Origin of the sequence: Bacteroides faecis (genome assembly GCF_020091505.1) — a bacterium.
Classification (GTDB): Bacteria; Bacteroidota; Bacteroidia; order Bacteroidales; family Bacteroidaceae; genus Bacteroides; species Bacteroides faecis.
In genome coordinates this window covers 1,268,773-1,499,458 of sequence record NZ_CP081916.1, presented here as the reverse complement: position 1 = coordinate 1,499,458, position 230,686 = coordinate 1,268,773, and the positions used below count along the sequence as shown (strand labels likewise).

Below are 230,686 nucleotides of genomic sequence, written 5' to 3'. Positions count from 1 at the left end.
CCTGCGATTGCAAAGCAGAAGCTACCGACAATATCACTAATAAAAAAAGAATTCTCATTGATAAAGTTTGTTATAGTTGTTTTTCAGTTCATTTATCAGGTTCTTGGAGATGATAGTTATATGGAACCATTTAAGGTGATAACCATAAACTCCATAGACAAAAAACACATTTTTATCTTTCATCTTTCACCGCCTACAATCAGTAGCTATCATTTCTCCTTCATCGTATATAGTCACCAGACTCTATACCGAAGCCGATGGTTTCAAGCGGGTGGAACTTTAGTTTCAAGCCTTTGAAACTTTTGGAAACTACTATCAAATAAGAAATGTGACTATAGCATACAACTGTTCTCACCCCAAAAGTCGGAATTATCTTCGGCAATAGATGCCACTAACTATTCAATTAAGGATAAAAAACAACCATTTTATACATAAATGCTCACATATATCTCTATCAAAATAAAAAACGCTAAAGAAACCCGTCCAAGTCTGAAAAGCCCGACAACTGATTCATTCAAAGTTCCGCATCTCTTCACTCTTTTGCAAATCACCAATAACATCCGAAGGCTCTTCCTTACTTAAAAACATTATCCAACTAAGGATAAAAACTGACCATTATTACAGAAAAAGCTATTTTTCATAATAAATTGACGAGCATTTATCATTTATTGAACAGCAAATTTCCTTCATTTTCCTCTGATTGGCTTTTCTTTGCAATATCCCTTACGATAAGACTGATTTCTTCTATTTAATACATATAAAAAGAATTACCATGAAAAAGAATTTTCTAGCAGTGCTATTCGCATTGGCTCTTTGCAGCCCGACATTCGCTCAATGGAAGCCCGCCGGTGATAAGATAAAGACTCCGTGGGGTGAGCAGTTGAATCCTAAAAACGTATTACCGGAATATCCACGCCCCATCATGGAACGCCATGAATGGAAAAACCTGAATGGTAGCTGGAATTATGCGATTACTAAAAAAGGAGAAGCTGCTCCAGGCAATTATCAAGGAGAAATATTGGTTCCTTTCGCAGTAGAATCTTCTTTATCCGGAGTAGGTAAAAGGATTAACGAACACCAGGAATTATGGTATCAACGCACATTTGACGTACCCTCATCCTGGAAAGGCAAACAAATATTACTGCACTTCGGAGCTGTAGACTGGAAAGCCGACGTTTGGGTAAACGACGTAAAAGTAGGAGAACATACGGGAGGTTTCACTCCATTCTACTTTGATATTACTTCCGCACTGAATAAAGGCAATAACCAATTGGTTGTGAAAGTATGGGACCCCGCCGACCGTGGCGAACAGCCGAGAGGAAAACAGGTAGAAAGACCGGAAGGAATCTGGTATACACCAGTCACAGGTATCTGGCAGACTGTATGGTTGGAACCGGTAGCTGCACAGCACATCGCCCATCTGAAAACAACTCCGGATATCGACAAGAAAACAGTCAAAGTGGAAGTAACTACTAATGTATGCTCTCCGGACAAAGTAGAAGTGAAAGTGTTCGACGGCAAAAACCTGGTAGCCAAAGGAGCAGCGCTCAATGGTGTACCGGTAGAATTAACGATGCCGGAAGATGTCAAACTATGGTCACCCGAATCTCCTTCACTCTATGATATGGAAGTCACCCTGTATAAGGACGGCAAAGCTATAGACCAAGTGAAGAGCTATACTGCTCTCCGTAAATTCTCAACTCACAAAGACAAGAATGGTATTACGCGCCTGCAACTGAACAACAAAGACTACTTCCAATTTGGTCCGCTCGACCAGGGATGGTGGCCTGACGGTCTATACACAGCTCCGACAGATGAAGCACTGGTATATGACTTGAAAAAGATTAAAGACTTCGGCTACAATATGGTGCGCAAACATGTGAAAGTAGAACCTGCACGCTGGTATACATATTGTGACCAACTCGGACTGATCGTATGGCAAGACATGCCGAATGGTGGCCGTGGCCCCGCTGAATGGCAAATGCACAAATATTATGACGGCGCAGACGCCATCCGTTCTGCCAAATCAGAAGCCAACTATCGCAAAGAGTGGAAAGAAATTATCGACTACTTGTATTCTTATCCCAGCATCGGTGTATGGGTACCTTTCAACGAAGCATGGGGACAATTCAAAACACCCGAAATCGCTGCATGGACTAAAGAATATGACCCCAGCCGTCTGGTAAATCCTGCCAGTGGCGGTAATCACTATACTTGTGGTGATATTCTCGACCTGCACAATTATCCCGGACCGAACCTCTACCTTTATGATCCGACACGTGCTACCGTACTGGGCGAATATGGCGGTATAGGTATGGCACTGAAAGGACATCTGTGGCTGGCAGACAAGAACTGGGGCTATGTGAAGTTCAATACACCGGAAGAAGTGACTAATGAATACATCAAATATGCAGACCACTTACTGGAACTGATTGAGAAAGGATTCTCTGCTGCTGTATACACACAAATTACCGATGTGGAAGAAGAAGTGAACGGTCTGGTTACTTATGACCGGAAAGTTATCAAAGTAGACGAGCCCAAAATCAAAGCCATCAACCAGAAAATTTGTAACTCGCTAAATAAATAAACGTTTTTTATTAATGAATAAACTCTTCTCTACAATCATGTCAGTTTGCCTTGCATGCAACGTGCAGGCAACTGACCTGTTTAAAACAAGTCAGGATATCGCTTTACGCGCACCGTCGGTACCTCTGATCACCTCCGATACCTATCTCGCTATCTGGTCTCCCTACAACGAACTGAACGAGGGAAACACCGAACACTGGACAGCTGCCACACATCCTTTGCTGGGCGCTCTGCGAGTAGACGGGAAAGTATATCGTTTCATGGGTAAAGACAAGGAAAATCTGGAAGTCATTCTTCCGATGACGAATGACGAACGCTGGGAAGCTAAGTACACCCTGTCTCAGCCTGCTTCCAGCTGGATGCAAGCCCAATTCGACGATGCCGGATGGAAAAAAGGGAAAGCCGCTTTCGGCACCAAAGATATGAAGTATATCAGCACAGAGTGGAACACCGAAGATATCTGGGTACGCCGCAGCTTCGACCTGCAACAGGACTTAACGAACGATAAAATCTATCTCCGTTACTCCCACGACGATGTTTTCGAACTCTACCTCAATGGTGAAAAGCTGGTGGCAACCGACTATTCCTGGAATAACGATGTCACCGTCGAACTGTCGGCATCGGCCAAAGCCAAACTCCGCAAAGGAACCAACGTCATCGCCGCTCACTGTCACAACACAACAGGCGGAGCATATGTTGATTTCGGACTGTTTCGTGAGAATAAACAAATCAGTAATTTCAAAGAACCCGCTATTCAAAAGTCTGTCGATGTATTACCTACCCAGACTTACTATACATTCACCTGCGGACCGGTAGAACTGGACCTTGTATTTACCGCTCCCCTGCTGATGGAGGATCTCGATCTGATCTCAACTCCCATCAACTACATTTCTTATCGCGTACGTTCACTCGATAAGAAACAACACGACGTACAAGTTTATATCGAAACGACCCCGCAACTCGCCGTACACGAACCGTCACAACCAACAATTTCCGAAAAGATCAGCAAAAACGGCATGGATTATCTCAAAGCGGGTACCATCGACCAGCCTTACGTGAAACGTAAAGGAGATGGCGTGCGTATCGACTGGGGATATGCCTATCTGGCCAGCAACAATGCGCCCAACAAAGACCTGAGTATAGGTAGCTACTATGACATGAAGCAATCATTTATCAGCAGCGGCAAACTGCTTCCGAACTCTCAGAATGTGATCTCCCGCAGCGAAAGCAGTATGCCTGCCATGGCTTATACCGAAAACCTGGGCAAGGTTGACAGCCAGGGCAAATCAGGCTATGTAATGGTAGGCTATGATGACATCTATGCCATCGAATATTTCTACGAACGTCGTATGGCGTACTGGAAACACAACGGACAAGTCAGCATCTTTGACGCTTTCGAACGTGCACAGGCTTCTTATCCTTCATTGATGGAACGCTGCCGCGCTTTCGACCAGCAATTAATGGCTGACGCGGAAAAAGCCGGAGGCAGAAAATATGCCGAACTACTCGCTTTGACCTACCGCCACTCTATTACTGCTCATAAGCTCCTTACCGACAAAGAAGGCAACCTGTTATTCTTGTCCAAAGAGAACCACAGCAATGGCTGCATCAATACGGTAGACCTCACTTACCCATCTTCTCCGCTATATCTCATTTATAATACGGAACTGATGAAAGGTATGCTCAACTCTATCTTCTACTATAGCGAAAGCGGACGCTGGAACAAACCTTATCCTGCGCATGACTTAGGAACTTATCCTATTGCCAACGGACAGCTCTATGGTGAAGATATGCCTATCGAAGAGGCCGGAAACATGATTCTGGTAACCACTGCGATTTCTATGATGGAAGGTAATGCCAACTATGCTTCCAAATACTGGGAAACATTATCTACGTGGGCAAACTACCTGATCGAAAATGGACTGGACCCGGAAAACCAGCTTTGCACAGACGACTTTGCCGGACACTTAGCACACAACGCCAACCTTTCTGCCAAAGCAATCATGGCAATTGCCGGATATGGAGAAATGGCACGCATGCTGGGCAAAGAAACAACTGCGAACAGATATATCGAAACCGCTAAGAAACTTGCGATAGAATGGGAGAAAATGGCATTCGACGGTGACCATTACAAACTGGCATTCGACAAGCCGGGAACGTGGAGTCAGAAATATAATCTGGTATGGGACAAAGTATTTAACATGAACATCTTCCCACAGAAAATATTCGACACAGAAATTCCTTTCTATCTGACCAAGCAGAATAAATATGGATTGCTACTGGACTCTCGTGCGCAATACACCAAAACCGACTGGATTGTATGGAGTGCTTGTATGTCACCGGATGACGCTACTTTCCAAAAGTTCATTGACCCGTTCTATGATTATGCGAACGAAACAACTTCCCGTGTGCCTATCAGCGACTGGCATGATACGAATACCGGAAAGATGATGAACTTTAAGGCACGTTCCGTAGTAGGTGGTTACTATATGAAACTACTGATGGAAAAAATCAAAGAACAGAAATAAAACAGATACTCTTTTCCTCGTTGAATTTAGACAAACAGCATCTTTTACTTTAAGAAAAGAGCTGTTTGTCTTTTTTTATACCGCTTATTTATGCTATTCATTTTCCGCGGTTATATCATCAATCTGATACTGTCCACCAATGTTAACTACTCTAACGGGAATACTGACAGCACGTTCAAACTGGCTGCCTTTAGCTGAAGTATAGCCAACCTGATACCAATTGTCATTCAAATGCTTCACCACCAATGTTTTTATATCATCTTCCCCCAGGTCTTGCGCACGAATAATCGGATCAGCATCTGTTGCCTTTACCAAACTATCCACTTTTTCAATCAGCTCCTTGGTCAGATACTTTTCCTTAACTGAATCTCCTAGAGCAACGGCTTCTTTACCTATGGACAGGCAACTGACAGCATAGGCCTCATAAAAGTCTTTAATCATGCTGATAGCTTGTTGTTCATCGACACTACTATCCGCCACATTCACCTGTGCATCAACAGGTTCTGTCGATGTATCCATACTTTTCTTACTCTGGCTAGAACAGGAAGGAAGAAGCATTATGGACTGCAATAATAACAAATGTACAAATCTCAATTTCATAATATAAATAGTTACTGTTTTAAAACTATATAGTACTCGGTAAGCATAAGATATTTTCTTCTGATATCTGTATTCTCGGGATTATTTCATCCCATTTTAACTATCGAATTTACAATATCTATTATTTGCTATTGTGGTTTATAATCATATTTCCAAATTAATTCGACTCTTCCTTCAAAATTCCTTCAGTTTTATCCCGACCAGTATAAAAATCAATATTCGCAAAATAGCATAAATATTTCCAGAAATAAAGCGTCAGGAACATCCTTACATCACGATCCGTCTTAAAATCACTGCAGAAATGATTCGTATCTTTGGCAATTTCCTCAAATAGCATAACCGAAGAAACTCCTCCTGTTACATCTTCAGCTTTGAGATACGCTTTCAAGGCAGGGTGAATAGCCAGTTCCAATTCCCTTTGCAAATATGTAAAGCCATCCAACCGTTTCTTAAACGGCAATATTATATACTCAACTTGAGTCTTCATATATGCATATTTTAGCGAATCAGTAACAAGATTTAGAGAGCCACCATGCTCCTTTAAACTCTCAGACGCCTGTTTATAGACATCAGACTGACGATATTCTGACCGAGAAACTCCAGTTGGAACAAACAGCGTGCAAGAATCATGTAGAATAGCTCCATCAACAAAATAGGAATAGAGTAAACCACCCGCATATAGTTTTTCATTAATCCGTTCCAGTTGCCCTTTGTCTACATCCAATAAATAGTTGAAGTGATATCGTTCCAGACCCTTTACTAATAAGTCAAGAGCATCTTTTCGACCATAATTCCTTTCCAACGTCGCTTGAAAGAAATTCATCATTTCCGATTCCAGTGAATCTATTTCAGCTTCCTTATTCTTCTCAACAGCTTTTGGGGAAATCTGAGCTATCGCAAAACTCGTACTTATACATAGAAACAAAAAAAGAAGTGTTCTCATAGTTTTATTTATTATTTAAGTACCACTCTACACCATTGGTATGTCACCATTATAATAAGTATCAAGTAACAGCCATAACACAACATCAGTCTGACAAATCTACGTTCCTTATAAAATTTTCTGGTCACTATAACACTGCCCCACACACATGAAATGATAACAATAGCAGCAGCAATTGTCATTGCTGTACTTATATCGATATTACCTAAAAATCCACTCATACTTCTTTATTTAATAGAATAATGAATGACACCATCAGTAAAGGTGCTGTCAACAAAAATATCTTTTACCATAGTATTATACTCTGATATTACAAAAATAAGAAAAAGATCAGAGAAAAAAGGAAATATGCAGTTCAATAAACAACAAAATTCGGTATAGATAAAAGTAAGACAATCATTTCAGTCGGAATAAGCCGAAATTCATGCTTAAAACGGAAATAAGGAAACACAAGAAATATTTATCTCATCAATGAACAGTTTTTTTCTTTTATTGAACAGTATGTTTCCTCTTTCAGAAGTCTAAATTCTTACCTTTGTACTAATACACATTAATAATGTAAATTAGCACAAAACATTAAAGTACTATCATGAAGAAATCACATCTGATTCTGTTCGGTTTATTGTTATCTTTTACAGTAAATGCGACGAATGACATTCCACGTCCGGAATATCCCCGTCCTCAGTTCGAAAGAACTGAATGGATAAATTTAAATGGCACTTGGACATACGAATTCGATCTTTCCAACTCCGGGAAAAACCGCAAGCTGTTCGAAGCTAAAAGTTTCAATAACACAATTACAGTGCCTTTCTGTCCGGAAAGCAAGTTGTCCGGAGTGAGCTACACAGACTTCATTAATCAGATGTGGTATCAACGTTCTCTGTCTATACCGGCAGAATGGCAAGGGAAAAAGATATTGCTTAACTTCGGTGCTGTGGATTATTTTGCAGAAATCTTTATCGATGGAGAATTCGTCGGCAATCATTGCGGAGGCAGTTCGTCGTTCTCGATAGATCTGACCCGGTCAGTGAAACCGGGACAGACACACAATCTGGTTGTTTTCGTTATTGATGATATTCGTTCAGGCGCACAGGCAGTGGGCAAACAGTCTCCTCAAGTATCTTCATTTGCCTGCTTCTACACCCGCGTCACCGGAATCTGGCAGACTGTATGGCTGGAAGCAGTTTCACCTTATGGATTAAAAGCTGTAGAAACACGACCGGATATAGACGGGGAACAATTGTTCATCACACCAGAGTTCTATCAATCGTCTAATGACAAGACAATGGAAATCATCTTATCTGACGGTAACAGACAAGTCGCCCAGAAAACGGTCAAATGCATCAACGGCTCCAACCTTGTTATTCCCATAAAAAAGATGAAGCTGTGGAGTCCCGAAGATCCTTTCCTGTATGACATCACTTACCGCATCAAAGATGAAAAAGGAAAAGTGATTGATGAAGTAAAATCGTATACGGGGATGCGCAAAGTGCACACATCCAACGGAATGATCTACCTGAACAATGAGCCTTACTTCCAACGTCTTGTATTGAATCAAGGTTATTATCCTGATGGAATATGGACTGCCCCTAGCGATGAAGCACTGAAAAATGACATTCTGTTGTGTAAAGCTGCCGGATTCAACGGTGCGCGCCTTCATCAAAAGGTGTTTGAAGAAAGATTCCATTACTGGGCAGACAAATTAGGATTTATCACGTGGGGAGAATCCGCTAACTGGGGCATGAACATCAGCAATGAAATAGCATCACGCAACTTCCTTAGCGAATGGACGGAGATTCTGATAAGAGATCGTAACCATCCCTCCATTATCACATGGACACCTTTCAATCAACCGTCTGTGAATATGTTTCCTTCTACCTTTGTACGACTGATTTCGGATACTTACCGCCTGACCAAAGCGATTGATCCTACCCGCCTCGTCAACGATATAGCAGGTGACATACATTTCACAACTGACATTTGGAACTTCCGGAATTACGAATCGGACCCAACACGCTTCTCTTTGCGCCTAAAGTCCGACAATAATTATCAGCATAACCAGCCTCTCTTTGTCGGAGAATTCGGAGGAGTCGTATGGGCAGAAGGCCAGGAACGGAATAATTCATGGGGATATGGCGATATGCTCACTAATGAAGAAGGCTTCTACGAACGCCTGGAAAGTTATATCAATGCCATATTGTTTGCCAACAATATCACCGGATTCTGCTATACGCAGTTCACCGATATCGAACAAGAGAAGAATGGTATTTACTATTACGACCGCCGCCCCAAACTCAACATGGAGCGTATCAAAGCTATTTTTGAAAAGATACCAAGCAGACCGCAAAAAGAGAAGAAGGAATAAAAGTCTGAATCACACAAAGAAGAATTATGAAGAAACACCATTTTACACTGTTATTGGCATTCACATTATGCAACTTAAGTGGCAAGTATACAACAACATATGCCCAAAAGCCGATGGGTAAAGTGACTTTCATTGAAGCCAGAAAGGTACATATAGATGATTCTTTCTGGTCACCGAAAATGGAATTATGGAAACGTGTTACCATTGACGACGTATTAAACAAATTTGAAGGCAAACACGTCAATGAGCCCGGCAATCACAATACATTAAGCAACTTCGACCGGGTAACCCAAGGCTGTACAGGTACCGGCGGTCACGTAGGACCGCCCTGGTTCGACGGACTTATCTACGAATCGATCCGAGGCATTGCCGACTACCTGATATTATATCCCGACAAGAATCTGGAAGCACGGGTTGATGACTACATCAATCGCATTGCAGCCGCACAGGCTACAGATCCGAATGGATATATCAACACCTACACTACTCTTGACGAACCGGAACACCGATGGGGTGAAAACGGGGGATTTCTGAGATGGCAGCATGAGGTATATAACTCCGGTATGCTGATAGAAGCCGGCGTGCACTATTATCTGGCCACCGGAAAGACGAAATTACTCTCCGTAGCAACGCGTCTGACAAACTACATGTGCGAATACATGGGAGAACAACCTAAGAAGAACATCGTCCCTTCACATTCCGGACCGGAAGAAGCAATTATTAAACTGTATTGGCTGTACAAACAGCATCCGGAGCTAAAAACGGAACTTGAAGTGCCTGTCAATGAAGACAACTATTGGAAACTGCTCACTTTCTGGATAGAAAACCGAGGACATCACTGTGGATTCCCCTTATGGAAGAGTTGGGGTAACGAGAAAGCAGAACGATGGATTAGGGAAAACCAATATGCAGAAGCGCAATACAGCCCTCACTCCCGCCCTTCCTGGGGAGACTATGCACAGGATTCCATTCCCGTATTCGATCAACAAACAATAGAAGGACATGCTGTACGTGCAACTTTACTGGCAACAGGCATTGCTACCGCCGCACTTGAGAATCATTCTTCAGCCTATGTAGAAACAGCCAGACGGCTGTGGGACAATATGGTCGGTAAGCGAATGTTTATCACCGGAGGTGTGGGGGCCATCCATGAAGACGAGAAATTCGGTCCTGATTATTATCTTCCCGCTGATGCTTATCTGGAAACTTGTGCTGCCATCGGCGCCGGTTTCTTCAGCCAACGTATGAATGAGCTGACCGGAGAGGGAAAATACATGGATGAACTGGAAAGAGTACTTTATAACAGTGCATTGACGGCTGTTTCCCTTTCAGGCAATCAGTATACGTACCAGAATCCACTCAATGCTGAAAAGCATAACCGTTGGGAATGGCACGGCTGTCCTTGCTGTCCTCCCATGTTCCTGAAATTTACCGGAGCATTCCCCGGATTTATCTATTCTCACGATACCAAGGGGATTTATATCAACTTATTTGTAGGCAGTGAAACACAGATTCAGCTAGGTAAAGGAAAGGAAATTCAGCTCAAACAAGAAACCGAATATCCGTGGAACGGGACTGTACAACTGACAGTCAGTCCCCTAAAAGCAACCCGATTCCCACTTCGAATACGCATTCCGGGATGGGCACAGGGAATAGAAAATCCTTATGGTTTGTATGAATCTGATCTGAAGGATGAGATTAAACTCTACGTAAACAATCAACCTGTCAATCTCAAAATCAAAGATGGATACGCAGAGATTGACCGCAAGTGGTATCCTAAGGATAAAGTAATGCTGAAACTCCCGATAAATCCGCGTATTATTACTCCTAACCATCAGATCAAGGAACTGAATCAACAGGTTGCATTAGCATCCGGTCCTGTGATTTACTGTATTGAAAGTTGCGATAACCCGAACCTCAATCAGATGAGAATAATGCCAGAGACTCAATATGCTATTGGCAAACAACATCAGCAATTCCGCGATGTAAACATCATACAAATAAACAATAATGAATGGTCCGGAATAGCAATTCCTTACTATATGGTAGCAAACAGAGATAAAAACAGCAGTCATAAAGTATGGCTCCCTTTAAAATAGAAACACTAATATGAAAAACAAAAGATTCTTATTTATACTCTTATGCAGTATCTTGATGACAGGTGTTCATGGCGAAAATCCACCAGCCAAAGTGGTATTTGAACAATATATGAATCAAGCTCAAACTTTTGCTGAAACTTATCCACGCGAAAAAGCTTATCTGCATTTCGACAATACAAGTTATTATGTAGGTGACACTATCTGGTTCAAAGCGTATGTAACTCTTGCCGAGAAACAAGTTTTCAGTTCAATCAGCCGTCCTTTATACGTGGAGTTGGTAGATCAGGCAGGTCACATAACCGACAAACAGATTATCAAATTGACACAAGGAGAAGGAAACGGTCAGTTTGTACTATCCAAATCAATGTTGTCAGGCTATTATGAAGTACGTGCCTACACCCGCTGGATGCTTGCCTTTAACGAGCCGCATTATTTTTCACGTACTTTCCCTATTTATCAACTGTCAAACAGCGATCAGCTGGAACGTAGCATCAGCACTTATGAATTAAGCCCTTCTATGGAAACAAGACCGGAAGAGACTAAAGAGAAACTGAGTCTGCGTTTCTTTCCGGAAGGAGGACAACTGGTAGAGGGGCTTACATCACAGGTAGCTTTTAAAGCAGAAAGTAAAAGTGAAGGTGAGATTAATTTATCAGGTACCCTGTACACCCAAGAAGGACAAGAAATCACTTCTTTCGAGACTTTACACGATGGAATGGGATGTTTTGAGTACACACCTTCTGCTAAACCTGCTATAGCCAAGGTAAACTATCATGGAAAAGATTACAAGTTTTCGCTTCCTAAAGCATTGCCCAATGGATATGTTTTAAAAATAAACAACAATGCCGGAGCGATTTCGGTAGAGGTAGCCTGCAATGCTTCGACCCCTCAAGACACATTAGCAGTTTTCGTTAATCACCAAGGACGTCCATATGCTTATCAATTAATCAGTTGCCAAGTAAATAAGCCTCAGAGTTTCACCTTGCTATCCCGTAAATTACCGCCAGGAGTCTTACAAATCAGCCTCATCAACCGTGCAGGAAATACAATAAGCGAACGATTCGTATTTTCCTCTCCTCGGGCACCTTTGCAAATATCTCCCAATGGACTGAAAACAATATATGCCCCATACGCTCCAATCCGCTGCGAACTTCAAGTAAACAATGCCTTGGGAGAACCTATCCCAAGTAAGTTATCGGTGAGTATCCGCGATGCCCTCCGTTCGGACTATTCAGCATACGATAATAATCTTTTCACCGATCTTCTTTTAACATCTGATTTAAAAGGCTATATACATCAACCGGGATATTATTTCACAGAAGCTTCTCCCCGAAAGCAGAAAGAACTGGATATACTATTATTGGTGCATGGATGGCGCAAATATGATATGAGCCAACTTATCGGAACGACTCCATTTGTTGCCAATCAGGCTCCTGAATCTCAATTAGTGCTATATGGACAAGTAAAGTCAACTATTCTCAAAAATAAACTAAAGAATATAGACCTTAGTGTAATGGTCAAAAAAGATGCGAATATTATTACCGGGCAGACTGTCACAGATGAGAACGGGTATTTCAGCATCCCGATGGAAGACTTTGAAGGAGAACTGGAAGCTATCATCCAAACCCGAAGAGCTGGTAAAGAACGGAACAAAGATGCTTCCATCTTTATTGATCGCCATTTCTCACCAGCTGTCCGGGCTTATGGCTACAGCGAACTACATCCCAAGTGGAACAGCATAGATCGCTGGCAGCAACAAGCAGAAAAGTTCGACTCTCTGTATATGGATTCTGTCCGCCGGGCAGACGGTCTTTATCTATTGGACGAAGTTGAAATTAAAAGCAAGCGCCGTTCCAAAAGTACAAACATGACTACTAAGATCAACGAGCAAAGTATTGATGCTTACTATGATATACGACAATCAGTAGATAAGCTCCGTGACAATGGGAAAGTGGTTACTACGATTCCTGAATTAATGGAAAAACTAAGCCCTCTCTTCTATTGGGATCGAACAAATGACACCTATACTTACCGTCAAAAACCGATCTGCTACATTATGGAGAACAGGATTCTATCCGAAACAGAAGTCAAAATGATGTTGACTGAAGTAGATGGATTAGCCTCAATCATTATCGGTAAGGGTAGCGGAGGAATTAGTGACGAAATCATTCAGAACACAAAACTTTCTAACTCAAACGATGTGAATATATCGGAATTAGATAAATATAGCATCTTTTATCTGATTCCACTACCCAGACATAACGTTTTGAATAAGCATGAGACAGCCGCTCTTGGAACCCGTCAAACGATGATACAGGGGTATACTCCGGCATTAGAATATTATTCTCCCGCTTATCCGGACAAAGAATTATATAAAGATCAGGTTGACAAAAGACGGACGCTTTACTGGAATCCGTCTGTGCAGACAGACAATAACGGAAAAGTGGTCATCGAGTGTTATAACAATCAATATTCCACCCCATTAATTATCCAAGCCGAAATATTGAGTAATGATGGTAAAATCGGCAGTATGACATATTCTACAATGGGAGCATCCCAATAAGATACAGATACTCACAATGAGTATCGTTCCTGCTATAACTAATATCGCCCCTGATTTCTAAAGAACCAGGGGCGATATTAAATAATTTCAATTGGCAGTTACATCATAACATCTCATCTACTGCCATAGATACCTCAAGATCAATCTACTCTTCATCTGTCCTTCTTTCATTTTTTCGGATGTTTAGGCAGAACAAAGTTCGCATGCGCCCAACGTTCTCATTCCGCATGTGCATTGTCTTCTCAAATATGGAGCAGTACAAGCTAAATACATAAAAATGGAAAGAGACTGACTCAAAATATACTTCTGAGTTCAGTCTCTTTCTATTTTAATCACACATCAAATTATTACCACTCAATAGCCTGATCTTCATCTGGAATCTGAAGATTAATTTTACGTTCAAGCAATAAAGTACCAGTCACTTTATATCGAATGGGAACTGGAGCCGAAGTGATATCATTGAACAAATAGGTCAATCGTAAAGTTGTATAACGATGCTCGATATAAGGCCGGGTAGCATCCATATTCTTTGTTGTCGAATAAATTGGCGTAGTACCATCAGGCACTTCAAACTTAATATCGTCATTATCCGCTTCTAAAGTCAGTGATTTATCTGCATTGAACTTCACATAAATCTTATACAGACGTCTCTTGCTCCTTTCCAAATCTTCATCCATTAAGCCGGCATAAAAAAACACTGTACTATCGTTCACAACATAAGCAGTACGAGTATTAGCGACCATAGCATCTCCAACTGTCTCATTTTTATCAGAATCATAAAAATAAGTCTTCATAGCAGTCGTACTATACGAACCTGAAAAATCATTAAACGGCATTATTCTCAATAACGCTTTACGATAATGCTTACGCAGGTTAGACTGATAATTATATGAAGGATCATCAGTTACAGTAATAGGCAAAATCCATTTCTCCACCATATCCAGATCCTTAAGTGAAAAATCAACATCTAGCAGCCCTACACAATCGCCAGCAGGGATTTGCAATGTTTCTGAAAAACTATAATATTCTGATGGCAACTCCTCATAAAAAAGTTCCGTACGTGTATTGAACCGTTCAATATTGAAAATATCAAGAGTATCCGGATCGACAGCAAAATGAATATTCAAATCTTTTTCATTCATAGTCGATCCACTGACAATCACAGGCAATTTATAGCTTGTCTTACCATCTTTCTTATACCTAACGTTGATCTGAGTACATCCTTTGCTATCCACTGGAGCTTTAAAGGAAATATACTGATTATATTGTTCGTCCTTCCACTCATCGTTACAAGAACAGATTATTAACAGACAAACTATCATTAACAAATAGTTATATATCTTTTTCATATGATATTATATTTAGAATTAATCATTATAAGTCCAACCAGGATTCTGAGTCAAACGCTTATTCTTCTTCAATTCATCATGAGAAATAGGCCAAAAATACATTTTACGAGAGAAGGTCGTAGGTAATGAAGGTACAACAACTGGGGTGTGAAATAAATCTCTTTGCTGCTCAGTCATTAGAGTATTGCATCCATATATTGGCAATGCCTCTTCAACAGGAGCATCTTTCCAACGACGCAAATCGTAATAACGATGACCTTCACCCATCAATTCAATCTGACGCTCACGCTTCAATTTCTCACGGAACTTGGCAGGATCTCCATATTCTTCCTGAGTATAATCAGGAAGACCCGCACGAATACGTATTGGTTGAATTCCTTTCTTTAACTCATCTTCTGTCCGAGTGAGAGAGTAAGTTTGCATTTCATCCCATGAAGCAACGTTATAGCTGCCAGCCAATTCATTCAAAGCTTCCGCATAAATTAACAACACTTCTGCATAACGGATAGCAGGTTCTGCTTTCTTACGAATATGCGTCCATCCATTATCATTGCTGTTATTATCATTTGCATCATCTGGATGGACAAACTTCATCACACCAATACCAGTACGCAGCCAGAACATAGTATTGGTATATCCATTCCCTCCACCACGATAATTGAATATCTGTTTAGGACCTTTATTATCTTCTTTATCAGCTTTCAAGAAATACCATACAGACCCACTATATGCAACCGAAGCATAAAAACGTGGCTCACGATTGGCGTATTGAAGAGAAACGCCTTCTGCCAAGGGTTTATAACGTCCTGCCTCTACATCTTCTTTTGTTACGAACCCTGTAGGACGTTCACGCATATCGCTACGTCCCGGCAGATTCAGTTCACGCTCCTTACCCGGACAATTTGTACCATCATTCAGATAGTAAGCATCACATTGCTTTTGCGTTAATCCGTGGGTATTCCAACCACTTGTAAAGCGCGGTAATTGGTGTCCTACCAAAACATTGATCCCCTCCGTACTCTGATTCTGTCCACGAGTAAAAATAAGTTCCGGATTATTTTCAGCAGCCAGTTGCCCATTAAATATAGATCGATATGATTCAAATGGGTCAATGTTTTTCCATCCATTCGGCCATTCTTTCTCAGAAAAATTACCATCAGCTGGTGGGATAATAGTCTTTGGGAAACCTGGAGCTTCCGTCTCACGAATACCTGCATGATAAAGTTCATATTGATTCAACTCAATTACATCACGGGCAGCTGCTGCAGCTCTAGCCCATTTACTTTCATCATACTCTTGAGCAATTAAACATTTTCCATTATCATCTACCATATCTGTAAATTTCTCCGTATCAGCGGGACGTGGATTATTAATCGGACTCGCAGCATACAACAAAACTTTCGCACGAGCAGCCAATGCCGCTCCACGAGTAGGACGAGCTATTGACAACGGACCACGTGCTAGTGGTAAATCCTTAGCAGCTAACACCATCTCACTGGCAATATAATTAGCACATTCATCGTAAGTATTTCGCGACTGAGATAGTGCATCATAACTTTCAGTATAATCAAGCCCTTCTTCCGGTAACAAAGGTACAGGTCCATATTTACGCAATAGCAACCAGTAATAATAAGCTCTCACAAAACGAGCTTGCGCTTTATAGTCGGCAATTTCCTCCGGTGTAAACTCTTCATTTATATCTATATTCTGAATAAAAATAGATGCTTGGCGAATACCGGAATAACAAGCTCCCCAGGAACCTTGCTGATCCCCTTCACCATATTCCCCGTTTTTCAGCCGCTTGTAGAAGTCGTCACGATCGCCAAAGTACATATCATCAGCAAAACAGAAAGGAGTATGTCCTTTACTAGCAACATCCGCATTCGATCCAGTCAGATAAGAATAAGCATTGGCAAGCCATTCTTCTGAATAGTCTTCACTCTTAAAAACATCTTCTAAAGACATACGATCTTTAAAAAACTTATCCACATTCAAATAATCGGAACAGGAACTTAAACCTAATCCCAACCCCAATACTGCAGACAAAAGAATATATTTCTTTTTCATTATTATTTCGTTTTTCAAATTACAAGTTAACACTCAATCCCAAAGTAAACATCTTAGCCAGTGGATATTTCTCCCCATTAGAACTTCCCAACTCAGGATCCCAAAGCTTAAAGCTAGAGAAAGTTAACAGATTCGTTCCTATAAAGAAAAGTCGCATGCTATTAAAATGAATCTTATTTACCATTGATTTAGGCAAAGAATAACCAATTTCCAATGTCTTCAAACGTAAATAGGAACCATTACGCAGCCAATAAGTAGATTGACGAAAATTATTGCCACTACCTCCATAGCTCAAACGAGGATAAGAAGCATTAGGATTCTCTGTAGCCGGATTATTGGATATACTAGAATCAATCCAACGATTCTCAACAAGATCACTCAAAATATTTCCCCATGTCCCACTGCTAAATGCATATACGGAAGGACCATCAATAAAAAATGTCGATTTGCCTGCTCCCTGAAAATGCAAATTTACGTCCAAGCCTTTCCATTGCGCCGAAATACCCATACCATAAATTAAGTTTGGTTTTGTAGTTGCACCAATAGCAACACGGTCTCCATCATTGATCACACCATCGCCATTAACATCTTTATATTTGATATCACCGGGTTGTACACTCCCAAAATCTTGTCTTGGACTATTACGAATATCATCATAATCCTTGAATAATCCTAAAGCTATTAACCCCTTGGCTTGATCCACACGGTGCCCTTCATCCATTTGGTATTCATAAACATTGTATGCTTCGTCTCTTTCCAGAATTTCATTCTTACTGTAAGTCATATTACCACGAATCGTTAAATTAACATCACCTACTTTTTGTTTATAAGCAAAGTTTCCATCAAAACCTTCAGAAAGAACACTTCCGACGTTCGCTTTTGGCCTCTTTCCATTTAAACCGATCATAGAAGACAGATGGTCGCGTGTCATATAAATACCATCACGTTGCTCATGAAAATAATCAATAGTAGCTGTAAATTTATCATTGAATAAAGACAAGTCTACACCGATATCATGCTTGGTTGCAATCTCCCATGTTACATTATTGGAAGCTAAATCTGTGTATATCTTCCCTCCAAAGTTTTTATCATAGTTATAATCAGCCCACTGATAACCACCACCACTACCAATTGTATACATATAAGGGAACCTGACGTTATCGCCAAAATTATCATTCCCCACCTTTCCATAAGAATAACGTAGTTTAAACATATTCATCCATTTCAGACTCTTCTTTATGATGGGTTCCTCCGCGATGTTCCATGCTACAGAAAAAGCAGGAAAAAATCCGAATTGATGACCTGTTGCAAAATTTTCAGAGCCACTATATCCAAAATTAAAATCGGCAAAATAACGATAATTCCAATTGTAACTTACACGCCCAGCTAAACCTTGGTGACGGCGAGGAATACTCTTCTTTATATCGTCTCCAATGTTTACAGTCATTATTTTAGAATCTTGATTATATTTCAATGTTCCACCTAAATGATGTTCTTTAAAACCACGATCATATTGCAAAATGGCCTCAAAGAATTCCAGTCTCTCACCTGATGCTCCACTGGAAATTCTCATCTTTTGTTCCGTTGAAATACGTTCAAAAACAAGTTCTCCGTTCTCATCGCGGAAACGTTGAGCCTTCCATTGTTCAGGCCATTTTTCGTGTTTGATGTTATTTTTATTATTAGTATCATAACCAAAACGTCCCACAAAGCTAAGTCCTTTGGTTATGAAATCCAACTTTTGTTCAAGAGTCACGTTTGTTTGAATTTTATTCTCCCAAACTTCATTATAGCCAGTTTGCGTAGCGAGTACCCAAGGGTTGGTCTGATTACCTGTTCCATAAGCCGGTATATAACCATTAGAATACACTAATGGAATAGATATAGGTGTCTGTCCCATAATTGAATGCCATATATCTCCACCTAATCCCGGTTCATTAACTTTCTTCAATGAACCGGAAACACCAACTTTCAATAAAGTGCTCTTAGTAATGTCAATATCAGTATTTAAACGGTAGTTCCATCTTTTAGCATTCGCATTCGTATCATAATCTTTCCTTAAATTTTCATCCGTTTTATACATACCTTGTTCTTCAATGTAGCTGGCAGAAACAAAATAACGAGCTGTAGCACCACCACCATTCATATTCACTGTGCCCCGGTAAGTCATTGCACCATCTTTCATCAATACATCCTTCCAATTTACATTAGGATATAAATCCGGATCTAATCCTAATCTCAATATTTCCAATTCATATGGTTGATAAAGAGGCTCCTGAGCACGTGTGATACGCGCTTCATTAATCATAGAAGCATAGTTATACCCATTTACAAAATCAGGAGTAATAGTGCGAGTATTATACGTTGTCTCAACTTTTGCATCAATATTGATTTTGCCTGCCTTACCATGCTTCGTAGTAATCAGAATTACTCCGTTTGCACCGCGTGAACCATAAATAGCTGTAGTTGAGGCATCTTTTAAAACAACAAAAGTTTCAATATCTTCAATATTAATCTCATCCAAATTACGTTCAAAACCATCCACTAATACTAAAGCCGCATTACTAGCTCCAAATGTAGATATACCACGAATCCAAAACTCTGATGAATTTTGTCCGGGTTGACCAGAAGTTTGCATAGCTAATACACCAGCCACATTTCCTGCCAATGCATTAGAAATACTACCTGTAGGATTAACCTTTAAATCAGCAACATTAACATTAGTAACAGCACCTGTTACCGTTAACTTCTTTTGTGCACCGGTACCCGTGATTACGACTTCATCAATAACACTAGCTTCTGATTCTTGCATAGCGACATTGATAACCCGTTGTTCTTTTACTAATACTTCTACCTTGTCAAAACCTATATAAGAAAATATTAACCGATGATAAGGTTCCATTTTAATCTTATATTTACCATTAATATCGGTAATAGTTCCTAATCCTACCATATCACCGACCGTTATATTAACGCCGACTAATGGTTCCTTATTTTTATCTGTAACAACTCCTGTTACAACAATCGATTCCTGTGCTTGAGCCCCTAAAATACAACTAAGCAACAGTACAAACATTATCAGGATCTTTTTTATTTCCATGTGTTTATCATAAATTAATTATTGACCTCTTCACTTGTTTCATCTCCTTCTTCTAAAGCGATTTTACGAATGCGATGATTCATCCAGTCACCGATATAAAAGGTTTCTGTTTCTTCATCGTAAGCTAATGCTGAAGGACGGTCGAAACGAGCTTTTTCACGTAATGCACCGTTTACATATCCATATGGGTTAGAATTCAAAGCCGAACTACCTCGACCAGCAAATGTAGTAACACTTCCCTCTGGTGACAGAATGCGAATACAATGATTCATTCTATCTGTAAAATAGAAGTCATATTCATCCTCGTTATTGTTTTCGACATATTTCTTATTCTTAACAAACACTCCTTGATAAGGAGTATTTAAACGAGCCTTGTCACCTGTTCCGTCCTCCCAAGCAGCATTCCCTACTGAACCACAAAACAAATAAGGTACCCCAAATTTCTTTCTAACATTATCATAGTCAGTCCGCATAATATAGTGTTTATTGACAACTACAATATAAGCATAACGTCCTGTTGGATGAATTACCATATTAAATTCCCAGTTTACATCTTGTATAGAGAAGAGTTTCTCCCGTTTTGTATAGTCAAAAACCTTTCTATCTGGATCCCAAGCATTTCTATAGTCGAATCTAAATACGTCACCTAGTGCAAAAGAATTGTAATATAACTCTCCATTTACTGGATGAATAGCAGAACCATTACAATTTTTACCTTCCATCAGTGGCTGAGGAGTTACATTGAAAGCCTCATGAACCGGTTTACTTCTATCACGCACTAAATACCAGTTATTAACATCACGATCGCCTCCCCTATCACTAGCAATAATCATCGTATCTCTTATCCCATCCTTTCCTAAAGTCCATGTAATAGTACGTGGACGTTCAATGCTGAACTGGGTATTAGAGTAAATCCTTTGATTCTTTAGGTCAAGCACACGAATAGGTTTACTTCCCTCGTCTTGCGCTAAATAAAGAATATGTTTATTCTCAGGATCAAATGAAAACCAAGTTGGCTCATCAATACCGCCACAATCATCAAATGGACCATTCTTTATTTCATAATGACCTTTATCATCCGTTTCTCCGCAGAGATTAGATACAACTAATTGTCTTTTGTAATCAAACTGCTTTTCAGCCTCTACTGTTTGTGCATCTTCTCCTTTACCAACGGTTAGCACAAAATTGCCTTTAAAAGCTTTCTGAGGAACAATAGCATACATATAATCACCAAGAACACTAATAACTTTAGCAGGTTTTCCACCAACTGTTAGCTTCAATAATGATGTATCAGTTCCAAAGTTCTTACCATATACAACAATGTAAGTATCTCCACCACCAGAGTCTGGAGTGAAATCGGTAATTTCTACTGGTTTACTAGGGTCGTACGGTTCTATTTGCTTTTCTTCTTCATCTCTGCAACTTGCGAAACAAAGTGTAAATAGAGCCAGCAGAATACATTGAATTCTCCCAAATTCACTTTTTACAGTTTTACATTTCATAATAAATTAGATTAGAATTATTGATTATTCAACATTTTATCTGTTAATACCTTCATCCAATGTCCTCCAATCACCGAACGAGCCTTAAACCCAGTCATCTGATTAGTTTTTGTATCATACCAGTCACTAATTGGAACACGGGAAATTGTTTCATTGACATATTTATAAAGAGGATCTACAAACTTTTCAAAAGTTATTTGGTCAGAAGACATAGCTGCCGTCCACATTATCCAATCGGATTTTGTGTAATCTTTCCGAGAGTCTAATGGTAATCCATAAGGATTCTGTTTCGTTAAATAATAGTTGATTTCTTTACTGATTACATTATTAGGGAAGAGATTCAGCCCCCACATCTTATCCCAGATCATGTTGTACTTTTGGCTCCAAGTGTTTTTGCGATCGAAAGCAAGGCGATAATGATCTCCTTCATTTGCCATTTCCTCCCATTTGACTGCCATTTTCTGGGCTATAGTAGCATACTTATCTGCTATATCATTAAATCCTAACATTTTAGCCATCTCGCTGTAACCAGCCATTCCCATAATTGCTTTCACTGACAAGTTCGCATTATGAGCCCAATGCCCGGCAAAGTCGTCCGTGCACAACTGGTTCTCCGGGTCCTGTCCAAACCGTGTTTTTTATCGCATAAACTTTTGATATTCAATATACTATCTAGATAATAAGATAAGATCGTATTGTTAGTTAGAAAATAAATAAATAATTATATCGATTTTATTGCATATGAAAGGTCTTACTACCTTTTGTTTGTTTCAAATAGAATATTTGTTCCTGAATAGTAATTTATTCTGCTTTGTAGTAATTACATTAATTTTGAAAAATGGTAAAATACAATATATCATATATAAATCAGGCAGTAGATATTTTAGGTACAACTCTTTAAATTGCAGAATAAAAAATGCAATATTTATTTTTTTTGCTATTTTTATTCTGCAATTTATTGTATATTTGTTCATTCAACTAGAAAATTATCAATTATGGAGACTCTTTACAGAGCATATAGAACATTGCTCAATAACACTTCTACAGATTTTGTTCGTTACCTTCACGATCAAATTGAATGGGACAGCCGCTTAATAGCTATACTAGGTGCAAGAGGTATAGGAAAGACGACTATGCTTTTACAACATATAAAACAATATGATAATATTGATGAGACTTTGTTTGTTACAGCTGATGACCTTTATTTCTCTGAACATAGAATTTTTGATTTAGCGATGGAATTTTATCAGCATGGTGGCAAAAAACTCTATATAGATGAAATACATAAATACTATGGTTGGTCTCGTGAAATAAAAAATATATATGATCTAATTCCAGGAATACAGGTTGTATATACAGGGTCTTCAATATTGGACCTGGAGACAGGAGAAGCTGATCTGAGTCGACGAAAGTTAGAATACCGTATGACAGGACTTTCTTTTCGGGAATATCTTGCAATTTCAAGAGGTTATCGTTTACCCGTTTATTCTTTAGAAGACATTTTAAAAAACAAGGTTGATTTCCCATATAATTTAGAACGACCTCTTCAGTTATTTAAGGAATATCTTCAACAGGGATATTACCCCTTTTTCAAGGAGAAAGGGTACTATATTCGATTACGGAGTATTTTAAACCAAGCATTGGAAAATGATATTCCCATTTTTGCCAAAATGAATATAACCACGGCACAAAAATTAAAAAGGCTATTGTATATCATTGCTCAGAGTGTCCCTTTCAAGCCTAATTTCACAAAGTTAGCAGCTCTACTTGATATAAATAGAAATACGATATCAGAGCTTATGTTCTATTTGGAGAAAGCTGGTATTATTAATCAATTACGCTGTGATACAGAAGGAATCAGGTTGTTAGGAAAAGTAGATAAAGTTTATTTGAATAATACCAATTTGGCTTATGCCCTTTCAGATAGTATGCCGGATATTGGGAACATACGGGAAACAGTATTCTTTTCTTTGATGAGAGCTACACAACCAATTACAACTTCTTCCTGTTCTGACTTTTCCATAGGAAAATACACTTTCGAAATAGGTGGTAAAGGTAAATCTCAGAAACAAATTCAGAATATTGAAAATTCCTATATCGTAAAGGATGATATTGAATTCGGAATGCAAAACATAATTCCATTATGGATGTTCGGATTTACATATTAAGAAAAGAAGCGGATTGACATTTTCTATTAGTATTATAACTAATAAATAAACAGAAAATAAGTACTCAAACAATTGGCGTGAATGTTCTCATAACTTTTATCTTTAATATATTTATAAAACAGAAAGGTGCACGGATATTCGTGCACCTTTTCTTTAATAATAACTTGAACTTCACCCTCTTCTTGATTCATTAGATTAGCAATTAAAAGGAACTACCATTCGATTGCTTGATCTTCGTCTGGAATCTGAGTATTGATATCACGTGATAATGTTAATGTACCTTTTACATGATAGCGAATGATGGTGCCTTCCACTGGTATATAATTGAAATAATAGTCAACATTATTAATTATTACATAACGGTGTTCCAGATAGGGCTTAGCGTCATCCATTGATGAAGAAATACGAAATGAAGGAGTCACGTCCTTGTTTAATTCAAATCCAATCTCTTCTGCATTATCACAGGAAATAGTAACCGAACCATTCGTCTCGCCATTAAAGGTAAATTTAATTTTATACTTTCTACGGTCTGTATAATCCTCATCTACTATTCCTGCATACGTAAAAATAGTCTGTTCATCTATTACATATCCTCTTATTGACGATTTTGTGATAGATTCTGCTGTTTCTATCGGTTTACCATCTCCATCATATCCCGTCACCACCTTGTTGGTTATTCCTGTACCAGAATAATCGCCAGAGTAATCATTAAATGGGAAGATTCTCAATATTGCCTTAGCATAGTCTTTACGCGGATGAGCTACGTAGTTGTAAGACGCGTCGTCTACAATCTGCAATGGAAGTACCCATTTCTCTGACATATCAATGTTGCGAAAATCAAATTTAAGATCCAGCAAACCTTTATTTTCTCCCGCTTTTATCAGTAGAGATTCTGGATACGAAGCGTATGCCAATCCTTCTGCTCCCATATCCTCATAATATAGTTCTGTACGTGTAGCGTAACGAGCGTAATTCAAAATATTCAATGTATCAGCATCATGTGCTACGTGTACAGTGACATTACTTGGATTGTCGGTAGAGCCACTAACAAGTATTGGCAACTGATAATTGGATCTCCCTTCTCCTCCTTCAGCATAATTTCCTTCTGCATCATGGCGACTATAAGGTACATATATATTCGTCACTCCCTTACTATCCAGTTGTGAACTGAAAGAAATGTAGTGTTCATATTGTTCATCTTCCCATTCTGAATTGCAGGAAGTTCCCAACATTGTCATTGCAGCCAAAGCTGCCAAAGTATATATTTTTTTCATATATAAGTCTTTATGTTTAGAATTAATCATACATTGTCCATCCTGGGTTCTGTGTTAAACGCGAATTACGTTTCAATTCACTATGTTTGATAGGCCATAACCATAGTTTCTCTGAGAACGTAGACGGAAGATTGTAAACAGGAATTGCCGAATGGAATTCGTCTCTCTTAGCTTCGCCAACAAAGACATTGCAACCGTATATTTGCAGAGATTCTTCTATTGGTGCATCTTTCCAACGACGAATGTCAAAGTAACGTTTTCCTTCGCCCATTAACTCTATCATACGTTCACGTTTTAAAGCTTTACGCATATCATCAACCCCGCTCTGCAGATAAAATTCATCTGGATAGTCAGGCAGCCCCGCACGAATACGTACCGGATGAATACCTCTTTCCATTTGTTCTTTATCACGGCTGATAGTGTAAGTTGTCGCCTCATTCCAAGAAGGTATATTGTATGTTCCAGTCAACTCATTCAATGCTTCTGCATAAAGCAGTAGAATATCTGCATAGCGAATTGCAGTTTCAGCTTTCGCAACATAATTGCCCGGATAGTCGTTGGGATGAACAAACTTTTTAATTCCTATACCTGTACGCAAGTAGAAACCGTCATTACGATAACCATCGGAACTTCCAAAGTAGTACCAAACCTGTTGATTTACATCTGCAGGTTTGCTTTCAGTCTGGCTCAAATAATACCATGTACAGCCATTATAAGCAACAGAAGCATAGAATCGTGGTTCACGCTCTACATATTGCAAAGAAACATTCATCCCAGTTTTAGCCTGATCATTATCTCCTTTCTTCGGATCATATTTCCAACCTAATTCCGGATATTTATTATCCTTCAAGTCCTGCAAATCAGTAAACCCGGTTCTACGTTCACGAGTATCTACAATACCTTGATAATTAGCTACTCCTTGATACATAGAGTTCATGCCCGGCTCATTACTACCATTATTCATATAATATGCATCCAGCATTTTCTGTGTCATGCCATGGCAGTTCCAGCCTCCATCATCTTTGGGCATTTGATGAAGTACCAACATATCTATATTGGTTGCCCCACGTGTAAATATCAGTTCTTTATTGTTTGCAGGTAATATAGTTCCATCAAAGATAGTACGATATGATCTGAGCGGGTCAATATTTGTCCATCCCTTTGGCCAAGGTTGCTTGGAAAACTCGCCATCAGCCGGTGGAGTAACAGTCGGACGCTCAGAAGGCCCATTATCAGATGTGGATTTATTTACAATATTCAACTCATAAACATCTAAATCGATGACATCACGGCAAGCGGCAGCAGCTTTTGCCCATTTTTCTTCACTATATTCGGAAGAAAGCAAACGACGCCCTTCGTCATCTACCAATTGCTGCGCATATTCATCATTATTTCCATTAGCAAACGGACTAGCTGCAAAAATCAGCGCATAAGCACGAACTGCCAATGCAGCTCCACGGGTGGGTCGGCCTATAGCATAATTATCAGTACGACGATCATATTGTAACTCTTTAGTAGCCTGTAGCATTTCGTCACTGATATATTGTGCCACTTCTTCGTATGAACTACGTGGAGTGGCAATTTGGTCATAGCTCTGGGTATAATCCACTCCTTCATCCGGCATAATAGGTACCGGGCCATAACGACGTAAAAGCAACCAATAATAGTAAGCGCGAACAAAACGAGCCTGTCCCTTGTAATCTAGTATTTCCCAATCAGCCATCTCTTGGCACCGGTCAACATTATGGATAAATACTGACGCTTGGAAAATCCCTTTGTAACATGCCCCCCATGCACCAACATTATAAGTGTTCTCATCATATTCTCCTAACTTGAACATATTATATGACAGTTCATTCTTTGTTGCATCGATTGTCTTATCTCGGTCACCATAATACATATCGTCTGAAAAACAAAACGAATTCTCACTAGGCCCTTTAGTCGTCACCTCATAGTTTTCATTTTTTATAAATGAGAAAGCATAAGCTAACCATTCTTCCACATGATCCTTGCTTTCGAAAGTTTTCTCCAGTGTCAGACGATCCTTAAAATATTTCTCCGAATTCAGGTAATCAGAGCAAGAAGAAATTGCTCCCATCCCTAATACGGTTAATAATAACATATAAATCTTCTTTATCATAATCTCTTAGTATTTTTATAAGTTAACTGATAAACCCATAGTAACTGATTTGGTTAGCGGATAAGCTTCACCACGCGGATTGCCAGTTTCCGGGTCCCATGTTTTGAATTTAGACCATGTAATCAAGTTTGAACCTGCAATATAGATACGAATATTATTGAAGTGCAGTTTGTTAACTATGCTTTTGGGCAAAGTATAACCAATATCCAAATTCTTTAAACGAATATATCGACCATCACGCATCCAATAAGTAGAGGTCTGTTGGTTGTTTTTATTTTCCCCATAAGTTAAACGCGGATATGTTGCATTGGGGTTCTCATTAGCATGCAATCCCAGTTTGGCAGCAGTCTCTGAATCTACCCAACGATCACTTATCATATCTTTAAAGATATTTCCCCAGTCACTTTCGCTGAATGCATATACACATTTACCATAAATAGGGAAAGTGGATTTACCGGCTCCTTGGAAATGAACATTTACATCAATTCCTTTCCATGCGAAAGATGCTCCTATACCATATACTAAGTTCGGAGTGGTAGTAGCACCAATAGCAACTTTGTCATTATCGTTTACAACACCATCACCATTTACATCCTTATATTTGATATCTCCAGGCTGCACTGTACCGAACTCTTGTTTCGGGCTGGTACGAATATCATCGTAATCAGCAAACAATCCCTCAGCTATCAGTCCTTTAACTTGATCTACACGATACCCTTTTTGATATAAATAAGAATAGACTTGATTCTCTTCATCCTTTTCAAGTACCTCATTCTTACTATAGGTTATATTCCCACGAATAGTCATATCCACCTCACCCAACTTCTGCTTAAGAGCAAAATTACCATCAAAACCTTGAGATTTCACTTCACCTACATTCGCTTTAGGTTTGCTCTCAAGACCTGTAATTTCAGGTAAGAACTCACGTGTTAAAAAAATACCTGTACGTTTTTCGTGAAAATAGTCAACTGTCGCTGTAAATTTGTCATTAAATAAAGAAAGATCAATACCCAAGTCATCCTTGGTCGCAACTTCCCAAGTAATACCATTAGAAGCCATCTGAGTGTAACGAGTTCCTATGAATGATTTTCCATAATCACCAAATCCCCAGTTATATACATAATTAGGCTTTCCTTCGCTGTTATATCCTGTAGTAGCTATAGTATATAAGTATGGGAAACGGTTATTATCTCCAATATTGTCATTACCTACCTTACCGTGAGAGTAACGTATTTTAAACATATTCATCCATTTCAGGTTATTCTTAACAAATGACTCTTCGGCAACGTTCCATGCAAGAGAAAAAGCCGGAAAGAAACCGAATTGATTTCCTGGTGCAAAATTTTCTGATCCGGTATAACCAAAATTGAAATCAACAAAGTAACGATAGTTCCAGTTATAAGTAAATCGTCCTGCTAACCCTTGATTACGTTTTGATACTCCATTCTTAATATCTGTACCAATATCTACTGTCCGTTTCTCACTATCTTGTGTATAACGGAAGGTAACTCCCCCATGATGATTTCCGAAAGCACGTTCCCAGCTTAACAGTAAATCAAGAAATTCACGGCGTTTACCAGAGCTACCACTTGATTGCGTCATGTCATATGCCGGGAACATTTTCTCATAAATAATCTCTCCCGTTTCTTGTCTGCGTCCGTTTGCTTTATACAAATCAGGTTGACGATGACGATTAATCCAGTTACTATTGTCTGTATCGTAACCAAAACGTCCTACGAACTTCAATCCCTTGGTAATGAAATCAAAATTTTGTTCTAATGTAACATTAGTTTGCACATTATTCTGCCAGTCTTCATTGTATCCAGTTTGTGTAGATGCAACCCATGGATTAAGTTTGTTTACATTATCCCGGTGGGAAATAGGCGCGTATCCATTGGAGTAGTATACAGGCGTTGCAATAGGATTGTATCCGAAAAGCATCCCCCATAACATCTCGTTATCGGCCAGTCCCGGACTATTACGTTTGGCTAATGAACCGGCTATACCTAGTTTCAATAAAGTCGATTTGGTGATATCTATGTCAACATTCATACGATAATTCCACTTTTTATAGTTGGCATTTGTATCGTAATCATCACGTAACGTTTGGTCTGTGTTATACATACCTTGATCCTCCGTATAACTTGCAGAAACAAAATAACGAGCAGTGTTACCACCGCCGTTCATGTTCAAGTTAGCACGATAACTCCATGCTCCGTTTTTTAGGATCAAATCCATCCAGTCTACATTCGGATAGAAATCCGGATCCATTTGTGTGCGAAATAACTCTAACTCTTCTGGTTGATAAGCCATTCCTAAATTGCGAGTCACTAATGCTTCGTTCATCAGACTGGCGTACGAAAGACCATCTACAAACTCCGGAGTGATAGTACGAGTATTATAAGAAGTTTCTACCTTGGCGTCAATATTGATTTTGCCAGCTTTACCACGTTTAGTTGTAATCAATACTACACCATTTGCACCTTTAGAACCATAAATGGCAGTAGCTGACGCATCTTTTAACACAGTGAATGATTCGATATCTTCAATATTAAGTTCGTCCAAACTACTACGTTCAAAACCATCCACTAAAATATAAGCACTTGAGCTCGCTCCAAAAGTAGAAATACCACGTATCCAAAACTCAGAAGTACTTTTTCCTGGTTGTCCGGAAGTTTGTCGGGCAATAATACCCGGAACATTACCGGCCAAGGCGTTAGACATATTGGAGGTAGGGAAACGTTTTAAATCTCCCACATTTACATTGGTTACGGCTCCCGTCACTGTCAGTTTTTTCTGTGCCCCCATACCAGTTACTACAACCTCATCCAGTACGCTGGCCTCTGACTCTTTCATCTTGACATTAACAGTATGCTGTTCTTTTACAAGTACTTCTACATCATCGTATCCGATGTATGAGAAGACTAATCGATGATAAGGTTCCATTTTTATAGAGAAATTACCATTGATATCTGTAATGGTCCCCAAACCGGCTACATCCTTTACAGTGATATTAACACCAATCATCGGCTCATCTTGTGTGTCGGTAACCGTACCAGTCACGGTTATTGTTTGTTGTGCTGAAATCGTCAATGGGACAACTAGCATCAACAAAAAAATGGCTAAATATTTTTTCATAATCTGATAAATGTGTTTATTCGTTAGATTCCACTGTTGATTCATCTTCCGGCATATTCTCGTCACCGGCTGTATTCTCTTCTTGCTCCATTGAAATAGTGCGAATAGTATGTCCCACCTGATCATGTACATAAAAAATTTCTTTCGCATCATCGTAAACAAGTCCACTTACATCACGGAAACGAGCCACTTCTCGTAGGTCACCATCATCAGTTCCCCATTGGTTGCCGTCAGCTAAGGAAGTTGACGCTCCTCGCCCCGCATAGGTCGATACGATGCCTTCTGGAGTTACTTTACGAACACAGAAGTTTAATCGATCTACAAAATAGAAATCATACTCTTCTTCACCAGTGTAATCTGGATTTTTCACAAATACTCCTTGACAAGGATTATTCATACGGGCCTCGGTTCCTACATCATCCTTATAGCCTGACTGTTTATATCCCCCGACAAAATTATACGGTGTAATAAATTCCTTTTTTATCTCGTCATAGTCGGAACGCATGAAATAATGATTGTTAATCACACCAAAATAAGCATACTTTCCAGTAGGATGGATGAATATCTGAAATTCCCAACTTGGATCAGCAATAGTAAATAACTGCTTAAAAGTATTAGGGTTGTTCTTTACTATAGGATCCCAGCTTTCCCCCTTCTTAATAGTTTTGAAGTAATCAACCAAGTCTAAACGAAATACTTGTCCCTTTTCATAACTATTGAAATACAATTCTCCGTTGATTGGATGAATAGTAGCTCCATTACATTGCTTGTAAGCAGCTATCAATTGTATATCAGACCTATCATCGAATGTACCATCCGCATTGCGTTTAATAATATACACACTAGGACTTTCATCTCCTTTACCGTCATAATCAATAGCTACAATCATATATTCCGCCTCATCAGCATATCCTTCTATCTTTCTATTGAAAGCAATGCTTCGTATACGGTTAGTAGGGATAGTATTGATATTCAATGGAGAAGAAAGCATGCGGTTTTTCAAATCGATCAACTGTATAGCTTTATGTCCATCGTAACAAATATACAAATGATCCTTATTCAACGGATCAAAAGCTAGTCGTCCGTTATCACTAAATCCACAGCATTTGACACCTTCCGGTCCATCAAATGGTCCATCTCTCCAACCTTGATCGTCACGATTATTGCGATAGCCACAAAGCGTACCTACCACCATCTTTTTCTCATAACTAAAAGCAGTACTTGCAGTCGTTGTTACTGAATTCTCTCCTTCCCCTACAGTGATCTCAATTTCACCACTAAAAGCTCCCGAAGGAACAAAACAGTAGACATAAGTACTTTTTACATTAATAACAATAGCTTCTTTACCTCCGATCTTCACTTTTACATTCGAAGCATCTGTACCGAAGTTTTCACCATAAATCAGTAGCTTCTGATAGGCTCCTCCCTCTTTCGGGGTAAAATCAGAAATTACTACAGGCTTTGATGGATCAAAGGTTTCAGTCTCTACATTTTCATCGTCTTTACAACTATAAATGCAAATTGTGAATAATGCCAGTAATGTCCACTGCCATTCCTTCAATACTTTTTTCATTTTACATTTCATGTTTTTCATTTTAGTTAATAATAAGTATATTAAAAATTAAATGCCTTATTTCATTTTACCCATAAGTACCTTCATCCAATGTCCTCCAATCACCGATCGAGCCTTGAAACCAGTCATCTGATTAGTTTTTGTATCATACCAGTCACTAATTGGAACACGGGAAATTGTTTCATTGACATATTTATAAAGAGGATCTACAAACTTTTCAAAAGTTATTTGGTCAGAAGACATAGCTGCCGTCCACATTATCCAATCGGATTTTGTGTAATCTTTCCGAGAATCCAATGGTAATCCATATGGATTCTGTTTGGTCAAATAATAATTGATTTCTTTGTCGATTACATTATTGGGGAAGAGATTCAGCCCCCACATCTTATCCCAAATCATGTTATACTTTTGACTCCAAGTGTCTTCACGGTCAAAGGCCAGACGATAATGATCTCCTTCATTTGCCATTTCTTCCCATTTAACCGCCATTTTCTTGGCTATAGTAGCATACTCATCTGCTACATCATTAAATCCTAACATCCTGGCGATCTCGCTGTAACCAGCTATTCCCATGATTGCTTTCACTGATAAGTTCGCATTATGAGCCCAATGCCCGGCAAAATCATCAGTACACAACTGGTTACTCGGGTCCTGTCCAAACCGCCTTTTATTATTGTAATCAACTAATATACAATAATATATCGTCTTTTGTATTGTCTTTGTGTTGTCTGTTTAGGTACAAAACAGTATATGTAAATCGATAATTGTGTCGTAATATAAAAGGTGGATGATAATAGATTTAAAATCTTAAAAAAATCCATTAAATAAAATATAATTATATTTACAACATATAAAAGAAACATATTATAAAACAAACAATTCTATTTTGCATAAATCATTATTGCATAGTAAATTAAAACATATAATACAAACAAAAAAAGATATATATACCAAATACGAATAAGATAAAACATAATGAGGAATTCATGATGCCATATGGTGTAACTATGAAACATAACAGGAAGCAATGAGGTTTCAAATGGTTAAGGAGAATATGGATAATGTAAACATATATAATCTAAAAATATGATAGTGTATCATGCCTGGCTGACTTGACTTCATTTTTGCATAAGATTTGCTGCACTATTATGTATAATATATAAGAAAGAATTAAATAATGTAGCTTTGAATTAATTTTGGACTGCATAAGAGACATATCTGACACCCGGGTGTCGGTATACATAAAATCCGGGTGTCAAACAAACCTTAGATACTATTGATTTTTTCTGCTTTACTATAGTGAATAGAGCGGTGATGTAGCCTGTATTTATTCAGACTCCGAAAGGCATTTCTTACAGCTACCCCAAATTTGCAAGTTTAGCTCGCAATTCTTTGAGTCTTTTAGCAGCCTGTTGATTATCGACCTTAATATATCGCATAAAAGCAGCGGGACTTTTATGACCAGATATACGCATTAATTCTCCTGCAGGAAAACCAGATAAATACATATTTGTACAAAATGAGCGGCGGCACGTATGCGAAGATATCATTTCCCACTTTTCATATACTTTCTTTTCTCTTTCATTACCCTTCTTACGAACTATTTCGATTTTCTGCCTTAATTTAGCTCGACGTCCCAGTTCTTTGATCTTCTCATTGAACATATATCTCGGGATTTTAGGAAGGTCATAATTATACTTCTTAAGAATTTCAGGTACATAATCAATCATAGGAATAACAACAGCCTTATGTACTTTCCGCTGTTTAAGATTTATATTCTCATTGTCCAAATCAATATGCTCAGGACTTAATGTAGAAAGATCACTATATCGCAACCCGGTGAAACACCCGGTAATAAACACATCTCGGATTTCCTCCAATTGCTTGTCACCGGATAAATCAAGCTCATATATTGCAGCCAACTCTTTTTCACTCAAATAAATAGCATCAGTCTCTTCTTCTACTACTTTGAAATTTCTTAGGTCAATTGGCGGAATAACTCCTTTAACAATCTGATAATTCACAAACCCTTTCAATAATCGTATTATCTTTCCGGCGGAGTTAGTAAGTAGCCCTATTGTCCCATTTGGCTTTACAACCTTATGGAATAGATAATCCATAAACTCATTATAGAATGTCAGGTTTAGATTACGGAATGTTACCGGTTGTGATGAATACTTCTTGAAACCATTCAGATGTTTGCGGAGTGTTCTGTAGTCTTTGATTTGATCAGCGGAAACAGATGGTGTCTTTTCTAATATATATCGCTCTAATGCCTCAAACATATCTACCCGGTTAGGGCGCAGTCCATATTCTCTGTTTTTCTCCAATTCGAGCAGGACAAATTCTACAGTCGGATCTATGCCATTTTCTTTAGCATAAGTCAGAATGTCACCAAGCTTAGATGTGATCTTAATCAAACAGGTATCGATTTCATCATAGTTGGGGCATGCACGTTTAATCCACTTCTTTTTAGAATCCCAATGTTCGGGTCTAATATTGTATCCGGTAGATATAAGCGTACGTCTTGTTCGATCGTAATTATATCGAACATAAAGTACAGTAGTACCCTCTTGGGTAACGTACTTTGGTTTTATATATGGAGTATATTTTGCTATAGTAATAACCTGTATTGCATTCGTGATGCAAATTTACGAAAGGTATCTGAAATGACCAATACCTCTTTTGTTAAAGTTCCAAGCTTTCAGTTATTGGGGCATTTCCTCAAATAGTTTAGGAAAAATACTATTCAGAAAAGAAAAAAAACTGTTCAAACGGCCTTCTTTTAGCTTGTATACCTGTTAAAAGAAGGTTTGAAACATGAAAAAGACTAGATTTTATCCTTTCTTGAACATCTATTTTCCTATTTTATGTTATTAAATCCATTAATTTGCGGTGTTACAAATAAGATGCTATGAAAAACAAGTTAAGTAAACGAGTTCGGATTCACTAAGAAAACACGACTCTGCAACAACTTCTTTACTTAGCATTTTATACAAAATTTAAGAGTACTCATTTTAGATATTAGTTAATAGTTTTAAGGTACACAGAGATAACAGGAATATTAAGGTATAAAGATTGCAGTTTTCAAAGGTATTACTTAAGGTAAAAAGTAGCATAAAAGAGAATGTAGGTTTTGTTTTTCTTGAAGGTAAATAAGATTGATGAATGGATAACCTTAAATTTGTAGATAAAATAAAAGAAGTATTTATGAAGAAACTACTAGCCATGATGGCTCTTTCAGTTGGTTTAATGGTTAATGCTCAGACAGTTGACCTATTAAAGCCTTCTAAAGAAATAGCATTACGAGCCCCTTCGGTGCCCATTGTTGTTTCAGATCCATATTTTTCGATCTGGTCTCCTTATGATAACCTAATGGAAGGCAGTACAGAACACTGGACAAATGCCAAGAAACCTTTATTAGGCGCTTTGCGTGTAGATGGAAAAGTCTATCGTTTTTTAGGAAAAGATAAAATCAACTTGATTCCTATTGCCCCTATGACTAATGTAGAGCGTTGGGAAGCTGCTTATACTAACAATCAACCGGCAAATGGATGGCAAGAGCTGCAATTTGATGATAGCAACTGGAAGAAAGGCAAAGCTGCTTTCGGTAGCCGTGACATGCAACGCGTTCATACAGAATGGAAAGGTGATAATACCGACATTTATATTCGCCGCACATTTGATTTCAATGATAAGGATATAGCAGAAGATATTTACCTGATTTATTCTCATGACGATGTATTTGAACTATATCTGAATGGAGAAAAACTGGTTTCAACCGGTCTTGTGTGGAGAGATAATGTATCTCTGAAACTATCAGATGCGGCAAAGAAGAAACTCCGTAATGGCAAAAATGTAATTGCAGCACATTGCCATAATACGACAGGAGGCTCATATGTCGATTTTGGCTTGTTCCGTGAAAAGGAGAATGCTGTAAAATTTGCAAATGAAGCTGTGCAAAAGTCTGTTGATGTATTAGCAACTTCTAGCTATTATACATTTGCTTGTGGACCAGTAGAACTGGATATCGTATTTACTGCTCCTCAATTAATTGATGACCTGGATTTACTATCAACTCCAATTAACTATGTTTCTTATCGTGTTCGTTCGCTAGATAAAAAAGAACACGATGTGCAATTCTATATAGAAACAACTCCAGAATTGACCATCAATGAGAGTAATCAGCCGACTATCGCGCGTACATTGTCTAAAAATGGTATTAGTTATGTAGAAGCAGGCTCTATTGACCAGCCAATATGTGACCGTAAAGGTGATTTGATTTGTGCTGACTGGGGATATGTATACCTTGCAGGTGTAAATGGAGCTGGAAAATCAGTAAGTCTAGGTGATTATTATGGAATGAAAGAGTCATTTGTTAAAAATGGAACATTAGCTTCTTCAAAGACAAAATGGGAAACTCGCAAGGAGGAAAATACTCCAGCCATGGCATATACACATAACTTAGGCATGGTTTCTCAAAATGGAAAAGAAGGCTTTATGATGATTGGCTATGATGACATTTATTCCATAGAATATATGTATGAAAAGCGTATGGGATATTGGAAGCATGATGGTAAGGTTACAATCTTCGACGCTTTCGAGAAATTGAGAGACAACTATTTGTCCATAATGGAACGTTGTCGTGCCCTTGACGAATTAATTTATAACGATGCGGAAAAGGCCGGTGGTAAGAAATATGCGGAGATTTGTTCTGTATCTTATCGTCAAGTGATGTCTGCTCACAAGCTGTTTACAGATAAAGAGGGCAATTTGCTATGGTTTTCTAAAGAAAATAATAGTAATGGCTGCGTAAATACGGTTGATTTGACTTATCCTTCTGCTCCTCTTTTCTTGGTTTATAACCCTGAATTAGTAAAAGCGATGATGACGAGTATCTTCGAATATAGTGCTAGTGGACGTTGGAATAAACCTTTTGCTGCACATGATCTTGGAACTTATCCGATTGCGAATGGACAAGTTTACGGTGGTGATATGCCGATTGAAGAAAGTGGCAATATGGTAATCCTTGCTGCAGCTCTTGCAAAAGTCGAAGGAAATGCTGATTATGCCAAAAAATATTGGGATATTTTGACGATTTGGACCAACTATCTTGTAGAGTATGGACAGGACCCGGAGAACCAGTTGTGCACGGACGACTTTGCCGGGCATTGGGCTCATAATGCGAACTTGTCAGTGAAAGCAATTATGGGAATAGCTGGTTACAGCGAGATGGCTAAAATGTTAGGATTTAATAATATAGCAGATAAATATGCTACTATAGCCAAGAAAATGGCGGTTAAATGGGAGGAAATGGCAAATGAAGGAGATCATTATCGTCTGGCCTTTGACCGTGAAGACACTTGGAGTCAGAAATATAACATGATCTGGGATAAGATGTGGAATCTGAATCTCTTCCCTAATAATGTAATCGGCAAAGAAATCAACTATTATTTAACGAAACAGAATCCTTATGGATTACCATTGGATTCTCGGAAAGATTACACAAAGTCTGATTGGATTATGTGGACGGCAGCTATGTCTTCTGATCAAGCAACTTTTGAGAAGTTTGTAGATCCTCTTTATAAATATGTCAATGAAACGATTTCCCGTGTTCCAATTAGTGACTGGTATGATACAAAAACTAATCAGATGACTGGGTTTAAGGCTCGTTCGGTAATCGGAGGACATTGGATGAAGATACTAATGGAGAAAATGTTGAACAAGTGATGAGCTAATCCAATAAAAGTGAAATTATTCAATATATTTTAAACACTCATCCGTATTATACTAATTATAAGATGTATAATATCGGTGACAAAATTTATTTGCTATGAAAAGAAAAGAACAAATGTTTTGGTTTTTAAGCCATAACAAGATGTGGTGCATTCCACTCTGTCTGACTGCATTTTCATTATTGCCTAGTAGTTATATTCACGCCACTAGTATAATAGATGAAAATACATTAATAGTGAACTCTACCCAACAACAACGTATTGTAAAAGGCACTGTTATTGATGCCAATGGTGAACCATTAATTGGAGTCAATGTAAAAGAAGTAGGGGGAACTACCGGTACAATCACTGATATAAATGGTGAATTTTCTCTAAATGTTGCTCCTAAAACAAGATTGGAGATTTCTTTTATCGGTTATCAAACACAAAATGTTGCTGTAGGAGAGTCGAGACAAATTACTGTGACCTTACAGGAAGATACGCAAGTTTTAGATGAAGTAGTCATTACAGGTTTCGGTATGTCACAAAAGAAAGCAACGTTGACAGGGGCTGTGTCTTCTATTAAATCCGAAGAAATTGCCCGTTCTTCTGCTGTTACTGCAGGTGGAGCTTTAGTTGGTAAAATTGCAGGTGTAAATACTCGTCAACAAGATGGACGCCCTGGGGCTGAAACAGCTTTGCAAATTCGTAATATGGGTACTCCGTTATTTGTAATTGATGGCGTTATTTCGGATACAGGGCAGTTTAGTCAGATGGATTTTAACGATATCGAGTCTATATCTGTATTAAAAGATGCATCAGCTGCTTTGTATGGTGTACGTGCTGCGAATGGAGTAGTAGTTGTTACTACAAAGAAAGGTAGCCGTAATTCTAAAAATACAGTTTCTGTTAACGCCTATTATGGCTGGCAAAAAAACTCCAAATATGTTAGCCCCGCTAATGTAAAAGATTATGTTCATGCATATGTAACTGCAGAAACATTTTCTGGGCGTAATGATGATTCTCGTCGTTATAGTAAAGAAGAATATGAAAAATGGATGAGTGGTACAGACGCTAAATATCAAGGATGGGACTGGGAAGATTATATCTGGGTAAGTGCTCCGCAATATTATATCAATACGAATTTCTCTGGAGGTACAGATAAAGCAAATTATTATGTAGCAGTATCCCACATTAATCAAGATGCAACTATTCGCAATTATGGCGGATTTCGTCGTACGAATGTGCAAATGAATATTGAAATGAATGTAAATGAACGTCTTAAAGTAGGTGCAAGCATGAATGGACGCATTGAGGATCGTCGTCATCCTGGAGTACCGGGAGGTGATGATACATGGCTACCTCGTTTCGCAACAATGAAAAATCAACCAACCAAACGTCCATTTGCCAATGATAATCCCAATTATCCGCAGTTGGTATCTGATCAACCGGAAACTAATTTTGCAATTTTAAATTACGAAACAACAGGAAAGGTCTCGGACGTATGGCGTGTAATTCAAATGAACGGTACTGCTGAATATGAAATTCTGAAAGGATTAAAATTCAAAGGAATGTTGGGGTACTATTATGCATACAACGAACTGGATAACCAAGAGTTCACCTATGAATTATATGGCTATAATGAACAAACAGACAGCTACTATGTAACCAATCGTATGTCAAACCCTTATCGTGAACGTAATCGTGAGAAGGTAGAGGATCAATTTTCAAACTTCCAGTTAAATTTTGATCGTAAATTCGGGAAACATGCAGTCGTTGCCGTAGCTGGATTTGAGGCAAGTCAACGTAAACGCCCTAAAATGTGGATTCATTCTACACCGGTTTCTAATGCAATGGATTTGATTCGTCTGAAAGAAATTCAAGAGTTTAATGACGATGGAAATAGAACAGAGGCTCGTATGGGTTATTTGGGACGTATCAATTATAGCTATGCTGACAAATACTTAATTGAATTAATAGCTCGTTGGGATGGTTCATGGAAATTTCGCCCAGACAATCGTTGGGGATTCTTCCCATCAGCGTCATTGGGTTGGCGTATTTCTGAAGAAAATTTTTGGAAAGAAAGCAAACTTGGTGAAATCGTTACTAACTTTAAACTACGTGGTTCATATGGAGAAGTTGGTGATGATGCCGTTTCTGACTATTCTGCTTTTGATTACCTACCTGGTTATAATTACAACAGTGGTGGTGCTGTAATTGATGGGAATTGGGTAGTAGGAACCTCTACTCGCGGACTACCTAACCAGACACTATCCTGGATGACAGCGAAGATTCTAGACATTGGCGTAGATTTAGGTTTTCTCAATAACCGTTTGAATGTTCAATTTGATTATTTTCGTCGTGTACGTGATGGAATTCCTGAAGCCCGTTATGATGTATTAATACCGAATGAAGCAGGTTTTAGTCTACCAAAGGAGAATCTGAAATCAGATATGCATAAAGGTTTTGATGCCTCAATTACGTGGACTGACCATATCAATGACTTCAATTATAGCATTGGTGGCAATATAACCTATTCCAGATTCTGGGATTGGGAGCAGTATAAGCCACGTTTCAGTAATTCATGGGATGAATATCGTAACAGCATTTGGCACCGTGTAGGATACGTAAACTGGGGATACGAAGCTATCGGTCGTTTTCAAAACTGGGAACAAATTGCTAATTATCCAATTGATAATGACAGAAAAGGTAATCGTACGGTAGTTCCAGGGGATATTATGTATAAGGATCAAAACAATGATGGTGTAATCAATTATTTAGATGAACGTCCTATTGGATATCGTGTAGATAGTACTCCTACTCTTAATTTTGGAATTAATCTTTCCGCATCATGGAAAGGATTTGATTTGGCTATGGATTGGACTGGCTCTGGTATGACATCATGGAATCAGTGTTATGAGACAGCCCGTCCGTTTCAGAATGATGGAAACAGCCCTGATGAAGTGTTGAAAGACGCATGGCATTTATCTGATATATGGGATGCTAACAGCCCCTTAATTCCGGGTAAATATCCGATGATTCGTCTAAATACTGATGAAACTAGTGCTTATGATAAAAGTTCATATTGGTTACATAATGTAACTTATCTAAAGTTACGTAATCTGGAAGTTGGTTACACATTCCCCAAAACATGGCTAAACAAGACTGGCATTAGTAATTTAAGACTGTTCGTTTCAGGTACAAACTTACTGACTCTATCAAACCTTTCTGTCATGGATCCGGAATGTGCATCTGACAATGGTTTGGATTATCCTCCGATGCGAGTAATAAATATTGGCGTAAACCTAAAATTTTAATAAACAATGAAAAAATATTTATATACAATAATGACTGCTACAATGTTATCATTAGGTAGTTGTAGTGGATTCTTGGATACAAAGCCTGATACATTATTAACCCAAGATCAGACTTTTGGTGACCCTACATTGGTTAAATCAGTATTGGCTAATTTTTATGGACGTGTCACAATAGGACAACGCATTGATGACTGGGATCAATGGACGATGCTGGATGAAGTAATTCATTTCGACACAAATAGTGACGAGAATATTGACAGAAACAAATGGCGTACGTATGATTATACCCTAGTACATGATCTTAATCAGTTCCTAGAAGGCATTAAACCTTCAGACGCCGTAGATGAGGCCACGAAAACAGCTTATATAGGTGAAGTACGTTATATCCGTGCATGGCTTTATTTCTGTATGGGACGTACTTTGGGTGGTGTACCTATAATAAATGATGAGATATTCAATTATACTCCAGGTATGGATATCACAACTCTACAGGTACCTCGTTCTACTGAAGCCGATTTATACGATTATGTTATTTCAGAATGTCAGGAAGCGGCTAAAATGTTAACAAAGGATACTAATAAAAACTCCGCACGCGCTAATTACTGGGTAGCGAAAATGCTGGAGGCACGTGCAGCTTTGACTGCAGCTTCATTAGCGACCTATAATACTGCTGAAGCACATCCGCAATTGCGCACAAATGGCGGAGAAGTGGGGATACCTCCTTCCAAAGCTCAAGAATATTACAAAACAGCACTAGCAGCAGCAAAGGATGTCATAGAGAATGGACCTTACAAACTAATGTTAGCATCAGAACAGACTCACAAAGCATATGCAGACAATTTTTATAAAGCTGTATGTCAAAAAGATGGCAATACGGAAGTCATTTGGTGCCGTGATTATGTTTCTCCAGGACAAACGCATCAGTTTACAAAAGGAAACTTACCCAAAAGTATAGAGCAGGATACAGGAAGTGACCGTTTATCTGTTTTACTAAATCTAGTTGAGGCCTTCGAGCCGCTTGACGCTACGGAAGAGCAAAAAGGAACAAGTGTACCATTTGAAATTGGCACCCCTGAAAATCCGGAATTCTTTACCGAACCAACTGAGCTATTCATGGAGCGTGACCCTCGATTGATGGGCTCCATTATTGTGCCCGGAGCTACTTTTGACAGTAAGGTCATCGAATTACAAGCAGGACAGCTACGAAAAGAAAATGGTTCATGGTCTGAAGTCACTGGAGCCCGTAATTCTTATGACGAAGAAGGGAAGTTAATCACAGCAAATAATGGGCCTTTTGGTGGTAATGACCGCGAAATAAATCGTACTGGTTTCTATGTACGCAAATATCTGGATGCTACCCCTTCTGCAGGTACTATCGGACGTGGTTCTGAAATGTGGAATGTTTATTTCCGTATTGCAGAGGCTTATATGATTGCTGCTGAAGCTAGCTGGGAGCTATCACGAAATAATACTGATACAGAAGCACTGAAATATATTAATGCTGTGCGTAGTCGGGCTGGAATTCTTCCATTAAACACGATTGATCATAAAAAAATCATGCATGAATATCGGGTAGAATTTGCATTTGAAGGTAATCGCTGGTGGGACTTGAAGCGCTGGATGGAAGCGAGTAAAATATGGACTGGTGAACCAACAGCAAGAACTTCACAACGCCTAGGATTATGGCCATTTAAGGTGGTTGCTTCAGGTGATCCTAATGATGGGAAATGGGTATTCATTGAAAAAGATATGCAAAAATTGGATTTATGGCGTCGCCCGTTAAAATGTACAGACGCACAATATTATTCAGAAATTGATAATGGTTGGATTAATAATAATCCGAAGTTAGTGAAAAATCCTTATCAGTAACTTAAAAAGAAAAAATGAAGATGAAAACAATATCGAAAATATTTTCAATGGTCATCTTGTCGGCTTTCTCATTAATGAGCTGTACAAAAGATAATTATGATGAACCAACTTCTTTTATAAAAGGGCGTGTGGTTTATAAAGGAGAGGCTTTACAATTACGTGGCAATGAAGCCGTCAAACTGCAGTTATATCAGCGCGGCTATCAAAAGCATGACCCCGTAGAAGTTTTTGTAAACCAGAATGGAGAGTTCTCCATTTGTATTTTTGATGGGGAATATCAACTGATTACCAAGGCTGGTAATGGTCCTTGGAGCGATAAAGGTCGTGACACTATTGAAATAAAGCTGAATGGACTTGCTACACAAGATGTTGAAGTGACTCCTTATTATTTAGTAGAAGATGCTAAAATGACTCTAAATGGTAATAAGGTTAATGCTTCATTTAAAGTAAATAAAATAGCAGGTACTGGTATTGACCGTATGATCATGTTATTAAGTACCACACAATTTTTGAGTGATGCTGAACATAATGTAGATCGTTATGACGAAACAGAGGATCTTATACAATACGATGAAACTGGTAAAATATATACTTTTGCCACTAGAGACTATAGTAATAATAGTATGTTTCAAACAGCTTTAAAAAGGGGGACATTATTTGGACGTATTTGTCTATGGCCCCAAGGCTCTGATCAAGGAATATATTCGGAAGTATTCAGACTTAAATAGAATAAATTCTATATATGATAAATGAGAGGTTGTGTCAAAACGTTGGCACAACCTCATCTTATTAATATATCAATAAAGAATAAATGCAGCATACCATTCAGCATATATATAAGACACATGACAACGACGGGCTTCTCTATGCCTGGTTCTCATCCATGCATACACGCGTAGATATCATACTCAGTTGTCAGAAATCGGAGAAAGAATTAATGTCTGCAGTCAATCATATATACGACACGCTCTGCCAACTGGAAAGAACAGCCAATTATTATGATCCTTCAAGTGAACTGGCTTTAGTCAATCAGGCAGCTTCTACAACTCCCGTTGTGATAAGCCAGTCTCTCTTTTCGATGATCGCGCTGTGCATAGAATATCATAAAAAAACAATAGGATGTTTCGACATCACCATTCATTCGGAGAACTATAACCAAGATACAATACATTCAATACATCTATCACCTGAAGCATCAAGCATCTTCTTCCACCAAGCAGGTACTGCCATAAATCTATCAGGATTTCTTAAGGGCTATGCTTTGGACAGAATCAAGGAAATAGTAAATACTCATAGAATAGGAAATGCTTTGATAAGCATAGGAAACAGTTCTATACTCGCTTTGGGCAACCATCCTTCCGGTATGGGATGGAAAGTAGGCTTTAGAAATCAGACAAATAGTGTCCAAAGCGACAAAGACCAGTCTATACTCCTCAACAATGAATGCCTGACCACTTCCCGTAATGACTCATGTGAGCGTAAACACATTATTTCTCCTTGGAGTGGCCAGCCACTGGAAGGAGTCAGACAAGTAGCTGTAGTAACAAACGATGGAACAACAGGCGAAGTTCTTTCAACCAGTCTATTTGTGGCAAATCAAGAACAACGCAAAGTACTAACGGCCGAGTTTCTTCCCTCAATAATTATTGATTTGTAACCGTACCGGATGGCTTAGGCAACGGAGTATTCACAGGAAGAGGAATACCCAAATCCGGCATTCCGTTAGCATCCCATCCTATCTTCTGCAATCGTGGATTACGGGTTTCCGACTCTCCTGTATTCCCACTCGGGATGCTCCTCGCCTGATATAACACATACCATTCTGTTCCATCGGGCGAAGGTATAAACGAAAGACCAGCCGGTCCGTATACTCCATCTTCCGGCTTCTGCTGAAATACAGGAACAGGACTTTTCTTCCAAGAAGCAGGGTTCAACAAATCACTGTCCGCATCGGCAGTCAACATTCCGGTACAATAATAGGGAGACCAACAACCACTGGCTGAATAGTATACAATCACCGTTTGATTATCCTTGGAATGGAAATACTGAGGGCTTTCATTCACATAAATCGGATAAGCCGTCCGTCCGCCATCCGGATTAATCCATTGCCGTTCCCATTCATATTCCGGCTGCGAGATCATGACTCTTTTCGTAGCCAATGTCCAGGGATTTTCCATTCGGGCTATATAAATGCATTGTGTTTCACTGCCAATTCTGCGATTAGGCCAGCCTGACCACAGAAGATAAAGTTCCCCTTTATGCTCAAAAGTGGAAGGATGTATCCCCCAATTCCATTCCGGATTGGTCATGATCGCTCCTTTCATACGAAACTCCCCTTGCATTGGATCAGGAGAGTCATTTTCAATCACATAAATTTGGTGATTATCCGTATTCCCGTCATCAGCCGCAAAATAGATATACCATTTGCCATCGATATTTCGGATTTCAGGATTCCAGAGATGATAAGAGTTTGAAGGATCTTTGGGTACCCAAACTTCCTTACAGGTGGAGCGGGGCATGTCAGTAATGTCGGTAGTTACCCATAAGAATATTTGATCATTGGTCTCATGGGTATAATAATATTTTCCATCATGGTAAATCGCATTTGGATTAGGGCCTTCCGTAAACAATGGATTGACATAAGTATCTTTTTCAGCATCTTCTGTCTTCCCGGCATGTTTGGAATTACAAGAAATGTTCAACAGAACAGAGAAGGATAACAGGCATAAATAGATTCTCATAGTTACATTATTTTTAAGATGATACAAAGAAAAGACTTTTTTTCCATTAACCGTTAACAAAGCGAAAATAAAAATCGAATTTAGAATATCATTCTTCCGTCATGCCACAATCTGTTCAGATAATTGACACAAAAAGAGAAAAGATTCTCTGTAAATAAAAAACATTATATCATCAAAGACAAAAAGAATATTTTGAAGTCAGCGCTAGTATTTATTTAAAAAATATCAACCTATGCTACGTTCATATCCAATCGTTTATTAATAAATTCTTTCATCGTTTATTATAAACGGTATCCAAGTTTATTATAAACATTCATATCTTTCCTACAGGAATAAATATCACTTTTTAGCAACAAAAAGGGCTGTAATCCCTATAAAGAATCACAGCCCTTAGCTTGTAGCAGACCAATCAGCAAGCATTACCCGAAGCAGAAATGCATGCCATCTGTTATTATATTATACTTAAATATACTAATTTTCCATCTATATTATCAATCTTATCGAATTTACAGTCTGTTGCTACTTACAAATATACAATATAAAAAACGGTTTGTCAAGTCCTGCCCCATCTTTCATTAACAGACCAGAATCAGACTTTAGGATCAGCATCCGAAGAAATCTCTGCTGATTCTCCTGAATTCAAAAGCTGGCTAATATATTCCTTAGGAAGAACACCATATTGTACCTTGAAACATTTGGCAAAATAGGAGGAGGAAGTAAATCCTACCTGTGCCGCAACCTCAGAAATACGTGTACCTCCCCGGATTAATTCAGCCGCCTTATTCATACGCAGAGCCTTCAGGTAATCATTGGGCGACATACCCGACAATGCCTTTATCTTTCGATAGAAATTAGAACGGCTCATGTTCATTTGCTCTGCAAGAGTATCAATGGAGAAGTTCTCGTCTGCCAGCTGGTCGGCAATGACTTCCTGTATCTTAGCAACAAATTCACAGTCTCTCTGAGACATCGCAAGCTCTGCTGAAGTCTGAGTCGCATTTCCGGATAAACTAGCCATCAACTTATGGAAAGACTGCCTCAACCGGAGCAGGTTCTCAATCTGCTTGTGCAGTTGCTTGATAGAGAATGGCTTCTCTATATACACATCGGCTCCACATTCAAGGCCTTCCACCTTAGACTCTAAGGTTGTTTTTGCCGTCAGCAGAATAACCGGAATATGTGAGTAATCTATTTCAGATTTTACTTTACTACAGAGTTCCAAACCGTTCATTTCCGGCATCATGACATCACTGACTATAACATCTACACTTTCTTGTTCAAGTATCTCAAGAGCTGCACGTCCATTCGAAGCTTTCAGCACACGGAACCAAGCCAGCAATGAATCGCGTGTCAGGTTCAATAGTTCGACATTGTCTTCCACCAACAATACAGTGAATTTCTTTCCCGAGAATTCCGAAGAAATATTCTCTGTCGTCCCCTCACTTTCAGAATGTACCTCAACGATGTCGGTAGTTTCTTCTACCGCCTCCTTGTTCAAAGGAAGAGATAACACAAACGAAGAGCCTTGCGGTTCGTTATCTTCAAGACGAAGGCTACCTTGATGAGCCTCTGCCAGAGATTTTGCAAAAGCCAATCCGATACCAGTACCTGTTGCCGTGGCTACCTTGTCATCCGGCATCTGATAGAAAGCTTCAAATATTTTCTCTTTCTGCGAGTCAGGTACTCCACGACCATCATCACTCACATATATTTCATACCCCGCATCATTTGCCACAAGTTTCAAATCAATGCGTGCACGGGCATATTTGATAGCATTACTTATCAGGTTCACCAAGATCTTACTCAGCTTTTCCCGATCAACCATCGATACCAATTCCTGATCGGGTACCGTCAACACCAATTCAATACCTTTCAACTCCGCAGGACTAGTGAACTGGCTATATATATCATTCACAAGCTCCTTTATATCACAGCTCACCAAATTCAATTGCAAAGCTCCGTTTTCCATCTTCTGAAAGTCGAGCAGCTGATTCGTAATGCCTAAAAGGTAATTCACATTCTTATCTATCACAGACAGATATTTCGCTTCTTTTCCTTCATGCTCTATCTCTTGCAGCTTTTCAAGAGGCAAACGTATCAGACTGAGAGGGGTACGTATCTCATGTACCAAATTAATAAAGAAGCCGATCTTTGATTTATAAACTTCCTGTTCTTTAGCAATCTGGTATTTCTCCATCCGACGTTTGTATTTGTGCTTGACACGGAGATTCCAACGCCAGGCAATCCAGGCAATCCACCCCATCAGCAGGAGGATATAAATAAAATAAGCGAAAGAACTACGCCACCAAGGGGGAGTAATCACTACCTTCAGAGTAGTGGTTTTCTCGTTCCACTGATGATCATTATTAGAGCCGCGTACTTCAAACTCGTATTCTCCGGGAGGCAGATTGGTGTAAGAAGCGGAGTTGTTCTCGGAATTGGTAATCCATTCCTTATCGACCCCTTTCAATATATAAGAATATCTGTTTCTTGCCGGGTCTTCATAACTAAGTGCCACAAAACGAATCGTGAAACTATTATTTTCATAAGACAAGGTTATCTTGTCAGCCATATAAACCGGTTTTCCCAGTTGAAGCAGTTTCTTCACTTCCTGTTCATCATTCAGATAAGACAGACGGATATCAGTCACGTATACCGGAGGAATGTAGGCATTATCGACAAAACGCTCCGGCTGGAAAACATTAAAACCATTAATTCCGCCAAAATACAATTTGCCTTCGGAGGATCTTAAAGAAGACCGTGCCATAAATTGATTTCCCTGCAAGCCATCATTAATCGTGAACTGCCGGAAATGAGCTTTAGATATTGGATTAATTTTGAAAATCCCCGCATTACTGGATATCCAGAAGTCCCCCGTCTGATCTTGTTCAATGGAGTAGATCACTTTGTTGGGAAGTGAAGAATCAAATTCGATGAATGCTTCTGTTTTAGGGTCGAAGGAACATAATCCTCCCCCATTCGTGCCAAACCACATCACCCCTTTATTGTCCTCAAACACGGTGATAACCGAGTTACTGGTAATGGTAGTCGAATCTTCCCGTTCATGCTGGAAATGTTTCCAATGTCCGCTGAGGGTATTATAGGAGAACACACCGCTATTGGTAGTTGCTATCCACAGATTGTTGTACATATCCTCATATATATCGCCAACGGAGATCATAGAACCGATACTGGTGATAGTCATAAAATTGTCGGCATCCGGATTATACCGGCATAAGCCCCAGCTTGTTCCGACGAAGATTTCACCTTTCCGATCCTTATACATGCACAACACATCATTACTACAAATCGTATTGGGGATTCCCCGAGAATGTGTATATTCTTTTATCGAACCGGTACGCAGATTAAGAACACGTATTCCCTCGGCATAAGTACCAATCCAGAGACAATCACCGTCTAGCATCAAAGAACGAATATCGTATTTCTGCCCCTTTACGCCTCCGATAGGATGCTCCGAAAGTTCCCGTGTAACGGCATTGAAGAAATATAAACCACTCTGGGTACCAATCCAGATGTTTCCGTCCTTATTTTCACAGAATGGTCCGACCACCTCTCCCGCTCCCGGTATCCCCGACAGATAAGCGGGGGAATAGTAATCAAAACGTTTGGTCTGTTTAGACATGTAGTTGATACCGCCCAAGTTCGTCAATATCCATAGAGCACCTTCCGCATCCCACATCATACCGTTGATGGTCTGGTCACTTAAACTTCTCGGATCAGCCGGATTATCTGCACGAAGAAAAGTTTTCAACTCACGATTGAATAGATAGAGTCCGTTATCGGTTCCTACCAGCAATTCATTCTCTGTATATTTGAGCAGGCTGCGAACCGCACCGAAATTCAACGAAGGAGCCATATAATTCTCAATGATTCCGGTTTCATGATTCAACCTCCCTAGCAAATTGTTACCTGCTCCCAACCATACTTCTCCCTCGATATCCAACACGCAATTGATCTTGTAACTATCCGGAGAATTCACATCTGATGAAACTCTATACGATTGCAGAAATTTACCGTTTTCATCGAAACAAAGTAGCCCTTCCTGAAGTGAAGAAGCATATACTTTCTTCTTATCATAACTTTGGCAAACATCCCAGACAAAAGAAGTCTGAATGCTATTCTGAGTCAACACCTCAGTCTTGGGATCATAAATAAAAAGCCCCTGTCCTAACGTGGCAATCCAAAGAAGCCCGTTCTCTGTCTTTATAATCTTCTTGATCTCACTACTGACGTATACACCGTACTGAGTAGTCTTATCGAAATAAGAGAAACGGTCCGTTGCCCGATCATAAATATACAGTCCGGAGTTAGTTCCGACCCATATATTCTGATCTTCCTCAATCAACGCTTCAACGAAGTTGTTCTCCAATGAGAATTTATCGTTCAAGACATTCCGATAAACTTTGTTGCCCCGACCGTCATAGCGGTTCAGACCGTCACTGGTGCCCAGCCAGATAAATCCATAACTATCCTGTATAGCACACCATACCGTATTATGTGACAAGCCATCTTCCACCTGATATTTCTTAAAGGAGAAATAGGGAGATGCAGACAATGGTTCGAGCCAAAAGGCCAGTAAAAGTATCAGTATTTTTGTTAACTTCATACTAAGTGTGTCTTATATTTAGATTAACGATTCAACCAAGGTTCCGGATTCAATTTTTCTTTCTCTCTGCGCAACTGGAAATGCAATACCGTTCGTCCGTTATCTGCGCCATCAGAAAATATCTGTCCGATAGCCTGCTTTGTACTCACTGTATCACCGGACTTCACCGAAGCAGAAGAAAGATTACAGTAAACGGAAATATAATTACCATGCCGGATCAGAACATTAAATAGTCCGTTCAACTGGAACACAGCTGCTACCTTACCATCAAAGATGGCACGAGCCTGTGCCCCCGGCTTTCCTTGAATATCAATTCCTTTGTTGTCCAGCTTCACATTACGAAGTCCTTCAACAGCGTACTGTCCATAACGGCTGGTTATGATGTAAGGTCCGGATATGGGCATCGGAAGTTTTCCACGGTTAGCAACAAAGCTACCGGACAGCTCACGATCCGCCTTACTCATCGTAAAAGCATCCAATGGTTCCGACTTCGGTCTGGCAACTGTTCCGGTTCCGGAGGAAGTTTTGTCCTTAGCATCCGCCTTCTTACGGGCTGCCGCTTCTCGGCGAGCCTCTTCCTGAGCACGTTTGCGGGCGCGTTCTATTTCTTCTGCGATCAATCGGTCGATACGGGCATTCAGTTGATTTGCCTCCCGTCTCTTCTTATTCACCTCGCTCTGCAGCCCTTTCTGTTTCTTTTGCAGATTGGCCACCAGCGTACGCTTCTCTTTCTCCTGAGCCTCGAGTTTCGCCTTTTCGTTCTCACGTTCTTTCAGCAATCCCTCCTTGGCAGCTTTCACTTGCTCACGTTCCGCTTTTTTCTTCCGTATCTGCTCCTGTTTTTTTAAGATTTCTTCTCCCTGCAAACGCTGATAGGTAGCATATTCGCGCACATAACGTAAACGACGATAGGTTTGCCCCAAATTCTTGGCAGAGAAAATAAACATCAGCTTTTCTTCAATTGATTTATTCTTATAGAGATACTGAACAGAAGCTTCGTACTTCTTCTTTTTCTCTTTCAGATCCTTTTCAAGACTATTCAACTGACGGTTCAGGGATACTAATTCACGTTCGATACTCTCCACATCATTATTGATGGCAAGTATATAACGTTTCCGCTCCTCAATCTGTCCCGTCAATGCCGCCAGACCATTCAACTGACTGCCTACATCCTTCTTTGTATTCTGCAAAATCGACTCCGTCTCGGCGATCTGCTTCTGCAGCGCACCGCGCTTACTCTCCAACTCACGAATCAACTTATTCGATTGGGCAGAAAGCGGAATTGCCAGCCAAAGGCTGCTTATCAGAATTACAAAGAGGCGTTTTTTCATAATAAAGTCATCAACATTTTCATTAGCTCTTCCAAAGAAACCTGACGGTATCTGGAAGTCAGTTCGGTCGGAGTGATCGACACTTCTTTGGTCGAAAACTCATATAATTGTACTTTTGCTTTCTCCAATTTGGGGATTCCCAAATCTTTTCCGGATAGTTCCGTCTTTCCACCGGGACGGGAAGCATCTGTCAGCAGTTTCTCCAACTGAGAAAATTCTACGTTCTTCGACAATATTTCTTTCAGCTCACTCTTGGTTGCACGTACAAACCGCTTATTCATCCGGTCGACAAACAACAGTTCGGAGGGAGTAACCTCAATGCGCGCCACTTCCGTACGGATAATGGGCATCAATAAGGAGATCTGTACCCGTTCATGACTTTTCATCTTCATGGTACCGCCAACTGACATACTTCCGTTCTTACTTGGAATTGTCAGCTGGAGTTTGGAAGCCAGATAACTGGGCGCCGTCACTTCCGGCACCGTTGTCGTCAGATGCTTTGAGCTTTTACAACCTGCCAATACGACTGCAATCAACAAAAAATAAGCGATTCTTCTCATTCTGCAATGTATTTTTTCTTTTCTATTTTCTGTTTCAATGTTTTCGACTCACTGCCCATCTCCAGTGCTTTCTTCCAATAGGAAAGCGCGCCATCCACATCTCCAGTCATATAATAGATATCCCCGCAATGTTCTACGATCACATCACTCTTTTCATCATCACTTTTCATGGCATTATCTATGTAAATACGAGCTTCCGCATAATTTCCCTTTTCAAAAAGAATCCATGCATATGTATCCAGATAAGTAGCATTATTCGGTTCTGCCTTTACAGTCTTGTAACTCATTTCTTCCGCTTTATCCAGATCACGGCGCTCTACTGACAAGTAATAAGCATAGTTGTTCAACGCACCAATGTTGGAAGGATTGTAGACCAGTGCTGAGTCATAAGCAGCATAAGCCTCCTTCATCTGTTTCTGAGTATGATACATATCACCCAAAATAGAATAGAAGTCTGAGACGACCTCCTTCTTGCTGTCAGCTGTCGTATGTTCCAGTGCTCTCTTACAAATACTGACCACACTATCCGGCTGTTCTGCCTGATTATAGGCAATGGCCAGATAATAATAAAATTCCAGCGCATCCGGAGTCGCTTCAATACCCGGCTCGCAAACCTTAATGATCTGCTTGTAATCCTCTTTTCTTACGGCAGTTCCAACCAACATCATACGAGCAGCTTTATTAGTAGGGTCTAAGTCAACCACTTGTTCCAAAACAGGAACTGACTCTGCCTCCATATTCTTCGACAACAGATATTGCGCATAAAGCATCGGGATTTGTGGATCATCCTGCTCCTGCTTCATGATCCGGTCAAACAGAGCTATGATTTGCGTACTGTCTTTATCAGCCTGTTCATTTTCCACAATCATCTGGCGCATGACGTTCACTTTAGTATCAGGTGTTACCTTCTTATTCAGCAATAAAGTATCCAGTTGCTGCTGATAAAGCCCCTCCTGCCCCGTCTGTTTGTAGTAAGAAGCCATCGAAAAGATAGCCATCGGATTATCCGGTTCTGCAGCCAGCACCTTCTGATAAACGTCATAAGCTTCCTGCTTCTTACCATTCTGAAGATATACGTCACCCAATATTACCTGATAACGCATGTCCATCGGATATTCCTGTACCAGACTTTCTATTTCCTGAAAAGCTTTCTTGTCATCCTTCATCTGAAGGTAGATCCGGAACTTCTCCATAGACAACTGTTCATTCTTGCCCATGTGCTTTTCAAGACGGTTCAATGTAGATATGACTTCATCATACTTCTCTTGTCTCCCATACAAGTCCAGAAGATTGAAAAGCGGGTCCTGTTTTCCCGGAAAACGCACTGCCATCTGTTCCAGCAGAGTGATAGCTTTATCCAATTCATTCTGCTGCTGATACAGCGATGCCAGTCCCTGACTATACCAATAGTTATCCGGAGCACTTGCCACCGCTTTTTCCAGCGCCTCCTGTCCTTGCGGCACCTGGCGGAGGAACATATAATACTGTGAAACCTCATAAAGTGCAGAAGCCGCATTCGGGTGAATATCCAGACAATGCTGCAACAATCCGAAAGCAGACGCATAATCTTTCTTCTCTTTCAAGCGCATGGCTTCCAGAAAGAAATAGTCATATTTCCGCTGCTGTTCGGGCGTTAGTGAAGACTGCGCCAAAACGACAGCTGGCTTTTCTTTTGCATTTTTCACCGTTCCGCACGAAACCAATGTCCATACAGCAACCAAAAGCCATATAATATTTTTCTTATTCATTTTCTCTTTTTATGGTACTTATCCTCGTCGGTACTTATCCTCGTCCTGTATGCCCGAAGCCCCCTGCTCCGCGCTCTGTCTCATCCAGCACTTCCACTTCCTGCCATACCGCTTGCTCATGCTTTGCAATCACCATCTGGGCAATACGCTCTCCATCCTCGATCACAAAAGATTCGGAAGAAAGGTTGATCAGAATGATACAGATTTCTCCGCGATAATCCGCATCAATTGTTCCCGGAGAATTGAGTACAGTAATGCCTTTTTTGATAGCCAGCCCACTACGGGGACGAATCTGGGCTTCAAATCCTTGTGGAAGAGCAATATAGATTCCAGTCGGCACCAGGCAACGCTGCAATGGCGCCAATGTGATAGGTTCAGAAAGATTAGCACGGATATCCATTCCTGCAGATAATTCAGTGGCATAAGCCGGAAGCGAATGCTTCGATTTATTGATTACTTGAACGTTCATAAATGCATGTTTACTATTTAACGGGCGAAAATACACATTTTGAACTGAAAATTAGTTAAGTTTGCAGTTAAATAATGTGGTAACAACCAATTTGCAAACTGTAACCTGTGAAATAGTAAATAAAATGATGAACTGGAATCAACTAATATCAGCCAAACGCTTCGGGATGGAAGAATTCCACGAAGAACGGCAAGAGAACCGTTCAGAGTTCCAACGGGACTATGACCGGCTCATATTTTCCGCACCGTTCCGCCGTCTGCAGAACAAAACACAAGTATTCCCGCTACCCGGTAGTATTTTCGTACACAACCGGCTAACACACAGCCTTGAAGTGTCCTGCGTAGGGCGGTCTTTAGGCAATGATGTAGCAAAAGCTATTTTAGAGCGTCAACCGGAACTTGAAAGTTCTTTCTTGCCGGAAATCGGCTCCATTGTATCGGCTGCTTGTCTGGCACACGACCTAGGCAATCCGCCTTTCGGACATTCCGGCGAACGGGCTATCTCGACTTTCTTTTCTGAGGGAAAAGGGCAAAGACTACAAGAAAAGCAACCGGACGGAGAGCAACTTTCTCCGATGGAATGGGAAGATTTGACACATTTTGAAGGAAATGCGAACGCTTTCCGCATACTGACCCATCAGTTTGAAGGACGTCGCAGAGGAGGGTTTGTATTAACATATACAACACTTGCTTCCATCGTAAAATACCCCTTTTCATCGAGCCTTGCCGGCAAAAAATCTAAATTCGGCTTCTTTGTCAGCGAGGAAGAGAGCTATCGCAAAATCGCGACAGACTTGGGCCTTATCCAGCTTAGTAAACATCCGTTAAAGTACGCCCGACACCCGCTAGTATATCTGGTGGAAGCCGCAGACGACATCTGTTATCAAATGATGGACATCGAAGACGCCCACAAGTTAAAGATCCTCACGACAGATGAAACAAAGGAACTTTTGATGTCTTTTTTCTCCGAGGACCGGCGGTCACGCCTTCGAAGCACCTTCCAAATTGTCAACGACACCAATGAACAGATCGCCTATCTGCGTTCTTCCGTTATCGGATTATTAGTCCGTGAGTGTACCCGTGTCTTTCTGGAACACGAGCAAGAGATACTGGCTGGCACTTTCGAAGGGCCACTTATCAAACATATCTCCGAAGATCCGGCAGCCGCCTATAACCATTGTGCGGAAATATCCCTGAAAAGGATATACCGTTCGCAGGACGTCCTGGACATTGAACTGGCCGGCTTCCGCATAATCAGCACCTTACTGGAACTAATGGTAGACGCTGTCACCCTACCCGGAAAAGAGAAAGCCTACTCCGAACTTTTAACCAACCGCGTTTCCGACCAATATAACATAAAATCGCCCGTACTCTACGAAAGAATACAGGCGGTACTTGATTATATATCTGGAATGACCGATGTCTTTGCGCTCGATCTTTACCGGAAAATTAATGGCAACAGCCTTCCTGCGGTGTAACAACCTTAGGAGTAAACACTCCTTCGCTCTCACAAGGCATCTTCAGCGCATCCGGATGACTCTCTATAAACGTCTGGATGTGTCTGATTCGCTTATCTTCAAGGATTTCATCCACAGCAATCAGAATACCAGTCTCTTCCACATCACCAAATTCATAGTTGATAGCTGTCCCGAACATACGCATAGTAGGACTTAAGCTCATATAGGCATTCACCAACGGTGGTATATTATACCCCAGTTTGCGTATCTCCGTATTCAATATCTTATAATCTTCTTTAAAGGTATCCTTGCAGAACAAAGCTTTCAATTCCTCATCAGAAGTTTCCAAAATCAACGGTTTCATCGGTGTAACCAGCTTTTCCCGATCATAAAAATGCTTTTTAAGGAAATACAGAATCATATCGCGTCCACGGCGATGATAACTGGGATACATGGTCACCTTACCAAAGAAATACTTCACATTCGGCATTACGACCGTCAGTGCCCCCAATCCATCCCACAGATTATCCAAAGCGAATAAGCCCTTACTGCCGGCACGTGTAGACTGATATTCCAACGTTACAAAAGAACGCCCCAGTTCAATTGTCTGAGGCAGATATTCCTTAATAAACGCATTCGAGAAATGGAACATGTGAGAAGTAGCCAGAATAGGCGCACCTGCTTCATCAAAGCGCACATCCGTTCCAAGCAAATACCGGTAACCACCTAATATTTCTTCCGCTTCCGGATTCCATACGATCAACTGCTTATATGGGTGTTCCATGGTATCATATTCGTCGATATCCATCGACATGCCTGTTCCTCCACCCGCAGCACGAAAGGCAATTTCCCTCAAACGACCAATTTCACGCATCACATTAGGAGCATTCTGATGGGTAATAATATAAATCTGATTATTACTTTTATTGGTCATTCGCAAGCGCCTATCTTCTGTCAACTCTGCTTTCAGCAGTTCTTTGCTTACCGGTTTAATAATCTCTTCCATATTCTTGTTATAGTGTTCTATCAGTTACAGTTTATATACAATGTCCTTCACATACTCCGCCCACTGAGCAGGAGTCTTCGACTTATCGAAAGTCTGCCAGGGAATCGGTTTACCAAAAGTGACAGTAAAGGTTTTGTGACGGTTCTTAAACATCTCATCCGCCAGATACAGCATAGCGATATTGAATTTAATACCCAATGCCTTACAAACATTCGCCAGATTGTAGAAGAAATCAGAGTTTCTGCCGCCAAAATGCACGGGAACTACGTCTCGCTTCGCCTGTATGCTTTTTATAATGAATGTTTTCTTCCATTCCAGATCCCGGATCACTCCGTTCTGACGCCGCGAGCAAAGCCCCGCAGGAAACATGATCATCTGGTCGTCAGACTGAAATCCGGCTTCCACCATCTTAGGAAAGTCTTTTGCCTGCTTTCCCGTCTTATTAATAGGAACACAAAGAGGAGCCAAACCACGCAAATTCATCAGCAGGTCATTCACCAGATACTTTACTTTCCCATTATAATGGCGTCCCAGCACATAGCCGAGTGCTACTCCATCCTGCCCTCCCAGCGGATGATTGGACACAAAGGTATACAAACCGTCTACAGGCAGGTTCTCAAGACCTTTCACCTCCACCTTCGCATCAAGGAACTCCATGCATGCCTCAAGGAAATCCACTCCCAGTTTATCTTTCGATTCATTCAGGAACACATTAATCTCGTCCTGATGAACAATTTTCTTCAAATAAGAAACCACAAACTTAGGGATGTACTTATATTGCTTCGGAGCTTTCGTCCGAAGTATCTTATCGACATCGATTAAAAATAAAGAGTCATCAGTCATTCTTTTCAAATAAAAATGATGCCACAAAATTAACGGTTCTTTTTTATTAATCGCAATAATTTGGCAGAAAATGCAGGATTTAAGTTCTCAACCTGAAAAAAGGACACCCAAAAACTATCAAATATAACCTAAAAACTATCCGCTGATAGTTTTTCCCCTAAATTTTGTCGGTTCATCCCCTATTCCATTCTCAAAAATGCCGTAAACTTGCATCACCGAAAAAAACAAACGAATATTCACTTTTTAAAAGCAACGTATATGAAAAGTTTAAGCTTCAGAAAAGATTTAGTAGGAGTACAGGAAGAACTGCTCCGTTTCGCATACAAACTGACAACCGACCGCGAAGAAGCAAACGATTTGTTGCAGGAGACATCACTCAAAGCATTAGATAACGAGGACAAATATATGCCCGACACAAATTTTAAAGGATGGATGTATACCATTATGCGCAATATCTTCATCAACAATTACCGTAAAGTAGTTCGCGACCAGACATTCATTGATCAGACAGATAATCTTTATCATCTGAATTTACCGCAGGATGCCGGTTTTGAAAGTACGGAAAGAACGTACGACCTGAAAGAGATGCACCGGGTAGTCAATGCACTCCCTAAAGAATACAGAGTTCCGTTCGCTATGCACGTTTCCGGCTTCAAATACCGCGAAATTGCCGAAAAGCTGAACCTCCCGCTAGGCACCGTGAAAAGCCGTATCTTCTTCACCCGCCAGAAACTGCAGGAAGAACTGAAAGATTTTCGCTAAACCTTTAACTATATTATTTATCAATTCCAAATTAGATATTTTAGTGCAGATTTTTAATTGTATTAGTTTAAGGCAGAAGAGTTACAATCTCTTCTGCCTTTTTTTGCTAATCTATTCTGCATGCCCCCTCCCTTACGAAAGAAAAAAACTCCCGCTCAATAAAAAAAGACTCTTCCTCAATACAAACAAAAAAGCATAGCATCTTTCCTGTTTTCCCCACTAATAAAGCATTTCCCAAACCACATCTTTTTCAAGTAAATAAGCATTTAACAATCGGTTGAAAACTTCTCTAAAAGATTTTTATGGAAAATTGTGGGGAATTGTGGGGAATTTCCTACTTTTACGGTCTCTTTATTATAATAAGGTAAATGATACGTTTTTTAGGCAATATTGAAGTCAGGGCGGACGCAAAAGGAAGAGTGTTCATCCCAGCCACCTTCAGGAAGCAATTGCAAGCTGCCTCCGAAGAGAGACTCATTATGCGTAAAGACGTATTTCAAGACTGCCTGACACTGTACCCCGAGAGCGTGTGGAACGAGGAGTTAAACGAACTCCGGAGCAGGCTGAACAAATGGAATAGTAAACACCAGCTCATTTTCAGACAGTTTGTGAGTGACGTCGAAATAGTTACGCCCGACAGCAACGGACGCATACTAATCCCGAAACGTTACTTACAGATTTGTAATATCCATGGAGATATACGATTTATCGGCATCGACAACAAGATAGAGATATGGGCAAAAGAACGGGCAGAACAACCGTTTATGTCTCCCGAAGAGTTTGGTGCAGCATTAGAAGAGATTATGAACGATGAAAATAGACAAGATGGAGAAAGATGATTTGACATACCACGTACCAGTATTGCTAAAGGAAAGCGTTGACGGAATGAATATTCGTCCGGACGGAACGTATGTAGACGTTACCTTCGGAGGAGCGGGACATTCGCGCGAGATTCTTTCACGCCTTGGAGAAGGCGGACGTCTGCTGGGATTCGACCAGGATGAGGATGCCGAACGGAATATCGTCAATGATACCCACTTCACCTTTGTACGCAGTAATTTTCGTTATTTGCAGAATTTCCTGCGTTATCATGGCATTGAGCAGGTAGACGCTATTCTGGCTGACCTTGGCGTATCCTCCCACCATTTCGACGACAGCGAACGCGGCTTCTCCTTCCGTTTCGACGGAGCACTGGATATGCGCATGAACAAACGTGCAGGAATCACGGCAGCCGACATCATCAACACATACGAAGAAGAACGGCTCGCAAACCTTTTCTACCTGTACGGCGAACTGAAGAACAGCCGTAAACTGGCATCTGTCATTGTAAAAGCCAGAAACGGACAGTCTATCCGGACAATCGGTGAATTTTTGGAAATCATCAAGCCGCTTTTCGGACGCGAACGGGAGAAAAAAGAATTGGCGAAAGTATTTCAAGCACTTCGCATTGAAGTAAATCAGGAGATGGAAGCACTGAAAGAAATGCTGTCAGCTGCTACCGAAGCGCTCAAACCGGGCGGACGCCTTGTGGTTATCACTTATCATTCACTGGAAGACCGGATGGTGAAGAATATAATGAAAACAGGCAACGTGGAAGGCAAAGCGGAAACCGACTTTTTCGGGAATCTGCAAACCCCGTTCCGGTTAGTCAACAATAAGGTGATTGTTCCCGGCGAAGCGGAGATAGAAAGAAACCCACGGTCGAGAAGTGCCAAATTACGAATAGCAGAGAAAAAATAGTCTCAGATATGGAAGAAGAAGTAGTAGACAAAAAGACAGAAGAGGGCAAGAAGAAAAAACGCACCTCATTGAAAAGTATTCTGGGAGGAGATATCCTCGCCACAGACTTTTTCCGTCGGCAGACGAAGCTGTTGGTACTGATTATGGTATTCGTTATCTTCTATATCCACAACCGTTATGCCAGCCAGCAACAACAGATTGAAATAGACCGGCTGAAAAAAGAATTAATTGACATTAAATACGATGCGCTGACCCGTAGTTCGGAGCTGATGGAGAAAAGCCGTCAGTCACGTATCGAGGAATATATATCAAACAAGGAAAGTGATTTGCAGACTTCCACCAATCCGCCTTATCTTATTAAATAAGGTATGAGTTGGGAGTTTTAAAAGAGAATAAGCACTGTGGCAGTAAATAAGAAAAATATAATGACCCGTTACTTCTTTGTCATTCTGATAATGGCATTGATAGGAGTAGCAATTGTCGTTAAGGCAGGCGTGACCATGTTTGCCGAACGGCAGTACTGGCAGGATGTAGCCGATCGTTTCGTAAAAGAAAACGTAACGGTGAAGCCTAACCGTGGAAACATTATTTCTTCTGACGGTAAACTAATGGCCAGTTCACTGCCTGAATACAGAATCTACATGGACTTTATGTCCGGTGAAAAGGACGAAAAAAGAAGAAAGAAGGATCAGGCACGCCGGGATTCCATCCTCAAAGCAAATATGGATTCGATCTGTATCGGACTCCACAAGATATTCCCTGATAAGAGTGCGGCACAATTCAAGGCGCACCTTCAGAAAGGACGACAGGCAAAAAGCCGTAACTACCTGATTTATCCGAAGCGTATCTCCTATATACAATATAAAGAGGTGAAACGTCTGCCTGTTTTCTGTCTGAACCGTTATAAAGGAGGATTCAAGGAACTGGCATACAATCAGCGCAAGAAACCTTTCGGCTCATTGGCAGCCCGCACCTTGGGAGATGTATATGCTGATACAGCTCAAGGAGCCAAGAACGGTATAGAACTTGCATTCGATACGATTCTGAAAGGACGTGACGGGCTGACTCACCGCCAGAAAGTAATGAACAAATACCTGAATATTGTCGATGTCGCCCCTATCGACGGCTGCGATCTGATCACTACTATCGATGTAGGCATGCAGGATATTTGCGAAAAAGCATTGGTAGACAAACTGAAAGAGCTGAATGCTACCGTAGGTGTAGTCGTATTGATGGAAGTAACAACCGGAGAGGTAAAAGCCATCGTTAATATGACCCAAGGCAGAGACGGCGAATATTACGAGGTACGCAATAATGCAATCAGTGATATGCTTGAGCCGGGATCCACTTTCAAGACGGCATCTATCATGGTAGCTCTGGAGGACGGAAAAATCACTCCGGACTATATCGTAGACACCGGCAACGGACAAAAGCCGATGCACGGTCGTGTCATGAAAGACCACAACTGGCATCGCGGAGGATATGGCAAACTGACTGTTACCGAGATTCTGGGAGTATCATCCAATGTAGGAACTTCCAGCATCATTGAAAACTTTTATGGAAGTAACCCGCAGAAATTTGTAGACGGACTGAAACGGATGAGCATTGACCAACCTCTCCACCTGCAAATATCAGGAGAAGGAAAGCCGAACATTCGCGGTCCGAAAGAACGCTATTTTTCGAAAACGACATTGCCGTGGATGAGTATCGGTTATGAAACTCAGGTTCCGCCGATCAATATTCTGACATTCTACAATGCGATTGCCAACAACGGAGTATCCATTCGTCCGAAGTTTGTAAGAGCCGCTGTCAGAGACGGAGAAGTGGTAAAGGAATACCCGACCGAGGTTATCAATCCGAAAATCTGTTCGGACAAAACGTTGGCACAGATACGGGAAATCCTACGGAAAGTAGTAGGCGAAGGACTCGCCAAACCCGCGGGAAGCAAGCAGTTCCATGTTTCCGGTAAAACCGGAACCGCACAGATTTCGCAGGGAGCAGCGGGATATAAGACGGGAAGAACCAATTATCTCGTCAGTTTCTGCGGATACTTCCCGTCGGAAAAGCCTAAATACAGTATGATTGTCTCTATCCAGAAACCCGGTCTGCCTGCTTCGGGAGGTTTGATGGCGGGTAGCGTATTCAGTAAGATTGCAGAAAGAGTCTATGCAAAAGACCTGCGCTTACCGCTCACCAGTGCCATTGATACAAATACGGTTGTCATCCCGAACGTCAAGGCGGGAGAAATGAGGGAAACGCAACGGGTACTGGAAGAACTGAATATAAAGATACAGGGAAAAATCACCGACTCGGGGAAAGAAGTATGGGGAAGCACTCATCCCGCTCCTCAAGCTGTGGTTCTTGAGAGCCGGGGTATCATGCAGAACTTCGTACCGAGCGTCGTAGGTATGGGAGCAAAAGATGCTGTTTATCTATTGGAAAGTAAAGGATTGAAAGTCAATCTGGTGGGAGTCGGGAAAGTAAAAAGCCAGTCGATAGCCAACGGCAGTGTCGTTAAGAAGGGGCAAACGATTACGCTTACGATGCATTAAGAATTAAATTAAGTAGGACAGATATGTTATTAAACGAGTTACTGAAAGCAATCCAGCCGGTGCAAGTGACCGGAGATTCAAAGATAGAAATCACCGGAGTCAACATCGACTCCCGTCTGGTGGAAGCCGGCCAACTATTTATGGCGATGCGTGGCACGCAGACCGATGGCCATGCCTATATTCCCGCCGCCATTCAGAAAGGAGCCACTGCCATCCTTTGTGAAGACCTTCCGGAGGAGCCCGTAGCAGGAATCACCTATATTCAGGTGAAAGACAGCGAAGATGCAGTAGGAAAGATTGCTACGACATTCTATGGAAATCCGACAGAACAATTCGAACTGGTCGGTGTCACAGGAACAAATGGTAAAACAACCATTGCCACCTTATTATATAATACATTCCGCTACTTCGGTTATAAAGTGGGGTTAATCTCTACTGTCTGCAACTATATCGACGACCAGCCGATTCCGACAGAGCATACAACCCCCGACCCTATCACGCTAAACCGTTTATTGGGCCAAATGGCAGATGAAGGATGCAAGTACGTCTTTATGGAAGTCAGCTCTCATTCCATCGCTCAGAAACGTATCAGCGGATTAAAGTTTGCAGGAGGGATTTTCACAAACCTGACCCGCGACCATCTTGATTATCATAAAACCGTAGAGAACTATCTCAAGGCAAAGAAAAAGTTCTTCGACGATATGCCTAAAAACGCTTTCAGTCTCACCAACCTTGACGACAAGAATGGACTGGTGATGACACAGAATACACGTTCCAAGGTTTACACCTATTCGTTAAGAAGCCTCAGCGACTTCAAAGGACGGGTCATTGAGTCCCATTTTGAAGGGATGCTGCTCGATTTCAACAAACATGAACTAGCCGTTCAGTTTATCGGCAAGTTCAATGCCTCCAACCTGCTGGCAGTGTTCGGAGCAGCCGTATTATTAGGCAAAAAAGAGGAAGAGGTACTCATAGCACTTAGTACACTCCATCCGGTAGCCGGACGTTTCGATGCCATCCGTTCTCCGAAAGGAGTGACAGCAATCGTTGACTATGCACATACGCCGGATGCACTGATTAACGTATTGAATGCCATTCACGGAGTACTCGAAGGCAAAGGTAAAGTGATCACCGTAGTAGGTGCCGGCGGCAACCGTGATAAGGGAAAACGCCCTATCATGGCGAAAGAAGCAGCGAAAGCCAGCGACCGGGTAATTATAACATCGGATAATCCCCGCTTTGAAGAGCCACAAGACATCATCAACGATATGCTTGCCGGACTGGATGCGGAAGATATGAGAAAAACGCTTAGTATCGCCGACCGCAAAGAAGCAATCCGTACAGCTTGCATGCTTGCAGAGAAAGGAGATGTAATCCTCGTAGCCGGAAAGGGGCACGAAAATTACCAGGAGATCAGAGGAGTGAAACATCACTTCGATGACAAAGAAGTTTTGAAAGAAATATTTAATTGACAACCTATAATAATTTGCAATGGACAGCTCCTTATCAGGCGTGGGGCATCAATAAGAGACTGTAAATTGCAGACACTAAATTGTAAAGAGAAAAGAGATGTTATATTATCTGTTTGAATGGCTGCATAAGCTCAATTTTCCCGGAGCGGGAATGTTCGGTTACACCTCATTCCGTGCTTTGATGGCTGTTATCCTCGCATTGCTTATATCAAGCATCTGGGGAGATAAATTCATCAATCTGCTGAAAAAGAAGCAAATCACGGAAACACAGCGTGATGCCAAGACCGATCCGTTTGGCGTCAACAAAGTGGGTGTGCCAAGTATGGGAGGGGTTATCATTATCGTAGCCATCCTCATACCATGCCTGCTATTGGGAAAGCTGGACAATATATATATGATATTGATGCTGATAACCACCGTATGGCTGGGATCACTCGGTTTTGCCGACGATTACATCAAAATATTCAAGAAAGACAAGGAAGGTTTGCACGGCAAATTCAAGATCATTGGTCAGGTCGGTCTGGGACTGATTGTAGGACTGACTCTGTATCTAAGCCCGGATGTAGTCATCCGCGAGAACATCGAAGTTCATACGCCGGGACAGGAAATGGAAGTGATCCACGGAACGAATGATTTAAAATCAACCCAAACCACTATCCCTTTCTTCAAAAGCAATAACTTAGATTATGCCGATCTGGTCGGTTTTATGGGCGAACATGCACAGACAGCCGGATGGATACTGTTCGTGATTATCACGATTTTCGTTGTAACTGCCGTATCGAATGGTGCTAACCTCAACGACGGAATGGACGGCATGGCAGCCGGAAACTCCGCCATCATCGGTGCCACACTGGGAGTACTTGCCTATGTATCGTCGCACATCGAGTTTGCCAGTTACTTGAATATCATGTACATTCCGGGATCGGAAGAACTGGTAATTTACATTTGCGCATTTATCGGTGCGTTGATCGGTTTCTTATGGTACAATGCCTATCCGGCACAAGTATTCATGGGAGACACAGGTAGTCTGACCATCGGTGGTATTATTGCCGTTTTTGCTATTATCATCCACAAAGAACTGCTGATACCGATTCTCTGTGGCGTGTTCCTGGTAGAGAACCTGTCGGTCATACTGCAACGCTTCTACTATAAGATAGGAAAACGGAAAGGAGTGAAACAGCGGCTGTTCAAACGGACTCCGATACACGATCATTTCCGTACTTCCATGAGTCTGGTAGAACCGGGATGTACCGTAAAATTCACGAAACCCGACCAGCTGTTCCACGAATCAAAGATTACCGTCCGTTTCTGGATTGTAACCATTGTATTGGCAGCGATAACGATTATTACATTAAAAATAAGATGAAAATTATCTGGCACGGATGACACGGATAACACGGTTTTAGTAAACCAATAGCTGTGTAAGACCGTGAAATCCGTGTAATCCGTGCCTAATTAAAATTTATTATATAAGAGAGTATTAACCCGATTATTAACTTTAAAAAGATGTGCGCAGCCGATGAGCGAAAAAGAAGGGATGAAAAGGAAGAGAGAAGAGTCTGCCTGTCGGACAGCAAAAGCACATTACTGTAAATGAAAAGAATTGTAATTTTAGGAGCCGGTGAAAGCGGTGCCGGCGCAGCCGTACTCGCCAAAGTAAAAGGACTTGAAACATTTGTTTCGGATATGTCCGTTATCAAGGATAAGTATAAAGAACTCCTTGACAGCCACCATATTGCCTGGGAGGAAGGACATCATACCGAAGAACTCATTCTGAATGCCGATGAGGTGATCAAAAGCCCCGGTATCCCGAATGACGCCCCGTTGATCCTGAAACTGAAAGCCCAGGGTACACCGATCATCTCCGAAATCGAGTTCGCCGGACGCTATACCGATGCCAAAATGATCTGTATCACCGGTTCTAACGGAAAGACAACGACTACTTCCCTGATCTACCATATCTTCAAGAGCGCAGACCTGAATGTAGGTCTCGCCGGTAACATTGGCAAGAGTCTGGCTTTACAAGTAGCCGAAGAACACCATGACTATTACATCATCGAGCTCAGTTCTTTCCAACTGGACAATATGTATAACTTCCGTGCCAATATCGCCGTACTGATGAACATCACACCGGATCATCTGGACCGCTACGACCATTGCATGCAGAACTACATCGATGCCAAGTTCCGTATTACACAGAACCAGACCACCGATGATGCCTTCATCTTCTGGAACGATGACCCGATCATCAAACAGGAACTGGCAAAACATGGTCTGAAAGCACATCTGTATCCTTTCGCAGCCATGAAGGAAGACGGAGCCATCGCATACGTAGAAGATCATGAAGTGAAGATCACCGAGCCTATCGCCTTCAACATGGAACAGGAGGAACTGGCATTGACCGGACAGCATAACCTTTACAACTCGTTGGCTGCCGGAATCTCGGCAAACCTGGCAGGTATCACCAAAGAGAATATCCGCAAGGCACTTTCCGACTTCAAGGGAGTGGAACACCGCCTGGAGAAAGTGGCACGTGTACGCGGCATCGACTTCATCAACGATTCCAAAGCGACCAATGTCAACTCCTGCTGGTATGCCCTGCAAAGCATGACTACCAAGACAGTACTGATACTGGGCGGAAAAGACAAAGGCAATGACTATACGGAAATAGAAGATCTGGTACGCGAAAAGTGCTCGGCACTGGTTTACCTGGGACTGCATAACGAAAAGCTACACGAGTTTTTCGACCGCTTCGGACTGCCCGTAGCCGATGTGCAGACCGGAATGAAAGATGCAGTGGAAGCAGCCTACAAACTGGCTAAGAAAGGAGAAACCGTATTGTTAAGCCCCTGCTGCGCTTCTTTCGACCTTTTCAAGAGTTACGAAGACCGCGGCGATCAGTTTAAGAAATATGTAAGAGAGTTATAAAATGGATTTATTAAAGAACATATTTAAAGGTGACAAGGTAATCTGGATTATCTTCCTCTGTCTCTGCCTCATCTCGATTATCGAGGTGTTCTCGGCAGCATCGACGCTGACCTACAAAAGCGGCGATCACTGGGGACCGATTACACAGCACTCCATCATCCTGATGGTGGGTGCCGTAGTAGTAGTGTTTCTGCACAACGTCCCCTACAAATGGTTTCAGGTATTCCCAGTCTTCCTGTATCCGATCTCCCTCGTCCTGCTGGCATTCGTCACACTGATGGGTATCATCACAGGCGACCGTGTCAATGGAGCAGCCCGCTGGATGACCTTTATGGGACTACAGTTCCAGCCCTCGGAACTGGCAAAGATGGCTGTCATCATTGCCGTTTCGTTTATCCTGTCGAAAAGGCAGGATGAAGAAGGAGCCAACCCGAAAGCCTTTAAATACATCATGATTCTTACCGGACTGGTCCTCATTCTGATTGCTCCGGAGAACTTGTCGACAGCCATGTTGCTGTTCGGTGTCGTATTCATGATGATGTTCATCGGACGAGTAGCCGCAAAGAAACTCCTTCTGCTGGCAGGAGGGCTCATTCTGATCGGCGCGCTCGGTGTGGGTACGGTTGTAGCAATTCCTGCTAAGACGTTGCACAGCACCCCCGGACTTCACCGTCTGGAGACCTGGCAGAACCGTATCAAAGGCTTCTTCGATAAAGATGAAGTGCCCGCAGCCAAATTCGATATAGATAAAGACGCACAGATTGCACATGCCCGTATCGCCATCGCTACCAGTCATGTAGTGGGCAAAGGGCCGGGCAACTCCATACAGCGTGACTTCCTCAGCCAGGCATTCTCCGATTTCATCTTCGCGATAGTAATCGAAGAGATGGGACTGATAGGAGGCATATTTGTCGTATTCCTCTATCTCTGGCTGCTGATGCGGGCCGGACGTATCGCGCAAAAGTGCGAACGGACTTTCCCCGCCTTCCTTGTCATGAGCATCGCTTTGCTGTTAGTATCGCAAGCGATACTGAATATGATGGTTGCCGTGGGGCTGTTTCCCGTGACGGGACAACCTTTGCCTCTGGTCAGCAAAGGAGGTACAAGTACATTAATCAACTGCGCCTATATCGGAATGATATTGAGCGTAAGCCGATATACAGCTCATCTGGAAGAACAGAAAGCGCATGACGCACAGATTCAGATGCAGATAGAAGCCGGAACAGCGACTTCGGAGGCTCAGGCTGCTGCCGAACCGACTGCACAGATTCTGAACAGTGATGCCAAGTTCGAAGATGAACATGACAGCAATAAACGATGATGCACGGTTTACGATGAACCGTAAACCGTGAAGAACGGATAAAAAAGGATTATGATGGAAAAAGAACTTAGAATTATCATCAGCGGTGGAGGCACAGGAGGACACATCTTCCCTGCCGTATCCATCGCCAACGCTATAATGGAATTGCGACCGGATGCAAAGATATTGTTTGTAGGTGCCGAAGGCCGCATGGAGATGCAGCGGGTTCCCGATGCAGGCTACCGGATTATCGGACTCCCGATAGCCGGTTTCGACCGCAAACATTTATGGAAAAACGTAGCTGTACTGATTAAGCTGGCACGCAGCCAGTGGAAAGCCCGGAGCATTATCAAAAACTTCCGCCCGCAGGTAGCGGTAGGCGTAGGAGGATATGCCAGCGGCCCCACACTAAAGACTGCCGGTATGATGGGAGTACCGACCTTGATTCAGGAGCAGAACTCTTATGCCGGAGTCACAAACAAGCTGTTGGCACAAAAAGCAAAGGTTATTTGTGTTGCATACGATGGAATGGAAAAGTTCTTTCCTGCCGATAAGATTATAATGACCGGAAACCCCGTTCGCCAGAATCTGACGAAGGATATGCCGGAAAAGAATGCGGCACTGCGCTCCTTCAACCTGTTGCCGAATAAGAAAACAATTCTGATTGTAGGCGGTAGCCTTGGCGCGCGTACTATTAATAATACGCTGACCGCCGCATTAGCTACAATCAAGGCAAACGCCGATATACAGTTCATCTGGCAGACCGGAAAGTATTACTATCCACAGGTGACAGAAGCCGTACGGGCAGCAGGAAAACTTCCGAATCTGTATGTGACGGACTTCATCAAGGATATGGCAGCCGCTTACGCAGCCTCCGACCTAGTGATCTCACGTGCGGGAGCCGGTTCTATTTCAGAGTTTTGTTTGTTGCACAAGCCTGTTGTCCTGGTCCCTTCTCCCAATGTGGCAGAAGATCATCAGACTAAGAATGCACTGGCATTGGTGGACAAACAAGCCGCCATCTATGTAAAAGACAGTGAAGCGGAAGCCAAGCTGATGGATGTAGCACTGAAAACAGTAGCCGACGATCAGAAGCTGAAAGAACTAAGTGACAATATAGCCAAGCTGGCTTTACCCGACTCTGCACGGATCATCGCGCAGGAAGTAATCAAGCTGGCAGAAGCAGAAAACAAATAATATTAATTAGGCACGGATTACGCGGATTACACGGTTTAAGAATGATACACGAGAAATTGACAAAAGAAATCATAAGTGCTTTTTATGAAGTACATAACACATTAGGATTTGGGTTCTTAGAACAAGTCTATCAGAATGCACTTTATAAAGAACTCCTAAGAAGAGGACTTTTCTGTCAATCTCAAAAAGAGATGGAAGTTTATTATAAAGGTGAAATGGTGGGAAGATACATTGCAGATATAGTAGTAAACGACGAAATCATTCTTGAGCTAAAAGCTGTAACAACCCTTCGTCCAGAACATGAGTGGCAATTAGTCAATTATCTAAAAGCAACAGGACTAGAAGTAGGTTTATTACTAAATTTTGGTGTAGCAGCTGAAGTAAAACGTAAAATCAACACATCATTCTTAAACCGTGGAATCCGTGTAATCCGTGCCTAAAATTAATATATAAACTAAAACAGTATAAAGAAATGAATATTGAAACGATACAATCAGTCTACTTTGTCGGTGCCGGAGGCATCGGTATGAGCGCACTTGTCCGTTATTTCCTTTCCAAAGGAAAAGTGGTAGCCGGATACGACCGTACCCCGACTCCATTGACTGAAAATCTCATCGCCGAAGGCGCACAAATACATTACGAAGAAAACGTCAGCCTGATTCCGGAAGCCTGCAAGGACCCCAAAAGCACTTTAGTCGTATTGACTCCCGCTGTCCCGCAGGAACACGAAGAATTAGTTTATTTCCGCAACAACGGATTCGAAATACAAAAGCGCGCGCAAGTACTGGGAACCATCACTCATTCCAGCAAAGGACTGTGTGTAGCCGGTACTCATGGTAAAACGACTACTTCTACCATGACCGCCCACCTGTTCCATCAATCGCATGTAGAATGTACCGCATTCCTCGGAGGCATCTCCAAGAATTACGGCACCAACCTGCTCCTTTCCCAGAAAAGCCCTTATACAGTCATCGAAGCAGACGAGTTCGACCGTTCCTTCCATTGGCTGTCCCCATATATGTCCGTCATCACTGCCACAGACCCTGACCATCTGGACATCTACGGAACAGAAGAGGCATACCTTGAAAGCTTCGAACATTATACAACACTGATCCAGCCGGGTGGTGCACTGATTATCCGCAAAGGCATCTCGCTGCAACCGAAAGTGCAGTCCGGAGTCCGTGTCTATACCTATTCGCGCGACGAGGGCGACTTCCACGCAGAGAACATCCGCATCGGAAACGGTGAAATCTTCATCGATTTCGTTGCCCCCGACACCCGTATCAACGATATCCAGCTGGGAGTTCCGGTAAGCATCAACATCGAAAACGGCGTAGCCGCCATGGCGCTTGCACACCTCAACGGAGTGACCGACGAAGAGATCAGACAAGGAATGAACAGCTTCCGCGGTGTAGACCGCCGGTTCGATTTCAAGATCAAGAATGATCAGGTAGTCTTCCTGAGCGACTACGCCCATCATCCTTCGGAAATCAAACAGAGCGTACTGTCTATCCGCGAACTCTATAAAGACAAGAAGATCACAGCCATCTTCCAGCCGCACCTTTACACCCGTACCCGCGACTTCTATCAGGACTTTGCCGATAGCCTGTCGCTACTGGACGAAGTCATTCTGACAGACATCTACCCGGCCCGTGAAACACCGATCCCCGGTGTCACCAGCAAGCTGATATACGACAACCTCCGTCCGGGTATCGAAAAAAGTATGTGCAAAAAGGAAGAAATACTGAACATTCTGAAAGATAAAAACATTGAAGTATTAATCACTCTAGGAGCCGGAGACATCGACAACTATGTCCCCGAAATAAAGAAAGAACTGGAAAAAATGAAGAATGATGAATGAAGAATTGGCTGCGCAACTATGCTATGCTGCATAGAAATTCTTCATTCTTCATTCATCATTCTTAATCAAAAAAAAAGTTATGGTAAAGAGAATCCTTCTATCTATCGTCATGTTGATGCTTATTGCCTACCTCGGCATAGCCATCACCGCTTTCAACCGCAAGCCTGCCGACCAGACCTGCCGTGACGTAGAACTGGTCATCAAGGATACCGCCTATGCCGGCTTCATCACCAAAGAAGAAGTAAAAGGCATCCTCCAGCACAAAGGTATCTACCCTATCGGGAAAAAGATGGAGCGCATCTCTACCAAGTCGCTGGAACGGGAACTGAGCAAACATCCGCTGATAGACGAAGCGGAGTGCTACAAGACCCCCAGCGGTAAAGTCTGTGTGGAAGTGACACAGCGCATACCGATTCTGCGTATCATGAGCGCTAACGGAGAGAATTATTATCTGGATAATAAAGGAACCGTCATGCCACCGGAAGCAAAATGTGTCGCTCACCGGGCAATTGTCACCGGAAACGTAGAAAAGTCGTTTGCAATGAAGGATTTATATAAGTTTGGTGTATTTTTGCAAAACAATAAGTTCTGGAACGCCCAGATAGAACAAATCCATGTGTTGCCCGACCGCAACATCGAACTGGTACCTCGTGTAGGCGACCACCTCGTCTATCTCGGCAAACTTGAAAACTTTGAAGACAAACTGGCACGCCTGAAAGAATTCTATCAGAAAGGACTCAATCAGGTAGGCTGGAACAAATATTCACGTATCAACCTTGAATTCAGCAACCAAATAATCTGCACGAAGAGAGAGTGATGAGATGTGAGTTCCGGGGGATGAGTGATGAGTTATGAGTGACAAGTCTCTCTAAATAGTAAATTGTAAATAATTAAATTGTAAATAAAGAGATGGCAACAACAGAATTTATCGCCGCTATTGAACTTGGTTCATCGAAGATAACCGGTGTGGCCGGAAGAAAGAACAGTGACGGAAGCATGCAAATACTGGCATATGCCCAGGAAGACTCCTCTACGTTTATCCGTAAAGGGGTAATCTTCAATCTGGACAAGACAGCGCAAAGCCTGACTTCTATCATCAACAGACTGGAAGGTGAGTTGAAAAACTCAATCGCCAAGGTATACGTAGGCATTGGCGGACAATCACTCCGCACAGTCCGCAACGTAGTAAGTCGCGACCTCGAAGAAGAAGCGATTATCTCGGAAGAGCTGGTAAACGCTATCGGCGATGAGAACGTAGCGATTCCGGTAGTCGATATGGATATACTGGACGTAGCGCCGCAAGAATACAAAGTCGGCAATAATCTGCAAGCCAACCCGGTGGGACTGGTAGGAAGCCACATCGAAGGACGTTTCCTCAATATCGTCGCCCGCTCTTCCGTACGGAAGAATCTGGAACACTGCTTCCAGCAGGCAAAGATCGATATTGCCGACCAACTGATCGCGCCACTGGTAACAGCCAATGCTGTGCTGACCGAGAGCGAACGCCGTTCGGGCTGCGCACTCATCGACTTCGGAGCTGATACCACCACTATTTCGGTTTATAAAAACAACATTCTCCGCTTCCTGACAGTGCTGCCGCTGGGAGGAAACAGCATCACCCGCGACATCACCACCCTGCAAATGGAGGAAGAAGAAGCGGAACGTCTGAAGAAAACTTACGGAGACGCCCTATACGAAGAAGACGAAAGCGAAGAGCCCGCCACCTGCAAGCTCGAAGATGAAAGCCGCACAGTCGAACTGAGCAAGCTCAACAACATCATCGAGGCACGTGCCGAGGAAATCATCGCTAACGTATGGAACCAGATTCAAATCTCCGGCTACGAAGACAAACTGCTGGCCGGCATCATCCTCACAGGTGGAGCCGCCAACCTGAAGAATCTGGAAGAAATGCTTCGCAGACGCTCGAAGATAGAAAAGATGAGAATGGCGAAACTGCCTCGCAACACCGTTCACGCTCCCAGCAATATACTGAAGAAGGACGGTTCGCAGAACACCCTGTTCGGACTTCTGTTCGAAGGCAATCAGAACTGCTGCCTGATAGAAACTGCTCCCCAGATACCGGTCACTCCCGCCACTCCCCGACCGGAGCCGGAAGTTCACAAGACCGCAGACATGTTTGAGGACGATCAGGAACTGAAAGAGCAAGCCCGGCTAGCACGCCTCAAAAAAGACGAGGAGGAAAAAGAAGCCCGGGCAGCTGCCAAGGAAGCCGAAAGACTCCGCAAGCAGAAGGAAAAAGAAGAGAAAGAAAGACGGAAGAGAGAAGCCGGTCCCAGCTGGATTCAACGCAAGATCGACTCCCTGACAAAGGAAATCTTCTCTGACGACGATATGAAATAAATTCAAAATTCAATAATATGGACGAGATAGTACAATTCGATTTCCCGACCGACTCACCGAAGATCATCAAAGTGATTGGTGTAGGTGGCGGTGGCGGTAACGCTGTGAACCACATGTACCGGGAAGGCATACATGACGTAACGTTCGTTCTCTGCAACACGGACAACCAGGCATTAGCCGAGTCACCCGTTCCGGTGAAACTGCAACTGGGCCGTAGCATCACACAAGGACTTGGAGCCGGCAACCGTCCCGAACGGGCACGCGACGCCGCCGAAGAAAGTATTGACGATATCAAAGAACAGTTGAACGACGGCACCAAGATGGTATTCATCACTGCCGGAATGGGAGGAGGAACCGGAACCGGAGCCGCCCCTGTCATCGCCCGCATTGCGAAGGAGATGGATATTCTGACAGTAGGTATTGTCACCATTCCATTTATTTTCGAAGGAGAAAAGAAAATCATTCAGGCACTGGACGGCGTCGAACGTATCGCCCAGCACGTAGATGCCTTGCTGGTCATCAACAACGAACGCCTGCGCGAAATATATGCCGACCTTACCTTCATGAATGCTTTCGGCAAAGCTGATGACACGCTTTCCATCGCAGCAAAAAGTATCGCCGAGATTATCACCATGCGTGGTACGGTGAATCTGGACTTTGCCGATGTGAAGACCATCCTGAAAGATGGTGGTGTAGCCATTATGAGTACCGGATTCGGAGAAGGAGAAAACCGTGTCACTAAAGCAATCGACGATGCCCTGCACTCTCCGTTGCTGAACAACAACGACATCTTCAACGCCAAAAAAGTAATGTTGAATGTGTCCTTCTGCCCCACATCCGAACTGATGATGGAAGAGATGAACGAGATACACGAGTTCATGAGCAAGTTCCGCGAAGGAGTAGAAGTTATCTGGGGTGTCGCAGTAGACAATTCTCTGGATACCAAAGTGAAGATCACCGTACTGGCAACCGGTTTTGGTGTAGAAGACGTGCCGGGTATGGACACACTCCACGAAGCACGCAGCCAGGAGGAAGAAGAACGCCAGCTGCAGCTTGAAGAAGAGAAGGAGAAGAACAAAGAACGTATCCGCAAAGCATACGGTGAAAGCGCCGGTATCGGAAAGAAGAGCTTGCGCAGCCGCCGTCATATCTACATCTTCAATACCGAAGATTTGGACAACGACGACATCATCGCCATGATAGAGGAATCTCCTACTTACACGCGCGATAAAACGAAGCTGTTGAAGATTAAAACAAAAGCGGCTCTCGAAGAGGAAGTTGCCATGGAAGAGGCAACGGACAATGACGGTGTAATCACTTTTTAAATGAAGAATGAAGAACTAAGAATGAAGAATGTAAGATTCATACTGTTTGGTTCTTCCTCTGCTTTTGTAGATTGTAAATAATTAAATTGTAAATATCATTATGGATTTATTTGACAAAGTCAGCGAAGACATTAAAAACGCAATGAAGGCAAAAGATAAAGTTGCCTTGGAGACTTTAAGAAACGTAAAGAAATTCTTCATCGAAGCTAAAACAGCTCCGGGAGCTAACGATACACTGACAGACGAAGCAGCCTTGAAAATCATTCAGAAACTGGTGAAACAAGGTAAGGACTCTGCCGAAATCTATATCGGACAGGGACGTCAGGATTTGGCTGACGGAGAACTTGCACAGGTTGCCGTAATGGAAGCTTATTTGCCCAAACAAATGACTGCTGAAGAACTGGAAGCTGCATTGAAAGAAATCATTGCAGAGACAGGCGCAACCAGCGGAAAAGATATGGGTAAAGTGATGGGAGTAGCTTCCAAGAAGTTGGCAGGACTTGCAGAAGGCCGTGCTATTTCTGCGAAAGTAAAAGAGCTGTTGGGATAACCCTTCACCACTCCTCTGGAAACTAAAAATACTTTTTAGTCTCACGGTCTCATTCCTTTTGAGATAAGCCGTAGATAATCAGCAACATAAAGAGTGAGAGATCCTTTTCAAACAGGTATCTCTCACTCTTTTCTTCGTTAAAATAGTTATTTTTCACGTATCTCTCATTGTTTTTAGGGGTATCTCTCATTCAGTTTCAATTCATTTCTCACGGGTTTACGATTTATTCATTACCAACACTCCGGTTATGTACCGCTATTCTGAGTTTAATTGACTGGTTCTTTATATATTATACTGCCTATAGCCTTCTCTTTTGATACCTATATCTGCATGTTTTCTAACCGACATCTTCATCGTTCCACCCGGGTGGAATGAACTGTCTACTATTGTGACACGATCAGTTCACCCAAGTGCGATGATTACATCACCCGGGTTGGACGATGAAGATATCGGTTAGATAATATGATAATACCAGTTGAAAGACAAGAGAACATAGGATCATTTGCATCTAAAAGAATGGCAAACAATAACTTCTTTACCATAAAACAAGATAAGGACAACCAATCGTTGCCCTTATCTGAAGTTACTTAATTTATAAAACCACCAATTTTACATCAAATTACAGGAATAAAGACGTAATAAATAGCATTATATAAATTAAATACCTACTTTTGCAACAATATGAAGGTAATATACCTGCTTTGACAACAGGCAAAACATACTTTTTGAGGAGCATCTACAACGAACTAAATTACGACAAACAGATGAAAAGCAGTACATTGATAACTATCCTATCTACATTCTTATTAGTAGGATGCAGCAAACAGCAATCCGCTTTGGACAAACGACTCGATGAAGTAGAGAGAATTATAGAAGTAAACCCAGACAGTGCTTCAATCTTACTGGAAAATATACCATCTCCGGAAAAACTAGATGACAAGACTTTTGCACGCTGGTGCATGCTATCGGGTAAAGTCACTGACGAAATCTTTAATACCCTATTGCCATCTTATCAATTCGAGCGGGCTAATGCTTGGTATTCATCCTACGGCAAACCTGAAGAACAGGTACAAACCTTAATTTATTTGGGACGTTCCCATGCAAATGATGGGGATTATGACAAGGCGATGTCTATATATACTAATGCGTTAGAGATTGGTAATAAGAATAAGCTATATAATTTAGTTGGATATACATACAGCTATATGGGCGATTTATATAGAGAGAAAGCCATGCGGACAGAAGCTATCGAAAAATACGAAATGGCTGCCGACTATTTCAAAAAAGAAAATAACACTGATAGCTACGCTTGTGCCCTAAGAGATATAGGGCGCGAATACGCATGTATTGATTCGATACCCCGTGCCCTCGAAATTCTGTTTATGGCAAATTCTATAGCCGAGACTTCAGAGGATAAAGATGTAAAAGCTTCAATCGAAAACACCCTGGGCAACATCTATGTAATGCAAGACAAATACGACAAAGCCAAAAAGTTCTTTTATAAAGCACTGGAAGGAAGAGAAAAAATGCCAAATTACATAGCACTAATTGGCTTATATATCGCATCTGACTCTTTAAAGCAAGCCAAAGAACTTCTGCAAAGAATTCCACAAGATAATCTTGACTATACATATAGCATCAAAAATTTATATTATCAAATCTATAAGTCAGAAGGAAATTATAAAGAAGCACTTACAAATTTAGAAGAATACACAGAAATAGTAGATTCCTTAATGTATGCGGACAGTCAGTCCAAAATACTGGATATAGAAACCAAGTATAACAACCTAAAAATAAAGAAAGAAGTCATTGACCTAAAAAACAAAGAACAAAGTTATATCATCGTTTTAATCATCTGCACTTCAGCTCTGCTATTCACGATAATGGGATATCTGCTATTTCGAAAAAGAGCGAAAGAAAAAATACAAAATCAACAGGCTGAATTGAGTAACATAAAAACAGATTTATATAATCATAAGCTTGAACTGGAAAAGAAAAGAATTATATTAAACAACCTCAAAGAAAAAGATGAAAATTATGATCAGCTGCAAGAAGACATCATTCGTTTATCAGCCAATTATAGAAAACTACAGAATAAACTACTAGTAGATTCACCTCTATACAAAGAACTAACAAAATTGGGCAATCAAAACATACCGGGAAATGATAAATCGCTCATAACTGAAGAACGATGGAAAGCCATTACAAATGAAATAACGACCATATATCCTGAACTTTATAATTATATATATAGCTTAGGTCCGAACTTACCGGAAGAAGATTTTCAATATTGCTGTTTGTATCTTTTGGGATTCGATACCAATACAGAAGCAAAACTATTAAATATTGCCACCAATTCCGTAAGTAGAAAGCGTTCCAGACTTAAACAGAAACTAAATATCACACTACCAACTAATTTTTCATTATACGAATATTTGATTAAGAATATGCATTAATATCCATATTTTATAGAGATATTACCAATGTCATGTTCACAGTACAGATCAAAGCCGTAAGTCATTGATTATCAACATCCGCTTGTCCATATCAAAACTAGTATTTCTCAGATTTTGTCTCTCATTTTTCATAACTTTGCAGAAAACATTTAAAGATATGAGAAAGCTAAGTATCACATTATTATTAATTGCCCTTTCATTCATGACAATGGAGGCCAATTGTTTATCAAGCCACAGAGGCAAGTATATACAACTAAAAATATGGGAGCACCTTAAGAAAGATATTGCTTTCATACCCATAGAAGCCACTCTCGAAGGTAATAACATCGAAGTGCAGTTCTTTGAAAAATCGAACGAGCCAGTCACCTTCCAAGTTAAAGACAAGAATGGAAACATCGTATTTCAAGATATGGTGATTCCTGATAAGCAGGAAATCTATAAAATAGATTTAGATGGTTTCAAAGCCGATCAATATGAGCTATTTTATATAGAAAAAGATGTGACTTTCATTGGAGAGTTTGAAATCGAATAGATTACAATATCAACTCATAAAATAATATTAACTAAAAATTATGCCATGAGAAAACTATTAATTATCGTATCATTGTTTACAATGATGTCATGTCAAGAGAATTTTGATATGATTGACAGTGAAAGCCTACCTGAAACAAGTAGTACGAACCCTGAATTCAAAGTTAATGAAGAAGACATTCAATCAACTATTGATGAGTTTTATGGAGTCTCTTCTCTCTCTCCTACAAGGGTAGAGAATTTTGTTAGTATAAAAAAGATAACTTCATTGACTAAAAGCAAGACGCGGAGCATTGGTAATGACTCTGATATAGATGTAAATGACATTCTTTATATAGTAGAGTTATCTAATGGCAATACCGCTTTTGTTGCGGCTGACAAGCGTGCCAAATCGTTATATGGCATTGCAGATGGAACTGTAGAGCTTAACAATGCTGATCTAATAAACAGTAACATACCCGGTGGATTAGTAGCTATTCTAAGTAATGCAATAGCGGATATTAAGTATTCTATAAAATATAATACGTCAATAAATGAAGATTGGAAAACACTAAACGCATCAACTAGAGCAGATTCAGATATAGTCGGAGGAAAAGAAATGTTTACTATGGAACCTAGGTGTCCAGTTTGTTGGCATCAATTCGCTCCATTCAATAATGTTTGTCCTTTATACACCAACAGCAATGGAGACAAAGTACGCTCTGCAGCAGGATGCGTTGCAGTTGCAGCAGCACAAGCCCTATTATGCTTATGGGACCGTTCAAAAACTACCTTTTATTACTACACATTAATAACATCATGGGACCGGCTAAGCGAAATCAAACATGACAATCAGTTTATTGCCGGAAGCGATGAAGAAACCGATGTAGCAAACTTAATACATGAGATTGGACTAGCAGTAGGAATGAAATATGGTCCTAGTAGTAGCGCAAATACAGAAGATGCAGTAAAAGCCGTATGCCTTTTATCCCAAGGTTATCTTAAATATGAAAGATCCCCTTTTAATGAAACTATTGAAAATACTTTAGTACAGAAAAATGGTATAGTATGGTTATCTGCTAGAAATAGTAATGATGAAGGGCATTCAATGCTAATAGATGCATTACGCTTTATATTTACTACTGGGGCTTGTGGCACATGTATAGATGCAACTAAATATGTAAAGAGATATTTCCATATCAATTATGGATGGGGGGAAAGTTATAATGGCTATTATCTTTATATACCACAATCGGATAATTATGATCAGGATTTGAGATGGGAAGGCACATCTAGAACCTTTCCATATCAAATGAAAGCATTTAGTGTATGGCAAACAAAAAATGAATAAAATGAAATATAAATTAATCATAGCTGTCCTTTATATGATCATGAGCGCTTGTAATAATACCGATTCCAATGAATTCGCTTTCTCTAACTATAGTTGGGAATGCCCCAAAGAAGGAGGCAGGAAAATATTCACATCCAATAAAGATGAATGGAAGATTGATCAGTTAATACTTGATGGAATTATTATTAAAGAATATAGTCCAGAATATATTAAAGATAAAAATCAGAGCTTCCCACCTGATAAATTTGATTTTGATTTTTTTTCTTTTAAAATCGATGGAAAGAAAGTAACAATTTGCCTACTAGAGAATACAACAGGAAAAAAAAGAAACATAAAATTTATATGCAGATATGTAAATACATATCATGCTATAACTGTTATACAGCTACCTGATATCAATATCATGAAACATTCTAGATACTAAAAGTTTTGATGAATGAGTATTATACAGTTGTATACGAAGAGTATTCACTTAGAGGATAAAAGGAGTAAATAAACATATTCCCAATGAATTTGGAAATGATGATAGAATCTTTACCTTCATCTCAATATGACAAACAAGATATATAATGCTTTTGTACTTTTAATCATTATAGGTTTATGCTTTTATTCTTGTAATGACGATGAGAAGCAAAAAGAAGAATATAAAACCATGATCCTAAAAGTCGCAGCTTATAGAGATTATTATGTTGCACCGGGACATGGTATTACCACCGATATATTAGGCTATGTTGTTACGGATGAAAGCAACAAGACATACGTCATCGAAACAATCAAAGGTTTTGAAGATGAGTATGAAGAAGGATATGAGTTCGTGATTAAAGTCAAAGCTGTGAACAAGAATCAAGGCGAACCTGTACAAGATCTATTGGGATATTATTATTATCTATTGGAAGTCTTAAGTAAGGAGAAAGTTTAAGACGCTGATTAGAAAACTGGTTATATCAAAATAATTCCTCTATGAATGAACAGTAGGGAGTGATAGCTGTTTATCACTCCTTTATTAGATTATTCTTTTTTTATTGTAATATTGCATAATCATAAATAACAGAATGTCGACAGATATTCATCTACATAAAGAAACCATTAATTAGAAAGATATGAGACTGCATAAAACTAAACTATTATATGTTCTATTCACACTTTTCATTTTAATTGGCTGCAAAGAGAACACTGATACACCGCCATTTATTTTTAATTGTAAAGTGAAACTTATCAATGAAGACGGAAGTTCACCTTTGCAGGAAAACAAAGATAAAATAAATCAGATTACAGTGAACCTGCTAAGCCCCATTAACAAGGACACTCAAATTACTGACATATCCTATCTTACATATTACAACTGTCTCAATATACAAGTTAGAGAATGGGAAGCCTGTATCAAAAACAAGGGTAATTATGAACAAGAGTATATTTTAGAAATCCAATATCCTGAAGAAATCCGCAAAGAAAAAGATACAATCAAAATAAAGTATCAATTCAAGAATGCCCGTCCATCTATTGTTGAAGCTCATTATAATGATATAAGAGCAACAGATACAAGTGTGAACGATGTCACTTTTGAAATTGAGAATTAGAATTGGCATGAGAAACTATCCCATAATATATGAAATAGTTATCCATTCATCGTCTATCATGAAATCTATATCCAATTCCTAACATCAGATTATTGGGGTCTTTAAACTTGCTCAACTGATATCCCACATGTAGAAATAAATGACGGGTAACATAAGTTTTGAGAGCCAAAATCTGATAAAAACCTTCCGTATCATCGCCACTGTAGATCAGGTTTCGTCCGATACCGACATTGATTGAGAAAATGGGCATTACCAATTCTGCCCGAAGAGACACCCCCACTGCAAATTGTTCGCGGAAAGGGGGACGATGAAACTTTATATCATCCCCATAAGTTCCTACTAGTTTATAATCCTTAATATTGGCACTCTCGTCAAATTGCGCATCTGCGGAAAGCCCCGCCCGGAAGTAGTTATTGAAATTGTACATCGGAGCGAAGTTAAGCCCTACAATACCAAACGAACCGGGAACCAAAGTCGGTATACCTTCTTTCACGAACCCTCTTTTGCGAGTAGCTCCATATACCAACAAGTCATAGCTGACATGCGGCTTGATATAAAGGCGCTTGGGAGCAATTGCCCCGGATGCCTCATCTTCGGCACCAAAGGTACGTACAACACCGATTCTTCCTCCGATAGTATTAAGGCCTCCATTAGGATAATGTGTATTGCCATTGGAGAAATGCGTAAAGTCCACACCCGCCGCCAGCCTCCACTGCGGATGAAACTGCCAGTTCAGCATAAAACCCAGATTGATATATGCATTGATTTTAGAACCGATGGCATCATTGTACCAATTGCTGTGTTCGTCATATTGTTTCCAACCGAAAGAAGCACCGAAATTCCACTCATAATCCAACGATAAACGGGATGAAAGCCGTACAATAGGTGCCCCTTGAAAAGCATATACCGCCACCGGATTTCCCAGTTCTGCGGAATTATAAAATGTATTATGCGAAACACCGATCCCCTGATAAGCATGAGGATACAACCTCCCCAAATAGGAATCTTTGCTGAACTGGAAAGCATACTTCAAATGCAGGGAAAGTGACCGGTCAATTTTCTGCCGTTGTGCATTATCGCCTTCGAGGAAACTGTTTGTCGGAGCTACATAGCCCGGACGAACGTCAAAACCGATCTGATGGATGAGGGCATGTCTGGTACTTTCATTCTGCTGTCCGACAGGCTTCACTACTGTCTGAGCGTCTAATTCGTTGCCAACTGCCGAGAGCAGCAGCAAGCAGATTATATATAGAGACCATCTGGCATTCATATTTCTATTTTTTGATATTTTCGCGTTCTATAATCCAGTTGTCTGTAGGTATATTGCTTTGCAACGTACCGGTTATAATTCGTTGTTTCTTAGTCTTAGGGTGAAAAGTATAGAGAATGTATTCCGTTTCAAACCATTCATGCATCAGCATATAGGTAATACGCTGAGTAGTATAAGGTGGAATAAAAATCTCCTTCTCTATATTGGGAAAAGGCAATGCTTGTTCCCGAGAGGTATATTGTGCTTGTACACCGTTCATCACCAAAGTCCCATTCTCTATAGTTGGTATCTCTACTGTCAAATTGTCATCTCCCAATAGTCGAAAAGCCCCGGGCGTATCACTTTGGAACGTCACTTCATGACGGATCCCTTGTATTGATAGAAGGCATGGATAGGGAATATCCGAAAGGTTGGGTTGTACAAAACTCCCCCTTTCACCTTTTCTCTTCTCATACCTATACGCATTTAAAGAATAAGTGATATGATCTAACACATACCTGTCCGACGGGGAAATTTCAACGTATATCTCTTGCGATTCATAATCATTGCCCACTACAAGCATGAATCTAAAATGAGTGTTGCGGACGTTTTCGCCCACTGTGATCTTCAGCTCTTTGGGATCACTGCGCTCAATGACGAAATCGGTCAGTTTCTCATTGCATACGATCTTGCCTAATCCTTTTAAGTAGGCGTTCTGTTCTCGCATTATCAGGCGATTGTCAGCGTCATAGATTTCATATTGACAGGAAAACTCGCTGTCGTATGTATACATCCACATCAAATCCCAATTGGAGGATGCAAAACGAATGGTTACATCATCACCATTCCCGTCCAGAGTAAATTCGGAATCGGAAGACCGGAAATCGTCGACAAATACATCATCGTTGCACCCATACTGAACTAAAAAGATGAGAATATATGCTGCTAAGTTTACGAATGTTTTCATGTTGGTCGTTATCTAGTCATTTCGTTGGTGACAAAAGTAATATATATTTTTAGAAGAGTGTTATTATCACCCCTCTTTAGTTGCCATATAAAGGAAAATAAACTATTTTTGTTCTCAACATAAAAAAAAGAAGTGGTTATGGATGCTACAATAAAGAAGATACCTTATGGGATGACGAATTTTGAGTCTATCATCTGTGATAATTATTACTATGTGGACAAGACTCACTATATTACTAAAGTAGAAAACACAAGTCGTTTCTTCTTTTTTGTCCGTCCGCGCCGTTTCGGTAAGAGCCTTTTTTTAAGCATGCTTAGTCATTACTATGACATCAACCAGAAAGATAAGTTCGACAAAATATTTGGCGAACTTTACATAGGAAAGCATCCTACTCCTGATCGCAACAAATACTTAGTGTTGGCACTTAATTTCAGTAGTGTAGCCTCCAGTATGGAACGTTTAGAAGAATCATTCAACACCTATTGCAAGATAGTAATGACCGGATTCGCGGAACGAAATGCCCATCTGCTAGGAGAAGAAGCCGTCGAAAAACTACGCGAATTAAAAACGGGAGACGCTTTATTGGGATCACTGTGCCAAAGTGCTAATAGCAAAGGACAAAAGATATATCTCATCCTTGATGAATATGATAACTTTGCCAACAATATACTGGTTGATTATGGCAACGAACGTTATCGCAGCATCACTCACGGTAGCGGATTCTTCCGTGGCTTCCTGAAAGTGGTGAAAGACTATTCAAATTCAGTGATTGAACGGATCTTCCTTACAGGCGTAAGTCCCGTAACAATGGATGATCTCACCAGTGGGTTTAACATTGCGGCAAATTACAGCAATTCGCCCACCTTTAACAATATGATGGGATTTAATGAGCAAGAAGTACGTACGCTAATCGATTATTACAAAAGTTACCGGAAGCTACCGCACACCACAAATGAACTAATAGACATCATGAAACCATGGTATGACAATTATTGTTTTGCCCTAAAAGCACTAAAAGAGCCGTCGATGTATAACTCGGATATGGTACTTTATTTCATGAACCACTATATGCTGAATGAAGACATTCCCGAAAATATGCTCGATGCCAACATCCGCACCGACTACAACAAGCTGCGCCACCTCATCCACGTAGACAGAACTTTCGGCGAGAATGCAAGTATGGTACAGGAAATCGTAGAGAAAGGCTCTACTACCGGAATCATTGCTGACAGCTTCCCTGCTGAAGATATTATCAAACCGGAATACTTTAAGAGCCTGCTCTATTATTATGGTATGCTCACCATCAGCGGCATGGAAATGGGAGAGCCCAGACTGAGCGTCCCCAACTGGGCAGTACGCGAACAACTCTACGGCTACATGACAGATATCTACAAAGATTCTGCCGACCTCTATTTGGAAACAGATAAACTAGTGGATCGGATGAAACGAATGGCGTACAAAGGAGAATGGGAAAATTACTTCAAATACATTGCCGACCGTCTAAACGCTCAAAGCAGTATCCGCGACTTTATCGAAGGCGAGGCTTTCGTAAAGACCTTTATTCTGGCTTATCTGGGATTGACGCATTACTACATTGCCCGTCCCGAATATGAGAGCAACAAAGGATATGCGGATATCTTTCTGCAACCCCGCCTGTTGCAACTTCCCGACATGGTATACAGTTACTGTATCGAGGTAAAGTATGCTAAACGAGATGCTTCCGACACCGAGATAGAGAAACTGCTGACTGATGCAAAAACACAGTTGAAACAGTATGCCACAAGCGAATGGATTCAGCAAGACAAAGGAACTACAGAACTAAAAAGTATCGCACTAGTATTTCAAGGTTGGAAACTGACAAGAGTAGAAGAAGTCTAGACTGTTAAAAAAAACTAGTCAAACAATTCTTTCAGTACATCCAGAGACTTCAACGCTGGAAAATCCGGCAAATGCAGACGATAATAATCATTCATAATCGTCAGACAGCGAGTGCGTTCTGCGCGGCTCATGCCAAATAAGTGCATTGTCTCATAATTCATACGCATCAGCTGGCGAAGACGTCCTGCCTCTTCGGGATTAATATAAGAGGAATGCAACTGCGGACGACTGGAAGTGAAACAAGCATTCAACAAATCGAAGTAATCACCATTATGATAATCTTCCAGATTGGGATACAACCCCAGAAAACGGGAAAGACGCATCAGAAAAACCAGATGGAAATTGGCAAACCCTTCGCGACATTCGTCCAGCCAAATGACAGAATGCTGCAAATAAGCGAACAGCGGACGGTTTTCAGCCTCTTCACGAATAGCACGATAGAGAAATTCTGCCAAAAAAAGTGCCATCGAAGATTTGTACGGATCATAAGGAATAGAAGTGAAAGGATAAAAGGACTTCGCCTCTTTCACCCGATAGAGAGTAGCATTCGGACGGTAGTCTGCCTCAAACTCGATAAAAGACAAGGGCTGGAAAAGCACCGACTTGACTGCCGCCTTCCGCGAACGGGGCACGGGAACCAGAAAAGAAGTCCTGCCGGATAACTCCGTGTACATATCTACAATGATAGAAGTATCATTATATTTAAGCGTATGTAGAACTATTCCTTTCGTCTTTTGCAGCATAGTGCGCTCCTCTTTTTATCATTCCGGAACAAAACTACAAAAAAATGTCTGGCAATTGGGAGCTTTTTAGAGGCGTTAACAACAAAAAAGATTGCTATTTTTGTTATACTCCCTGAATAACAAGTAAATATAGACAAGAGTATGAAAAGAAAAAGTAATAAAAACAGCTTTACCGGATGCGCAAAAGCATACATCCGAAGTCTTCAAGAAGAAGGCCGTTACTCGACGGCACATGTATACAAAAACGCAATTCTTTCATTTACAAAGTTTTGTGATACTCCCGATGTGGCATTCGGGCAAGTCAACCGCGATAACCTGAGAAGGTATGGACAGTATCTTTATGACTGCGGATTGAAACCAAATACCGTATCGACTTATATGCGTATGCTGCGCAGTATCTACAACCGGGGCGTCGAAGCAGGCACTGCCCGTTTCATTCCCCGACTGTTTCGTGATGTATTCACCGGAGTAGATGTCCGCCAGAAGAAGGCGCTGCCCATCAACGAGCTGCACATGCTACTCTACAAAGCGCCCAAGTCCAGACATCTGTGTCGTACACAAGCAATAGCACGACTGATGTTTCAGCTCTGCGGCATGCCGTTTGCCGACTTTGCACATCTGGAGAAATCTGCATTGACACACGGAGTACTGAGATATAACCGTATAAAGACGGGCACTCCCATGAGCGTTGAAATACTGGAAGCAGCCCAAAAGACAATCAACGGACTGCGCAACAATGAATCTTCCGCCGGCGATTATCCGGATTATCTGTTCGACATAATGAAAGGAGATAAAAAAAGGAAAGAAGAGGCAGGATATAAGGAATATCAGTCGGCTCTCAGACGTTTCAACAATCAGTTGAAGAGCCTCTCCAGAGAATTGCGCATCAAATCGCCCGTCACTTCATACACCATCCGGCATTCCTGGGCAACAAGCGCCAAATATCAGGGAATCCCTATCGAAATGATCAGCGAATCATTGGGACATAAATCGATAAAAACCACGCAAACTTATCTGAAAGGCTTTGGACTGGAAAAACGGACAGAAGCGAATAAATTGAATTGTTTTTACGTAGAGAACTACCTTACAGGCAAATAGAGAGAGACAAACTATTGAATATAAACAAATTACCTTATCTATTACTTCTTAGGTAACGGAAATAAATACAGCGCAAAGATATAGAAAAAGAACATCATACTCCAAATTAATTAGACATTATTTTACTCCCTTTCTTTCAAAAAAAATAAAAAAGAATACAGGAGCATGAATTATATCTGTTTCATGTTCCAGACCGCTATTGTATCTGCCGGACTGTTTTTCAGCCGAAAACTTATATATACACTTTATAACTCAAAGACCGCTGCCTTTTTTACTTCTTTCCCCTCCACATACCGGTCACAAAACCGGATTTCCGTTACCTAAGAAGTAACAGAAACACATAAACAAAAGATTATGACACACAAACCCAATAGTAATAAAAAAAGGATATTGCCGATCAGCAGCATGAAGGGACTCACACCAGTCTTAAAATGCATGTTGGCAAGCATCCTCCTTTCCTGTCTTCTGCCCGCTTCCAGTCTATACGGGCAAAAGATAGCTGTCAAGAGCAATCTTCTCTACGACCTCACAACCACATTCAACATAGGGGGAGAGATAAGATGCGATGATACGCATACGCTCAGTCTCTCCGTCAACTACAATCCCTGGAACTTCGGAGGAAATAAAAAGATGAAGCATTTCATGCTCCAGCCGGAATACCGCAAATGGTTTAGCGGAACGTTTATGGGAAGTTATATCGGCTTTCAGGTTCATTATGCCCTGTTCAACTTTGGCGGTATGCTCCCCTGGGGATTCGGGAACGGTAAAATGCTGGGAATCGAAAACAAGCAGATTGCCAACAATCGGTATCAAGGCAATCTGGCAGGCTTCGGCATCTCCTACGGTTATCAATGGATGATCAGTCCGCAATGGAATCTGGAAGCAGGACTCTCACTGGGATATGCCCACCTCAACTACAAACGTTACGGACAACCCGAAGGCGCCGCCTTCATAGAAAAGTCCCACTGCAACTATTGGGGCCCCACGCAGATAGGAATATCACTCGTATATTTCATTCAGTAAATCAATTAAATCACAACATAACATGAAAACGAAAGCATTCATCTTTTTCAGTCTATTGATATGCAACTTGCTCCCGGCACAGAACGTTAAGCTGGATATCGTCCCTCACTTCTTCGGTGTCCGTGCAGATTCATTGCTTCTGGCCATGGATATTTCAATCCATATAGACGACATGGATTCCAAAAGTGCCTTTATGCTGACACCCGTACTGACCAGCCAGGAGAAAAAAGTGCTGCTGCCACACATACAACTGAACGGCAAGCAGAAACAGAAGCTATATCTGCGCAATCAGATATTGCGCAAAAAGAATGACCGGAAAGAAGAGGATGCAAAAGCTTATCTCATTGCCGGCATTGACGAAAATCATTCACGTACCATTTCCTACCGGACTTCATTGCCGGCGGAGGACTGGATGAGCAACGCGACACTGACACTCAAAAGAACTATTGTACGTCCGGAAGGTGAACAATCTCTGAAAGATACGATCGTCATAACTCCTCAAAACATAGTGGCATCTTCCGGCACAATAGTTCCCTCCAGTACGGCTACCCAAGAAATAGTCTCCCTTCCTGCTGTCAATGAACGTTCGGTGACTCCGGCAGCCGGCAACAAGATGAAATACAAGGGTGCCTATGTTTCTCCCGAAACGGATGATGTGGATGCACGGAATCAGAAAGAACTGAATTTCAGCCTTGAAGAGGCAAAAATGATAGCGGAGATCAATCCGCAGATGTTATCGCTCCGCGAACTCTACACTGTCGCCCTGTCTTATACGGAAGATAAAGCCCGGTTTTACAAGATTATCAATATTAGTGTCAAACTGTATCCTGTACACCCGGTTGCCAACCTGAATGCAGCAGCTGCCGCCATCGAACAGGGAGACGTCAAATCGGCAGGTAAGTTCCTTTCAATGGCTCTCCATGACAGCCTTGCCTACAAAAACTGTCGCGGAGTATACGAACTTATGTCCGGAAATACCTATGAAGGTATCCGAATGCTGAAAGCCGCCAAAGCAGAAGGCTCCGAAGAGGCTGCATACAATCTGAATGCATTTTTTGAGAACAATAAACGCCCTTAATCAACGGATACAATGAAACGTTTCATATTCCTGCTCTTACTTCTTGGATGTCTGGACGCTTACTCGCAGAAAGTGGCCATCAGAGTGAATGCGCTTTCTGCCATAGACGGAGCCTTCGGAGGAGGAATCTCGTATGCCATAGGAAACAAGAACACCGTCGAACTCACCGGAAGCCTGCGACCCTGGAAGCGGAGCGAAGAATATGTCAACCGCTACTGGCTGCTGCAACCTGAATACAAATACTGGACTTGCCAGAAGTATAACGGCTTTTTCTTGGGGGCTTATCTGAACGGCGCACAATTCAACATCGGAGGCAAGAAACTGCCTTTCGGCGTATTCTCCCAACTGAAACGTTATCGGTACGAAGGCTGGCTGGCAGGCGGAGGTATCAGCTGTGGATATCACTGGATGCTGAACGACCACTGGAACATAGAAACAAGTGTGGGAGCAGGATACGAATATATCCATTACCGGCAATACAACTGCGTAGATAAATGCGCAAAGCTAAAGGAGGAAGGAAAGTATCATTACGCAGGACCTAATAAGGCCTCTATTAGTTTAATCTACCTATTTTAAGAAAAGAAGAAAAATGAAAAAATTATGGAAAGTCTGGTTCTCCAAAAGGAGGCATATTTACATGGAGATAGCACGCAAATACCGGTCTACACCGTGGAAAGTATATCACTTAGGACATGGCGGTAGAGGAAAAACACCGAAGGACATGAAGATTCTGGAAGAACTGCAACAACGCGGAATCATATCTTATATCTATCCTTGGTGAACAGGCTATTTCTACATATAGATTCATTGATTAGTATAATTATGAAACTGAGAGGATTTTTTATTATTGCGGTCATGGCATCGCTTTCCCTACAGGCACAGACGCCTGTAGAGAAAGATAACGGAACGATCCGCACCACCGCTTCCAGCCTCCACAAGGCAGGGGAAGAACTGGTGGTTTCTATTTCGGTAGAGATCACCCGGGACCTCTCGTCCAACGAATCGCTGGTTCTTGTTCCAGTTGTCACCGACAGTCTGGAGCACCGGATGGAACTGCCACCCATCTATATCAATAGCCGGAAACAACAAATCATATTTATGCGTGAGACGGGCAGAAAAGAGAAAGAAGCCCGGTCACTGCAAAGGAAAAACGGAAGTCAGCAAAGTATGCATTATCTGCAATCCGTTCCTTTTGAGAAATGGATGAACCATGCTACACTCTCACTGATAGAGAAAAGTTGCGGCTGCGGCATCCCCAGTGAAGAAGCTTTCACCTGTATCGCCCGTCTGCATCCGCAGCCGGTACCTATTCCGCAACTCGTATTTCTCACTCCGCAAGTGGAAGCGCTGAAAACCAGAACCGAGAAAGGGTGTGCATTCATCGACTTCCCTGTAAACGATGTGATCATACACGAAACATACAGCAACAATGCAACAGAACTGAATAAGATCGTTCAAACAATAGATGCTATCAAAAATGATACGAATGTGACAATCACACATATCAGCATTCATGGTTATGCATCACCCGACGGACCTTATAAACTCAACGAGAGATTATCCCGCGAACGTACTCAGGCATTGAAGGAATATGTATGCCGGTTATATACATTCGACCAAACGGATATCCAGACCTCACATACTCCCGAAGATTGGGAAGGATTCGAAGCTCTTCTCACCGATACAGCCTTTCAGCAAAAAGAGGCGGTCATGAGAATCGTGACAGGCAGTCTGCACCCCGACCGCAAGGAAGAGAAGTTGAAAAAACAATTTCCGGCATTCTATCGCTTTGTACTCGAACATTGGTTCACGCTGCTCAGGCATTCCGATTATACCATCGAATATCATGTACGTCCTTTCAGCGTAGAAGAATCACGAAATATTTTCGTGACCAACCCCAAGAATCTGAGCCTTGAAGAGATGTTCCGCCTCGCACTTACCCACACACCGGGGAGTGAAACATACAACAAGATATTTATGACTGCCGTGCAATTGTTTCCGGATAATCCCGTAGCCAATCTGAACGCAGCCTGCATCTCACTGATGCAAAGAGACGTGAAATCCGCCGGGCATTATCTGGAGAAAGCACCGGAAGTACCGGAAACGGCACTGGCAAAAGGCGTCCTGTACCTTCTGAAGAACCAGTATGAAGAAGCGGAATCATTCTTCAGACAAGCCAAAGCTGCCGGACTTTCACAAGCCGATGACAATCTGAAACGAATATTAGAACTTAAATAAATGTTTAATTAAAATCAATGGTAAGATGAAACAATTTACAAAACTAATGGCAATGCTCCTGTTTACAGCAGCCACACAGTACAGTTGCATCAACGATGCAGATGTAATCTCCGACAAAACTCACTCGGATTCGAACGGCAACGTAGCCCTGTTTCTTGAAATTCCGAATGTTCCCGTCAGCCGAAGTGCCGAATCATCAGGCGTAACTGAAGAAGGTTCGAAAGAAGAATACGCAGTAAAAAGCCTTACTGTCTACTTCTTTGACTCGGTTACCAAAACTTTTGTTGAGTCGCAGCCTCTTGAAAACATCACACTGGCAGGAACAAGCGGACAAAAAATACAATACACCGCCAACAAAATCACAATGAAACCGGGAACCTACAATGTATTCGCCATCGCCAATGGTGAAGCAATCACAGGGGACATCGCAACACAGGACAAATTCCTCGGAGCCATCGACAAGGTGACTTACAGCACAGGAAAGATTCCAAGTGTACCCGAAGAAGGATTTGTAATGACCAACCGTGGTGCTGCCAACCTGAACGTTGAAGTCAGCAAGCCCACAGACTCTGACAAAGTAACCAACATCTCCATCAGCCTGGAACGTGTAGTTGCCAAAATTGAAGTGACACAGACACAGGAAACCTTCCCCCTGAAAGACCCGGCAGGAAAGACTTACTGTACTATCAAACTCAATAACTTCAGAATGCTGAACCTGGCAACTCAGTTCTACACCTTCCGCCATACAGCCGTACTGACCAGCCTTCAGGAACCGGACTCATACACTGATGAGAACTTCGGCAACATAAACGATAACGACGGTTATGTAATAGACCCTTACTTCTTCAAGAAAACCGTAGAAGGTGCCGAAGACTTTAAGAATGAGGACGGTTTCTTTGCACAGGCACTGGTGCAACTTAATATAAACGACAGCAACTGGGCAGGCATGGCTCCGGCAAATAGCTGGTCACGCATCTACTGTCTGGAGAACTGTATGTTCCGTCCGGCCCAGATGAATGCCTATACCACAGGAGTGATGTTCAAAGCAAGCCTCGACATTGCTACCGACCGTGTATTCGACGAAAGCGGAGAAACAGTCAGCAACCCGTCCAACTGGCCGACCAACCTGTTTTACTTCAACTACAATTTCTACACCAGTGTAAATGCAATCAGAAAACTGGTACTTAACAACCTGCCCGGAGACATTACCGACGACTCTACAACGGAAGAGCTTGCCAAATATAGCATCAAACGTTTTGGCAAGACTGAAAACTATGCATGCTACTATAACTATTGGATCAAGCACGAAGACAACAACAATGACACTGAGATGGGAGTAATGGAATTCGGTATCGTACGCAACAACATATACAGGCTGTCAGTCAATAAGGTTGCAGGTCTGGGCAGCGGCGAACCGTTTATCGAACCGGAACAACCGGATGAATACAAGGCAGAACTGAACATCAACATTGATGTTTTTCCGTGGGCCGTACGTAACCAAGATGTAGAACTTGAATAAGTATCGGCCACTTTGAACTAAATTTATTACCAATGCGTCCATTTTTACTACATATTATCTGCGTTATCACGCTGTTCTCATCCTGCAACTGGGTGAATGATGATCTGTCAGACTGCCCTACCGGGACCTGGTTGAAAATCTCGTATACCTATAATATACTGGATGTGGATGCCGCTTCCTCACAAGTAGGAGACATCACCATTTTTGCTTTCGACAAGAACAACAAGTATGTGGACAGACTGGACGTAGACAGTATCACATTACATCAAGGCTACTGCATGGTAAGAGTGCCGTTTCCCGAAGGGAGCTATCATCTGCTTTTGTGGGGAGGAGCTTCCGACCGTCAATACCGGTTCCCTTATCTCAAAGCCGGTCAGACGGAACGGGAATCATTGCTCCTGTCATTGATATGTGACAATGACAAACAGATGAACGGGAAATTGAACGGCCTCTTTTACGGTAGCCTTGAAAATATGACGGTCAGCAGTGATTATCAGGTATGGGACGCCCCTTTAGTCAAGAACACCAATTATTTCTCATGTATCCTTCAGGATGAAAACAATAACCTTCTGAACCGGGAAGATTTTACTTTCACGCTGGAAGCTGCTAATGGGGTAATGGATTATACAAATACTCCATCGGATACAGAGCCCGTTTACTATCGCCCATACCGGCAGGAAGTCAGTGTACTCTCTGATGATATTCCTGTCATTCATGCGCGATTGAACACATTGCGCATCATGAAAGGAGATCAGACCACATTGTCCATAAAGCATATACCCAGCGGACAGGAAATTCTGCGTCTTCCGCTCACCCAGTATTTATTGTTATCTAAAATCTACAGTTATACCGGTGATGAGATGGACGACCAGGAATATCTTGACAGGCAGGATTCATATACACTTTTATTTTTCATCCAATCATCGGATATGGGGATTCCGAAGATATGCCCGAAAATAATGGTAAACGGATGGACTGTGCGGCTGAATGATTCAGAACTGGAGTCTTAAGAATACATGGCTGATTGTATGTATACGGAATTTAGGTGAGATGTTCTACAAAAAAGGCTACTGTGAAGTATCCGAGTGGTATGATATACCCTTTTTTTCGCATGTTTTGTTTCCCACAACATGCCAAATTTCCTTATAAAACGGCACTTCATTGAAGGACTGTTTTATTAATTGTTTGTTTTGTTTGTGTTGGTGCACTTGTCCGAGCGAGGACAAGTGCACTTTCGTTATCTATTAAAACAATCAGAATCACGCACTCTATCCGTCACAATGAAAAAGTTGCCATTTTCTATACTGCAATTTATATAGGGAGCAGTAAGAAGGATACCATTGAACAGAAACCCGACCTCGTTCTTATCGTTTTTTCGAAAACGATGTAACAACCAAGAGCTAAGTACGTAAAGTCTATTATATATAATAAGGTGTAAACATAGGCTATTATCCATAGCACTATGGAAAGAGAATTTTTTTTCGACAAATCGCAACTTCATATTTAGCTGAAAATCAAGTAGCATAAGCCTACCACAAGAAAAAAAAGAAGGAAAAACAGATATTTTTTTCAAGAATTGTTTGTCAGTTTCAAAAAAGTTCCTACCTTTGCATCCGCAATCGAGAAACAAACACTGATTCGAGAGAGCAAAAAGCAGAAATGCAACAATAGGATGGCCCGTTCGTCTATCGGTTAGGACGCAAGATTTTCATTCTTGAAAGGGGGGTTCGATTCCCCCACGGGCTACAAGTAAAAAGAATAAAGAACTAAAAAATAGATTAGTCGAAATGGCAAATCACAAATCATCACTGAAGAGAATCAGACAAGAAGAGACAAGAAGACTTCATAACAGATATTATGGTAAGACCATGAGAAACGCTGTTAGAAAACTTCGTGCAACTACTGACAAGACAGAAGCTGTTGCAATGTATCCTGGCATCACCAAGATGTTGGATAAGTTAGCTAAAACAAATGTTATTCACAAGAATAAGGCTAACAATCTGAAATCTAAGCTGGCTCTTTACATCAACAAGCTCGCTTAATAATAGAAAAATAACAATTCTATATAGCATTCAGGCTGAACTTTTAAGTTCGGCCTTTTGTGTTTATAATCCACTGAATATCAGACCGCTTTCCCAACCGCTAATTCCACTTTTATTCTGTATTTTTCACCTCTTAAACTTCGCCAAGTCGACAATTTTCACTATATTTGCTCTGTTATTATAACTTAGAAAGGCAATTATGAGCGAAGAACAAATCACTCCCAATAACGGGTCTTATTCTGCGGATAGTATCCAGGTATTGGAAGGTCTTGAAGCAGTGAGAAAACGCCCTGCGATGTACATCGGTGACATCAGCGTAAAGGGACTTCACCACTTGGTATACGAAATCGTTGATAACTCCATTGACGAGGCACTGGCCGGGTATTGCGACCACATCGAAGTGACAATCAACGAAGATAATTCAATCACCGTACAGGATAATGGACGTGGTATTCCGGTCGACTATCATGAAAAAGAAAAGAAGTCGGCGCTGGAAGTAGCAATGACCGTACTGCACGCCGGAGGTAAGTTCGACAAAGGTTCGTACAAGGTTTCCGGAGGTTTGCACGGTGTAGGTATGTCTTGCGTAAATGCACTGTCAACACACATGACTACACAGGTATTCCGTGATGGTAAAATCTATCAGCAGGAATATGAAATTGGTAAGCCGCTTTATTCTGTAAAAGAAGTAGGGGTATCGGATATTACAGGAACCCGCCAACAATTCTGGCCGGATGATACCATCTTTACCGAAACAGTATATGATTATAAAATCCTGGCTGCCCGTTTGCGCGAATTGGCATACCTGAACGCGGGTCTGCGTATCTCTCTGACCGACCGCCGGGTAGTGAATGAAGAAGACGGCAGTTTCAAGAGCGAAGTGTTCTATTCAGAAGAAGGTCTGAGAGAATTCGTACGCTTTATCGAGTCCTCACGTGAGCACTTGATTAACGATGTCATCTATCTGAACTCCGAAAAGCAGGGAATTCCTATTGAAATCGCAATCATGTACAATACAGGATTCTCTGAAAATGTACATTCTTACGTCAATAATATCAATACAATCGAAGGAGGTACGCACCTTGCAGGTTTCCGTCGTGCACTGACTCGTACACTGAAGAAATATGCCGAAGACAGCAAGATGCTGGAAAAGGTAAAAGTTGAAATCTCGGGAGACGACTTCCGTGAAGGTTTGACTGCCGTTATTTCCGTAAAAGTTGCCGAACCACAGTTCGAAGGACAGACCAAAACGAAGTTGGGTAACAACGAAGTGATGGGTGCTGTAGACCAGGCTGTCGGCGAAGTACTGGCTTATTATCTGGAAGAACATCCGAAAGAAGCAAAAACGATTGTAGACAAGGTAATTTTGGCTGCTACCGCACGCCACGCAGCAAGAAAAGCCCGCGAAATGGTACAGCGCAAATCTCCGATGTCCGGAGGTGGACTGCCTGGTAAGTTGGCCGATTGTTCGGATAAGGACCCTTCAAAATGTGAATTATTCCTCGTCGAGGGAGATTCGGCAGGTGGTACTGCCAAGCAGGGACGTAACCGTATGTTCCAGGCAATCCTCCCGCTACGCGGTAAGATTCTGAACGTAGAAAAAGCAATGTACCACAAAGCGCTGGAAAGCGATGAAATCCGCAATATATATACAGCGCTAGGCGTCACTATCGGAACAGAAGACGACAGCAAAGAGGCTAACATTGAAAAGTTGCGTTATCACAAGATTATCATCATGACCGATGCCGACGTCGATGGTTCTCACATCGACACACTGATCATGACGTTCTTCTTCCGTTATATGCCGCAGATTATTCAGAACGGCTATCTGTATATTGCTACTCCCCCACTCTACCTCTGCAAAAAGGGTAAGGTAGAAGAGTATTGCTGGACAGATGCACAACGCCAGAAGTTCATTGATACATACGGCGGCGGTCTGGAGAATGCAGTCCATACACAACGCTACAAAGGTTTGGGTGAAATGAACGCCCAGCAGTTGTGGGAAACGACCATGGACCCCGAAAACCGTATGTTGAAACAAGTTAACATCGATAATGCCGCAGAGGCCGATTATATATTCTCCATGTTAATGGGTGAAGACGTAGGTCCGCGCCGCGAATTTATCGAAGAGAATGCAACTTATGCAAATATCGATACATAATTTTAATATTACGTTTTTATAAACCAACCTCACATCTTACAACGAAGAAGCGTCGGCAAGCGAAGGAAAATCCTCCGTGCCGGCGCTTTTCTATGTCTTAATAAAACCTAACAGTTAAATTACTTCTCGACCAAAATCACTATCTTGCCAAAAAGAAGGAGGACACTTATGAAAACTACTACCCAAAATCCTGTATTTGCCAAGATCAGGCTGTATCTCAAAATTCTGGCATCCTGTGTGATTGTCACTTGCCTGTTCCTGATCATTATCCATCCGGAGGCATGGATCACTCCGTCCTGCATTATTGTAGCTATGATCTGCCTGCTATTTCTTCTGATACGAGCCAAACGCAAAGAATCAAAAAAATGAGAGAAATATCAGATCATATCATGCGCCTTTAATTCCTCCACTGCGATTTCCAGTTCTTGATACCACTTTTCACCGAATTTACGGATCAGCGGTTCTTTCAAGAATTGGTAGACAGCTACATTTTCTTTTTTTCCCAGCAGCACAGCCGCCTTGCATACATCCCATCGATGATAATTTACTGCTTTATATGGCCCGTAATCCCCAATCCGGATGGGATAAAGGTGACATGATACCGGTTTATAAAAGTCAGTCTTGCCATCCCGATAAGCCTTTTCAATGGCACAATAACAGCATCCTTTCTCGTCATAGCAAGTAAAGACGCAGTCCTTATTATTAACAATAGAAGTCACCAGATCACCTTCCTGATCCGTATATACCACTCCTTGCTTTTCAATGACAGCACGCGCTTCCGGAGACAGTTCCTCCCAAATAACCGGCAGCACTTCTTCCAACTTTTCTACTTCCTCCAACTCCACAGGTGCCCCCGCATCCCCTTCAATACAACATTCGCCCTTGCAGGCATCCAGGTTACAGAGGAATTTTTCCCGAAGGACATCGAAGCTCACTACTACATCTTCTATCTGAATCATAAAACTTATGTGAGACAAAAAGGGCGGAGTTTACCCCCGCCCTTCTGGTTATAGAATTCTAAATTACTTAATCAAAATCTGACCATTCATATCTGCCGGAGCTTCCAGACCCATGATTTTCAAAATAGTCGGAGCAACATCAGCCAAACGACCGTCCTCCACTTTCGCAGCCTTGTTTTCTGTTACGTAAACACAAGGAACCGGATTCAGAGAGTGAGCCGTATTCGGAGTGCCGTCTTCGTTCAAGGCGTGGTCAGCATTACCGTGGTCGGCAATGATGATTGCTTCGTAGCCCTGTGCTTTGGCAGCTTCGATGACATCTTTCACGCAAGCGTCTACAGCCACAACAGCCTTCTCGATTGCTTCGTAGATACCGGTATGGCCTACCATATCACCGTTAGCGAAGTTCACCACAATAAAGTCATATTTATTTTCGTTGATAGCGTCTACCAGTTTATCCTTCACTTCGTAAGCGCTCATTTCCGGTTTCAGGTCATAAGTAGCTACTTTCGGAGATGGAACGAGGATACGGTCTTCGTTGTCGAACGGAGTTTCACGGCCACCGTTGAAGAAGAAAGTAACATGGGCATATTTCTCTGTTTCGGCAATATGAAGCTGGTTCAAGCCTTTTGAAGCAATGTATTCGCCCAGTGTATTGGCAACATTTTCTTTATCGAACAGGATGTGAACGCCTTTGAAAGATGCATCATACGGAGTCATACAGTAATACTGCAATCCCGGAATGGTATGCATACCTGCTTCCGGCATATCCTGCTGAGTCAGTACGACTGTCAGTTCTTTAGCACGGTCGTTACGGTAGTTGAAGAAAATAACCACATCACCTTCTTTGATTGTTCCGTCGCAGTTAGCGTTTACAATCGGTTTGATGAATTCATCCGTTACACCTTCATCGTAAGATTCCTGCATTGCCTGAACCATGTCAGTAGCTTTCTTTCCTTCGCCGTTTACCAGGAGGTCATAAGCTTCTTTCACACGTTCCCAACGTTTATCACGGTCCATAGCATAATAACGACCGATGATAGAAGCAATCTTGCCGGCAGATTTCTCGCAGTGTGCAGAAAGTTCTTCGATAAATCCTTTACCGCTCTTCGGGTCAGTATCACGACCGTCCATAAAGCAGTGGATAAATGTATTGTTGATGTTATATTCTTTGGCGATGTCGCAAAGTTTGAAAAGATGAACCATTGAGCTGTGCACACCACCGTTAGAAGTCAATCCCATGAAATGAACGTTCTTTCCATTTTCTTTTGCGTAAGAGAAAGCAGAAACGATTTCGGGGTTCTGAAGGATGCTGTTGTCGGCACATGCACGATTGATTTTCACCAAATCCTGATAAACCACACGTCCGGCACCAATGTTAAGGTGACCTACTTCGGAGTTACCCATCTGTCCGTCGGGCAAACCTACGTTCTCACCACTTGCCTGAAGTTGGGAATGAGGATAATTGTTCATCAGATAATCCCAGTAAGGAGTGGGAGTGTTGAAGATTACGTCGTCTTTCTTTTGGTCGCCTAATCCCCAACCATCGAGGATCATTAAAAGGGCTTTCTTGCTCATACTATTTCAATATTTAAATTATCACTCTGATTTTCGGGTGCAAAGGTACAAAAAAGATGATTACGTAAACGCTTAATCTATGTTAAGTTAAAAGGGGAAAAGAGGGGAAGCCATGAATATTTTTCTTTCTTTGTACAGGGAACTATTAAACACATTTATTCAAAATTTAATATTATGAAAACGATTCTACTCTGCATGATGCTCATGCTATCGGGTATGCTCACTGCGCAAACCATCGACAATCCGCCATTTAAAGCCCGTTCGGGAAGCATTGGCAACATCACACGTATAGAACGCACGCCCGAAGGTACGCGTGTTTATATTCACGCCATCTTCCGCCCGCACTGGTGGATAAAAGAGGAAGGAGACAGCTACCTGGAAGATGCGGCTACCGGAAAAAAATATCAGTTCAAGAGTGCAGAAGGCATTGAGCTCAACAAGGAAGTGTACATGCCCGACTCGGGCGAGATGGACTATGTACTCACTTTCGAAGCTCTGCCGGAAGAAACACAGGTCATCCATCTTCTCAGCCCCAGTGATACCGAAGGGAACACGTATGATATCTCTTTAGTGCCGCAAACCGATAAGAGTGTTTCACCATTGGTTGCAATCAAAGGAAACTGGTTCAAGACTGATGATTTGAACGCATGGGAATATGGTATCTACGATTCTGTAACAATCATGAACAACCGGATATTCACCAATGAAACTGTCCGTAAGAAAGGGAAACGGATCGAGATAACTGTCAAGGACAAGCAGAATGGGGAGACACGCACTTTACTGGTAACTCCACAAAAAGACGGAAACTGTAAAATACAAGCGAACGGAGAGAAGGAACAACTGTACACCCGGCAAAAGGGAACGACCAAGACCATCGCCGCCGATACAGGTTTTCAGCAGTTCTTCCACACAGACACTACCTGTCTGCAAGGGTATATCGACGGCTACGACCGACGCCTGGGATTTGATACCGGACTGATCTATCTATCGAATATCATCACCCGCGAAGACTATCCGACTGTGATTCAGATAGACGAAGACGGCAGTTTCCTGTGCAAATTTGTCATCAAGCATCCTGTGGAACAATCGGTTACACTTGGCAACAACTGGATTCCATTCTATATCGAACCCGGGCAAACACTGACCATGTATATCGACTGGGAAGCATTACTGGCACGTAGCCGGGCACGCGATTATTATTTTCCTATCAAGAATATAGCTTACATGGGACCGTCGGCTCCTCTCTCCTATCTGCTGAAAGAATTCAGTTCACTTATCCCCTACCGTTACGAGGATTTATCCAATTCCCGTAATAAGCTGACTCCCAGCCAATACAAGGAACATATGAAGCCGTTTATCGCCCAATGGGAACATACAGCCGATTCAGTGATTCAGATTTGCCAACCATCGGCAAAGGCTGTCCGCCTGATAAAGAACAAGACAAACCTGCAGGCAGGTGGCTTATTCTTCGATTTCCTGATGAGCAGAGATTATTACGCGAAACAGGATACAGCCAACCAAGCCTTGAAAGTGCAAGAAGATGATTCCTATTACGATTTCCTGAATAAGATGCCGCTAAATGATGAAGCGGTGCTTGCCGATGCCAATGCAAGTACTTTCATCAACCGGTTTGAATATATGAATGCTTTCAGAAAAGCTTATGGGCAACAGTATGCAACAGCGCCGACAGATACCATCACTTATACGTATCCGGAAAAGCCGCTTCTGACTTTCTTTAAAGAGAAAGGGGTAAAGATGAATGCAGAGCAGGAAGCAATCAGACTGAAACACGAAAAACTGGCCGGAACAACAGTAAAGATCACTTTGAAAGAACTTCAGGAGGAGAATGAGAAGGTAAAAGACTTATTCGAAAAAGAAGAAAAGCTAATTTCGGAATATGTAGAGAAACATGTCAAAAACGAGCAATCAGAGGAATCAAAGGAAGAAATAGACAGGAATTTTATCTCAATGAAAGTAAAAAGTGAACATATAAAAGACAGCATTCTTGCCGGACTATATAATGTACCCAATCCTTTGCTTTGGCAAATAGCTAAAGTACGCGACATGAAATTCTATCTGGAGAATATCAAGACACGTTCAATCGCCCGTGAGTATGCAGACAACACCAAAGAAAAACTTACTTTTCCAATATTGGCAGAAGAAGCCGAATATCTGTTTACCAAAATACATCCGAAAGAAGAAGCTAAGTCCTACCAGCTTCCGGAAGGTAAAGCCACTGAGGTTTTCCGCAATATCATCAAGAATCACCCGGATAAAGTATTGTTCGTTGACTTCTGGGCGACGACTTGCGGACCTTGCCGGGGAGGGATAGAGGCGACGGCAGACCTGCGCAAAAAATATAAGGATCATCCGGAGTTCCAGTTCATCTATATCACCGGACAGAAGGATTCTCCTGCCGGTGCATACAAGCAATATGTAGAAAACAACCTGAAAGGAGAAGCCAGTTATTATGTGACCGAATCGGAATTTAACTATCTGCGCCAACTCTTCCACTTCAACGGTATTCCGCACTATGAACTTGTACTAAAGGATGGTAGTATCTCCAAAGAGGGACTGGGAACTCATAAAATCAGAAAGTACTTGGAAGAGAATTTCCCCGTTTCCGAACCTGCCCAACTTAATTTGAATGAAGAATGAAGAATGATGAATGATGAATGAAGAATTACTCTGCAGCGTGATAGCGTAGCTAATTCTTCATTCTTCATTTAAAACTTCTTCATAATGATTAAAACAGATGTTTTATTGTCATCTGTCAGCTTTTCATATATAATAATCTAATAATAAACAGATTACCACATGACAATAAGCCCTGACAATAAGCTGACAATAGCAAAAGTTCCATTTTACTGTCATCTTATGGAGTGAGGGAAGTTTCCGATATATCTCACATTAGAGTGTATTAATACATTTTTTGCCATCATTTGATTCCGTCATTCAGACGAATACCAATGAGAAACGATCGGCTATGTCATTCAAACGACTGCAAGGAGGAAGACTCTCCTCTTTTGCGTGCACAGGAGAAGAGCCTTCATTCACACTGTCACCAACACTTCTCCTTTCGTTGTTTCCCGTTCAAGTATCCATACGGTTTGTGACAAGCTATCAGAACGGTTGTGCCACCTACGGAAACGATTATGCCAAACCTCTGAAACGATTGTGCAGAGTGCTTGGCACAGTTGTGCCACTGCGATGGCACAGTCGTGCCAAAGGCGTGGCACAAGCATGCCAAAGGGGTGGCACAAGCAAAGCATACCTTCTACTCCTCGTCCGCTATGCTTTCTCTGCCCTCCAAGCATACTTACAAAGGGACTCTTTATCAAATAGTCAAGCTGGAATAACAGTATGATACGGCTGACAATAGAATGGACGATTGCTATTGTCAGCCGTATTATCAGGGGGTATTGTCAGGAGCTAATTATCTTATTATAAACAGTTTGCCTACTAAAAGCTGACAGATGACAATAAAACATCGGTTTTAATCATTATGAATGAGTTTTAAATGAAGAATTACTGGATCAGTCCGAAAACCCGGTTTGAGCTCTATACTGTACGGATTTGAATGAAGAATTGGCTGCGCTATCACGCTGCAGCTGCAAAGTAATTCTTCATTCTCCATTCATCATTCTTCATTTCTGTACGGTTTGAGACCATTATTCCATCAAAAAAAACAAAGCAAAAGGCGGAAGCCCGGCTAATTTTCCGTATCTTTGCACCGCTTTAAAATTAAATCATAGAAATATGGACGATTCAAACCCGCGAACGTGCACTAATAGTATTAATTAAAGCGAACAGAGTCATTGAAAACTGATGCCTCTGCTCGTGTAAACAAACGAAAGGAGGCAATAAGATGAGAACATATCTTTATTGTGAAGCTGGCTTTGTGGAAAAACCGCAATGGCTGCCTAACTGCTGGGTAAACGTGGTATGCCCAAACAACGATGACTTTGAATTTCTGACTAAAACCCTGAACGTACCCGAATCATTCTTGAACGATATAGCCGATACGGACGAACGTCCGCGTACCGACACAGAAGGCAACTGGCTGTTGACGATTCTACGTATCCCGATGCAAAACAAACAGAATGAAAGTCTTCCCTTCGGCACTGTACCCATCGGTATCATCACCAACAATGAAATCATTGTATCAGTCTGCTATCACAACACAGATCTGCTGCCTGACTTCATCGAACACACCCGCAGAAAGGGAATCGAAGTCCGCAACAAGCTCGATCTGATCCTACGGCTGATTTATTCGTCTGCCGTATGGTTCCTGAAATATCTGAAGCAGATAAATCTGGATATCAGCGCCGCCGAAAAAGAATTGGAACGTAGTATCCGCAACGAGGACCTGCTCCGTCTGATGAGATTACAGAAAACGCTGGTTTACTTCAACACCTCCATCCGGGGAAATGAAGTGATGATCGGTAAGCTGCAAAGTATCTTTCAGGACACCGACTTTCTGGATAAGGAACTGGTAGAAGACGTTATCATTGAGTTGAAACAGGCGTTTAATACGGTGAATATCTATAGTGATATCCTCACCGGAACGATGGATGCCTTCGCCTCCATCATCTCCAACAACGTGAATGCCATCATGAAACGTATGACCAGCCTTTCCATAACTCTGATGATTCCGACGTTGATAGCCAGCTTCTACGGAATGAATGTGGACATCCATCTGGAAGAGGTACCGTATGCCTTTGCATTGATTATTCTCTGTTCTGTGGTACTGTCGACATTGGCGTTTATCATATTCAGGAAGATCAAGTGGTTCTGATTCTGACAGCCCCACTCCACTCCCTCTTTATTTCAGACACATAAAAAAGCAGCCTGTCACTCTTAAAACCTAAATGAAAGGTCAGAGATGACAGGCTGCACACAATACGTTTTTTATTCGATAGAGAATATTAAAAAGAGAATGTTTAAGAGAGAGAAATTATTTTATCTTATCCTTCTTTATTGGATTTCTTTCCGCCCAATGGCACAGAAATACCAACAAATCCACTTACAGAATTAGTGTTCTTGCCTAAGAACATATAGTCAGTTCCGAGGAACACCGGTCCTAGCTTCAGCCCCAGACCAAATGACTTTCCGGCAGACTGAATAGCCGAATAGCTAAGTGCTACATTCAGCCAGCTCTTCGGACGGTAGTTTGCAGAGAATGTGATCTCCGTAAGAGTTTTCGGTTGTACGAAACGGGTCGTAGACAATACACCTACTCCGAACTTGTTCTCAAAGAAGCCGTATTCAGCTCCTACCACAACTGTAGATGCCAGACTAGACTTGCGTGATTTATGTGCTTCCTCTGTCTGAAGTTGCAACATTTCGTAGTCGAGTACATCACCACCGTTTACACGATCCATATATCCGTTAGCATCATTCTGCAAACGGTTAATATTAGTCTGAACTGCAGTTATAGAACCGCCAATATTATTCGGATCAATACCTGTCAGATAATTATCTCCTGCAATATTAATTGCCTCCGGATTAGCAGAAGCAATTTTAGTAGCGCCTTTCGACCATTTGATGAAGCCTAAGTCAAGGACAGAGGCAGATACTGTCAGATTATCCATGATTTTATAAGAAGCTCCCAAGTCAATGCCGAAGCCATAGCCTGCAATGCCCAGCTTACCACTATCAAAGTCAAAGTCACTGATATAGTCCTGACCATTTTCTTCTACCAACTCCAGTCCCTTGAAAGAGCTTTCCAACTGAGCATTTACAGCCAAATTGGCATGGTAGCCTTTAATTTCATTTCTTAATGCTTCTATCTCCTGTGCAGCCTGTGCGGGATCACTGCTAAACTGAATATTCTGCAACTGGTTAATACGAGCATCACTTGGAAGTTCGGCATTCATCATCACGTTATTGATCTTCAAATTCATATTGCCAATACCCAACAACACTTTCACTTTACCACCAACTGTCAAACGGTTATTGATCTGACGCGCATATCCCAAACCAACTTCACCATAAGCATTAATATCCAGTTTCTGACCACTGATATCGTAGTTGCTGTTTCTCCAGTTATCTTCAAGCGCATCCATCTCATTCAGGAAGGTAAACATAGAACGGGTAAGGCTTGCACCTATATCCGCACGAACACCAACGTTGAACGACCAGAAGTTCTTTCCTTTATACCATCCGGCAGAAAGAATCTCCGTGCTTACGTTCACATTCAAATCATTCTTATCTTTCAGACGTTTCAGAAAATCCGGATTAGAGTAGAAATTGTCGCTATCATCAATAATGTCGATAATGTCCTGATATCCCAATGAAGTAGAACCCACAGTAGCATTAACCGATCCCAGTACAGGAATATTAAAATATCCTTGTGTCGGAATCAAAGCCGGATTCAATTGTTGACGATAATGCGTACCTTCCATAAAATAAGAGGTACGTAAAAACTGCGCATTGGCAGGTAAAACACAAACCATCATAAGAAGAAATGCCCCAATAAACTTCTTTGATGAATACAGTCTGCTTGTTGTCATGATTTTATCTTTTTTTAATTCTTGTTATCGTTTGCAAATATATAGCATTTGGGTAACAAATAAAAGCATATGGCAACACTTTTTTAGCATAAACGGAACATTTTCATGGCTATTTAGAGAAAAATCGTGCTTATTCTGCAAAAATATGTAGAAAGTGAAACGATACGTAAAATCAGAAGTTTAGGTTCAACTGCCCGTCACCAAGCAGATTGAAGGTCATCCGGTGGTATGGAGTCGTTCCGTGTTCGGCAATGGCGGCACGATGTTTTTTAGTCGGATAGCCTTTATTATTATTCCAGTCATAAAAAGGATATTCTTCGTGAAGACGATTCATATAATCATCTCTATAGGTTTTAGCCAGTATGGAAGCGGCAGCTATCGAAAGATACTTCCCGTCTCCTTTGATTACTGTCGTATGGGAGATATCGGGATATTTATTGAAACGGTTGCCGTCAATGAGCAGATGTTGAGGTCGGACAGAGAGCTGGTCAACAGCCCGATGCATGGCCAGAAAAGAGGCACGGAGAATATTTATTTCATCAATCTCTTGGGGCGACACCACTCCTACCGCCCATGCTATCGCCTCTTTCTCTATCACTTCCCGGAGTGCATAGCGCTGCTTTTCTGTCAGTTGCTTCGAGTCATTCAGCAACTCATTCTTAAAATCTTTAGGAAGAATGACGGCAGCAGCATACACAGAACCTGCCAGACAGCCGCGCCCAGCCTCATCACAGCCGGCTTCTATCAAATCTTTATTTAAATAAGGTAATAGCATACTTATTCTTTTTTCTTACAGGATACAAAGATAAAGGAAATAAAAAAGGAGACCTCATTCAAGACCTCCTTTTTCTGTCATTCATTCACACAAACAAGCAATTGTTCCCCAAATATACTCCAGGTTCACAGTCCTGCTGACCGGAACCATCACCCTACCATTCGTTTTACAGATTTTGTTCTTTTCTAACATCAGCCTTTCCCCTTAGCCATTATGACATATTTCTTGATTATATTATATCGTCTTGCAAAAGTATCCAAATAATGAGAAACAAGAAAATGACTTTTCCGGAGTATTTGCATGAAATGCCCTTAAACAGGATCATTTACCGAAAAAGAGTGATTAAGCATGCAAAAAAAGTGTTTACGCAGTTCTATACCATAAAAAAAGCGATAGCCGAACCTATTCCGGCCATCGCTCTCTTCAATAAACAAACCTTTTTAGTTAAAACAAACTCCAGGCAACAGTAAGCCCTGCCATCACAATGGCTACCATGCTCATGAGCTTTATCAAAATATTCAGGCTCGGACCGGAAGTGTCTTTAAACGGATCACCCACAGTATCACCTACTACGGTTGCCTTATGCACTTCACCGCCTTTACCTCCAAAATTCCCTTCTTCTACATACTTCTTCGCATTATCCCAAGCACCGCCTGCATTCGCCATAAAGATAGCCAACACAAAGCCTGAACTCAAACCACCAATCAACAGTCCTAATACTCCGGTCACTCCGAAGATTAACCCGGTCGCAATAGGGGCAATAATAGCGATCAGAGACGGAATGACCATTTCACGCTGTGCACCTTTGGTTGAGATAGCCACACAACGTTCATAATCCGGCTCAGCCTCTCCGGTCAGGATGCCTTTAATTTCACGGAACTGACGACGTACCTCATCCACCATGTGTCCGGCTGCGCGACCGACGGCATTCATCGTCAATCCGCAGAACAGAAAGGCCATCATCGAGCCGAGGAACATACCGGAAAGAACTTTCGGATTCATCAGCGTCACATCATAATAGTTCATGAAATCGACAAAGGTAGCATTGGCGGTAGAAACAACATCTCCGTTTGGCATACTCAGGTCCATCGTTCCCAAACGGGTCAGACCGATACGGATCTCTTCAATATAAGATGCCAGCAAAGCCAGTCCGGTCAATGCAGCGGAACCGATAGCAAAACCTTTCCCGGTTGCTGCTGTTGTATTTCCCAAAGAATCGAGCGCATCAGTACGTTTGCGTACCTCAGGACCCAGACCTGCCATTTCCGCATTACCCCCTGCATTATCAGCAATCGGACCATAAGCATCCGTAGCCAACGTTATTCCTAAGGTAGACAGCATACCGACAGCAGCGATGCCAATGCCGTAAAGCCCCATACCCACATTAGAGAAATCGAACCCGGAAGCAAGCAGGAAGGAAGCAATGATACCCACTACTACCGCAATCACAGGAATAGCTGTAGAAAGCATTCCCAAACCAATACCGGAAATAATAACCGTAGCGGGACCGGTCTTTCCACTTTCACTCAACTTCTGAGTAGGACGGTAAGACTGGGAAGTATAATATTCCGTAGAACGTCCGATCACAATACCGACCAGCAGGCCGACTACTACCGCACAGGAAATCCAAATCCAGTTGTCCAGCTGCAAAAGCCACAGGATTAAGAAGGTGGCGGCAACAATCAATACGGAACTCAGATTGGTTCCGAATGCCAGTGAGCCGAGCAAATCTTTCATCGTTGCATTTTCTTTAGTGCGTACGGAGAAGATACCGATAATAGAAAGCAAAATACCTACCGCTGCAATCAACATCGGAGCAATAACTGCCTTGAACTGCATGACCGTATCTGCCGAATGGATAAAGGCAGCAGCACCTAATGCGGCAGTCGCCAGGATAGAACCGCAATAAGATTCGTACAAGTCGGCACCCATTCCTGCCACGTCACCAACATTATCACCTACATTATCGGCAATGGTAGCAGGGTTGCGCGGATCGTCCTCGGGAATACCTGCTTCTACTTTACCTACAAGGTCGGCACCTACATCGGCAGCTTTTGTATATATACCACCACCCACGCGGGCAAACAATGCCTGTGTAGAAGCTCCCATACCGAAAGTAAGCATCGTGGTCGTGATAACGCAAAGTTTATGAGTCGGTGTCAGTGCGTCAGCAGGAATCACCGCATTCAACAGCAGATACCAGAAAGATATATCAAGCAACCCCAGTCCGACTACCACGAGTCCCATTACTGCACCACTGCGGAAAGCAATTCTCAGACCGGAATTCAGTGAGTTACGTGCCGCATTAGCAGTACGTGCCGAAGCATAGGTTGCTGTCTTCATACCCAGAAAACCGGAAAGACCGGAGAAGAAACCACCCGTCAGGAAAGCAATAGGAACCCACGCATTCTGAACATGAAAGCCATAAGCCATAATCGAAAACAAAATAACCAGCCCCAAAAACACACAACCTACAATTTTGTACTGTTGTTTCAGATAAGACATAGCCCCCTTGCGTACCGCAGCGGCTATTTTTATCATTTGAGGAGTACCTTCACTCTCTTTCATCATCTGCTTATGGAAGTAATAAGCAAAACAGAGGGCTAACACTGAAGCGACTGGAACCAGCCAGAAAAGAATGCTATCCATAGAATTAATTATTAAAGGGTTTTATGGTGGCTAAAAGTATGGAAATCAAACGAAAAAAGCAAGCAAAAGAGGAAAAAAATCCGGCTTGTCCATTTATATAGTATCTTACAATGAAGCGAATGAAAAGCTATTAGAAAAGACCTTCGGGAATATCCCGGAGAAGACATCTCCTCATTAACGATTTAGTTAATTTTCAATCCAATTACGTTAATCGTTAACAAATCGGTTATTTCTATTAAACCATGTTATAAAAAGCCACGCTTTGCCCCGAAAATTTGGAGATAGCCGAAAAGTCCCTATCTTTGTACTGTGTTTTTCATAGTATTAGATTTAAGGTTAACAAAAGATTGGCTGTCTGGGATAGATAGCCTTTTTTTATGTCTTGTTTATACCTCCCATGATGAAGGTATGATAACGGACAAAGACATTTAAAAAGAGGAAGCACCGTTAACGGTGAATCCCCTTCTACATACAATAAAAACAATCAACTAATCTTCAATCGTTACGGCTGTTCCGTTAGCAGTCACCATCAGCATACTGCCGCTCCCGCCTACCGTTTCATAATCCAGATCCACACCGATCACGGCATTAGCTCCCATTTGAGCAGCCTGTGCCTGCATTTCCTGCAAAGCCGTATCTTTCGCCATGCGCAGCACCTCTTCGTACGCGCCGGAACGTCCGCCGACAATATCACGGATACTCGCGAATATGTCACGAAATACATTGGCACCGATAATCGTTTCTCCGGAAACTATTCCATAATACTTCACAATTCGTTTTCCTTCAATAATAGGGGTTGTGGTCACTAACATACTCTTTCTGTCTTTTAATAAGTTATTTGTTATTCTATTAGACGCTGTGCATCCCTGAAAGGTTGCAATCGCAGCCATAAAAAATTGCAGCTATAGCACAAACAAATGCGATATAGCTGCCAATTAGAGTTAAAGAGAGAGAGAATTTATAGAAAGCGTGGTCTCACGACCAACTTAATATACCTAAAATGATTTTTATTCTTTCTTATTAGACGCAGGAAACTTCAAATCACTGCACTTTAAAGAGACTTTTTTAGTTAAAGAATAAAAAAATCGCCTTTCCCACAGGAAAGGCGACCTATTTTATCAGAACATCCGGCTGACGCGCTCGATACCCGCCACCAGTGCATCCACTTCTGCTTTTGTATTGTACATGGCAAACGAAGCCCTGACTGTTCCCTCTATTCCCAGACGCTGCATCAATGGTTGCGCGCAGTGATGTCCGGTACGGACGGCAATACCCAAACGATCTAAGAGAGTTCCGAGATCAAAATGGTGAATATCACCTACGAGGAATGAAATAACGGCTCCACGATCTGCCGCTTCACCAAAGATACGCATATGAGGGATTTCCTTCAAACGTTTCAAGGCATAGGTTGTCAGTTCATGTTCATGAGCTGCAATCCGGTCAAGTCCGATTCCATTCACATAGTCAAGAGCTTTTGCCAGTCCGGTCGTACCGATATAATCGGGCGTACCTGCTTCAAATTTGAAGGGAAGCTCATTGAAAGTCGTTTTCTCAAAAGAGACATGTTGAATCATTTCTCCTCCTCCCTGATAAGGCGGCAGGCGATCCAGCCATTCTTCTTTCCCATACAGTACGCCAACACCTGTCGGTCCATATATCTTATGAGCCGAGAAGACCAGAAAATCGGCATCCAGGTCCTGTACATCTACTTTCATATGAGGAATGGACTGCGCAGCATCCACTATGAAAGGTACTCCATGCGCATGGGCGGTAGCAATCATTTCCTTTACAGGATTTACTGTACCCAGCACATTCGATACCTGAACAACGCTGACAATCTTTGTACGTTCGGAGAAAAGCTTCTCGTATTCATCCAACAGCAGTTCCCCCTTATCGTTCATCGGAATCACTTTGATTGCAATTCCTTTACGGGCAGCCAGCAACTGCCAGGGAACGATGTTGCTGTGATGTTCCATTACCGAAACAATCACTTCATCACCTTCCTGCATAAACTCATCTCCAAAGCTGGAAACAAGCAAATTAATGCTTTCCGTCGTCCCCCGCGTAAAGATAACCTCATTCGTTCCGGCGGCATTGATAAACCGACGTACCGTCTCACGGGAGGCCTCATGCAATTCTGTTGCCTGCTGGGAGAGATAATGTACCCCGCGATGCACATTGGCATTGACGGAATAATATTCATCTACAATCGAATCAATCACCAAACGGGGCTTTTGAGTCGTTGCACCGTTATCGAAATAAACCAAAGGCTTACCGTATACCGTACGGCTCAATATCGGAAAATCCTCACGTATCTTTTCTATATTCATTGTACTAACGATTATCATTTACAGATCGCACATCCCTGGCACTTGTTCAGTTCACCACGGAAGCGTTTCTCCACCAATAAATGCAGACGATCTTTCAATGCATCCAGACGAATGGTATCAATAACCTCATTAACGAAAGCAAACATCAGCAGCAAGCGTGCCTCTTTCTCTGCTATTCCGCGCGAACGCATATAAAACAAGGCATTTTCATCCAACTGGCCGACCGTCGCCCCATGTGAACACTTCACATCGTCCGCATAAATCTCGAGTTGCGGCTGAGTGTACATACGGGCATCGCGCGTAGCGCACAGGTTACGATTGGTTTGCTGGGAACTTGTATGCTGGGCATCGGGACGTACCAGTACCAATCCGGAGAAAGCACCGACAGACTGGTCATCAAGTACATACTTGAACAATTCATTGCTGGTACAATTCGGAACGGCATGATCGATTGACGTGTTATTGTCTACATGCTGGTTCTTATCGGCAATAGCCATACCGCAAAGGTTGATTTCCGCTCCTTCACCAGCCAGCAAAACTTCCGTCGTGTTGCGTGTAGTACCGTTATGCAGAGTCATGCCATTCAGCAAAACATTACTGTTAGCCTCCTGCTTCACATATAAATTGCTGATACGGACTGTACTCGTATGTGTCTCTTCCAGCTCGTACATATCAAATACAGCATTTTCACCGGCAAAGACTTCAATAACCTGTGTAGCAAGGAAGTTCACACTGTCCATCGCATGATCACAAATCAACAGGCGGGCTTGTGCACCATCTTCCAAAATAATCAGTACACGGCGGTTCACCATGAAGTTGACATCTGCGCGGAGGATGTTCACCAACTGAATCGGCTTCTCCACGACTACATTCTTCGGAACGTAGAAGACAACGCCATCCTGTGCAAAAACTGTGTTGAAAGCTGTCACACCGTCTTTTGATGTATCCGCCAGTTTACCATAATATTTCTTCACCAGTTCAGGATGTTCCGCAGCAACCTCTTTCAGACTGCCGAAGATCACTCCTTCCGGCAAATGTCCTTTAGGAAGCGCCTTGTTATAGAATGCATCGTTCACCACAAAATACAAAGCAGTGCTCATATTCGGCACATCGCACTTAAATACTTCATACGGGTTGACCGGAATCTCAAGTCGATTCAGATTCAAGCCATAATCAGGTTCAAAATACTTGCTTATATCCGTATATTTGTACTTCTCCATCTTACGGGTCGGGAATCCGAGACGCTCAAAATCGGCAAAAGCAGTGGCACGAGGTGCATTCAGCACTTCGGCACTATGCTTGCAGATCATTGCTTCCGTTTGCGAGAAGAGATCTATGTATTGTTGCTCTACATTCATCATTATTCTCCTAGTTCTTTCTTAATCCAGTCGTACCCTTTTTCTTCCAGTTCCAAAGCAAGTTCCGGTCCGGCAGTCTTCACAATGCGACCTTTATAAAGTACATGCACTATATCCGGCTTGATATAGTCGAGCAGACGCTGATAGTGAGTGATGACAATCGTACTGGTTTCCGGTGTCTTCAACTTGTTCACTCCTTCCGCCACAATACGGAGAGCGTCAATATCCAGACCGGAGTCTGTTTCATCGAGAATGCTCAAGCGAGGCTCCAGCATCGCCATCTGGAAAATTTCGTTACGTTTCTTTTCCCCTCCCGAGAAACCTTCGTTTACCGAGCGATTGGCTAATTTATTATCCAGTTCGACTACAGCACGTTTCTCACGCATCAGTTTCAAGAACTCACTGGCTGTCAAGGCAGGCAATCCTTTGTATTTGCGCTGTTCGTTTACAGCCGCACGCATGAAGTTCACCATACTTACTCCCGGAATCTCCACCGGATACTGGAAGCTAAGGAAAATACCTTCATGACTACGATCCTCCGGACTCAGTTCCAACAGATTCTTACCATAAAAAGTAACCGAACCTTTTGTCACTTCAAACGCCGGATTCCCTACAAGGACAGAAGAAAGTGTACTCTTACCGGAACCGTTCGGTCCCATAATTGCATGTATCTCGCCCGGTTTCACCGTCAGGTTAATACCTTTCAATATCTCTTTGCCATTAATGCTGGCATGCAGGTCTTTTATCTCTAACATAATTTTGCTTATTTCTTATCCAACGCTTCCTTCCAACGAAATAGTAAGCAACTTCTGTGCTTCCACCGCAAACTCCATCGGAAGTTTATTTAATACTTCTTTTGCATATCCGTTTACAATCAGTCCGATAGCATCCTCTGTCGGTATACCGCGCTGATTACAATAGAATATCTGATCTTCACTGATCTTGCTCGTTGTAGCTTCATGCTCTACCACAGCTGTCTCATTACGAATATCCATATAGGGGAATGTATGTGCACCACACTTATCGCCCAGCAACAACGAGTCGCACTGGCTATAATTACGGGCATTATCCGCTTTCTCCGCTACACGGACCAGTCCACGGTAAGAGTTCTCACTGTGTCCGGCTGAGATACCTTTACTTACAATCGTACTACGGGTATTCTTGCCCAGATGAATCATCTTCGTACCGGTATCTGCCTGCTGATAATTATTAGTCACAGCCACAGAATAAAACTCTGCTGTCGAGTTATCGCCTGTCAATATACAGGAAGGATACTTCCACGTGATCGCCGAACCGGTTTCCACCTGTGTCCAGGACAGTTTGCTATCCACCCCTTTGCAGTTGCCGCGTTTCGTTACAAAGTTGTATACCCCGCCTTTGCCTTCGGCATCTCCCGGATACCAGTTCTGAACAGTACTGTATTTCACTTCCGCACGGTCATGTACCACAATCTCCACGATAGCCGCGTGCAACTGATTTTCATCGCGCATCGGTGCCGTACATCCCTCCAGATAAGACACATACGAGTCATCATCCGCTACAATCAGCGTACGTTCAAACTGGCCCGTATTACGGGCATTGATACGGAAATAGGTAGAAAGCTCCATCGGGCAGCGTACTCCCTTCGGGATATAAACGAAAGAACCGTCAGAGAACACAGCCGAGTTCAAAGCTGCAAAGAAGTTATCCCGATAACCAACTACCGAGCCCATATACTTCTTCACAAGATCCGGATGTTCCCGTACCGCCTCACTAAAGGAGCAGAATATAATGCCCTTCTCCATCAGTGTTTCTTTGAAAGTGGTCTTTACAGATACCGAGTCCATCACTGCATCCACAGCCATTCCACTCAATGCCATCTGTTCTTCCAAAGGAATACCCAGTTTATTAAATGTCTTTATCAGTTCCGGATCTACTTCATCCATACTCTTCGGTCCTTCTTTCTTCTTCGTCGGATCGGCATAGTAGGAAATTGCCTGATAATCGATTTCCGGAATACGGAGATGGGCCCATGTCGGCATCTCCAGCGTCAGCCAATGGCGGTACGCTTTCAGTCGGAACTCCAGCAACCATTCGGGTTCATCTTTCTTCGATGAAATCAGACGGACTACATCTTCGCTCAGTCCACGCTCAATAACATCGGTGTGCACCTCCGTGGTGAAGCCGTATTTGTACTTCTCCTGCGTCAGTTCCTTTACATATTTATTGGGTTCTTCTTGTTGCATCTTTATTATCTAATATATATTGTTGCGTTATATTCTTAGCAGCAGGGAAAAAGATTCCCGCAAACGTTTCCATAGGATAATATAACAATGATTCGCTCTTTTTTGTTGCACTAATTAACTTATTATCGCTATCGACAAACTCTATCACACAAATCACAAGGCTTGTCAGCAACAGGAACTTGAGTGCTCCCAACCCACTTCCCAGCCAGCGGTTCAGCCATCCCAACGAAATAGCTTCCAGCGCTTTCGTCAGCAAGGACGCCACTAACGTGAATATCAACGGAACGGCAATCCAGATAACAATAAAAGCCAATACCTGTGCTACTGTCATCGAGTCCGTCACAGTCGGACAAAGCTTCTCTGCCAACGTTGCATACAAAGCCTTTGCTGCCAACAAACCGACGACTAATCCCAAAATAGAAGCCAGCTGGCGGATAAAGCCTTTCATAAAGCCTGTCACCACACCGGCACCTACTATAATAAGGATGATTATATCAATCGTTGTCATAATATTAAAATTGACAATTGACGATTGACAATTGACAATTAAAACCATTATCAACCATCAATCATCAATTGTCAACTTTTAAGTTTTCCAACCAACTATCAATTGTCAATTGTCAACTGTCAATTGTCAATTATTATAAAGTTTGTTTCACTTCTATTTCTTCGAATGTCTCGATCATATCGCCTACCTTCATGTCGTTGCAGTTCACCAGACTAATACCACACTCGAAGTTCGTACCAACTTCTTTCACATCATCCTTGAAGCGTTTCAGTGCATTGATATTTCCGGTGAAGATAACGATACCATCGCGGATCAAACGAGCCTTGTCGCTTCGTTTTACCTTTCCGGTCTTCACTACCGCACCCGCTACAAGTCCCACTTTCGTGATATTGAATACTTCGCGAATTTCGATCGTTGCCGTAATCTGTTCTTTCAATTCCGGAGCCAACATACCTTCCATAGCAGCCTTCACCTCTTCAATTGCATCATAGATGACAGAGTACTTACGGATATCGACACCTTCCTGTTCAGCCATCTTAGCAGCAGCACCCGAAGGACGTACCTGGAATCCGACGATAATTGCATCCGAAGCGGCAGCCAGTGATACATCCGATTCGGAGATAGCACCCACACCTTTATGGATCACATTTACCTGAATCTGTTCAGTAGACAGCTTGATCAACGAGTCGCTCAATGCTTCCACAGAACCATCCACGTCACCCTTAACGATGATATTCAATTCCTGGAAGTTACCCAATGCAATACGACGACCCAGTTCATCCAGTGTAAGAATCTTCTGTGTACGCAAGCCTTGTTCACGAGCCAACTGTTCACGCTTGTTCGTAATCTCACGAGCTTCCTGATCGCTTTCAACAACATGGAATGTGTCACCTGCGGCAGGAGCACCGTTCAATCCCAGAATCAATGCCGGTTCGGCAGGTCCTGCCTCTTTCACCCGCTGATTACGTTCATTGAACATAGCCTTCACACGTCCATAGCTGGTTCCTGCCAGTACGATGTCTCCGACTTTCAAAGTACCGTTGGACACCAGTACCGTAGCTACATAACCACGTCCTTTATCCAGCGAAGATTCAATGATAGATCCTGTTGCATTACGGTTCGGATTCGCTTTCAAATCAAGCATCTCAGCTTCCAGCAATACTTTCTCCATCAGATCTTCCACACCTATACCTTTCTTGGCAGAGATATCTTGTGACTGATATTTACCACCCCATTCTTCCACGAGATAGTTCATTGCAGCCAGTTCTTCCTTAATCTTGTCCGGATTGGCAGTCGGCTTATCTACCTTATTAATAGCAAACACAATAGGTACACCTGCTGCCATCGCATGATTGATCGCTTCTTTCGTCTGTGGCATTACGTTGTCATCGGCTGCCACAATAATGATCGCGATATCCGTAACTTTCGCACCACGGGCACGCATAGCTGTAAACGCCTCATGCCCCGGAGTATCCAGGAATGTAATGCGACGTCCGTCTTCCAGCTGTACGTTGTAAGCACCGATGTGCTGTGTAATACCTCCGGCCTCACCGGCAATTACATTCGCCTTACGGATGTAGTCGAGCAACGAAGTCTTACCGTGGTCGACGTGTCCCATCACTGTTACGATCGGAGCACGCGGCTGCAAGTCTTCCGGAGCATCTTCTTCCTCTACGATAGCTTGCGCTACTTCCGCACTTACATATTCGGTCTTGAAACCAAACTCTTCGGCCACCAGATTGATTGTTTCCGCATCCAGACGCTGGTTAATAGAAACCATCATACCGATACTCATACAAGTTGCAATAACCTGATTGACTGATACGTCCATCATCGTTGCCAACTCGTTAGCCGTTACGAATTCAGTCAGCTTCAGTACCTTGCTTTCTGCCATTTCCTGATCTTCCAGTTCCTGCATACGGTTGGAAGCCATTTCACGTTTTTCCTTACGGTACTTAGAAGTCTTGTTCTTGCCCTTGGTTGTCAGACGTGCCAAGGTTTCTTTTACCTGCTTTGCTACGTCTTCTTCGCTAACCTCCTGCTTGATAACCGGCTTCTTGAAGCGATCTTTATTATTATTCTTCTTGTTGTTATTATTGCCCTGTCCCTGGCCTTGACCTTGAGGACGGGGGTGATTGCCACCACCTTTACCGGTCTGAGTGTTCGGTCTCGGTGCAGCAAAGTTGGAAGTTGCCACATTGTTGACATCCACCTTTTCTTTGTTGATACGATTCCGTTTCTTTCTGGCAGCATCGGCATTATTGTCTTTTGCTCCCGGTTTCGCCTGTTTACTATCCTCTTTACGGATTTCCTTGATGATAGCTTCCTTCATCAGTTTCTTCTGATCCTGACGAACCTTTTCTTTTTCTTCGCGTTCGCGGCGTTTTTCTTCCTTCGATTTCTTCTTAGGACGAGTAGACTGGTTCAATGCAGCCAGGTCAATCTGACCGATGACATTGATCTTCGCTCCCAGTTCCGGTTGACGGATTTTAAACACCTCATTGTCTTTTGACGTATTTTCTTCAGTCGGAGTTGCCGCTGTTGCAGCTACTTCTGCCGTTCTTTCTACTTTACGTTCTTCCGCCTTCACAGGTGCAGCTTCTACCACCTTCGGCTCTTCTTTCTTTACTTCTTCCACTACTGCTTTCTCAACTTCTACCGGTTTTGTCTCCACTGCGGGTTTCGATGCTACTACAGGCTGTTCTACCGGAGCAGGTGCCGGTGCAGGTTTCGGTGCAATGACTTCCACCTTTTCTACTTTCGGCTCTTCCTTTTTCACTTCGGGTTCAACCGCAGGCTTCTCAACGACTGTTTTTTCGGCAACTGGTTGCGCTGCCACAGGCTGTTCCACTACAGGTTCTACTTTCTTTTCCGGCGCTTTTTCTACTTTATCTGTTCTCCGACCGTTCAATTTATCCAAATCTATTTTTCCGACAGGTTTAAACTTAGGACGTGCATCCTCCGGTACGACTGTCTTAATCACATCTTCCGACTTCGGTTTCTCCTGCTGCTTCTCGAAGCCTTCGATAGATACCGATGCCTTATTACGTTCCTTATTCTGACGTTCCTGGATGAAACGCTCCGATTCAAGTCTAAGGTTCTTATCTGTACTAAACTCTTTAACGAGCACAGCGTACTGCTCCTCACTAATTTTGGTATTAGGATTAGCCTCAACGGTATACCCTTTCTTTTGCAGGAACTCAACTACCGTCGCGATTCCTACATTCAAATCTCTTGTAACTTTGTTTAACCTTATCGTCATATTTAAAATTTAATGAATAAATGGAGCGAAGAAAATTCAATCGTAATGCATATTACTCTTGTGTTGGTTCAGCCTCTGGCTCTGCCTCTATCTCAGGCTCCACCTCTGCTGCCGGTTCTTCTTCAAACTCCGATTTCAAAATACGTATTACCTCGTCCACTGTCTCTTCTTCCAGGTCCGTCTTTTCAATCAACATCTCGCGAGGTGCATTCAATACAGCCTTCGCCGTATCAATACCGATAGCCTTGATTGCATCAATCACCCATCCGTCAATTTCATCTCTGAACTCATCGAGATAGATATCTTCATCAGCTACATTCTCATCCAATTCGCGGAACACGTCGATAGTGTACTCGGTCAACATACTGGCCAGCTTGATATTCAAACCGCCTTTACCAATAGCCAGCGATACCTCTTCCGGTTTAAGGAACACCTCGGCTTTTTTCTCTTCCTCGTTCAGACGGATAGAAGAAATCTTAGCCGGGCTCAAGGCGCGCTGAATAAACAATGAAATGTTCGATGTATAATTGATTACGTCGATATTTTCATTGCGTAACTCACGAACAATCCCATGAATACGACTCCCTTTTACACCTACACAGGCACCTACGGGATCGATTCTGTCATCATAAGACTCCACTGCGATCTTGGCACGTTCGCCAGGAATACGGGCAATCTTTTTAATGGTAATCAAACCATCATTGATTTCAGGCACTTCCATTTCGAACAGACGTTGCAGGAAAACGGGAGAAGTACGAGACAAAATAATCTTCGGATTATTGTTCTTGTTGTCTACGCGGGCAACTACTGCACGGGCCGTTTCACCTTTGCGATAGAAGTCGCTCGGGATCTGTTCCGTCTTAGGCAGTAGCAGTTCGTTTCCTTCATCGTCCAGAAGCAGCATTTCTTTCTTCCAGATCTGATATACCTCTGCGTTGATGATTGTACCTACTTTATCAATATATTTATTATAAATACTGTCCTTTTCAAGTTCCAGAATCTTTGAAGCCAGTGTCTGGCGGAGATTCAGGATAGCACGACGTCCGAACTTGGCAAAAATCACCTCATCAGTCACTTCTTCGCCTTCTTCGTATGAAGCATCGATCTTCTGTGCTTCCGACAGCGAAATCTGCATGTTGGGGTTTGTCAAATCTTCATCGGCCACAACTTCACGGTTACGCCATATCTCAAAGTCACCCTTGTCCGGGTTCACGATCACGTCGTAATTTTCATCGGTGCCAAACATTTTCGCGATTACGCTACGGAACGACTCTTCGAGTACGCTAACCATGGTCGTTCTATCGATATTCTTCAGTTCCTTAAATTCCGAAAATGTATCAATCAAGCTGATTGTTTCTTCTTTTTTGGCCATAACTATTTAAAGCTAATTAAGTATTTAGTATATTTTATTTGCTCATAAGTGAAGGTTTCGTCCTCTTCAATCAGTTTCGGACGCTTGGAGCCTTCGGGTTTTACCTTCTTCTGTACGCCTACCGTAAACTTCTCTTCATCGGCATCTTTCAGGACACCTGCCAGTTTACGTCCGTCCCTGGTCACTACTTCCACTTCCTGTCCGATGTGGATGTAATACTGTTGCAGCACTTTAAAGGGTTGTCCGATACCGGCAGAACCCACTTCCAGTTCATAATCTTCCTCTTCACGGTTCAGTTTCGACTCGATAAAGCGGCTAAGCTCTACGCAATCTTCGATCCAAACTCCCTCTGCGTGGTCTATTTCAACCACAATCTTGTCATCCGGGCTCACGGTCACCTCTACCAGAAAGTAGTCTTTTCCTTCCAGCCACTCTTCAACAATCTGACAAACAGTTTTCTTTTCTATCATTTATTAACTATATAAGAACAAAAAAAGGAGCTTAATCGCCCCTCCACCTTTCATCCATTTCGGTTGCAAAGATATAAATAATCTATTCGACTACAAAACATTAAAGAAAAAAAGTATGAATTAACAGTCGTATATCCGTATCTTTACACCGCAAATTAAAAAAACAGGAACCATGGCACATCGTCTCAACACCAACAAACAGTTTATGGTAGGCAACGGAATACTGGCTTTTGCCGTTATTTTTGTTGTAGTTATCTTTATTTATATGAGTATGCGTTTGCAACGCGACAAGCAGGAGCAGCGACATTTTATCGAAACATATTCTATCAGTCTGGTAAAAGGATTTGCCGGAGACTCTGTTTCTTTATATGTCAATGACAGCCTCATCCTCAACAAAACGATATCCGAGGAGCCTTATACGGTTGAAGTAGGTCGGTTTGCAGAGCAAAGCGCACTGCTGGTAGTGGACAACAAAACCGAACTGGTTTCCACTTTCGACCTCAGTGAGCGGGGCGGTACTTATCAGTTCGAGAAAGAAGCGGATGGAATTAAGCAATTAGCCCGATAGCTGGATAATGCGCAGCTGATGCCAAGAGTTTGGTACGGACATTTCTGTTTTATATCTCTGTACGGTATCCCCGAAGTTCTTTCCGCAGAGCCAGTGCTTTACCTTCTGTAAACTGATTCAACAGGTTCCAGAACCGATCGCTATGATTCATTTCACGAGTATGGCACAATTCGTGCAGAAGCACATAGTCTATCAAGTGGGAAGGCAGTAACACAAGATAATAGGACAGATTTATATTTTTTCGTGCCGAGCAGCTCCCCCAACGTCCCTGACTGGAATTTATTTTCACCCCGGCATAGGTTAATCCCCATTGTCGGGACAATCGTTCCAGCCGTGGAGGAAGAATACTTTTGGCATTCCGTCTCAAAGATTCTTCAATTACTTTACGCAACCAATTCTGTAGATTTTCATCTTCGAAAACAGCCTGGGGCGGGCATATAATCTGCATATTTCCCAATCGGGAGTTAGCCAGAAACTGTTCTTTTTCACCTGCAACCAGAGACAATTTGAAAAACTCCGTATCAATCTTGTAATTCAAGTCGATCAGCGGGCGGGTAACCTTTCGGCGGGAAGTCAGCAACTTGTTACGCAGATTCTCAATAGCACGCTTCACCTCATTCATCGTAGTACCGGGAGGCACCGATACATAGACCGCATCGCTTTTCGTACGAAATACCAGACTGCGGGCACGTGGATTGACACGCACTATCAAACATCCTAATTCATCATCTTCTATCACTGTATCCATTTTCTCTTCCTTAACCGATGCTGCAAAAATAATAAAAAAAGAAGCCTGTGACGAAAAAAGTTACGTTCAATGCAACTTTATGTAAACTCACCACGTCTAATCTATACATACTCATATTAAAATCAGATATAAATTATGAAAAGAAACACACTAGTTGCATGGTTACTCGGGATATTCCTGATATTCTCCGCCACTTCCTGTATGAATGGTCCTATTGTAAAAGGCAGCAAAAACTACATCACCAAAAAAGAAAATCTGGAAAACTTCAATGACATCAGCATGTCAGGCAGTGCCAATATCATCTATCAGCAAGACTCCTGCTCTCATATTGAAGTTTACGGTTCGGACAACATCGTAGAACTTCTGGAGATAACAGTTAATGGAGAAACCTTGAATATAAAGTTCAAAAAGAATGTCAATATCATCGACAGAGGCAAGCTGGAGATCAAAGTCTTTTCACCCGACCTGAACAGACTGACACTCAACGGATCAGGTGGTATTCTCTTCGCAAACGGAATTCACACAAAGGGAGATCTCAAGGTAACGATTAATGGTTCGGGCAACTTAGACGGAAGTACATTCGACACCAACCATCTGGCAATTGCAATTCATGGTTCGGGCAATGTCAGACTCAAACAAATAGACAGCAACACCTGTTCTGCAAGCATTTCCGGTTCAGGCAACATCACCCTTGACGGTATGGCAAGCGCAGCAAAGTACAACATATCAGGGTCCGGCAATATCAAAGCTGCTGATCTGGAAGCTACGGACGTATATGCGGGTATCTCAGGTTCGGGCAACATTAGCTGTTTCGTCAACGGCAAACTAGGCGGACATGTCAGCGGAAGCGGTAGTGTTGCTTACAAAGGGAACCCTCAGACTATTGACTTCCCCCGCAAAAAGCTCCGCAAACTGAATTAAATGGGTCAGAGCTCCATACTGTACCGGAATGAACTAAATTATAAATTAAGGATTAGGCACGGATTACACGGATTTCACGGTTGTTTTACGTAATCATAACACTAAAACCGTGAAATCCGTGTAATCCGTGCCTAAATATATTCTTTTCCGCACAAAAAGAAACAAACTGAAAAACAGCCGGTTTTTCGGATTGATCCAATTAAATCCAAGAAATATCCCCAAAACATAAAAGGGCTACTGCATCTCGCGGTAGCCCATTTATTTAGTTAGTTTCATTATAAAAATTTGAGAGAATTGAAAACTTCACAGTTTCGCTTTCGATGTTGTTTTAATTAAAGCACACTAACTATATTATATGTTTAAAGCAAATGAAAATGTCTATTCTTCCATAACCTGCACCTTATTGATCTTCGCGAGGCTATCAGCCAGTGCCTGATCTGCCTTCAGCTCATTTGACAGAGCTACCGACGGTGCGGTCACTTGTTTACCAATGGTATCCGTTGCCAAGACTCTTCCTTCATCTCCGGAAAATGAATGTTGTGCCACATTTCCTAAAGAAAGGATAATTGCAATCACGGCAGCAGCTTTGAACAGAGGAATAAATCTGCCTGTCAGTGTCAGACGCTTTGCCTTCACTACCGGAGTCTCCACCTGTGCCAGAATACGTGCGTCAAAGTCTTCGCCCAGTCCTACTTCCTGCTGAACCTGCTGATATACAAACAAGTTCTTATAGCGGAGCAAATGAGCAGGTACGTCTTCCCTGGAGAAGAAGTCACGCAACACAGATTCCTCCTCAACAGAAGTTTCGCATTGCCAGTATCGCTCAAGGAGCTGTTCTATATCCTTATAATCCATATTCGTCAATTTCTAAATACCTTTGTTTTACCTTTTGTCTGGCCCTGAAAAGATTCACTTTAACTTGTTCCTCTGTCAGATTCAGAAGGGTTGCAATCTTCTTATAGCTTTCACCTTCAATGTCCCTCAGTTGCATGATAAGCCGCTGTTTTTCGGGAAGCTCGTTCACCAGTCTGTTGATAATGTTCATTTTTTCATCATGAACCAACTGGTCATACGGACTATTTGCATCAGGTTCTTCCTCCATTTCAGGAGTGATTTCCACGTTCTGAGCTTCTTTCTTTTGGCTCCGGTCTATTGCCAGATTCTTTGTTACAATCAGGCAGTAGGCTTCAACCGATTCAAATTGCGACCACTCATCACGCTTGTTCCACACTCTTATCATGGTGTCCTGAACGACATCCTCGGCTTCTGCCCTATCCAGGGTTATTCTGAGCGCCAGTCGAAAGAGTTTGTCCTTCAATGGCAAAATATCGTTTCGGAAGCTGATTTCTTGCATCTCTATAATAATGACGGGCTAGGATACGAAAAGTTACAGATGCCCATTACTTTTTTTTGAATTATTTTTTTATCCGCGTTCCTTCGTTGTTCTTAATTGCTGATGCTAAGGTAATTACAACTTCCGTAACTCCTGCATTAATTGCTTCAAAAGAGTTCTCCAACTTCGGAATCATACCGCCTTGAATAACGCCGTCAGCAACGTATTGTTCGAATTCGGCACGGGTAATCTCAGGAATCACGCTATCATCGTCATTCTCGTCACGCAGTACCCCTTTCTTCTCAAAACAGTACACCAACGTCACGTCAAACAGCGCCGACAAAGCCTTTGCCGTCTCTCCGGCAATGGTATCCGCATTTGTATTCAGCATATTACCTTGACCATCGTGTGTCAACGGTGCCATCACGGGCACCACTCCTTTATGAATCAGATCAGCCAGCAAAGAAGCATCTACCTTCTCCACATCGCCCACGAAACCATAATCAACCTCTTTCACCGGACGCTTCACCGATCGGATCACATTCATATCCGCCCCGGTCAGTCCAAGAGCGTTCACTCCACGGGCCTGCAGCCCGGCAACGATATTCTTGTTTACCAGACCGCCATACACCATCGTTACCACTTTCAATGTTTCCGCATCGGTAATACGACGGCCATTTACCATTTTGCTTTCAATACCTAGTTGTGCGGCAATCTTTGTTGCCGAGCGACCGCCGCCGTGAACCAGCACTTTATGTCCGCTGATCGCGGCAAAGTCATTCAACAACTGAAGAAGGGTGGCTTCCTCTTCTACGATTTTTCCACCCACCTTAATTACAGTTAGTTTTTCTCTCATTTTTTATTCTTATTTTAGGCACGGATTACACGGATTTCACGGTTTTAGTTGTGTAAAAACACAAAGCAACTATACAATCATGCGAAGCTACCGTGAAATCCGTGCAATCCGTGCCTAATTATCTATTCCAAATAAGTATATCCGTAAAGTCCCGAACGATAATTGGACAAGAACTCTTTGCCTTCTTCCAATGATATCTTTCCTTCTTTTACAGATTTTGTCACCCATGTTTCAAGGGTACGTACCAGTTTCTTCGGATTATACTGCACGTAGTCCAACACTTCCGCTACAGTTTCACCGTCAATGATCTGTTCGATACTGTATCCTTTTTCATTCACAGAGACATGAACGGCATTCGTATCACCAAACAGATTATGCATATCTCCCAAAATCTCCTGATAAGCTCCGACTAAGAAAACAGCCAGATAATAAGGCTCGTTTTTTTTCAGGCTATGAACAGGCAGATAATGAGCCACATTACGGGTAGAAATGAAGTTTGCAATCTTACCGTCCGAATCGCAGGTGATATCCTGCAAGGTAGCCGAACGCTCCGGTTTCTCATCCAGCCGCTGAATAGGCATAATCGGAAATATCTGATCAATCGCCCAGGAGTCGGGCAATGACTGAAACAATGAGAAGTTACAGAAATATTTATCCGCCAGCAGTTTAGACAATCCGCGGAATTCATCCGGGGCATGTTTCAAACCTCCGGCAATCTGATTAATCTCCCGTGTAATTGACCAATACAGACGTTCAATCTGAGCACGTGTCTTTAAATCTACAATACCATGACTGAACAAGTCGAGAGCTTCTTCCCGAATCTGTTGTGCATCATGCCATGCTTCCAACATCTTGTTCTGGTTCAAAGTATCCCAAATACCATATAGTTCCTGCACAAGTTCATGCGCATCCGGAGCGATTTCTTCCTCATCATCCCATTCCGGCAGGGTCGCTGTTTCGAGCACCTCGAAAATCAGCACAGAGTGATGTGCCGTCAATGCCCGTCCACTTTCGGTAATAATATTCGGATGTGGGATACCATTCTTGTCACTGACATCTACCAACGTAGAAATAGAGTCATTCACATATTCCTGAATGGAATAGTTCACACTCCCTTCACTATTGGATGAACGGGTTCCGTCATAGTCGACACCCAGTCCGCCGCCAATGTCCACAAACTCCACATTGAAGCCCATAGAATGAAGTTGCACGTAAAATTGAGAGGCCTCACGCAAGGCAGTTTTAATACGACGAATCTTCGTCACCTGACTGCCGATATGAAAATGAATCAGTTTCAGACAATCTTTCAAGCCTTTGCTTTCCATGAAGTCAAGTGCTTCGAGCAATTCGCTGGAAGTCAATCCGAACTTGCTGGCATCACCTCCCGACTCTTCCCATTTTCCGCTACCGGAAGAAGCCAGTTTGATACGAATACCGATATTGGGCTGCACATTCAGCTGTTTCGCCATTTTGGCTATCAGTTTCAGCTCATTCATCTTCTCTACTACAAGGAAGATTCGTTTGCCCATCTTCTGGGCAAGCAATGCCAATTCAATATAACTTTCGTCTTTATATCCGTTGCACACAATCAATGAGTCAGAATCCGTATTAACGGCAATCACAGCATGAAGCTCCGGTTTGGAACCGGCTTCCAGTCCGAGATTGAACTTCTTTCCGTGGCTGATAATCTCTTCGACCACAGGCCGCATCTGATTAACCTTAATCGGGTAGATGATAAAGTTCTCAGCTTTATAACCGTACTCTTCCGCCGCCTGCTTAAAACAGGAAGACATCTTTTCAATACGGTTGTCCAGAATATCCGGGAAACGCAACAACATGGGAGACGCCACATCCCGCAATTGTAACTCGTCAACCAGCTCCTTCAGGTCGACGGTCACTCCATCTCTCCGCGGTGTAACAACAACATGACCTGCGTCATTGATACTAAAGTACGAAGTACCCCAACCAGTAATGTTGTAGAGTTCTTCAGAATCTTCAATACGCCACTTTCTCATTTTCTATTATTCAGTGTTTTTAGTAAATAATTGGATGGCAAAAATACAGATTTATCTACAGGCTGCCAATTAATTGGATATTATTTCTTTCAATCGGTCTATATAACCGGTCTCTTTTATATTTTCAGCAGTTCTTGCAGGCGTTGTACAGATGTCTCAATCTGCCGGCGATCTTCCAGTTCGTCCGCATCAAAAATATATTGTGCCTGCCTATAAAAAGGTGCACGTTTTTCAAGTGCCTGAATAATGAAATCCATCAGTTCATCGTCTTGTCTCCCCTGAAGAATGGGACGTTGCTGTTTGGCAATACGCAAACGCCTGAACAGCACATCGGGATGAACATTCAGGAAAACGGTTTTTCCTGTCCGGTTCATAAACTCCATATTATCAAAAAAGCAAGGAGCTCCCCCGCCTGTAGAGATAACGACATTCTCAAACTCAGCCACCTCGTGAAGCATATTTCTTTCTATTTCACGAAATCCGGCCTCCCCCCGTTCTGTAAACAGTTCTCCGACGGTCTTATGAAAACGTTCTTCGATATACCAGTCCAGGTCAATGAACGGAATATTCAATTTGCGGGCGAAAGCCTTGCCTAATGTTGTTTTTCCGGCACCCATATAGCCGGTAAGGAAGATACGAACCATAAATGATTAATTTTGCTCACAAAATTAATCATTTAATGAAGAATGAAGAATGAAGAATGAAGAATTTTGGTTGCCATCACTCTAAATTCTTCATTCTTCATTCATCGTTCTTCATTATTTAAAGACTTTTATCCGTTCTTCCAGTGGTTGAAATTCTTTTTCTCCCGGCTGATTGACAGGTACTCCAAATGGCATTTCTGCTATCAGGTGCCAATGTGCGGGCAAATTCCATGCACGGCGCACTTCATCATCAATCAACGGGTTATAATGTTGCAGTGAGGCACCGAAGCCTACATCTTCAAGCATCACCCAAACAGCCAGCTGATGCATCGCTGAAGTCTGCAATGACCATCCCGGGAAATTTTCCTGATAAGACGGGAAAGCTTCCTGAAGTCCCTTCACTACCGTCTGATCTTCAAAGAACAGCACAGTGCCATATCCACAGGCAAAGGAATTGTCTATCTTTTCTTCTGTTTTTGCAAAAGCAGCTTCGGGTACAATCTTCCTCAACGCATCTTTTACGATATTCCATAACTTTTTATGAGCTTTGCCAAGAAGAAGCACCACACGGGTAGATTGTGAATTGAATGCCGACGGCACATGTCTGACTGCCAAATTGACAATGCATTCAATTTCCTGATCCGTAACAGGTGACTGGCCGGTAATTGAATAATAACTCCGACGATTCTTCAAAGCTTCACTAAAAGTTCTTTCCATAATAGCTCCTTTCTTAATTTTATTTTCTTAAACTCCTTATAAATTAGAACAAGCATCTCCGCCAACTTGTTCGATTCCGGAATATATTTGTACCTTCGCGCCGTCAATGCTATTGACATAATCATTCATTATCAGAAAATGGCTAAAGAAAAGTTCTACGTAGTATGGGAAGGAGTGACACCGGGAGTATATACTTCCTGGACAGATTGCCAGCTCCAGATCAAGGGTTATGAAGGTGCAAAATATAAATCGTTCGACACTCGCGAAGAGGCGGAACGTGCACTGACTTCCTCGCCTTACGCCTACATTGGTAAAAATGCGAAGAAGAAATCGGAAGCTGCCCGAACCGGTTCCGACACTCTGCCTGCTTCTGTAATTGATAATAGTCTGGCGGTTGACGCGGCCTGCAGTGGCAACCCCGGTCCGATGGAATATCGGGGAGTGCACGTGGCAAGCCGTCAGGAAATCTTTCATTTCGGTCCGATGAAAGGCACCAATAACATCGGAGAGTTTCTGGCAATCGTACACGGGCTGGCATTATTGAAACAGAAAGGGTTCGATATGCCCATTTACAGTGACAGCGTGAATGCTATCAGCTGGGTACGACAGAAGAAATGCAAAACCAAACTTCCCCGGAATGAGGAAACTGAAGAACTGTTTAAAGTGATAGAGCGGGCAGAGAAGTGGCTCAAAGAGAACACTTACACTACCCGTATCATTAAATGGGAAACCAAGGAGTGGGGAGAAATTCCGGCAGACTTTGGCAGAAAATAATAGTCGAGGTTCCTAATTCGCTGTATCAACAGCAGTCTGTTCTTTCTTATGTTTGAACACAAAACGGAGCATTACGAAGTTAACAGGTACAGCAACAGCCAATACGAATAATGGAGCTATTTCCTGATTTACATCCAGAGACAGGAACAGGTTGAACAATCCCATATGTATCAAGTAATTCACAAGATGGCTTCCTCCAAATCCCAAAGCTTTCTTGAGAGAAGGATTACTGCGGAAGGTAAAATAGGAAGTCATAAAGAAATTACAGATAAAACTTGTTGCGTAACCAATTGTATACGCAATATTCAGATTCACCAGCTCATATTCCTGCAATACAAAATAAACCCCATAATGTATGCCGGCTGCTAACGATCCCACCGTGCAATAACGAATAAACTGATAACGTTTACTCTTTGAATGAAAAACAGATTTAATAATTTCCATTAGTTAGTAGTTTTAGTTTTATTGTTTAGTTAAGAAGTCTCTATTTTCTCCGACGAACACGCGAAGTTCTGAGTCAATTGTTCCCACACTATTTTTAACCAGATTAACGTACAAGGCAAAGCTTTCAAAGCATAAGGCTTCACATAATCCATTCTTATGAATCTAGGAAAAAGATCGGTAGTAGACAAAGAAGTCAGCAGAATGCAGAATATAAGTAAAAACAAGTTTAGCCTCGGCGTAGTAACCTGTGTCGGAGTTTTCACATACCAGATTCCAACCGCAACCATAGCAGTCAGATAGCCATAAGTTTCTGTTCCGGTGCTGAACAGTACCATAAACAAAAGTGCAGAAGATAAAAATAAGAACCTGAAAGATTCATTTTGATATTGCCGGATACGTAAATATGGAAGAGCAAACAATAGCATTCCCGGAATAATAATCCATAAATCACTAAAAGAGGCTCCTGTTATCCGATGCAGCATACCCAACAAAGATATATTCTGATTAATTTTAAATTGGTTCAACTCATTTTTATAAATAAGTACATCAAACCATTCCTTATAAGAATGGACTACATACTCAGGAGAAGCATACAGCATTGGTAACAGAAAAACAACCACCCCCCAAAAGAGCAAGCTAGCTACAAACCTCATTTTATGCTTGGAAAATAAGAAAAAAGCCAATCCTACCACTCCATAAAGCTTAGTCATAACCCCAAATACAACCATCAAAGCAGCCCATAAATCCTTTTCTTTCTCAATCAATACATACGCAAAAATAATCATAGCCGTAATACCTATGCTATATTGCTGAGACAAAACCGCTGTAAAAACGTCATTTACAGAAACTAATATAACAACAGCAAATTGCCACTTTTTCAAATCTAACTTGCTGATAGCATAATAAAGGAAACCACAATTCACCATGCACCAAAGAACCATCCCCAACGGTCTGGGAAGAGCCGCAAAAGGAGAAATCAATGCAGTGAAAGAAATACCATACAGAAAGAAATCCTTTTGTTCCTGAAGATATTCTACATATAAAGGAGAAGAAGATATTGCATGCCAAAAAGACTGGCTAAATATAACATAATTGCTATACGTCCCCTTTATCATCAATGACAAACTACAAGCCAGTCCTACCCCCATCCACAAGATGAATAGAAAGACCGGATTCTGCACATATCCTTTCAACCTCTCCAACATATCATCAATAAGTTTTTTAGTTCATTTACAAATACTCCCTTTTTCATATCAGGCAACATCACCTCACTTCTTAAATCTACAGGAACCTCTTTGATGAAAGTGGTATCATCAAGAGAGGCTTTATAGATAAACTCCGTATCAAACAAGAACTGTTTAATACGTGTGGACGCAAGAAAAGCTTTTCCCTTACGGTTAAAACCTTTCAATCCCCCTTGTGTATCTGTGTGGGTCAGCCCTAACAGCATAAAGTTCAAGAAACGTGAAGCATGACTCGCCAGCTTTCTGCGGGTAGAAAGTTGCGAATAATACGTATGATTGCGATTTGCTACAACTACATCATATCCCGCCTCAAGATATTTAATCACCTGACAAACAGACTCAATCTTATATGGAAAATCATAATCTGTATAAAGAGCCAGCTCTGAATCAGAATATGCTATACCATCACGAACAGCAGCCCCTTTCCCTTGATTTGTCTTATTGTCTACAATGATAGTGCTGGGTAAGTTATTTGTCAAACGAAGTACGGCTTCTTCCGTAAATCCGCGTTTGGAGCCATCATTTACTACGATAAAGCGAATGTCATACCCGTCCAGCATCGCTTCCAACTCTTTATGTTTTTCAATCAGTTGCTGCTCCCATCCTTCATAAGGATTATAACAGGGCAATACGATGTCAATGCGTTCATTATCTTTTTTATGTAAAAAAGGAGTTGGAGTTCTTGATGCATAGTCCTGAGTTAATTGTTCCCAGATAATTTTAAACCAAATAATAGTACACGGGAGAGCTTTAAGTGCAAATGAAGTTATATATTCGGTTCTGAAATGTTTCGAAAAAAGGATACTGCTTGAAGACGCTGCCGTCAACACAAAACAGAATAGCAACAAGCATGTATTCAGCACAAACGTTTTTTTATACGTTGGCGTACTTACATACCATATACCCACACCAATCAAAGCTCCCACATATCCACATTCTTCCGTTCCCGTACTAAACAAGACCATAAATAACAAGACTGATGCCAAAAACGAAAGCCGAAAATTTCTATTCTCATATTGTCCAATACGAAAATAAGGTAATAAGAATAAAACAATTCCAGGAATTATCAGCCACATATCACTATATTCAACAGCATGAGTGATCTTTCGAACCATTCCTAATAAAGAGATATTCTGATAAAAGCTCAACTCATTAACATCATCCTTAACTAAAAGAATACTAACCCATTCTTTATAAGAATCAAATACATACTGTGGAGAACTATAAAACATTGGAACTACAAATAGAACTAATCCCCAAAACAGAATTCCCCACAGAAAATATAATTTCCTTTTAGAGAAAAGGAAGAAAGCTAACCCTACAACCCCATAAATCTTGGTTAATGTGCCTAAAACAATCATCAACGCCGCCCAGAAATCTTTTTTTCTCTCTACAAGAATAAAAGTGAAAAGAATGAGAGCGGCTACTGCCGCATTATATTGCTGAGTAACAACAGCTAAATATAAGCCATTATATGACAGCCATATGATAATGGCAGTTTTCCATCTTTCAAATTCTAACTTCTTTATAGCAAAGTACAATAAGAGAGCATTAAACAAACTCCACAAAGCAGAACCCACCATGGTTGGCATGATTGAAAAAGGAGCAATTAACAAAGTAAAAGGGATGCCATATAGAAATAGATCAAAATATTCTTTGGGATATTCTACATATAAAGATGTCTGCTCCAAAGCATGAAAAAATGAACGCGAAAATATCAAATAGTTATTTGCAAGTCCTTCTGCCCAGCTTACCCAAAATCCCCTGACAGCTACCCCCAACCACAAGATTGCTAATACAATAGGATTTTGCACTAACATTAATATAAATCTTATTATATTTTTCATTTTATTATAGCCTTGCTTTGTTTTATATAATCCATAAAACGACCCAAAGTAATATTCTGTTTCCTAAAATATAGGATGAAAGCATCCAGTCTTTTTTCCATTCCTTCTCCCGCATGATTTCGTATAATAAATGGCAGTTTCCACTCCGGATGTTCATTTAACGGATAAAACTCCCACGGATGAAAGTATGTTACAAAATATCCATCATGTCGATGAGTATATTTACACAGCCAACGATAAAGCGAAGCGGGCAAATTATGACATGAAAGCCAAAATAAAGGGAAGCGTAGCAGAGGAGTAACTGACGCCGGCATTTGGATTACACTATCTTTTATGAAAGGAGTACGGGGAGTGGAAAGCCGCATATACCTCCCCGGAATAAATGTCGGATTTAAAGAAGAATTATACACATATCCAGCATCATGAATAGCCTTTTCAGACACCGGCATCATTCGTGCCTGTCGATAGCCATACACTTTGGTTCCGATAATTTCCTCTAACTGATCTTTTGATGTCTTTAAATCCTCCACTTTAAAGGTCCAGTGATAGAAGCCATGAGAAGCAATCTCATGCCCTTCCGCTTGAATACGCTTTATTATATCAGGAGCATGAAGAGCAAAGTTCGCCGTACAGAAAAAAGTAGCTTTCACTTGATTCCGCTTCAAGCAGTCCAAGATTCTGTTAGTTCCCTCTACAGAAACCTTGATTTGCTCTTCCATTGATATATCCACCTGATGTTCCCTGGGTACATCGAATTCCTCAATGTCAAAACTTAGTAAAATCATTACGAATAAAGTCTAGTTTATGTTTGTCTATTGTGAAATACTGCAATTTTGCAGCCACAACTTCTATAATGCTTGCATATCGTTCAGCCTTTTATAATAACCATTTAATTCCAATAATTCCTCATGACGTCCGCGCTCTACAATTTCCCCTTCATAAAGCACGCAAATCTCATCGGCATTTTTGATCGTAGAAAGACGGTGGGCGATCGCAATCGTGGTACGCGTCTTCATCAGTCTCTCCAGCGCCTCCTGCACCAAACGTTCAGATTCAGTATCCAATGCAGAAGTAGCCTCATCCAGAATCAGAATGGGAGGATTCTTCAGAATAGCACGGGCGATACTAACACGTTGTCTCTGACCACCGGAAAGTTTGCCGCCACGGTCACCAATATTCGTATTATATCCTTCCGGCTTTTCCATAATAAAATCATGGGCATTGGCAATCTTAGCAGCTTCTATAACCTGCTCCATAGTTGCATTTTCTACGCCAAAAGCAATATTATTGAAAAATGTATCATTAAAAAGAATGGCTTCTTGATTCACATTACCGATCAAACTTCGTAAATCGGCAATACGCACATCTTTAATACTTGTACCATCGATGGTGATATCTCCTTCCTGCACATCATGATAACGTGGCAACAAGTCGACAAGCGTTGATTTTCCTGAGCCTGACTGTCCCACCAGGGCCACAGTCTTACCCTTTGGCACTGTCAGATTCACATGCTTCAACACCTCTCTTTTACCATCATAGCTAAAGCTTATATCTTTAAACTCAATCCGATCATTCATTCCAGTCAATGGCTTCGGATTAGGAATTTCCTTAATGTTGTTCTCAGCCTTTAAGATTTTGTCTACACGTTCCATAGAAGCAAGCCCTTTCGGAATATTGTAACCAGCCTTGGCAAAGTCCTTCAACGGATTTATCACGCTATACAAAATAACCATGTAAAATATAAACGTCGGTGCAGTCAATGAAGAATTATGTCCCAAAATCAAAGCGCCACCAAACCATAACACAGATACAATCAGGATTGTTCCCAAGAATTCACTCATCGGGTGAGCCAAGGCTTGCCGCATAGCCACTCTGTTGACCGCATCACGAAGCTCATTACTGCACCTCGTAAAACGATTTATCATTCTGTCCTCTGCTATAAACGCTTTGATAATACGCAAACCACCCAATGTCTCTTCCAGTTGAGACATTGTATCGCTCCACTTACCTTGTGCCTCCAATGACTGGCGCTTTAGTTTTCTTCCGACCTTGCCCATCAGCCAACCCATAGCCGGCAATACCAGCACAGTGAAAAGAGTTAACTTCCAGCTGGTAGCAATCAATGTTATAAAATACAATATAATCATGATAGGGCTCTTTATCAGCATATCCAAGGAACTGGTAATAGAGTTCTCTACCTCTCCCACATCACCACTCATACGAGCTATAATATCTCCTTTTCTCTCCTCTGAGAAAAAGCCCATCGGCAAACGCATCACCTTCGCATATACCATAATACGGATATCCCTGACAACTCCTGTACGCAACGGAATCATTACGGCTGAAGATGCAAAATAACAGGAAGTTTTAAACAAAGTCATCAAAGCCAGAAACAGTCCCAGAAAAATCAAAGCTGTAGTAGGACCATTATCCTGAATCATCTGCGAAACATAATAATAGAAATTGTTTATTGCAACATCTTTAAAACCGGCAGTTCCCCATTCCATGTACTCATATACCTTATTGTTTTCTCCTGTTTTAAACAGAATATCCAGAATCGGGATTAACAAAGTAAATGAAAACACATTGAATACAGCTGACAAGATATTCAGCAAAATAGCCCATCCGATATACTTCTTATAAGGCGACACAAAGCGTCGCATCAGTTGCAAAAATTCCTTCATTATTTGAAATAAAATAAGTTAAGGCTGCAAAGATACAATAAAACTGTCTAACAGTTGAAGGTTTCTTTCAATAATTAATACGAATTATACAATAGACGCCTTCTTGACCAATGATTAGCCCATTCCACACAAATACTATTCATTATCAGAGTGCATGGGCACCACATGATAATAAACCCCATGAGATCTCCGGTACGACTTCACTCCCAACTTCTGCAAAATACGCCCAAAATAAGATACTTGCCGAGGTGAAAACTTCATTTTACTAGCCTTCTGTATTCGTTGTAACAAGTCTGCAGCGAGCAGCCACTCCCCTTCCTCTTCGTCGCCTGCCGCCCGATAATACACCTGAAACAATTGCTCAATTGCAGGAGATTGCTCAAACTCCTGATTAGATTCCGTCATAATAGCTTCCTCTTCTGCATCAAACCAATATCGTTCATTTTTATAAAGTGCCGTCATTGCTTGTGCATAAAGCTGCTCATAATCAATGGGGCGCACCACATCAATCACTCCCGTCACTTCGACACCGATAAAACGGCGACTGCCGGAAGTGTCTGTCAGCAAGTCTTTATGATTACTCGTTCCGATAAAAGAAGCATATCGGCGGAGTGATTCCACAGCTGACGCATTCGGACGGCGGGTATTAACAACCGGTTTTTGCAGAATATGTTTAAGGAATGACTGTTGGTTGACTCCTATCTGATCAAACTCATCCATATTAATGAGAAGAAAACGATTCAGATACAATTCGGCATCCCTTTTACGGCCAAAGTCAATGCTGTCCGTATAATACGCCTGCAAACACGGAGGCAGAATCAGACGGCAAAAGGTGGACTTACGATATGCCTGCGGACCAATTAAAATAGGTGAAGTACTGTTCGCATGATTTTTGTCAACTCCACGCCAATGCGCCACTGTACTGAGAAACCAACGACGAAACAGTTGTCCCCAATGAGGATTATCACAGGGAACTCTTTCGGCCAAGTCACGGATATGGTCTTTACCATCCCAGCGGGGAAGATCATAAAGAAACTCCTCGACAGGGTGATAAACGGGAACATGATCGGAATTCAGATATCGAACTACATCCTTATCCCAAAGTTTGATGCCCTCATACATAGCATTCATCGTAATACTTGCCATCACCCGCTTATCTATCGGACGAAAATAAAAGTTGAAACTGTTCCGTTCACGATACTCCACGCACGAAGTCAGCTGGTTGAACCGAAATTCATAGCGGCGTTTCATAAACTCATCCGTCTGCATGACGAACAATTGCTCCGGCAACAAACTACTTTTATCGGCAAATCCCCCGCACGTATTATACACGTTTTTCACTGTCTCACGAATCAAAAATTCATCTTTCGGCAAACGGTAATGACCACGCGCCCATCGCACGGTATCTTCCTGTGGAATGCCGGCACGAAAACACTGCTCAGCCAGGCAAATAAGCAATGAGTGTATATCATCGCCCGGACGGTATCCCTTTTGTTCATCCAATGCCCGGGCAAATGCCGCCTCAAAAAGAACAGAAAGCGCTTCGTAACTATCATATCCCGGCACAAGCCGCTGTAAAGGAGAAACTTCCGCCTGTACTTGTTCCCGATAGGTAGTTTCCCCCGGCAGAGAGGCGGGTTGCTTCAGGTAAACAGGCATCGCTTCGGGATTGAAATACAATTCCGGATCGAAAGTCAGACGGCAATACTGTTCCAGCGAAGGTTCTCTCAGTTCGATGTCAAACGGAAGTTGGGGCTGATAATATTTCACAGCCAGACGATAAGCATGCGCATGAAAGACTTCCGCCTGTTCGCGATTATCAGGCAGACGATTATCGGGATACGTAAAACGAACCCATATTTTTACAGACTTTCCGGAAGAACCAATAAAAGCAAGATAAGTTTGCGGCAATTCCTTCACACGCTCCTTCACCTCATCAGCTTCCATATGTCCGGACAATCCGTTGACCTGAAGCATAACGATTCCATTATATTCAGACATTGCCATCACTCCGTTTTCCCTGACAAAAACAGCAGCCGGAAGTATCTTCGGTACTTTTTCTATATAATCATTTTTATCACCGGGAAGCATATAAGGCAGGACTTCTCTCATATTAGAGACCGGCTGTGCTTTAGTTTCCTTTTTCATCTGCTCTACGAGCCGCTCAATCTTCAACGTACGCATCGTATTGACTTTGCCATCGTCTCTCACTTGTGTTATTCTCATTTTTCTTTAGCTGTTTGTCCTGCTTGTGTGTAGGGCATTATATATTTTGCACAAAAGTACTGTAAACATTCTATGTAAACAAGTTTCTGATCACAAGTTTCATCTCTGCCTCCTCTCCTCTTCTACTAAAAGAAAAAAAATTTAGTCTCACGGTCTCATTACTTTTACGCAATTGCCAAGTAGTTAATGTATTATAGAATGAGAGATAAATTTCACAGAGGTATCTCTCATTCTTTTCTCACTGGAATCGCCCTATTTTAACCTATCTCTCATGCTATTTTGGGGCATCTCTCATTCTGCTTTCCAACTTTCATTATTTAATCTCAGCCCTAAGCATATTCTCTTTCAAGAAGCACCTGAAGGCGCATATATTTTGCCATTCATTATCATGCAAACAATCCTATAATTGCTTGTTTTACAACTATTATTGTCGTATCTTTGATAGACGTTATTCATCGCCTTACCCAGGTGAACCGACATGTTCACCCAGATACACAGATATGTTCTCAAAGGTGCAATGATCGGATCACCCGGGTAGAACGATGAAGATGTCAGCAAGATGACACGCGGATAAAGGCGTTAAATGCCGGAGAGATAAGTAACAGCATATATAAACAATAGATAAACAACAATTAAGATGGCAGTACAATTCGAATTTTATAAGAATCCTGTTCAAAGAGAAGAAGAGGAAACTAATTATCACCCCAGAGTCGTGAATTTTCAACACGTGACTACCCGCAGACTGGCAGCCGAGATTCATTCGGCAACTACCTTTGGCAAAGCCGAAGTGGAAGCAATGTTAATGGAACTCAGTCGGTGCATGGGCAACCACCTTCGCGAAGGGCAAAGAGTACACCTTGACGGGGTCGGTTATTTTCAGATCACATTACAAGCAACAGAGCCGATACATTCCATGGCCGCACACGCCGACAAAGTGAAGTTTAAATCGGTCAGTTTTCTGGCGGACAAAGATTTAAAAAGTGAGCTTGTAGGTATGCATGCACAACGCTCAAAATATAAACCTCACTCGGCTACCCTCTCCCAAGAAGAAATAGACAAGAAACTAGCTGGGTACTTCTCTACGCATACGGTTCTGACCCGCTCTGATATGCAGTCACTTTGTCAATTCACACACAGCATGGCCGCACGCCATATTCGCAGGTTGAAAGAAGAAGGTTCTTTGCAGAATATCGGGATTCGTACACAACCGATTTATGTGCCGTGTCCAGGACATTATGGGAAATAGTTGTATTATAGGATGAGAGATGCCCAAAAACAGCATGAGAGACAGGCTAAAATAGAGCAATTCCAGTGAGAAAAGGATGAGAGATACCTCTGTAAAAAGTATCTCTCATCCTATAACAGATTAATTATTTGGCAATTACACAAAAACAGTGAGAGTATGAGACTAAAATATTTTATTCATTTTAGTACAGAAATGGAAGCTTGAGCAATTCTCTATCAGCCAAATCTTAAGAAAATACTCATATCCCTTATTGCCATTCAACATTATAAAAAACAGAAGTGTTACCCTTCTTCCTAATCAATATAGGCTTTTTCATATCATAAATTATGAATTTTACTTATTTTGTATATTCCCATACTACTTTTGTCATAAACCAAAACAACACGTTATAAAAAAAATCTTATTAATCTTAATTGCAGCCCAATTTATTATAGCTCCTCAAATAATAAAGGGCTCTGGCGCAAATAACTCTCATGAATATATTGAAGTCAACCCCAAAAAAAGAAAACTGTCAAGAAAGACATTTTGGGAAATACTGTTATCGAGGATGATAAAGGTAATAAGAAAACCATTAAAAAAGATATATTTGATAATATAATTATTGAAGATTACTAAAGTGGCTCTCACATAGCCCTTAAGCATTCTAACCTAAATTAAACAATCAAGTAAAGTTTAAAGTAATAGCTTTTATTCCTGTTGATTATGCAAAGATAATTATTATAAAATAATAAAATGGGAAAAATACAATAATCTATTTACTTACAAAAAAGAACAAGCATATCCGATATGCATTTGGAATATTATAAGAGGAAGCTTGTTTAAGCTTCCTCTTATACTTTATATCGCTTATGGAATATTCTGGATTATTCCTTCCCAACTATTAATTCCAATTCGGGATAAATACTGTTCAAAATAATCATCTTCCTCATCAGTACCAGCCTTTTGATAGGTCGTCCATACAGGCTTGATTTCACCATTATGAGGTGCATCGGCATACTTACGCAATCCCAAACAAGCACCATCTCCCAAATGGTCAAACCAACTATGCCATTGTATACCATTAATACCGTCCAGATTATTTATCTTCTTCCAACCATAAGCAAATCCGGCAGCCTGATCTTGCAAATCATCATCTTCATAAGATGGCGAACATGTGCCCGCTTCAGAAAGCCATACAGAACGTCTGACAGTTCCTTTATATTGATTTCGGGATGTTTTCACCCACTTATCCAACACTTCAAGATTCTTCAAAGTCACATATTCCGTGTCCATAGAATAAGTCGCCTGTTCATCATCCCAAGTACACGGGTTGCCTAACTGAGCCGGGTAACTATGACATGCCAATGACCAGAAGAAATCACCTTCACTTTCACTGAACTGATTCATAAAGTCGAGCATATCTCTTACTTTATACCAACCGCCACCGGCAGCAATGTTCCAGCCATGTGAGAAAGAGATAAAGACTTCTGAGTGCTGGTCATATTGATGCGCAATATTATAGCACATACGCATCGAACGGAGATAGGTATCCATAAACGTAGCAATCGGTTTGTCACCCATATTTGTCCAATGACTTCCTCCGTCTACTTCGTTATGTATAATCCAGTGCGCTATGCGCATATTAGAAGCACTATATCTTTTTGCCAGGAAGTCAAGCGCGGCAGCATAACAATTTGTAGACTCTATTGTGGTCATATTGGGCATTGTATAGGGAGCTATACCATCAAAATCCGGATGTTTCAAAAGAGTACCGGCGTCTCCGGTAGGAGGAACCAACAAAATGCCTGCTACAGAGATTCCACGTTTACTCGTTTGCTCTAACACAGCATCAAATGAACTCTTCATATACCCCTCATTAAAATAATATGTTCTGCCACCGTAAGTATGCGGAATATCTCCTTCCTGCTGAGAAAGATGCATGAAATGAGAAATAGGGATATTAATGGTGGCACTGGTAATACCCAAATCATCCAAATCGGATGCAAGGAATCTATGGTTTATCAATCCTCCCAATCCCTTCTTTGATTTTAAAGGAATAGCCTCAACACTTTGTTTTACGTGCATTTTATCCACGTTCGCATATCGGGCATGAGAAACAAGCTCATCCTTGGAAGCTCCTTCTCTGTATATAGCCCACTTAGACAATAAACGATCATACTCATAGTCACCTATAGCAACATATCTATCCAACTGAACGTTAAAAGAGCCGTTTGATAAAGGTGTTTTATTTTCCACCTTTTCTACTTTGAACATATCCACAAATGGAGGAATCTCTCCCAAGAAGAAAGTACCTTCTCCCGTACAGTTACCTTGAATACTGATCGTATTCTCTCCTACCACCACATCAGTTACATGGCAATCATATTCTTTATTCAGATAGGCTTTAATTCCTTGTTCGTACTTCTCTTTATTAAGTGCTTCGTTATTCTCATCCTCTTCCTCCTGTTTTTCCTCATCATTCATTGTACGCAGACGTATATTACGCATTTGTATGATATTATTAGGCTGGTCTCCAAAATCCAGACGCAGATAATCCTTCACTTTCCCCCAATCAAACTCCTGTCTATATTTCTTTAGACGAACGCTGAAAGAAGCCCAATCTGTAGAAGCCGGAACAGAGCCCGCACTCATACTGTGGGTAGCATCAATCCCATCCTTTGCATCCGCAAAGAAGAGTTCAAGATTGCTCATCCCCATTTCCGTCTGATATTCAAATTCAAGAACATTACATTCTTCGGGAACATCTTCTTTAAACAAACTGGCAGTCGCCCAAGGATCACCATTAGTAGTTTCTATCGTATAACTACTGTCTTCATTCTGAGTTAACACCACTCCCCATTTATAAGGTCCATCCAATAACATATAAACGGGCGGAATAACGATCTCTTCAGGCGGAATAATTTCTCCTCCATTGTCTTCTATAAAATCATCATTACAGGAAGATAAGTTCATCACAAAAAATGCCATTAAAAACAGCATGCCACATCGCCCTAACAGGCGTTCAGGCCTTCTCATAAAGAAAGCTTTCAAATTTTCCATAATTTCAGTTTTAGTTAATAATGTCGTTAATTAAAAATTTTCAATGATATTCCAATCAGGAATTCCAATTAAAGGTAAGAATTGTTCGAAGTATTCATCTTCTTCATTTGTGCCTGCTTTTTGATAAACTTCCCAAACGGGTTTAGCTTCCCCTTTGTAAGATTCGTCCAAGTATTTACGCAATCCGAAGCAAGCTCCATCTCCCGGATGATCAAACCAATTATGCCATTGCAACCCATCAATCCCTTCCAATGCATTGATTTTCTTCCAGGCAAAAGCCAGACTGGCCGCTTGCTTCTGAAAATCTTCATCCGAATAAGTAGGAGAATTTACTCCAGCCTCAGAAAGCCAGACAGAGCGCTTCACAGTTCCTTTATATTTATTTTCTTTTGTAAGCGCCCACTTACTCAGAACTTCCAGATTCTTAAACGTAATAAATTTAGTATCCATAGAAAACGTTGCATTCGGGTCAATCCAAACACACGGATTCGTCAAATCCTGAGAATAGCTATGATAAGCTAAACCCCACTGGAAGTCTCCTTCTACCCGACTATAAACATTCAACAAATCAATGATTTCTTTGCTCGTATAGAGCCACCATCCCACATTAGCTATCTGTGTCCAGGAATGAGTAAAGGAACCTAAAACCTCCGCCTGTTTATCATATTGGCGTACAATATTATAACATATACGCATCGATTTTATATAGGTATCCGTAAATACTGTAAGAGGTTTTATTCCCATATTTGTCCAGTCTATACATCCGTCTACCTCATTATGCATAATCCAATGAGCTATGCGCCCGTAGCGATTATCCGGTGTACAATATCTTTTAGCCAAAAAATCGAATGCCGCTGCATAACAATTCACTGACTCCAGAGTAGTCATATTAGGCATTGTATAAACCCCTCTCTCATAATCCGGATGTTGCAGTAATGCTCCCAAATCAGGATCTGCACATTTAGCTGCCGGTTCGACAAGAATAATGGCGGCAACAGCAATATTCCGCTTGGCTGCCTCTAAAAGAGGAACGTCAAGCAAACTCTTGAGGTAACCTTCATCCATATAATAGGTTCTTCCGCCATAAGTATGCGCAATATCTCCCGCTCTTGGCGTCAGGTGCATAAACTGAGTGATACAAACATTAATCGTAGCACTGCTTATATCCAATGCAGAAAAGTCTGAGATATATTTGTTAGGGATAATTCCTCCTAACCCTTTCTTTGAAGTTAGCTTGATAGCCGGAAGATTCTGAAACGCATGAATTTCATCCACCTGATGCGCATGAGAAACCAGCTGGTCCCTTTCTACCCCTTCTTTATAAATAGCCCACTTTGACAAAAGACGGTCATATAATGTCCCGTCCCTTTCTACATAGCGTTCTAACTCAATTTCAAAAGATGAATCTGTCAGTTTTACCTTATAAGGGGCCTTCTGCACATCTATGATATCCAAATAAGGAGGAATCTCACCTAAAAAGAATTTGCCTTCACCTGTATATTCACCAATAATCCGAACAGAAGATTCCATTGCCGAGACTTGAGAAATTTTACATGAATAGGTTTTCCCCAGATAAGCATTCAGATCTTGTTCATGCTGAATATCTTCTTCATCAAAGGGAGAGTCAGATATCTCCTCTTTTTCCTCCTCATGACATGAGGAAACAATGAAAGGACAGCAAGACAGAAACAAAAGAATAATAAACGACTCAATATAAGCCTTTCTCATTTTAAAAAAATGACTTTTCAATAGCTCCATAAGTAAAACTGTAAAGGGGTTTAGGTTTAATTGTACAAATATAAAGCTATTGATATGAACACACGCAAAAACCTACTTTTTTTTACAATTTTTATACACAGCAAAAAATGTTACTATCTAAAAGCATCTTAACAGACAATCATTTATTACCACAAATGAATACTAATCAATCAACAAAGCTTTCATTGGCTTTTTATCTCCCGTATAATAGACAGAAATACAAAAAGCTTCCCAGCCCACATATCCTCCAAATCTCCAAACATAGGGATCTACCAAACAGGGAAACTCCTCATGTTTGAAAGAAACAACACCATCTTCCGAGTGAAGATAAGTAGTCACTATATCCTGAAATTGTGCATGAGAACGTTTTGCGCATGGAATGACAAATGCCATATGCAAAATGATCACACTTGCTGCCACAATTGATATACTTCTACACCAGACTGTATTAAAAGAAGTCTGCTCACTGATCAGCTTGATTAAAATCACAACAGAAAACAGCTCTATTCCAAATAATTGCCGGACATTTCGAAATCCTATAACCAGACTAAAAACAAATTCAATAAAGATTATATAAAAATAGAGTTGATTATCATAGAAAAACTTTTTCAGGGTATGATGATTACCGTTTCTCTTTTCACGAAAAAAAGTACATACCAACAAAAACAGAAGAACATAGAATGTCCGAAGCTCACCAATTATCAATAAGAAGGTTTCCCAGATCGAAGGATGATCAAACGACGCACGTCCGCGAGCAGCAGGCGATAAACACAATAACACAGTCCCAAGCCAGAAGCCGACAACCAAAATCACTTCAGGTGATTTAGGCCTCCTCTTATTATATTGCACACAATAAATAATGAACAAAGCCCCGGAAATGCCCACAACCAAAGATTCATGTGTCCAACCAGAAATGACGCCCAGCAAAAAAAGAAGAAAAGCAACTCCCCAATTCACCCTTTCCACTTGTCGCACCTTATTATAAACTAGAAGAAAAAACAAGCAAAAAACAGCGCTCCAAGTATAATTGAGAGCACCACTCATCAGCAGAAAAAGATCAACCGGACAAGGTAACAAAAACCATATGAAAAAGACAGCGACAACCCAGTAGCCGTATTTGTTCAGATTTCTTTTACCGGAAATCCATATGACCAACATATTAAGTAGCAGGAAAAAGAATGTATTGATTAAATTAAAGCAATCCTCCCCCCAAAGTCCGGCAAACGACTGCTCGAGAATATGAGGAATGGTACGTCCATTCACATAAAAATAGTGATTATATTGCGAAAACATAACATCGGCAAACGATGATATCTTCTGCTCAAATCCTATCGATGCACCTTCAAAGAAAGACTTAGCTGCCACAGGAGTCAAATAGAATGAATAAAGATAATCGTCTCCGCATATTGGAGTGTACATATTCATCAGGTAAAATAAACCTCCTATTATCAACAAAAATACCCCAATACCGATCTGTGCTGTTTTTTCATTCATAATCTTAGCTATTGTTTCACACCATTATATTCTCTTGCAATGTAAGTAGGACGATTTTTTGTTTCATTGAAAATGCGTCCTATATACTCCCCAATAACTCCCAAAGACAACAATTGTATCCCGCCTAAAAAAAGAATCACAACCATCAAAGTAGGAAAACCTTGTACTACTTCACCCCATATCAATGTTTTAAACATGATGAAACACATGTATATGAAAGCAACCAGAGAAACTATAATTCCAGCAAAAGTAGAAATACGCAAAGGAGCTACAGTAAAGGAGGTCACCCCTTCCACAGCCAAACTCAGAAGGCTGAAAAAGTTAAACGAAGATGTACCGGCAATACGATCTTCTTGCTCGAATTTGATCTCTTTCTTACGAAATCCAATCCAGCAATACATACCTTTAGTATATCTCTGGCTCTCACGCAGCTGTTTCAAAGCGTTTATACAACAACGATCTAGCAGCCTGAAGTCACCGACATTCGGGAGAATCTCCACACGGGTCGTTTTCTGCAATAGCTTATAGAATAGCAAAGACAGATACTTACGCATCAAACTCTCCTTGCCTCTGGTTATTCGTTTTGCATATACATCGTCATACCCTTCTTCCCAATATTTCAACATTTCAGGAATTAAGTGAGGAGGATGCTGCAGGTCAGCATCCATAATCACCAGGCAATCGCCCGTAGCATAATCGAAACCAGCCAGCATTGCTACTTCTTTTCCAAAATTGCGAGACAGGTCAACAAAATTAATTCTCTCATCCTGTGACCTCAAAAATTTAATAACTTCCAATGTTTTATCATGACTGCCATCATTGACAAACAAAATCTCCCACTCATATTCTGCATAAGAATCCATCATTTCTTTTAGCTTCGAATAGAGCTCCGGAAGAGAGAGTTCCTCGTTGTATGCAGGTATTAAAACACTAACTTTACTCATATCTTTTTAGATTTTAGAACAAAACGAACAAGAAGAAAATTAACCGGTACCACTAATGCAAACACAGGAAGAGGCGCCCATCTCTCCGGAACTCCGATCCATATAAATAGTGACAATAGTCCGATATGCAACAAATAATTGATAAAATGACTGATACCAAACCCTATTCCTTTCCTAACAGTAGGCTTAGTATTAAAGGTGAAGATATTAGACAAGTAAAAATTCAGAATGAAACTAATAGCATAACCAATAGTATATGCAATAGCCGGTAACATCAGTACACATAAAAAGAAATAAATGCCATAATGAGTAGCAGTTGCCAGAACACCAACCAATATGAAACGAAAAAATTCTCTACGTTTATTAAAAACAGACATCATCCAATACTCTTTTATCGATTTTGATCCAACTACCCACAGGAGACTTATAAAACGGTACAATATTATAAATAATATATAAGACCAGCAAAAAAGTATAACTAAATATACAAAAATAAACAATATCACTTCTCCATTAGATTAAATCATAGAATGATATCTAAGTTGCAATATCTCCACTCATCTTCATGAGTTACCACCACACATAACTTTATACATTCAAGAAAAAAGCTCCCTTATTTTGATCACAACATCCATATTCTGCGAATCAAATTTTCGAGCAAACAAATGCTCTGTTTCTAATAAATATTGCAAATCCTCCATTTTCCAAACATAAGGATTCCCCCGTTCCCAATCAATTGCACGAAGTCCGGCATTCAACTGCTCACTACCAGAATAAATATGACTCCGCCTTTCTGAGTTCCACAATATAGATTGAAGGAATATTTCGTCACCACAGCAAACATTTTTAAAACGCCTTAAAATAAAAGACTTTTGGGCTAATATAATAGTTAACAACTCATGCGTAATACTAACCCAATTGGAACCCTTTTTAAATTCAATTTCTTTAGGGCGGTTATAATGGAAGAAATCCTGCAACTTTAAAAAGTTTATCCGAAGAGATTGTACCTGCTTTTTTAAAATACGAGGTGGAATCTTATAATAACGACAGAACAAATGATATTTAAAAACCTTTCTTTCGAGATCTTTTAAATTAGCCTCACCACAAGAGTAAGGAACAAACTCATACCCCTTATTTTTCTCGAAGAAATGATGGATATAGTCCTGTGACTTTATCGGCAAATCGACTCCTGACAACAAATGATAATAATCATAAGGGCCTTTCATACTGGCTGTCTCAAGTAACAACAGTTCAGCCTTTACCACACTAATATCACCCCATCTTACGTCAAGACGTTGCTCAAGTACAAAAAGACGAGCTTTTGCAAGCCGAAATAAATCTTGTTCTAAAGATCCGAGTACGACTTTTTTATCAATATGCAGATATATATCATTCCTCTCATCATCAAGCATAGAAAGAAGTATCCTCAATATTTGAAATTCATTATGGGCCAGAATCAAAAAAGCATGTCTCATTAGCTTCACATCATTAAATAAGTTCATTCTCATGCAAAGATACGACAGTTAGAATTCCAATACAACAATAGTTAGATAAATTCCAAACATATATTTTGATAAATATTGGAATCTATCTATCTTTGTGAAATTTAAGTCTTAAATCATTAAATTTGAGCTAACATCCAGTTTTAATGTAGATAAAGACAATAACGTCATTAACCTAAATAACTATTATATAGACCAATAATATCCATAATTACAATGATAGATAAACCTATATATGTGACTTCCCCCCTACTGCCTCCTTTGGAAGATTTTACTTTCTTATTAAAAGAAATATGGGAAAGCAAAATGCTGACAAATAATGGCAACTTCCACCAAAAGCTAGAAGAGGAATTAGCTAAATATCTTAAAGTTCCCTATCTCAGTTTATTTACGAACGGTACTCTACCTCTAATAACCGCTTTACAAGCAATGAGAATTACCGGTGAAGTGATAACTACTCCTTTTAGCTTCGTGGCAACAACGCATTCTCTTTGGTGGAATGGAATCAAACCTGTTTTTGTGGATATTGAACCAGAAACATGCAATCTGGATCCTGCTAAAATAGAAGCAGCCATTACTCCCAGGACTACAGCCATCATGCCTGTACATGTCTACGGGAAGCCTTGTAAAACGAAAGAGATTCAAGAAATTGCCAATAAATATGGGTTAAAAGTCATATATGATGCAGCTCATGCCTTTGGAGTAGAAATAAACGGAGAAAGCGTTTTAAACTTTGGAGATATGGCTACCTTGAGCTTTCATGCAACGAAAGTCTACAATACTCTGGAAGGCGGAGCATTAGTTGTCCATGACGAGCAGACTAAAAAGCGCATCGACTATCTGAAGAACTTTGGTTTTGCCAGTGAAACGGAAGTTGTAGCCCCCGGTATCAATAGTAAAGTAGATGAAGTGCGCGCTGCATATGGTCTGCTTAACCTCAAGCAAGTAGACAGTGCAATAAGTTCTCGCCGTAAAGTAGCTATAAGATATAGAGAAGAACTTCAAGACATAAAAGGGATAACCTTTTTCAATGATATACCAGGAGTACGCCACAATTATTCTTATTTCCCGATTTTTATAGATGCTGAAGAATATGGAATGACACGTGATGAGCTTTATTTTAAAATGAAGGAACACAATGTATTCGGGCGCCGTTATTTCTACCCATTAATCAGTACATTCTCAACTTATCGCGGATTAGAATCTGCTAACCCTGAAAACCTCCCAATAGCAACCCAAATGGCTAATAGGGTCATCTGCTTGCCAATGCACCATGCTTTAAGTGAAAATGAAGTTGAGTATATCCTCCAAATTATAAAGAAATAGTATGATAAAATTATCAGAAATAACAAAATCTATATCCCCTTCCCTGACAAGGCGTCTATTTAACTTGGCTCAAAATTATGACAATGTTATAGACTTCACATTGGGAGACCCGGATATACATCCACACGATAAAATAAAAGAAGCTGGTTGTAAAGCGATACTGGAAGGTCGTACAAGATACTCCCCTAATGCCGGATTATTAGAATTAAGAGAAATAATATCTTCCAGATACAAGTTACAATATAATATAGAATACAACCCGACAAATGAGATTATGGTTACAGTTGGGGGAATGGAAGGATTATATTTAACCCTGCTAGCCATTCTAAACAGAGGGGATGAAGTCATTATACCAGCTCCATACTGGATAAACTATGTACAGATGGTATGTATGTGCAGTGGAGAACCCATTATCACAGCTCCTGTCAGCACCAATGACTTATCGATATCTATAGAAAATATAAGGAAGGCAATCACTCCTAAAACAAAAGCTATTATTTTAAATACACCCAGCAACCCTTCCGGGAAGATAATCTCTGATGATTCCATCCAACAAATAGCACAGATAGCTATTGACAATGATTTGATAGTAATAACAGATGAGGTATACAAAACCCTACTTTATGACAATGCTCATTTTAAAAGTATTGTTACATGCGACAAGATGAAGGAACGCACTGTTGTTATCAATAGTCTGTCAAAAGAATTCTGTATGACCGGATGGCGTCTGGGTTATGTAGCTGCACCTTCAGAATTAATATCAGCCATGACAATGTTTCAAGAGAACATAGCCGCATGTGCTCCATTACCGTCTCAGTATGCAGCAATAGAAGCGCTACGAAATTCGGAGAAATATTCGGCTGGTATGATTGAGGAATTCACTCTCCGCAGAAATGTTTTACTGGAAGAAGTTGCCAAAATCAAAACAATAACAGTCGATGCACCACAAGGGACCTTTTATGCAATGTTGAATATAAAATCTACCGGATTAAAATCTGAGGAATTCGCATATGCCCTTTTAGAAAAAGAACAGGTGGCAGTTGTTCCTGGAATAACTTACGGTGATTGTTGCGAGGATTTTATCCGGATTGCCTTTACATTAGACATTTATAAAATAAAAGAAGGAATTCAAAGACTTAAGCGATTTGTCGAAAGTTTATAAAATGAAAAAGATTTTAATGCTAGGAGGCTCTTTATATCAGGTCTATGCGATTAAAGAAGCTGTAAAAATGGGACATTACGTAATCACCTGCGATTACTTGCCGAATAACCCAGGACATCAGTATGCCCACGAATATTATAATGTCAGCACAACAGACAAGGAGGCTGTTTACGAGTTAGCCAAAAGACTTCAAGTAGATGGCGTCGTTGCATATGCTTCAGATCCTGCAGCCCCTACAGCTGCTTATGTTTGTGAGAAACTAGGATTGCCTACCAGCCCCTATGCTTCTGTAGAAGTTCTTTCTCAGAAAGACTTATTCAGGCGATATCTGGCAGAACATAACTTCAATGTTCCCAAGTACGTCGGATGTTCTTCATACCCGGAGGCTTTGGAACAAATCAAGAATTTAACCCTTCCTGTTATGATAAAGCCTGTCGATTCATCAGGAAGTAAAGGTATCAATAAACTGACCAACGTAAATCAACTAAAAGACTTTATAGAAGATGCCCTCTCATATTCTCGTGAAAAACGCATTATTATTGAAGAATTCATAGAGAAAGATGGATATCAGATCTCAGGAGATGCCTTTTCCGTAGACGGAATTTTAAAGTTCCATTGTTTTGGAAACGAATACTACAGTTCTTCAGTTGCCAAAGATTTTGCCCCACTTGGCGAATGCTGGCCTTTCCAGATGAAACCTGAAATTATAACAGAACTAGAAAAGGACATACAGCGCCTGATCTCTGAACTAAAAATGGGAACAACCGCATATAATGTTGAAGCTATTCTTGGTAAAAACGGGAAATTGTATATACTGGAGTTAGGTGCCAGAAGCGGTGGCAGTTTAATTCCTCAAATTACAGAGCTGGCAACAGGGGTCAATATGGTTAAATATGTGATAAAAGCAGCTTTGGGAGAAGATTGCTCTGAAATAGAGATGTCACCGGCAAGGGGGTACTGGTCCAATTATATGTTACATAGCAAACAGACCGGACGGTTTAAAGAAATATCATTTGATGAGAACTTTGCAAAAAACAATCTGGTAGATTGTGTAACAGAACTGAAAAGTGGAGATAATGTTCATGCATTCCGGGATGCTGGTGATGCATTGGGGACACTCATTCTCAAATATTCTTCGAAAGAAGAGATGTTTAGTGTTATAGAAAATATGGACCAGTTTGTACATATTATTATTGATTAAAATATGAGCATAACAATCCATACAGAGCCTTTATCATATACCAAATTCAGGGGTTTTATCATATCCTCTGCAAACTGGTTTGCTCCTTCTCTGCTACAGATGCCAAATCTGGATGAATGGATATTGAAAATGTATCATAACGGCTCTATATACTATGCTATTTCCGGACCTAACATTATATCTTTAATTGTTGGCTATTACAATAGAGAAGAAAGATTTTTATATATCCCCTATGTTTGTGTACACCCCGACTATCAAGGTCATGGGATTTCTCAAAAAATAATTAATTATATCATAGAACATCTTTCTACCGACATTCAGGAGATATTGCTGGAAGTTAGAAAAGACAACAACAATGCACTTCAGGCATATCATAAAATGGGGTTTTATGAAACTGAAGATAGGGATGAAAAGTATTTAATGAAGAAAGAAATACACAAAAGTTAATATTGAATGAAAGATATAGCAAATACTCCATTAGTAAGTATAATTTGTAGTACATATAATCATGGATTATATATATCCCAGTGTTTAGATGGTTTTCTAATGCAAAAGACAAATTTTCCATTTGAAATTCTAATCCATGATGATGCATCCACAGATAATACTCCTGATATTATTCGCGAGTACGAGCATAATCACCCTCAAGTCATAAGACCCATATATCAGAAGGAAAACAAATATTCAAAGAAAGAAGATATCTTTGCCAAATACCAATGCTCACGGGTCAGAGGAAAGTATATTGCAATATGCGAAGGAGACGATTATTGGATTGACCCATTAAAACTTCAGAAACAAATCGATTTTCTAGAAAAAAATCCTGACTACGGCATGATATATACTACCAGCAAGGTATATAACCAAAAGGAAGGCAAAATAGAAGAAGATATTATTGGACGGGAATATAAGGGTTATATAGAGTTATTATCCGGAAATTGTATTCCAACTCTTACTACTTGTATACGCAGTTCCTTAGTAATGGAGTACTTGAAAGAAGTGGAACCTAAGAGCAAAAACTGGCTAATGGGAGACTATCCTATGTGGCTATGGATATCATATTATTACAAAATAAAGTATCTTCCGGAAAGCACTACCGTATACCGTGTCTTAGAAGAGTCAGCAAGTCATTCTAATGATATACAGAAATATGAAAGGTTCATATTATCGACCATTGATATAACCGCATTTTATATCCATAAATTTAATACTCCATTAACAGAGCCATACTTACGATCCCTCAGTTGCTTTTATTATGATCTATACGATAAATTTATGTATCTGGGCATGTATAAAAAGGCCAGACACTATTCAAAACTCATTAATCCTAGCTATGTATCCGCACGTATGCGAAGAAGAGTCCGCCGATTCCATCTCAGATTCATTCAATTAAGACTAGAAAAATGGCTCAATATAAAAGGAAACAAAAGGAAGTAAAAAGGAGAAAAATATTTAGTGGGATATTAAGTAAATATCCCTTTTTTCTATTCACGAATCTCCACCTTTTTTAAGTAGGAAATGAGTCAAGTAGTACAAATGCCAATGATAAGCTATTTTTCTTGCCCTCCTACGATACTTCAATTCATATGTACCTTCAGGCAATGCAGCTATCTCTTTCATTTTCTGCCTCATATCCTTGACAGGTTCTTTGAATTCTCTCAAATTCACCTTCAAAAGTATCTCCTTAAATATTGTAAGACAAGTCCCTATCAACCTAGTCCTAATTTTAAAAAGATCTTCTTCTTCAAATAGAGAATATTTCTCCATGAACCTCATACGGGCATATTCTGCTAAAAAATAATGATAAAGATTCATAGGAGACATCGTGTGACATATACTTGTTTGTCGTTCTACATAATGATAAAAAGGACTATCTACCCATACAACTTTCTTGCATAGAGCAACCCATTCATACATTACAAGCCTGTCCTCATAATTTTTCCCCTCCGGGAATTGTAATGATGTCAAAAAGTCACTCTTATAAAGCTTTGTACAAGCAGAACAACTAACTTTTTCCATCATCATATCTTGTAATACATTCTTTGGATCTCGAATAACAATATCTCCAGAATTCCGGTAAGGAGACTCGTTTGGTTTAAATTCATATTCAAGAAGAAAATTACAATATGCAATTTCCGCATCACTTTGTACCATTGCATCCAACATTTTCTCAAACATTGCAGGTTCAACATAGTCGTCACTGTCAACAAAACCAATGTAAGGAGCAGAAGCTATACGCATGCCAGCATTACGGGCAATAGAGAGCCCAGCTATAGAAAGATGAAGCACTTTAATACGTTTGTCAATTTTCGCATATTCATCACATATCTCAGAGGAACCATCAACAGATAAATTATCAACCAAAATTATTTCAATCTGCTGTAATGTCTGACTACGTAATGATTCAATACATTTATGCAAATAATCAGCGGTATTATGAACAGGCACTATTATACTAACCAAACACTTATTCTCCACTATTTGTCTTTTTAAGTTTAAAATGTATCCAATAATAAATAGGCCAAAAATAAACAATCTTTCTCAGCCGTTTATAACATTTAATATCAAGTTCCTTTTTAGGCAGAGGAATTAATTTCTTCAAATTATTCTTCATATCAACAACATAGGCACGACTTTCGCTAAAAGGAAAAGAACGCATCTCTTTAAAAGTCCTTAAGCAGCTCTTAACAAGGGATGTTTTCATATTATATTGTTCTTCCGTATCGAACAATAGATTATTATTAATAAACTCCAAGCGGCAAAATTGTGCTAAAAAGAAATGATACCGTTGTAATGGTGAAATAACATGGCAAATACTAGAGTCTCTTTTTACATAATGATAAAATGCCTTATCAATCCACACTACTTTTTCAGATTCTAATATCCACTGATGCAAAATAAGACGATCTTCATACATGTTATGTGTAGGAAATTTTAACGAAGAAAAAAGTGTCTTCTTAAAGAGTTTCGTACAACAAGAACTATTCAATCGATCACACATCATATCATACACCACCTCCTTCGAAGATCTTTCACAGATCATGCCACTATTAGGTTCAAAAGAGTCTATATGCCCGTCATCATGTTCAATCTGAAAATTGGAATATACCAAATCAACACCATATGAACTAATTGCAGCAAGCAATTCCTCATACATATTGGCGTCAATATAATCATCACTGTCTATAAACCCTATATATGGAGCAGAAGCCACATCAATGCCGGCATTACGAGCTACAGATGCATTAGCTACCGAAAGATGGATTACTTTTACCCGAGTATCCATACTTGCATATTCATCACATACCTCAGAAGATCCATCAGTTGATAAATTATCTACTAGAATTATCTCTATATTTTCTAAAGATTGATTTCGTATAGATTCAATACATTTTCGCAAATAATTAACTGTATTATGTACAGGTACAATCACACTTATCAAATAATTATTCTCCATGCATGCTCTCCATTAATAAACTTACGCACAAAGATAGAGAATATAGTATTATCAGTAAAATAAAAACCAGATTTTAAGTTCCCAGGTTATCATTAATAATCGTATCTTTGCCGGAAAGCTTATTATATTAATATGAGTAAGGAAAATATAGCATTTGTTGTTGTACGTTACGGATTAAATATCAATGGAGGAGCAGAGTATCATTGTAGAATGCTAGCCGAAAGGCTTACCAATGATTATAACGTTGAGGTTCTAACTACTTGTGTAGATAATTATAGAACTGGAGAGAATATTGAGTTTAAGGAAAAAGAGATTATCAATAAAGTCACTGTTCGCCGTTTTAAAACTAATCCCACTCATCCTGAACTTGAAAACTTTTATAAAAAGAAAGCCAAACCGGCTTATAAATTAAGACGTTTTTTATACAAATGTCACTTTCTAGCTATGGCTTCTTACTTTTTCCCTGTTTGGCATTTCAAAGAAAAAGAAGAACTAGAAGCACTCAGCAGCCAAGTTTTCCATTCTCCGGCTCTCTTCAATTTCATAAAAGAAAATAAAGATAATTACAAAGCAATCATCCCTATTACAATAGATTATTCCCATGTATATTACACAACTTTATATGCACCAGAAAAGACTATTGTAATCCCTACAATGCATTATCACAAAACTGCATTTCGCTCAACCTTGACACAAGTCTTTACAAAGGCAGCCTACATCGCTTTCAACACAACAGCAGAACAAAAACTAGCAAGAAAAATATTTGGCATGCACATGGCACCCCACAGTATTGTAAGCGTAGGGATAGAGCTAAGTGCTCCAGCAGAGTGGACAGTGACCCAAGAAAAGTACAATCTTCCGGATGAATATATGCTCTATGTAGGGAGAGTAGACCAAGGCAAACTTAACAATGTGTATACTTATTTCCTCAACTACAAAAAGGCATATCCTAATTCTGACTTAAAGTTTGTTCTTGTAGGCAAACAATATAGTGATCCTTTCAATCATCCGGATATCATATATACTAATTTTGTTGAAGAACAAGAAAAGACATCAATCATTCAACACGCAAAGATTGTAATCAACCCATCACTGTATGAAAGCCTATCGCTCATATTACTGGAAGCAATGGCTTTAAAAAAAGCGATGTTGGTCAATGGCAATTGCAATGTATTGAAAGAACATTGCAATAAAAGTAATAATGCTGCTCTATACTACACTAATGAAAAAAGTTTTATTGATAAACTTCATACGCTAGACTCTTCTACCAATCTTAGATTAGAGATGGGAGAAAAAGGATACTCTTATGTTAACAGTAATTACGACTGGAACATAATAATGAATAAACTAAAGCAAGTTATCGAAAATATATAAAGATTTAGATGCTCTTGATAGCTTGCTTTAAGCGCCCCATAATCAAAGTCCAATCATAATTCGATTTCACATAAGATGCACCTTTTTCTCCCATCTCCTCTCTCAAATCTTCCGATTGTTCAATCCGTCGAAGCGCTTGATTAAACCCACGCTTATTCATATAATAGAAAGAAGCAAAATCACTTTTTAAACAATGTTCTTTCAATACCTTACAATGTCCGTTTACAAGCATTGGTTTCTTTTGGCTCATAGCCTCTAAAAGTATTAAAGAAAGGCTTTCATAACGAGAAGGATTCACTACAATTTCGGCATGCTGTAGAATTGACATTTTCTCTTCATCACTGACAAAACCTGTATATATAATATCAGGATGCTCAAATCGCTCCATAGCCAGTCCTCCTACCAATACTAATCTTAATGTTGAATCTGAATATTTCTTCTTATAATTCACAAAATAGGTAAGTAAACGATGAATCTTTTTAGGAGTAATACGGCCAATATATAACAAATATCTCTCTGGTAATTGAAACTTTTCTTTTGTCAGCGCCCAATCTGCGGATAAAGACTCCTCTATTCCTACACTCAATATTCCATGAGCTCCCAGAGCCTTGCCCAAGATATTTTCAGCAAGTCTCTGTTCCTCTCCAGTATTAAAACCAACATAAGCTATCTTTGAAAAAGCAGAGGTTAATACTGAACGGAAAGAAATACCCATATTATGCATTGTAGGAATAGCTATCGTTTTTCTACCTGCATACAATGCAGTATAATAAAAAGTGACATAATCAGAAGACATCGCTATAAATGCTTTATATTCATCTACATGTTCACGAATATACTCGTTCAATGCGGATGAATAGAACTTATCGCTATTCATTGCCTGTACTTCCAGATCATTTTTATAAGACCACACAGGAAACAAATAAGACAAATATTTCAAGATTCCTAATTTAAAAAGGAACTGACGTAACTTTCTTGCAGGTTTAGCCTTTTTCGCGAAACAACGCTCTTTTTCGTGCTGGATTGGATTTGTTCTAAAACGACGGACCAACACTTTATTCCATTCTTCCGTGCCTTCCGGATATGTATTCTCGCCTGTTGCAACATCTCTGACACAGGTAGTAAGCACTTCCACGTCATAATCTTCCACCAGTCGCTCAGCCAACATCTGACAATGATATTCTGCGCCACCATTTATATTTTTGCCATACCTGACAACAACAAAAGCAACCTTTTCTTTCTGCATAGCTTTTCTAATATTATATTCCATCTACGAGAGCGCTTGAATCGCACTTCTCATTCGTCCTATAATTATCTTCCAATCATAATTTTCCTGAACATAACGACGCCCTTTCTCTCCCATCTGTTGACGCAATACTTCAGACTCCTCCAGACATCGTAGCTTTCGCACAAAATCCCGCCGATTCATATAGTATAAAGCCGCATAATCACTCTTCACACAATGTTCTTTCAGAACATTACACTGCCCATTGACTAACATCGCCTTACCCTCACTCATTGTTTCAAGTAAAATGAGCGACAAGCTTTCATACTTCGAAGGATTCACAATTACTTTAGCATTCAACTGGATAGCAACTTTCTCCGCATCACCAACAAAACCTGTATAAATTATATCCGGATGTTCAACTGTCTTGCCAAAGATACCTCCAACCAAAACCAGCTTCAACCGGGAAGCTATATATTTCTTCTTGTAGCCTAAAAAGTAATCAACAATATTATTCAACTTTATAGCATCGATTCTCCCAACATACAGTAGATAGTCCTCCGGCAAATTATATTTTACCTTTGTTTGCTTCCAATCAGCAGCCTTCGTCTTCTCTATACCTACACTAATAATACCATTAGCAGCTAAAGGTTTTCCAACGATATTCTCGACTAACTTCTGTTCTGCTTCTATATTAAACCCAATATATGCAACCTTAGAAAAAACAGATGTAATAATAGAACGAAAAGAAGAACCGTTATTATGCATGGTAGGAATAAGGATCGTTTTCTCCGGTGCATACATCGCAGTATAATAGGTGTGAGGAAAAAAAGAAAGTGGAATGAATGCTTTATAAAAAGCTTTGTTTTCTCTTATAAAGGTATACATCGAGGATGAATAAAAGACCTGACTATTCAAAGCTTTTATTTCTTCTTCCTCTTTATAATGCCAAATTGGCTTCACATAGGACAATGGTTTCAAAAGACGACATCTATACAGAAAGTGTCTCCACTTCTTTGCCGGAGCCGCTTGTCGCACATAGCTCTTATGTAAGTCCGGCTCAACAGGGTCCGAATAGAATCGACGTACCAAAACACCATTCAAAGTTTCTTTTCCTTCAGGGTATTCATTTTCACCGGTAACATAATTCTTGACGCACGTAGTTAATACTTCAACATCATAATCATTCACAAGCCTTTCTGCCAGCATACGACAATGATATTCAGCACCCCCGTTTATATCTTTTCCATAACGAACTACTACAAAAGCTATCTTTTCCTTAGTCATTCTAGTCAATCAACAATTTGTGCTTTCTCTTGAATATAGCACGATAACCACGATATAGCATTCTATAGAAACCGAAGTGTTTACACATAAAATATCGTTTGATTGACATACTCGGGCCTAATTGCCAAGGAGTAATATGACGATATTCGCGCATTTTCAGCATTGTTTCATCTATTATATCTTCAAAAGCCGGTGATGGAGGACACAATAAAGTGTGGTTAACCAAATGAATACCTCTCTTAAGTACACCAACAGAAGATTCGTCTCCAAGCTCTGCATTCTGAATAAACTTATCCTGCTCATAAAGACTCAGGAAATAATGATATTCCTTTACCGGGTCATAACCTCCACGAGTAATACTCTCATTCTTATGAATCATATAATGGTATTTAGAGACACAACTCAATACCACTTTCTGAGAGCTATAGAATACTTTATATAATACCGCCACGTCTTCATAAACTCGTCCGACAGGGAATGAAAGGCGGTCAAACAATTTACGTTTAAAAAGTTTCGCCCATAAATAGTTCTTTACCAAGTCATTCTTCACCAAAGCACGTATAATTTCCTTCTTGGAAAAGATATGCAACTTACCGGTATTGTTGATTATCTTGGAGGGCCTTCCTTCTTGCTCAAGGAGATAAGTACAAGCAGAGACATCCGCATCATGCTCTACCATCAATGTGTAAAGATACTGATACATATCATGATCAATCCAGTCATCACTGTCTACAAAGCCCAAGAGTTCTCCCGTAGCTGCAGCCAAACCGGCATTACGGGCAGCACTCACCCCACTATGAGGTAAATGAATAGTCTTAATGCGCTGATCCATACGCGCAAACTCATCACAAATACTGGAGGAGCCGTCGTCAGAACCATCATCAACTAAGATAATCTCAAGGTTCTTATAGGTCTGCTCCAGTATAGATTGCAGACAAGTCTTCAAATAGTCCTTTACATTATAAACAGGCACTATAAGACTAATCAATGGTCCAGAGATATTAGCATTCATATTATTCTACTTGTCAACTTTTTATTTTTACTGCAGCCCCTTCTATATAGAATGCTATATAACAAGGAATACTGCAAAACTACCCTCAAATTTAAATAAATTTCACACTCTTCTGTGATTCGATAATACAATCTAAACACTCTCAAATCAAACAATTACCTCTTATTTGCCATTTATACAGTATAATTCGTCTAGTTTCCAAAGTTCATTCAAAGATTTCCACTGTTTATCATTCAGGTTAATTTTCCCGTTATTTTTCTTTTGTAAGCTATTATTCTGTGTTTGCGGCAATTCTATCGGTCGGGGATAAAACTCTCCGCCTCCCGTCACATTGATCCGCCTCTTTAATTCATTCGCTTTCAACCACAAATCATCCGCAGACGGGCAATGTTCACTGATTATTTTCCAGTCGAACAGCTCCTCTCCATACCAACGGGAAGGATAATAAATTCCTCCGCATCCAATGGCTACATTCTGCAAAGAGCTATTCACCGGCATCATAAACACCTTCGGCCATTTTCTATACACCGAAAAAGTATTCCCATCCATACGAATTTTCCGGATAACATTTCCGCAAACCGTGTCCGGATACTGATATGACAAAGAAAGCAAACGCTCAATCGTATTCCGGGGGTAAATCAGATCATCATCTACTGTAATCACTTTATGATCCGGGTATTCCCGAAAAACATAATAATACTTTTTATGAGAACGGAAATTCTCAGGTACAAATTTAAATTTCACTCCATTAGCTGTCAGTTTTCTGAGTTCTTCCGGCAGATCGTTCAACCGTCCGGGAAACTCCTGTTCTGACAACCACACAATTATATCTGCGGGAACATATGTCTGCCACAGAATTGACTTCAACACCAAGTGAAGTTGAGAAATACGAGGAGGAAATGTCGTCAATGAAACTATGACTTCCGAGTTATTCAATAATGCCGGAGCATCAAAACCCTGTTGATAGGCACGAACGACCTTATCGTGGTATTTTGCTCTTCTCCATCTGCAAGGCAAGGAATATATATGCCGATAAAAACCTCCTTTTTCTTTATAGGAGACCAGTTTCTCCTCTTCCCGTGTATAGCGGTCGTAATAACTGTTCGCCTCAACTGTTTTACCTCGTAACTCACCCTTCACAATACCCAAAGAGGCCCATTTCACTTTTGCACTACGGGTATGCTTCCTTATATCACGGTTCTTCTGGATGGATTCTTTCGTTTTATACCCCCTTGCATGGTCCAGATGAAGACATACGGTAGAATAACGTATCTGCATACCATGAATCCCATAATTCTCCAGACGCTCTCCAAATTCACGATCTTGTCCACCGTATTGCATGCGCTCGTCAAAACCATTCACTGCCAGAATATCGTTTAGCCAACCGGAAGCATTATGTCCGTTCCAGCTTGCTTTGGTAGGTGTAAATGTGTTTAACAGCCATCTTTTAAATCCTGTAGCAGTCAGTTTATTATTTTTAAAAGAAGCAGGCATTCCTTTTCCTCTCATCCATTGCAGGTCAAAACATCTGCCGGATAATATATCATCTTTCGTAAGATCTTTCGACAAATCCATACTCAACTTATGATATCCGCCGGACAGGAAACGTCCTTTGCGGCGAAGACGCAGATGAGTTGATACGAAATCTTTACGCGGAATACAATCACCATCACTAAAAAGCAGATAATCTGTTTGTGCAGCCTGTATCCCCTTATTCAGGATATCACATTTACGGAATCCCTTATCTTCGTGCCATACATGCTTTACCCGAAAAGTCAATTGCGGAGTTACCCTCTGCAACATATCATAGGTTTCTTTTCGCGAACCATCATCGGCCACAATCAATTCAAAGCTTTTAGTATCCTGGGCTTCATATCCCCACAACACCTTCTCCAGCCATGCAGGCTGATTACAAGTTGACAACACGACTGACATCTGCAAAGGAGCAGCTTTCCGGCTAAAACGGATAATAGAATAATTGCACTCCATCTCTCCCTCAGCCCAATAAAGTTCTCTCGAGATTTCCTTCCAAAGGGTCAAATCCATACGAACAGCGTTATGAACGTTTTCCTCCTTATGCAAACGGACCAGGCATAATTCATAATCCTCATCCGGCATTTCTTCCAGATCTGCATGATGAGCCAGCAAGTAGTCCTGTACTTTGCTATCCGGGCAAATAACATTATTTTCAAAAACAACTATCATTAATTATCCTCCTTTAGCCATTAAATATCCAACTGAAACCAAACCTGATGTCTGCGTCGGTATCTGTTCCAGAATTTCTTTCTGTAATGCAGAATCAAACGCACACATTCTTCCTCATCCATCTTTCTCGAACGGGCATATTCTTTTCCCAACAGGATAAAGAAGGGCGTCTGCCCCCATAAACGGGCAAAATTCGCACAACCTTTCTTAATATCCACTTCACCAAAATGCATTCTGTTAATATCTACCAGTGAGAAATGATATTCTTCTCCTATCTTATCATACAGGATATTTCCCGGTGAATAGTCCAAATGTAAAATTCCGGCTTCATGCAAGCGCGCTGTGAATTCCGCAAAAGCGGTCACTACATCTGCACAGCTTTCTATATCTGCATTGCCAAACTGGCAAAAGTTATATCGATAGGGAGATTGTATGCTCATAAAATATGAATGACCAATCAATCCCATCTTTGTTTCTTCTATATATGCAATAGGACAAGGGGTTTCAAATCCTTTCTCCAGCAGTTTCTCGGGATAAACAAAAGCACGCTTCCCTTTTGACGGACGAAAAAAAGCATAAGCAATCCTATTTATCAGCGGAGGTATGGCATACCGTTTCACGTTAATATCCAATCCATCCACCGTGATCATCTTTATCAAATTCCGCCCGGAATGAATTACCGTTCCTAATGTCTCAAAGTCCTCAGGAATACGTTCTACATATTCTCTCAGATATTCGTATTTGGGGTTAATCATTATCTTCATCTTACGAAAAAACAAGAATGGTCATACTTCTCTTCATCTCTCAACTCTTTTGCCCGGTCATCTTAAAATATTTATCCAACACAAGCAGTGATATCAAATTTTCTCTTCTCTTATCTTTAAATTGCGACACATATTCATGAGCATGCCTGATGATCTCCAATGATTCGTCTACATGCTCTATATAGTAATTCAACCGTTCTTCCAAATCAGAGAAATCCGGCTTTATTTCAATATAATGATAATCGGGAATAAGCGTGCCTTCCATAAACCATGTCTCACAGGTAGGCCGAGGCATCACTGCTATTGAATTCGATGACATCACCCATTTCAGGTTGCTGGCCACATCGATTCCTTCAAGAGCCATTATGAATTTATAATCCAAATGCTCATTAATCGTTTTCTTCTCCGTGCGCCACTCTACCGGGTCGGTCGTATTTTTACTGACATCTCCCAAATCGCACATCGGATGATGAAAATACATCTCCATAAACATCTTCCTGGAAGGTTTTCCTTTTACCTTTCCGCGAAAGATTACCATATTTTTCTTCTCAGTAAAAGCCTTCTTATCGTCTACAAATATAAAATGACGAACCTTATCCAGTTTCATCACAATCGAATTCGCATTATCCTCTGTCAGAGGACGGCTTTTCACAATAGAGGGATAGTCGGGGACAAATGTCACATCACCAGGACAGAAGCCCCACTGAAACTGATCGGAAAACCAACGGGTATATTGATAAGTATCAAAGAAATACACTTTTTGCTTGCTCATCTTATGCTCTGAAAGACGCGGAGCAGAGGAAGGTAATGGCACCGTTCCGGAAAGTTTATTGTAATAGTCAACACGACGTTCGATATAGTCTTTGTCCTTCCGACGGGATAATGAAGATAACCTCCCTTGTAACCGTAACCGGAAAATACCTCTCGGAATAATAAGTCTGAGAGCATTTACCGAATAGTAAATGAACTTAGGATTTTTCCCGCTACGCAACTTATATAAAAGTTTATTCTTCATTCTTGTTTCATATATCAGGAGTATTTGTCTCCTAATTGATTATTCCTTCAATCTTCGCTATTACCTGTTCGGGTTTTATTTCTCTCAGGCAGGCATAATCGCCTCGCCAGCATGGTTTCTGTCCGTATACGGAGCAAGGGCGGCATGACAGTTCGAGTTGTACTGTATTGACCGGCAATTGCTTCCATCCCATAAATCCGGCATAAGGATGAGTAGCTCCCCAAACAGAGATCACCGGAATATTGACCAGCGAAGCCAGATGCATATTTGCCGAATCCATCGAGAGCATCACATCCAGATGGCTCATAAGATTCAGCTCGGTACGCATATTCAGCTTACCAATCATGGAAACGACGGAAGGGTATTTCGCCACCCAACTATCGAATACTTCCTGTTCACTCTTACCACCTCCGAAAAGGAAAACCTTCACCTTCGGATCAGCGGCAAAATGGGCTACTATCTGCTCCTGCAACTCAATAGGATAAATCTTACCTACGTGCTTGGCAAAAGGAGCTATACCAATCCATTTCAAATTATCTTTTGTACCCGCAACAGGTTCTATCTCTGCAAAATTCCCTTTTCCGTCTCCATAAATTGAAGAAAAGTTCAGTAATACAGGAAAGCCCAGTTTCTCCAGCACATCGGCATAGCGGCGGAAAGAACTTTTCTGGTTCTCCAGCACTTTATGCCGACGGCGAACCAATTTTTCTTTTCCCGCTCTACCTTTGCATATAGATGCCACAGGTATATTAGCAAGCCGAAATCTCAGGCACAAGTATTTCGTCCGAAGCACATGATGAAAGTCCGCCACATAGTCGAAACGCTTTGCCTTCAGTTCCGAATAAAGGGTATTCAACCCCCACAGTCCTTTATGTTTACCCGTCAGATCAGCACCGATAAAACTCACATTAGCAGGAAGTCCCTGAAAAAGCGGTTGCCACACAGCACGACTCAACACAGTAATTTCAAGTTGAGGATATTGCACTGCCAGCGAATGTACTACCGGTATCGTCATGGCTACATCGCCAAGAGCTGAAAAACGGATAATGAGAATACGCGCCATTCGTTATTTTTTTGCATAAAGCACCGGATTCAATGCCGGGTCATTATACATCTTCATCTGTTTGTATACTTTCATATATTTCTTCCCTGATTCGATATCAGACAGTAACTGATCGATAGCTGAAGAAAGGTCTTTCCGTTGTTCCAGCAGAATGCTCAGTTTCGTCTGGCATTGTGCACGATGTTCTTCCGTAGTGTCCGTACGTTCCACTTCCTGCTGCATGTGGTAAATTTTCAAAGCAAGAATAGAGAGACGGTCTACTGCCCAGGCGGGACTTTCTGTATTGATTGTAGCATCTGCCAAAGGCTTTACATCCTTATATTGATCAAGGAAATAGCTGTCGATCAACTCAACCAAATCCGTACGGTCCTGATTGGATTTATCGATTCTTCTCTTTAAAGCTACGGCTGCTACCGGATCTATCTGAGGATCACGGATAATATCTTCGAAATGCCATTGTACGGCATCAATCCAGTTTTTCAGATACAAGTAATACTCTATCGACTTCAACTCGTAAGGATTGTTCATCGGCGCATCTACGCTATCCGTCACATGGTAATCTGTTGTCGATTTCCAAAAAATATCATTGCAAAGGTTACTAAATGTCATAATCTTAACTAGCTAATAGATGTATAATAGGACAAAGCTATGTAATATTTTTCAGACAAGCAACCGTTTCTTACTTTTTTATTTCTTACCTTTGTCTGAGCTAAAATGGAATTGTATATGAAAATTATTATAGACGATAAGATACCTTATATAAAAGAGGCAGCAGAGAAAATTGCCGACGAGGTAATTTACGCACCGGGAAAGGATTTTACACGGGAACTGATACAGGATGCGGACGCACTCATCATCCGGACCCGCACTCACTGCAACCGGGAATTGCTGGAAGGCAGCAAAGTAAAATTCATCGCTACGGCAACCATCGGGTTCGACCATATCGACACCGAATATTGCAAGCAGGCAGGTATCGAGTGGGCGAATGCTCCGGGATGCAATTCCGCTTCGGTAGCTCAATATATACAGTCATCTCTTCTGGTCTGGAAATCTCTTCAAAATAAAAAATTAGACGAGCTGACTATCGGCATTATCGGTGTAGGTAATGTAGGAAGCAAGGTAGCCAAAGCAGCACAGGATTTCGGCATACGTGTACTGCTGAATGATTTGCCCAGAGAAGAGAAAGAAGGGGGCACAACATTCACTCCACTAGAGAGAATAGCCAAAGAATGTGACATCATCACCTTTCACGTACCTTTATATAAAGAAGGGAAATATAAAACGTTCCATCTGGCAGACGAGAAATTCTTCCGGTCTCTCCAACGGAAACCTGTTATCATCAACACTTCAAGGGGAGAAGTGATCGAAACAAATGCCCTGCTGGAAGCCATTGACAACGGTACAATCTCAGACGCAGTGATTGATGTATGGGAACACGAACCGGAAATCAACCGCGAGTTACTGGATAAAGTACTTATAGGTACTCCGCATATTGCCGGATACTCTGCCGATGGCAAAGCGAATGCAACCCGAATGTCACTGGACTCCATCTGCCGTTTTTTCCACCTGAATGCAACTTACGAGATTAACCCTCCCGCCCCACTCTCACCTGTCATCGAAGCCAAAGACCGGGAAGAAGCTCTGCTGAAGATGTACAATCCCGCCGAAGACAGCAACCGGTTAAAATCCCAACCGGAACTATTCGAAACATTACGGGGAGATTATCCATTGCGGAGAGAGGAAAAGGCATATATACAGGTATTAGGTAATACCTAATACTTATTAACCTAATATTTCTTCCACAATACGGGGAAAGTGCTCATATTCCAAAGCATGTACTTTCTTTGCGACTTCTTCGGGAGAATCATCGGGAAGTACAGGACAGGTAGCCTGGAAGATAATGCTTCCTTCGTCATAGTGTTCATTAATATAATGTATAGTAATACCACTTTCTTTTTCGCCCGCAGCCACCACAGCTTCGTGAACTTTGTCTCCGTACATACCTTTGCCGCCGAACTTAGGCAAAAGAGCAGGATGTATATTTATGATTTTACCGGGATAAGCATGCAAAAGTAAATCCGGCACACGAACAAGGAATCCTGCCAGCACAATAAAGTCAATACGATATTCCTGCAAAATAGCCAGAATCTCATCTCCGGCAATCCAGTCCTCCTTTGGGAACACGTTACAGGGCACTTTCAGGCGATGCGAACGTTCCAAAACGTAGGCGTCACTTTTATTAGAAAGTACTAACGACACCGTAGCGGAGTCGCTCTTTTGGAAATACCGGATGATATTCTCGGCATTTGAGCCGGAACCGGAAGCGAAAATGGCGATGTTTTTCTTCATTATACTCGAATTCAATGCACAAAACAGTGAAAAATGTGCAAAAGACTGCATTTATTTAGTCAAATATTTGCGCAAAACGATAAATATTCATTCCTTTGCACCGCAAATTTAAAGAAATAAAACTAATTATTAATTAAAAACTTAAAGTTATGTCTGAAATTGCATCAAGAGTAAAAGCGATTATCGTTGATAAATTAGGCGTAGAAGAATCAGAAGTTACTAACGAAGCAAGCTTCACTAACGACCTGGGAGCAGATTCTCTTGACACTGTAGAACTTATCATGGAATTCGAAAAAGAATTCGGTATCTCTATTCCTGATGACCAAGCAGAAAAGATTGGTACTGTAGGTGATGCTGTATCTTATATCGAAGAACACGCTAAGTAATTATCCGATTTCATCAATATGGAATTAAAAAGAGTGGTAGTAACAGGCCTTGGCGCCATTACTCCTGTTGGCAATGACGTTCCCGAATTTTGGGAGAATCTAGTGAACGGGGTTAGTGGAGCAGGGCCTATTACTCATTTTGATGCGTCGCTATTCAAGACCCAGTTTGCATGCGAAGTGAAAAACTTCGATGTAACTAAATATATCGACCGTAAAGAGGCAAGAAAGATGGACTTATACACCCAGTATGCTGTCGCCGTTGCCAAAGAAGCGGTAGCAGACTCCGGTCTTGACGTCGAAAAAGAAGATTTGAACAGAATCGGTGTTATTTTTGGCGCCGGTATCGGTGGTATACATACATTCGAGGAAGAAGTAGGCAACTACTACACTCACCAGGAAATAGGTCCCAAGTTCAATCCGTTCTTCATCCCGAAGATGATCTCGGATATCGCTGCCGGACAGATTTCTATCATGTATGGCTTCCATGGTCCTAATTACGCGACTTGTTCAGCATGTGCTACCTCTACCAATGCTATCGCGGATGCTTTCAACCTGATTCGTCTGGGCAAAGCAAACGTAATCGTATCAGGTGGTTCGGAAGCAGCTATCTTCCCGGCAGGTGTAGGCGGTTTTAACGCTATGCACGCTCTGTCAACACGCAACGATGAGCCTGGCAAGGCTTCACGTCCATTCAGTGCAAGCCGCGACGGCTTCATCATGGGCGAAGGTGGCGGTTGCCTGATCCTGGAAGAACTGGAACACGCTAAGGCCCGTGGTGCGAAAATCTATGCAGAGGTTGCCGGTGTAGGTATGTCTGCGGATGCTCATCACTTAACAGCTTCTCATCCGGAAGGTCTTGGTGCCAAACTGGTAATGATGAATGCACTGGAAGATGCAGAAATGGATCCGAAAGAAGTAGATTACATCAACGTTCACGGAACATCTACTCCGGTAGGTGATATTTCAGAAGCGAAAGCGATTAAAGAAGTATTCGGTGATCACGCATACGAACTGAACATCAGTTCTACAAAATCAATGACGGGTCACTTGCTGGGAGCTGCCGGTGCGGTAGAATCTATCGCCAGTATCCTTGCCATCAAGAACGGCATTGTTCCTCCGACTATCAACCATGAAGAAGGTGACAACGACGAGAACATTGACTACGACCTTAATTTCACGTTCAACAAGGCTCAGAAACGTGAGGTTAATGTTGCCCTGTCCAATACTTTTGGATTTGGTGGTCACAATGCGTGCGTTATCTTCAAGAAATACGCTGAATAAAACGTGCTACGTAACCAAATAAATAAGATAAGGCTCCTGTTCCGCAAGGACAGAGAGTCTTATCTTTGTTTTTACCGGATACTCGGATTTTATCCGCGCGATATCCGGATCTACGAACAAGCGCTCCTGCACAAGTCATCTGCCGTCCGCTCCGAAATGGGACGTCTGTTGAATAATGAGCGACTGGAGTTCTTGGGTGACGCCATTCTTGACGCCATCGTAGGAGATATTGTCTACAAACGTTTCGAAGGGAAACGGGAAGGTTTCCTGACCAACACACGTTCCAAGATCGTACAACGGGAGACCTTGAACAAGTTAGCCGTGGAAATCGGTCTGGACAAACTGATCAAATATTCTACCCGCTCTTCTTCCCACAATAGTTATATGTACGGAAATGCTTTCGAGGCATTTATCGGGGCCATTTATCTGGACCAGGGATATGAACGTTGCAAACAGTTTATGGAGCAGCGGATCATCAACCGCTATATCGATCTGGACAAAATCTCCCGTAAAGAGGTCAACTTCAAGTCCAAGCTCATCGAATGGAGCCAGAAGAATAAGATGGAGGTTTCCTTTGAGTTGATTGAGCAGTTCCTCGACCACGACAGCAACCCCGTATTCCAGACAGAAGTTCGCATCGAAGGGCTTCCAGCCGGAACAGGTACGGGATATTCCAAGAAAGAATCTCAGCAGAATGCCGCACAGATGGCTATAAAGAAGGTAAAAGACCAGGCTTTCATGGATACAGTCAATGAAGTAAAAGCGCAGCATTCGATGCCGCCTGAAGCAGAGGCTGAAGCATTGGAAACAAAGGCTGAAGCATTGGAAGCTGAGATTGCGGAACCTGAAGTTACAGATGAAATCGCAAATGATGAAACCGGGACTGCAAATGAAACCGAGAGTGTTAATGATCAAACTGAGACTGTTAATGATGAAACCGGGACTGTAAATGACAAGACTGCTTCGTAAATGAAGCAGCCACAAACAAAAAGCTACAGGTAAAAAGTCTACTAACAGTCAAACGACAGACAGACCATAGATGAGATGCTACTATAAAAGCTTAAGTTAACCGAAACAGATTCCCATACGGCGACCTTGGATCACTAAATCGTGATCTTCAGTGACTAACTTCAACTTACCGGCAACATTTTCGAGAGGAATAGACGAAATATCATCTCCTTTCAGGGCAATCATACGCCCGAATTGTCCGTTGGCAATCAGTTCTGTCGCATGCCCTCCCATACGGGTGGAAAGGTTACGGTCGAAAGGAGTAGGCGAACCGCCACGCTGAATATATCCCAATACGGTCTCACGCGTCTCGATCCCCGTTTCATACTCTATTTCCTGCGCGATGTATTCCGCAGCACGTTTTCTGCCATCCGTCAGGATACCTTCCGCTACCACTACAATGGAATAGGGCTTTCCTTTTTTCAGTCTTTCGAGAATTGTATTTCCTATATTCTTGATATTGTAAGGGATTTCGGGGACAAGAATGACATCACCCCCACCTGCCATACCGGAATACAAAGCAATCCAGCCGGCTTTATGCCCCATCACCTCAATGACCATGACCCTTTTGTGAGAACTGGCGGTGGAATGCAAACGGTCGATGGCATCTGTAGCGATGCTTACAGCAGAGTCGAATCCAAAGGAAATGTCCGTTCCCCAGATGTCATTATCGATGGTTTTGGGGACTGACACGATATTAACGCCCATTGTAGCAAATTTAGCGGCAGTTTTCTGCGTCCCGTTTCCTCCGATACAGACAACACAATCCAACCCCATTTCCTTAATATTCTGAAGAATCAGTGCCGGTTTGTCGACATCCGAGACGACACCTCCCTTTTTAAAAGGTTTCTCGCGCGAAGTACCCAGCATTGTTCCGCCCTGGTTCAACAGTCCGGATAAGGATTTATCAGTAAAGGGCTCTATGTCTTTTGTCAGCAAACCTTGAAAACCACTATGAATTCCTATTACTTCCATCCCATAGTGATTGATAGCAGTTTTGCACACGCCACGAATAGTGGCATTTATACCGGGGCAGTCTCCTCCGGAAGTCAGGATTCCAATTCTCATTGTCGTTTTTTTTAGTCAGAAACTCGGGATTCAAGGAAAGTCGCCAATTTTTAACGATTATTTCCGACGTAAAGATAGAAAAAAAAGATAAATAAGGTTACTTTTGCACGACTAAACATTATTATGTTAAAGCAGAAATGAATATTACAAAGATTATTAGTAAGACTTTCGATTCCCGTTTAAAACAGATAGACCTTTATGCTAGTCAGGCTAGTGAGATACAGCATCGTGTGCTGAGTCGCTTAGTGAACCAAGCTGCACAGACAGAGTGGGGAAAAAAGTACGACTACGCCTCCATCCGTAGCTACGAGGATTTCAGAAAGCGCCTTCCAATACAGACTTATGAGGAAATCAAACCTTATGTAGAGCGTTTGCGGGCAGGGGAACAGAATCTGCTTTGGCCTTCGGAAATTCGCTGGTTTGCCAAATCATCCGGAACGACCAATGATAAGAGCAAATTCCTGCCTGTCAGCAAAGAAGCACTGGAAGACATTCACTACAGAGGCGGTAAAGACGCTGCGGCACTCTATTTTCGTATCAATCCGGACAGCCACTTTTTCTCGGGAAAAGGGTTGATTCTGGGAGGAAGCCACAGTCCGAACCTCAATTCCAATCATAGTTTAGTAGGCGACTTGTCAGCCATTCTGATTCAGAATGTCAATCCGCTGATCAATTTCATCCGCGTACCGAGCAAGAAAATCGCTTTGATGAGCGAATGGGAGACTAAAATAGAGGCGATAGCCAACAGTACCATCCCGGTCAATGTGACCAGTTTGTCCGGCGTGCCTTCGTGGATGCTGGTACTTATCAAGCGTATTCTCGAGAAAACCGGTAAGCAAACACTGGAAGAAGTATGGCCGAATCTGGAGGTATTCTTCCACGGTGGGGTGGCTTTCACTCCTTACCGCGAACAGTACAAACAGGTCATTCACTCGCCAAAGATGCATTATGTAGAGACTTACAATGCTTCCGAAGGATACTTTGGTACGCAGAATGACCTTTCGGACCCGTCTATGCTGTTGATGATCGATTATGGTATCTTCTACGAGTTCGTTCCACTGGAAGAAGTCGATGAAGAGAATCCACATGCTTACTGCCTCGAAGAGGTGGAACTTAACAAGAATTATGCGATGGTGATTTCTACGTCGTGCGGATTATGGCGATACATGATCGGCGATACGGTGAAGTTTACCAGCAAAAATCCGTATAAGTTCGTCATCACAGGACGGACGAAGCACTTCATCAATGCTTTTGGTGAAGAATTGATTGTGGATAATGCCGAGAAAGGGCTGGCTAAGGCTTGCGCCGAAACAGGAGCGCAGATTTGCGAATATTCTGCCGCACCGGTATTTATGGACGAACATGCCAAATGCCGTCACCAATGGTTAATAGAATTTGCCAAGATGCCGGATTCCGTAGAGAAATTTGCCGCCATACTCGACGCCACCTTGAAAGAGGTCAATTCGGACTATGAGGCGAAACGCTGGAAAGATATTGCCCTGCAGCCATTGGAAGTGATCGTAGCCCGTCCGGGACTGTTTCATGACTGGCTGGCACAGAAAGGCAAGTTAGGCGGACAGCATAAGGTACCCAGACTAAGCAATACACGCAATTATATCGAAGCAATGCTTACGCTGAATAACGAATAAACCTTATTCGAGTAATCAAATCATTATTTTACAGGAGGTTCCCTACGGTGTTACGCAAAGTATTCACCGCAGGGCAATCTAATGTGCCGGCTTGAAAACAGGCACCAAAGTGTTTCAAACAATTTCAAATGCTTGAAACACTTTGTTTCATGCGGTGAAACACTCTGTTTCATTGCTTGGAACACTTTGTTTCAAGGCATGAAACACATTGTTTCAACGGTTGAAACAAGTCGTGAAACTACCGGCCGCATTTCTCCGTCCTATAAGAGAATGCTTTTCGATATTATTCCTTCTGTTGATGAAGCTGATGTGTTGCAGACAGTGCCTCCGTAATGATTCCACCACCCAATAACAAACCATCTTTATAGAAGGCAGCAGCTTGCCCGGAAGCAATGGCCGTCAATGGTTCGTGAAGCTGTACATACAGGAGATTATCAGGTGTGATCGTTACCGTGCAATGGTTTTCCTGTTTCCGATAGCGTATTTTCACAATCACATCGGGATGTCCCAACAAACGTTCCCGACTAACGATGTTCCAATCTTTAAGCAGCATCTCCGTTTTTTCCAGCGCCTGAAGGGAAGAGAGCACTACCTCATTCTTCTCGGGACGGATTTCCTTCACAAAGACAGGCCGATTCAGATGAATCCCCAAGCCACGCCGCTGTCCGATGGTATAAAAAGGATAGCCTTCGTGCCAAGCTATAAAATCCCCCTTTTCATCGACAAATCTTCCACGGCTGACCTGCGCTGACCAAAACTGACCAAAGCTGACCTGGTGCTGACCAAAGCTGACCAACCACTTTTTCAGAAAGCTCCGATAATCCATCGGACAAAAGCAAACGCCCAAACTGTCCCTTTTCACCGCTACTTTCTGAAATCCCCGTCCGGCAGCAAAAGCACGTGCCTCCACTTTGGTAATATCCCCCATCGGCAGCAACATTCTCTGAAGAATATCCTGTTTGAGTCCCCATAAGAAAAAGGTCTGATCTTTGTCCGAATCTGCAGCATAAGTGATATAATAAGTATCATCCACCTTTACTTTCCGGACATAATGCCCGGTAGCAATATAAAAAATCCCCATTTCATCGGCTATTTTGGAAAGAAGAGGCCATTTGAGATAGTTATTGCACAACGTGCAGGGCACAGGAGTATGCCCCACCATATATTCACGCACAAAATATTCAATAATCTGTTCACGAAATATCTCACGGGCATCATACGTAATATGACGAATACCCAAACGCCCTGCCAGGTGACGGGCATCCTCCAGATACTCGGTCGAGTCATTCAACTCATAGAAACGGAAAGTAACTCCGGTCACCTCATATCCGGCTTCCAGCAATCGCATGGCAGCTACGGAACTATCCGTACCACCGCTCATTCCCAACAATACTCGTTTGTTTTCTTCCATCATGCTGCAAAATTAAGGATTTTCCCGTATCTTTGTTTGTTAAAGCCTGAAGAGAATGGAAGAGAAAGCAATTACCGGACAAGTTATCATCGTTTTAACCGAGCATCTGACGTTCGGCACACTGCTGATACCTTACATGGCGGAGCAATCTGACGACGGCACATGGCAACTCATAGAGCAGGCTTTTCACGCTTCTCCCGAAGCAATCAGCCGGATGAACGAGGCTGAACGGCAGGCCATCGACATCGCCTCTCATTATACAGAAAAATATCTGATGGGAGTCTACTCACGAGAGAAAACAGTATCCCGTTTTCTGCGTAAATTGTCCGAAGATCCGGAACGGATAAAGAACAATATCCGCCCATTCATCGAGAAAAAGCTACAGGAGATGCTGGCATTGATACGCTATCACAACCTTCCTCTGTACCAAAAACAGGTCGGGAGCAAACTGCTATATGCCCATCACGCCTACCGTGTTCATCCTCACGATGTGGAAATTCACTTCATGTTTCTTGCTGACGAGACAACTTTCCGTTATCAGCTGCAATGTTATTATGACGGACAGCCACTCTCACTGAGTGAGCAGAAACCTGTCATCGTGCTGACTTCCTCGCCGTCTGCTCTCTTATTGGGGATGGAACTATACTTTTTCCCCCATATCGAGAGTGTACGCATCCTGCCTTTCACCAAGAAAAAGAAGATCAGCGTTCCAGCCTCCCAAATTGAGAAATATATCGATAACATCGTGATTCCGACAGCACGCTATCATGAGATTACAACTCAGGGACTGAATATCGTTGAAAAGACGTACGCATGCGAAGCCGTCCTGTCTCTCGAAGATACCATTTACGACGAACAAATGTTGCGACTCAGTTTCCGTTATGGCGACCAGACGTTTACTCCCGACACCGTGACCGAAATGAAGAAGATCATTTACCGAAACGACTTCGGCGAGATATTTTTCTTCCGCCGGGATAGTAATGCCGAAAAAGAGAAACTCCGAATGTTAACGGATTCCGGTTTGCAACAGGTCAGCGACGTCCACTTCAAGCTGTCGCCCAATGCCTCCGAAAAGACAATTACCGAATGGATCGGCACCTATCGGGCAATGCTCCAACAATCCTTCCTGCTGACCGGAAATATGGGGAATACTCCCTACTGTCTGGACGAAATCCACATCGAACAAAGCTGTGATGACGAACCGGACTGGTTTGAACTGCATATCACAGTTGTCATCGGGCAGCTGCGTATCCCTTTCTCACGTTTCCGCAAGCATATCCTCGAAGAGAAAAGAGAATTTCTGCTACCGGACGGACGCATGATTCTCTTGCCGGAAGAATGGTTCAGCAAATATGGAAACCTGCTGGAATTAGGAACGCAAACAGAAACAGGGATTCGCCTGAAGCCCACTTTTGTCGGTGCCGTACAATCGGCTTTAGAAGAAAGCAGTCCCCAAAACCTGCCTTTCAGGAGAGAGATACACAATATCCCCGTTCCCCAAGGAGTGAAAGCACAGCTACGCCCCTATCAGCAGAAAGGATTCTCGTGGATGGTACAGTTGAACAAACAAGGATTCGGCGGTTGTCTGGCAGATGACATGGGGCTTGGGAAGACACTCCAGACGCTTACCCTGCTACAATATATATACAAACCGTTTTCCACCGATACAGCTACTGCTCCTATGGGGTCTGTATCTACAGAAATCCCGGCATCTGACAGTCAGCCGGATAAGGAATGTACTACCGGAACTCCGCCTGCCAGAGAGCAAGCGGCAGACGCCGAAGGACAATTCTCCTTATTTTCATTCTCTTCCGAAGATGAGTTACTGCCGGAGGCGCGGAAAATCAGGGAGAAAAACATACCCAAAGAAGACGCCCCAAGAGCAGAATACGGAAAAAATTCCCGTAAACCCGCCACTCTGATTGTGGTCCCCACTTCCCTGCTCCACAACTGGAGGCAAGAGGCGAAACGTTTCACCACTCTATCGATAGCAGAATATAATAGCAGCACGGTATTCCCCAAAGGGCATCCCGAGAAGTTCTTCAGGCGTTTTCATCTGATATTCACGACCTATGGGATGATGAGAAATAATATTGATATTCTTCGCTCCTACACATTCGAATATATCGTACTCGACGAAAGCCAGAATATCAAAAACAATGATTCTCTCACTTTCCGTTCAGTCATCCAGTTGCAGAGCAAATACCGGATCGCACTGACCGGAACGCCTATCGAGAACTCCCTTAAAGATCTGTGGGCGCAGTTCCGTTTTCTGCAACCGGACCTGTTGGGGGAAGAAAGCACTTTCCAAAAGCAGTTCATCATTCCAATCAAGCAAGGAAACACCCGCATGGAGAAAAGGCTGCAACAGTTAATCGCTCCGTTTATTCTTCGCAGAAGCAAAAGTGAGGTAGCACCGGAACTTCCTCCGCTTACTGAAGAAACGATTTATTGTGATATGTCCGAAGAACAAAGCGAGAGCTACGAACAGGAGAAAAACAGTCTGCGCAACATATTGCTCCAACAACCCGAAAACAGAGACAGGTTCCATACGTTCAGTATCCTGAACGGTATCTTGCGTCTTCGCCAGCTATCCTGTCACCCACAGCTCATTTTTCCCGATTTCAACGGGATATCCGGGAAAACCGAGCAAATCATCGAAACATTCGATACATTGAGAAGTGAAGGACATAAAGTACTTATCTTTTCCTCTTTCGTGAAGCATCTGGAAATCCTTGCCGATGTCTTCCGCCAACAAGGCTGGAAGTATGCATTACTGACAGGTTCCACCAATAACCGTCCGTCAGAAATCACCCATTTCACCGAACAAAAGGACGTGCAGGCCTTTCTGATTTCTTTAAAAGCCGGAGGCGTAGGACTTAACCTTACCCAAGCCGATTATGTATTTATCATCGACCCTTGGTGGAATCCTGCCGCCGAAGCACAAGCCATTGCCCGTGCACACCGCATCGGCCAGGATAAACAGGTTATCGCCTATCGCTTTATTACCCAGAACAGCATTGAAGAAAAAATTCTCCAACTACAGGAAGATAAAAGGAGACTGGCGGAAACATTCATCACCGACAGCGACGCACTGCCTGCACTGAGCAATGAACAGTGGGCGGACTTGCTGGAATAATGCTCTAATAACGCCAAATCGAACAATAGACACCAAACATTAAAATAAGGAACTTAAACTCCAAACGTCTTATAATCTCTTCTGCGACGTTATTCCGGGATTTAAGTTCCTTTTCTTTTGAAAAAGACTAATTACCCTACGGCTGGGTGATAACTATAACACGTCGACAATCTGAAGAAGTTGTCATTCCATAATCGCCAAGGCTTACTTCAGTCTTAAACTGAGTGTCACTGACACCTTGGCTAAGCAAAAACTGCTTCACAGTATTCAAACGATTGGACGATAGCTTTTTATTTCTGTTCTCATGCCCCACCGTATTGGCGGAACTGATAAGCATAATCTTCTTTTCAGGATGGGTCTTCAACTTTTCCGCCAACACTTGCAATTGTTCACCACCTTTTGAGGATAGTTCCCATGAATCGTTTTCGAAATAGATTATCGCACTCGTTTCTTCACCTTTTCCGGCAGCAGTACTGTTTATGCTTTCTATTTGGCGTTTCAATTCATCCGCTTCTTTTTTCAGCCGCTCCATTTCTTCTCTGGACTGACGCTGAAGAGTGGCTTTTGCACTGGCACAGTCTACTTGACTGGCATCCAATTCACTATATAAATCGGCAATCTGCTTCCTCTGTAACTTGCTTTTGCTCTTTACAAAATTATATCGTATGACAACGCCTGCACTATAAATACCTTTGGGACTAAAATCCGATTTCGTAGGTATGCATTTATATTGACCGATAACGCCTAATGTCAACTGACGCTGTATGTCAAACTCTAATGACAAGGAGAGAGGTATATACAAAGCATTGAAGTGTTTCTTATCTTCGGATGATTTCAAATAAGAGTGGCTATACCCATTAAAATAGGCGTCACCTGTAGCTGTCGCTCTTTCGTTGTAAGACCATGTCTGTGAGTTCCGATTCCAGCCACGCATATAGCCCACTCCCGCACCAGCGTACAGATTCAGCCATTGCGCTTTCCGCTTAGGCCAGATTTCAAGAATATTAAAATCCGCATTGGCATCCACCCCCGCCAAATACGTGTTATTGAGATTTTGCAATCGGTCGGATTTCAATTCAAGCGTACCGGTACGATCACCTATCAGAAAATTATGATCCGTAGTAGTGATCGAGAAGCTATGATTACCGCTAGATTTCAACATGGTATATCCCGCATTTACACCTAATCTCACCCAAGGTTGAATATTGTACTTCACGCCTAAATTTAAATCAGGCGCCATGGTTCTCTTCGAATTATCGAACAGTTCACTCCTCACCCCGTGATAACTACTGATACCGCCTTGCATATACACAGACCAAGTGCGGACTCGTACACTATCATTGTAGGTTTGGGCTTGGAGGGTAACCGTAGCCATGAGGACTACGGTTATACCAAGTATATTTTTAAATTTCATCATATTTGAGAAAAGATTAGTTATTTGGGGTCAACTAATGAGTAAGTATTATTAGTGCCTGTTTCACAACAATAAACAATTGCATTAATACCATTCTTGATAACACTAGTTGAAGCATTATAAACTATCAACTCAAAACTATGTGATAATGTAGGTGTGAATGTGACATCCTTGGTACCATTAGCATCAGTAAGCCTCATCGCAAACATACTGCGATAATTACAACCAGTCGTAATTGTAACGGTATAATTACGATTTACTGCTGTCTTGACAACCTTTACCACCTTCTTGCCATTAGCAATACCATCTACGATTTCAGCTCTCGATGCAACAAGTACAGGTGCAGCATCAGCTGCCGTATTAGGAGTAAAAACCGCATGTTCATGAGTGCTTCCTGTAGCATCCACAACCTGCTTTGAAGTAAATGTAACAGACAATACATTCAATTGATCTGCATAAAGCTTATAAACATTTGAATTTACTCCGGCATCCTGAATTGCTGCGAAATTCTCCGGTGTCATATACATCTGCTCGGCATTGTTTTCATCATAATAAATACCCTTATCCGTGAGCAACTGTTCCAGTTTTGCCAGGAGATTCGCAGAATTTGTATTATTTGCTGCCGTCAAATCATTGACAGCACCAATAATCTCTGCCATTTTAGCGAGTTCTGCTGCTTCAGCTGTATTATAAGCATCTTTGAAATCTTTTATTTCTGCAGAAATAACCTTACCATTATTATCTATCACAAGTTCCAGCTTCTCACCTTGCTCATTGATAGCGGTAGCAATCGTATTGCCATTCGCATCAATCTTGGTACCCAGCGTTGTGAAACCATTAGTCATAGTAGTATTAAGTGCTCCAAGACTTTCATTAACGCCTTGAATATCCAAATGCAACTGGTCACCAACCTTACCTATCTGAGTAGTCACATTAGCAAATCCAGTATTTATCATCGCAGTTAATGCGTCAAATTTCTCGCTGATAGTCGCAGTCTGGCTATTGATAACTGCAACAAGAGCATCTGCCGTTTTCTTTATTTCCGCAGAAATAAGTTTACCTGTTTCATCTATCTCAAGACGCAGTAGTTCACCATTTTCGTTCATAGCCGTAACAATCTTGTTGCCATTCGCATCAAGCGTTGTATTGAGCGCTTTGAATCCATCAAACATTGTTGTATTAAGCGTTCCAAGATTAGTATTTACATTGGTAAGTTGTGCATCCAGCGTTTTGTCCAAATCGTCAATTTTAACAGATACTTCAGCAAACCCTGCTTTAGTAATAATCGTCAACGCATCAAACTTCTCTGATAAAGTCGCTGTCAAACTATTGATAGTTTCAACCAATTTAGTTGCTGACTTCTCTATTTGTGCAGAAATAAGCTTACCTGTTTCGTCTATTTCAAGGCGTAATAGTTCTCCGTTTTCATTGATTGCATATACAATCTGCTTCCCTGTTTCATCTATCTGTGTACTCAATGCAGAGAAACCATCGAACAGAGTTTTGTTGATAGACGACAAACCATTCTCCACATTTTCTCCAAGAATTTTAATAGCACCGGTATTTTCGTCTACCGACAATTTAATATCAGCCAAATTCTTATCCAGAAGCTTATTCAACGCTTCAAATCTTTCACTAATAGACTTATTAAGGTCATTTATAACCGACACAAGAGCTGAATAATCATTGATATAGGTCTGGTCACCATAATCAACTGATGGTTCAAATAATTCTGTACACGAGGTAGTACATAACATACCCGCAACTAAGAAAGGAATTAACACCTTTTTCATGTTTTGTTCATTGGAAGTGCTAACAGCCCCCTCGTTAGCGGTTAAATGTAAAAAGCGTGGGAACTACTGAATTATTACCACCATGAGGCTCTCGACTGCCCGATCAGGATAATAAAACAATAGCCCACGCCAGAATGTTATATAGTCTACCGCAAAGCAGAAATATATACCACTGACGTGAGCGTTCTTGCCTATTACCTCCTGACCGTGAAATTGTCGAGATTCCATGATGAGATAATATGTCAAACGCTCTTCGTTTACTAATATGTCCTTTCAATGCCTCTACTTACTAGGCATTAGAAATTAGGTACAAAATTATAGAAACTATTTTAAATAACAAGAAATTAATGCTTATTTATTTTTTGTTCTTCGCACTGCCGGCACTGAGCAATGAACAGTGGGCGGACTTGCTGCAATAGTGATTAATAAAGTATACCCTAATATCCCATACCAAACTGCCACAAAGGGATCACATTCATAAAACCTTGTTCAATGTCATCTTTTACGATGAACCCCTTTTCTATTCCCTGTATTTGCTTCTGCCCCTTCTTCTTACCTCCTATTTCAAAAGTCATCTTATCAATCAAAAAGTCAGAAACGGGAGAAGTCACGACATCCGAAAACGCTCTGGTCTGATTCAAGAAGAAAGTTTCCCGGACATTCCCGATATTAGAGTTTTCCTGAGCCAAATTATAGATAAGATTCGTATTATCCAAATAGATTTTATCCACCTTTCCCAATCCCCGAACTCCACCGGTGGCATCCCGCAATTGTGCTATAAGTCCCGCCTCCTCAATATAAAGGCAGTAATCTGAAATATTATTGCGGCTTATCTCCAGCACTTTAGCGATACTGCTAAAGTTCGGTTTAAACGGTACACTTTTAGCAATAATGGCAAGAAGCTGTTTGAGCTTCCGTCCTGTAGCTACATTCATATCTGCAAATTGAGGAATATCTGATTCTAAAGTCAAGTTAATGATTTGCCGCAAACGGATATCGTAGTCATCTTCCAAAGCAAACGGATAATAGCCTGTTTGCAGGTATTCATGAAAAAGCGGAAGCGGATGTTCTAAACCCAGAATATCAACCTTGTGCGTCACCATATCCTGTAAAGTATACACTTCGGAAGATATATGATGAAATAACTGTAAATATTCACGGAAAGAAAGCCCCTGCATCTGATACATAACCGCACGACGACTAAGGTCAGACGCTCCCTTGTTGATATCCAATACGGACGAACCGGTAAATACAATATTCAATTCAGGGTGATAGTCATAAACCAATTTAAGTTCTTTCGACCAATCCTTGTATTTATGAATTTCGTCGATAAACAGATATTTCCCTCCCATCTTCACAAACGCATCGGCCAAATCAAGGAGGCGATAGCTGGCAAAATAAAAGTCTTCTGCCGTAACATATAAAGCCTCATTCAAATTCAGTTTCTCCTTGATATGCTGAAGTACCAAGGTCGTCTTTCCAACCCCTCTCGGTCCGGTGAGCCCTATCATACGGCTATTCCAATTTATTTTGGAATAAATATAACGATGAAACTCAATATCAGTTTCCCGCACTAATTTCCGATAATACTCAAATAACTTCTCCATATGCTTTCTTTTTAGACAAAAATAGTAAATTTGCACTATAGGAGTGCATTATTTAAGAAGATTTGCACTAAGAGAGTGCAAATAGTTCTATATTCCTTGCAGCAACCTGTTTTTCTCCTATCTTTGCAGCCTAAAAACAACATCACATGAAATATAAACTCGTAGTCCTCGACCTTGACGGTACGCTTACCAACTCTAAGAAAGAAATAACTGCCCGCAACCGGGAAACACTGATACGCATACAAGAACAAGGAGTCCGTCTGGTACTCGCTTCGGGACGGCCAACCTATGGCATCGTGCCGCTCGCCAATGAGCTGCGTATGAATGAGTTCGGCGGATTTATCCTGTCCTATAACGGCGGCGAGATCATCAACTGGAAAAGCAAGGAAATGATGTACGAGAATGTGCTTCCCAATGAAGTGATTCCGGTACTCTACGAATGCGCCCGTACCAATCATCTAAGCATACTGACCTATGACGGGGCAGAGATAGTGACCGAAAACTCGCAAGACCCATATGTACAGAAAGAAGCCTTCCTCAATAAAATGGCAGTACGGGAAACAAATGACTTCCTGACCGACATCACTCTTCCGGTAGCCAAATGCCTTATCGTAGGAGATGCCGACCAATTGATTCCTGTCGAGTCTGAACTGTGTATCCGCCTGCAAGGAAAGATCAATGTTTTCCGTTCGGAACCCTATTTTCTGGAATTAGTTCCGCAAGGAATTGATAAAGCCTTGTCTCTCGCTGTCCTGCTGGAAGCGACAGGAGTATCACGGGAAGAAGTCATAGCCATAGGCGACGGATACAATGACCTGTCAATGATCAAGTTTGCAGGCATGGGCATTGCAATGGGAAATGCACAGGAACCCGTGAAGAAAGCGGCCAATGACATCACACTGAGCAATGATGAAGACGGAGTAGCGGTAGCCATAGAAAAACATATTCAGCTATCCTGCCCCATGTAAAAACGAGCAGATTTCAGGCTGATTTACAGCATATATCAAAGAATTATTCTACCTTTGTGGCTCCTAAAAAGAATCAAATAGTAAACGTTATGGAACATCAACTAACCATTTACAACACTCTAGATAGAAAAAAAGAACTGTTTGTACCGCTTCACGCGCCTCATGTAGGCATGTATGTCTGCGGACCGACAGTCTACGGTGACGCTCATCTGGGACATGCCCGTCCTTCCATCACATTTGACGTACTCTTCCGTTATCTGACTCATTTAGGATACAAAGTACGTTATGTACGCAATATTACCGATGTAGGCCATCTGGAACATGATGCCGACGACGGAGAAGATAAGATTGCCAAAAAAGCACGTCTGGAAGAGCTGGAACCCATGGAAGTCGTTCAGTATTTCCTGAACCGTTACCACAAGGCAATGGAAGCACTCAACGTATTATCACCAAGCATCGAACCGCATGCTTCGGGACATATCATCGAACAGATTCAGCTGGTACAGAAGATTCTGGACGCCGGATACGCTTACGAAAGCGAAGGCTCTGTTTACTTCGACGTAGCCAAATATAACAAGGATTATCACTACGGAAAACTTTCCGGTCGCAACCTCGACGACGTACTGAATACAACCCGCGACCTCGACGGACAAAGCGAAAAACGCAATCCTGCCGATTTCGCCCTCTGGAAGAAAGCACAACCGGAGCATATCATGCGCTGGCCTTCGCCATGGAGTGACGGTTTCCCGGGATGGCATGCCGAATGTACTGCTATGGGACGTAAGTATCTGGGTGAGCATTTCGACATTCACGGAGGAGGAATGGACCTGATTTTCCCGCACCACGAATGCGAAATTGCACAGTCAGTAGCTTCACAAGGGGACGACATGGTTCATTACTGGATGCACAACAACATGATTACCATCAACGGAACGAAGATGGGTAAATCACTCGGAAACTTTATCACACTGGATGAGTTCTTCAACGGCACCCACAAACTGCTGGCACAGGCTTATACTCCGATGACGATCCGTTTCTTCATTCTGCAAGCTCACTATCGCAGCACAGTTGACTTCGGCAATGAGGCACTGCAAGCCTCGGAGAAGGGATTGCAACGCTTGATGGAAGCAATCGACGCATTGGATAAGATCACTCCTTCTGCAACGACTTCAGAAGGTATCAATGTGAAAGAGCTCCGCGCAAAATGTTATGAAGCGATGAATGACGACTTGAATACACCTATCGTTATTGCACAACTCTTCGAAGGTGCCCGCATCATTAATAACATCATCGCCGGAAATGCTGCCATTTCTGCAGAAGACCTGAATAACCTGAAAGAAACGTTCCGGCTCTTCAGCTTCGATATTATGGGACTGAAAGAAGAGAAAGGTTCCTCGGACGGTCGCGAAGCTGCCTACGGTAAGGTAGTGGATATGTTATTGGAGCAACGAATGAAAGCAAAAGCAAATAAAGACTGGGCTACTTCGGACGAAATCCGTAATACATTGACTGCACTCGGGTTCGAAGTTAAAGATACGAAAGATGGCTTTGAATGGAGACTGAATAAGTAATTGCAAATAAGAATAAAGGGTCAGTTCACAATGAACTGACCCTTCTTCTTTCATAGAAACATAATTAACCAATACCCATTAAATTCTCTCTTCCTTAATCATTTATTTGTCAAGAGCATTTCCACCGGTTGCCCGTGCTGACAGGTTACATTCAGAAGGGTATTGTTACCTTCATACTCAAGCTGTATCCCCTCTTGCGGACTCGGTAACATCCAAATGCCCTTTACAACGATCTTCTTACTAATCGGACGGCTGGGCTCCTTAGTTGTATAGGTCTTCTCCGCCAGATTCAGATTCGGATCACACACGCTCAGACGAATCCGGTTATCGCTTTCTTTGCCATACATCACCATCGTTTCTGCCGGAATGGAAACGATGAATTGATCATTTACAGGCTGATACGCTTCGAAGGCAGCATACCCTGTGATTCCTGTTTTCTTATCATATACCACATGAGCCATCTGATCACGTTGCAATACTTCGTAAGCAGGGGTTTTCTGTAATTCATCCAGTTCAGCAGCAGACGGTTGTATCAATACCATATATTCATAAGTTCCGTCTTTCGGAGCCTTTCCATGTTCAATCCAGGCAGATGAAAATTTACCGGCAGTCTTTTCGCGAGTTTTTTCGTGACGCGATTCCTGGTCTGCCACTTGCGAACGTACCGTTCCATCTACCACATGATAATAATTATCATAGCCATCGTGCAGCCAGTAGTCATCATTATCTGCCTTCGGTTCCTTACCATTAAACTTAGTCTGGAAAAGAGTCGTCTCCGTAGGATAGTCGGCATTACTGTTCGTAATACCTGTCCCCAGACAAATCATCCGATTATCGAAACAGAATACCGATTTACGGGCAACGAAGTCAGAAGTAAAGTTATCATAATCCCGTTCCATCAGTTTCATGGCAAACATTCCGTTCATACCGCCCAAAGAACTGCTTCCGGAAAAATTCTCTTCGGAACGCACCATAGTCGTACCTTTCAAAGGACTATCCAAAAGTTCGAAAGGAAGATGAATGGTAGTCGTTCCAGGCAAGCGGTTCCAGTCCCATCCTTCTTGTACAAAGCCACTTCCAGCACGGGAAACCGGATTCCCCTTTCCCATAATCTGAACCGATCCATAACTTTGATATCGTCCGTACCGATTATCTTTCGCATAAATCTCGGCTCCCCAGACATCAGTTGTATATCCTTTCAGTGTCACCATCCAGTCTGCCCGGCGGAAAATACCTGCCGAACCGTAGTTGTAAACAAAGAAACCCTGAGGGGCCTGAGCCGGCTGAATGCCTTCTTTCTTAAAGAAACGTGCATTGGGAGTGTCTCCATTGCGTATCAGACGCAAATAATCGGCAGCCAATCCATGATCGAACGCGTCTCCCCGACCGGAAAGATCACCGGACAGCGCAATGTTGGCAAATGCTTCAATATCTTCACTACCCATCTTTCCGCCAAACGGATGGCGGCCGCTAATTCCGATCCCCCATTCGTAAAAGTTACAATAATTGCGCATCGCAATAAAAGCGGACTTGATATGCTGGCGGGCTTCTTCGGTCAGTTCAAAATCGGTTCCATTCGTGAAGGCGATAAACTGTCCGATAGTGGCCAATACGCCGGTTGTATAGCCGGGATAGAACCCACCGTGATGAAAAGTCGTTCCATCTACTTTAATTCCGCCAATCGTCCCCGGAGTATAGCGCAATGATGAAGACAACCAACGAGATAAGCCATTCAAGGCCTGCTCCTGTCTGTTTGCATCGGGAAACATCATGGCAGAAATTAGCTTTGCCATCAAAAGAGTATGCCAGGAATCCAGTAATTCATCCCGCCCGGGCGAACACGGCTGGCGGGTTTCCTGCAAAGCTGCCCAAAAACGCAAAGTAGAAAGATACACATCCCGATGAGGATGTTTGTAGATTTCATTACGCATCAACCAGGCTGTAGTATAGATCTTACGTATCTGATAACCATAATGATGATTAGTACCCATCCCGCTGCCAAAGGCAAAGCCTTGGTCTATCGCATAGTCGAATACCGTAAAATAGTTCTTCTTTGATGTCTCATTCTGATTGTAACAGGCATCATAGGCAAAACCGGCGAGCATCGTTTCAATATCATTCCATGACATTTCTCCTTTCTTTTTATCCTGTTCGTCGGGAGCGACAACAGGCATTCCTGTGAATCCGGTTCCGGCTGCGGAAGGAGTAATGGCAGCCTTTTCAAAAGTCTTGTAGGCAGCATTGACCTGTCCTTGCGGAGCCTTCTTCACATCCAGAAAGTCAGTCAGACGCTGTTCGATGGTTTTCAAGTCTTTCTTCTGCCGGCTAGTCAGTTTGCTGAGCAAAGGGATATCATAAGATTGCTTTTCCCATTTCCAGACGAGACACCAGTGCCAGAGGTCACGATTGGAAAGCCCGTTATTAGTGGGTAATTGCTGGTCGGGAGTTGTCCGCAAGTTCATCTTCTTTTCCGGAAAAGTCAGGCGGTCAAGAAAAATACGTCCTTCCCGTTGGGGAGCAACCAGACGATAGCCTACGATATTTTTATCTTTCTTATTTCCATTCATATAGGCGAAAGAAATCCAGCAAGCGCGCCAGCCAGCAGCCTGTAAATGATAAGAAAACCAATAGGAAACCTCCCCAGCCTCATTCAGAAATTCAAAACGAACAGAGTCTTGCTGCGGCTTTTCATTGTATATCCATAGAGTGATGCCAAACTGTTGCTCCTTCTTGGCATTCAGAGATAAAGGGGACACTTGAACGTCCAATGTTGACCCCGGCTGAAAGTCCCATTCCAGACTACTTTTTCCCTCTTTATAAAAAAGGGAAGATGTCTTCAATTCACCTTTCCCCGCAACTTTAAAAGTCTGGGGAACACTCTCTTCAAAACCGACCAATTGGGCATAAGAAGAAGATAAAGAGCTAAACAGGAATAAGAATATAAAACAAATATCTTTCATCATTACAGATTATTTACAGCAGATGATCATTTAATCATATACAGACTAAAAATTAGTAAGGGATACGATCGGAAAGAATCTTCTCCGTATACCAAGGATCATCAATTTCCTTTAGCATCGCTCCCATTTCACGGTAGAGTTGTTCCACCACTTCCTTATTTTCTTCCAGAGGGAGATTATTCAACTGATAAGGGTCCTTCAGATCATCAAACAGAAGACTCTTTTTCAGTTGTCTCGTATCGCGGTCGATATATAAAGCTAATGTATACTGTGCAGTTTTAATTCCACGCGAAGAAGGGAAATAAGATTGTACCAATCCTTTTTCATCCTTTTCTCCATCTAGGTTCTGTATATATAAGGCACCTGCCGGACGAACAATTTCCGCCTTTTCATCGAAGAAAAGAGGTGCAAAGTTACGTCCCTGTACTTCGGAAGGAATAGAATCACCCAGTCCGCACAATCCCAGTACAGTAGGCATAATATCAGGAGCAGAAAGCAGCAGATCATCCACCCGAGGCTGAATCTTACCGAGGAAACGGACCAAAAACGGTATATTCATCGATTCGGAATAAGGAGAGTTCTTAGGATCGTCCGTACGCTGGCTGCACATTGTTTCACCATGGTCGGACGCAAAGATAACCACTGTATTTTTATCTAATCCCAGTTCTTTCAGCGTTTCCAAAATTTGTCCGAATGCACGGTCCACTCCGGTCACGGAAGCAAAGTAATAACGGACAGACTCCGCCTTCTTCATTTTCAAGTCTACATTCGGGCGGATCAACAGACTATCCAACGGCTGATCTTTATAAAGATTAAAATCCTGCTCTTCGCAATCATTCAACGAACGGTACGGACTATGCGGGGGATTCATGCCTACCATAATGAAGAAAGGCTTCTTCGTATCACGCACATTACCCTCATTCCTGAGATAAGAAACAACTTTGCCTGATTCATGGAGAGGCGACCATTCTTTCGGATCATGTCTCTTACCGTCCGTATCCCAATAATGCGGATTCTTATGCTCGTCGAACGTACCATAAGAATACCAATAATTAAATCCGTGACGCCGTTCTTTCGGAGTATAAGCATCCCAAACCGGACGTTGTGTTTCTACATATTGTCCCGGATTTTCCGGATCATTCGGAGTCGGGAAATCAGCGTGAAGTTTGCCGAAATAAGCACAATCATAACCTGCCTTGCTGAATACGTCTCCTATGCATTCCGCATCATCGCGCAAAGAACTGATAGGGCGTGTAGAATTACAATTTAAAGGTACACCACTGCGATTCGGATACATGCCGGTCAGCAACATCCCACGATGAGGACTACTCAACGGACAGTTGCTTTGAGCAGAAGTCAGTACCACAGACTCACGTGCGAAAGCATCCAGATTAGGGGTATGCACCGGATCTGCCCGAAAGTTTACTTTATCTCTGAAATCTTCCTGATTCCAGAATCCCATCGCCTGATTGCGATATTGGTCGGGAAATACATAGATAATGTTTGGATGTTCCGCCTGTTCTGCCACCTGCTTAGGAGACTTACAGCCTTGTGCCGCAAAGAGGGCCAGACCACCCATTAAAAAGTTTACTGATTTGATTGTCATGATACAAGGAATAACAGTTAATGCACCAACCTGTTTCGGCGCAACAAATAATTCTTTCCGGTTCATCGCTTTATTCGTCCGGCTATAGGCAAACGAAAAATCGCCTATAGTCAAACGATACGTTACCTATAGGCAAACGCAACATTGCCTATAGCCGGACGAACTAATTTATATACCGGAAGGCATTAATGCATGCACATAGCCGGCTAAAGTATAAGTAAGACAGGGCTTACTTTTTTTCCAGATCTCTCTTACGCATCAATCCTTCCAGGAAGTAATAGTCAGCATAGTTCAACGGAACATCGATTTCCTGACCGTGAGGAATACTGCCAACAGAGTGCATCAGTATGAAGTTTCCGTTTGTACCCACTTTGGCGCGATAAGCCGGTGAACCGAGGCTTTCCATAATTTTATCAGCAGTTTCTTTATAATGATTACCCGGCAGATAGCCGTCGAGTTCATACAAAGCAGAAGCCGTACATGCTGCAGCGGAGGCATCACGAGGTTCATTCGGGATATTAGGAGCATCATAATCCCAGTAAGGAACGAGGTCTTCCGGCAGATTTTTATTAGTAAAGATGAAGTTATATACTTTCTGTGCCTGATCGAGATACTTCTTGTCTTTAGTATAACGATAGCAAGTTGTATAACCGTATAATGCCCAAGCCTGTCCGCGAGCCCATGCTGATTCGTCCGCATATCCTTGTGCTGTTTGTCTCTTCCTTACCTCTCCTGTTTCGGGATCATAGTCTACTACATGATAGCAGCTATTGTCCGGACGGAAATGATGAGCCATCGTTGTATCCGCATGTTTCACTGCTATATTATAAAAGGCAGAGTCACCGGAAAAAGCCGTAGCCTCAAACAACAATTCTAGATTCATCATATTATCGATAATTACCGGACATTTCCATCCGCGTGTACCTTGCCAGCCCTTATCAGCATCCCATGACTGGATAACACCAGCTCCGGGACGGAAACGGGTAGACAATGATTTTGCGGCTTCTACAATCACATCTTTATATTCTTTTTTATCTGCAAAACGGTAACCGTTAAGATAACTGCATCCAATCATAAAGCCGACATCATGGTGCCACTTCAGGTATTTCACAGAATCGAGGGCTTCTGTGTACTTTTCAGCCAAAGGCAGCCATTTCTTATCTCCTGTCAGGTTATAAGTCAACCACATACTACCAGGGAAAAAGCCGGAACACCAGTCCTCAATAGGTATATACGAGATACTCCCATCCGCATTAATTGTTCTTGGATTCAGAATTTTACCGGATTTCTCGATAACGTCTGTTTGAATTGTGTTTTGTGCCACAGCGTTGTCGATGTTGTCTTGAATAAAATCTATTTCAACCTTTTTTTGTCCACCGCAACTCGTAAAGATCAGAAGCGAAAGCCCCAATGCGCTAAGAATTGTTTTCATAATACATGGATTATTTGTTAAGTTAATAATTATCTGGTGGCAAAAATAGCACATTCAAACAGAATAGACCCTCCCAAATAATCCAATTCAAGGACAATTTTGGTACATTTCCCACTAAAACATCATATTTGTACAAGTATTCCTGAAAAACTAGTCTGATTACTTACAGAGCAAATTGATATTCACCCCTCAAAAGAGGGATTCTAAAATCTAATTTTAAAAAGATAAGTACTAAAGAACACCACAAAAGTATCCACATAATCATTATACATAACTATAAAAATAAGAAACATAATAAAAATCCAGTAACTACAAAAGGGCAGATAGCTAATTGCCCTCACGATTCTGCAAGTATTGTACATAATTACTATACTCAAATAAACAATAAAGCGATTGTTTATTATGATGAACCTGAAAGTATAATTATAATAATCTGACTAATATATAATAGATTCTTGCCATTTCAAGAAAAAAAGCATTCTAACTCTTCTACATTTTTATTATATTTATTTGTAACTAACTAATTGTTTGTTAATATTAATTACGATTACTACCCCTACAAAAAAACATGTAAAGCTAATACAGCATTACTTATTTATCTAGCTTTGCCATGTCTTGTTTTCAGTCATTTTCTTCCTTAATGAAAGGCTGTTACACATTAATTATTTGTATTTAAATTTTCTATATTTATGAAAACACATATTTCTGTAGATACCAAGATTAAAGTTGGTCTCATCGGTTTTGGCAGAATGGGGCGATTTTATTTAAAAGAAATGCAGAAAAGCGGGCGATGGGAGGTCGCATACATTTGCGACATCAATCCCGATTGCCGGGAACTGGCGAAGAAATTATCTCCCGAATCGAAGATACTGGAAAACGAACAGGAAATGTTCGATGATGAAAGTGTGCAGGTAGTAGGACTATTTGCTCTGGCAGACTCACGGAAAGACCGGATTGAAAAGGCCATCAAATACGGCAAGCATATCATCTCCGAAAAACCCGTTTCAGACACTATCGACAAAGAATGGGAAGTAGTGGACATCACTGAAAAAGCCGCTTGTTTCTCTACCGTCAACCTGTATCTCCGTAATGCCTGGTACCATCAGGCCATCAAGCAATTTATAGACCGGGGAGAGATCGGTGAACTGGCCATCCTGCGCATCTGCCACATGACTCCGGGACTCGCACCGGGGGAAGGGCACGAATATGAAGGACCCGCCTTCCACGACTGCGGAATGCACTATGTAGACATCGCACGCTGGTATGCCGGATGCGAATACAAGACGTGGCATTCACAGGGAGTCAACATGTGGAGTTATAAGGACCCCTGGTGGGTGCAATGCCACGGAACATTCCAGAACGGCGTTGTCTTCGATATCACCCAGGGATTTGTCTACGGACAATTATCCAAGGACCAGACCCACAATTCATACGTGGACATCATCGGTACCAAAGGAATCGCCCGCATGACGCACGACTTTAAAACCGCCGTTGTCGACCTTCGCGGAGTCACACGGACAGAGCGGATAGAGAAACCCTTCGGAGGGAAAAACATCGATGTACTGTGCGACCTGTTTGCCGACTCCATAGAAACCGGAACCAGAAACCCCAAACTCCCGCTCATACGAGACTCCGCCATCGCGTCCGAATACGCATGGACCTTTTTGCACGACGCCTATACGCACGATTTACCCGCGATAGGAGAACTGGAGACACTGGAGCAAATATGGGAAAGAAGAAGAAATATGAAAAACGGATACGGATTACTCCAAAAGCCATAATAAGTTTTTAATGATATAACAGGCTGAAATTAATTACTAACTCTTAAAAATAAAACCATGTCAGACTTTTCAAGAAGAAAATTCCTTAAAACGGGAGCCGCCGCTTTAGCAGGCATCACCATTGCTCCCAGCTCTATCTTAGGTATGAGCCACGGGCACGTTTCACCAACCGACAAACTGAACCTCGCAGCCGTAGGTATCGGAGGTATGGGACACGCCAACATCAACAATGTGAAGGGCACCGAAAACATCGTAGCCCTCTGTGATGTGGACTGGAAATATGCCAAAGGCGTATTCGACGAGTTCCCCAAAGCTAAGAAATACTGGGACTACCGCAAGATGTACGACGAAATGGGCAAATCCATTGACGGTGTCATCATTGCCACTGCCGACCATACTCACGCCATTATCACGGCAGACGCCATGACAATGGGCAAACATGTATATTGCCAGAAACCGCTGACACACTCCGTTTACGAATCCCGTCTGCTGACCAGACTTGCCGCTTCCACCGGAGTAGTAACCCAGATGGGTAACCAGGGAGCATCAGGCGAAGGTACCGACCTTGTTTGCGAATGGATCTGGAATGGAGAAATCGGTGAGGTGACTAAAGTGGAATGCGCCACCGACCGTCCTATCTGGCCGCAAGGACTGAATGCACCCGAAAAGGCGGACCGCATCCCCAACACATTGAACTGGGATCTTTTCACCGGACCTGCCAAACTGAACCCGTACAACAACGTTTATCATCCCTGGAACTGGCGCGGATGGTGGGATTACGGAACCGGCGCATTGGGTGACATGGCCTGCCATATCCTGCATCAGCCGTTCAGAGCTCTGAAACTGGGTTATCCTACCAAAGTGGAAGGTTCTTCTACATTATTACTGAGTGCCTGCGCTCCTCAGGCCCAGCATGTGAAGATGATTTTCCCCGCCCGCGACAATATGCCGAAAGTTGCCTTGCCGGAAGTGGAGGTACACTGGTATGACGGCGGTATGATGCCCGAACGTCCGAAAGGTTTCCCGGAAGGAAAACAGCTGATGGGCCCCGGTGGCGGTCTGACCATTTTCCACGGAACAAAAGACACATTGATTTGCGGCTGCTACGGAGAACAACCTTTCTTGTTGTCAGGGCGTGTGCCCAACGCACCGAAAGTATGCCGCCGTGTCAAGTGTTCCCATGAGATGGACTGGGTACGTGCTTGTAAGGAAGACAAATCCAACCGCGTGATGCCGAAAGCGGATTTCTCCGAATCGGGACCGATGAACGAAATGGTAGTAATGGGTGTATTGGCTATCCGTCTGCAAGGCTTGAACAAGACACTGGAATGGGACGGCGCCAACATGTGCTTCACTAATATCGGTGACAATGAAACACTCAGAACCTGTATCAAAGACGGATTTACGATTCATGACGGTCACCCGTCCTTCAACAAGACCTGGACAGATCCGATCAACGCGAAACAATTCGCAGCCGAACTGGTGAAACATAATTATCGTGAAGGCTGGAGACTGCCCGATATGCCACGATAACACGATAAAAGTAAGTTAGGAATTAAAGATTAAAAAATAAATAGCAATTATTATGAAGAAAGTATTTTATCCATTAGCTTGTTGTCTTGCAGCGGGAGTTCTGGTTTCTTGCGGTGGTCAGAAGAAAGCCGGAACAGCTCAGGAAGAGCAGTCGGCAAACGAAGTAGCATTGTCATATTCAAAATCATTAAAAGCGGCAGAGACGGACAGCCTGCAATTGCCGGTAGATGCGGATGGTTACATCACCATCTTTGACGGAAAAACATTCAACGGATGGCGTGGTTACGGTAAGGACAGAGTGCCTTCCAAGTGGACTATCGAGGACGGCTGTATCAAGTTCAACGGTTCCGGCGGCGGTGAAGCGCAGGACGGTGACGGCGGAGATTTGATCTTCGCTCACAAATTCAAGAACTTCGAACTGGAAATGGAATGGAAGATTTCCAAGGGCGGTAACTCCGGTATCTTCTATCTGGCTCAGGAAGTGACTTCCAAGGACAAGGATGGTAACGATGTACTCGAACCGATCTATATCTCCGCTCCCGAATACCAGGTATTGGACAATGACAATCATCCGGATGCCAAACTGGGTAAGGACAATAACCGTCAGTCGGCTTCTTTGTATGACATGATTCCGGCTGTTCCCCAGAATGCGAAACCTTCCGGCGAATGGAACAAGGCCAAGATCATGGTTTACAAAGGCACTGTTGTTCACGGACAGAATGACGAGAATGTTCTTGAATATCACCTGTGGACAAAACAATGGACTGATATGTTGCAGGCCAGCAAATTCAGCGAAGACAAATGGCCGCTGGCTTTCGAACTGCTGAATAACTGCGGTGGTGAAAACCATGAAGGATTTATCGGAATGCAGGATCACGGTGACGATGTTTGGTTCCGTAATATCCGCGTGAAGGTTCTGGACTGATCGCAGTAATCCATGAGGCTAGCCAAAAAGATAGAATTTACATCCCCCTCTTCTACAGATCTATCTGTATCAAAAGTAAGACAAGTCTTGAATCTTTTTAGCTAGCCTTATAATTAGACCTTTCTGATATCTATAAACATGAAAATCCAAATTAATTTATATGCATTAGCTCCTCTTCCAATTGTTCCATTTGGGATTTCAGTATAGAATAAAGAAGACAGAAAAGACGCAGCTATCCAAATTTATTCTGTTAGAAATATATCCAATAAAATCACATGACGAAAATTATGAATGTGATGCTGCCTATATTTCTCTTCTGAAGAATTCAGCAAGCCGTCAAATACAATGATATATACTGCGCTTATAATATGAGATAAGCAAACGCTGTAAGCAATAAAATATTTATTGTTCAGCTACATTTTAACCATTTAATTAATTTATATTTATGAAAAAGCACCTAATAACAGTACTTGCCTGCTGTTTACTCCTCATCGGTTGCAAAGATGATAAGGTTGATCCCGATCAGTACGATCCATCTCAACCGGTAGTATTTACAGATTTTAATCCTAAAGAGGGAGGTATGCGAACCCGCCTGTACATTGAAGGCAGTAACTTTGGAAGTGACCCTACCAAAATTCATATCACGATCGGTGGAGAAAAAACGAAAACAATCGGAGCTGATGGAAAAAACATTTATTGCATGGTTCCTTCCAAGGCTTTTGATGGAATAATCAATGTTCGCATAGATGGACCGGATGGCAAACCGATTGCAGAACATACATTTGAAGAAGAATTCAAGTACACTCCTGCAACGGTTGTAGGCACCTTGCTACGTAAAGTAGATGAGGATAATAATTCCGCATTTCAAGAGGGTTCGTTCGATGAAGGAGCTTCTATTCCTTCCAATGATTGCATGGTGTTCGATCCCAAGTACAAAGACGGAGACAACCGGTTACTTTTTTCTTCAAACCATTCTGACGGTCTCCATCTAATAGACCTGACAGAGCGGACTGTAAAACGTCTCTTTCCAAGAACAGGATATAGCACAATGTACTCTTTCACATTCAGCGCTGACGGAGACACGTTGCTGTTTACCGATGATCACGGTCAGGACAACACTACCCGGGCAAATATCTATTATTCTCTCCGTCGTGAGAATTTTCGACGAATTCGTCCTTACAACTATGGCAGGACAGCATATAGCTTAGTGTATATGGATGACGGAACCATCTTTTACACCACCTGGTGGGAAGGAAAAGTCTACAAAATGATACGCAATGGAGCTATTCCCAATATCGACGAGAATGCGGAAGTTGCCTTTAGTCTGAGTCAGATATCAGCAGTGGGCGGTTCACACACGATATTATTCAAGCACCCGTCCAATAAATTTATGTACATGCTTTCCGACAATTTTGGCGCAGTGTTCAGAGCCGATTATGATCCGGTGGCAAAAACATTCGGTAATCCCAGCATCATTGCCGGAAACATGAACGATAAAAGTTTCAAAGAAGGAACAGGAGGTAGCGCCCGGTTTAACAAACCACAGTTCGGTGTATTTGTTAAAAACGAAAAATACGGAGAAGGAATCGGTCCTGACAAAGACCAATATGACTTCTATTTTTGTGACAGAGAAAATCACTGCATCTGGAAGCTGGACCCACATGGAGTAGCCTCTCTCGCAGCCGGACGAAGTAACGAAAATGCCGACGGCAAAATTTGGGGATATGTAGACGGTAATCCGTTACATGAAGCACGTTTCAATCAGCCTGCCGGCCTTGCCTACGATCCTGATACAGATATGTTCTATATCGGAGATATCGACAATAAAGGAATTCGTTATATGACAACGGAATAATACTATTTAAAACACAAATGAATATGAGAAATATAATCTTACTATTTTTCTTGATAGTAGGCTGGACAACTACAGTCTATGCCCAAAATGAACAAGAGACGATTGAAGTGACAGGAATCGTCACAGATCCAAAGAACGAACCTTTAGTAGGTGTAAACGTTACAGCGAAAAACATACCGGGCTTCGGCGCGATAACCGACATAAACGGACGTTATAAGATCAAGGTTCCCAATTATTCTTACTTGATCTTCTCCTATGTGGGATTTACAAAACAGGAAGTCTTTATCAAAGACAAAAAAATCATTAACGTCGTTATGGTAGAGACGAAAGAAACGGTCATCGACGAAGTTGTTGTCACAGGAACCGGCACTCAGAAGAAGGTAACTGTGACAGGTGCCGTTACCACAGTCGACGTTTCTCAGCTACGTACTCCGACAGCAAGTATAACGAACGCTCTTGCAGGTAATGTGGCCGGTATACTCGCTCGCCAAACTTCCGGACAGCCGGGTAGTAATATCTCCGAGTTTTGGATACGCGGTATCTCCACTTTCGGCGCCGGCGGCAGTGCATTGGTGCTAGTCGATGGTTTCGAGCGTGATATGAATGAGATCAATGTGGAAGATATCCAAGACTTCTCAGTGTTGAAGGATGCCTCTGCAACAGCAATTTACGGTTCACGCGGTGCAAATGGAGTTGTCTTGATCACGACCAAACGCGGAAAAGAAGGAAAGACCCGCGTTAATGCCAAAGTAGAAACCTCGTATAATACACGCACCAGAACTCCGGAATTTGTAGACGGTCCAACGTATGCCCGCATGATGAACGAAGCCTTAATTAGTCGTAGTCAAGCTCCAGCCTATAGCGAAAGTGACTTGAAACTGTTTGCAAACGGGCTGGATCAGGATCTTTTCCCGAATGTGGACTGGATGAATTTAATACTGAAAGACGGCGCCCCCACTTATCGTGCAACCGTAGACTTGACCGGAGGTGGTACGGTGGCCCGTTATTTTATTTCTGCCAGTTATGTAAATGAAGGTGGTATGTACGAGACAGATCGTGCTATGACGGACTATAACACCAATGCCAACTACCATCGCTGGAACTACCGCATGAATGTAGACATAGACCTGACAAAAACTACGCTACTAAAAGTAGGTGTATCGGGGTCTTTGGACAAACAGAACCTGCCGGGAAGCCAATATCATGAAATATGGCACTCACTGATGGGATACAGTCCCATCGCTTCACCAGTACAATATAGTGACGGAAAATGGGCAGCAGTCGGTAATGAGGGACGAAGAAATCCGTGGGTGCTGACTACCCAGCAAGGGTATCAGGAAACATGGAAGAATAAAATCCAGACTACAGTTAACCTTGAACAAGATCTGAAATTTATTACAAAGGGATTAAAATTCTATGGGCGCTTCGGCTTCGATACTTATACAGATAACGGTGACAACCGTTTCAAATGGCCGGAAAGTTGGTTAGCAGAACGGCAACGTACCTCCGACGGAGAGCTGCAATTCAGAAGAATAGAGACGCAGAAACTGATGGACGGAACGATGTATTCAAGTGGACAACGGAAGGAATATCTGGAGGCAGAGCTACACTATAACCGTACGTTTGGTGACCACATGCTAGGAGCCGTTTTAAAGTATTCTCAGGACAAGACTACCAATACATCTCACAACGGCAATACAGATAGCTACGAGAAGATTGTGCAGAGTATTCAAAATCGTCATCAGGGATTTGCAGGACGTTTCACCTATGGATGGAAATACCGCTACTTCTTTGACTTCAATTTCGGTTACAACGGTTCCGAGAACTTTGCCTCAGGTCAGCAGTTTGGATTTTTTCCCGCCTATTCTGTGGCATGGAACATCGCTGAAGAGTCAATCATCAAGAAACATCTCAAATGGTTGAACATGTTTAAGCTGCGCTACTCATACGGTAAGGTAGGTAACGACAATGTGGGAACCCGCTTCCCATACGTAGAGAAATTCGGAACATGGGATGAAGACGGTTACTATTACGGTGATATCGGCACCAGTAATTATTATTATACCGGACTGACCTATTCGAGAATTGCATCAAACAGCATCACTTGGGAGGTAGCCAAGAAACATGACCTCGGACTTGACTTCTCTATGTTCAATGATAAGTTCAGTGGCAGCATTGACTACTTCCACGAACAGCGCAACGGTATTTATATGTTGCGTAGTTATCTTCCTCAGATTATCGGTCTGAATCACATCACAACAAAACCTTATGCTAACGTAGGCTCTGTCTTGTCCGAAGGCTTTGACGGAAATATTGCTTATAAGCAGAAGGTAGGTGAGGTAGACCTTACGGTACGTGCCAACATGACCTATAGTAAAAATGAGATCAAGGAATATGACGAAGAGAATAGTCGCTACCCGTATAAGATGAAGTACGGATTCCGTGTAGACCAGGCGCGTGGTCTGATAGCTGAAGGATTATTTAAAGACTATGAAGAAATTCGTAACAGGCCATCACAGGGGTCAGGCATCATGCCAGGCGATATCAAATACAAAGACGTAAACGGTGACGGAGTCATTAACGGAGACGACGAAGTGCCCATCGGCGCAACGACTCGCCCTAACTTGATTTACGGATTCGGTGTATCTGCGCAATGGAAAGGATTTGACATCAACGTTCACTTCCAAGGAGCCGGAAAATCATCCTTCTTCATAGACGGATTCACCGTATATCCCTTCAAAGAGAAGTCCTGGGGAAACATTCTGACAGATGTAGTCGGAAACTACTGGTCGTTGGGGACCAACGAGGACCCGAATGCCAGATATCCACGTCTGAGTTATGGAGGCAATGATAACAATTATCGCGCTTCAACTTATTGGTTACGAAACGGTTCATACATCCGTTTGAAAAATGTGGAACTAGGTTACAGTATCCCGAAACGGTTTGTCAATAAACTCCATCTGGACCGTGTGCGTTTGTACCTGATGGGAACAAACCTACTGACTTTCTCCGACTTTAAACTTTGGGATCCGGAACTGGGTAGTTCTAACGGACAACAGTATCCCCTATCTAAAACTGTTACCATCGGACTGACGGTGGGAATCTAAAACAATTATGAAAAGAAAAATTATGAAAAGAAATAAATACATCTTATTGGGAGCGGTAGCGCTCGGGTTAGGACTCACTTCCTGTTCCGATTATCTAAATGTAGATCGCTATTTCAGAGATCAACAGTCTACAGAACGCATTTTCTCAGACAAAGACTATACACTCCAATGGCTATCATTCTGCTACAGCCGCTTGCAGGGAGATAATCTGGAAGTAGGACACAGCGACGTATGTCCTTTCAACTTCTCAGATGACCAAGTATTCAACGAGCGTGGAGACCGTTTTGCCAAATTCAAGCGTGGCGAATATTTAAATTCCACAGGCGGTCAGAATGCATGGAAATGGTCATATGACGGAATCTATCAAGCTTCCATCCTACTGAATGAATTACATGAGAATCAGGATCTCACTCCGGAGGAAGTGACAGATGTACGAGGACAGGCCCGTTTTCTGCGTGCCTATTTCTACTGGATGCTTCTGAGAAAATTCGGTCCGATCCCCATCCTACCACCGGAAGGAGCCGATTATACAAAATCATATGATGAGTTGGCGTATCCACGCAACACCTATGACGAATGTGTGCAATTCATTACCTCTGAATTGGAAATTGCAGCTACCGAACTATTCGAAAAACGTGATAACTTGAACATTGCCCGCCCAACCAAAGGAGCTGCACTGGCTGTACGCGCCAAAGTTTTTCTCTATGCCGCTAGTCCGCTGGTTAACGGAAATACGGAAATGGCAGACTTCACCAACAAGGACGGCAAACAACTGATTCCGCAAGAATACAATGAAGAGAAGTGGGCAAAAGCCGCTGCTGCTGCCAGAGATATGATTGATTACTCGGAAGCAAGCGGACTTTACAAACTTTATACTTTTGAAAGACGTCCGGTTAGTACAGACGAAGCTTATCCAACTACGATTGAACCGCCCTATCATGAGGAATACAGCAACAAGCCCTTTCCAGAAGGATGGGCCAATATAGATCCTTTTGAGTCTTATCGTTCTATTTTTAATGGTGACATCTATGCTGCAGAGAATCAAGAACTTATTTTCACCCGAGGAACCAATGGAGACAGCAATGACTTAAAAACAGACAACACCATGGTAGATTTCGTTAAGCATCAACTACCCGGAACGTTTGGAGGATATAATGTACACGGAATAACTCTGAAACAAAGTGAAGCTTATGACATGGCAGATGGTAAACCTTTTAGCAAAGAATACTACACCTTGTGGAAAGGAAAGTTCACAAACGATGAAAACAAAGATGAACACAAGTACGACCACGTAAAAAATAATGTATGGTGGGGATATACCAACCGTGAACCTCGTTTCTATGCCTCCGTAGCTTTCAACGGAGCAATTTGGAATGCACTAAGCATCAAGGAAGAAGGAGGGAAAGATTCACGAAACAAACAAATCTGGTATTATCGGGGAGCGACCGACGGACGTATAAACGGTTCTGATAACTGGTGTATCACCGGTATCGGCATTATGAAATATGTAAACCCGAACGATTGTGCCAAATGGGGAGGCTCCATCTATCAGAAAGTGGAACCTACACTTCGTTACGCCGACATATTACTGATGTATGCAGAAGCACTAAATAATATTTCTGAAGGGGCACACTATCAAATAGCCTCATGGGACGGAAACCAGACTTACGACATCTCCCGTGACAAAGAACAGATGCGCCGCGGAGTAAAACCTGTCCGTATGCGTGCCGGAGTACCCGATTATAGTGATGAGATATATGAGAATCCGAAAAAGTTCTTTGAAAAAATAGTCCATGAACGGCAAATCGAATTCTTTGCAGAAACCCAGCGCTTCTATGACCTGCGCCGTTGGAAGATCGTCGAAGAGCATGAAAGTGAGCAAATCTACGGTTGCAACACACTAATGAACGAAGAATACAAAGACATGTATTATCTGCCGGTCAGAGTAGCCGAGCTACAGACGTCTTTCTCTCGTAAACAATATTTCTGGCCTATCAGCTTCGATGAACTGAAACGGAACAAGAATCTGTCACAAGCTCCCGGATGGCAGTACTATGATTAGTATTAACATTATAAACTAAAAAATCAATATGAGAAAATTATATATTTTAGGAATGATATTGGCAATGTGCGCAACATTCAGTGCGTGCAATGACGAATGGAAGGAGGAACTTTACACGCAGATGATTTCTTTCAAGGCTCCTTTGGGAGACAATAGTCTGAATGAAATTTATGTACGCTATCAGCCGGATGGAATGGGAATATACCAGTTGCCGGTCATTGTCAGTGGTTCGAAGAATAACGATCGAAATATAGACGTGAAAATAGCCGTAGATGAGGACACGCTCCGAATACTTAATCAGGAGAAATTCCCTGTAGGCCGTCAAGATCTTTGGTATGTCTCCCTTGCAAAACAACATTATTCTTTTGAATCAAATATTTGCCACATTCCTGCAGGAGAAAACATACAGCTCTATCCCATCCATTTCAACTTTAACGGGTTGGAACTGGATGAGAAATATGTACTTCCGTTGACAATTGAAGAAGACCCCTCTTATATACAAAATAAATATAAGGGACGTTATAAAGCGCTACTGGGAGTCAATCTGTTCAATGACTATTCTGGTACTTATAATACCACACTGATGAATATTTACATCGAAGGAACAACATCAGATCCCGCTAAGGTAGATACACGTGTAGCCCGTGTAGTGGACGAAAATACCATTTTCTTCTATGCCGGTTCAACTTGGGTGGAAGACGAAAACCGCTCCAGATATAAAGTATTTGTGGAGTTTGGAGAAGCAACAGAGGACGAGGAAGGTACTGTTAAAGGAACGTTGAAACTATACGGCGACGCAAGTGAATCAGAAATCAATATTCAACCACTGGGAGAGTGTAAGTATGAAAAACGAATCATTCAACACGAAACCATCAAATATATGGAACGCCATCTTACTACGCTAGAGTTGAGTTACAAGTACACGGATGTCACTTCTAATCCAGATTATCCGATGACTTATGAAGTAAAAGGCTCCATGACAATGGAACGACAAATCAATCCATTGATTCCAGATGAGGATCAAGCAATTGAATGGTAAAAAGGTAAAGATCTGGTAACCGCATATGGAAATAAATTTATTACATTTGCAGGAGAATCTTTAATGATGGGGTATGAGTTTTGAATTATAGTTTAATCCAAAGCTCATAGCCCCATTATTAGAAGTTTCAAATTAGTAATTCAAAATTAACCATTATGACCCCACAAGAGTTTTTTAAAAATGATTTATTCGCCGAAAATGCAGGTGTAATATTGCTTGAAGTACGCGAAGGATATAGCAAAGCCAAGCTGGAAATAAAACCCGAACATCTTAATGCCGGCGCACGAACTCAAGGAGGAGCTATCTTTACATTGGCAGATCTTGCACTTGCAGCAGCCGCCAATTCTCATGGTACGCTGTCCTTTTCCCTCTCATCCACAATCACTTTTCTACGTGCAAGCGGTCCGGGCGATACCCTTTATGCCGAAGCGCGCGAACGCTATATCGGTCGAAGTACCGGTTGCTATCAGGTAGATGTAACCAACCAAAACGGGGACTTGATTGCTACATTCGAATCAAGTGTTTTCAGAAAAGACCAGAAAGTTCCTTTTACGCTGTAATGACAGGAAACGAAGTGCGCCAGATTCGCTGACGCACTATTTAACGATAGAAGTCAACGGATGACGATTACCTCTGACATCATTTAAGAAAGCTTTGGCAGAACCAAAATTCAAAAACATATCCAAACGGACAGGAAGATGATTCTTATCATCTGTCACAAAGAAGGTAATCACCTCCTTTTCTTTCCCTTTCTTATCATACTCAACCAATGAAAAGATCAGGCAGCGATAGGTTACTCCATTTTCAGCTTTCACATTCTCTTTTCCCCGATAAATCAGCGTCTGTTCTTCTACTTTACGTCCGGTAGCCATCGGGAATTTGATTTTATCGCCTACCTTATAATCAGCAGGATCATAAGAACGCGCCTGAGCAAGAATAGTCAGCATATCATAGATACAGCGGCTATCACTTTCTTCTGATTCCTGCACTTCTCCGTCACGGAACGTACGTTTTTGCTTAGCAAAACAAAGACCGTCTTTATAAGAGAACCAAGCCTCATCTACCGTATAGCGTTTTCCTTCTTCGGCACCTTTACGAAAGTAACGAGGCTCCAGCTTTTCTCCCATGACGCAAGTTAGTGTATCACGCATCTTGAAAAAGAAATCGGCACGCTTACTGCCTAAAGCAAGCAGATTGACACGGTATGCAGGTTCTGAATGATAAGTAGTCGCATTGGTTGTCAGACTGGCTATACCCGCTTTCACCCAAACGAATTTCCAGTTGAAGTACAAGTCGTACATCACATGCTCTCCAGACTGGAAAGCATCGTTCTTTGCTTCACACTGTGCATTGGCAGGAAGTGCAAAACACCCTATAAACAATGCTACTAAGCCTATAACTAGATTACGGCGCAAACTAGCGGCGCCTACGGTTTTGGTTATCTTGTTCCCTATCTTTCTTTCTTTTGTCTTCATCTGGTTTTTGTTTTTTAAGTTCATCCGGCTTCTGCTTGTCTACAGGAGTTGCATGGATATCCCAATTTTGTGTTGTATCCCATAAAGCTTTATACTCCAATATATTCGGGTAATAGTAGACAGCTTCCGGCTGCTGTCCTTTTGCATAATCACCTGTATCCCACTCTCCGTTTCCATTAGTGTCATTAATTAGTCTGGCACCATATTTTCCAGGATTCAGGAAATAAAAATCAGCCATTCCTTTGTCAATCCTCCGTTTACGTACCACTTTATCCTGAGCATCCAACAACTCTACAAATGCCATCGGGTCCGCTCCCGTAACATTGAAATGAAGAGTAAAATATTCATCCTCACTACGTACTTTAAACGATTGTTTTATCTTATCGGTAAACAAACCATAAATGCCATGAAAAGCTGTCGAGTCCACCGAGAACTCATATTCCATTGTAGCTTCCCAATCATTTCCAGGATACAGATTAAACCGCCGCAAATTCAATGAGTCTTGTTCGAATTCGAAAGGGACATCCTTCCAAATCGTATCCACCTTTTGCCGCAAATGAATGGCCGCAGTATCAAAACTAGCAATCGGTTCCTCAAAGTTCAAAGAGATATAACCATACACATCCATAGATGAAGGTGCATTCACATTCACCGGTAAGAATTTGGTAGGTATCGGCTCATCTTCTTCATCTTTCTTTTTCTTCTTTTTCTTCTTCTCGGGCTCTTCTTTAGTCAAAGTCTTTTGTTTGGATACCAACTTCAACGTATCTGTACGAGGAATTAATTGATTCAACGTATCTGTATAAAGATAGGTAAGGCTAAGAGCAAGGGTATCCTGTTTATAAAGCAAAGAGTCCTTCACCCAGTAATGAATCGTATCGTTCCGTTGGTTCTTTTCTATGATAAAAGCGTCCTTATCTTCGAAGTTCAAGCCTTTCAGCACAGGCAAAGTATCTGCTTTACCTGCAAAATAGAGTGTGAATTTCTGAGGAACCAACCGCTCGGACTTAATCAGGTACTGCGAATAGTTTAACTCTTTAAAAGCGCGGAGAATCACATCATCGGGCAGATAATGCATGTATTTCTTCTCAACAATCGTATCATAAGTCAAAGAATCCACCCAAGCTGTATCCATACGAAGTCTTTCCTCCATACGCGGAATGATCAATGAATCATTAAAAGCAATGACTTCACTTTTTTGAGTAAAAGCAAAGTTTTGGTCAGAATCCATCAGTCCAAAGATACGATACTTACCGGGAGCTACCCCACGGATGGAAAAGCGTCCACGACTGTCAGTACGAGCCACACGGTCGAAAGGGAGTTTGGTAAAAGCTGTATCATTCAGGTTAGCATGCAATCCGACCAGTATTCCTTTAATAGGCTCCAGATTGGAAGCGTCAAGTACCGTTCCTGATACTTCCATAGTATCAATCTGTGCACCGGTAGAAAAAGTAAATGCAAAATTACCTAAAGGATTACCTTCATTATTGTCAACGATAGCATCCGAGAAATCTATAGTATAGGTAGTATTAGGCTTCAGCGAATCAAGCAGATTCACCTGTATTCTCTTTCCTGATGCCTTGATTTCCGGTTGTTGTATCTGAGGAGGAGAAACAACCACCTTCTCGGTCGCTTTCTCTAGCTTAATAAACTCATCAAACTGGAGAGAAACTTTCGTTCTCTTATTATTAATAGCACCTGCAACAGGAGTACTGCCGACGAAACGCGGAGGATCATAATCCTTATCTCCCCCCGTCGGATGCCCAATACTGGCACAGGAGTACAGTATAGCCGCCAGTACTACTACCGGAAAAGCTTTACGCACGATATGTTTTATCTTTTGATTCTCAAATTGTAACATGCTGCAAAAATAAACGTTCTTCACCAATAAACACTACACTTTCTAGCTAATTTATTAAAAAGTAGCCTTAAATGAATGATTATTGGTCCTTATCTTGTTAATAAATCCCTATCTTTGACTCCCGAAATTCAAACCTAATACAAAAAACCCATGAAGAAACAACTACTTTCCTGCTGTTTGGCTGCACTAGGACTAACAACAGCCATCCAAGCACAGAACTTTAATGAGTGGAAAGACCCGGAAGTGAATTCCGTAAACCGCTCCGCAATGCACACTAATTATTTTGCCTATGCATCGGCTGATGAAGCTAAAGCGGGCAGCAAAGAGGACTCAAAGAATTTTATGACTCTGAACGGTCTCTGGAAATTTAACTGGGTAAGAAATGCAGACGCGCGCCCGACTGACTTCTATCAGACTAGTTTTAACGACAAAGGATGGAACAACATTAAAGTGCCCGCTGTATGGGAACTGAATGGTTATGGTGATCCGATCTATGTAAATGTCGGTTATGCCTGGAGAAACCAATTCCAGCACAACCCTCCCCTCGTACCCACAGAAAACAACCACGTAGGTTCTTACCGGAAAGAAATCATTCTTCCTGCCGACTGGAAAGGGAAAGATATTTTTGCCCACTTCGGCTCCGTAACTTCCAATATGTACCTCTGGGTAAATGGCCGTTATGTAGGTTATAGCGAAGACAGCAAGCTGGAAGCCGAATTTAATCTGACCAATTACCTGAAACCCGGGAAAAACCTGATTGCCTTCCAAGTATTCCGCTGGTGCGACGGCAGTTATCTGGAAGATCAGGACTTCTTCCGCTATTCCGGTGTGGGACGTGATTGCTACCTGTATGCACGTGACAAAAAGCATATTCAAGATATCCGTGTTACTCCCGACCTGGACAACCAGTATAAGGACGGTACACTAAACATAGCCATCGACCTGAAAGGCAGTGGCACAATAGCTCTCGATCTTACAGATGCACAAGGAAAGAGCGTAGCAACAGCCGACCTGAAAGGTTCCGGCAAACTAAATACAACTTTCAACATAGCCAACCCCGCAAAATGGACTGCTGAAACACCCAACCTCTACACATTGACCGCCACTCTGAAAAACGGGAACAACATTACAGAAGTGATTCCCATCAAGGTAGGTTTCCGTAAAATCGAACTGAAAGGCGGACAAATACTCGTCAACGGACAGCCTGTACTCTTCAAAGGAGCCGATCGTCATGAAATGGACCCGGACGGTGGCTATGTCGTTTCCCTCGAACGTATGATACAAGACATCAAGGTGATGAAACAGCTTAATATCAACGCGGTACGTACCTGCCACTACCCGGATGACAACCGCTGGTATGATCTTTGCGACGAATACGGTTTGTATGTAGTAGCCGAAGCCAATGTTGAATCTCACGGAATGGGATATGGTGACAAAACACTAGCTAAAAACCCGATTTATGCAAAAGCACACATGGAACGCAACCAGCGTAATGTGCAACGCAGCTATAACCACCCGTCTATCATTTTCTGGTCATTAGGAAATGAGGCAGGTATGGGACCGAACTTCGAACATTGCTACACTTGGATCAAGAACGAAGACAAGACACGTGCCGTACAGTACGAGCAGGCAAGAACGAGTGAATTCACCGACATTTTCTGCCCGATGTACTATGATTATAACCAATGTATCAAATATTGTGAAGGCAATATCGACAAACCGCTTATCCAATGCGAATACGCGCATGCGATGGGTAACTCCATGGGTGGATTCAAAGAATACTGGGACATCATCCGTAAGTATCCGAAATATCAAGGTGGATTTATCTGGGACTTTGTTGACCAGTCTTGCCATTGGAAAAATAAAGACGGTATAGCCATCTATGGTTATGGAGGCGACTTCAACAAATACGACGCTTCGGACAATAACTTCAACGACAACGGCTTAATCAGCCCCGACCGGGTACCCAATCCGCATGCTTATGAAGTAGGATATTTCTACCAGAACATCTGGACCACACCAGCCGACCTTTCCAAAGGTGAAATCAATATCTATAATGAGAACTTCTTCCGCGATCTGTCTACATACTATCTGGAATGGCAGTTGCTGGCTAATGGAGAAGTTGTTCAAAACGGTATCGTATCAGACTTGAACGTAGCTCCGCAACAGACAGTAAAGCTACAGTTGCCATTTGACACCAAGAATATTTGTCCTTGCAAGGAACTGTTGCTGAACGTCAGCTACAAACTAAAAGCAGCTGAGACACTGCTCCCGGCAGGAGAGACGATCGCTTATGACCAAATGAGCATCCGCGATTACAAAGCACCGGAACTCAAACTGGAAAACAAGCAGTCCTCTAATATCGCAGTAGTAGTACCTACCTTCCAGACCAATGATTATAATTACCTGATCGTTTCCGGCGAAGACTTTACGCTCGAATTCAACAAACACAACGGTTATCTCTGCCGCTATGATGTCAATGGTATACAACTAATGGAAGATGGAACCGCCCTGACTCCTAACTTCTGGCGCGCTCCGACCGACAATGACTTTGGTGCAGGATTACAACACAGATATGGCGCCTGGAAACATCCGGAATTGAAACTGACCTCACTGAAGCATGATATTGAAAATGAACAAGCAGTTATCCGTGCAGAATATGATATGAAGTCTATAGGAGGAAAGTTATTCCTGACATACATCATTAATAATAAGGGAGCTGTAAAAGTTACTCAGAAAATGGAAGCAGACAAAAGCAAGAAAATCTCTGAAATGTTCCGTTTCGGAATGCAACTTCGCATGCCTGTCACATTCAATGAAGTAGAATATTATGGACGCGGACCGGGCGAAAACTATGCAGACCGTAACCATGGTGCAATGATCGGCAAATATCGCCAAACTGTAGAAGAGCAATTCTATCCATACATCCGCCCGCAGGAAACCGGAACGAAAACAGACGTCCGTTGGTGGAACCTGCTCAATATCAGTGGTAATGGATTGCAGTTTGTAGCTGATGCACCGTTCTCCGCTTCTGCACTGAACTATACAATCGAATCACTGGATGACGGTGCCGGCAAAGACCAACGCCATTCACCGGAAGTAGAAAAAGCCAACTTCACAAACTTCTGTATTGATAAAGCACAAACGGGGCTTGCCTGTGTCAACAGTTGGGGGGCTATTCCTTTAGAAAAATACCGTCTTCCCTATCAAGATTACGAGTTTAGTTTTATTATGAATCCTATATATCATAAACTAAAGTAAAAAACATAGTTAAAAAACACGGTATCAGAATACAAGAATACTGAATTTAAAGTACTTTTGCAGCCGGAAACTTATTTCATAGAATAAGTTTCCGGCTTTTCTTCCTTGGATCATCTATCCATACAATGAATACACACTGCGACGAACGCACAATTTTAAAAAACAGATAAATATAAAGTATGAAAAGTAGAATTGTTTTATTTGCATTTTGCTTAGCCCTCTTGTCTAGTTGTGGCAATAAGGGCAATGACACGGGAAAAGTCCCAGAATATGCAGTACAGGAATTACAGAAGACAACTGCAGACCTAATGAAAGCTTATCCGGCTACCATCAAAGGTAGACAAGACGTAGAAATTCGCCCGCAGGTATCGGGCTTCATCACAAAGCTATGCGTAGATGAAGGAGCAACCGTTCGCAAAGGACAGCTCTTATTCATCGTAGATCCTACTCAGTACGAAGCAGCAGTACGTACAGCAAAAGCAGCGGTTGCAACAGCAGAAGCAGCTGTGAATACTCAGCAGATGACTGTTGACAATAAGATTGAGCTGAACAAAAAACAGATCATCAGCGACTATGACTTGTCAATGGCAAAGAATTCACTGGCACAGGCTCAGGCGCAACTTGCCCAGGCTAAAGCACAGCTGACTACAGCACAGCAGAATTACTCCTTTACACAAGTAAAGAGTCCTTCGGACGGTGTGATCAACGATATTCCTTATCGTCTGGGAGCACTCGTAAGCCCTTCTATGGCTACGCCAATGACTACGGTATCTGAAATAGACGAGGTATATGTATATTTCTCTATGACAGAAAAAGAACTGTTGGCTATGACCAAAACCGGAGGGACCATCAAAGAAGAGATCAGCAAGATACCGGCCATCAAACTACAATTGATCGACGGTACAACATACGATGTAGAAGGAAAAGTAGACGCTATCACAGGAGTGATCGACCAGTCAACCGGTTCTGTAAGCATGCGTGCTATCTTCCCGAACAAAGAACACATCCTGCGTAGTGGTGGTACAGCCAATGTCCTGATCCCTTATACCATGGACAACATGATCAGCATACCACAAGCTGCAACTCAGGAAATTCAAGACAAAAAGTTCGTCTACGTTCTACAGCCGGACAACACCGTGAAATATACAGAAATCAGCATTTTCAATCTGGATAACGGAAAAGAATATCTTGTTACTTCCGGATTGAATGCAGGAGACAAAATCGTGGTCGAAGGTGTGCAAACTCTCAAAGACGGTCAGAAGATACAACCGATCACACCAGCCCAGAAAGAAGCGAACTATCAACAGCATTTGAAAGACCAGCACGACGGAAATCTGGCTACAGCTTTCAACTAATAACTTAGGTAATCGTATGAAATTAGATAACTTTATTAACCGTCCGGTACTATCAACGGTTATTTCCATCCTGATAGTCATCCTTGGTGCTATCGGATTGGCAACACTGCCTATCACCCAGTACCCGGACATTGCGCCTCCTACCGTATCGGTAAGAGCCACATATACGGGTGCCAGTGCATCAACCGTATTGAACTCCGTGATTGCCCCATTGGAAGAGCAAATCAATGGTGTAGAGAACATGATGTATATGACTTCAACTGCATCCAATACAGGTTCCGGTGATATCTCCATCTACTTCAAGCAGGGAACTGACCCGGACATGGCTGCCGTCAACGTACAGAACCGTGTTTCCATGGCACAGGGATTGCTGCCTGCCGAAGTAACCAAAGTCGGTGTAACGACTCAGAAGCGCCAGACTTCCATGCTGGTCGTATTCTCTCTTTACGACGAAACCGACACCTATACAGACGCATTCATCGAAAACTATGCAAAGATCAACTTGATTCCTCAGGTTCAACGTGTACAGGGTGTGGGTGATGCCAATGTGATGGGCCAGGACTATTCTATGCGTATCTGGCTGAAGCCAGACGTTATGGCACAGTACAAACTGATACCGAGCGACGTATCGACAGCCTTGGCTGAACAGAACATAGAAGCTGCTCCGGGACAGTTCGGTGAACGCAGCAACCAGACCTTCCAATATACAATCCGCTACAAAGGACGTTTGCAGCAACCGGAAGAATTTGAGAATATCGTCATCAAGTCTTTGCCGAACGGCGAAGTGCTTCGTCTGAATGATATTGCAGAAATTCAATTAGACCGTTTGGGATACAACTTTACCAACCGGGTAAACGGACACAAGGCAGTAACTTGTATCGTTTATCAGATGGCAGGAACGAATGCGACACAGACTATCAGTGATATCGAAAACTTACTGAATGAAGCTTCAACGTCATTGCCAGCCGGATTGAAGCTTAACATTTCAATGAATGCCAATGACTTCTTGTTCGCTTCTATCCACGAAGTCTTGAAGACATTGATTGAAGCATTTATCCTGGTATTTATCGTAGTATATATCTTCTTGCAGGATTTACGTTCTACATTGATTCCGACTATCGCCATTCCGGTAGCCTTGATCGGTACCTTCTTTGTATTGTCTCTGATCGGGTTCAGTTTGAACTTGCTGACACTATGTGCCCTTGTGCTTGCCATTGCGATTGTGGTTGATGACGCGATTGTGGTCGTCGAGGGTGTGCATGCCAAGCTAGACCAGGGATACACATCTGCCCGCCTGGCATCTATCGATGCAATGCACGAGTTGGGTGGAGCTATCGTATCCATCACGCTGGTAATGATGGCTGTGTTCGTTCCTGTTAGCTTCATGGGTGGTACAGCCGGTACTTTCTACCGTCAGTTTGGTATGACAATGGCTATCGCGATCGGTTTGTCCGCACTAAACGCTCTTACGTTAAGTCCGGCACTGTGCGCCATCTTCCTGAAGCCGCATAATACCGATCACGGAAACAAGAAACAGACTTTGGTGGACCGCTTCCACACCTCTTTCAATGCAGCTTATGATTCTATCCTGAAGAAGTATAAGAAACGTGTATTGTTCTTCATTCAGAAAAAATGGCTGTCAATGGGATTAGTGGTCATTTCTATCGTGTTGCTTATATTCTTCATGAATACCACTCCGACAGGTATGGTGCCTAATGAAGATACCGGTACACTGATGGGAGCAGTAACATTACCTCCGGGAACATCACAAGACCGTTCGGAACAGATTCTGGCTCGTGTAGACAGTTTGATCGCTGCCGATCCCGCCGTTTCCTCACGTACAATGATCTCCGGATTTAGCTTCATCGGTGGTCAGGGACCTTCTTACGGTTCATTCATCATCAAGCTGAAAGACTGGGACGAACGTTCTGCCGTACAGAATTCCGATATCGTTGTCGCATCCTTATATATGCGTGCACAGAAAATCATCAAAGAAGCACAGGTGCTGTTCTTCGCTCCTCCTATGATTCCGGGTTATTCGGCATCTACGGATATCGAGGTGAACATGCAGGATAAAACCGGTGGTGAGTTGAACAAGTTCTTTGATGTAGTCAACGACTATACACAAGCACTGGAAGCACGTCCGGAAATCAACTCGGCAAAAACATCTTTCAACCCGAACTTCCCGCAATACATGATTGATATTGACGCGGCAGCATGTAAGAAAGCAGGTATCAGTCCGAGTGATATCCTAAGCACTATGCAGGGATACTACGGAGGTCTGTATGCATCCAACTTCAACCGTTTCGGTAAGATGTACCGTGTAATGATCCAGTCAGACCCGTTATCACGTAAGAACCTGGAATCATTGAAGAATGTCAAAGTGCGTAATAACCAGGGTGAGATGGCTCCAATCGCTCAGTTTATCTCTGTAGAGAAAGTATACGGACCTGATATCATCAGCCGTTTCAACTTGTATACTTCCATGAAGGTGATGGTTGCTCCGGCTTCCGGATATACTTCCGGTCAGGCACTGGCTGCTCTGGCAGAAGTAGCACAGGAAAATCTTCCTACAGGTTATACTTATGAACTGGGAGGTATGGCGCGTGAAGAAGCACAGAGCAGCGGCAGTACCACAGGTTTGATTTTTGTCCTTTGCTTCGTGTTCGTCTATCTGCTGCTGAGTGCACAGTACGAAAGTTACATCCTTCCGCTTGCCGTATTGCTGTCTATTCCGTTCGGTTTGTTGGGCAGCTTCCTGTTCGTCAACGGAATGAGCGCTATCGGTAGTATATCATCGTTGAAGATGATACTCGGTACCATGTCCAACAACATCTATATGCAGATCGCTTTGATCATGTTGATGGGTCTGTTGGCAAAGAATGCGATCTTGATTGTAGAGTTTGCCCTCGACCGTCGTAAGATGGGTATGAGCATTACCTGGGCAGCCGTATTAGGTGCCGGCGCCCGTCTCCGCCCGATCTTGATGACCTCCCTTGCCATGGTAGTCGGTCTGCTTCCGTTGATGTTTGCCTTCGGTGTAGGTGCCCACGGTAACCGTACACTGGGTACAGCTTCTATCGGTGGTATGTTGATCGGTATGATCTGCCAGATTTTTATCGTTCCTGCCCTGTTCGTAATCTTCCAGTACTTGCAGGAGAAGGTTAAACCAATGGAATGGGAAGACATCGACAATGCAGATGCCGTAACTGAGATTGAACAATACGCTAAATAATGAAATTCGATATGAAGAAACAGATTCTATATATGTTGTGTGCAACTGCTCTCCTGAGCAGTTGCCACATCTATAAGTCGTATGACAGACCCGAAGACATTACCACTTCCGGACTGTATCGTGATCCGGCATCGGAGAACGACACACTGGTTTCGGATACCACTAACTTCGGTAATCTGCCGTGGAGAGAAGTCTTCACCGACCCACAGCTCCAGTCTCTCATCGAACAGGGACTGAACCAAAACACTGATCTCCTTTCAGCTGCTCAGAACGTCAAAGCAGCAGAAGCTTCTCTGATGTCAGCCCGACTGGCTTACGCGCCGTCCATAGGTTTGTCTCCACAGGGAACAATCAGTAGTTTCGACAAGAATGCAGCAACCAAAACATACTCACTGCCGGTTACTGCCAGTTGGCAGGTTGACCTGTTCGGACAACTGCTGAACTCCAAGCGGAATGCCCAAGTGACGCTGAAACAAACAAAGGCTTACCGTCAGGCTGTGCAGACACAGGTGATCTCCAACATCGCCAATATGTATTATACCCTGCTGATGCTCGACCGCCAGCTGGAAATCACCCAGGCAACGGCTGAAGTACTGAAACGTAATACTGAAACTGTACAGGCTCTTTCGGAGAGATCGACATACACGTCTGCTGCCTTGGCACAAAGCAAAGCTGCCTATGCACAGGTGGTAGCTTCTATTCCCGACATCGAGCAAAGTATCCGCGAAACGGAAAACGCCTTGTCTACTTTCCTGGGAGAAGCTCCGCATGCCATCAAACGTGGAGTACTGGAAGCGCAAGTACTTCCTACGGAACTTTCCGCAGGTATTCCCTTGCAATTGTTATCCAACCGTCCGGACGTAAAAGCAGCCGAAATGTCTCTGGCAAGCTGCTATTATAATACGAACTCCGCCCGTGCCGCTTTCTATCCGCAGATCACCCTCAGCGGTTCTGCCGGATGGACGAACAGTGCAGGTTCCGCCATCATCAATCCGGGTAAATTACTGGCATCCGCTGTTGGTTCACTGACTCAGCCTTTATTCTACCGTGGTACGAATATCGCCCGTCTGAAAGCAGCGAAAGCACAGGAAGAACAAGCGAAGTTAACTTTCCAGCAAACGCTATTTAATGCCGGAAGTGAAGTCAGCAATGCACTAAGTTTATACCAAAATACCAGTAAAAAGGCCGAATCTCGCCAAATGCAGGTAGAATCTGCCAAAAAAGCTTCGGAAGATACAAAAGAATTGTTTAACTTAGGGACGTCAACCTATCTGGAGGTTTTGTCAGCACAGCAATCTTACCTGAGCGCACAGATTTCTCAGGTTTCCGATTGTTTCGACAAGATGCAGGCTGTGGTCAGCCTTTACCAGGCATTAGGTGGTGGAAGAGAAGATTAACTTTAAACATATACTATTATGATTAGTCCGTTAGCTTACGTAGACCCCGAGGCGAAATTAGGCAAGAATGTAACTGTCCTGCCTTTTGCTTATATCGAGAAAGATGTGGAAATCGGGGATGACTGCACTATCATGTCATACGCCAGTATCCTGAAAGGTACTAAAATGGGAAAAGGAAACAAGATACATCAGAATGCTGTCCTGGGAGCAGAGCCGCAAGACTTTCACTATACAGGAGAAGAAAGCAGCCTGATTATCGGAGATAATAACGATATCCGCGAAAATGTAGTAATCAGCCGCGCCACATTTGCAGGCAATGCAACCAGAATCGGAAACGGCAACTACCTGATGGATAAAGTACACCTTTGCCATGACGTGCAGATCAGCAACAACTGTGTAGTGGGAATCGGTACTACGATTGCAGGTGAATGTGTATTGGACGATTGTGTGATCCTGAGTGGTAACGTTACCTTGCATCAGTACTGCCACATCGGTAGCTGGACACTGGTACAGAGCGGATGCCGCATCTCGAAAGACGTTCCTCCTTATGTAATCATGTCCGGCAATCCTGTTGCCTATCATGGGGTGAATGCTGTGGTACTTTCACAGCACCACAATACATCGGAAAGAATCCTCCGTCATATTGCCAATGCCTACCGCCTGATTTATCAAGGTAACTTCAGCGTTCAGGATGCTGTGCAGAAGATCGTAGACCAGGTTCCGATGAGTGAAGAGATTGAAAACATCGTTAACTTCGTGAGAGGCTCTGAACGAGGAATCGTGAAATAAACGAAGAAACTTTCGCAGATTATATTATAAGGAAGGGTGACACCAATAAAAAGGCGTCACCCTACTTTTTTTAGAGGATGACGCTACTATATCTTTCTATTCAGGCTTATACTACCGGCTTATTCGAACTCCAGCGAACCGAAGAAATCGGGACGGTGAAAATCTGGTTTCTCTATCTCTATCGGGTTCCATGACAAGAAATGAGGAGTTTGCAGCTCATCACCACATTTATAGAAATTAGCTTTCACTTCTTTTCCGTCCAGAGACTCAATCTGATGCTTAAAGAACACCTTATAAGGAATAATCAGAGCGACTTCCCAACTCGTATCCTCCACACGTTCTTCGAAAGGCTCATTGCCCAGACTGGACCACCGCTGTACAAGCCCCGTTATTTCTTTCGGAGCATGCTCCCGACCGTTACGGGCCGGTCCGGCACCAATCAGAATCGTTCCGATGCAATTGCATTCTATATTGTAATAGATTCCGTCGCCTGCCGGAATGGAAAAGAACTCCACACAAGAATCAGTCCATACAGAGCCATTATCTTCTCCATATTTGGCGCGCACACTCTCTTCTCTGACTTTGAAATGCAACAGAATAGAATCTTTAGTGTGGGCAATCCGGAAACTTACCTTGGGTTTATAGGGATATTCAGCCCAATTGACGCACTGAACCGACTGGAAATCTATCTTTTCCTCATCAAATAATTTAGGAAGCGAACAAGCCTCTACATTAGCAGAACTAATTTTCTTTACTTTCATATATCTTTCGTTTGGAGGATACAAATATAGTTACTTTCTCCTAATAAGGTTCCCGAAAACCAAATAAAAACAATATATTTGCCATTAGTAATACCTTAAACAGCCGAATTAGTGAGAAAAGTAATCCTTTTATTTCTGTTATTTCTAAGCGTAACTGCTGTCCGCACGTTAGGACAAAATATTACTTTCAGCCATTTGACCACAGACGACGGACTTTCTCAGTTTTCTGTCAACAGCCTATATATTGACGAACGGGGCATTATATGGGTAGGTACGCGCGAAGGGCTGAACCGTTATAACGGTAACGACATCAAAAGCTTCAAGCTCAAAAAGAATGATCCAAACAGCTTGTTCAGCAATACCGTGCTCCGTATCACAGGCAACAAGAACGGCAAAGTTTATCTGCTTTGCACCGACGGAGTAGCCGAATTTGATATGACCACTCAAAGGTTCAGGACATTGCTTCAAGGCAATGTGGACGCTATCTACTACAACGAGAAGCTATACATCGGAAAGAGGGAGGAAGTATTCGTATTCAACGAAAACACGAACAACTTCGACCTTTACTACCACCTCGCCGGCAAAGACATCACACTATCCTGCCTCCATCTGGACGAGAAGAAAAACTTATGGATGGGAACCACCAGCAACGGCGTTTACTGCCTGTCGGAAGACAAACAACTCTCTCAGCCTATCACGAAAGGAAACATAGCAAGCATCTACGAAGACTCCTCCAAGGAGCTATGGATAGGTAGCTGGGAAGAGGGATTATACCGTATCCGGACCAATGGCGCCATCGAAAACTTCCGCCACGACCCGAAGAACCCGAACAGTATATGCTCCGACTTCGTCAGAAGTTGCTGCGAAGACAATCTGGGTAATCTATGGATCGGAACCTTCCACGGACTAAACCGTTACGACAAAAGCACGGGACAGTTCCAGCTTTATACCGCCAATGACAACAAACCCGACGGACTTACCCACTCTTCCATCTGGTGCATCGTGAAAGACGAACAGGGCACACTGTGGCTGGGGACTTATTTCGGCGGTGTCAATTATTTCAATCCGGAATATGAGATCTATACCCGCTATAAAGTGGGAGACACAGAGAAAGAAGGACTGAGCAGCCCCATCGTCGGCAGAATGACGGAAGATAAAGACGGTAACTTATGGATTTGTACCGAAGGCGGCGGAGTAAATGTCTACAACCGGAAAAACAATACCTACCGCTGGTATCGCCACGAAGAAGGCAAAAACAGTATCTCGCACAACAATGTCAAAGCAATCTATTACGACCGGGCACAGGAAATAATGTGGATCGGTACGCACTTGGGAGGACTAAACAAACTCGACCTGCGCACGAACCGTTTCACCGTCTACCGGATGAAAGCGGGCGATCTGAGCGCACTGCCCTCGGACATTGTCCGTGATATCGTACCTTACGAAGACAAACTGATTATCGCCACACAAAACGGAGTATGCCTCTTCCATCCGGCAACAGGCACCTGCGAACATCTTTTCAAAGACACCAAAGAAGGCAGAAATATCGGCATGGTAGCCAGCCTCTATATCGATAAAGACGGAACGCTATGGATTTCCGCTACCGGAGAGGGGGTATATTCCTACCGCTTCGACACCGGCAAGCTCACCCATTATGCGCACAATCCCGCCAATCCGAACAGCCTCAGCAACAACAATGTCAACAGTATCATGCAAGACAGTAACGGCAATCTGTGGTTCTCCACTTCCGGAAGCGGGCTCGACCGTTACCGCAAGGAAAGCAACGACTTTGAGAATTTCGACGTACAGAAAGACGGGCTATCCAGCGATTGCATCTACGAAGTATTCGAGTCATCCATACAGAAAGGAGACCTGCTGCTGATTACGAATCAGGGATTCTCCCAGTTTGACTACCCACAGAAGAAGTTCTACAACTACGGTACCGAGAACGGATTCCCGCTGACTGCCGTCAACGAGAACGCATTGTTCGTGACACATGACGGAGAAGTATTCCTCGGCGGTATCCAGGGAATGATCTCTTTCTGGGAAAAGAAACTGCACTTTACCCCCAAGTCTTACAGCATCATCCTTTCCCGTCTGCTGGTCAACGGAAAGGAAATCACCGCCGGAGACGACACCAGCATTCTGGACCAGTCCATCGCCTATACATCGGAAATCAGTCTGAAAGCCGACCAGTCCATGTTTAGCATAGAATATGCCACTTCCAACTTCATCCCTGCCAACAGGAATGAAATCGTTTACCGCCTCGAAGGCTTCTCTGACGAATGGAATCATACTGACCGCAAACAGACGCTTATCACTTATACCAACCTGAACCCGGGCAAATATACGCTCGTCATCAAATCGGACGGAGACGGCATCGAAGCTGCCCGACTCCTGATCCGCGTATTGCCGCCCTGGTATGAGACGTGGTGGGCTTATCTGATTTATACCATTTGCACTGTCAGTCTGCTGTGGTATCTCATTCAGAACTACAATTCCCGCATCAAACTGCGTGAGTCACTGAAGTACGAGAAGAAGCATATCGAAGACCTCGAAGCACTGAACCAGTCGAAGCTGCGCTTCTTCACCAATATCTCCCACGAGTTCCGTACTCCGTTGACACTGATCGTAGGGCAGGTAGAGACGCTGTTACAGGTGCAGACATTCACGCCTAATATATATAATAAGATATTAGGCATATACAAAAACAGCCTCCAACTGCGTGAACTGATTACGGAATTGCTCGACTTCCGCAAACAGGAACAGGGACACATGAAGATTAAAGTCAGCCGGCACAATCTGGTAAACTTCCTGTACGAGAATTATCTGTTATTTCTGGAATACGCCAGCAGCAAGCAAATCAACTTCAAGTTCAACAAACAGTCGGATGATATTGAAGTATGGTACGACCAGAAGCAAATGCAGAAGGTAGTGAACAATCTGCTGTCGAACGCATTGAAGCATACAAAGGCGGAAGACACCATCTCCATCAACGTATCGCAGGAGAACCACTCTGTCATTATCGAAATAAAAGATACGGGCACGGGCATCGCTGCCGCTGAAATAGATAAGATATTCGACCGTTTCTATCAGACCGAACGTCTGGACTCCCTGAATACGGGAACCGGAACCGGTATCGGACTGGCATTGACCAAAGGTATTATCGAACTCCATCACGGCACCATTCGGGTAGAAAGCGAACCGGGCAAAGGCAGCAGTTTCATTATCACCCTCAAACTGGGCAACAAGCACTTCACCGATGAGCAAATAGTGCAGGAATCTACGGATGACAGCATCCGGCAACAACCGGAAACCTTTGTGCCGTCAGTAGAAATACTGCCCGACTCCGGATGGAAGGAGGAAGAAAACAAACGCATCGAGGATGCCAAAATGCTGATAGTAGAAGACAACGAATCCATCAAACAGATGTTAGTAAGCATCTTCGAGACTTTCTATCAGGTCACTACCGCTTCTGATGGAGAAGAAGCCATGGAACTGATACAGAAAGACATGCCCAGCATCATACTAAGTGATGTTGTCATGCCGCGTATGTCGGGTACGGAACTCTGCAAGCAGATTAAGACGGATTTCAATACCTGCCACATACCTGTGGTGTTGCTGACGGCACGCACGGCAGTAGAACACAACATTGAAGGACTGAAAATCGGTGCGGACGATTATATCACCAAACCGTTCAACACCAACCTGCTGATTTCCCGTTGCAACAATCTGGTGAACTCACGCCGACTGCTGCAAGAGAAATTCAGCAAACAGCCACAAGCATTTGCCCAAATGCTCGCTACCAACCCAATGGATAAAGAAATGCTGGACCGTGCCATGGCTATCATCGAACGTCATCTGGACAACACAGACTTCAATGTGAACATCTTCGCACGGGAAATGGGCATGGCACGTACCAATCTGTTCACGAAACTGAAAGCCGTCACCGGCCAGACACCGAACGACTTTATATTAAGTATCCGTCTCAAGAAAGGAGCCGTCATGCTGCGGAACAATCCGGAGCTGAACATTACGGAAATTTCCGACCGGATCGGTTTCTCTTCTTCCCGCTATTTCAGTAAATGCTTTAAGGAGATTTACCATGTCAGTCCGCTTGCCTACCGCAAGGGTGAAGAAAAAGAAGAAGAAGGAGACGAAGAAACGGACCAATAACCTGTAAACAGGTAAGCAAGTAGCATTTGAAACGGGAGAACCTATGCCAAAGTAGTTCCCGCCTATTGGCACACTTGTGCCACGCCGTTGGCACGACCGTGCCATCGTAGTGGCACAGCTGTGCCAACAGCGTGGCACAAGCTCCGGGCTACGATGTCAGGGAAAGGCATCCGTAGCCCCGGAACATTTAACCTCTATCTTTAGAATGGACTATTTTGTATCTCACCTGTACATTCCTGCTCAGTCATTTCCGCCAATCCTCTTATCTTTGTGTTCAGTAATCACTCCATAAAAAAACAACATTATGAAGAATGTCTCACGTTTACTGCCGCTATTGCCCGGTATGGCCTTGCTGACCGGATGCAATCAGAAAGTACAAAAAGACAATAGACAAAACTCCCCAAAGCCCAACATTATTTATATATTCGCGGACGACCTCGGCATAGGCGACCTTAGCTGCTACGGAGCAACAAAGGTCAGTACCCCGCATATCGACCGCCTTGCCGGACAGGGAGTACAATTCACCAACGCTTACGCAACCTCCGCCACCAGCACCCCGTCCCGCTTCGGGCTGCTCACCGGAATGTATCCGTGGCGACAAGAAAATACCGGTATCGCCCCCGGAAACTCGGAACTGATTATCGACACCGCCTGCGTCACAATGGCCGATATGCTGAAAGAAGCAGGCTACGCTACCGGAGTTGTCGGCAAATGGCATCTCGGACTCGGTCCGAAGGGAGGAACCGACTTCAACGGACGAATTACCCCCAACGCCCAGAGTATCGGCTTCGACTACGAGTTTGTGATTCCGGCAACCGTAGACCGTGTCCCCTGCGTATTCGTAGAGAACGGGCACGTGGCAGGGCTCGACCCGAACGACCCGATTACCGTGAACTATGACCACAAAGTAGGCAACTGGCCTACGGGAGAAGAAAATCCGGAACTCGTGAAATTAAAGCCCAGTCAGGGACATAACAACACGATTATCAACGGTATCCCCCGCATCGGCTGGATGACCGGAGGCAAGTCCGCCCTTTGGAAAGACGAGGACATCGCCGACATCATCACCGATAAAGCAAAGAACTTCATCGCTTCCCACAAAGAAGAACCTTTCTTCTTATATATGGGTACACAAGACGTACACGTACCGCGTGTACCACATCCCCGCTTTGCCGGAAAGAGCGGTCTGGGAACCCGTGGCGACGTGATCCTGCAACTCGACTGGACAATCGGAGAAATCATGAACACCCTCGACAGCCTCCAGCTGACGGACAATACCATCTTTATATTCACCAGCGACAACGGTCCCGTCATCGACGACGGTTATCAGGACCAAGCTTTCGAGCTGCTCAACGGACATACCCCAATGGGCATTTACAGAGGTGGAAAGTACAGCGCCTACGAAGCCGGAACCCGCATTCCGTTTATCCTCCGCTGGCCTGCCAAAGTGAAACCGAACAAGCAGCAGGCTCTCTTCTCACAGATAGACGTGTACGCATCGCTTGCCGCCCTACTGAAACAACCGCTGCCGAAAGGTGCGGCTCCTGACAGTCAGGAACATCTGAACACTCTTTTGGGAAAAGACGACGCCAACCGTGAATACATCGTACAGCAAAATCTCAATAATACGCTCGCCATCGTGAAAGGACAATGGAAGTACATCGAACCGAGTGACGCACCCGCCATCGAATACTGGACAAGAATGGAACTTGGCAACGACAGGCAACCCCAACTGTACGATTTATCCTCCGATCCATCGGAGAAAAACAATGTGGCGAAACTGCATCCGGAGGCCGTCAGAGAGCTGTCTGAGCTACTTAAATCGGTAAAAACAAGATAACTTATGAGAATAGCAGATTTGTATTATTTTGTATCAATCTTGAATAATTCTATCCATATGAGAACAATCAATGCGTATATCTTTGCCATCGTAAACTCAACAAAATCACTTAATTTTTAATATATGAAAAAACATCTATCCAACCAGACTAGAAAAAGGATGTTCTCTATGATAGGGATACTCCTGCTTTCTGTTCCATTTGTGCTTGCACAGGTACTTGTCAAAGGTACTGTGAAGGATAACTTAGGAGAAGGTGTTCCCGGAGCCAGTGTTCAGGTAAAAGGCACTTCGCAGGGAACGATCACCGACCTTGACGGTAAATTTTCGCTCAACATCCCCCAAAAGAATGCTACTCTGGTCATTTCCTTTATTGGCTATATGACTGTCGAAGTAAAAGCAGACTCGCAGAAGCCGATGGTAATCACCCTGAAAGAAGATACTAAAACATTGGACGAAGTCGTTGTTGTCGGTTATCAGGAAGTGCGTCGCCGCGACCTCACCGGTTCTGTAGCGAAAGCCAATATGACAGATGTGCTCACCGCTCCCGTCGCCTCATTCGACCAGGCCCTCGGAGGACGTATCGCCGGAGTAAACGTGACTTCGGGTGAAGGTATGCCGGGCGGCAACATGAGCATTGTGATTCGTGGTAACAACTCACTGACACAGGAGAACTCACCGCTGTTCGTTATCGACGGCTTCCCGATAGAAGACTCATCGGCGGCCAGCACACTGAATCCTTCCGATATCGAGTCACTCGATTTCCTGAAAGACGCGTCGGCTACAGCGATCTACGGTGCGCGCGGCGCCAACGGTGTTGTCATCATTACCACCAAGAAAGGTAAAGTAGGACGGGCACAGCTATCTTACGACGGCAGTTTCGGTGTGCAGCATGTCACCCGCACTATTCCGATGATGGATGCTTACGAGTTTGTCAAACTGCAGAATGAAATGTATCCCACCGTAGTGGCCGGTTCGTACCTGATGAACTATGAAGGCAAGCAATGGACACTTGACGACTATCGGAACATCGAACAATATAACTGGCAGGACGAGATATTCAAAACAGCCTGGCAGCAGAATCACACAATCAGACTTGCCGGAGGTACGGAAGGGGTACGTTACAACGCCTCCCTGTCCTACTTCGATCAGGACGGTACACTGATAGAGACCGGTTACAAGCGCATGCAGGGACGTATGAACACCGTAGTCCGCCGCGGCAAACTGAACATGAGCCTGACTACCAACTACTCACGTTCTATCCAGACAGGCAGTACTCCGTCTTCTACTTCCTACAGTGGTATGAACAACCTTTTCTATAGCGTATGGGGTTACCGTCCGGTGACTTCTCCCGACACTCCGCTCAGCTTCCTGATGGACAGCGCAACGGACAACGCCGTAGATTCAAGTAATGACTACCGTTTCAACCCGATCAAATCGCAGAAGAACGAATACCGGAAAAGCTATACCAACAATCTGCAGATGAACGGATTCGCAGAGTACGAAGTACTGAAAGGTCTGAAACTGAAAGTTTCCGCCGGATATACCTACGACTCACGTAAGCAGGATCAGTTCAACAACTCGAATACCCGCTACGGAGGACCGACTTCTACAGATAAGGTGAACGCTCAGGTGACCCGTCAGGAACGTCTGACATGGCTGAATGAAAACACGCTGACTTATCAGACCAACATCAAAAAGAAACACTTCCTCAACGTATTGGGAGGTATCACTTTCCAGAACTCGGACTACGAGATTTATTCATTCCGCACAACGCACATCCCCAACGAGTCACTCGGAATGGCGGGCATGAGCGAAGGACAGGCAGGTACTACCACTTCGGCAAAATCCTCATGGGCGATGTTGTCGTACCTCGGACGCGTGACTTACAACTATATGTCCAAGTATTACGCCACCGCTTCTTTCCGTGCCGACGGTTCTTCCAAGTTCAACAAGGCCAACCGTTACGGATACTTCCCTTCCGCATCACTGGCATGGAGCTTCACAGAAGAAGAGTTCATGAAACCATTGAAAAGCGTACTGTCCAGCGGCAAGATTCGTCTGAGCTGGGGACTCACGGGTAACAACCGTATCGGTGAGTACGATTATTATGCACTGCTGGCCGTATTGAAATCCAGAGTCGGCTCATATACATCGACAAACTCCCTTCCAAGCGGTGTTTATCCGTTCGACAATGATGCAACCAATGCAGGTGTCGTTCCTACTTCTTTGCCCAACAAAGACCTGAAATGGGAAACAACCGAACAATGGAATGCAGGTCTCGACCTCGGATTCTTCGACGAACGCATCGGAATAACGATGGATATCTACCGGAAGACTACCCGCGACCTGTTGCTGGATGCTTCTCTGCCCTACTCTTCGGGTTATTACAGCGCTACGAAGAACATCGGTAAAGTACGCAACGACGGTCTGGAACTCAGTCTGAACACAGTTAACTTCCAGACACGCGCCTTCAAGTGGACGACTAACTTCAACATTTCTTTCAATAAGAACGAAGTACTGGCCCTGTCGGAAAATCAGACAGCCTTGCTGACTGCCGCCCAGTTCGACCAGAACTACAACGGTCAATCCAGCTACATCGCCAAAATCGGTCTGCCGATGGGACTGATGTACGGCTACGTTTACGAAGGCACATACAAGTATGACGACTTCAACAAATCGGGTAATTCATACAGCCTGAAACCAGGAGTAGCCCACTACTCTACTGAGACCAACACTCAGCCGGGTATGCCCAAATACGCTGACCTTAACGGCGACGGAGTAGTTGACTCCAACGACCGTACGATTATCGGACGCGGACTTCCGATACATACCGGTGGTTTCACCAACAACTTTGAATACAAAGGTATCGATCTGAGCATTTTCTTCCAGTGGTCTTACGGCAACGATATCATGAATGCCAACCGTCTGTTCTTTGAAAGCTCTAACAACAGATCACGCGAATTGAACCAGTTCGCCAGCTATGCCAACCGTTGGACAGCCGACAACCCGACCAGTGATATTCCCGCGGCTACCAACTCCTCTTCCAACCGTGTCATTTCTTCACGCATCATCGAGGACGGTTCGTACCTCCGCCTGAAGAATGTGACCATAGGCTATACCTTCCCCTCCAAGCTGGTGAAGAAATGGAAAATAGACAAAGCGCGTGTCTATGTTGCCGCACAAAACCTGTGGACATGCACCGGCTATTCCGGTTATGACCCGGAAGTATCTGTACGCAACAGCGCACTGACTCCCGGCCTGGACTACTCTTCCTATCCGAGAGCATACTCTGTCAGCTTCGGTGTAAGTCTGGGATTCTAAATGGATAAGATAGTAACAGTTAGAAAAAAGAATTCGATTATGAAAGCATTAAAAATAACAATCATAGCTCTATTGGCAGGTTTCAGCATGGCATCCTGTGACTTTCTGGACAAAGAACCTACCAAACTGACGCCGGAGAACTACTTCAACACCCCCGCTGAAGCCAACTCATTCCTGACAGGCGTCTACGCCATACTGTCGCAACCCACTTTCTACGGCGGCGACTATATGTATCTCGTAGCCGGTGACGACTTATCGCACTACGGAGGCAGCGGACGCGGTCCTGCCTCTACCGGACTGATCTGTAACAATGCCACTACCAGTGACAATGCCGTGACTGCCTTCTGGTATGCCCTCTATTCAGGTATCAACCGTGCCAACATGTTCCTCGAAAACATCGATAAAGTAACCGGTTTCGACTCAGGCGTCAAAGAGCAATACATCGCCGAAGCCCGTTTCCTGCGTGCATTCTACTATTTCAACCTGGTGGAGTGCTGGGGAGATGTTCCTTTCAAAACGGTTTCTACGCAAAGCGTTACCAACCTGAACATCCCGCGTACGGACAAACAGGAAATCTACGACTTCATCGTCTCCGAAATGGCGGATGCGGCTGAGACCGGTCTGAAGTCAGCAGCCGACCTTGCTTATAAGCCGGGACGTATCTCCCAGTCTACCGCATGGGGCATACTGGCACGTGTCTATCTGTTCCGTGCAGGCGAGCACTACCGCGAAGACCGCAATGCCACACAGGCCGAGAAGAAGGACTATTTCGAAAGAGCCAGCTTCTACGCCCAGAAAGTAATGACTGCCGGACACAAACTGGCTGCCAACTACTGGGACCCTTTCATCGATATGTGTTCCGACAAGTATAATACCACTGCCAACGAAAGTATCTGGGAAGCCGAATTCGCAGGCAACAACACTTCGGATACACAGGCGGAAGGCCGTATCGGTAACATCATCGGACTTGCCGGCCCCGATATGTCTTCCAAAAGCGACGTGGTAGGATCAAAAGACCCCGGATATGCTTATGCCTTCATCTACAGCACTCCGAAACTGTACAACCTTTATGTGAACAACGGTGACACCAAGCGTTTCAACTGGAGCATCGCACCGTTTGAATACAAAGAAGCCGGAGGTAAGAATACAGGGGTAACCCATCGTGAATTTGAGCAGGGCAAACTTGCTGAAGTAATGTCTCAATACGGTCAGGAACGCGGAACTTACCAGTACGCAGGTGACACAGAAAAGACCACAGCCACCAAGAACTACAGCCGTATGTGCGGCAAGTACCGCCGTGAATACGAAGCGGACAAGAAAGACAAGAACTATACGGCTATCAACTTCCCCATCCTGCGCTATGCAGACGTACTGCTGATGATCGCAGAAGCGGAAAACGAAGCGAATGACGGTCCTACCGCGCTGGCTTACCAATGTCTGAAGGAAGTAAGAGACCGCGCCGGTCTGAGCGAGCTTTCCGACATGACGCAGGCAGAATTCCGCCAGACCGTAAAAGATGAACGTGCCATGGAACTTTGTTTCGAATACACCCGCCGTTTCGACCTGATCCGCTGGGGTGAGTATGTAAAGAACATGAGAGCGCTGGTGACCGAAGCACAATCCGGCAATAACTGGACGCAGGGACCGACCAACGTATATACATACTTCAACATCTCCAGCACATACAACTACTTCCCGATTCCGGATGCGGAAATGAGTGTGAACAAAGATATCACACAGAACAATCCGGGTTGGTAATCAAAGTATTCATCCATAAAAGCATCATAGATTATGAAAACATATAAACTCATAGCCATCTGTATAGCGAGCCTCTTCTTCGGGGCTTGCAGCGACGGGCTGGACGAAGCGGTAGGCTTGCACGTAAAAGTAGCAACCAACGAAAATGTAAGTTTCGACGGACAGATCATTACTGCCAAGAAGGGCACTCCGATAGAGTTCATCCTTTCGGGCGATCCGGATTTCCTGACCTTCTTCAGTGGAGAAGCAGGCAGCAAATACGAGTATCGCGAACGCGAAACGGTTGATCCTTCACAGATCAAGTCGTCCACACTGAACTTCTCTATCTGGTTCCAGTATGGAAACCCAAGCACGACATTAGAGAAACACGTGTATATATCCGACGAATTCACCGGATTATACAAGGATAATTTCGAAGCCGACTCTTTGCTTGTAGAGCAATTCGAGAAGGACGGTAAATGGAAAGAACTGGTTCCACAATCCTCCTTCCCCACAGCGGCGGTAGGTAATGCTGATCTTGCCACTCCATACAGTTTCGATATGAAAGAGTACATGGGCAAACGAATTGCCATCGCCATTTGCTACCGGGGTATTGACAATACCGTAGCACAGTCAAAGATGTACTTTGAGCAGATGCGCATCAACAATGTGATGACCAGCGGACAGGAAACTGAATATTCTGCCGGTTCTTTCGGTTTCACTCCGGTCAACATGAAGAACAAATGGAACCTGAAAGATCAGACAGGCATGACCAATGACCGTGAATACGGAACGGTTACAAACAACACATCCGGTATCTGGAACCTGACAGGTGTAGGCGGTGGCTCCTTCTTCATCCATAGTACCAATGCAAATGATCCGCTGAAATACAGCTGGCTGGTCTCTGACCTGATCACCGTCAACTCTTGCAGCCCCGATCAGGGAACAAAGGTGAAGGATATCACTCAGAGTCTGAGCTCCTATACATATACGTACAACGAGATTGGTATTTACAACGTAACGTTCCTCGCCAGAAATGCCAATATCGACCACTCATCTACTACTACCTACCACATGGTTGTGAACGTAGTAGAATAACAATCAACGAATAAAATAATAACTAATACATTATATCTATGAATTACTTTAAATCAATCATGTTAACCGCATTTGCGCTGTTTGCATTGGCAGCGTGCGATACAGACGACTTGAGAGACGATGTTGACAATCTGAAAGACCGTGTAGCGTCTCTGGAAGCACAAGTCAGTCTATTGAACGATAACATGACAGCTATCAAGCGATTGCTTGAAGGTGGTCAGACTATTACAGAAGTGACAAATACAGACGGTACATATAAACTGAAACTGAGCAACGGAGAAACCATCTCACTGACACAAGGCTCAAAGGGAGAAGTGGCTTATCCTGAAATTACCGTCAATGACGAAGGCCAATGGGTAGTGAACGGTGAAGTGCTGATGCAGAACGGTACACCTGTTCAGGCTGTAGGAACTCCCGGTAAAGACGGTATAGCTCCCAAGTTCCGGATTACGGACGAAGGAAGCTTCTGGCAGGTGAGCTATGATAACGGAGCGAACTGGGAAGATGTACTCGATACAGACGGACAAAAGGTATCCGCTGTCAGCGATGGTTCCGGAGGAAGCAGTGCAGACTCTTTCTTTGAGGAAGTATATGTAGACTCAACCGGAGAATTCTTCGTGATCAAACTGAAAGGACAGACGGAAGCCATCTCTATACCTATCGTGAAAGACCTGTTGTGCGAAATCACCGAACCGGAAACCGGAATGAAGAACGGATACTGGGAAATCG

Annotated in this window: 163 protein-coding genes, 1 tRNA gene and 4 pseudogenes (2 of these 168 running past the window's edge); 86 read left to right on the top strand and 82 right to left on the bottom strand. The window is 42.2% G+C overall.

The features are described 5' to 3' along the window. Positions 1-58 carry the start of a glycosyl hydrolase 115 family protein gene (locus K6V30_RS06085; protein WP_055269366.1) on the bottom strand. Its footprint begins 2,891 nt before the window's first position, so 58 of the gene's 2,949 nt are visible here — the first part of the coding sequence; its start codon is at positions 56-58; its stop codon lies beyond the left edge, outside the window. 714 nt (positions 59-772) lie between these two features. Here K6V30_RS06085 and K6V30_RS06080 point away from each other — a divergent pair. Both K6V30_RS06080 and K6V30_RS06075 read left to right on the top strand, forming a co-directional pair. Next, entirely contained in the window at positions 773-2,587 is a 1,815-nt protein-coding gene (locus tag K6V30_RS06080; RefSeq protein ID WP_055269365.1) for a glycoside hydrolase family 2 protein, read from the top strand. Positions 2,588-2,600: 13 nt separating this feature from the next. Continuing rightward, complete coding sequence (locus K6V30_RS06075; RefSeq protein ID WP_055269364.1) at positions 2,601-5,114, top strand: glutaminase domain-containing protein; 2,514 nt, start codon at positions 2,601-2,603, stop codon at positions 5,112-5,114. 93 nt (positions 5,115-5,207) lie between these two features. Here K6V30_RS06075 and K6V30_RS06070 read toward each other — a convergent pair whose 3' ends face one another. Beyond that, positions 5,208-5,633 carry a DUF3828 domain-containing protein gene (locus K6V30_RS06070; RefSeq protein WP_010536224.1) on the bottom strand — a complete coding sequence of 142 codons (426 nt, stop codon included), beginning with the start codon at positions 5,631-5,633 and terminating at the stop codon, positions 5,208-5,210. 238 nt (positions 5,634-5,871) lie between these two features. Further along, a complete protein-coding gene (locus K6V30_RS06065) occupies positions 5,872-6,657 on the bottom strand; it encodes a hypothetical protein (RefSeq protein WP_172680455.1) in 786 nt (261 codons plus the stop codon). 589 nt (positions 6,658-7,246) lie between these two features. On the opposite strand from K6V30_RS06065, the gene K6V30_RS06060 reads away from it, so the two are divergent. From K6V30_RS06060 to K6V30_RS06050, 3 genes are read left to right on the top strand one after another with little or no spacing between them, the layout of a single operon-like run. After that, the gene (locus K6V30_RS06060) at positions 7,247-9,022 is read left to right on the top strand and encodes a glycoside hydrolase family 2 protein (protein ID WP_055269363.1); all 1,776 of its coding nucleotides are present in this window, start codon (positions 7,247-7,249) and stop codon (positions 9,020-9,022) included. Positions 9,023-9,048: 26 nt separating this feature from the next. After that, on the top strand, positions 9,049-11,121 hold the full coding sequence (locus K6V30_RS06055; protein ID WP_055269362.1) for a glycoside hydrolase family 127 protein: 2,073 nt from the start codon (positions 9,049-9,051) through the stop codon (positions 11,119-11,121). A gap of 10 nt (positions 11,122-11,131) precedes the next feature. After that, positions 11,132-13,684, top strand: coding sequence for a hypothetical protein (locus K6V30_RS06050; RefSeq protein ID WP_055269361.1), 2,553 nt, complete (start codon positions 11,132-11,134; stop codon positions 13,682-13,684). A gap of 347 nt (positions 13,685-14,031) precedes the next feature. Here K6V30_RS06050 and K6V30_RS06045 read toward each other — a convergent pair whose 3' ends face one another. The 5 genes and pseudogenes from K6V30_RS06045 to K6V30_RS06025 form a co-directional block, all read right to left on the bottom strand. Then, positions 14,032-15,033 (bottom strand): DUF4973 domain-containing protein, encoded by a 1,002-nt coding sequence (locus K6V30_RS06045; protein WP_055269360.1) that lies wholly within the window; start codon positions 15,031-15,033, stop codon positions 14,032-14,034. Between the two features lie 18 nt (positions 15,034-15,051). After that, positions 15,052-17,100, bottom strand: a complete 2,049-nt coding sequence (locus tag K6V30_RS06040) for a RagB/SusD family nutrient uptake outer membrane protein (RefSeq protein ID WP_055269359.1) — start codon at positions 17,098-17,100, stop codon at positions 15,052-15,054. Positions 17,101-17,119: 19 nt separating this feature from the next. Continuing rightward, complete coding sequence (locus K6V30_RS06035) at positions 17,120-20,200, bottom strand: SusC/RagA family TonB-linked outer membrane protein (protein WP_055269358.1); 3,081 nt, start codon at positions 20,198-20,200, stop codon at positions 17,120-17,122. A gap of 14 nt (positions 20,201-20,214) precedes the next feature. Continuing rightward, positions 20,215-21,702, bottom strand: a complete 1,488-nt coding sequence (locus K6V30_RS06030; RefSeq protein WP_055269357.1) for an IPT/TIG domain-containing protein — start codon at positions 21,700-21,702, stop codon at positions 20,215-20,217. Between the two features lie 17 nt (positions 21,703-21,719). Next, positions 21,720-22,331 (bottom strand): annotated as a pseudogene (locus K6V30_RS06025) (DUF1793 domain-containing protein); the annotation flags it as partial. A 366-nt stretch (positions 22,332-22,697) separates the two neighbouring features. Here K6V30_RS06025 and K6V30_RS06020 point away from each other — a divergent pair. Beyond that, positions 22,698-23,870 (top strand): ATP-binding protein, encoded by a 1,173-nt coding sequence (locus K6V30_RS06020; protein WP_055269355.1) that lies wholly within the window; start codon positions 22,698-22,700, stop codon positions 23,868-23,870. Between the two features lie 212 nt (positions 23,871-24,082). Here the strand turns inward: K6V30_RS06020 and K6V30_RS06015 are convergent, their stop codons facing one another. The 7 genes and pseudogenes from K6V30_RS06015 to K6V30_RS25470 all read right to left on the bottom strand — a co-directional run. After that, positions 24,083-25,144, bottom strand: coding sequence for a DUF4973 domain-containing protein (locus tag K6V30_RS06015; RefSeq protein ID WP_022301406.1), 1,062 nt, complete (start codon positions 25,142-25,144; stop codon positions 24,083-24,085). Positions 25,145-25,166: 22 nt separating this feature from the next. Further along, entirely contained in the window at positions 25,167-27,284 is a 2,118-nt protein-coding gene (locus K6V30_RS06010) for a RagB/SusD family nutrient uptake outer membrane protein (protein ID WP_010536209.1), read from the bottom strand. Positions 27,285-27,299: 15 nt separating this feature from the next. Next, complete coding sequence (locus K6V30_RS06005; RefSeq protein WP_022301405.1) at positions 27,300-30,422, bottom strand: SusC/RagA family TonB-linked outer membrane protein; 3,123 nt, start codon at positions 30,420-30,422, stop codon at positions 27,300-27,302. Between the two features lie 16 nt (positions 30,423-30,438). After that, positions 30,439-31,995: an IPT/TIG domain-containing protein gene (locus K6V30_RS06000; protein ID WP_029425219.1), complete on the bottom strand. Its 1,557-nt coding sequence runs from the start codon at positions 31,993-31,995 to the stop codon at positions 30,439-30,441. A 57-nt stretch (positions 31,996-32,052) separates the two neighbouring features. Then, positions 32,053-32,655: pseudogene (locus K6V30_RS05995) on the bottom strand (DUF1793 domain-containing protein); the annotation flags it as partial. A 698-nt stretch (positions 32,656-33,353) separates the two neighbouring features. Beyond that, entirely contained in the window at positions 33,354-34,415 is a 1,062-nt protein-coding gene (locus K6V30_RS05990; RefSeq protein ID WP_010536205.1) for a site-specific integrase, read from the bottom strand. A gap of 18 nt (positions 34,416-34,433) precedes the next feature. Then, positions 34,434-34,592 (bottom strand): annotated as a pseudogene (locus K6V30_RS25470) (Arm DNA-binding domain-containing protein); the annotation flags it as partial. A 613-nt stretch (positions 34,593-35,205) separates the two neighbouring features. Here K6V30_RS25470 and K6V30_RS05985 point away from each other — a divergent pair. The 5 genes from K6V30_RS05985 (at position 35,206) to K6V30_RS05965 (ending at position 44,552) form a co-directional block, all read left to right on the top strand. Further along, positions 35,206-37,725, top strand: coding sequence for a glutaminase domain-containing protein (locus K6V30_RS05985; RefSeq protein ID WP_029425217.1), 2,520 nt, complete (start codon positions 35,206-35,208; stop codon positions 37,723-37,725). 103 nt (positions 37,726-37,828) lie between these two features. Beyond that, on the top strand, positions 37,829-41,026 hold the full coding sequence (locus tag K6V30_RS05980) for a SusC/RagA family TonB-linked outer membrane protein (RefSeq protein ID WP_029425216.1): 3,198 nt from the start codon (positions 37,829-37,831) through the stop codon (positions 41,024-41,026). Between the two features lie 6 nt (positions 41,027-41,032). After that, on the top strand, positions 41,033-42,895 hold the full coding sequence (locus K6V30_RS05975) for a RagB/SusD family nutrient uptake outer membrane protein (protein WP_055269354.1): 1,863 nt from the start codon (positions 41,033-41,035) through the stop codon (positions 42,893-42,895). A 20-nt stretch (positions 42,896-42,915) separates the two neighbouring features. Continuing rightward, entirely contained in the window at positions 42,916-43,623 is a 708-nt protein-coding gene (locus K6V30_RS05970; RefSeq protein WP_022301413.1) for a DUF3823 domain-containing protein, read from the top strand. A gap of 83 nt (positions 43,624-43,706) precedes the next feature. Beyond that, entirely contained in the window at positions 43,707-44,552 is an 846-nt protein-coding gene (locus K6V30_RS05965; RefSeq protein ID WP_055269353.1) for an FAD:protein FMN transferase, read from the top strand. Here K6V30_RS05965 and K6V30_RS05960 read toward each other — a convergent pair. From K6V30_RS05960 to dut, 6 genes are all read right to left on the bottom strand, one after another. Next, on the bottom strand, positions 44,539-45,636 hold the full coding sequence (locus K6V30_RS05960) for a glycoside hydrolase family 43 protein (protein ID WP_010536199.1): 1,098 nt from the start codon (positions 45,634-45,636) through the stop codon (positions 44,539-44,541). The genes K6V30_RS05965 and K6V30_RS05960 overlap by 14 nt on opposite strands. 589 nt (positions 45,637-46,225) lie before the next feature. After that, positions 46,226-50,263: a hybrid sensor histidine kinase/response regulator transcription factor gene (locus K6V30_RS05955; protein ID WP_055269352.1), complete on the bottom strand. Its 4,038-nt coding sequence runs from the start codon at positions 50,261-50,263 to the stop codon at positions 46,226-46,228. A gap of 23 nt (positions 50,264-50,286) precedes the next feature. Further along, positions 50,287-51,594 (bottom strand): murein hydrolase activator EnvC family protein, encoded by a 1,308-nt coding sequence (locus tag K6V30_RS05950; protein WP_010536197.1) that lies wholly within the window; start codon positions 51,592-51,594, stop codon positions 50,287-50,289. Then, entirely contained in the window at positions 51,591-52,154 is a 564-nt protein-coding gene (gene lolB1 / locus K6V30_RS05945; RefSeq protein ID WP_055269351.1) for a lipoprotein insertase outer membrane protein LolB1, read from the bottom strand. The genes K6V30_RS05950 and lolB1 overlap by 4 nt, the downstream gene beginning before the upstream one ends. Further along, entirely contained in the window at positions 52,151-53,902 is a 1,752-nt protein-coding gene (locus K6V30_RS05940; RefSeq protein WP_022301417.1) for a tetratricopeptide repeat protein, read from the bottom strand. The genes lolB1 and K6V30_RS05940 overlap by 4 nt, the downstream gene beginning before the upstream one ends. A gap of 34 nt (positions 53,903-53,936) precedes the next feature. Further along, positions 53,937-54,371: a dUTP diphosphatase gene (gene dut, locus K6V30_RS05935; RefSeq protein ID WP_010536194.1), complete on the bottom strand. Its 435-nt coding sequence runs from the start codon at positions 54,369-54,371 to the stop codon at positions 53,937-53,939. Between the two features lie 124 nt (positions 54,372-54,495). Between dut and K6V30_RS05930 the strand changes: the two genes are divergently transcribed. Next, the gene (locus K6V30_RS05930) at positions 54,496-55,848 is read left to right on the top strand and encodes a deoxyguanosinetriphosphate triphosphohydrolase (protein WP_055269350.1); all 1,353 of its coding nucleotides are present in this window, start codon (positions 54,496-54,498) and stop codon (positions 55,846-55,848) included. Here K6V30_RS05930 and glsB read toward each other — a convergent pair. Both glsB and glsA read right to left on the bottom strand, forming a co-directional pair. Then, positions 55,820-56,833, bottom strand: a complete 1,014-nt coding sequence (gene glsB / locus K6V30_RS05925; protein WP_010536192.1) for a glycine N(alpha)-acyltransferase GlsB — start codon at positions 56,831-56,833, stop codon at positions 55,820-55,822. The genes K6V30_RS05930 and glsB overlap by 29 nt on opposite strands. A gap of 24 nt (positions 56,834-56,857) precedes the next feature. Then, positions 56,858-57,676, bottom strand: coding sequence for a lyso-glycine lipid O-acyltransferase GlsA (gene glsA / locus K6V30_RS05920; protein WP_010536191.1), 819 nt, complete (start codon positions 57,674-57,676; stop codon positions 56,858-56,860). 258 nt (positions 57,677-57,934) lie between these two features. Between glsA and K6V30_RS05915 the strand changes: the two genes are divergently transcribed. The 22 genes from K6V30_RS05915 to K6V30_RS05810 all read left to right on the top strand — a co-directional run bounded on the left by K6V30_RS05915 (position 57,935) and on the right by K6V30_RS05810 (position 81,618). Further along, entirely contained in the window at positions 57,935-58,438 is a 504-nt protein-coding gene (locus tag K6V30_RS05915; protein WP_010536190.1) for an RNA polymerase sigma factor, read from the top strand. Positions 58,439-58,806: 368 nt separating this feature from the next. After that, positions 58,807-59,277, top strand: coding sequence for a division/cell wall cluster transcriptional repressor MraZ (mraZ, locus tag K6V30_RS05910; protein WP_010536189.1), 471 nt, complete (start codon positions 58,807-58,809; stop codon positions 59,275-59,277). Further along, a complete protein-coding gene (gene rsmH / locus K6V30_RS05905; protein WP_010536188.1) occupies positions 59,264-60,178 on the top strand; it encodes a 16S rRNA (cytosine(1402)-N(4))-methyltransferase RsmH in 915 nt (304 codons plus the stop codon). Before mraZ ends, rsmH begins: the two co-directional genes overlap by 14 nt. A gap of 8 nt (positions 60,179-60,186) precedes the next feature. After that, positions 60,187-60,543, top strand: a complete 357-nt coding sequence (locus K6V30_RS05900; protein WP_010536187.1) for an FtsL-like putative cell division protein — start codon at positions 60,187-60,189, stop codon at positions 60,541-60,543. Between the two features lie 60 nt (positions 60,544-60,603). Next, positions 60,604-62,730, top strand: coding sequence for a penicillin-binding protein (locus K6V30_RS05895; RefSeq protein ID WP_010536186.1), 2,127 nt, complete (start codon positions 60,604-60,606; stop codon positions 62,728-62,730). Positions 62,731-62,753: 23 nt separating this feature from the next. After that, a complete protein-coding gene (locus K6V30_RS05890; RefSeq protein ID WP_010536185.1) occupies positions 62,754-64,202 on the top strand; it encodes a UDP-N-acetylmuramoyl-L-alanyl-D-glutamate--2,6-diaminopimelate ligase in 1,449 nt (482 codons plus the stop codon). A gap of 97 nt (positions 64,203-64,299) precedes the next feature. After that, positions 64,300-65,568 carry a phospho-N-acetylmuramoyl-pentapeptide-transferase gene (locus tag K6V30_RS05885; RefSeq protein ID WP_010536184.1) on the top strand — a complete coding sequence of 423 codons (1,269 nt, stop codon included), beginning with the start codon at positions 64,300-64,302 and terminating at the stop codon, positions 65,566-65,568. A 227-nt stretch (positions 65,569-65,795) separates the two neighbouring features. After that, on the top strand, positions 65,796-67,130 hold the full coding sequence (murD, locus tag K6V30_RS05880; protein ID WP_022301424.1) for a UDP-N-acetylmuramoyl-L-alanine--D-glutamate ligase: 1,335 nt from the start codon (positions 65,796-65,798) through the stop codon (positions 67,128-67,130). Position 67,131: 1 nt separating this feature from the next. Next, complete coding sequence (locus K6V30_RS05875) at positions 67,132-68,451, top strand: FtsW/RodA/SpoVE family cell cycle protein (protein ID WP_010536182.1); 1,320 nt, start codon at positions 67,132-67,134, stop codon at positions 68,449-68,451. A 54-nt stretch (positions 68,452-68,505) separates the two neighbouring features. Further along, positions 68,506-69,627 carry an undecaprenyldiphospho-muramoylpentapeptide beta-N-acetylglucosaminyltransferase gene (murG, locus tag K6V30_RS05870; RefSeq protein WP_055269373.1) on the top strand — a complete coding sequence of 374 codons (1,122 nt, stop codon included), beginning with the start codon at positions 68,506-68,508 and terminating at the stop codon, positions 69,625-69,627. A 41-nt stretch (positions 69,628-69,668) separates the two neighbouring features. After that, positions 69,669-70,067 (top strand): GxxExxY protein, encoded by a 399-nt coding sequence (locus K6V30_RS05865; RefSeq protein WP_055269348.1) that lies wholly within the window; start codon positions 69,669-69,671, stop codon positions 70,065-70,067. A 32-nt stretch (positions 70,068-70,099) separates the two neighbouring features. Next, positions 70,100-71,488 carry a UDP-N-acetylmuramate--L-alanine ligase gene (murC, locus tag K6V30_RS05860; protein WP_010536179.1) on the top strand — a complete coding sequence of 463 codons (1,389 nt, stop codon included), beginning with the start codon at positions 70,100-70,102 and terminating at the stop codon, positions 71,486-71,488. A 79-nt stretch (positions 71,489-71,567) separates the two neighbouring features. Further along, positions 71,568-72,305, top strand: a complete 738-nt coding sequence (locus K6V30_RS05855) for a cell division protein FtsQ/DivIB (protein ID WP_022301427.1) — start codon at positions 71,568-71,570, stop codon at positions 72,303-72,305. 92 nt (positions 72,306-72,397) lie between these two features. Further along, a complete protein-coding gene (ftsA, locus tag K6V30_RS05850) occupies positions 72,398-73,849 on the top strand; it encodes a cell division protein FtsA (RefSeq protein WP_055269347.1) in 1,452 nt (483 codons plus the stop codon). Between the two features lie 17 nt (positions 73,850-73,866). Next, on the top strand, positions 73,867-75,174 hold the full coding sequence (ftsZ, locus tag K6V30_RS05845; RefSeq protein ID WP_008763706.1) for a cell division protein FtsZ: 1,308 nt from the start codon (positions 73,867-73,869) through the stop codon (positions 75,172-75,174). A 100-nt stretch (positions 75,175-75,274) separates the two neighbouring features. After that, complete coding sequence (locus K6V30_RS05840) at positions 75,275-75,724, top strand: GatB/YqeY domain-containing protein (RefSeq protein WP_010536176.1); 450 nt, start codon at positions 75,275-75,277, stop codon at positions 75,722-75,724. A 764-nt stretch (positions 75,725-76,488) separates the two neighbouring features. Next, positions 76,489-78,180: a BT3442 family protein gene (locus tag K6V30_RS05835; RefSeq protein ID WP_055269372.1), complete on the top strand. Its 1,692-nt coding sequence runs from the start codon at positions 76,489-76,491 to the stop codon at positions 78,178-78,180. Positions 78,181-78,337: 157 nt separating this feature from the next. Beyond that, entirely contained in the window at positions 78,338-78,712 is a 375-nt protein-coding gene (locus K6V30_RS05830; protein ID WP_010536174.1) for a BT3441 family protein, read from the top strand. A 45-nt stretch (positions 78,713-78,757) separates the two neighbouring features. Then, on the top strand, positions 78,758-80,041 hold the full coding sequence (locus K6V30_RS05825; RefSeq protein WP_055269346.1) for a C10 family peptidase: 1,284 nt from the start codon (positions 78,758-78,760) through the stop codon (positions 80,039-80,041). Between the two features lies 1 nt (position 80,042). After that, a complete protein-coding gene (locus K6V30_RS05820; protein ID WP_022301429.1) occupies positions 80,043-80,465 on the top strand; it encodes a hypothetical protein in 423 nt (140 codons plus the stop codon). 228 nt (positions 80,466-80,693) lie between these two features. Further along, positions 80,694-80,960, top strand: coding sequence for a hypothetical protein (locus K6V30_RS05815; protein WP_224207262.1), 267 nt, complete (start codon positions 80,694-80,696; stop codon positions 80,958-80,960). Between the two features lie 181 nt (positions 80,961-81,141). Then, positions 81,142-81,618, top strand: a complete 477-nt coding sequence (locus K6V30_RS05810) for a hypothetical protein (protein WP_010536170.1) — start codon at positions 81,142-81,144, stop codon at positions 81,616-81,618. Between the two features lie 46 nt (positions 81,619-81,664). Here the strand turns inward: K6V30_RS05810 and K6V30_RS05805 are convergent, their stop codons facing one another. Both K6V30_RS05805 and K6V30_RS05800 read right to left on the bottom strand, forming a co-directional pair. After that, positions 81,665-82,888, bottom strand: coding sequence for an acyloxyacyl hydrolase (locus K6V30_RS05805; RefSeq protein ID WP_010536169.1), 1,224 nt, complete (start codon positions 82,886-82,888; stop codon positions 81,665-81,667). Between the two features lie 4 nt (positions 82,889-82,892). Beyond that, positions 82,893-83,834 (bottom strand): hypothetical protein, encoded by a 942-nt coding sequence (locus tag K6V30_RS05800; RefSeq protein WP_010536168.1) that lies wholly within the window; start codon positions 83,832-83,834, stop codon positions 82,893-82,895. 138 nt (positions 83,835-83,972) lie between these two features. Here K6V30_RS05800 and K6V30_RS05795 point away from each other — a divergent pair, with 138 nt between their 5' ends. Continuing rightward, positions 83,973-85,712 carry an ATP-binding protein gene (locus K6V30_RS05795; RefSeq protein ID WP_010536167.1) on the top strand — a complete coding sequence of 580 codons (1,740 nt, stop codon included), beginning with the start codon at positions 83,973-83,975 and terminating at the stop codon, positions 85,710-85,712. A 14-nt stretch (positions 85,713-85,726) separates the two neighbouring features. Here the strand turns inward: K6V30_RS05795 and recO are convergent, their stop codons facing one another. Then, a complete protein-coding gene (recO, locus tag K6V30_RS05790; protein WP_010536166.1) occupies positions 85,727-86,455 on the bottom strand; it encodes a DNA repair protein RecO in 729 nt (242 codons plus the stop codon). A 141-nt stretch (positions 86,456-86,596) separates the two neighbouring features. Here recO and K6V30_RS05785 point away from each other — a divergent pair, with 141 nt between their 5' ends. The 12 genes from K6V30_RS05785 (at position 86,597) to K6V30_RS05730 (ending at position 97,983) form a co-directional block, all read left to right on the top strand. After that, positions 86,597-87,553: a tyrosine-type DNA invertase cluster 3b gene (locus K6V30_RS05785; protein ID WP_010536165.1), complete on the top strand. Its 957-nt coding sequence runs from the start codon at positions 86,597-86,599 to the stop codon at positions 87,551-87,553. Between the two features lie 405 nt (positions 87,554-87,958). Then, positions 87,959-88,576: a DUF3575 domain-containing protein gene (locus K6V30_RS05780; protein WP_010536164.1), complete on the top strand. Its 618-nt coding sequence runs from the start codon at positions 87,959-87,961 to the stop codon at positions 88,574-88,576. Between the two features lie 22 nt (positions 88,577-88,598). Continuing rightward, complete coding sequence (locus K6V30_RS05775) at positions 88,599-89,654, top strand: DUF3868 domain-containing protein (protein WP_055269345.1); 1,056 nt, start codon at positions 88,599-88,601, stop codon at positions 89,652-89,654. Between the two features lie 12 nt (positions 89,655-89,666). Then, positions 89,667-90,230 (top strand): DUF3575 domain-containing protein, encoded by a 564-nt coding sequence (locus tag K6V30_RS05770; protein WP_055269344.1) that lies wholly within the window; start codon positions 89,667-89,669, stop codon positions 90,228-90,230. Positions 90,231-90,243: 13 nt separating this feature from the next. Beyond that, the gene (locus K6V30_RS05765) at positions 90,244-90,435 is read left to right on the top strand and encodes a hypothetical protein (protein WP_010536161.1); all 192 of its coding nucleotides are present in this window, start codon (positions 90,244-90,246) and stop codon (positions 90,433-90,435) included. Positions 90,436-90,476: 41 nt separating this feature from the next. Further along, on the top strand, positions 90,477-91,892 hold the full coding sequence (locus K6V30_RS05760; protein ID WP_055269343.1) for a DUF3868 domain-containing protein: 1,416 nt from the start codon (positions 90,477-90,479) through the stop codon (positions 91,890-91,892). A 25-nt stretch (positions 91,893-91,917) separates the two neighbouring features. Next, positions 91,918-93,411 (top strand): Mfa1 family fimbria major subunit, encoded by a 1,494-nt coding sequence (locus tag K6V30_RS05755; RefSeq protein WP_055269342.1) that lies wholly within the window; start codon positions 91,918-91,920, stop codon positions 93,409-93,411. A gap of 32 nt (positions 93,412-93,443) precedes the next feature. Next, on the top strand, positions 93,444-94,421 hold the full coding sequence (locus K6V30_RS05750) for a FimB/Mfa2 family fimbrial subunit (RefSeq protein ID WP_055269341.1): 978 nt from the start codon (positions 93,444-93,446) through the stop codon (positions 94,419-94,421). A gap of 664 nt (positions 94,422-95,085) precedes the next feature. Next, positions 95,086-95,157: transfer RNA gene (locus K6V30_RS05745), tRNA-Glu, on the top strand. 41 nt (positions 95,158-95,198) lie between these two features. Next, positions 95,199-95,453, top strand: coding sequence for a 30S ribosomal protein S20 (gene rpsT / locus K6V30_RS05740; protein ID WP_008763686.1), 255 nt, complete (start codon positions 95,199-95,201; stop codon positions 95,451-95,453). Between the two features lie 199 nt (positions 95,454-95,652). After that, a complete protein-coding gene (gene gyrB / locus K6V30_RS05735; RefSeq protein WP_010536157.1) occupies positions 95,653-97,614 on the top strand; it encodes a DNA topoisomerase (ATP-hydrolyzing) subunit B in 1,962 nt (653 codons plus the stop codon). Positions 97,615-97,782: 168 nt separating this feature from the next. Next, positions 97,783-97,983, top strand: a complete 201-nt coding sequence (locus K6V30_RS05730) for a hypothetical protein (RefSeq protein WP_010536156.1) — start codon at positions 97,783-97,785, stop codon at positions 97,981-97,983. 8 nt (positions 97,984-97,991) lie between these two features. On the opposite strand, the gene K6V30_RS05725 is transcribed toward K6V30_RS05730, so the two are convergent. Both K6V30_RS05725 and gpmI read right to left on the bottom strand, forming a co-directional pair. Further along, positions 97,992-98,573 carry a DUF3109 family protein gene (locus K6V30_RS05725; protein WP_010536155.1) on the bottom strand — a complete coding sequence of 194 codons (582 nt, stop codon included), beginning with the start codon at positions 98,571-98,573 and terminating at the stop codon, positions 97,992-97,994. 63 nt (positions 98,574-98,636) lie between these two features. Further along, positions 98,637-100,151 (bottom strand): 2,3-bisphosphoglycerate-independent phosphoglycerate mutase, encoded by a 1,515-nt coding sequence (gpmI, locus tag K6V30_RS05720; RefSeq protein WP_010536154.1) that lies wholly within the window; start codon positions 100,149-100,151, stop codon positions 98,637-98,639. A 174-nt stretch (positions 100,152-100,325) separates the two neighbouring features. On the opposite strand from gpmI, the gene K6V30_RS05715 reads away from it, so the two are divergent. Continuing rightward, positions 100,326-102,809, top strand: a complete 2,484-nt coding sequence (locus tag K6V30_RS05715; RefSeq protein ID WP_055269340.1) for a TlpA family protein disulfide reductase — start codon at positions 100,326-100,328, stop codon at positions 102,807-102,809. A 395-nt stretch (positions 102,810-103,204) separates the two neighbouring features. Here K6V30_RS05715 and K6V30_RS05710 read toward each other — a convergent pair whose 3' ends face one another. Then, entirely contained in the window at positions 103,205-103,468 is a 264-nt protein-coding gene (locus tag K6V30_RS05710; RefSeq protein WP_155520382.1) for a hypothetical protein, read from the bottom strand. Positions 103,469-104,019: 551 nt separating this feature from the next. On the opposite strand from K6V30_RS05710, the gene K6V30_RS05705 reads away from it, so the two are divergent. After that, positions 104,020-104,949: a magnesium transporter CorA family protein gene (locus K6V30_RS05705; RefSeq protein ID WP_010536153.1), complete on the top strand. Its 930-nt coding sequence runs from the start codon at positions 104,020-104,022 to the stop codon at positions 104,947-104,949. 169 nt (positions 104,950-105,118) lie between these two features. Here the strand turns inward: K6V30_RS05705 and K6V30_RS05700 are convergent, their stop codons facing one another. From K6V30_RS05700 to rimP, 12 genes are all read right to left on the bottom strand, one after another. After that, positions 105,119-106,666: a DUF5723 family protein gene (locus tag K6V30_RS05700; RefSeq protein WP_055269339.1), complete on the bottom strand. Its 1,548-nt coding sequence runs from the start codon at positions 106,664-106,666 to the stop codon at positions 105,119-105,121. Between the two features lie 172 nt (positions 106,667-106,838). Next, complete coding sequence (locus K6V30_RS05695) at positions 106,839-107,441, bottom strand: ribonuclease HII (protein WP_055269338.1); 603 nt, start codon at positions 107,439-107,441, stop codon at positions 106,839-106,841. Between the two features lie 444 nt (positions 107,442-107,885). After that, positions 107,886-110,090, bottom strand: a complete 2,205-nt coding sequence (locus tag K6V30_RS05690) for a sodium-translocating pyrophosphatase (protein WP_010536150.1) — start codon at positions 110,088-110,090, stop codon at positions 107,886-107,888. A 488-nt stretch (positions 110,091-110,578) separates the two neighbouring features. Beyond that, positions 110,579-110,902, bottom strand: coding sequence for a heavy metal-binding domain-containing protein (locus K6V30_RS05685; RefSeq protein ID WP_010536149.1), 324 nt, complete (start codon positions 110,900-110,902; stop codon positions 110,579-110,581). Between the two features lie 306 nt (positions 110,903-111,208). After that, positions 111,209-112,420, bottom strand: coding sequence for an aminotransferase class V-fold PLP-dependent enzyme (locus tag K6V30_RS05680; RefSeq protein ID WP_010536148.1), 1,212 nt, complete (start codon positions 112,418-112,420; stop codon positions 111,209-111,211). 14 nt (positions 112,421-112,434) lie between these two features. Then, positions 112,435-113,778: a Fe-S cluster assembly protein SufD gene (sufD, locus tag K6V30_RS05675; RefSeq protein ID WP_055269371.1), complete on the bottom strand. Its 1,344-nt coding sequence runs from the start codon at positions 113,776-113,778 to the stop codon at positions 112,435-112,437. A gap of 2 nt (positions 113,779-113,780) precedes the next feature. Then, a complete protein-coding gene (gene sufC / locus K6V30_RS05670) occupies positions 113,781-114,533 on the bottom strand; it encodes a Fe-S cluster assembly ATPase SufC (protein WP_010536146.1) in 753 nt (250 codons plus the stop codon). Between the two features lie 15 nt (positions 114,534-114,548). Then, the gene (sufB, locus tag K6V30_RS05665; protein WP_010536145.1) at positions 114,549-116,003 is read right to left on the bottom strand and encodes a Fe-S cluster assembly protein SufB; all 1,455 of its coding nucleotides are present in this window, start codon (positions 116,001-116,003) and stop codon (positions 114,549-114,551) included. Next, positions 115,981-116,511, bottom strand: a complete 531-nt coding sequence (locus tag K6V30_RS05660; protein ID WP_010536143.1) for a CvpA family protein — start codon at positions 116,509-116,511, stop codon at positions 115,981-115,983. Before K6V30_RS05660 ends, sufB begins: the two co-directional genes overlap by 23 nt. Positions 116,512-116,644: 133 nt before the next feature. Continuing rightward, on the bottom strand, positions 116,645-119,773 hold the full coding sequence (gene infB, locus K6V30_RS05655; protein ID WP_010536142.1) for a translation initiation factor IF-2: 3,129 nt from the start codon (positions 119,771-119,773) through the stop codon (positions 116,645-116,647). Between the two features lie 52 nt (positions 119,774-119,825). Continuing rightward, on the bottom strand, positions 119,826-121,145 hold the full coding sequence (nusA, locus tag K6V30_RS05650; RefSeq protein WP_010536141.1) for a transcription termination factor NusA: 1,320 nt from the start codon (positions 121,143-121,145) through the stop codon (positions 119,826-119,828). A 2-nt stretch (positions 121,146-121,147) separates the two neighbouring features. Continuing rightward, positions 121,148-121,615: a ribosome assembly cofactor RimP gene (gene rimP, locus K6V30_RS05645; protein ID WP_010536140.1), complete on the bottom strand. Its 468-nt coding sequence runs from the start codon at positions 121,613-121,615 to the stop codon at positions 121,148-121,150. Positions 121,616-121,787: 172 nt separating this feature from the next. Here rimP and K6V30_RS05640 point away from each other — a divergent pair, with 172 nt between their 5' ends. Further along, positions 121,788-122,183: a hypothetical protein gene (locus K6V30_RS05640; protein ID WP_010536139.1), complete on the top strand. Its 396-nt coding sequence runs from the start codon at positions 121,788-121,790 to the stop codon at positions 122,181-122,183. Positions 122,184-122,232: 49 nt separating this feature from the next. Here the strand turns inward: K6V30_RS05640 and K6V30_RS05635 are convergent, their stop codons facing one another. Beyond that, positions 122,233-122,931: a YgjP family zinc-dependent metalloprotease gene (locus K6V30_RS05635; RefSeq protein WP_022302532.1), complete on the bottom strand. Its 699-nt coding sequence runs from the start codon at positions 122,929-122,931 to the stop codon at positions 122,233-122,235. 135 nt (positions 122,932-123,066) lie between these two features. On the opposite strand from K6V30_RS05635, the gene K6V30_RS05630 reads away from it, so the two are divergent. After that, complete coding sequence (locus K6V30_RS05630; RefSeq protein ID WP_022302533.1) at positions 123,067-123,852, top strand: head GIN domain-containing protein; 786 nt, start codon at positions 123,067-123,069, stop codon at positions 123,850-123,852. 378 nt (positions 123,853-124,230) lie between these two features. Here the strand turns inward: K6V30_RS05630 and K6V30_RS05625 are convergent, their stop codons facing one another. The 6 genes from K6V30_RS05625 to K6V30_RS05600 all read right to left on the bottom strand — a co-directional run bounded on the left by K6V30_RS05625 (position 124,231) and on the right by K6V30_RS05600 (position 129,417). Beyond that, a complete protein-coding gene (locus K6V30_RS05625) occupies positions 124,231-124,707 on the bottom strand; it encodes a hypothetical protein (protein ID WP_010536136.1) in 477 nt (158 codons plus the stop codon). Further along, positions 124,697-125,206, bottom strand: a complete 510-nt coding sequence (locus K6V30_RS05620; protein ID WP_010536135.1) for an RNA polymerase sigma factor — start codon at positions 125,204-125,206, stop codon at positions 124,697-124,699. Before K6V30_RS05620 ends, K6V30_RS05625 begins: the two co-directional genes overlap by 11 nt. Before the next feature lie 61 nt (positions 125,207-125,267). Continuing rightward, complete coding sequence (argB, locus tag K6V30_RS05615; protein ID WP_010536134.1) at positions 125,268-126,041, bottom strand: acetylglutamate kinase; 774 nt, start codon at positions 126,039-126,041, stop codon at positions 125,268-125,270. 122 nt (positions 126,042-126,163) lie between these two features. Then, positions 126,164-128,056 carry a biosynthetic arginine decarboxylase gene (speA, locus tag K6V30_RS05610; RefSeq protein WP_010536133.1) on the bottom strand — a complete coding sequence of 631 codons (1,893 nt, stop codon included), beginning with the start codon at positions 128,054-128,056 and terminating at the stop codon, positions 126,164-126,166. Between the two features lie 116 nt (positions 128,057-128,172). Next, positions 128,173-128,700, bottom strand: coding sequence for a shikimate kinase (locus K6V30_RS05605; protein WP_010536132.1), 528 nt, complete (start codon positions 128,698-128,700; stop codon positions 128,173-128,175). A gap of 114 nt (positions 128,701-128,814) precedes the next feature. Next, positions 128,815-129,417, bottom strand: coding sequence for a nitroreductase family protein (locus K6V30_RS05600; RefSeq protein WP_010536131.1), 603 nt, complete (start codon positions 129,415-129,417; stop codon positions 128,815-128,817). 138 nt (positions 129,418-129,555) lie between these two features. On the opposite strand from K6V30_RS05600, the gene K6V30_RS05595 reads away from it, so the two are divergent. Continuing rightward, positions 129,556-130,191, top strand: coding sequence for a ribonuclease H1 domain-containing protein (locus K6V30_RS05595; RefSeq protein ID WP_010536130.1), 636 nt, complete (start codon positions 129,556-129,558; stop codon positions 130,189-130,191). 12 nt (positions 130,192-130,203) lie between these two features. Here the strand turns inward: K6V30_RS05595 and K6V30_RS05590 are convergent, their stop codons facing one another. The 6 genes from K6V30_RS05590 to K6V30_RS05565 form a co-directional block, all read right to left on the bottom strand. Further along, the gene (locus K6V30_RS05590) at positions 130,204-130,635 is read right to left on the bottom strand and encodes a GtrA family protein (protein ID WP_055269336.1); all 432 of its coding nucleotides are present in this window, start codon (positions 130,633-130,635) and stop codon (positions 130,204-130,206) included. Positions 130,636-130,664: 29 nt separating this feature from the next. After that, positions 130,665-131,840: a glycosyltransferase family 87 protein gene (locus tag K6V30_RS05585; protein WP_010536126.1), complete on the bottom strand. Its 1,176-nt coding sequence runs from the start codon at positions 131,838-131,840 to the stop codon at positions 130,665-130,667. Beyond that, complete coding sequence (locus K6V30_RS05580) at positions 131,825-133,726, bottom strand: glycosyltransferase 87 family protein (protein ID WP_029425206.1); 1,902 nt, start codon at positions 133,724-133,726, stop codon at positions 131,825-131,827. The genes K6V30_RS05585 and K6V30_RS05580 overlap by 16 nt, the downstream gene beginning before the upstream one ends. Beyond that, the gene (locus K6V30_RS05575) at positions 133,723-134,511 is read right to left on the bottom strand and encodes a polysaccharide deacetylase family protein (RefSeq protein ID WP_010536124.1); all 789 of its coding nucleotides are present in this window, start codon (positions 134,509-134,511) and stop codon (positions 133,723-133,725) included. The genes K6V30_RS05580 and K6V30_RS05575 overlap by 4 nt, the downstream gene beginning before the upstream one ends. Positions 134,512-134,574: 63 nt before the next feature. Continuing rightward, positions 134,575-136,410 carry an ABC transporter ATP-binding protein gene (locus K6V30_RS05570; RefSeq protein ID WP_010536123.1) on the bottom strand — a complete coding sequence of 612 codons (1,836 nt, stop codon included), beginning with the start codon at positions 136,408-136,410 and terminating at the stop codon, positions 134,575-134,577. 135 nt (positions 136,411-136,545) lie between these two features. Then, positions 136,546-138,636 carry a virulence-associated E family protein gene (locus K6V30_RS05565; protein WP_010536122.1) on the bottom strand — a complete coding sequence of 697 codons (2,091 nt, stop codon included), beginning with the start codon at positions 138,634-138,636 and terminating at the stop codon, positions 136,546-136,548. Between the two features lie 637 nt (positions 138,637-139,273). Between K6V30_RS05565 and K6V30_RS05560 the strand changes: the two genes are divergently transcribed. Next, a complete protein-coding gene (locus tag K6V30_RS05560) occupies positions 139,274-139,882 on the top strand; it encodes an HU family DNA-binding protein (protein WP_055269335.1) in 609 nt (202 codons plus the stop codon). Between the two features lie 846 nt (positions 139,883-140,728). On the opposite strand, the gene K6V30_RS05550 is transcribed toward K6V30_RS05560, so the two are convergent. From K6V30_RS05550 to K6V30_RS05525, 6 genes are all read right to left on the bottom strand, one after another. Further along, complete coding sequence (locus tag K6V30_RS05550; protein ID WP_010536119.1) at positions 140,729-142,921, bottom strand: DUF5722 domain-containing protein; 2,193 nt, start codon at positions 142,919-142,921, stop codon at positions 140,729-140,731. A gap of 30 nt (positions 142,922-142,951) precedes the next feature. After that, complete coding sequence (locus tag K6V30_RS05545; protein WP_010536118.1) at positions 142,952-144,649, bottom strand: DUF5722 domain-containing protein; 1,698 nt, start codon at positions 144,647-144,649, stop codon at positions 142,952-142,954. Positions 144,650-144,841: 192 nt separating this feature from the next. After that, positions 144,842-146,173 (bottom strand): DUF6056 family protein, encoded by a 1,332-nt coding sequence (locus K6V30_RS05540; protein WP_010536117.1) that lies wholly within the window; start codon positions 146,171-146,173, stop codon positions 144,842-144,844. 8 nt (positions 146,174-146,181) lie between these two features. Further along, complete coding sequence (locus K6V30_RS05535) at positions 146,182-147,117, bottom strand: glycosyltransferase family 2 protein (protein WP_010536116.1); 936 nt, start codon at positions 147,115-147,117, stop codon at positions 146,182-146,184. After that, on the bottom strand, positions 147,114-147,494 hold the full coding sequence (locus tag K6V30_RS05530; RefSeq protein WP_029425205.1) for a GtrA family protein: 381 nt from the start codon (positions 147,492-147,494) through the stop codon (positions 147,114-147,116). The genes K6V30_RS05535 and K6V30_RS05530 overlap by 4 nt, the downstream gene beginning before the upstream one ends. Positions 147,495-147,713: 219 nt before the next feature. Further along, positions 147,714-148,625 carry a beta-1,6-N-acetylglucosaminyltransferase gene (locus tag K6V30_RS05525; protein ID WP_074759599.1) on the bottom strand — a complete coding sequence of 304 codons (912 nt, stop codon included), beginning with the start codon at positions 148,623-148,625 and terminating at the stop codon, positions 147,714-147,716. A 210-nt stretch (positions 148,626-148,835) separates the two neighbouring features. Here K6V30_RS05525 and K6V30_RS05520 point away from each other — a divergent pair, with 210 nt between their 5' ends. Genes K6V30_RS05520 through K6V30_RS05500 form a run of 5 tightly spaced genes read left to right on the top strand, consistent with a single transcriptional unit; the run spans position 148,836 to position 153,742 of the window. Then, positions 148,836-149,945: a DegT/DnrJ/EryC1/StrS family aminotransferase gene (locus K6V30_RS05520; RefSeq protein WP_010536113.1), complete on the top strand. Its 1,110-nt coding sequence runs from the start codon at positions 148,836-148,838 to the stop codon at positions 149,943-149,945. A gap of 1 nt (position 149,946) precedes the next feature. Beyond that, positions 149,947-151,107 (top strand): pyridoxal phosphate-dependent aminotransferase, encoded by a 1,161-nt coding sequence (locus tag K6V30_RS05515; protein ID WP_010536112.1) that lies wholly within the window; start codon positions 149,947-149,949, stop codon positions 151,105-151,107. Position 151,108: 1 nt separating this feature from the next. Next, positions 151,109-152,308 carry an ATP-grasp domain-containing protein gene (locus K6V30_RS05510; RefSeq protein WP_029425202.1) on the top strand — a complete coding sequence of 400 codons (1,200 nt, stop codon included), beginning with the start codon at positions 151,109-151,111 and terminating at the stop codon, positions 152,306-152,308. Positions 152,309-152,311: 3 nt separating this feature from the next. Continuing rightward, entirely contained in the window at positions 152,312-152,755 is a 444-nt protein-coding gene (locus K6V30_RS05505; protein WP_010536110.1) for a GNAT family N-acetyltransferase, read from the top strand. 6 nt (positions 152,756-152,761) lie between these two features. Continuing rightward, positions 152,762-153,742 (top strand): glycosyltransferase, encoded by a 981-nt coding sequence (locus tag K6V30_RS05500; RefSeq protein WP_010536109.1) that lies wholly within the window; start codon positions 152,762-152,764, stop codon positions 153,740-153,742. A gap of 51 nt (positions 153,743-153,793) precedes the next feature. Here K6V30_RS05500 and K6V30_RS05495 read toward each other — a convergent pair whose 3' ends face one another. Together K6V30_RS05495 and K6V30_RS05490 are read right to left on the bottom strand one after the other, a co-directional pair. Beyond that, positions 153,794-154,783, bottom strand: coding sequence for a glycosyltransferase family 2 protein (locus K6V30_RS05495; RefSeq protein ID WP_010536108.1), 990 nt, complete (start codon positions 154,781-154,783; stop codon positions 153,794-153,796). Next, positions 154,773-155,762 carry a glycosyltransferase family 2 protein gene (locus K6V30_RS05490; protein WP_010536107.1) on the bottom strand — a complete coding sequence of 330 codons (990 nt, stop codon included), beginning with the start codon at positions 155,760-155,762 and terminating at the stop codon, positions 154,773-154,775. The genes K6V30_RS05495 and K6V30_RS05490 overlap by 11 nt, the downstream gene beginning before the upstream one ends. Positions 155,763-155,894: 132 nt before the next feature. Between K6V30_RS05490 and K6V30_RS05485 the strand changes: the two genes are divergently transcribed. Further along, positions 155,895-157,136 carry a glycosyltransferase gene (locus tag K6V30_RS05485; RefSeq protein ID WP_010536106.1) on the top strand — a complete coding sequence of 414 codons (1,242 nt, stop codon included), beginning with the start codon at positions 155,895-155,897 and terminating at the stop codon, positions 157,134-157,136. Positions 157,137-157,140: 4 nt separating this feature from the next. Here the strand turns inward: K6V30_RS05485 and K6V30_RS05480 are convergent, their stop codons facing one another. The 8 genes from K6V30_RS05480 to K6V30_RS05445 form a co-directional block, all read right to left on the bottom strand. After that, a complete protein-coding gene (locus K6V30_RS05480; RefSeq protein WP_029425200.1) occupies positions 157,141-158,382 on the bottom strand; it encodes a glycosyltransferase family 4 protein in 1,242 nt (413 codons plus the stop codon). A gap of 24 nt (positions 158,383-158,406) precedes the next feature. Further along, a complete protein-coding gene (locus K6V30_RS05475; protein WP_010536104.1) occupies positions 158,407-159,648 on the bottom strand; it encodes a glycosyltransferase family 4 protein in 1,242 nt (413 codons plus the stop codon). 1 nt (position 159,649) lies between these two features. Next, complete coding sequence (locus K6V30_RS05470) at positions 159,650-160,660, bottom strand: glycosyltransferase family 2 protein (RefSeq protein ID WP_010536103.1); 1,011 nt, start codon at positions 160,658-160,660, stop codon at positions 159,650-159,652. A gap of 162 nt (positions 160,661-160,822) precedes the next feature. Further along, on the bottom strand, positions 160,823-162,865 hold the full coding sequence (locus K6V30_RS05465) for a glycosyltransferase family 2 protein (RefSeq protein WP_055269334.1): 2,043 nt from the start codon (positions 162,863-162,865) through the stop codon (positions 160,823-160,825). A 20-nt stretch (positions 162,866-162,885) separates the two neighbouring features. Beyond that, entirely contained in the window at positions 162,886-163,629 is a 744-nt protein-coding gene (locus K6V30_RS05460; protein WP_029425198.1) for a BUD32 family EKC/KEOPS complex subunit, read from the bottom strand. Between the two features lie 40 nt (positions 163,630-163,669). After that, positions 163,670-164,644 carry a glycosyl transferase family 90 gene (locus K6V30_RS05455; protein ID WP_055269333.1) on the bottom strand — a complete coding sequence of 325 codons (975 nt, stop codon included), beginning with the start codon at positions 164,642-164,644 and terminating at the stop codon, positions 163,670-163,672. Positions 164,645-164,675: 31 nt separating this feature from the next. Continuing rightward, complete coding sequence (locus K6V30_RS05450) at positions 164,676-165,707, bottom strand: glycosyltransferase family 9 protein (RefSeq protein WP_010536099.1); 1,032 nt, start codon at positions 165,705-165,707, stop codon at positions 164,676-164,678. Between the two features lie 3 nt (positions 165,708-165,710). Beyond that, complete coding sequence (locus K6V30_RS05445; protein ID WP_055269332.1) at positions 165,711-166,316, bottom strand: DUF4254 domain-containing protein; 606 nt, start codon at positions 166,314-166,316, stop codon at positions 165,711-165,713. A 117-nt stretch (positions 166,317-166,433) separates the two neighbouring features. Between K6V30_RS05445 and pdxB the strand changes: the two genes are divergently transcribed. Continuing rightward, positions 166,434-167,483 carry a 4-phosphoerythronate dehydrogenase PdxB gene (gene pdxB, locus K6V30_RS05440; RefSeq protein ID WP_055269370.1) on the top strand — a complete coding sequence of 350 codons (1,050 nt, stop codon included), beginning with the start codon at positions 166,434-166,436 and terminating at the stop codon, positions 167,481-167,483. A gap of 6 nt (positions 167,484-167,489) precedes the next feature. Here pdxB and purN read toward each other — a convergent pair whose 3' ends face one another. Beyond that, complete coding sequence (gene purN, locus K6V30_RS05435) at positions 167,490-168,107, bottom strand: phosphoribosylglycinamide formyltransferase (protein ID WP_010536096.1); 618 nt, start codon at positions 168,105-168,107, stop codon at positions 167,490-167,492. 98 nt (positions 168,108-168,205) lie between these two features. Between purN and K6V30_RS05430 the strand changes: the two genes are divergently transcribed. From K6V30_RS05430 to rnc, 3 genes and pseudogenes are all read left to right on the top strand, one after another. Next, positions 168,206-168,442, top strand: a complete 237-nt coding sequence (locus tag K6V30_RS05430) for an acyl carrier protein (RefSeq protein ID WP_004291965.1) — start codon at positions 168,206-168,208, stop codon at positions 168,440-168,442. An 18-nt stretch (positions 168,443-168,460) separates the two neighbouring features. Then, entirely contained in the window at positions 168,461-169,723 is a 1,263-nt protein-coding gene (gene fabF / locus K6V30_RS05425; protein WP_010536095.1) for a beta-ketoacyl-ACP synthase II, read from the top strand. Continuing rightward, positions 169,689-170,692, top strand: a pseudogene (gene rnc / locus K6V30_RS05420) (ribonuclease III). The gene fabF and the pseudogene rnc overlap by 35 nt, the downstream one beginning before the upstream one ends. A 96-nt stretch (positions 170,693-170,788) precedes the next feature. On the opposite strand, the gene K6V30_RS05415 reads toward rnc, so the two are convergent. Beyond that, positions 170,789-171,799, bottom strand: coding sequence for an ATP-dependent 6-phosphofructokinase (locus tag K6V30_RS05415; RefSeq protein WP_010536093.1), 1,011 nt, complete (start codon positions 171,797-171,799; stop codon positions 170,789-170,791). A gap of 137 nt (positions 171,800-171,936) precedes the next feature. Between K6V30_RS05415 and K6V30_RS05410 the strand changes: the two genes are divergently transcribed. Next, positions 171,937-173,448 (top strand): GH3 auxin-responsive promoter family protein, encoded by a 1,512-nt coding sequence (locus K6V30_RS05410; RefSeq protein WP_010536092.1) that lies wholly within the window; start codon positions 171,937-171,939, stop codon positions 173,446-173,448. Between the two features lie 283 nt (positions 173,449-173,731). Here K6V30_RS05410 and mnmA read toward each other — a convergent pair whose 3' ends face one another. Beyond that, complete coding sequence (mnmA, locus tag K6V30_RS05405; protein ID WP_055269331.1) at positions 173,732-174,862, bottom strand: tRNA 2-thiouridine(34) synthase MnmA; 1,131 nt, start codon at positions 174,860-174,862, stop codon at positions 173,732-173,734. A 52-nt stretch (positions 174,863-174,914) separates the two neighbouring features. Between mnmA and K6V30_RS05400 the strand changes: the two genes are divergently transcribed. Beyond that, complete coding sequence (locus tag K6V30_RS05400) at positions 174,915-177,998, top strand: DEAD/DEAH box helicase (protein WP_055269330.1); 3,084 nt, start codon at positions 174,915-174,917, stop codon at positions 177,996-177,998. A 136-nt stretch (positions 177,999-178,134) separates the two neighbouring features. Here K6V30_RS05400 and K6V30_RS05395 read toward each other — a convergent pair whose 3' ends face one another. From K6V30_RS05395 to K6V30_RS05385, 3 genes are all read right to left on the bottom strand, one after another. Beyond that, positions 178,135-179,415 (bottom strand): OmpA family protein, encoded by a 1,281-nt coding sequence (locus K6V30_RS05395; RefSeq protein WP_081030809.1) that lies wholly within the window; start codon positions 179,413-179,415, stop codon positions 178,135-178,137. A 17-nt stretch (positions 179,416-179,432) separates the two neighbouring features. Beyond that, entirely contained in the window at positions 179,433-181,205 is a 1,773-nt protein-coding gene (locus tag K6V30_RS05390) for a hypothetical protein (RefSeq protein WP_010536088.1), read from the bottom strand. A 437-nt stretch (positions 181,206-181,642) separates the two neighbouring features. After that, positions 181,643-182,812: an ATP-binding protein gene (locus tag K6V30_RS05385; protein WP_055269328.1), complete on the bottom strand. Its 1,170-nt coding sequence runs from the start codon at positions 182,810-182,812 to the stop codon at positions 181,643-181,645. A gap of 146 nt (positions 182,813-182,958) precedes the next feature. Between K6V30_RS05385 and K6V30_RS05380 the strand changes: the two genes are divergently transcribed. Together K6V30_RS05380 and cysS are read left to right on the top strand one after the other, a co-directional pair. Then, positions 182,959-183,780 (top strand): Cof-type HAD-IIB family hydrolase, encoded by an 822-nt coding sequence (locus tag K6V30_RS05380; RefSeq protein WP_055269327.1) that lies wholly within the window; start codon positions 182,959-182,961, stop codon positions 183,778-183,780. Positions 183,781-183,869: 89 nt separating this feature from the next. Further along, positions 183,870-185,351 (top strand): cysteine--tRNA ligase, encoded by a 1,482-nt coding sequence (gene cysS, locus K6V30_RS05375; RefSeq protein WP_055269326.1) that lies wholly within the window; start codon positions 183,870-183,872, stop codon positions 185,349-185,351. Positions 185,352-185,449: 98 nt separating this feature from the next. Here the strand turns inward: cysS and K6V30_RS05370 are convergent, their stop codons facing one another. From K6V30_RS05370 to K6V30_RS05360, 3 genes are all read right to left on the bottom strand, one after another. Continuing rightward, on the bottom strand, positions 185,450-188,311 hold the full coding sequence (locus K6V30_RS05370; RefSeq protein ID WP_055269325.1) for a chondroitinase family polysaccharide lyase: 2,862 nt from the start codon (positions 188,309-188,311) through the stop codon (positions 185,450-185,452). A gap of 52 nt (positions 188,312-188,363) precedes the next feature. Further along, positions 188,364-189,890, bottom strand: a complete 1,527-nt coding sequence (locus tag K6V30_RS05365) for a sulfatase family protein (protein WP_074759708.1) — start codon at positions 189,888-189,890, stop codon at positions 188,364-188,366. Between the two features lie 256 nt (positions 189,891-190,146). Then, a complete protein-coding gene (locus tag K6V30_RS05360) occupies positions 190,147-191,349 on the bottom strand; it encodes a glycoside hydrolase family 88 protein (RefSeq protein ID WP_010536082.1) in 1,203 nt (400 codons plus the stop codon). Between the two features lie 689 nt (positions 191,350-192,038). Between K6V30_RS05360 and K6V30_RS05355 the strand changes: the two genes are divergently transcribed. From K6V30_RS05355 to K6V30_RS05320, 8 genes are all read left to right on the top strand, one after another. Further along, positions 192,039-193,130, top strand: coding sequence for a Gfo/Idh/MocA family protein (locus tag K6V30_RS05355; RefSeq protein ID WP_195210977.1), 1,092 nt, complete (start codon positions 192,039-192,041; stop codon positions 193,128-193,130). Positions 193,131-193,187: 57 nt separating this feature from the next. Continuing rightward, the gene (locus tag K6V30_RS05350; protein ID WP_010539392.1) at positions 193,188-194,663 is read left to right on the top strand and encodes a Gfo/Idh/MocA family protein; all 1,476 of its coding nucleotides are present in this window, start codon (positions 193,188-193,190) and stop codon (positions 194,661-194,663) included. Positions 194,664-194,715: 52 nt separating this feature from the next. Continuing rightward, positions 194,716-195,588: a 3-keto-disaccharide hydrolase gene (locus tag K6V30_RS05345; RefSeq protein WP_055269526.1), complete on the top strand. Its 873-nt coding sequence runs from the start codon at positions 194,716-194,718 to the stop codon at positions 195,586-195,588. 445 nt (positions 195,589-196,033) lie between these two features. After that, positions 196,034-197,443, top strand: coding sequence for an IPT/TIG domain-containing protein (locus tag K6V30_RS05340; protein ID WP_010536080.1), 1,410 nt, complete (start codon positions 196,034-196,036; stop codon positions 197,441-197,443). Between the two features lie 23 nt (positions 197,444-197,466). Continuing rightward, positions 197,467-200,550 (top strand): SusC/RagA family TonB-linked outer membrane protein, encoded by a 3,084-nt coding sequence (locus tag K6V30_RS05335; RefSeq protein ID WP_022300934.1) that lies wholly within the window; start codon positions 197,467-197,469, stop codon positions 200,548-200,550. Between the two features lie 22 nt (positions 200,551-200,572). Beyond that, positions 200,573-202,612, top strand: coding sequence for a RagB/SusD family nutrient uptake outer membrane protein (locus K6V30_RS05330; RefSeq protein WP_029425191.1), 2,040 nt, complete (start codon positions 200,573-200,575; stop codon positions 202,610-202,612). A 28-nt stretch (positions 202,613-202,640) separates the two neighbouring features. Beyond that, the gene (locus K6V30_RS05325) at positions 202,641-203,651 is read left to right on the top strand and encodes a DUF4973 domain-containing protein (protein ID WP_055269525.1); all 1,011 of its coding nucleotides are present in this window, start codon (positions 202,641-202,643) and stop codon (positions 203,649-203,651) included. A 155-nt stretch (positions 203,652-203,806) separates the two neighbouring features. Continuing rightward, positions 203,807-204,211, top strand: a complete 405-nt coding sequence (locus K6V30_RS05320; protein WP_010536076.1) for a PaaI family thioesterase — start codon at positions 203,807-203,809, stop codon at positions 204,209-204,211. 36 nt (positions 204,212-204,247) lie between these two features. Here K6V30_RS05320 and K6V30_RS05315 read toward each other — a convergent pair whose 3' ends face one another. Continuing rightward, positions 204,248-205,126 (bottom strand): DUF3108 domain-containing protein, encoded by an 879-nt coding sequence (locus K6V30_RS05315; RefSeq protein ID WP_055269524.1) that lies wholly within the window; start codon positions 205,124-205,126, stop codon positions 204,248-204,250. Next, complete coding sequence (locus K6V30_RS05310; RefSeq protein WP_055269523.1) at positions 205,068-206,987, bottom strand: Ig-like domain-containing protein; 1,920 nt, start codon at positions 206,985-206,987, stop codon at positions 205,068-205,070. The genes K6V30_RS05315 and K6V30_RS05310 overlap by 59 nt, the downstream gene beginning before the upstream one ends. Before the next feature lie 150 nt (positions 206,988-207,137). On the opposite strand from K6V30_RS05310, the gene lacZ reads away from it, so the two are divergent. From lacZ to lpxA, 5 genes are all read left to right on the top strand, one after another. Further along, positions 207,138-210,248, top strand: a complete 3,111-nt coding sequence (lacZ, locus tag K6V30_RS05305) for a beta-galactosidase, LacZ type (RefSeq protein ID WP_055269522.1) — start codon at positions 207,138-207,140, stop codon at positions 210,246-210,248. Between the two features lie 179 nt (positions 210,249-210,427). After that, positions 210,428-211,603: an efflux RND transporter periplasmic adaptor subunit gene (locus K6V30_RS05300; RefSeq protein ID WP_022300936.1), complete on the top strand. Its 1,176-nt coding sequence runs from the start codon at positions 210,428-210,430 to the stop codon at positions 211,601-211,603. A 16-nt stretch (positions 211,604-211,619) separates the two neighbouring features. Then, the gene (locus tag K6V30_RS05295; RefSeq protein WP_055269521.1) at positions 211,620-214,838 is read left to right on the top strand and encodes an efflux RND transporter permease subunit; all 3,219 of its coding nucleotides are present in this window, start codon (positions 211,620-211,622) and stop codon (positions 214,836-214,838) included. Between the two features lie 11 nt (positions 214,839-214,849). Then, positions 214,850-216,235, top strand: coding sequence for a TolC family protein (locus K6V30_RS05290; RefSeq protein ID WP_055269532.1), 1,386 nt, complete (start codon positions 214,850-214,852; stop codon positions 216,233-216,235). An 18-nt stretch (positions 216,236-216,253) separates the two neighbouring features. Continuing rightward, positions 216,254-217,024 (top strand): acyl-ACP--UDP-N-acetylglucosamine O-acyltransferase, encoded by a 771-nt coding sequence (lpxA, locus tag K6V30_RS05285; protein WP_010536069.1) that lies wholly within the window; start codon positions 216,254-216,256, stop codon positions 217,022-217,024. Positions 217,025-217,143: 119 nt separating this feature from the next. Here lpxA and K6V30_RS05280 read toward each other — a convergent pair whose 3' ends face one another. Further along, positions 217,144-217,785, bottom strand: a complete 642-nt coding sequence (locus K6V30_RS05280) for a carbohydrate-binding family 9-like protein (protein WP_055269520.1) — start codon at positions 217,783-217,785, stop codon at positions 217,144-217,146. Positions 217,786-217,896: 111 nt separating this feature from the next. Here K6V30_RS05280 and K6V30_RS05275 point away from each other — a divergent pair, with 111 nt between their 5' ends. From K6V30_RS05275 to K6V30_RS05250, 6 genes are all read left to right on the top strand, one after another. After that, a complete protein-coding gene (locus K6V30_RS05275) occupies positions 217,897-221,961 on the top strand; it encodes a hybrid sensor histidine kinase/response regulator transcription factor (RefSeq protein ID WP_070612728.1) in 4,065 nt (1,354 codons plus the stop codon). Between the two features lie 304 nt (positions 221,962-222,265). Beyond that, positions 222,266-223,801, top strand: a complete 1,536-nt coding sequence (locus K6V30_RS05270; RefSeq protein ID WP_022301628.1) for a sulfatase family protein — start codon at positions 222,266-222,268, stop codon at positions 223,799-223,801. A gap of 159 nt (positions 223,802-223,960) precedes the next feature. Then, positions 223,961-227,122 (top strand): SusC/RagA family TonB-linked outer membrane protein, encoded by a 3,162-nt coding sequence (locus K6V30_RS05265; RefSeq protein WP_010536065.1) that lies wholly within the window; start codon positions 223,961-223,963, stop codon positions 227,120-227,122. A 39-nt stretch (positions 227,123-227,161) separates the two neighbouring features. Continuing rightward, positions 227,162-228,880: a RagB/SusD family nutrient uptake outer membrane protein gene (locus K6V30_RS05260; RefSeq protein WP_022301625.1), complete on the top strand. Its 1,719-nt coding sequence runs from the start codon at positions 227,162-227,164 to the stop codon at positions 228,878-228,880. Positions 228,881-228,913: 33 nt separating this feature from the next. After that, entirely contained in the window at positions 228,914-229,957 is a 1,044-nt protein-coding gene (locus tag K6V30_RS05255; RefSeq protein ID WP_010536063.1) for a DUF5017 domain-containing protein, read from the top strand. A 38-nt stretch (positions 229,958-229,995) separates the two neighbouring features. Then, on the top strand, positions 229,996-230,686 hold the 5' end (the start) of the coding sequence (locus K6V30_RS05250; RefSeq protein WP_022301623.1) for a PL29 family lyase N-terminal domain-containing protein. 1,253 nt of this gene lie beyond the right edge of the window; 691 of the gene's 1,944 nt are visible here — the first part of the coding sequence; the start codon lies at positions 229,996-229,998; the stop codon falls past the right edge of the window.

Bases quoted from the DNA above. Each gene is read 5' to 3' on its own strand.
- K6V30_RS06080 (WP_055269365.1), top strand. From the start codon at position 773: ATGAAAAAGAATTTTCTAGCAGTGCTATTCGCATTGGCTCTTTGCAGC.
- K6V30_RS06075 (WP_055269364.1), top strand. From the start codon at position 2,601: ATGAATAAACTCTTCTCTACAATCATGTCAGTTTGCCTTGCATGCAAC.
- K6V30_RS06070 (WP_010536224.1), bottom strand. From the start codon at position 5,633: ATGGATACATCGACAGAACCTGTTGATGCACAGGTGAATGTGGCGGAT.
- K6V30_RS06065 (WP_172680455.1), bottom strand. From the start codon at position 6,657: ATGAGAACACTTCTTTTTTTGTTTCTATGTATAAGTACGAGTTTTGCG.
- K6V30_RS06060 (WP_055269363.1), top strand. From the start codon at position 7,247: ATGAAGAAATCACATCTGATTCTGTTCGGTTTATTGTTATCTTTTACA.
- K6V30_RS06055 (WP_055269362.1), top strand. From the start codon at position 9,049: ATGAAGAAACACCATTTTACACTGTTATTGGCATTCACATTATGCAAC.
- K6V30_RS06050 (WP_055269361.1), top strand. From the start codon at position 11,132: ATGAAAAACAAAAGATTCTTATTTATACTCTTATGCAGTATCTTGATG.
- K6V30_RS06045 (WP_055269360.1), bottom strand. From the start codon at position 15,033: ATGAAAAAGATATATAACTATTTGTTAATGATAGTTTGTCTGTTAATA.
- K6V30_RS06040 (WP_055269359.1), bottom strand. From the start codon at position 17,100: ATGAAAAAGAAATATATTCTTTTGTCTGCAGTATTGGGGTTGGGATTA.
- K6V30_RS06035 (WP_055269358.1), bottom strand. From the start codon at position 20,200: ATGGAAATAAAAAAGATCCTGATAATGTTTGTACTGTTGCTTAGTTGT.
- K6V30_RS06030 (WP_055269357.1), bottom strand. From the start codon at position 21,702: ATGAAATGTAAAACTGTAAAAAGTGAATTTGGGAGAATTCAATGTATT.
- K6V30_RS06020 (WP_055269355.1), top strand. From the start codon at position 22,698: ATGGAGACTCTTTACAGAGCATATAGAACATTGCTCAATAACACTTCT.
- K6V30_RS06015 (WP_022301406.1), bottom strand. From the start codon at position 25,144: ATGAAAAAAATATATACTTTGGCAGCTTTGGCTGCAATGACAATGTTG.
- K6V30_RS06010 (WP_010536209.1), bottom strand. From the start codon at position 27,284: ATGATAAAGAAGATTTATATGTTATTATTAACCGTATTAGGGATGGGA.
- K6V30_RS06005 (WP_022301405.1), bottom strand. From the start codon at position 30,422: ATGAAAAAATATTTAGCCATTTTTTTGTTGATGCTAGTTGTCCCATTG.
- K6V30_RS06000 (WP_029425219.1), bottom strand. From the start codon at position 31,995: ATGAAAAAAGTATTGAAGGAATGGCAGTGGACATTACTGGCATTATTC.
- K6V30_RS05985 (WP_029425217.1), top strand. From the start codon at position 35,206: ATGAAGAAACTACTAGCCATGATGGCTCTTTCAGTTGGTTTAATGGTT.
- K6V30_RS05980 (WP_029425216.1), top strand. From the start codon at position 37,829: ATGAAAAGAAAAGAACAAATGTTTTGGTTTTTAAGCCATAACAAGATG.
- K6V30_RS05975 (WP_055269354.1), top strand. From the start codon at position 41,033: ATGAAAAAATATTTATATACAATAATGACTGCTACAATGTTATCATTA.
- K6V30_RS05970 (WP_022301413.1), top strand. From the start codon at position 42,916: ATGAAAACAATATCGAAAATATTTTCAATGGTCATCTTGTCGGCTTTC.
- K6V30_RS05965 (WP_055269353.1), top strand. From the start codon at position 43,707: ATGCAGCATACCATTCAGCATATATATAAGACACATGACAACGACGGG.
- K6V30_RS05960 (WP_010536199.1), bottom strand. From the start codon at position 45,636: ATGAGAATCTATTTATGCCTGTTATCCTTCTCTGTTCTGTTGAACATT.
- K6V30_RS05955 (WP_055269352.1), bottom strand. From the start codon at position 50,263: ATGAAGTTAACAAAAATACTGATACTTTTACTGGCCTTTTGGCTCGAA.
- K6V30_RS05950 (WP_010536197.1), bottom strand. From the start codon at position 51,594: ATGAAAAAACGCCTCTTTGTAATTCTGATAAGCAGCCTTTGGCTGGCA.
- lolB1 (WP_055269351.1), bottom strand. From the start codon at position 52,154: ATGAGAAGAATCGCTTATTTTTTGTTGATTGCAGTCGTATTGGCAGGT.
- K6V30_RS05940 (WP_022301417.1), bottom strand. From the start codon at position 53,902: ATGAATAAGAAAAATATTATATGGCTTTTGGTTGCTGTATGGACATTG.
- dut (WP_010536194.1), bottom strand. From the start codon at position 54,371: ATGAACGTTCAAGTAATCAATAAATCGAAGCATTCGCTTCCGGCTTAT.
- K6V30_RS05930 (WP_055269350.1), top strand. From the start codon at position 54,496: ATGATGAACTGGAATCAACTAATATCAGCCAAACGCTTCGGGATGGAA.
- glsB (WP_010536192.1), bottom strand. From the start codon at position 56,833: ATGGAAGAGATTATTAAACCGGTAAGCAAAGAACTGCTGAAAGCAGAG.
- glsA (WP_010536191.1), bottom strand. From the start codon at position 57,676: ATGACTGATGACTCTTTATTTTTAATCGATGTCGATAAGATACTTCGG.
- K6V30_RS05915 (WP_010536190.1), top strand. From the start codon at position 57,935: ATGAAAAGTTTAAGCTTCAGAAAAGATTTAGTAGGAGTACAGGAAGAA.
- mraZ (WP_010536189.1), top strand. From the start codon at position 58,807: ATGATACGTTTTTTAGGCAATATTGAAGTCAGGGCGGACGCAAAAGGA.
- rsmH (WP_010536188.1), top strand. From the start codon at position 59,264: ATGGAGAAAGATGATTTGACATACCACGTACCAGTATTGCTAAAGGAA.
- K6V30_RS05900 (WP_010536187.1), top strand. From the start codon at position 60,187: ATGGAAGAAGAAGTAGTAGACAAAAAGACAGAAGAGGGCAAGAAGAAA.
- K6V30_RS05895 (WP_010536186.1), top strand. From the start codon at position 60,604: ATGACCCGTTACTTCTTTGTCATTCTGATAATGGCATTGATAGGAGTA.
- K6V30_RS05890 (WP_010536185.1), top strand. From the start codon at position 62,754: ATGTTATTAAACGAGTTACTGAAAGCAATCCAGCCGGTGCAAGTGACC.
- K6V30_RS05885 (WP_010536184.1), top strand. From the start codon at position 64,300: ATGTTATATTATCTGTTTGAATGGCTGCATAAGCTCAATTTTCCCGGA.
- murD (WP_022301424.1), top strand. From the start codon at position 65,796: ATGAAAAGAATTGTAATTTTAGGAGCCGGTGAAAGCGGTGCCGGCGCA.
- K6V30_RS05875 (WP_010536182.1), top strand. From the start codon at position 67,132: ATGGATTTATTAAAGAACATATTTAAAGGTGACAAGGTAATCTGGATT.
- murG (WP_055269373.1), top strand. From the start codon at position 68,506: ATGGAAAAAGAACTTAGAATTATCATCAGCGGTGGAGGCACAGGAGGA.
- K6V30_RS05865 (WP_055269348.1), top strand. From the start codon at position 69,669: ATGATACACGAGAAATTGACAAAAGAAATCATAAGTGCTTTTTATGAA.
- murC (WP_010536179.1), top strand. From the start codon at position 70,100: ATGAATATTGAAACGATACAATCAGTCTACTTTGTCGGTGCCGGAGGC.
- K6V30_RS05855 (WP_022301427.1), top strand. From the start codon at position 71,568: ATGGTAAAGAGAATCCTTCTATCTATCGTCATGTTGATGCTTATTGCC.
- ftsA (WP_055269347.1), top strand. From the start codon at position 72,398: ATGGCAACAACAGAATTTATCGCCGCTATTGAACTTGGTTCATCGAAG.
- ftsZ (WP_008763706.1), top strand. From the start codon at position 73,867: ATGGACGAGATAGTACAATTCGATTTCCCGACCGACTCACCGAAGATC.
- K6V30_RS05840 (WP_010536176.1), top strand. From the start codon at position 75,275: ATGGATTTATTTGACAAAGTCAGCGAAGACATTAAAAACGCAATGAAG.
- K6V30_RS05835 (WP_055269372.1), top strand. From the start codon at position 76,489: ATGAAAAGCAGTACATTGATAACTATCCTATCTACATTCTTATTAGTA.
- K6V30_RS05830 (WP_010536174.1), top strand. From the start codon at position 78,338: ATGAGAAAGCTAAGTATCACATTATTATTAATTGCCCTTTCATTCATG.
- K6V30_RS05825 (WP_055269346.1), top strand. From the start codon at position 78,758: ATGAGAAAACTATTAATTATCGTATCATTGTTTACAATGATGTCATGT.
- K6V30_RS05820 (WP_022301429.1), top strand. From the start codon at position 80,043: ATGAAATATAAATTAATCATAGCTGTCCTTTATATGATCATGAGCGCT.
- K6V30_RS05815 (WP_224207262.1), top strand. From the start codon at position 80,694: ATGATCCTAAAAGTCGCAGCTTATAGAGATTATTATGTTGCACCGGGA.
- K6V30_RS05810 (WP_010536170.1), top strand. From the start codon at position 81,142: ATGAGACTGCATAAAACTAAACTATTATATGTTCTATTCACACTTTTC.
- K6V30_RS05805 (WP_010536169.1), bottom strand. From the start codon at position 82,888: ATGAATGCCAGATGGTCTCTATATATAATCTGCTTGCTGCTGCTCTCG.
- K6V30_RS05800 (WP_010536168.1), bottom strand. From the start codon at position 83,834: ATGAAAACATTCGTAAACTTAGCAGCATATATTCTCATCTTTTTAGTT.
- K6V30_RS05795 (WP_010536167.1), top strand. From the start codon at position 83,973: ATGGATGCTACAATAAAGAAGATACCTTATGGGATGACGAATTTTGAG.
- recO (WP_010536166.1), bottom strand. From the start codon at position 86,455: ATGCTGCAAAAGACGAAAGGAATAGTTCTACATACGCTTAAATATAAT.
- K6V30_RS05785 (WP_010536165.1), top strand. From the start codon at position 86,597: ATGAAAAGAAAAAGTAATAAAAACAGCTTTACCGGATGCGCAAAAGCA.
- K6V30_RS05780 (WP_010536164.1), top strand. From the start codon at position 87,959: ATGAAGGGACTCACACCAGTCTTAAAATGCATGTTGGCAAGCATCCTC.
- K6V30_RS05775 (WP_055269345.1), top strand. From the start codon at position 88,599: ATGAAAACGAAAGCATTCATCTTTTTCAGTCTATTGATATGCAACTTG.
- K6V30_RS05770 (WP_055269344.1), top strand. From the start codon at position 89,667: ATGAAACGTTTCATATTCCTGCTCTTACTTCTTGGATGTCTGGACGCT.
- K6V30_RS05765 (WP_010536161.1), top strand. From the start codon at position 90,244: ATGAAAAAATTATGGAAAGTCTGGTTCTCCAAAAGGAGGCATATTTAC.
- K6V30_RS05760 (WP_055269343.1), top strand. From the start codon at position 90,477: ATGAAACTGAGAGGATTTTTTATTATTGCGGTCATGGCATCGCTTTCC.
- K6V30_RS05755 (WP_055269342.1), top strand. From the start codon at position 91,918: ATGAAACAATTTACAAAACTAATGGCAATGCTCCTGTTTACAGCAGCC.
- K6V30_RS05750 (WP_055269341.1), top strand. From the start codon at position 93,444: ATGCGTCCATTTTTACTACATATTATCTGCGTTATCACGCTGTTCTCA.
- rpsT (WP_008763686.1), top strand. From the start codon at position 95,199: ATGGCAAATCACAAATCATCACTGAAGAGAATCAGACAAGAAGAGACA.
- gyrB (WP_010536157.1), top strand. From the start codon at position 95,653: ATGAGCGAAGAACAAATCACTCCCAATAACGGGTCTTATTCTGCGGAT.
- K6V30_RS05730 (WP_010536156.1), top strand. From the start codon at position 97,783: ATGAAAACTACTACCCAAAATCCTGTATTTGCCAAGATCAGGCTGTAT.
- K6V30_RS05725 (WP_010536155.1), bottom strand. From the start codon at position 98,573: ATGATTCAGATAGAAGATGTAGTAGTGAGCTTCGATGTCCTTCGGGAA.
- gpmI (WP_010536154.1), bottom strand. From the start codon at position 100,151: ATGAGCAAGAAAGCCCTTTTAATGATCCTCGATGGTTGGGGATTAGGC.
- K6V30_RS05715 (WP_055269340.1), top strand. From the start codon at position 100,326: ATGAAAACGATTCTACTCTGCATGATGCTCATGCTATCGGGTATGCTC.
- K6V30_RS05710 (WP_155520382.1), bottom strand. From the start codon at position 103,468: ATGCTTGGAGGGCAGAGAAAGCATAGCGGACGAGGAGTAGAAGGTATG.
- K6V30_RS05705 (WP_010536153.1), top strand. From the start codon at position 104,020: ATGAGAACATATCTTTATTGTGAAGCTGGCTTTGTGGAAAAACCGCAA.
- K6V30_RS05700 (WP_055269339.1), bottom strand. From the start codon at position 106,666: ATGACAACAAGCAGACTGTATTCATCAAAGAAGTTTATTGGGGCATTT.
- K6V30_RS05695 (WP_055269338.1), bottom strand. From the start codon at position 107,441: ATGCTATTACCTTATTTAAATAAAGATTTGATAGAAGCCGGCTGTGAT.
- K6V30_RS05690 (WP_010536150.1), bottom strand. From the start codon at position 110,090: ATGGATAGCATTCTTTTCTGGCTGGTTCCAGTCGCTTCAGTGTTAGCC.
- K6V30_RS05685 (WP_010536149.1), bottom strand. From the start codon at position 110,902: ATGTTAGTGACCACAACCCCTATTATTGAAGGAAAACGAATTGTGAAG.
- K6V30_RS05680 (WP_010536148.1), bottom strand. From the start codon at position 112,420: ATGAATATAGAAAAGATACGTGAGGATTTTCCGATATTGAGCCGTACG.
- sufD (WP_055269371.1), bottom strand. From the start codon at position 113,778: ATGAATGTAGAGCAACAATACATAGATCTCTTCTCGCAAACGGAAGCA.
- sufC (WP_010536146.1), bottom strand. From the start codon at position 114,533: ATGTTAGAGATAAAAGACCTGCATGCCAGCATTAATGGCAAAGAGATA.
- sufB (WP_010536145.1), bottom strand. From the start codon at position 116,003: ATGCAACAAGAAGAACCCAATAAATATGTAAAGGAACTGACGCAGGAG.
- K6V30_RS05660 (WP_010536143.1), bottom strand. From the start codon at position 116,511: ATGACAACGATTGATATAATCATCCTTATTATAGTAGGTGCCGGTGTG.
- infB (WP_010536142.1), bottom strand. From the start codon at position 119,773: ATGACGATAAGGTTAAACAAAGTTACAAGAGATTTGAATGTAGGAATC.
- nusA (WP_010536141.1), bottom strand. From the start codon at position 121,145: ATGGCCAAAAAAGAAGAAACAATCAGCTTGATTGATACATTTTCGGAA.
- rimP (WP_010536140.1), bottom strand. From the start codon at position 121,615: ATGATAGAAAAGAAAACTGTTTGTCAGATTGTTGAAGAGTGGCTGGAA.
- K6V30_RS05640 (WP_010536139.1), top strand. From the start codon at position 121,788: ATGGCACATCGTCTCAACACCAACAAACAGTTTATGGTAGGCAACGGA.
- K6V30_RS05635 (WP_022302532.1), bottom strand. From the start codon at position 122,931: ATGGATACAGTGATAGAAGATGATGAATTAGGATGTTTGATAGTGCGT.
- K6V30_RS05630 (WP_022302533.1), top strand. From the start codon at position 123,067: ATGAAAAGAAACACACTAGTTGCATGGTTACTCGGGATATTCCTGATA.
- K6V30_RS05625 (WP_010536136.1), bottom strand. From the start codon at position 124,707: ATGGATTATAAGGATATAGAACAGCTCCTTGAGCGATACTGGCAATGC.
- K6V30_RS05620 (WP_010536135.1), bottom strand. From the start codon at position 125,206: ATGCAAGAAATCAGCTTCCGAAACGATATTTTGCCATTGAAGGACAAA.
- argB (WP_010536134.1), bottom strand. From the start codon at position 126,041: ATGAGAGAAAAACTAACTGTAATTAAGGTGGGTGGAAAAATCGTAGAA.
- speA (WP_010536133.1), bottom strand. From the start codon at position 128,056: ATGAGAAAGTGGCGTATTGAAGATTCTGAAGAACTCTACAACATTACT.
- K6V30_RS05605 (WP_010536132.1), bottom strand. From the start codon at position 128,700: ATGGTTCGTATCTTCCTTACCGGCTATATGGGTGCCGGAAAAACAACA.
- K6V30_RS05600 (WP_010536131.1), bottom strand. From the start codon at position 129,417: ATGGAAAGAACTTTTAGTGAAGCTTTGAAGAATCGTCGGAGTTATTAT.
- K6V30_RS05595 (WP_010536130.1), top strand. From the start codon at position 129,556: ATGGCTAAAGAAAAGTTCTACGTAGTATGGGAAGGAGTGACACCGGGA.
- K6V30_RS05590 (WP_055269336.1), bottom strand. From the start codon at position 130,635: ATGGAAATTATTAAATCTGTTTTTCATTCAAAGAGTAAACGTTATCAG.
- K6V30_RS05585 (WP_010536126.1), bottom strand. From the start codon at position 131,840: ATGTTGGAGAGGTTGAAAGGATATGTGCAGAATCCGGTCTTTCTATTC.
- K6V30_RS05580 (WP_029425206.1), bottom strand. From the start codon at position 133,726: ATGAAAAATATAATAAGATTTATATTAATGTTAGTGCAAAATCCTATT.
- K6V30_RS05575 (WP_010536124.1), bottom strand. From the start codon at position 134,511: ATGATTTTACTAAGTTTTGACATTGAGGAATTCGATGTACCCAGGGAA.
- K6V30_RS05570 (WP_010536123.1), bottom strand. From the start codon at position 136,410: ATGAAGGAATTTTTGCAACTGATGCGACGCTTTGTGTCGCCTTATAAG.
- K6V30_RS05565 (WP_010536122.1), bottom strand. From the start codon at position 138,636: ATGAGAATAACACAAGTGAGAGACGATGGCAAAGTCAATACGATGCGT.
- K6V30_RS05560 (WP_055269335.1), top strand. From the start codon at position 139,274: ATGGCAGTACAATTCGAATTTTATAAGAATCCTGTTCAAAGAGAAGAA.
- K6V30_RS05550 (WP_010536119.1), bottom strand. From the start codon at position 142,921: ATGGAAAATTTGAAAGCTTTCTTTATGAGAAGGCCTGAACGCCTGTTA.
- K6V30_RS05545 (WP_010536118.1), bottom strand. From the start codon at position 144,649: ATGAGAAAGGCTTATATTGAGTCGTTTATTATTCTTTTGTTTCTGTCT.
- K6V30_RS05540 (WP_010536117.1), bottom strand. From the start codon at position 146,173: ATGAATGAAAAAACAGCACAGATCGGTATTGGGGTATTTTTGTTGATA.
- K6V30_RS05535 (WP_010536116.1), bottom strand. From the start codon at position 147,117: ATGAGTAAAGTTAGTGTTTTAATACCTGCATACAACGAGGAACTCTCT.
- K6V30_RS05530 (WP_029425205.1), bottom strand. From the start codon at position 147,494: ATGTCTGTTTTTAATAAACGTAGAGAATTTTTTCGTTTCATATTGGTT.
- K6V30_RS05525 (WP_074759599.1), bottom strand. From the start codon at position 148,625: ATGAGAATGAACTTATTTAATGATGTGAAGCTAATGAGACATGCTTTT.
- K6V30_RS05520 (WP_010536113.1), top strand. From the start codon at position 148,836: ATGATAGATAAACCTATATATGTGACTTCCCCCCTACTGCCTCCTTTG.
- K6V30_RS05515 (WP_010536112.1), top strand. From the start codon at position 149,947: ATGATAAAATTATCAGAAATAACAAAATCTATATCCCCTTCCCTGACA.
- K6V30_RS05510 (WP_029425202.1), top strand. From the start codon at position 151,109: ATGAAAAAGATTTTAATGCTAGGAGGCTCTTTATATCAGGTCTATGCG.
- K6V30_RS05505 (WP_010536110.1), top strand. From the start codon at position 152,312: ATGAGCATAACAATCCATACAGAGCCTTTATCATATACCAAATTCAGG.
- K6V30_RS05500 (WP_010536109.1), top strand. From the start codon at position 152,762: ATGAAAGATATAGCAAATACTCCATTAGTAAGTATAATTTGTAGTACA.
- K6V30_RS05490 (WP_010536107.1), bottom strand. From the start codon at position 155,762: ATGGAGAATAATTATTTGATAAGTGTGATTGTACCTGTACATAATACA.
- K6V30_RS05485 (WP_010536106.1), top strand. From the start codon at position 155,895: ATGAGTAAGGAAAATATAGCATTTGTTGTTGTACGTTACGGATTAAAT.
- K6V30_RS05480 (WP_029425200.1), bottom strand. From the start codon at position 158,382: ATGCAGAAAGAAAAGGTTGCTTTTGTTGTTGTCAGGTATGGCAAAAAT.
- K6V30_RS05475 (WP_010536104.1), bottom strand. From the start codon at position 159,648: ATGACTAAGGAAAAGATAGCTTTTGTAGTAGTTCGTTATGGAAAAGAT.
- K6V30_RS05470 (WP_010536103.1), bottom strand. From the start codon at position 160,660: ATGAATGCTAATATCTCTGGACCATTGATTAGTCTTATAGTGCCTGTT.
- K6V30_RS05465 (WP_055269334.1), bottom strand. From the start codon at position 162,865: ATGATAGTTGTTTTTGAAAATAATGTTATTTGCCCGGATAGCAAAGTA.
- K6V30_RS05460 (WP_029425198.1), bottom strand. From the start codon at position 163,629: ATGAAGATAATGATTAACCCCAAATACGAATATCTGAGAGAATATGTA.
- K6V30_RS05455 (WP_055269333.1), bottom strand. From the start codon at position 164,644: ATGAAGAATAAACTTTTATATAAGTTGCGTAGCGGGAAAAATCCTAAG.
- K6V30_RS05450 (WP_010536099.1), bottom strand. From the start codon at position 165,707: ATGGCGCGTATTCTCATTATCCGTTTTTCAGCTCTTGGCGATGTAGCC.
- K6V30_RS05445 (WP_055269332.1), bottom strand. From the start codon at position 166,316: ATGACATTTAGTAACCTTTGCAATGATATTTTTTGGAAATCGACAACA.
- pdxB (WP_055269370.1), top strand. From the start codon at position 166,434: ATGAAAATTATTATAGACGATAAGATACCTTATATAAAAGAGGCAGCA.
- purN (WP_010536096.1), bottom strand. From the start codon at position 168,107: ATGCAGTCTTTTGCACATTTTTCACTGTTTTGTGCATTGAATTCGAGT.
- K6V30_RS05430 (WP_004291965.1), top strand. From the start codon at position 168,206: ATGTCTGAAATTGCATCAAGAGTAAAAGCGATTATCGTTGATAAATTA.
- fabF (WP_010536095.1), top strand. From the start codon at position 168,461: ATGGAATTAAAAAGAGTGGTAGTAACAGGCCTTGGCGCCATTACTCCT.
- K6V30_RS05415 (WP_010536093.1), bottom strand. From the start codon at position 171,799: ATGAGAATTGGAATCCTGACTTCCGGAGGAGACTGCCCCGGTATAAAT.
- K6V30_RS05410 (WP_010536092.1), top strand. From the start codon at position 171,937: ATGAATATTACAAAGATTATTAGTAAGACTTTCGATTCCCGTTTAAAA.
- mnmA (WP_055269331.1), bottom strand. From the start codon at position 174,862: ATGATGGAAGAAAACAAACGAGTATTGTTGGGAATGAGCGGTGGTACG.
- K6V30_RS05400 (WP_055269330.1), top strand. From the start codon at position 174,915: ATGGAAGAGAAAGCAATTACCGGACAAGTTATCATCGTTTTAACCGAG.
- K6V30_RS05395 (WP_081030809.1), bottom strand. From the start codon at position 179,415: ATGATGAAATTTAAAAATATACTTGGTATAACCGTAGTCCTCATGGCT.
- K6V30_RS05390 (WP_010536088.1), bottom strand. From the start codon at position 181,205: ATGAAAAAGGTGTTAATTCCTTTCTTAGTTGCGGGTATGTTATGTACT.
- K6V30_RS05385 (WP_055269328.1), bottom strand. From the start codon at position 182,812: ATGGAGAAGTTATTTGAGTATTATCGGAAATTAGTGCGGGAAACTGAT.
- K6V30_RS05380 (WP_055269327.1), top strand. From the start codon at position 182,959: ATGAAATATAAACTCGTAGTCCTCGACCTTGACGGTACGCTTACCAAC.
- cysS (WP_055269326.1), top strand. From the start codon at position 183,870: ATGGAACATCAACTAACCATTTACAACACTCTAGATAGAAAAAAAGAA.
- K6V30_RS05370 (WP_055269325.1), bottom strand. From the start codon at position 188,311: ATGAAAGATATTTGTTTTATATTCTTATTCCTGTTTAGCTCTTTATCT.
- K6V30_RS05365 (WP_074759708.1), bottom strand. From the start codon at position 189,890: ATGGGTGGTCTGGCCCTCTTTGCGGCACAAGGCTGTAAGTCTCCTAAG.
- K6V30_RS05360 (WP_010536082.1), bottom strand. From the start codon at position 191,349: ATGAAAACAATTCTTAGCGCATTGGGGCTTTCGCTTCTGATCTTTACG.
- K6V30_RS05355 (WP_195210977.1), top strand. From the start codon at position 192,039: ATGAAAACACATATTTCTGTAGATACCAAGATTAAAGTTGGTCTCATC.
- K6V30_RS05350 (WP_010539392.1), top strand. From the start codon at position 193,188: ATGTCAGACTTTTCAAGAAGAAAATTCCTTAAAACGGGAGCCGCCGCT.
- K6V30_RS05345 (WP_055269526.1), top strand. From the start codon at position 194,716: ATGAAGAAAGTATTTTATCCATTAGCTTGTTGTCTTGCAGCGGGAGTT.
- K6V30_RS05340 (WP_010536080.1), top strand. From the start codon at position 196,034: ATGAAAAAGCACCTAATAACAGTACTTGCCTGCTGTTTACTCCTCATC.
- K6V30_RS05335 (WP_022300934.1), top strand. From the start codon at position 197,467: ATGAGAAATATAATCTTACTATTTTTCTTGATAGTAGGCTGGACAACT.
- K6V30_RS05330 (WP_029425191.1), top strand. From the start codon at position 200,573: ATGAAAAGAAATAAATACATCTTATTGGGAGCGGTAGCGCTCGGGTTA.
- K6V30_RS05325 (WP_055269525.1), top strand. From the start codon at position 202,641: ATGAGAAAATTATATATTTTAGGAATGATATTGGCAATGTGCGCAACA.
- K6V30_RS05320 (WP_010536076.1), top strand. From the start codon at position 203,807: ATGACCCCACAAGAGTTTTTTAAAAATGATTTATTCGCCGAAAATGCA.
- K6V30_RS05315 (WP_055269524.1), bottom strand. From the start codon at position 205,126: ATGAAGACAAAAGAAAGAAAGATAGGGAACAAGATAACCAAAACCGTA.
- K6V30_RS05310 (WP_055269523.1), bottom strand. From the start codon at position 206,987: ATGTTACAATTTGAGAATCAAAAGATAAAACATATCGTGCGTAAAGCT.
- lacZ (WP_055269522.1), top strand. From the start codon at position 207,138: ATGAAGAAACAACTACTTTCCTGCTGTTTGGCTGCACTAGGACTAACA.
- K6V30_RS05300 (WP_022300936.1), top strand. From the start codon at position 210,428: ATGAAAAGTAGAATTGTTTTATTTGCATTTTGCTTAGCCCTCTTGTCT.
- K6V30_RS05295 (WP_055269521.1), top strand. From the start codon at position 211,620: ATGAAATTAGATAACTTTATTAACCGTCCGGTACTATCAACGGTTATT.
- K6V30_RS05290 (WP_055269532.1), top strand. From the start codon at position 214,850: ATGAAGAAACAGATTCTATATATGTTGTGTGCAACTGCTCTCCTGAGC.
- lpxA (WP_010536069.1), top strand. From the start codon at position 216,254: ATGATTAGTCCGTTAGCTTACGTAGACCCCGAGGCGAAATTAGGCAAG.
- K6V30_RS05280 (WP_055269520.1), bottom strand. From the start codon at position 217,785: ATGAAAGTAAAGAAAATTAGTTCTGCTAATGTAGAGGCTTGTTCGCTT.
- K6V30_RS05270 (WP_022301628.1), top strand. From the start codon at position 222,266: ATGAAGAATGTCTCACGTTTACTGCCGCTATTGCCCGGTATGGCCTTG.
- K6V30_RS05265 (WP_010536065.1), top strand. From the start codon at position 223,961: ATGTTCTCTATGATAGGGATACTCCTGCTTTCTGTTCCATTTGTGCTT.
- K6V30_RS05260 (WP_022301625.1), top strand. From the start codon at position 227,162: ATGAAAGCATTAAAAATAACAATCATAGCTCTATTGGCAGGTTTCAGC.
- K6V30_RS05255 (WP_010536063.1), top strand. From the start codon at position 228,914: ATGAAAACATATAAACTCATAGCCATCTGTATAGCGAGCCTCTTCTTC.